This window comes from Streptomyces sp. NPDC001568 (genome assembly GCF_042893755.1).
In the GTDB taxonomy this organism is placed as follows: Bacteria; Actinomycetota; Actinomycetes; order Streptomycetales; family Streptomycetaceae; genus Streptomyces.
The window spans coordinates 1-224,001 of sequence record NZ_JBIAVF010000005.1 but is presented as its reverse complement, the minus strand read 5'-3'; the positions used below and the strand labels follow the sequence as shown (position 1 = coordinate 224,001).

General features: G+C 73.4%; 196 protein-coding genes, 1 tRNA gene, 9 pseudogenes and 1 riboswitch (1 of these 207 only partly in view). Of the genes and pseudogenes, 92 read left to right on the top strand and 114 right to left on the bottom strand.

All coding sequences use genetic code 11. The features are described from left to right. Positions 1-372: the 3' portion of an amidohydrolase family protein gene (locus tag ACFY0I_RS11380; protein ID WP_388893188.1), read on the top strand. The gene continues 1,134 nt to the left of window position 1, outside the view; 372 of the gene's 1,506 nt are visible here — the last part of the coding sequence; its start codon lies beyond the left edge, outside the window; it ends in the stop codon at positions 370-372. 100 nt (positions 373-472) lie between these two features. After that, positions 473-1,015, top strand: coding sequence for a GNAT family N-acetyltransferase (locus ACFY0I_RS11375; protein WP_388893186.1), 543 nt, complete (start codon positions 473-475; stop codon positions 1,013-1,015). Between the two features lie 222 nt (positions 1,016-1,237). On the opposite strand, the gene mraY is transcribed toward ACFY0I_RS11375, so the two are convergent. Further along, positions 1,238-2,305 (bottom strand): phospho-N-acetylmuramoyl-pentapeptide-transferase, encoded by a 1,068-nt coding sequence (gene mraY / locus ACFY0I_RS11370; RefSeq protein ID WP_388893184.1) that lies wholly within the window; start codon positions 2,303-2,305, stop codon positions 1,238-1,240. A gap of 112 nt (positions 2,306-2,417) precedes the next feature. Between mraY and ACFY0I_RS11365 the strand changes: the two genes are divergently transcribed. The 3 genes from ACFY0I_RS11365 (at position 2,418) to ACFY0I_RS11355 (ending at position 5,242) form a co-directional block, all read left to right on the top strand. Further along, entirely contained in the window at positions 2,418-2,918 is a 501-nt protein-coding gene (locus ACFY0I_RS11365) for a MarR family winged helix-turn-helix transcriptional regulator (RefSeq protein WP_388893182.1), read from the top strand. Between the two features lie 60 nt (positions 2,919-2,978). Then, positions 2,979-3,551, top strand: a complete 573-nt coding sequence (locus ACFY0I_RS11360) for a hydrolase (RefSeq protein ID WP_388893180.1) — start codon at positions 2,979-2,981, stop codon at positions 3,549-3,551. Positions 3,552-3,733: 182 nt separating this feature from the next. Then, a complete protein-coding gene (locus ACFY0I_RS11355; RefSeq protein ID WP_388893178.1) occupies positions 3,734-5,242 on the top strand; it encodes a glutamate synthase subunit beta in 1,509 nt (502 codons plus the stop codon). A 119-nt stretch (positions 5,243-5,361) separates the two neighbouring features. Here ACFY0I_RS11355 and ACFY0I_RS11350 read toward each other — a convergent pair whose 3' ends face one another. Continuing rightward, a complete protein-coding gene (locus ACFY0I_RS11350) occupies positions 5,362-6,306 on the bottom strand; it encodes a nucleoside hydrolase (protein WP_388893176.1) in 945 nt (314 codons plus the stop codon). Between the two features lie 345 nt (positions 6,307-6,651). Here ACFY0I_RS11350 and ACFY0I_RS11345 point away from each other — a divergent pair, with 345 nt between their 5' ends. From ACFY0I_RS11345 to ACFY0I_RS11335, 3 genes are all read left to right on the top strand, one after another. Further along, positions 6,652-8,058: an MFS transporter gene (locus tag ACFY0I_RS11345; RefSeq protein WP_388893174.1), complete on the top strand. Its 1,407-nt coding sequence runs from the start codon at positions 6,652-6,654 to the stop codon at positions 8,056-8,058. A 74-nt stretch (positions 8,059-8,132) separates the two neighbouring features. After that, entirely contained in the window at positions 8,133-8,873 is a 741-nt protein-coding gene (locus tag ACFY0I_RS11340; protein WP_388893172.1) for a response regulator transcription factor, read from the top strand. After that, the gene (locus ACFY0I_RS11335; protein ID WP_388893170.1) at positions 8,870-10,243 is read left to right on the top strand and encodes an ATP-binding protein; all 1,374 of its coding nucleotides are present in this window, start codon (positions 8,870-8,872) and stop codon (positions 10,241-10,243) included. Before ACFY0I_RS11340 ends, ACFY0I_RS11335 begins: the two co-directional genes overlap by 4 nt. Before the next feature lie 19 nt (positions 10,244-10,262). Here the strand turns inward: ACFY0I_RS11335 and ACFY0I_RS11330 are convergent, their stop codons facing one another. After that, complete coding sequence (locus ACFY0I_RS11330) at positions 10,263-11,231, bottom strand: TAXI family TRAP transporter solute-binding subunit (protein WP_388893168.1); 969 nt, start codon at positions 11,229-11,231, stop codon at positions 10,263-10,265. Between the two features lie 281 nt (positions 11,232-11,512). Here ACFY0I_RS11330 and ACFY0I_RS11325 point away from each other — a divergent pair, with 281 nt between their 5' ends. Next, the gene (locus tag ACFY0I_RS11325; protein WP_388893166.1) at positions 11,513-12,154 is read left to right on the top strand and encodes a thiol:disulfide interchange protein DsbA/DsbL; all 642 of its coding nucleotides are present in this window, start codon (positions 11,513-11,515) and stop codon (positions 12,152-12,154) included. A 44-nt stretch (positions 12,155-12,198) separates the two neighbouring features. Here ACFY0I_RS11325 and ACFY0I_RS11320 read toward each other — a convergent pair whose 3' ends face one another. Beyond that, positions 12,199-12,756: a hypothetical protein gene (locus ACFY0I_RS11320; protein WP_388893164.1), complete on the bottom strand. Its 558-nt coding sequence runs from the start codon at positions 12,754-12,756 to the stop codon at positions 12,199-12,201. Between the two features lie 343 nt (positions 12,757-13,099). On the opposite strand from ACFY0I_RS11320, the gene ACFY0I_RS11315 reads away from it, so the two are divergent. The 4 genes from ACFY0I_RS11315 to ACFY0I_RS11300 all read left to right on the top strand — a co-directional run bounded on the left by ACFY0I_RS11315 (position 13,100) and on the right by ACFY0I_RS11300 (position 18,398). Then, positions 13,100-14,464 (top strand): cytochrome P450, encoded by a 1,365-nt coding sequence (locus ACFY0I_RS11315; protein ID WP_388893162.1) that lies wholly within the window; start codon positions 13,100-13,102, stop codon positions 14,462-14,464. Positions 14,465-14,493: 29 nt separating this feature from the next. Continuing rightward, positions 14,494-15,558: an amidohydrolase family protein gene (locus tag ACFY0I_RS11310; protein WP_388893160.1), complete on the top strand. Its 1,065-nt coding sequence runs from the start codon at positions 14,494-14,496 to the stop codon at positions 15,556-15,558. A 41-nt stretch (positions 15,559-15,599) separates the two neighbouring features. After that, the gene (locus ACFY0I_RS11305) at positions 15,600-16,157 is read left to right on the top strand and encodes a YceI family protein (RefSeq protein WP_388893158.1); all 558 of its coding nucleotides are present in this window, start codon (positions 15,600-15,602) and stop codon (positions 16,155-16,157) included. A 156-nt stretch (positions 16,158-16,313) separates the two neighbouring features. Then, positions 16,314-18,398: a SpoIIE family protein phosphatase gene (locus ACFY0I_RS11300; protein WP_388893156.1), complete on the top strand. Its 2,085-nt coding sequence runs from the start codon at positions 16,314-16,316 to the stop codon at positions 18,396-18,398. A gap of 24 nt (positions 18,399-18,422) precedes the next feature. Here the strand turns inward: ACFY0I_RS11300 and ACFY0I_RS11295 are convergent, their stop codons facing one another. Further along, on the bottom strand, positions 18,423-19,409 hold the full coding sequence (locus ACFY0I_RS11295; protein WP_388893154.1) for a class I SAM-dependent methyltransferase: 987 nt from the start codon (positions 19,407-19,409) through the stop codon (positions 18,423-18,425). Positions 19,410-19,487: 78 nt separating this feature from the next. On the opposite strand from ACFY0I_RS11295, the gene ACFY0I_RS11290 reads away from it, so the two are divergent. Next, on the top strand, positions 19,488-20,072 hold the full coding sequence (locus ACFY0I_RS11290; RefSeq protein WP_388893152.1) for a helix-turn-helix domain-containing protein: 585 nt from the start codon (positions 19,488-19,490) through the stop codon (positions 20,070-20,072). 46 nt (positions 20,073-20,118) lie between these two features. Here ACFY0I_RS11290 and ACFY0I_RS11285 read toward each other — a convergent pair whose 3' ends face one another. The 3 genes from ACFY0I_RS11285 to ACFY0I_RS11275 all read right to left on the bottom strand — a co-directional run bounded on the left by ACFY0I_RS11285 (position 20,119) and on the right by ACFY0I_RS11275 (position 23,532). Continuing rightward, positions 20,119-21,327 (bottom strand): cytochrome P450, encoded by a 1,209-nt coding sequence (locus ACFY0I_RS11285; protein ID WP_388893150.1) that lies wholly within the window; start codon positions 21,325-21,327, stop codon positions 20,119-20,121. A gap of 142 nt (positions 21,328-21,469) precedes the next feature. Beyond that, positions 21,470-22,702, bottom strand: a complete 1,233-nt coding sequence (locus ACFY0I_RS11280) for a hypothetical protein (RefSeq protein WP_388893148.1) — start codon at positions 22,700-22,702, stop codon at positions 21,470-21,472. A gap of 62 nt (positions 22,703-22,764) precedes the next feature. Next, entirely contained in the window at positions 22,765-23,532 is a 768-nt protein-coding gene (locus ACFY0I_RS11275; RefSeq protein WP_388893146.1) for a TetR/AcrR family transcriptional regulator C-terminal domain-containing protein, read from the bottom strand. A gap of 51 nt (positions 23,533-23,583) precedes the next feature. Here ACFY0I_RS11275 and ACFY0I_RS11270 point away from each other — a divergent pair, with 51 nt between their 5' ends. Together ACFY0I_RS11270 and ACFY0I_RS11265 are read left to right on the top strand one after the other, a co-directional pair. Next, on the top strand, positions 23,584-25,317 hold the full coding sequence (locus ACFY0I_RS11270; protein WP_388893144.1) for a CocE/NonD family hydrolase: 1,734 nt from the start codon (positions 23,584-23,586) through the stop codon (positions 25,315-25,317). Further along, positions 25,295-25,368 (top strand) — tRNA-Met (locus ACFY0I_RS11265). The genes ACFY0I_RS11270 and ACFY0I_RS11265 overlap by 23 nt, the downstream gene beginning before the upstream one ends. A gap of 48 nt (positions 25,369-25,416) precedes the next feature. Here ACFY0I_RS11265 and ACFY0I_RS11260 read toward each other — a convergent pair. The 9 genes and pseudogenes from ACFY0I_RS11260 to ACFY0I_RS11220 form a co-directional block, all read right to left on the bottom strand. Further along, positions 25,417-25,998: a hypothetical protein gene (locus tag ACFY0I_RS11260; RefSeq protein ID WP_388893142.1), complete on the bottom strand. Its 582-nt coding sequence runs from the start codon at positions 25,996-25,998 to the stop codon at positions 25,417-25,419. Positions 25,999-26,236: 238 nt separating this feature from the next. Continuing rightward, positions 26,237-27,766, bottom strand: coding sequence for an alpha/beta hydrolase (locus ACFY0I_RS11255; RefSeq protein ID WP_388893140.1), 1,530 nt, complete (start codon positions 27,764-27,766; stop codon positions 26,237-26,239). 271 nt (positions 27,767-28,037) lie between these two features. Beyond that, positions 28,038-28,835 (bottom strand): annotated as a pseudogene (locus ACFY0I_RS11250) (IclR family transcriptional regulator); the annotation flags it as partial. Positions 28,836-29,686: 851 nt separating this feature from the next. Continuing rightward, positions 29,687-30,265, bottom strand: coding sequence for an RNA polymerase sigma factor (locus tag ACFY0I_RS11245; RefSeq protein ID WP_388893138.1), 579 nt, complete (start codon positions 30,263-30,265; stop codon positions 29,687-29,689). Between the two features lie 345 nt (positions 30,266-30,610). After that, on the bottom strand, positions 30,611-31,000 hold the full coding sequence (locus ACFY0I_RS11240; RefSeq protein WP_388893137.1) for a VOC family protein: 390 nt from the start codon (positions 30,998-31,000) through the stop codon (positions 30,611-30,613). Between the two features lie 80 nt (positions 31,001-31,080). Next, complete coding sequence (locus ACFY0I_RS11235) at positions 31,081-31,530, bottom strand: MerR family transcriptional regulator (protein WP_388893135.1); 450 nt, start codon at positions 31,528-31,530, stop codon at positions 31,081-31,083. Between the two features lie 84 nt (positions 31,531-31,614). Continuing rightward, on the bottom strand, positions 31,615-32,643 hold the full coding sequence (locus ACFY0I_RS11230; protein WP_388893133.1) for an MDR family NADP-dependent oxidoreductase: 1,029 nt from the start codon (positions 32,641-32,643) through the stop codon (positions 31,615-31,617). Between the two features lie 122 nt (positions 32,644-32,765). After that, the gene (locus tag ACFY0I_RS11225; RefSeq protein ID WP_388893131.1) at positions 32,766-33,197 is read right to left on the bottom strand and encodes a VOC family protein; all 432 of its coding nucleotides are present in this window, start codon (positions 33,195-33,197) and stop codon (positions 32,766-32,768) included. A 190-nt stretch (positions 33,198-33,387) separates the two neighbouring features. Then, entirely contained in the window at positions 33,388-34,575 is a 1,188-nt protein-coding gene (locus tag ACFY0I_RS11220; protein ID WP_388893129.1) for an MFS transporter, read from the bottom strand. A gap of 482 nt (positions 34,576-35,057) precedes the next feature. On the opposite strand from ACFY0I_RS11220, the gene fusA reads away from it, so the two are divergent. The 8 genes from fusA to ACFY0I_RS11180 all read left to right on the top strand — a co-directional run bounded on the left by fusA (position 35,058) and on the right by ACFY0I_RS11180 (position 45,341). Further along, positions 35,058-37,136 carry an elongation factor G gene (fusA, locus tag ACFY0I_RS11215; RefSeq protein ID WP_388893127.1) on the top strand — a complete coding sequence of 693 codons (2,079 nt, stop codon included), beginning with the start codon at positions 35,058-35,060 and terminating at the stop codon, positions 37,134-37,136. A 500-nt stretch (positions 37,137-37,636) separates the two neighbouring features. Next, complete coding sequence (locus ACFY0I_RS11210; RefSeq protein WP_388893125.1) at positions 37,637-39,520, top strand: hypothetical protein; 1,884 nt, start codon at positions 37,637-37,639, stop codon at positions 39,518-39,520. A gap of 187 nt (positions 39,521-39,707) precedes the next feature. Continuing rightward, positions 39,708-40,655, top strand: coding sequence for an ABC transporter ATP-binding protein (locus ACFY0I_RS11205; protein ID WP_388893124.1), 948 nt, complete (start codon positions 39,708-39,710; stop codon positions 40,653-40,655). Beyond that, complete coding sequence (locus ACFY0I_RS11200; RefSeq protein WP_388893123.1) at positions 40,652-41,638, top strand: ABC transporter permease; 987 nt, start codon at positions 40,652-40,654, stop codon at positions 41,636-41,638. Before ACFY0I_RS11205 ends, ACFY0I_RS11200 begins: the two co-directional genes overlap by 4 nt. 54 nt (positions 41,639-41,692) lie before the next feature. Next, complete coding sequence (locus tag ACFY0I_RS11195; protein WP_388893122.1) at positions 41,693-42,127, top strand: GntR family transcriptional regulator; 435 nt, start codon at positions 41,693-41,695, stop codon at positions 42,125-42,127. Between the two features lie 142 nt (positions 42,128-42,269). After that, positions 42,270-43,055 carry a 3-hydroxybutyrate dehydrogenase gene (locus ACFY0I_RS11190; RefSeq protein WP_388893121.1) on the top strand — a complete coding sequence of 262 codons (786 nt, stop codon included), beginning with the start codon at positions 42,270-42,272 and terminating at the stop codon, positions 43,053-43,055. Between the two features lie 90 nt (positions 43,056-43,145). Beyond that, positions 43,146-43,835, top strand: coding sequence for a hypothetical protein (locus ACFY0I_RS11185; RefSeq protein WP_388893120.1), 690 nt, complete (start codon positions 43,146-43,148; stop codon positions 43,833-43,835). Positions 43,836-44,171: 336 nt separating this feature from the next. Then, positions 44,172-45,341, top strand: a complete 1,170-nt coding sequence (locus tag ACFY0I_RS11180) for an alpha/beta hydrolase (RefSeq protein ID WP_388893119.1) — start codon at positions 44,172-44,174, stop codon at positions 45,339-45,341. A 7-nt stretch (positions 45,342-45,348) separates the two neighbouring features. On the opposite strand, the gene ACFY0I_RS11175 is transcribed toward ACFY0I_RS11180, so the two are convergent. The 15 genes and pseudogenes from ACFY0I_RS11175 to ACFY0I_RS11105 form a co-directional block, all read right to left on the bottom strand. Continuing rightward, a complete protein-coding gene (locus ACFY0I_RS11175; protein WP_388893118.1) occupies positions 45,349-46,230 on the bottom strand; it encodes an ABC transporter permease in 882 nt (293 codons plus the stop codon). Continuing rightward, complete coding sequence (locus ACFY0I_RS11170) at positions 46,227-47,036, bottom strand: ABC transporter ATP-binding protein (protein WP_388893117.1); 810 nt, start codon at positions 47,034-47,036, stop codon at positions 46,227-46,229. Before ACFY0I_RS11170 ends, ACFY0I_RS11175 begins: the two co-directional genes overlap by 4 nt. Next, positions 47,030-47,782, bottom strand: a complete 753-nt coding sequence (locus tag ACFY0I_RS11165; RefSeq protein ID WP_388893116.1) for a PIG-L deacetylase family protein — start codon at positions 47,780-47,782, stop codon at positions 47,030-47,032. Before ACFY0I_RS11165 ends, ACFY0I_RS11170 begins: the two co-directional genes overlap by 7 nt. A gap of 13 nt (positions 47,783-47,795) precedes the next feature. Further along, positions 47,796-48,491 (bottom strand): papain-like cysteine peptidase, encoded by a 696-nt coding sequence (locus ACFY0I_RS11160; RefSeq protein ID WP_388893114.1) that lies wholly within the window; start codon positions 48,489-48,491, stop codon positions 47,796-47,798. Between the two features lie 107 nt (positions 48,492-48,598). Further along, positions 48,599-50,107 carry a glycoside hydrolase family 3 protein gene (locus ACFY0I_RS11155; RefSeq protein ID WP_388893112.1) on the bottom strand — a complete coding sequence of 503 codons (1,509 nt, stop codon included), beginning with the start codon at positions 50,105-50,107 and terminating at the stop codon, positions 48,599-48,601. A 399-nt stretch (positions 50,108-50,506) separates the two neighbouring features. Next, positions 50,507-51,661 carry a hypothetical protein gene (locus tag ACFY0I_RS11150; RefSeq protein ID WP_388893110.1) on the bottom strand — a complete coding sequence of 385 codons (1,155 nt, stop codon included), beginning with the start codon at positions 51,659-51,661 and terminating at the stop codon, positions 50,507-50,509. Positions 51,662-52,070: 409 nt separating this feature from the next. Next, positions 52,071-52,190 (bottom strand): annotated as a pseudogene (locus ACFY0I_RS11145) (hypothetical protein); the annotation flags it as partial. A gap of 81 nt (positions 52,191-52,271) precedes the next feature. Continuing rightward, positions 52,272-53,984, bottom strand: a complete 1,713-nt coding sequence (locus tag ACFY0I_RS11140; RefSeq protein WP_388893108.1) for a thiopeptide-type bacteriocin biosynthesis protein — start codon at positions 53,982-53,984, stop codon at positions 52,272-52,274. Positions 53,985-54,051: 67 nt separating this feature from the next. After that, the gene (locus ACFY0I_RS11135) at positions 54,052-56,172 is read right to left on the bottom strand and encodes a TOMM precursor leader peptide-binding protein (protein WP_388893106.1); all 2,121 of its coding nucleotides are present in this window, start codon (positions 56,170-56,172) and stop codon (positions 54,052-54,054) included. Further along, positions 56,169-58,154 carry a hypothetical protein gene (locus ACFY0I_RS11130; protein ID WP_388893104.1) on the bottom strand — a complete coding sequence of 662 codons (1,986 nt, stop codon included), beginning with the start codon at positions 58,152-58,154 and terminating at the stop codon, positions 56,169-56,171. Before ACFY0I_RS11130 ends, ACFY0I_RS11135 begins: the two co-directional genes overlap by 4 nt. Continuing rightward, positions 58,151-59,305, bottom strand: a complete 1,155-nt coding sequence (locus ACFY0I_RS11125; RefSeq protein WP_388893102.1) for a lantibiotic dehydratase C-terminal domain-containing protein — start codon at positions 59,303-59,305, stop codon at positions 58,151-58,153. The genes ACFY0I_RS11130 and ACFY0I_RS11125 overlap by 4 nt, the downstream gene beginning before the upstream one ends. Before the next feature lie 29 nt (positions 59,306-59,334). After that, positions 59,335-62,028: a lantibiotic dehydratase gene (locus ACFY0I_RS11120; RefSeq protein WP_388893100.1), complete on the bottom strand. Its 2,694-nt coding sequence runs from the start codon at positions 62,026-62,028 to the stop codon at positions 59,335-59,337. Positions 62,029-62,148: 120 nt separating this feature from the next. Then, positions 62,149-62,331, bottom strand: a complete 183-nt coding sequence (locus ACFY0I_RS11115) for a thiazolylpeptide-type bacteriocin (RefSeq protein ID WP_388893098.1) — start codon at positions 62,329-62,331, stop codon at positions 62,149-62,151. A gap of 60 nt (positions 62,332-62,391) precedes the next feature. Next, on the bottom strand, positions 62,392-62,583 hold the full coding sequence (locus tag ACFY0I_RS11110; RefSeq protein WP_388893096.1) for a thiazolylpeptide-type bacteriocin: 192 nt from the start codon (positions 62,581-62,583) through the stop codon (positions 62,392-62,394). 390 nt (positions 62,584-62,973) lie between these two features. Continuing rightward, positions 62,974-65,163 carry an MMPL family transporter gene (locus tag ACFY0I_RS11105; RefSeq protein WP_388893094.1) on the bottom strand — a complete coding sequence of 730 codons (2,190 nt, stop codon included), beginning with the start codon at positions 65,161-65,163 and terminating at the stop codon, positions 62,974-62,976. 100 nt (positions 65,164-65,263) lie between these two features. On the opposite strand from ACFY0I_RS11105, the gene ACFY0I_RS11100 reads away from it, so the two are divergent. Both ACFY0I_RS11100 and ACFY0I_RS11095 read left to right on the top strand, forming a co-directional pair. Then, a complete protein-coding gene (locus ACFY0I_RS11100; protein ID WP_388893092.1) occupies positions 65,264-65,896 on the top strand; it encodes a TetR/AcrR family transcriptional regulator in 633 nt (210 codons plus the stop codon). Next, positions 65,893-66,636 (top strand): DUF2993 domain-containing protein, encoded by a 744-nt coding sequence (locus ACFY0I_RS11095; RefSeq protein ID WP_388893090.1) that lies wholly within the window; start codon positions 65,893-65,895, stop codon positions 66,634-66,636. Before ACFY0I_RS11100 ends, ACFY0I_RS11095 begins: the two co-directional genes overlap by 4 nt. 29 nt (positions 66,637-66,665) lie before the next feature. Here the strand turns inward: ACFY0I_RS11095 and ACFY0I_RS11090 are convergent, their stop codons facing one another. Continuing rightward, complete coding sequence (locus ACFY0I_RS11090; protein WP_388893089.1) at positions 66,666-66,980, bottom strand: SH3 domain-containing protein; 315 nt, start codon at positions 66,978-66,980, stop codon at positions 66,666-66,668. Positions 66,981-67,195: 215 nt separating this feature from the next. Between ACFY0I_RS11090 and ACFY0I_RS11085 the strand changes: the two genes are divergently transcribed. Beyond that, positions 67,196-68,566 (top strand): DUF2252 domain-containing protein, encoded by a 1,371-nt coding sequence (locus ACFY0I_RS11085; protein ID WP_388893087.1) that lies wholly within the window; start codon positions 67,196-67,198, stop codon positions 68,564-68,566. Positions 68,567-68,675: 109 nt separating this feature from the next. Here the strand turns inward: ACFY0I_RS11085 and ACFY0I_RS11080 are convergent, their stop codons facing one another. From ACFY0I_RS11080 to ACFY0I_RS11040, 9 genes and pseudogenes are all read right to left on the bottom strand, one after another. Further along, positions 68,676-69,497 (bottom strand): PaaX family transcriptional regulator C-terminal domain-containing protein, encoded by an 822-nt coding sequence (locus ACFY0I_RS11080; protein ID WP_388893085.1) that lies wholly within the window; start codon positions 69,495-69,497, stop codon positions 68,676-68,678. A gap of 58 nt (positions 69,498-69,555) precedes the next feature. Continuing rightward, positions 69,556-70,281 carry an Asp/Glu racemase gene (locus ACFY0I_RS11075; RefSeq protein WP_388893578.1) on the bottom strand — a complete coding sequence of 242 codons (726 nt, stop codon included), beginning with the start codon at positions 70,279-70,281 and terminating at the stop codon, positions 69,556-69,558. A gap of 93 nt (positions 70,282-70,374) precedes the next feature. After that, positions 70,375-71,271 (bottom strand): fumarylacetoacetate hydrolase family protein, encoded by an 897-nt coding sequence (locus ACFY0I_RS11070; RefSeq protein WP_388893576.1) that lies wholly within the window; start codon positions 71,269-71,271, stop codon positions 70,375-70,377. Between the two features lie 24 nt (positions 71,272-71,295). Then, positions 71,296-72,447 carry a cupin domain-containing protein gene (locus ACFY0I_RS11065; protein ID WP_388893083.1) on the bottom strand — a complete coding sequence of 384 codons (1,152 nt, stop codon included), beginning with the start codon at positions 72,445-72,447 and terminating at the stop codon, positions 71,296-71,298. Further along, a complete protein-coding gene (locus ACFY0I_RS11060) occupies positions 72,444-73,535 on the bottom strand; it encodes a carbon-nitrogen hydrolase family protein (protein WP_388893081.1) in 1,092 nt (363 codons plus the stop codon). Before ACFY0I_RS11060 ends, ACFY0I_RS11065 begins: the two co-directional genes overlap by 4 nt. Before the next feature lie 13 nt (positions 73,536-73,548). Then, the gene (locus ACFY0I_RS11055) at positions 73,549-75,921 is read right to left on the bottom strand and encodes an FAD-dependent monooxygenase (protein ID WP_388893079.1); all 2,373 of its coding nucleotides are present in this window, start codon (positions 75,919-75,921) and stop codon (positions 73,549-73,551) included. Next, positions 75,906-76,382 (bottom strand): annotated as a pseudogene (locus tag ACFY0I_RS11050) (acyl-CoA thioesterase); the annotation flags it as partial. The pseudogene ACFY0I_RS11050 and the gene ACFY0I_RS11055, both read right to left, overlap by 16 nt. 105 nt (positions 76,383-76,487) lie before the next feature. Next, positions 76,488-78,110 (bottom strand): annotated as a pseudogene (locus ACFY0I_RS11045) (AMP-binding protein); the annotation flags it as partial. Between the two features lie 104 nt (positions 78,111-78,214). Then, a complete protein-coding gene (locus ACFY0I_RS11040; RefSeq protein ID WP_388893077.1) occupies positions 78,215-78,739 on the bottom strand; it encodes an ATP-binding protein in 525 nt (174 codons plus the stop codon). 241 nt (positions 78,740-78,980) lie between these two features. Here ACFY0I_RS11040 and ACFY0I_RS11035 point away from each other — a divergent pair, with 241 nt between their 5' ends. Both ACFY0I_RS11035 and ACFY0I_RS11030 read left to right on the top strand, forming a co-directional pair. Then, positions 78,981-79,934 (top strand): alpha/beta hydrolase fold domain-containing protein, encoded by a 954-nt coding sequence (locus ACFY0I_RS11035; RefSeq protein WP_388893075.1) that lies wholly within the window; start codon positions 78,981-78,983, stop codon positions 79,932-79,934. Between the two features lie 132 nt (positions 79,935-80,066). After that, positions 80,067-80,813, top strand: a complete 747-nt coding sequence (locus ACFY0I_RS11030; RefSeq protein ID WP_388893073.1) for a phosphatase PAP2 family protein — start codon at positions 80,067-80,069, stop codon at positions 80,811-80,813. A 132-nt stretch (positions 80,814-80,945) separates the two neighbouring features. On the opposite strand, the gene ACFY0I_RS11025 is transcribed toward ACFY0I_RS11030, so the two are convergent. The 3 genes from ACFY0I_RS11025 to ACFY0I_RS11015 form a co-directional block, all read right to left on the bottom strand. Further along, positions 80,946-81,977: a LacI family DNA-binding transcriptional regulator gene (locus tag ACFY0I_RS11025; RefSeq protein WP_388893071.1), complete on the bottom strand. Its 1,032-nt coding sequence runs from the start codon at positions 81,975-81,977 to the stop codon at positions 80,946-80,948. 58 nt (positions 81,978-82,035) lie between these two features. Further along, positions 82,036-83,598, bottom strand: a complete 1,563-nt coding sequence (locus ACFY0I_RS11020; RefSeq protein WP_388893069.1) for a carboxylesterase/lipase family protein — start codon at positions 83,596-83,598, stop codon at positions 82,036-82,038. A 110-nt stretch (positions 83,599-83,708) separates the two neighbouring features. Continuing rightward, complete coding sequence (locus tag ACFY0I_RS11015; RefSeq protein WP_388893067.1) at positions 83,709-84,326, bottom strand: phosphatase PAP2 family protein; 618 nt, start codon at positions 84,324-84,326, stop codon at positions 83,709-83,711. A gap of 961 nt (positions 84,327-85,287) precedes the next feature. Here ACFY0I_RS11015 and ACFY0I_RS11010 point away from each other — a divergent pair. The 11 genes from ACFY0I_RS11010 (at position 85,288) to ACFY0I_RS10960 (ending at position 98,490) form a co-directional block, all read left to right on the top strand. Beyond that, positions 85,288-86,643, top strand: coding sequence for an MFS transporter (locus ACFY0I_RS11010; RefSeq protein WP_388893065.1), 1,356 nt, complete (start codon positions 85,288-85,290; stop codon positions 86,641-86,643). 161 nt (positions 86,644-86,804) lie between these two features. Further along, positions 86,805-87,710: a 5'/3'-nucleotidase SurE gene (surE, locus tag ACFY0I_RS11005; protein ID WP_388893063.1), complete on the top strand. Its 906-nt coding sequence runs from the start codon at positions 86,805-86,807 to the stop codon at positions 87,708-87,710. Positions 87,711-87,853: 143 nt separating this feature from the next. Further along, positions 87,854-89,509, top strand: a complete 1,656-nt coding sequence (locus ACFY0I_RS11000) for a carboxylesterase/lipase family protein (protein WP_388893061.1) — start codon at positions 87,854-87,856, stop codon at positions 89,507-89,509. A 47-nt stretch (positions 89,510-89,556) separates the two neighbouring features. Beyond that, positions 89,557-90,714 (top strand): saccharopine dehydrogenase, encoded by a 1,158-nt coding sequence (locus tag ACFY0I_RS10995; RefSeq protein ID WP_388893059.1) that lies wholly within the window; start codon positions 89,557-89,559, stop codon positions 90,712-90,714. Next, positions 90,711-91,388, top strand: a complete 678-nt coding sequence (locus ACFY0I_RS10990) for a TetR family transcriptional regulator (protein ID WP_388893057.1) — start codon at positions 90,711-90,713, stop codon at positions 91,386-91,388. Before ACFY0I_RS10995 ends, ACFY0I_RS10990 begins: the two co-directional genes overlap by 4 nt. 90 nt (positions 91,389-91,478) lie before the next feature. Then, entirely contained in the window at positions 91,479-92,561 is a 1,083-nt protein-coding gene (locus tag ACFY0I_RS10985) for a hypothetical protein (RefSeq protein WP_388893055.1), read from the top strand. A gap of 91 nt (positions 92,562-92,652) precedes the next feature. Next, the gene (locus tag ACFY0I_RS10980) at positions 92,653-93,900 is read left to right on the top strand and encodes an MFS transporter (protein WP_388893053.1); all 1,248 of its coding nucleotides are present in this window, start codon (positions 92,653-92,655) and stop codon (positions 93,898-93,900) included. A 160-nt stretch (positions 93,901-94,060) separates the two neighbouring features. Further along, positions 94,061-95,077: a hydroxyacid dehydrogenase gene (locus ACFY0I_RS10975; protein ID WP_388893051.1), complete on the top strand. Its 1,017-nt coding sequence runs from the start codon at positions 94,061-94,063 to the stop codon at positions 95,075-95,077. Positions 95,078-95,218: 141 nt separating this feature from the next. After that, a complete protein-coding gene (locus tag ACFY0I_RS10970) occupies positions 95,219-96,532 on the top strand; it encodes an ABC transporter substrate-binding protein (protein WP_388893049.1) in 1,314 nt (437 codons plus the stop codon). Between the two features lie 237 nt (positions 96,533-96,769). Beyond that, the gene (locus ACFY0I_RS10965; protein WP_388893574.1) at positions 96,770-97,570 is read left to right on the top strand and encodes a carbohydrate ABC transporter permease; all 801 of its coding nucleotides are present in this window, start codon (positions 96,770-96,772) and stop codon (positions 97,568-97,570) included. Then, positions 97,567-98,490 carry a carbohydrate ABC transporter permease gene (locus tag ACFY0I_RS10960; RefSeq protein WP_388893047.1) on the top strand — a complete coding sequence of 308 codons (924 nt, stop codon included), beginning with the start codon at positions 97,567-97,569 and terminating at the stop codon, positions 98,488-98,490. The genes ACFY0I_RS10965 and ACFY0I_RS10960 overlap by 4 nt, the downstream gene beginning before the upstream one ends. A 73-nt stretch (positions 98,491-98,563) precedes the next feature. Here ACFY0I_RS10960 and ACFY0I_RS10955 read toward each other — a convergent pair whose 3' ends face one another. The 8 genes from ACFY0I_RS10955 to ACFY0I_RS10920 all read right to left on the bottom strand — a co-directional run bounded on the left by ACFY0I_RS10955 (position 98,564) and on the right by ACFY0I_RS10920 (position 110,032). Further along, positions 98,564-99,601: an aldo/keto reductase gene (locus ACFY0I_RS10955; protein ID WP_388893045.1), complete on the bottom strand. Its 1,038-nt coding sequence runs from the start codon at positions 99,599-99,601 to the stop codon at positions 98,564-98,566. After that, on the bottom strand, positions 99,598-103,482 hold the full coding sequence (locus ACFY0I_RS10950; RefSeq protein ID WP_388893043.1) for an ABC transporter ATP-binding protein: 3,885 nt from the start codon (positions 103,480-103,482) through the stop codon (positions 99,598-99,600). The genes ACFY0I_RS10955 and ACFY0I_RS10950 overlap by 4 nt, the downstream gene beginning before the upstream one ends. Continuing rightward, positions 103,479-104,864, bottom strand: coding sequence for an LLM class flavin-dependent oxidoreductase (locus ACFY0I_RS10945; RefSeq protein ID WP_388893041.1), 1,386 nt, complete (start codon positions 104,862-104,864; stop codon positions 103,479-103,481). The genes ACFY0I_RS10950 and ACFY0I_RS10945 overlap by 4 nt, the downstream gene beginning before the upstream one ends. After that, positions 104,848-105,726 (bottom strand): ABC transporter ATP-binding protein, encoded by an 879-nt coding sequence (locus ACFY0I_RS10940; RefSeq protein WP_388893039.1) that lies wholly within the window; start codon positions 105,724-105,726, stop codon positions 104,848-104,850. Before ACFY0I_RS10940 ends, ACFY0I_RS10945 begins: the two co-directional genes overlap by 17 nt. Beyond that, positions 105,702-106,625: an ABC transporter permease gene (locus ACFY0I_RS10935; RefSeq protein ID WP_388893037.1), complete on the bottom strand. Its 924-nt coding sequence runs from the start codon at positions 106,623-106,625 to the stop codon at positions 105,702-105,704. The genes ACFY0I_RS10940 and ACFY0I_RS10935 overlap by 25 nt, the downstream gene beginning before the upstream one ends. Then, positions 106,622-107,689, bottom strand: coding sequence for an ABC transporter substrate-binding protein (locus tag ACFY0I_RS10930; protein WP_388893035.1), 1,068 nt, complete (start codon positions 107,687-107,689; stop codon positions 106,622-106,624). The genes ACFY0I_RS10935 and ACFY0I_RS10930 overlap by 4 nt, the downstream gene beginning before the upstream one ends. Before the next feature lie 14 nt (positions 107,690-107,703). Continuing rightward, entirely contained in the window at positions 107,704-108,240 is a 537-nt protein-coding gene (locus ACFY0I_RS10925; RefSeq protein ID WP_388893033.1) for a flavin reductase family protein, read from the bottom strand. Between the two features lie 538 nt (positions 108,241-108,778). After that, complete coding sequence (locus ACFY0I_RS10920) at positions 108,779-110,032, bottom strand: ROK family protein (RefSeq protein WP_388893031.1); 1,254 nt, start codon at positions 110,030-110,032, stop codon at positions 108,779-108,781. A 286-nt stretch (positions 110,033-110,318) separates the two neighbouring features. On the opposite strand from ACFY0I_RS10920, the gene ACFY0I_RS10915 reads away from it, so the two are divergent. From ACFY0I_RS10915 to ACFY0I_RS10900, 4 genes are all read left to right on the top strand, one after another. Continuing rightward, the gene (locus ACFY0I_RS10915) at positions 110,319-110,696 is read left to right on the top strand and encodes a hypothetical protein (RefSeq protein ID WP_388893029.1); all 378 of its coding nucleotides are present in this window, start codon (positions 110,319-110,321) and stop codon (positions 110,694-110,696) included. Beyond that, the gene (locus tag ACFY0I_RS10910; protein WP_388893027.1) at positions 110,693-112,114 is read left to right on the top strand and encodes an FAD-dependent oxidoreductase; all 1,422 of its coding nucleotides are present in this window, start codon (positions 110,693-110,695) and stop codon (positions 112,112-112,114) included. Before ACFY0I_RS10915 ends, ACFY0I_RS10910 begins: the two co-directional genes overlap by 4 nt. A gap of 159 nt (positions 112,115-112,273) precedes the next feature. After that, positions 112,274-114,628 carry a SpoIIE family protein phosphatase gene (locus tag ACFY0I_RS10905; protein ID WP_388893025.1) on the top strand — a complete coding sequence of 785 codons (2,355 nt, stop codon included), beginning with the start codon at positions 112,274-112,276 and terminating at the stop codon, positions 114,626-114,628. Between the two features lie 297 nt (positions 114,629-114,925). After that, the gene (locus ACFY0I_RS10900; protein ID WP_388893023.1) at positions 114,926-115,579 is read left to right on the top strand and encodes a sensor domain-containing protein; all 654 of its coding nucleotides are present in this window, start codon (positions 114,926-114,928) and stop codon (positions 115,577-115,579) included. A 12-nt stretch (positions 115,580-115,591) separates the two neighbouring features. On the opposite strand, the gene ACFY0I_RS10895 is transcribed toward ACFY0I_RS10900, so the two are convergent. Then, positions 115,592-116,053 (bottom strand): nuclear transport factor 2 family protein, encoded by a 462-nt coding sequence (locus tag ACFY0I_RS10895; protein WP_388893021.1) that lies wholly within the window; start codon positions 116,051-116,053, stop codon positions 115,592-115,594. A gap of 104 nt (positions 116,054-116,157) precedes the next feature. Next, positions 116,158-116,985 (bottom strand): 2OG-Fe(II) oxygenase, encoded by an 828-nt coding sequence (locus ACFY0I_RS10890; RefSeq protein ID WP_388893019.1) that lies wholly within the window; start codon positions 116,983-116,985, stop codon positions 116,158-116,160. A 331-nt stretch (positions 116,986-117,316) separates the two neighbouring features. Between ACFY0I_RS10890 and ACFY0I_RS10885 the strand changes: the two genes are divergently transcribed. Further along, on the top strand, positions 117,317-119,356 hold the full coding sequence (locus ACFY0I_RS10885) for an NHL repeat-containing protein (protein ID WP_388893017.1): 2,040 nt from the start codon (positions 117,317-117,319) through the stop codon (positions 119,354-119,356). A gap of 66 nt (positions 119,357-119,422) precedes the next feature. Here ACFY0I_RS10885 and ACFY0I_RS10880 read toward each other — a convergent pair whose 3' ends face one another. Further along, positions 119,423-119,935 carry a hemerythrin domain-containing protein gene (locus ACFY0I_RS10880; protein ID WP_388893015.1) on the bottom strand — a complete coding sequence of 171 codons (513 nt, stop codon included), beginning with the start codon at positions 119,933-119,935 and terminating at the stop codon, positions 119,423-119,425. Between the two features lie 133 nt (positions 119,936-120,068). Between ACFY0I_RS10880 and ACFY0I_RS10875 the strand changes: the two genes are divergently transcribed. After that, positions 120,069-121,280 (top strand): aromatic acid exporter family protein, encoded by a 1,212-nt coding sequence (locus tag ACFY0I_RS10875; RefSeq protein ID WP_388893013.1) that lies wholly within the window; start codon positions 120,069-120,071, stop codon positions 121,278-121,280. A 120-nt stretch (positions 121,281-121,400) separates the two neighbouring features. Here the strand turns inward: ACFY0I_RS10875 and ACFY0I_RS10870 are convergent, their stop codons facing one another. The 5 genes from ACFY0I_RS10870 to ACFY0I_RS10850 form a co-directional block, all read right to left on the bottom strand. After that, positions 121,401-122,204: a CAP domain-containing protein gene (locus tag ACFY0I_RS10870; protein ID WP_388893011.1), complete on the bottom strand. Its 804-nt coding sequence runs from the start codon at positions 122,202-122,204 to the stop codon at positions 121,401-121,403. Between the two features lie 486 nt (positions 122,205-122,690). Further along, on the bottom strand, positions 122,691-123,050 hold the full coding sequence (locus ACFY0I_RS10865) for a subtilase-type protease inhibitor (RefSeq protein ID WP_388893009.1): 360 nt from the start codon (positions 123,048-123,050) through the stop codon (positions 122,691-122,693). 422 nt (positions 123,051-123,472) lie between these two features. Further along, entirely contained in the window at positions 123,473-124,225 is a 753-nt protein-coding gene (locus tag ACFY0I_RS10860; protein ID WP_388893572.1) for an amino acid ABC transporter ATP-binding protein, read from the bottom strand. Between the two features lie 32 nt (positions 124,226-124,257). Continuing rightward, the gene (locus tag ACFY0I_RS10855) at positions 124,258-125,220 is read right to left on the bottom strand and encodes an ABC transporter substrate-binding protein (RefSeq protein WP_388893007.1); all 963 of its coding nucleotides are present in this window, start codon (positions 125,218-125,220) and stop codon (positions 124,258-124,260) included. An 80-nt stretch (positions 125,221-125,300) separates the two neighbouring features. Continuing rightward, entirely contained in the window at positions 125,301-126,461 is a 1,161-nt protein-coding gene (locus ACFY0I_RS10850) for an LLM class flavin-dependent oxidoreductase (RefSeq protein WP_388893005.1), read from the bottom strand. A 665-nt stretch (positions 126,462-127,126) separates the two neighbouring features. Here ACFY0I_RS10850 and ACFY0I_RS10845 point away from each other — a divergent pair. Both ACFY0I_RS10845 and ACFY0I_RS10840 read left to right on the top strand, forming a co-directional pair. Next, positions 127,127-128,125 carry an amino acid ABC transporter permease gene (locus tag ACFY0I_RS10845; RefSeq protein WP_388893570.1) on the top strand — a complete coding sequence of 333 codons (999 nt, stop codon included), beginning with the start codon at positions 127,127-127,129 and terminating at the stop codon, positions 128,123-128,125. 178 nt (positions 128,126-128,303) lie between these two features. After that, positions 128,304-128,855 (top strand): rhodanese-like domain-containing protein, encoded by a 552-nt coding sequence (locus tag ACFY0I_RS10840; RefSeq protein ID WP_388893003.1) that lies wholly within the window; start codon positions 128,304-128,306, stop codon positions 128,853-128,855. A 54-nt stretch (positions 128,856-128,909) separates the two neighbouring features. Here ACFY0I_RS10840 and ACFY0I_RS10835 read toward each other — a convergent pair whose 3' ends face one another. Further along, complete coding sequence (locus ACFY0I_RS10835; RefSeq protein ID WP_388893001.1) at positions 128,910-129,830, bottom strand: LysR family transcriptional regulator; 921 nt, start codon at positions 129,828-129,830, stop codon at positions 128,910-128,912. A 72-nt stretch (positions 129,831-129,902) separates the two neighbouring features. Here ACFY0I_RS10835 and ACFY0I_RS10830 point away from each other — a divergent pair, with 72 nt between their 5' ends. Both ACFY0I_RS10830 and ACFY0I_RS10825 read left to right on the top strand, forming a co-directional pair. Beyond that, positions 129,903-131,411, top strand: a complete 1,509-nt coding sequence (locus tag ACFY0I_RS10830; RefSeq protein ID WP_388892999.1) for an aminotransferase class I/II-fold pyridoxal phosphate-dependent enzyme — start codon at positions 129,903-129,905, stop codon at positions 131,409-131,411. 103 nt (positions 131,412-131,514) lie between these two features. Then, entirely contained in the window at positions 131,515-131,943 is a 429-nt protein-coding gene (locus ACFY0I_RS10825; protein ID WP_388892997.1) for an ATP-binding protein, read from the top strand. A 22-nt stretch (positions 131,944-131,965) separates the two neighbouring features. Here ACFY0I_RS10825 and ACFY0I_RS10820 read toward each other — a convergent pair whose 3' ends face one another. Both ACFY0I_RS10820 and ACFY0I_RS10815 read right to left on the bottom strand, forming a co-directional pair. After that, positions 131,966-133,228: a cytochrome P450 gene (locus ACFY0I_RS10820; RefSeq protein WP_388892995.1), complete on the bottom strand. Its 1,263-nt coding sequence runs from the start codon at positions 133,226-133,228 to the stop codon at positions 131,966-131,968. A gap of 77 nt (positions 133,229-133,305) precedes the next feature. Further along, the gene (locus tag ACFY0I_RS10815; protein ID WP_388892993.1) at positions 133,306-134,880 is read right to left on the bottom strand and encodes a cytosine permease; all 1,575 of its coding nucleotides are present in this window, start codon (positions 134,878-134,880) and stop codon (positions 133,306-133,308) included. A 71-nt stretch (positions 134,881-134,951) separates the two neighbouring features. Between ACFY0I_RS10815 and ACFY0I_RS10810 the strand changes: the two are divergent. Both ACFY0I_RS10810 and ACFY0I_RS10805 read left to right on the top strand, forming a co-directional pair. Continuing rightward, positions 134,952-135,578, top strand: a pseudogene (locus tag ACFY0I_RS10810) (TetR/AcrR family transcriptional regulator); the annotation flags it as partial. Positions 135,579-135,780: 202 nt separating this feature from the next. Next, positions 135,781-137,412: an amidohydrolase gene (locus ACFY0I_RS10805; RefSeq protein WP_388892991.1), complete on the top strand. Its 1,632-nt coding sequence runs from the start codon at positions 135,781-135,783 to the stop codon at positions 137,410-137,412. A gap of 10 nt (positions 137,413-137,422) precedes the next feature. Here the strand turns inward: ACFY0I_RS10805 and ACFY0I_RS10800 are convergent, their stop codons facing one another. Continuing rightward, positions 137,423-138,019: an FAD-dependent oxidoreductase gene (locus tag ACFY0I_RS10800; protein ID WP_388892989.1), complete on the bottom strand. Its 597-nt coding sequence runs from the start codon at positions 138,017-138,019 to the stop codon at positions 137,423-137,425. A gap of 238 nt (positions 138,020-138,257) precedes the next feature. Here ACFY0I_RS10800 and ACFY0I_RS10795 point away from each other — a divergent pair, with 238 nt between their 5' ends. Next, positions 138,258-138,494: a hypothetical protein gene (locus ACFY0I_RS10795; RefSeq protein ID WP_388892987.1), complete on the top strand. Its 237-nt coding sequence runs from the start codon at positions 138,258-138,260 to the stop codon at positions 138,492-138,494. A 240-nt stretch (positions 138,495-138,734) separates the two neighbouring features. Here ACFY0I_RS10795 and ACFY0I_RS10790 read toward each other — a convergent pair whose 3' ends face one another. The 6 genes from ACFY0I_RS10790 to ACFY0I_RS10765 all read right to left on the bottom strand — a co-directional run bounded on the left by ACFY0I_RS10790 (position 138,735) and on the right by ACFY0I_RS10765 (position 144,256). Then, positions 138,735-139,403 (bottom strand): response regulator, encoded by a 669-nt coding sequence (locus tag ACFY0I_RS10790; protein ID WP_388892985.1) that lies wholly within the window; start codon positions 139,401-139,403, stop codon positions 138,735-138,737. Continuing rightward, positions 139,400-140,575: a sensor histidine kinase gene (locus ACFY0I_RS10785; RefSeq protein ID WP_388892984.1), complete on the bottom strand. Its 1,176-nt coding sequence runs from the start codon at positions 140,573-140,575 to the stop codon at positions 139,400-139,402. Before ACFY0I_RS10785 ends, ACFY0I_RS10790 begins: the two co-directional genes overlap by 4 nt. Positions 140,576-140,595: 20 nt before the next feature. After that, a complete protein-coding gene (locus ACFY0I_RS10780) occupies positions 140,596-141,138 on the bottom strand; it encodes a hypothetical protein (RefSeq protein WP_388892982.1) in 543 nt (180 codons plus the stop codon). A gap of 151 nt (positions 141,139-141,289) precedes the next feature. Beyond that, on the bottom strand, positions 141,290-141,724 hold the full coding sequence (locus ACFY0I_RS10775) for a VOC family protein (RefSeq protein ID WP_388892980.1): 435 nt from the start codon (positions 141,722-141,724) through the stop codon (positions 141,290-141,292). A 407-nt stretch (positions 141,725-142,131) separates the two neighbouring features. Beyond that, complete coding sequence (gene gap / locus ACFY0I_RS10770; RefSeq protein WP_388892978.1) at positions 142,132-143,127, bottom strand: type I glyceraldehyde-3-phosphate dehydrogenase; 996 nt, start codon at positions 143,125-143,127, stop codon at positions 142,132-142,134. Positions 143,128-143,299: 172 nt separating this feature from the next. After that, a complete protein-coding gene (locus ACFY0I_RS10765; RefSeq protein WP_388892976.1) occupies positions 143,300-144,256 on the bottom strand; it encodes a GlxA family transcriptional regulator in 957 nt (318 codons plus the stop codon). Between the two features lie 132 nt (positions 144,257-144,388). On the opposite strand from ACFY0I_RS10765, the gene ACFY0I_RS10760 reads away from it, so the two are divergent. The 3 genes from ACFY0I_RS10760 (at position 144,389) to ACFY0I_RS10750 (ending at position 148,706) form a co-directional block, all read left to right on the top strand. Continuing rightward, complete coding sequence (locus tag ACFY0I_RS10760) at positions 144,389-146,467, top strand: DUF4139 domain-containing protein (RefSeq protein WP_388892974.1); 2,079 nt, start codon at positions 144,389-144,391, stop codon at positions 146,465-146,467. Between the two features lie 8 nt (positions 146,468-146,475). Then, a complete protein-coding gene (locus ACFY0I_RS10755; RefSeq protein ID WP_388892972.1) occupies positions 146,476-148,038 on the top strand; it encodes a mucoidy inhibitor MuiA family protein in 1,563 nt (520 codons plus the stop codon). Positions 148,039-148,187: 149 nt separating this feature from the next. Continuing rightward, on the top strand, positions 148,188-148,706 hold the full coding sequence (locus ACFY0I_RS10750; RefSeq protein ID WP_388893592.1) for a hypothetical protein: 519 nt from the start codon (positions 148,188-148,190) through the stop codon (positions 148,704-148,706). 5 nt (positions 148,707-148,711) lie between these two features. Here the strand turns inward: ACFY0I_RS10750 and ACFY0I_RS10745 are convergent. After that, positions 148,712-148,902, bottom strand: a pseudogene (locus ACFY0I_RS10745) (GNAT family N-acetyltransferase); the annotation flags it as partial. Positions 148,903-148,927: 25 nt separating this feature from the next. After that, on the bottom strand, positions 148,928-149,881 hold the full coding sequence (sigJ, locus tag ACFY0I_RS10740) for an RNA polymerase sigma factor SigJ (protein ID WP_388892970.1): 954 nt from the start codon (positions 149,879-149,881) through the stop codon (positions 148,928-148,930). A gap of 170 nt (positions 149,882-150,051) precedes the next feature. Here sigJ and ACFY0I_RS10735 point away from each other — a divergent pair, with 170 nt between their 5' ends. Then, positions 150,052-150,465, top strand: a complete 414-nt coding sequence (locus ACFY0I_RS10735; protein WP_388892968.1) for a hypothetical protein — start codon at positions 150,052-150,054, stop codon at positions 150,463-150,465. A gap of 443 nt (positions 150,466-150,908) precedes the next feature. Continuing rightward, positions 150,909-151,736, top strand: a complete 828-nt coding sequence (locus ACFY0I_RS10730) for a CAP domain-containing protein (protein ID WP_388892966.1) — start codon at positions 150,909-150,911, stop codon at positions 151,734-151,736. Between the two features lie 77 nt (positions 151,737-151,813). Here the strand turns inward: ACFY0I_RS10730 and ACFY0I_RS10725 are convergent, their stop codons facing one another. The 4 genes from ACFY0I_RS10725 to ACFY0I_RS10710 form a co-directional block, all read right to left on the bottom strand. Beyond that, positions 151,814-152,191 (bottom strand): DUF4180 domain-containing protein, encoded by a 378-nt coding sequence (locus ACFY0I_RS10725; protein WP_388892964.1) that lies wholly within the window; start codon positions 152,189-152,191, stop codon positions 151,814-151,816. 98 nt (positions 152,192-152,289) lie between these two features. Then, on the bottom strand, positions 152,290-152,658 hold the full coding sequence (locus tag ACFY0I_RS10720; protein ID WP_388892962.1) for a VOC family protein: 369 nt from the start codon (positions 152,656-152,658) through the stop codon (positions 152,290-152,292). A gap of 122 nt (positions 152,659-152,780) precedes the next feature. Further along, entirely contained in the window at positions 152,781-153,326 is a 546-nt protein-coding gene (locus tag ACFY0I_RS10715) for an NUDIX domain-containing protein (RefSeq protein WP_388892960.1), read from the bottom strand. A gap of 24 nt (positions 153,327-153,350) precedes the next feature. Beyond that, on the bottom strand, positions 153,351-153,914 hold the full coding sequence (locus ACFY0I_RS10710) for an NUDIX hydrolase (protein WP_388892958.1): 564 nt from the start codon (positions 153,912-153,914) through the stop codon (positions 153,351-153,353). Between the two features lie 393 nt (positions 153,915-154,307). On the opposite strand from ACFY0I_RS10710, the gene ACFY0I_RS10705 reads away from it, so the two are divergent. Next, positions 154,308-155,045 carry a hypothetical protein gene (locus ACFY0I_RS10705; protein WP_388892956.1) on the top strand — a complete coding sequence of 246 codons (738 nt, stop codon included), beginning with the start codon at positions 154,308-154,310 and terminating at the stop codon, positions 155,043-155,045. A gap of 22 nt (positions 155,046-155,067) precedes the next feature. Here the strand turns inward: ACFY0I_RS10705 and ACFY0I_RS10700 are convergent, their stop codons facing one another. From ACFY0I_RS10700 to ACFY0I_RS10690, 3 genes are read right to left on the bottom strand one after another with little or no spacing between them, the layout of a single operon-like run. Beyond that, positions 155,068-155,619: a TetR/AcrR family transcriptional regulator gene (locus ACFY0I_RS10700; protein ID WP_388892954.1), complete on the bottom strand. Its 552-nt coding sequence runs from the start codon at positions 155,617-155,619 to the stop codon at positions 155,068-155,070. Positions 155,620-155,629: 10 nt separating this feature from the next. Beyond that, positions 155,630-157,090: an amidase gene (locus ACFY0I_RS10695; RefSeq protein ID WP_388892952.1), complete on the bottom strand. Its 1,461-nt coding sequence runs from the start codon at positions 157,088-157,090 to the stop codon at positions 155,630-155,632. Next, positions 157,077-157,286 carry a hypothetical protein gene (locus ACFY0I_RS10690; protein WP_388892950.1) on the bottom strand — a complete coding sequence of 70 codons (210 nt, stop codon included), beginning with the start codon at positions 157,284-157,286 and terminating at the stop codon, positions 157,077-157,079. Before ACFY0I_RS10690 ends, ACFY0I_RS10695 begins: the two co-directional genes overlap by 14 nt. Before the next feature lie 169 nt (positions 157,287-157,455). Here ACFY0I_RS10690 and ACFY0I_RS10685 point away from each other — a divergent pair, with 169 nt between their 5' ends. After that, on the top strand, positions 157,456-158,397 hold the full coding sequence (locus tag ACFY0I_RS10685; RefSeq protein WP_388892948.1) for an MBL fold metallo-hydrolase: 942 nt from the start codon (positions 157,456-157,458) through the stop codon (positions 158,395-158,397). A gap of 39 nt (positions 158,398-158,436) precedes the next feature. Here ACFY0I_RS10685 and ACFY0I_RS10680 read toward each other — a convergent pair whose 3' ends face one another. Next, positions 158,437-159,366: a 2-dehydropantoate 2-reductase gene (locus ACFY0I_RS10680; protein WP_388892946.1), complete on the bottom strand. Its 930-nt coding sequence runs from the start codon at positions 159,364-159,366 to the stop codon at positions 158,437-158,439. After that, entirely contained in the window at positions 159,363-159,956 is a 594-nt protein-coding gene (locus tag ACFY0I_RS10675) for a winged helix-turn-helix transcriptional regulator (RefSeq protein ID WP_388892944.1), read from the bottom strand. Before ACFY0I_RS10675 ends, ACFY0I_RS10680 begins: the two co-directional genes overlap by 4 nt. Positions 159,957-160,119: 163 nt before the next feature. Here ACFY0I_RS10675 and ACFY0I_RS10670 point away from each other — a divergent pair, with 163 nt between their 5' ends. Then, positions 160,120-160,836: a DUF4232 domain-containing protein gene (locus tag ACFY0I_RS10670; RefSeq protein WP_388892942.1), complete on the top strand. Its 717-nt coding sequence runs from the start codon at positions 160,120-160,122 to the stop codon at positions 160,834-160,836. 60 nt (positions 160,837-160,896) lie between these two features. On the opposite strand, the gene ACFY0I_RS10665 is transcribed toward ACFY0I_RS10670, so the two are convergent. After that, positions 160,897-161,610, bottom strand: a complete 714-nt coding sequence (locus ACFY0I_RS10665) for a hypothetical protein (protein WP_388892940.1) — start codon at positions 161,608-161,610, stop codon at positions 160,897-160,899. A 342-nt stretch (positions 161,611-161,952) separates the two neighbouring features. Between ACFY0I_RS10665 and bla the strand changes: the two genes are divergently transcribed. Both bla and ACFY0I_RS10655 read left to right on the top strand, forming a co-directional pair. Continuing rightward, on the top strand, positions 161,953-162,870 hold the full coding sequence (gene bla, locus ACFY0I_RS10660) for a class A beta-lactamase (RefSeq protein WP_388892938.1): 918 nt from the start codon (positions 161,953-161,955) through the stop codon (positions 162,868-162,870). Positions 162,871-162,928: 58 nt separating this feature from the next. Further along, the gene (locus tag ACFY0I_RS10655; protein ID WP_388892936.1) at positions 162,929-163,486 is read left to right on the top strand and encodes a DinB family protein; all 558 of its coding nucleotides are present in this window, start codon (positions 162,929-162,931) and stop codon (positions 163,484-163,486) included. 22 nt (positions 163,487-163,508) lie between these two features. On the opposite strand, the gene ACFY0I_RS10650 is transcribed toward ACFY0I_RS10655, so the two are convergent. From ACFY0I_RS10650 to ACFY0I_RS10640, 3 genes are all read right to left on the bottom strand, one after another. Then, complete coding sequence (locus tag ACFY0I_RS10650; protein WP_388893568.1) at positions 163,509-164,120, bottom strand: CatB-related O-acetyltransferase; 612 nt, start codon at positions 164,118-164,120, stop codon at positions 163,509-163,511. A gap of 137 nt (positions 164,121-164,257) precedes the next feature. Beyond that, positions 164,258-165,001 (bottom strand): carbonic anhydrase, encoded by a 744-nt coding sequence (locus tag ACFY0I_RS10645; protein WP_388892934.1) that lies wholly within the window; start codon positions 164,999-165,001, stop codon positions 164,258-164,260. Between the two features lie 205 nt (positions 165,002-165,206). Further along, complete coding sequence (locus tag ACFY0I_RS10640) at positions 165,207-166,175, bottom strand: helix-turn-helix transcriptional regulator (protein WP_388892932.1); 969 nt, start codon at positions 166,173-166,175, stop codon at positions 165,207-165,209. 63 nt (positions 166,176-166,238) lie between these two features. Between ACFY0I_RS10640 and ACFY0I_RS10635 the strand changes: the two genes are divergently transcribed. Next, positions 166,239-167,384 (top strand): epoxide hydrolase family protein, encoded by a 1,146-nt coding sequence (locus tag ACFY0I_RS10635; protein ID WP_388892930.1) that lies wholly within the window; start codon positions 166,239-166,241, stop codon positions 167,382-167,384. 64 nt (positions 167,385-167,448) lie between these two features. Here the strand turns inward: ACFY0I_RS10635 and ACFY0I_RS10630 are convergent, their stop codons facing one another. The 3 genes from ACFY0I_RS10630 to ACFY0I_RS10620 all read right to left on the bottom strand — a co-directional run bounded on the left by ACFY0I_RS10630 (position 167,449) and on the right by ACFY0I_RS10620 (position 169,173). Next, entirely contained in the window at positions 167,449-167,958 is a 510-nt protein-coding gene (locus ACFY0I_RS10630) for a 2'-5' RNA ligase family protein (RefSeq protein ID WP_388892928.1), read from the bottom strand. Positions 167,959-168,044: 86 nt separating this feature from the next. Further along, on the bottom strand, positions 168,045-168,323 hold the full coding sequence (locus ACFY0I_RS10625) for a ferrous iron transport protein A (protein ID WP_388892926.1): 279 nt from the start codon (positions 168,321-168,323) through the stop codon (positions 168,045-168,047). Positions 168,324-168,600: 277 nt separating this feature from the next. After that, positions 168,601-169,173, bottom strand: a complete 573-nt coding sequence (locus ACFY0I_RS10620) for a MarR family winged helix-turn-helix transcriptional regulator (RefSeq protein WP_388892924.1) — start codon at positions 169,171-169,173, stop codon at positions 168,601-168,603. A 368-nt stretch (positions 169,174-169,541) separates the two neighbouring features. Between ACFY0I_RS10620 and ectA the strand changes: the two genes are divergently transcribed. The 10 genes from ectA (at position 169,542) to ACFY0I_RS10570 (ending at position 178,412) form a co-directional block, all read left to right on the top strand. Beyond that, positions 169,542-170,111, top strand: a complete 570-nt coding sequence (gene ectA, locus ACFY0I_RS10615; RefSeq protein WP_388892922.1) for a diaminobutyrate acetyltransferase — start codon at positions 169,542-169,544, stop codon at positions 170,109-170,111. 54 nt (positions 170,112-170,165) lie between these two features. Further along, positions 170,166-171,434: a diaminobutyrate--2-oxoglutarate transaminase gene (gene ectB / locus ACFY0I_RS10610; RefSeq protein WP_388892920.1), complete on the top strand. Its 1,269-nt coding sequence runs from the start codon at positions 170,166-170,168 to the stop codon at positions 171,432-171,434. 37 nt (positions 171,435-171,471) lie between these two features. Then, the gene (locus tag ACFY0I_RS10605; RefSeq protein WP_281204309.1) at positions 171,472-171,876 is read left to right on the top strand and encodes an ectoine synthase; all 405 of its coding nucleotides are present in this window, start codon (positions 171,472-171,474) and stop codon (positions 171,874-171,876) included. A 54-nt stretch (positions 171,877-171,930) separates the two neighbouring features. Continuing rightward, complete coding sequence (gene thpD / locus ACFY0I_RS10600; protein ID WP_388892916.1) at positions 171,931-172,833, top strand: ectoine hydroxylase; 903 nt, start codon at positions 171,931-171,933, stop codon at positions 172,831-172,833. A 97-nt stretch (positions 172,834-172,930) separates the two neighbouring features. After that, positions 172,931-173,830, top strand: a complete 900-nt coding sequence (locus ACFY0I_RS10595; RefSeq protein ID WP_388892914.1) for an NAD-dependent protein deacetylase — start codon at positions 172,931-172,933, stop codon at positions 173,828-173,830. A gap of 230 nt (positions 173,831-174,060) precedes the next feature. Next, positions 174,061-175,569, top strand: a complete 1,509-nt coding sequence (locus ACFY0I_RS10590; RefSeq protein WP_388892912.1) for a SulP family inorganic anion transporter — start codon at positions 174,061-174,063, stop codon at positions 175,567-175,569. 167 nt (positions 175,570-175,736) lie between these two features. Beyond that, complete coding sequence (locus ACFY0I_RS10585; protein WP_388892910.1) at positions 175,737-176,159, top strand: hypothetical protein; 423 nt, start codon at positions 175,737-175,739, stop codon at positions 176,157-176,159. A 152-nt stretch (positions 176,160-176,311) separates the two neighbouring features. Further along, positions 176,312-176,941 (top strand): ECF RNA polymerase sigma factor SigK, encoded by a 630-nt coding sequence (gene sigK, locus ACFY0I_RS10580; RefSeq protein ID WP_388892908.1) that lies wholly within the window; start codon positions 176,312-176,314, stop codon positions 176,939-176,941. Further along, a complete protein-coding gene (locus tag ACFY0I_RS10575) occupies positions 176,938-177,747 on the top strand; it encodes an anti-sigma factor domain-containing protein (RefSeq protein WP_388892906.1) in 810 nt (269 codons plus the stop codon). The genes sigK and ACFY0I_RS10575 overlap by 4 nt, the downstream gene beginning before the upstream one ends. Before the next feature lie 215 nt (positions 177,748-177,962). Further along, positions 177,963-178,412, top strand: a complete 450-nt coding sequence (locus ACFY0I_RS10570; RefSeq protein WP_388892904.1) for an SRPBCC family protein — start codon at positions 177,963-177,965, stop codon at positions 178,410-178,412. Between the two features lie 146 nt (positions 178,413-178,558). On the opposite strand, the gene ACFY0I_RS10565 is transcribed toward ACFY0I_RS10570, so the two are convergent. Then, positions 178,559-178,957, bottom strand: a complete 399-nt coding sequence (locus ACFY0I_RS10565; RefSeq protein ID WP_388893566.1) for a hypothetical protein — start codon at positions 178,955-178,957, stop codon at positions 178,559-178,561. A gap of 522 nt (positions 178,958-179,479) precedes the next feature. Here ACFY0I_RS10565 and ACFY0I_RS10560 point away from each other — a divergent pair. From ACFY0I_RS10560 to ACFY0I_RS10500, 13 genes are all read left to right on the top strand, one after another. Then, positions 179,480-181,591: a BTAD domain-containing putative transcriptional regulator gene (locus tag ACFY0I_RS10560; RefSeq protein ID WP_388892902.1), complete on the top strand. Its 2,112-nt coding sequence runs from the start codon at positions 179,480-179,482 to the stop codon at positions 181,589-181,591. A gap of 260 nt (positions 181,592-181,851) precedes the next feature. Further along, positions 181,852-184,974 carry a BTAD domain-containing putative transcriptional regulator gene (locus tag ACFY0I_RS10555; RefSeq protein WP_388892900.1) on the top strand — a complete coding sequence of 1,041 codons (3,123 nt, stop codon included), beginning with the start codon at positions 181,852-181,854 and terminating at the stop codon, positions 184,972-184,974. A gap of 291 nt (positions 184,975-185,265) precedes the next feature. Continuing rightward, positions 185,266-186,540, top strand: coding sequence for a cytochrome P450 (locus ACFY0I_RS10550; protein ID WP_388892898.1), 1,275 nt, complete (start codon positions 185,266-185,268; stop codon positions 186,538-186,540). Between the two features lie 4 nt (positions 186,541-186,544). Continuing rightward, complete coding sequence (locus ACFY0I_RS10545) at positions 186,545-187,678, top strand: acyl-CoA dehydrogenase family protein (protein ID WP_388892896.1); 1,134 nt, start codon at positions 186,545-186,547, stop codon at positions 187,676-187,678. 145 nt (positions 187,679-187,823) lie between these two features. Continuing rightward, the gene (locus ACFY0I_RS10540) at positions 187,824-188,951 is read left to right on the top strand and encodes a GNAT family N-acetyltransferase (protein WP_388892895.1); all 1,128 of its coding nucleotides are present in this window, start codon (positions 187,824-187,826) and stop codon (positions 188,949-188,951) included. Between the two features lie 128 nt (positions 188,952-189,079). Next, complete coding sequence (locus tag ACFY0I_RS10535; protein ID WP_388892893.1) at positions 189,080-189,532, top strand: type II toxin-antitoxin system RatA family toxin; 453 nt, start codon at positions 189,080-189,082, stop codon at positions 189,530-189,532. Between the two features lie 53 nt (positions 189,533-189,585). Beyond that, positions 189,586-190,854: an aspartate aminotransferase family protein gene (locus tag ACFY0I_RS10530; RefSeq protein WP_388892891.1), complete on the top strand. Its 1,269-nt coding sequence runs from the start codon at positions 189,586-189,588 to the stop codon at positions 190,852-190,854. A 98-nt stretch (positions 190,855-190,952) separates the two neighbouring features. Next, on the top strand, positions 190,953-191,237 hold the full coding sequence (locus tag ACFY0I_RS10525) for an acyl carrier protein (RefSeq protein ID WP_388892889.1): 285 nt from the start codon (positions 190,953-190,955) through the stop codon (positions 191,235-191,237). Beyond that, complete coding sequence (locus ACFY0I_RS10520) at positions 191,234-192,499, top strand: beta-ketoacyl-[acyl-carrier-protein] synthase family protein (protein ID WP_388892887.1); 1,266 nt, start codon at positions 191,234-191,236, stop codon at positions 192,497-192,499. Before ACFY0I_RS10525 ends, ACFY0I_RS10520 begins: the two co-directional genes overlap by 4 nt. 17 nt (positions 192,500-192,516) lie before the next feature. After that, positions 192,517-193,575 (top strand): SDR family oxidoreductase, encoded by a 1,059-nt coding sequence (locus ACFY0I_RS10515; RefSeq protein WP_388892885.1) that lies wholly within the window; start codon positions 192,517-192,519, stop codon positions 193,573-193,575. 61 nt (positions 193,576-193,636) lie between these two features. Continuing rightward, positions 193,637-194,155, top strand: coding sequence for an NADPH-dependent FMN reductase (locus ACFY0I_RS10510; protein WP_388892883.1), 519 nt, complete (start codon positions 193,637-193,639; stop codon positions 194,153-194,155). Positions 194,156-194,351: 196 nt separating this feature from the next. Next, positions 194,352-195,134 (top strand): 2-phosphosulfolactate phosphatase, encoded by a 783-nt coding sequence (locus tag ACFY0I_RS10505; protein WP_388892881.1) that lies wholly within the window; start codon positions 194,352-194,354, stop codon positions 195,132-195,134. A 221-nt stretch (positions 195,135-195,355) separates the two neighbouring features. Next, on the top strand, positions 195,356-196,096 hold the full coding sequence (locus ACFY0I_RS10500) for an adenosylcobinamide amidohydrolase (RefSeq protein WP_388892879.1): 741 nt from the start codon (positions 195,356-195,358) through the stop codon (positions 196,094-196,096). Here ACFY0I_RS10500 and ACFY0I_RS10495 read toward each other — a convergent pair. From ACFY0I_RS10495 to ACFY0I_RS10475, 5 genes are read right to left on the bottom strand one after another with little or no spacing between them, the layout of a single operon-like run. Continuing rightward, positions 196,083-196,868, bottom strand: coding sequence for an enoyl-CoA hydratase (locus tag ACFY0I_RS10495; RefSeq protein ID WP_388892877.1), 786 nt, complete (start codon positions 196,866-196,868; stop codon positions 196,083-196,085). The two genes, ACFY0I_RS10500 and ACFY0I_RS10495, sit on opposite strands and share 14 nt — an antisense overlap. After that, positions 196,865-197,782 carry a 3-hydroxyisobutyrate dehydrogenase gene (mmsB, locus tag ACFY0I_RS10490; protein WP_388892875.1) on the bottom strand — a complete coding sequence of 306 codons (918 nt, stop codon included), beginning with the start codon at positions 197,780-197,782 and terminating at the stop codon, positions 196,865-196,867. Before mmsB ends, ACFY0I_RS10495 begins: the two co-directional genes overlap by 4 nt. Continuing rightward, the gene (locus ACFY0I_RS10485; RefSeq protein WP_388892873.1) at positions 197,779-198,852 is read right to left on the bottom strand and encodes an enoyl-CoA hydratase/isomerase family protein; all 1,074 of its coding nucleotides are present in this window, start codon (positions 198,850-198,852) and stop codon (positions 197,779-197,781) included. The genes mmsB and ACFY0I_RS10485 overlap by 4 nt, the downstream gene beginning before the upstream one ends. Next, positions 198,849-200,000, bottom strand: a complete 1,152-nt coding sequence (locus ACFY0I_RS10480; RefSeq protein WP_388892871.1) for an acyl-CoA dehydrogenase family protein — start codon at positions 199,998-200,000, stop codon at positions 198,849-198,851. The genes ACFY0I_RS10485 and ACFY0I_RS10480 overlap by 4 nt, the downstream gene beginning before the upstream one ends. Next, positions 199,997-201,496, bottom strand: coding sequence for a CoA-acylating methylmalonate-semialdehyde dehydrogenase (locus ACFY0I_RS10475; RefSeq protein WP_388892869.1), 1,500 nt, complete (start codon positions 201,494-201,496; stop codon positions 199,997-199,999). Before ACFY0I_RS10475 ends, ACFY0I_RS10480 begins: the two co-directional genes overlap by 4 nt. A 227-nt stretch (positions 201,497-201,723) precedes the next feature. Then, positions 201,724-201,903: riboswitch (cobalamin riboswitch) on the bottom strand. 84 nt (positions 201,904-201,987) lie between these two features. Between ACFY0I_RS10475 and ACFY0I_RS10470 the strand changes: the two genes are divergently transcribed. Both ACFY0I_RS10470 and ACFY0I_RS10465 read left to right on the top strand, forming a co-directional pair. Further along, a complete protein-coding gene (locus tag ACFY0I_RS10470; RefSeq protein ID WP_388892867.1) occupies positions 201,988-202,902 on the top strand; it encodes a cobalamin-binding protein in 915 nt (304 codons plus the stop codon). Beyond that, on the top strand, positions 202,899-203,525 hold the full coding sequence (locus ACFY0I_RS10465) for an N-acetylmuramoyl-L-alanine amidase (RefSeq protein ID WP_388892865.1): 627 nt from the start codon (positions 202,899-202,901) through the stop codon (positions 203,523-203,525). Before ACFY0I_RS10470 ends, ACFY0I_RS10465 begins: the two co-directional genes overlap by 4 nt. A gap of 774 nt (positions 203,526-204,299) precedes the next feature. On the opposite strand, the gene ACFY0I_RS10460 is transcribed toward ACFY0I_RS10465, so the two are convergent. From ACFY0I_RS10460 to ACFY0I_RS10440, 5 genes and pseudogenes are all read right to left on the bottom strand, one after another. Then, on the bottom strand, positions 204,300-205,556 hold the full coding sequence (locus ACFY0I_RS10460; protein WP_388892863.1) for a beta-propeller fold lactonase family protein: 1,257 nt from the start codon (positions 205,554-205,556) through the stop codon (positions 204,300-204,302). A gap of 287 nt (positions 205,557-205,843) precedes the next feature. Continuing rightward, positions 205,844-206,071 (bottom strand): annotated as a pseudogene (locus tag ACFY0I_RS10455) (IS481 family transposase); the annotation flags it as partial. 25 nt (positions 206,072-206,096) lie between these two features. After that, positions 206,097-207,122 carry a hypothetical protein gene (locus ACFY0I_RS10450; RefSeq protein WP_388892861.1) on the bottom strand — a complete coding sequence of 342 codons (1,026 nt, stop codon included), beginning with the start codon at positions 207,120-207,122 and terminating at the stop codon, positions 206,097-206,099. A gap of 323 nt (positions 207,123-207,445) precedes the next feature. Beyond that, on the bottom strand, positions 207,446-207,883 hold the full coding sequence (locus ACFY0I_RS10445; RefSeq protein WP_388892859.1) for an NUDIX domain-containing protein: 438 nt from the start codon (positions 207,881-207,883) through the stop codon (positions 207,446-207,448). A gap of 30 nt (positions 207,884-207,913) precedes the next feature. Further along, on the bottom strand, positions 207,914-208,201 hold the full coding sequence (locus tag ACFY0I_RS10440) for an SDR family oxidoreductase (protein ID WP_388893564.1): 288 nt from the start codon (positions 208,199-208,201) through the stop codon (positions 207,914-207,916). On the opposite strand from ACFY0I_RS10440, the pseudogene ACFY0I_RS10435 reads away from it, so the two are divergent. Beyond that, positions 208,172-208,288 (top strand): annotated as a pseudogene (locus ACFY0I_RS10435) (site-specific integrase); the annotation flags it as partial. The gene ACFY0I_RS10440 and the pseudogene ACFY0I_RS10435 overlap by 30 nt on opposite strands. Before the next feature lie 100 nt (positions 208,289-208,388). Here the strand turns inward: ACFY0I_RS10435 and ACFY0I_RS10430 are convergent. The 13 genes from ACFY0I_RS10430 to ACFY0I_RS10370 form a co-directional block, all read right to left on the bottom strand. Next, positions 208,389-209,759 carry a hypothetical protein gene (locus ACFY0I_RS10430; protein ID WP_388892857.1) on the bottom strand — a complete coding sequence of 457 codons (1,371 nt, stop codon included), beginning with the start codon at positions 209,757-209,759 and terminating at the stop codon, positions 208,389-208,391. 363 nt (positions 209,760-210,122) lie between these two features. Then, entirely contained in the window at positions 210,123-210,674 is a 552-nt protein-coding gene (locus ACFY0I_RS10425) for an MOSC domain-containing protein (protein WP_388892855.1), read from the bottom strand. Between the two features lie 7 nt (positions 210,675-210,681). After that, entirely contained in the window at positions 210,682-210,915 is a 234-nt protein-coding gene (locus ACFY0I_RS10420; protein ID WP_327733592.1) for an acyl carrier protein, read from the bottom strand. 2 nt (positions 210,916-210,917) lie between these two features. Further along, positions 210,918-211,928: an NAD(P)H-dependent flavin oxidoreductase gene (locus ACFY0I_RS10415; protein WP_388892853.1), complete on the bottom strand. Its 1,011-nt coding sequence runs from the start codon at positions 211,926-211,928 to the stop codon at positions 210,918-210,920. Further along, complete coding sequence (locus tag ACFY0I_RS10410; RefSeq protein ID WP_388892851.1) at positions 211,925-212,794, bottom strand: hypothetical protein; 870 nt, start codon at positions 212,792-212,794, stop codon at positions 211,925-211,927. Before ACFY0I_RS10410 ends, ACFY0I_RS10415 begins: the two co-directional genes overlap by 4 nt. Continuing rightward, entirely contained in the window at positions 212,781-213,695 is a 915-nt protein-coding gene (locus ACFY0I_RS10405) for a diiron oxygenase (protein ID WP_388892849.1), read from the bottom strand. The genes ACFY0I_RS10410 and ACFY0I_RS10405 overlap by 14 nt, the downstream gene beginning before the upstream one ends. A 5-nt stretch (positions 213,696-213,700) precedes the next feature. After that, entirely contained in the window at positions 213,701-214,657 is a 957-nt protein-coding gene (locus tag ACFY0I_RS10400) for an inositol monophosphatase family protein (RefSeq protein ID WP_388892847.1), read from the bottom strand. Next, entirely contained in the window at positions 214,654-216,012 is a 1,359-nt protein-coding gene (locus tag ACFY0I_RS10395) for an aspartate aminotransferase family protein (protein WP_388892845.1), read from the bottom strand. The genes ACFY0I_RS10400 and ACFY0I_RS10395 overlap by 4 nt, the downstream gene beginning before the upstream one ends. A 103-nt stretch (positions 216,013-216,115) precedes the next feature. After that, complete coding sequence (locus ACFY0I_RS10390) at positions 216,116-216,643, bottom strand: hypothetical protein (protein ID WP_388892843.1); 528 nt, start codon at positions 216,641-216,643, stop codon at positions 216,116-216,118. 228 nt (positions 216,644-216,871) lie between these two features. After that, complete coding sequence (locus ACFY0I_RS10385; protein WP_388892841.1) at positions 216,872-217,873, bottom strand: phosphotransferase; 1,002 nt, start codon at positions 217,871-217,873, stop codon at positions 216,872-216,874. Positions 217,874-217,904: 31 nt separating this feature from the next. Next, entirely contained in the window at positions 217,905-218,855 is a 951-nt protein-coding gene (locus ACFY0I_RS10380) for an ROK family protein (RefSeq protein ID WP_388892839.1), read from the bottom strand. Continuing rightward, complete coding sequence (locus tag ACFY0I_RS10375) at positions 218,852-219,979, bottom strand: zinc-binding dehydrogenase (RefSeq protein WP_388892837.1); 1,128 nt, start codon at positions 219,977-219,979, stop codon at positions 218,852-218,854. Before ACFY0I_RS10375 ends, ACFY0I_RS10380 begins: the two co-directional genes overlap by 4 nt. Before the next feature lie 474 nt (positions 219,980-220,453). Beyond that, positions 220,454-221,434 (bottom strand): alpha/beta hydrolase-fold protein, encoded by a 981-nt coding sequence (locus tag ACFY0I_RS10370; RefSeq protein WP_388892835.1) that lies wholly within the window; start codon positions 221,432-221,434, stop codon positions 220,454-220,456. Positions 221,435-221,610: 176 nt separating this feature from the next. On the opposite strand from ACFY0I_RS10370, the pseudogene ACFY0I_RS10365 reads away from it, so the two are divergent. Beyond that, positions 221,611-221,851 (top strand): annotated as a pseudogene (locus ACFY0I_RS10365) (transposase); the annotation flags it as partial. Positions 221,852-222,332: 481 nt separating this feature from the next. On the opposite strand, the gene ACFY0I_RS10360 reads toward ACFY0I_RS10365, so the two are convergent. Continuing rightward, a complete protein-coding gene (locus ACFY0I_RS10360; RefSeq protein ID WP_388892833.1) occupies positions 222,333-222,926 on the bottom strand; it encodes a TetR/AcrR family transcriptional regulator in 594 nt (197 codons plus the stop codon). A gap of 278 nt (positions 222,927-223,204) precedes the next feature. On the opposite strand from ACFY0I_RS10360, the gene ACFY0I_RS10355 reads away from it, so the two are divergent. Beyond that, the coding region (locus ACFY0I_RS10355) for a M23 family metallopeptidase (RefSeq protein WP_388892831.1) at positions 223,205-224,001 on the top strand (797 nt) is incomplete at its 3' end.

The following is a 224,001-nucleotide window of genomic DNA, read 5'->3' as shown; positions in this document are numbered from 1 at the left end:
ATCGGCCTGCAAAGGGCACGCTCGCTGGACGCGTCGGTGTTCCCGCAGGTCCAGGACGTCCTGCGGGCCGCGACGATCGGCGGCGCCGAGGCGATCGGGATGGCCGACCGGGTGGGGTCATTGACCCCGGGCAAGCGCGCCGACGTCCTCGTGCTCGATCCCGGCACGTTGAACTTCGCCCCGCGCTTCGACCGGATCGGCCAGATCGTCTTCAACGGCCGTCCGGAGAACGTCGAGGCGGTCTTCGTGGACGGCCGCCCGCTCAAACTCGACGGCCGTCTCGTCGATGTCGACACCGCACACGTCGTGCGCGAGGCGGAGGCCGCCGCGACCCGCCTCCGCGCCGGCGCCCCCGCCGACCGGCGGGCGTAGGGCGCGACGAGCTCCCCCGTCGGCAGGATAATCCGGTGATCCGATGGCCGGTCGCCGGATATCCTGCCTCCTCCCGCACCGGCCACGGAGGTCCCCCAGCATGAGCAGCAGCACGCCGTCCTTTCCCGACCGGATCGAGCTGACCGGGGAGGGCCTGGTCCTGCGCGACTGGACGGAATCGGACCTGGCGGCGATGCCCGAGCTGTTCGACCACCCCGACATCGCCTACTGGACCCCGATCGTCTCCCCCTTCGACGAGGAGGCCGCCCGCACCCGCCTGGACCGGGCCCGGCAGCTGCGTACGGACGGTACGGCCCTGCTGCTCGCCATCACCGTGGACGGCGGCGCCGCGCTCGGCGAGGTGATGCTCAAGCGGGCGCCCGAGGGAACCGAGCTCGGCTACGCCGTCGGCCCGGCCCACCGGGGGCAGGGGCTGGCGGCCCGCGCGGTGCGGGTGATGGCCGCGTACGCCTTCGATCAGCTGGGCGCGGATCAGGTGATCCTGGAGCTGGAGGCCGAGAACGCCTCCAGCGTCGGCGTGGCCACGCGGGCCGGATTCCGGCTCCTCGACGTGCCGTTGATCAAGGGCGAGGAGAAGGGCCGGCCGTACGTGCTCCAGACCTGGGGCCTCGACCGCCCCTGACCCGGACCGCGCCGGTGCGCCGTCGACGGGCGGCACGCACGGCGGCGGGAGCGGGCGGGTCCCGGCGGCGCTTCGGCGGCAACGGGCTGCTCATCGCCCTCTCCCAGCTGCTGCCGCTGCCGCGCGACCACGACCGACGCGTGGAGAACCCGACCGGCGCACGACCCACCGGACGGGCCCCGGCCTTACGGGTCCCTCCTGGGTGATCCGGGACGACCCGTGTCAGAGCCGGGCGCCGACCACGTAGAAGACGCCCAGGCCGACGATCACGCACATGCCCTGGACGATCCAGAACCGGACCACGACGAGGACTTCCGACCAGCCCTTGAGCTCGAAGTGGTGCTGGAGCGGGGCCATGCGGAAGACGCGTCTGCCGGTCAGCTTGAACGAGCCGACCTGGATGACGACCGACATCGTGATGAGCACGAAGAGACCGCCGAGCAGGACGAGCAGCAGCTGGGTCCGCGAGCAGATGGCGAGGCCCGCCAGGGCGCCGCCCAGGGCGAGGGAACCGGTGTCGCCCATGAAGATCTTGGCGGGCGAGGTGTTCCACCAGAGGAACCCGAAGCAGGCGCCCATCAGAGCCGAGGCGACGACGGCCAGGTCGAGGGGGTCGCGGACCTCGAAGCAACCCGTGGGGTCGACCAGCCCCAGGGCATCGGCGCAGGACTTCTGGAACTGCCAGATGCCGATGAAGGTGTATCCACCGAAGACCATCACCGCGGCGCCGGTGGCCAATCCGTCGAGTCCGTCGGTGAGGTTCACGCCGTTGGACATGGCCAGGATCATGAACAGGGCCCAGACCACGAAGAGTACGGGGCCGATCCTCCAGCCGAAGTCCGTGACGAACGAGATCCGCGTCGAGGCCGGCGTCTGACCGCGCGCGTCGGCGAACTGGAGGGACAGGACGGCGAAGGCGGTGCCGACGACCAACTGTCCGGACATCTTCGCCTTGGCGCGCAGGCCCAGGGAACGCCGCTTGACGATCTTGATGTAGTCGTCGAGGAATCCGACCAACCCCATCCCCGCCATCAGGAACAGCACCAGCAGGCCGGGGTAGGTGGCGGGCTCCCCCGTGATCACCTTGGTCAGGGCGTACGCGGCGAGCGTCGCCGCGATGAAGGCGATGCCGCCCATCGTCGGGGTGCCGCGCTTGCCGTGGTGCCCGCGCGGCCCGTCGTCCCGAATGAACTGGCCGTACCCCTTCCGGGCCAGGACCTTGATCAGTAACGGCGTGCCGACCAGGGTGAGGACGAGCCCCAAGACCCCTGCGAAAAGTATCTGGTTCACCTCCCCATCATCCCCACCGGGGACGGCGGCCCCACCGCCGCCCACCGGCCCGGCCGTTCGGAATACCAAGGCTTACTTTGCAGTCGTCCCGTACGCCCGTTATGGTCGGTTTATGAACGTGGTGGACCCGACCGGCCCGGCTGACCCCGCGGCAGAATCCCCGGATCCCTCGGACCCGGATGACGTCGCCCAACGGCTCCGGGACACCGCCGAAGAGCTCCAGCTGGTGGTGAGCCTGATGGTGCGGCACCTGCGCATGGCCTCCGCCGGGAGCGGCGTGACCCTGGGGCAGGTGTCGGTCCTCAAGCGCCTCGATCGCGAGGGGCCCCGTACGATCACCGACCTGGCCCGGGCCGAGAAGATCCGCCCGCAGTCCCTCAACGCGACGGTCGGCGCCCTCCGGGCCGGCGGATACGTCGAGCGCGCCGCGCACCCCACCGACGGCCGCCGCAAGGTGATCACGCTGACGGACCGGGGCCGCCGGCTCGTGGCGGAACGTCAGGAGGCCGGCCGCGGCAGGCTGGCCGATCTGATGGCCCGCCGCCTCGCCCCGGCCGAACAGCGGACCGTGGCCGCGGCCGTCCCGCTGCTGCGCCGGCTGGCCGAAGCCTGAACCACGAGCGGAACGCCTCTTCACACCCCCGGACCACCGACGGAAGGACACCCCGCACCCATGAGCGACGCCCTGAACCTCGAGGACGACACCGCCCTGGTCCTCATCGACCTGCAGAACGGCATCCTGGCCCTGCCCACCACCAGGCCCGCGGACGAGGTCCTGCGCCGGGGCGTCCGGCTCGCCGAGGCCTTCCGGGCCCGCAAGCTCCCGGTGGTCCTGGTCAAGGTCGCCTGGTCGCCCGACGGCGGCGACCTGCCCACCCTCGAAGTGGACCGTCCCGGCCCCGCTGCCGCGCCGCCCGCGGCGTTCTCCGAGATCCCCGCGGAGCTCGCCGCGCTGGCCGACGTCGTCGTGACCAAACGGCACTGGGGTGCCTTCACCGGGACCGAGCTGGACCTCCAGCTGCGCCGCCGCGGCATCCACCGCATCGTCCTGGGCGGCATCTCGACCAGTATCGGCGTCGAATCCACCGCCCGCACGGCCTGGGAACACAGCTACCGGCTCGTCTTCGCCGAGGACGCCACCGCCGACACCGACCCCGAGGCGCACGCCCACAGCTTCGGCCGGATCTTCCCCCGCATCGGCAAGGTCAGCACCACCGACGAGATCGTCGCGGCCCTGCGGATCTGAGGCCCGGACGGGCCCCGGCCGGTGCCCCGGACGGGCGCCGGCGCACCGAGCGGAAGCCTCGCCCGGTGCGGCGTACGCTGAGTGGAACGCCGCACACCTCACGCCTGTGGGACCCGCCCGCCACGAGCACCTGGTACCCCGTGCGGTGCGCGCACGCCGCGCACGATCCAGGGAGGCGGCGCGTGACCGATCCGTTCGGCTTCCTCAGGATCCCCCGCGAGGCCGTACCCGCCCGCCCCGTCGAGGAGCGGCTGCGCGACTGGCGCGAGGTCCACGCGGGACAGGCGCTGCTCCCGCTCGTCTCCCGCCAGGCCGACCGCTGCATGGACTGCGGGATCCCGTTCTGCCACGTCGGCTGCCCGCTCGGGAACCTCGTACCGGAGTGGAACGCCTTCGCCGCGCACGGTGACTGGGCCGCCGCGTACGAGCGGCTGCACGCCACCAACAACTTCCCGGAGTTCACCGGCCGGCTCTGCCCGGCCCCCTGCGAGGACGCCTGCGTCCTGACCATCAACTCGGATCCGGTGACCATCAAGAACGTCGAGCAGGCGATAGCCGACGAAGGTCTGCTCCGCGGCTGGATGACGCCCCGCCCGCCGGAACGCCGCAGTGGCAAGGCGGTGGCCGTCATCGGCTCCGGCCCGGCCGGGCTGGCCGCCGCGCAGCAGCTGACGCGGGCCGGTCACGCCGTCGTCGTCCACGAGCGGGCGGACCGGATCGGCGGGCTGCTGCGCTACGGCATCCCCGAGTTCAAGATGGAGAAACGGCACCTGGACCGGCGGATCGACCAGATGCGGGGCGAGGGCACGGCCTTCGTCACCGGGTCGGACGTCGGCGGGTCGGTCAGCGCGACGGGCCTGCGGAGCCGGTACGAGGCGCTGGTCGTCGCGGTCGGGGCGGGTGAGCGCAAGGAGCTGCCGGTGCCGGGACGCGAGCTGGACGGGATCCACCAGGCGATGGACTACCTGACCCTGGCCAACCGGGTCCGGGAGGGCGATCTCTCGGCGCCGCGGGTCACCGCGCAGGGCCGGCACGTGGTGATCGTCGGCGGCGGGGACACCGCCTCGGACTGCCTGGGCACGGCGCTGCGGCAGGGCGCCCTCTCCGTGGTCCAGTTGGACATCAATCCGGAACCCGCGCCGGCCCGCGCGGACGGCGAGCCCTGGCCGATGTACCCGAAGGTGTACCGGATCTCCCACGCGCACGCCGAGGCCCGCGGGCTGGCCGGGTACGACCCCCGGCTCTTCGCCAGCGCCACGTTGTGCTTCGAGGGGGACGCCTCGGGACGGGTACGGGCCCTGCACCTGAGCTCCGTCGAGCCGGCCGGCCGCACGCCCCTGACCGGCACGGAGCGCGTACTGCCCGCCGGGCTGGTCCTGCTGGCGCTCGGCTTCGCCGGTCCGGAGCGGGCGGGCGGCCTGCGCGAGCAGTTGGGCCTGGAGTGGGACGCGAGCGGGAACTTCGCCCGCGACGCCGGTTTCGCGGCCGCCGGCGGGCGGGCGCCCGGGGTGTTCGTGGCGGGCGACGCGGGCCGGGGGCAGTCCCTGGTGGTGTGGGCCATCGCGGAGGGTCGGGCCGCTGCCGCGGCGGTCGACCGGTACCTGATGGGCTCCACCTGCCTCCCGGCGCCCGTCGCGGCCCACGACCGGCCGATGACCGCTCTGGGCCGCATGCGCTACGGGACCGAATAGCGGGGCGGCGGGATTCAGGACGGACGGGAGCTTGGAGGGGGCACTTCGGGTGCGACAGGAGCTTCGGGGGCGCCTCGGGTGCGACAGGAGCTTCGGGGCGCCTCGGTGCGACGGGCGCCTCAGGTCCGCCGGGAGCCGAGGGCCTCGACCGCACCGACCATGCGGTCCCAGAACCGTTCGGTGTCCAGGCCCACCGCGACCCGGGCGTTGACGGGGCGGCCCAGGTAGTGGTGGAGGTCCACGACCGTGGCTCCGCGGGTGTGGCTGCCGTGCAGTTCGATCGCGACGGTCGCGTCCACGCACTCCACGATCGAGGGGTCGATGACGCGGGCCACCGCGACGGGGTCGTGCAGCGGCGGGTGCGGCATGCCCCACAGCCGGTGGTAGGCCGAGGCGAAGTAGGCGAGCAGTTCGGCGCAGGTGCGCCCCAACTCGGTGCCGAGCCCTTCGAACCGGGCCAGTACCTCGGGAGTGGCCAGCGCCTGGTGGGTGACGTTGAGCCCGCACATCGTGACGGGCACCCCGCTGTCGAGGACGACGGCCGCCGCCTCCGGATCGGTGTGGATGTTGAACTCGGCCGCCGGGGTGCGGTTGCCGCGCTCGGTGGAGCCGCCCATCAGCACGATCTCCCGGATCCGGGAGGCGCTGTCGGGGTAGCGGGTCAACAGCAGGGCGATGTTCGTCAGCGGAGCGGTCGGCACGAGCGTGACGGGCTCGGGGTGTTCCAGCAGGATCCGGTGGATGAGGTCCACGGCGTGCTCGGGGACCACGTCGACCGTGGGCGGCGGGAACCGCGGTCCGTCCAGTCCCGATGCGCCGTGCACGTCGGCGGCGACGACCAGCGGCTGGATCAGGGGCCGGTCGCAGCCGGCGGCCACGGGTACGTCGGTGATCCCGGCGAGGGTGCACACCCGCCGGGCGTTGAGGGTCGTCTTGTCCAGGGTCTGGTTGCCCGCCACGGTGGTGATGGCGAGCAGGTCGACCGCGGGGTCGGCGGCCGCCAGCATGATGGCGAGGGCGTCGTCGTGGCCGGGGTCGCAGTCGATGATCATCGGTACGGGCACGGGCGGTCCTCCGCGTCGGGAAGAGCTGACGGGCCCAGTCTGCCCCGCACCGGACGCCCCGGGCCGTCCGACGCCGGGGGCGTGGCCGAATGTGACCGCCGCCCGACGCGGCGGTGCCCGACCGGCGGAACCGGGCCGGCGGCGCGCGATCCCCGGGGCCCGACCGGCGGCGCCCGGGAGCCCGACCCATCCCCCGGGGACCCGTTCGCGTGCGCCTTCCTTAGCGGAACGTTAGATCTGCGCGGCGGACCTTGCCCGCCGCAGGCGCCGACCGCATGCTCTGGGCACTCCCCCACCACCGGGGCGTTCCCCCCTCCCCCTCAGGGACTTCCCTCTGGAGCCGCCATGTCCGCGCCCGCCGTCGTGCCCGTACCGCCCTCGCCCGCGGACGAGCGCAAGAAGCGCCGTCTCGCCCTGATCGGCGGGTCCCTGGGCAATCTCGTGGAGTGGTACGACTGGTTCGTCTACGCCAGTTTCGCGATCTACTTCGCCGACTCCTTCTTCCCCAACGACAATCCGACCACGCAGTTGATGAACACGGCCGGCATCTTCGCCGTCGGTTTCCTGATGCGTCCCGTCGGCGGGTGGATCCTGGGCCGCGCGGCCGACCGGCACGGCCGCAAGAGCGCGCTCACGCTCACGGTCACGATGATGTCGGTGGCCGCCCTGCTGATCGCCGTGGCCCCCACCTACGGCCAGGCCGGCTACTTCGGCGCCCTGGTGCTGCTGCTCGCGCGGCTCCTGCAGGGGATGAGCATCGGCGGCGAGTACGCGGCCAGTGCCACCTACCTGACCGAGGCGTCGGCCCGCAACCGGCGCGGGCTGGGTTCGTCGTTCCAGTACGTGTCGATGACGTGCGGTCAGCTCCTCGGCCTGGGCATCCTGATCACGATGCAACACACTCTCACCACAGCGCAGTTGGAGAGCTGGGGTTGGCGGATCCCGTTCCTCCTCGGGGCCCTGTTCGCCGTGGTCGTCTTCTGGCTGCGGCGGCGGCTCCAGGAGACCGACGCGTTCAAGGAGCAGTCGTCGGGCGAAGGGGAGCACGACGACAGCACGCGCGGCACGCTGAAGGTCCTGTGGGAGCACCGGCGGCAGGCGGGCCTCGTCATGGCGCTCACCCTCGGCGGGACCGTGGCGTACTACACGTACACCACGTACCTCACCAAGTACCTCGTCGGCAGTGCGGGCATGCCGAAGACGACCGCGACCCTGGTCAGCTTCACCGCGCTCGCCCTGTTCGCGGTGCTGCAACCCTTCGCCGGCATGCTGTCCGACCGGATCGGCCGCCGGCCGCTGCTGATCACCTTCGCGGTGGGTTGCACCGTCGGCACGTACCCGATCATGACCGCCCTCGGGTCGGCGTCCTCGTACTGGTCCGCGCTGGGGTTGTCGCTGCTGGCGCTGGTGATCGTCACCGGCTACACCTCCATCAACGCGGCGGTCAAGGCGGAGCTGTTCCCCACCCGGGTGCGCGCCCTGGGCGTGGCCCTGCCGTACGCGATCGCCAACGCCCTGTTCGGCGGCACCGCGGAGTACGTGGCCCTGTGGTTCAAGAGCAGCGGCCACGAGAGCATGTTCTTCTGGTACGTCTCCGGGTGTGCGCTGATCTCCCTCGTCACGTACGTACTGATGCCGGACACCCGCAACGCCGCGCTCAGCCGCGCCGAGGCGGAGGCCGACGCGGCCGCGGACGGCAAGGCGCGACCGACGGCCACCCCCGCGACGGCCCCGGAGCGGGCCGCGCGCTGAACCGGCGGCGGTGATCCGGTGCGGCGGCTCCCGTAGTCTGCTGCCCCGGATCACGCGTCACGAGGGAACTGTCCATGCACGCTCTGCTCGTCGAGGACGACGACCGCATGGCCCACGCCCTCGGGACCGCCCTCGCCCAGCGCGGACACACCGTCCGCCGGGTGGGGCGCGCCCTGGACGCCCTGCGGCACGTGCACGAGGCCGAGTTCGTCCTGCTGGACCTGGGGCTGCCCGACCTCGACGGGCTGGAGCTGCTGCGCCGGTTGCGGACGGTCTGCGACGCTCCGCTGATCGTGGTCACGGCGCGCTGCGAGGAGCGGGACATCGTGCAGGGGCTGCGGGCGGGCGCCGACGACTACGTCGTCAAGCCGTTCCGGATGGCCGAGCTGATGGCCCGCGTCGACAGCGTCCGGCGCCGTTCGGCCGCCCGCTCGGGCCCGGCGGGCCCCTCCGGTCCGGTCCCCGGAGCGGGCGGTGACCGGATCGTCCGCAGCGGGGACGTCGCCGTGGATCTGGCGCGCCGCACGGTCACCGTGGCGGGTGGCGAGGTCCGGCTGACCCGCAGGGAGTTCGACGTCGTCGCCTTCCTCGCCGAGCGCCCCGACGAGGTCCACGCCCGTGAGGAGATCCTGGACCGTATCTGGGGCGACGCCTTCCTCGGGGTCTCCCGCTCCCTCGACGTCCACGTGGCGGGCATCCGGGCCAAGACCGCGCGGTCCTGGCTGGTGCGGACCGTACGCGGCTTCGGCTACCAGCTCGGCGCCCCGGCCGCCGGGACCGGACCGCAGGGCGCGGCGGGCGGCGGCCCGCGATGAGGCGACGGCTCCTGGCCGTGCTGATGGTCCTCATGGGGGTCGCCGCGCTGCTGCTGAGCGTCCCGCCGGCCGACGCCTATGCCCGGGGCCGCACCGAGCACCTGTTGCTGCAACGGCGTTCCGAGGCCGTGCGGTTCGCCGATCTCGCCGAGCGGATGCGGACGGACGCCGACCGTGCGGAGCTGTCCGCCGAGATCGGCCGGTACGCCCAGTTGTACGGCGCCGGGGTCGTCGTGGTCGACACCGCCGGAACAGCGGTCGCCCGGGCCGGAGGGCGGGCCGACGCCGCCGCCGGGGCGACCGAGGCCCGCGAGCGTGCGCTCACCGGCCGGTCCACCGACCGGCTCCCCACGCTGCGTCCCTGGGGGCCGCGCGCCGTCGTGCTGGCCGAGCCGGTGGGCCGGGACGAGCGGGTCAGCGGCGCCGTCCTGATGACGCTGCCGACCGCCACGGCCCGGCGGGACGTGGCGGTCCGCTGGTCGCTGATCGGCGCCGGGGCGGTGGCCGCCTTCACCGCCGCCGCCCTGGTCGCGGTCGGGATCACGCGGTGGCTGCTGCGGCCGGTCCTGGATCTGGACCGGGCCGTGGAGAAGCTCGCCGCCGGTAGCCTGCGCGCCAGGGCGGTGTCCGAGACCGGTCCGCCCGAACTGCGCCGGCTGCGGCTGCACTTCAACGCGATGGCGGAGGCCATGGCCGACTCGATCGGACGGCAGCGCGACTTCGTGGCCGACGCCTCGCACCAGCTGCGCAATCCGCTGGCCACCCTGGTGCTCCAGCTGGAGAACGTGGAGCCGTACGTCTCCCCGGGCCCCGGCCTGGCCGAACACACCCGGGCCCTCGACGAGGCGGAGCGCCTGGAGGAACTCCTCGACGGCCTGCTGGCCCTGGCCCGGGTGGAGTCCGGCACGGCGGAGCTGCGCGAGCAGGACGTGGCGGCCTCGGTACGGGACCGGGTGCGGGCCTGGACCCCGGTGTTCGCCGGGGCCGGGTTGGAGCTGGCGCACGCGTGCCCCGAGGAGGGGCTGCGGGCCCGCGCGCTGCCCGATGCCGCGGGCCGGGTCCTGGACGCGCTCCTCGACAACGCCGTCAAGTTCGTACCGGCGGGCGGACGCGTCGAGGTGACCGTCACGCGGGAGGACGACGGCGCGGTCCTCGTCCGGGTCCGCGACGACGGCCCGGGCGTACCTCCCGATCAAGAGGGCCTGCTGCTGCGACGTTTCGCCCGGTCCCCCGAGCACCAGAACGTCCGGGGCAGCGGGTTGGGGCTGGCCATCGCCGAGGAGATCGCACGGGTCAGCGGCGGCCGGCTCGACGTGGGCGGCAACGAACCGCGCGGGCTGTTGACCGAACTCCGGCTGCCACCCGCCTGAACCGCCCGGCCGGGCGCGGTCAGCCGTACACCGAGCGGTAGTACGCCACCGCTCCCGGGTGGAGGGGGACGGCCCCGGTCGAGATGGCGAACCGGGGTTCCAGCCGCGCTCCGGCGGTCACCTCCCGCAACAGGTCCCGCCACCGGTCGAACACCACCCGCAGCACGTCGCGCACGGCGCCGTCCGGCAGGTCGGCGCGGGCGAGGAGGTAGTTGCCGACGCCGATGGTCCCGACCGGCTCCGTCAGCCCGTACGCCCCCGCCGGAAGGGTGACCGCCGTGTAGACGGGCCCGTGGCGCCCCCGCAGCGCGCCGACGTGTCCGTCCAGCGGCAGGAACCGGACGGGGCGCTCCCGGGCCAGCTCCGACAGGGCCGGGGTGGGCACGCCGCCGGACCAGAACAGTGCGTCGACCGTGCCCTCGCGCAGCGCCGACACCGATTCGGCGAGGCCCAGCTCCCGCTCCCGCGCGGCGGCGACGTCCGTGCCCACGCCGGCCGCCCGGAGCACCCGACCCGCCACGACCCGCACCCCCGACCCGGCCGCGCCGGCCGCGACCGGCCGTCCGGCGAGCTGTTCCACCGAGTGGACCGGCCCGTCCCTCGGGACGAGGAGGTGGGTGTAGTTCACGTAGACCCGGGCCAGCGCGGTCACCGGGACGGGCCGCGCGAAGGGTTCCCGTCCCAGGACCGCGTCCTCGGCGGCATCGGCCATGGCCAGTGCCAGGTCGACGCTGCCGTCCTCCAGTTTCCGCAGGTTGTTCACGCTGGCCGCGGTGCCCACGGGCGCGATCCGCGTGCCGGGGCCGCTCGCGGCGACGGCTCGGGCCAGGGCCTCGCCGAACGCGTTGTACGGGCCGCCCCGGGGGCCCGTCGCGAGCCGGAGCCGCCGCTGCGGGCCGGAGCCGGCCGTACACCCGGCCAGCGCCGCGGCGACCGCCAGGGCGCCCGCGCCCACGGCCTGCCGGCGGCTGGGCTGTGCTCTGTTCACGGCGCCAGCGTAGGTGGTGTGCCCGGCCGGTCGTCGGGGCCGGGGCTGCGGGCTCCGTGAGGAAGGATCCCCGAAGGGGCTGTTTTTGGCCTCGGGGTGGCCGGGATCGGTGTTTCGCGACCGGTGGGCGGACACATACGTTCCGTCCTGGGCACTCCTCCCGAGGGACGGCACGACACCGTCCCGCGCGGGCCGGGCGTACGCCCCGAGGACACCGGCCGCGTGACGGCGACGTCACGTCGGCCCCGGGTCCGGCACGTTCGAGACGGAGGAGCCCGCCCATGGCTGACGCAAGCCAGGACCACACTCGCGTGAACGGCCCGGCCCCGGCCGGCGCGGGTACGGGCCCGATCACGGTCGAGGCCTTCTTCTGGTACTCCGACTCGCACGCGTTCGAGCTCCAGCCGGTGCTGGACGCCTGGCGCGGCGCCAACGCCCACCGCGTCGCGTTCCGGTGGATCCCCGCGGACTTCGACCGCACGCCGGGCAGCCGGCAGAACTTCAAGCCGCAGCAGCGCCTGCACTTCGCGCTGGAGGCGCTGGGCGCCGGCGAGTTCCACGAGCGGGCCTTCACGGCCATCCACCGGGACCGCGTGCGCCTCAACACCGACGCGGCGGTCCTCGCCTGGGCCGCGGAGCAGGGTTTGGACGCGGCCGGTTTCACCGCGGCCGTCGCCTCCGCCCCGGTGGAGTCCGGGATCCGGCACGCCGACGCGCTGCTCCAGGCGTACGGCATCCAGGGGGTGCCGGCTCTGGTGGTCGACGGCCGTTTCCTGACCGGGCCGGGGTTGGTCAGGGAGACCGCGGCGGGCTTCCCCGGAACGCTGGCCGCCCTCGACCGGCTGGTGGCGCGTGTCGAGGGCGAGCGCGGCGGTCGGGCCGCGGGTCGGGCCCACCCGGTCGGCCCTCGTTCGGGGTCCTGAAGCGGCCTCTCGGCGGCGTCATCCGGCCCGCCGCCGGTCGGGGTTCAGGCGGCCGGCTTGGGGCGGGTGGTGCCGGGCAGGCAGGTGACCGCGCGGTTGAAGGTTTCGAAGGTGCCGGCGGGGTTCTTCTTCCACAGCCACATGTGCAGGGCGTAGTGCACCGGCTGGCCGGGGAAGTTCCCGCGCTGGGGACCCTTGAACGGGATGCCGAACAGCTTCGGACGGTCGTCGTCGGTCGTCACGTCCTGGTCGCGGTCGAAGACCGTCCACTGGACCCCGATGAGGCGCTTGCCGCCGCGCCCGTCGTCCTCGTAGAACAGGGCGGCGGGCTTCGCCGGGTCGACGGAGTTGTCGTGGCCGTGGTTGAAGTGCGGGTAGCCCAGGGCCCCCGCTCCGGCGCGCTCCACGCAGTACTTGTCCGGTACGTAGCCCGCCTTCACGGCGCTCGCGTGCCGCTGGAACGGCGCGGTGGCCCGGTACGTGGCGGCCCGGTCGGCGGCGGCCCTGGCGGTGTCCGCGCCGGTGGCGGCGGGTGCGGCGACGGCCGCCAGGGTGGCGAGCGAGGCGGCCGTGGCGAGGGCGAAGGTGAGGGTTCGGGGCATGGGGGAACTCCTGGGGTGCATCGTCCGGGGAGCGCCGTCCGGTCGGGACCGTGACGGCGCGCCCCCGGCTGCGGGCGGCTGCACGAGCAGCCTTTCCCCGCTCCGGGCGGACGCCACCGGTCGCGATCGGACGGCTGACGGCCGGTCGGCCGACGGCGCGCGGGGCGGGCCGCGTCCGCCGGCCGGCCGCCTACCCACGGCGGGGCGGGGCGGGGGCCGCCCTCGGCGGCATCGGGCGAAGGGGCGGCCGGCTCACTCGAACGAGCCACGGACCGTTTCGCGGCCGGGGACCGCAGGGAACCCGTGAGTGGCCGAACGCCGGCTTCACGGAGGGTACTCAGACATGGCGCAGGAGAATGCGGCACCGAACGGCGGCGAAGCGTTGCGGGACATCGTGGCGTCCGTGTCCAGGGGCGCGCCGGAGTACCGGACGTGCCCTCACGCCGCCTACGCGGCCCTGCGCGAGCAGGCCCCGGTGGTGCGTCTGACGCCCTCCCACGGCGTCGACACGTATCTGATCACGCGCTACGACGACGCCCGCGACGCGTTGTCCGATCCCCGCTTCAGCAAGAACATGCGCGGGGCCCTCGACACCTACCACGCCGTGTACGGCAGCTTCTTCGACGACCTCGACGACAACGTCCTCAACTCGGACCCGCCCCGGCACACCCGGCTGCGCCGCGCCCTGAGGGCCGCCTTCAGCCCGCGGCGGGTGGAGGGGATGCGGCCGAGGATCACCGAGATCGCGGAGCGGCTGCTCGCCGCGTGTCCGAAGACGGATCCGGTCGACCTGATCCCCGCGTTCGCCTTCCCGTTCCCCATCACGGTGCTGTGCGAGCTGATGGGGATTCCGGAGGCGGACCGTCCGGAGATCCTCGGACAGTTCTCGGTGGTGACGCGGGCCCGGTTCGATCCCCGGATGGAGGCGGAGCTGAGGGCTGCCGAGGAGTGGCTCCAGGCCCGGCTGAACCGTCTGATCGCGCACACCCGCGCCCACCCGTCGGACTCCTTCCTCAGCGACCTCATCCGGGCGGAGGACGGCCTGGACGACGCGGAGCTGGTCTCCTCCCTGTGGGTGCTGTTCTTCGCGGGGCACAAGACCACCGCGTTCCAGATCGGAAACTCCGTCCTGGACCTGCTGCTCCGTCCCGACCAGTTGGAGAAGCTGCGGCTGAACCCCGCGCTGATCCCCGGGGCGGTGGAGGAACTCGTCCGCTTCGAGGGTTCCGTGGAGACCTCCACCTTCCGCTACGCCGCCGAGGACGCGGAGGTGCGGGGCACGCTCATCCCCAAGGGCTCGCTCGTGCAGATCGCCATCTCCTCCGCGAACCGGGACCCGGACCAGTTCGGCGCCCCCGACGTCCTGGACGTGACCCGCGAGGGGATCCAGGGCATGCACCTGGGCTTCGGGCACGGCACGCACTACTGTCTGGGCGCGCCGCTGGCCCGGCTCGAACTCGACATCGCCCTGTCCTGCCTCCTGCGGGAGTTCCCGGAGATGGAGCTGGCCGAGTCCGAGGAGGAGGCGCGGGCGGCCCGGTTGAAGGGGCCGGTGGCGGCGTTCCGCGGGCTGGAGCGGCTACGGCTCGTGCTGGAGCCCGTACGGTCCTCCCCGGGCCGAGGCGCGAAGGCGACGCCCCGCACGGCGGGCACGCCGATCGCGCCGATCGCCGGGGCCGCGCCGGCCGCCGTCGTACCCGGCAACTGACCAGACCCTTCTACGGACGGTGAATCGGCATGCCTGAATCCGCGAGCCCCACCGGGCTGGGCCTTCTGGGAACGGCGTCGGACGAGCGCCCCGGCCCCGCCGGCGACGTCGCCTCGCCCGGTACGGGAGCGCCCCACGCGAACCGGTCGAAGATCGACATGCACCACCACTTCTGTGCGCCCGAGTGGCTCGACTGGGCGGTGCGCCACGAACTGGTCGACCCGAAGCGGCTGCCGCCGTGGACGCGGCTGGGCACCGACGCCGCGATCGCCTTCATGGACCGCGCGGGCATCGCCACGGCGGTCCTCAAGCCCATGCTGCCCGCCCGCTACCACTCCACGGCGCAGCAGCGCGAGGCGATCAACATCACGCTGCAGTCGATGATCGAGGTGGCGACCTCCCACCCGGGGCGGTTCTCCTTCTACGTCCCGCTCTTCCTGGACGACCCGGACGCCTCCTCGTGGGCGATCCGGCGCGGACTGGGGCAGCTCGGCGCCGTCGGCGTGAACGTGACGGCCAACTACGGGGGCGTCTACCTCGGGGACCCCTCCTACGACCGGGTGTTCTCCGAGCTGAACGAGTTCGGCGCGGTGGTCGACACCCACCCGCACAACCTGCCGGACGGCCCGCCCGGACCGGCGACCGTTCCGGGGATCCCCAACTTCATGTGCGACTTCCTGTTGGACACCACCCGGGCCGCCGTGAACATGATCAGCAAGCGGACCTTGGACCGGTTCCCGGACATCTCGGTGATCCTGCCGCACGCGGGCGGGTTCCTGCCGTACATCGCGACGCGGCTCCAAGCCCTCGGCCGGTTCTGCGAGCCGCCCGTCGACCCGGGCACCGTCCGCGACCACCTGGGGCGCTTCCACTACGACACCGCCGGGCCGATGGCGAGCGCGGCGACCCTCCTCGCCCACGTGCCCGCCGAGCGGATCCTCTTCGGCACCGACTGGCCCGCCGCACCCGCCGACACGGTCACCGACCTGGCGTTGCCGGCCCTCGACTCCGATCCGGCCTTCACCCCGGAGCAGCTCCGGGGCATCTACCACGACAACGCGCTGCGCCTGATCCCGCAGCTCGCCACCGTTTGACGTCCGCGCGTTCTCGACCCCCGATCCTCCGGAGCAGGTTCATGAGCACCGCCACCTCCCTCACGTCCCTGACGGGCGACTACGCGCTGGATCCGGTCCACAGCCGGATCGGTTTCGTCGCACGGCACGCCATGGTCACCAAGGTCCGCGGCTCCTTCGACGAGTTCGAGGGCAAGGCCCACCTGGACGGCGCCGACCCCGCGAAGTCCTCGGTGTCCGTCACCATCAACACCGCCAGCGTCGACACCCGCAACGAGCAGCGGGACGGTCACCTGCGCACCAACGATTTCCTCGACGCGCCCACCTTCCCGCACATCACCTTCGTGTCGACGGCGGTGGAGCGGCTCGACGACACCACTTTCCGCGTCACCGGCGACCTCACCATCAAGGACGTCACCCGGTCGATCGACATCGACTTCGAGTTCCAGGGCAGCGCCACCGACCCGCAGGGCAACCAGCGCGTCGGTCTGGAGGGCTTCGTGCCGATCAGCCGCAAGGACTACGGGATCACCTGGAACGCGGCGCTCGAAGGCGGCGGCGTCCTGGTCGGCGACAAGGTGGTGCTGGAGTTCGACGTGTCCGCCGTGCGGCAGTCCTGATCGGGGCGCCGGCGGCCGAGGGGCGTGCCCCGGCCGTCGGCGCGACCATGGGGAGTGTGGAGGATGCGCGGCCACGGCGGACCGCGCGGTGGGGCACGCCGCTGACGGGGGTCGGTGCGAGACGGGGCTGAGGCTGCCCGAGAGGGCGGGTGAGGGATGCACGAGGAGCCACTGGCGGATCTGATCAGCCACGCGGCCCAGGACGCGGGCGGGTGGCTCGGCGCCCTGCCGGTGGCGCTGCTGGCCACCAGCGCCGACGGGACGATCGTGCGGTGGAACCAGGGCGCGCAGCACCTGCTGGGCTACCTCCCGCCCCAGGTGCTGGGGCGGCACATCGCCGATCTGCTGCACCCGGGGGCCGACCGCAGTCTGGGCCGCTCCCTGTGGGAGACGGCGGCCGGCGGCCACGGGGTGATGGGGACGGTCACCGCGTGGCACCGGGACGGCCACCCCCTCGAGCTGGAGATCTGGGCCTGCCCCGTGCCCGATCGGCGCGACGGCGCCTCGGCGGTGCTCGTGTTCGCGGCCGACGCGCACGCGGCGCGCCGCATCCGGGGTTCGTCGGCCGTCTGGGACGGGCTGTTCGCCCGCTCGCCGGTGGGCATCGCCGTACTCGACACCCAGCTGCGGTTCCTACAGGTCAACCCGGCTCTGGAGGCGATGAACGGGCTGGCCGAGTCCGCTCACGTGGGGCGGCGCCTGGCCGAGGTGCTGCCCGAGGTGAACGCGGGCGACATGGAGGACGCGATGCGCCGGGTCCTGGCGACGGGTGAGCCCGTACTGGACCGTCGCCGCACGGGCCGTACGCCCGCCGATCCGGAGCACGACCACGTGTGGTCGTGCTCGTACGTGCGCGTGGAGGATCCCGGTGGCCGGCCGATCGGCGTCATCGCGTCCCTCCTGGACATCACCGAACAGCAGCGCGACCACACCGAGGCGGAGGCCGGGCGGCGCAGGCTCGCCCTGCTCAGCGAGGCCAGCGCCCGCATCGGCGCCAGCCTGGACCTGGAACGCACGACCCAGGAGCTGGCCGACCTGGCCGTCCCGCACCTGGCCGACGCGGTCACCGTCGACGTGCTGGACGTACTGGCCAGGGGCGACGAGCCGGGCATGGGGCTGGCCGGGGGCGTCGCCCTGCGGCGCCTGGGCAAGGCGCCCCTGACCGGGTCCGCGGTCACCCACATCCTGGCCCCGCTCGGCAGGACCCTGACGTTCCCCGCGGCGGCCCCGTACACGCAGGCGCTCGGGGCGCGCCAGCCGTTCCTGGTCGCCCGGTTCGACGAGGGGTCCATCGCCCCGGCCGCGCGCCACTCCCCCAAGCCCGAGCAGCTCCTCGCGGCGGGCGTGCACTCCTTCATGATGGTCCCGCTCACCGCCCGGGACGTCGTCCTCGGGGTGGCCACGTTCTACCGGACGCGACCGGTGGGGCCCTTCGGGTCGGACGACGTCACCCTGGCGGGCGAGCTCGCCGCGCGGACCGCCATCAGCATCGACAACGCGCGGCTGTACCGGCACGAGCACGAGACGGCGGTGGTCCTGCAGCGCAGCATGTTGCCGCAGCACGTCTCGCCGCCCCTGGGGATCGAGACGGCGCACCGCTACCTCGCGGCCAGTGACGTCAACGAGGTCGGCGGGGACTGGTACGACGTCCTCCCACTGAGCGGCGGGCGGGCCGCCCTCCTCATCGGTGACGTCATGGGCCACGGCATCGCCGCCGCGGCGGTCATGGGCCGGCTGTCGGCCACGGTCCGGGCCCTGGCGCGCCTCGACATGCCGCCGACGGCCCTGTTGCACCAGCTGGAGGCGACGCTCGCGGACCTCGCCGAGCCGATGCTGGCGACCTTCCTGTACCTGGTGTGCGATCCGGCGACCGGCCGGTGCAGCGTCACCCGGGCCGGGCACCCGCCACCGGCGGTGGCGGAACCCGACGGAACCGTCTACCTGGTCGACACGCCGCCCGGGGTGCCGCTGGGCGTCGGCGGCGTCGGCTTCACGACGACCGACTTCACGGTGCCCCTGGGCAGCCTCCTCGTCCTGTACACGGACGGCCTGGTCGAGGCCCGCAACCACGACATCGACGAACGGCTGGGCGAGCTGACGCGGCTGCTGACCGAACCGGAGCAGCCGCTGGACCACCTGTGCGACACGCTGATCACCCATCTGGTGCCGGCCTCCGCCGACGACGACATCGCCCTGCTCACCGCCCGCATCGGCACGGTCCGGCGGTCCACGCCGGGCTGACGGGGCCGGGGCCCGGGGTCGCGGTCAGTGGGTCGGGCGCACCCCGGTGAAGACCGTACTGGCGGACAGCAGGAAGGCGTCGGGGCGGCGCAGGATGCCGGCCTCCGACCCGGGGTCGATCAGGACGTCGAGGGTCTTGCCGTCCTCGGGGTCCAGGGAGTCGCCCAGCTCCCGCAGTCGGCTCAGGTGGTCCTGCAGGAAGGCCCGGGCCGGTGCGGCCAGCGGGGCGGGCAGGTCGAGGAGGGCGGTGAAGGCGCCCACGGGGCCGAGCCCGGCGCGGCCGAGCATCGCGGGCCAGTCCTCGGTCAGGGAGGTACTGCCGGGCAGCTCGGCCCGCATGACGGAGAACCAGTACTCCAGTGCGGCGTCGAGTCGGGCCTGGAGGCCCGGAATGCCGATGCCGATGTCGCGGGGCAGGAAGCGCATCGGCAGGCCGGCCTCGGCGACGGCGAGCACGCCGCCGGGCCGCAACGAGGCCGCGAGTCCGTCGAGCGCCGCCTGCTGGTCGCCGAGGTGGTGGACGGCCTTGCTGCTCCAGATGAGGTCGGCGGTGCCCATGGCGTCGAGGCCCTCGGGCAGCCCGGCGTGCAGCACGGTGACCCGGTCGCCGAGCCCGAGCCGCTCGGCGCGGGTCAGGGTGTGTTCCAGCAGGGCGGGGGTGCCGTCCACGGCGACGACCTCGGCCTGCGGGAAGGCTTCGGCGAGGACGCAGGTCATCACGCCGGGGCCGCTGCCGACGTCCAGGACGCGGCGGACCGGCGTCCCCGCGGCGGCGAGCAGTTCCCCGAGGCGGGCCGCCGTGCCCCGCAGGACCGGGAGCTGGATCTCCCCGTTGGTCTCCAGCTGGGTGGCCATGGCGGCCCAGTCGATGTCGCTGCCGTGGTCGTGATGGTGACCGTGGCCCTGGCCATCGCCCTGGCCGTGGCCCTGGCCAGGGCCGTGGCCCTGCGTGGGGGTGTGGCCGTCGCCGTGGGCGTGCTGGTGGGGTCCGGAGGCGCTGTGGGTGCTCATGTGCCGGAGCCTGCACCCATCCCCGCCTCGGCGGCAAATATTGTTGCCGTTTCCGGGATGGCGGAGTGAAATGCCCTCATGAACACCCCGGACACCCACCGAGCCGTCCTCGACGAGGTCGCCCCGCGCCTGCGCCGACTGCGCACCCAGCGCGGTCTCACCCTGGCCGCCCTCTCCGAGGAGACCGGCATCTCCAAGAGCACGCTGTCCCGACTGGAGTCCGGACAGCGCCGCCCGAGTCTGGAGCTGCTGCTCCCGCTCGCGTCCGCCTACCACGTTCCGCTGGACGACCTGGTGGGCGCCCCGGAGGTCGGCGATCCCCGGGTGCGCCTGACGCCCCGCCCGCTGGCGCACGGCGGAACGGTCGTTCCGCTGACCCGCACCCCGGGCCCGCTCCAGGCGTACAAGATGCTCATCCCCGACCGGGGGACCGAGCCGGACCTGCGGACGCACGAGGGCTACGAATGGCTGTACGTGCTGGACGGCCGGCTGCGGCTCGTCCTCGCCGAGCACGACCTGATCCTCGGGCCCGGCGAGGCGGCCGAGTTCGACACCCGGCTCCCCCACTGGTTCAGCAGCGCGGACGGGCGGCCCGTGGAAGTCCTCAGCCTGTTCGGCCGGCAGGGGGAGCGCATGCACGTCCGCGCGAAGCCGAGCGGCTGACGCCGTGGTCCGACGTCGGCCCGCCGACCCCCGCTCGGAGCGCGGTTCACCAACGGACGGGCAGCTCCCGGACGCCCCTGATCAGCATGCCGGGCAACCAATCCAGCGTCGTCGCCCCGGCGTCACCGGTGAGCCCCGGGAAACGCTCCAGCAGGGAGCGCAGCGCGATGCGGCCCTCCATCCGGGCCAGCGGGGCGCCCAGGCAGTGGTGCAGTCCGTGCCCGAAGGCGATGTGGCCGCGGGCGTCGCGGTGGATGTCGAACCGGTCCGGTTCCCGGAAGCGCGTGGGGTCGCGGTCGGCGTCGGCCATGGCGATGAGGACGGCGGATCCGGCGGGGATCACGACCCCGCCCATCTCCACGTCCTCCAGGGCGAGCCGTTCGGTACAGGTCTCGACCGGGCCGTCGTAGCGGAGCATCTCCTCGATCGCGCCCTCCAACAGGCCGAGGTCGGCGCGGAGGTCGGCCAGCTGGTCGGGGTGGGCGAACAGGGCCCGCATGCCGTTGCCGATCATGTGGACCGTGGTTTCGTGTCCGGCGATCAGGAGGAGCAGGCTCATGCCGATGAGCTCGTCCGGCGAGAGCCGGTCGCCGCCTTCGTCGACGGCGTGGATGAGCCCGCTGAGCAGGTCGTCCCCGGGTGCGGCGCGCTTGGCGTCGATGAGGGCGACCAGGTAGCGGGGCATCTCCTCGTAGGCGGCGGCCTCGGCCTCGGGGCTGGTGCGGGCGACCATCTCGTTGGACCACGCGCCGAACGCGTCGCGGTCCAGTTCGGGCACGCCGAGCAGCTCGCAGATGACGGTCATCGGCAGCGGGAGGGCGAAGGCGTCCACCAGGTCGGCCCTGCGGTCCTCGCTCGTCTCCATCGCGTCGAGGAGTTCGTCGGCCACCTGCTGGATGCGCGGAGCGAGGGCTTCGATGCGGCGGGTCGTGAACTCCCGTGCCACCAGGCGGCGCAGCCGGGTGTGGTCCGGTGGGTCGGACATCAGCATGTGGGCGAGCCCCGGCTGGTCCTGTCCGGTGTTGATGATCCGGCTGAGGTCGCCGGACCCGCGCCAATCACGACTCAGGCGCGGGTCGGTGAAGGCGGTGCGACAGGCGTCGTGGCCGACGACCAGCCACATGTCCCTTCCGTCGGGTGTCCGGACGTGGTGGACCGGCCCGCGTCGACGCAGGCGCGCGTAGACCGGGTAGGGGTCGCGGACGAAGTCCGGACTGAGGTCCAGCAGGTCGACGACCGCGGGCTGGGATGACATTCCATTCCCCCTGAACGAATGCGTGCCTTCACCTGCGCGACTGCGCGGCATTCCCACAGTAGCCACGGCGTTGTAGCGCCTGTCGATCACCCCGTTGTCATCATCGCCGTCGCCCTGACCAGCGCGGGCCCGGGCCTCGGGGTCAACTACCCGTACGGGAACGACTCGGTGATCGGTTCAGCAGTTCCATGCGCCGCCGCACGAGGCGCAGGTGGCCGGGGTCCGGGTCCGGCAAGGACTCCAGGAGGTCGAGGAGTTCGAGTCCCGCTCCGGCGGCCGTGTCCGGATCCTCAAGGCGTGTCCAGCAGTAGAGGGCTCCGGTCGCGGCGGCCCGTACCTCGGGCGCGTCGGCGGGCTGCCGGGCCAAGCGGGTGCGGACCGCGGTGGTCCACAGTCGGGTGGCGGCGGGGAAGTCGTCGGCCATCCGGGCGAGGTCGGCGCGGATCTCCAGCCATTCGAGGGCCTCGCCGGAGGTGAACCCGCAGGTCCGCAGCACGTGTTGCTCCCATGCTCGGGCGAGGTCGGCCGCCTCCGCGTGCCGCCCGGAGGTGGCCAGGGCGTGGATCCGGGCGCGCGGGTCCCGGGCGGGTACGGGGGGCCCGGCCGCCGGTGACGGATCGTCGACCGGGACGGGGAACCCGGCCGCCGGGGCGCCGGCGGGCGTCCCGGCCGCGGGGGCCCGTCCGGGGGGCGCGCGGTGCCCGCCGAGTTCGCGGGCGCTCGGCAGGACGAGGGAGCCCGCCGGGAGTGCGGCGGCGGCCGCGGCGAGGGTGTGCAGGCGCAGCCGGTCCGGCCGGTTGGGGTTGCTGTGGAGCTGGTCGATCCAGTGCCGCGTGTAGCTGCTCACCGTGTTGCCGCCGCCCGCGGATCCGGGCGGGCGGATCACCCCGTACACCTCGGCTCCGGGGGTCACGGGCGGGCCGCCGTGCTCCTGGAGCGGCGGCCAGGCTGCTTTGTCCGCCACGAGGTCGAGGAGCACGGTGGTCGATCCGGCGGGCCGGCCGCGCAGTTCGACGGCGAGCCATTCCCAGGGCAGTGCCGTCCAGCGGACGGAGGCGTTGGTCGTGCCCGCCAGGGCGAGGTGCAGCCGATGGGCACGCCGGTCGACGGTCAGTCGGCCGGAGAGGTGGACGAGCAGCGGGCCCGGGGTGGCCGCGGCCATGCGCAGCCGCATCAGGACCGTGTTCGGGTCCCGGACCCCGTCGAGGTAGGTGGTGTCGCTGGGAACCTCGCTGTTCAGCAATCCGGCGGCGGGGACCACCCCCAGCGCCGCCAGGTTGGCGCTCGGTGCCACCTGGACGACCCCTCGGCGCACGGCGGCGTCGCCCGCCACGAGAAGCACGTGTCCGCGCCCGCGCGAACCCTCGATCTGCATGCACGAAAGGTACTCACCCCGCGGACCGCGCGAAGCCGACGGTACGTCCTCGCGGGGGCGGATCAGTCGGTGTCGAGGCCGTCGACCAGTCGGTTCAGGAACCGTTCGAACGTGGCTCCGGGGGTGACGGGCCGGGCCGGCGCGTTCAGGACCTCGGCCAGTTCCGGGTGCTCGCCGTCCGCGGCGACGGCGGCCAGGTAGCGGGCCTCCGCCGCCATCCGGTCGGGCGAGGCCGCCGCGGCCTTCAGGGCGACTTCGTGGGCGACGTGTCCGGCGACGAATCCGGTGAGCTGGGCGAAGACTTCCAGGCGCGCCGCTGCGTCGAGTCCGGTGGGGCGCAGCGCCGCGAGGGCGTGTTCCAGGAAGGCGAGGGCGTGGGGACCGAGGGAGCGGCGACCGTGCAGGGCGGCGGGCAACCAGGGGTGACGGAGCATCAACGCGCGCTGGAGGTGCGCGACGGCCTTCAGGTCGGCGCGCCAGTCGCCGGTCGGCGCCTGCGGGACGGGCAGTTCGGCGTTGACCCGGTCGGCCATCAGGTCCAGCAGGGTCTCCTTGTCCGGGGCGTAGCTGTACAACGACATGACGCCGGCGCCGACTTCGGCCGCGAGCCGGCGCATGGTGACGGCGTCGATGCCTTCGGCGTCGGCCAGGGCGACGGCAGCCGCCGTGATCGCCTCGCGGGTGAAGGCGGGCCGGCGTCCCCTGCGGGGCTGGTCGGGGGTCAGCCAGAGCTGCCCGGGGTCGACTCCGCCGATGCCGCCGGGTGCGCCCTCTCCGGTCACGGTGCTGGTGTTCCTTCGCTCTCGGTAGCGGTTCCTGTCGGTTCCCATCCAAGCATCCTCTATTCTCGTACTGTGTACGAGAATGATGGAGGGGAATCGATGACGCCTGCCCAAGACGCTCCGCCGAGGACGGCCTGGACACCGCCCACCGGCAAGCCGCCGCTGTCCGCCCGCCTGATGAGGGCCGGTTGGCGCCGGCTCCCGGCCCGCCTGCACGAGGTGGGTCTGGAGCGGGGACTCACCGTCCCGGCCGCCGACGGCAGCCCCCTCGTCACGGACCACTGGTTCCCCCGCACGCGGGGCGACTTCCCGACGCTCCTCATCCGCTCGCCCTACGGCAGGGGCCTGCCGTGGGGGCCCCAGTACGGCATCCTCTTCGCCGAACAGGGCTTCCACGTGATCCTGCAGAGCTGCCGGGGAACGGGCGGCTCGGGCGGCCGGTTCGACCTCTGGCGCAACGAGGCCGCCGACGGCCGGGCCACCGTCGCCTGGTTGCGCGAGCAGCCCTGGTTCGACGGCTCCCTGGGCACGATCGGCCCCAGCTACCTCGGGTACACGCAGTGGGCCCTGGCCCTGGAGCCGCCGCCGGAACTGAAGGCGATGGTCGTACAGCTCGGCCTGCACGACCCCTGGGCCCTGTTCCACGCGGACGGCGCCCTCCACCTGGAGCACGCGCTCCTGGTCGGCGCCGCCATCAGCCACCAGCACCGGGGCGCGGTGCCGTTCCTGAAGGCGACGCTGCGCCTGCGGCGCCTGCTGCGCGGCCTGACCCCCTCCGCCCCGCCACCGCACTCCTACGCGGCCGCGCTCGGCGGCGTACCCGCCTGGCTCGACGAGGTGATCGCCCACCCCGACCCGGACGACCCGTACTGGAACGGCGCGTCCACGGCGGCCGCCGCCGAGCGGCCGGGCGTGCCCACCGCGCTGATCACCGGCTGGTACGACGCCCTCGCCGGCCAGACCTTCGAGCAGTACGCCCGCCTGCGACGGGCCGGCGGACACGACAACGCCCTGCTCGTCGGACCGTGGACCCACGCCTCCGCCCTGGGCCGGGGCTGGCCCGAGGTGTTCGCGGAGAGCCTCGGCTGGCTGCGCGCCCACCTGCGCTCCGACCCCTCCGGACTGCGCCCCACCGGCGTACGCGTCCACATCGGGGGCGAGGACGCCTGGCGCGACCTCGACGCGTGGCCGCCGCCCCTGCCCGCCCGGTCCTGGTTCCCCGCGCCGGACGGGCACCTGATCCGGCAGGCGCCCGACGGCTCCGCGCCCCTCGCGTCGTTCACGTACGACCCCGACGACCCCGTACCGTCCGTGGGCGGCGCGCTGCTGTCGCTCGGCGCCGGACCGCGCGACAACACCGCCCTGGAGGCCCGCGCCGACGTCCTGACCTTCACCGGGCCGCCGCTCGCGGAACCCGTCGACGTCCTGGGTCCCGTCCACGCCCGGCTGAGCCTGTCCACCGACGGTGGGCGCGCGGAGGTCTTCACGCGCCTGTGCGACGTGGACCCCGGGGGGCGTTCCACCAACGTCTGTGACGCACCGGCCGTACTGCGCGCCGACGGCGCGGCGCCCGTGCCGATCACCGCCCCGATGGGCCACACCGCCCACCGCTTCGCCGCCGGCCACCGCATCCGCTGGCAGATCAGCGCGGCCCCCCACCCGCGCTTCGCCCCGGACCCGACCGACGGCGCCCCGACGGGGCCGGTGCGCGTCACCGTCCACTGCGACTCGGCGCTCCTGCTCCCCGAGGCCGCTCCCGGCGACGTGGTCACCGGCACCCCCGGCGGTGCCGTAGGGTTGGGTTCACCGACGCGGGGTGGAGCAGCTCGGTAGCTCGCTGGGCTCATAACCCAGAGGTCGCAGGTTCAAATCCTGTCCCCGCTACTGCCCGGGAGGGGCTCGGATCCGTTCGGATCCGGGCCCCTCCCGTTTTTACGCGCCCGGTGCCGGACTCCTGACGGAGATCAGGGTGGCTCCGGCGATCAGGAGGGCGGCCCACACCGCGGGCACCCACGCCGACGTGCGGCCCGCCGGCTCCGGGGACACCCGTCGCCGGGCGTCGTAGGCGACCTCGATCTCCTCGCCCCGCTCCGCCAGGAGCCGGTCGTCCCTCAGTTCGTCGGGGTAGCCCCCGGGGCAGTCGAGTGCGAAGCGGTGGACGGTCTTGGCGGGCGGACCGCCCTCGCCGTAGGACCCCTGCACCTGGCTGTGGACCTCGCGCACGACGCAGACGGCGACCTCGGCCCGCCCGGCCGCCCGGTCGGCCGTCGTCACGGTCAGCAGCAGACCCACCGCCAGGAACAGCGCCCCGAACAGGGCTCCGCTGCCGTGGGTCCGTACGAAGTACAGGGCGCAGGCCGCGGCGCACAGCACCGCTCCCACGGCGACGGCCACCGCGGCCGACGGTGGATTCGGGCCCGCGAAGTACCAGTGGGCCCAGCCGTACAGCGCCGCCGCGACGACGGCGGGCAGCGCCGCCGTCGGCCGCCACGCGCGCCTCTCCCCTGTCCTCACCCGCACCACCCCCGACAGTGGGGACGCCGTCCCGCGCCCGGCGGTTGCCGGAAGGCGTCCCGTCGGGGGGCGGTTTCAGCCGACCTTGATCTGCTCGTGGACCGGGGCGCCGAACCTGTTCGGCGTCACGTCCGACGGCGGTCGCGAAGTGGCCGGCGTTCTTCCGGCCCACCCGGCCCGCTGAACTCCTCGCACGGAGCGCCGCCTCGGCCTCCGGGGGCGTGGCCCGACGGGCGGCCTACTGGCCCTTCGCGTTCACTTCCTCGGCGGGGCAGACGGTGTTCCCGCCGGCCGCGGCCCTCCCGTCGGCGTCGCCGGCCGCGCCGTTGCCGTCCGGCAGCCGGCCCGTCAGCAGGAACCGGTCGACGTACCGCTTCACGCAGGTCGAGTGGGGGTAACCGGTGTGGCCGTGGCCCTCGTAGTCGACGACGACCGCCGAGCCGAGCCGGCGGGCCATGTCCTCGGTCCACGCGTACGGGGTCGCGGGGTCGTTGCGGACTCCGACCAGGAGCATCGGCGGGGCTCCGGGGTGGTCGATGTCGGCGACGAACCGGTCCGCCCGGCCTTGGCCGTGGCAGAGTTCGGTCTCCGACAGCTCGCCGCGTCCGAAGATCGGGGAGGCCTTCTCGAACTGCGGCAGCAGGGCGTCGAGCCTGCGCTGGACCGCTGCCGCGTCCCCGGCTCCGCGGTCCGTGTAGTCGGCGCAGTTCACGACGGTCAGGGCGGCGCCCTCGTTGTCCGACTCCGGCTCGGCGAGCTCCGCGAGGACCGTGAGGTCCCCGGTCCGCTCCAGCAGGCCCAGGCCGCGGGCCAGCTCCGGCCAACTCCTGGTTCCGTAGAGCGAGTTCTCGATGGCGAAGGCCAACGACTGGCCGGTGAACTCCTTGCCGGCCGCGGTGCGCAGCGGGGCCTCGTCCAACCGGGCGACCAGCCGTTCGGTCTGCTGCACGGCCTTCTTCGGCTGCATTCCGGCGAAGACGCAGCCGGGTTGCGCGGTGCACCAGGCGACGAACCCCTCGAAGGCGAGCTGCTGGCCCTTCACGACGTCCAGGGCCTGTTCGGTCAGGGGTTTGGAAAGCGTGTCGACCCCGTCGAGCACCATCCGGCCGACGCGACGCGGGAACTCGGCCGCGTAGACGGCGCCGATCCGGGTGCCGTAGGAGGCACCCACGTAGTTGAGCTTCGGCTCACCGAGCGCCGCGCGCAGCACGTCCATGTCGCGGGCGACGTCGACCGTGCCCACGTGGTGCAGGATCGGCCCGGTACGGCTCTCACAAGCGCGGTTCGCGGCCTCGGTGGCGTTCAACAACTCGGTGGCGTCCATGTACTCGGTGCCCACGAGCGGCAGGGCTCCGCCGCAGCTGATCGGGGAACTCTCGGCGATGCCCCGGGGGTCGAAGCCGACCATGTCGTAGGAGCGGGCGAGGTCCTGCCAGCGGGTGAAGCGCTCGGCCGTGCCCGCGGCGCCGCTCTGGCCGGGCCCCCCGTAGTTGAGCACCAGCGAACCCAACCGGTGCGGCCCGGTGGCCGGGATCCGGGACAGGGCGAGCTGGATGGTACCCAGGTCGGGGTGCGCGTAGTCGAGGGGAACCGCGAGTTTCCCGCACCGCATGACGGCGGGGTGGGAGGCGGGGCACGGGCCCCAGGTGATCTTCTGCTGGTAGAACGCGGTGAGCCGCGGATCGTCCGGGACCGGTGGCGACGTGGTGCCGCCCAGGGTGGTCGCGGCGGTCAGGGCTGCGGCGCACAGGAGGGTCGCGCAACGCATGGCACGCTCCGAGGGATGTGCCCCCTTCCACCATAGGCGGCGCCGGCCGAGGTGGCGCGTCCGGAGGAGACCGGATCGGGTCCCCACCCGCGCACGCCACCACCGGCGACCGGACGACCGACCGAACGGCCGGCCGGCATTCCGGCGGTGCAGGTCCAGGCCGTTCGCCCTAGGCGGTCGGTGACAGGAGCGTGTTGTCCCGTCCGGCGGTACCCGAGCGGGGGACCGTGTCGTCGGCGTCCTCCGCGGGGGTCGGGCTGGTACTGCCCGCGACGATGAGGGCGAGCAGCACCGCGGCGGCCTCGCTCTGCAAAATGCGTGCCGCCTGCCCCAGGCGGAGCGGATCCGGGACGGGAATGGACAGGGCCACGCACTCCGCGTTGGGCCCGGCGGTGATGGGGACGGCCGCGCACACGGTGCCGAGCGCGTACTCCTGGAGGTCGAGGAGCGGGGCGTTCGGCGGGCGGCTGTCGAGTTGCTGGAAGAGGTCCTCCTGTTCGATGAGGGTGTGCGAGGTGAAGCGGGTCATCCGGTGACGGGCCAGGTGGTCCCTGCGGTCGGCCTCGTCGAGCTGGGCGAGCAGCGCCTTGCCGACCGCCGAGGCGTGGGCGGCGGCGCGGAAGTCGACCCACTCCTCCACCAGGGGTGCGGTCGGCCCGTCGGCGTACTGGACGATGGAGACCTCGCCGTCGGTGTAGCGGGCGACGTAGACGGCGGCGCCGACCGCGTCCCGGACCCAGGCGAGCGCTTCCCGCAGCCGCCTGCGGCCCTCCCCGGGCGTGGCGCCGCTCACCGTGCCGGTCAGCAGCAGGGCGTTGCCGGCCGCGTAGGCGTCGGGTCCGACCGGGGTGGCCAGGTCGGCCCTGATCAGTTGCTCCATGGCGCGGGCCAGGACCAGTTGCGGCAGTTGCGTCGCCCGCGCGATCTGGGTGAGGCCGACTCCGCCCGAGTGACGGTTGATCACCTCCAGGACGCGCAGCGCCCGGTGGACGGATTCCAGCGGGCCGGACGGGACGCACCGGGCCGCCCCGGCGACCGTAGGGGCGGCGGGTGCGGTCCGGCGCGGCACGTCGGGGTCCCGGGGCCACGTGCGGGCCTGGTCGGTGAGGTGCAGGGGGTCGAGCCGGGCGTGCTGGGCCACGGCCACGGCAATCTGCCGGCCCGGGGTGAGGACGTCCCCGAGGTCGGGGTGTTCCTCGGCGGTCCGCGCGGTGACGGCCTGGCGCAGTCGGCCGGAAAGCCGGTGGGGAGGGCGGCCGGGACCGCGGGTGAGGCCGGTCAGGTCCTGCGTGGTGATGGGTGGTGAGGTCCAGATGACGGAGGCGCCGAGGGCTTCTTCGAGGTCCTCCGGCATCCGGGGCAGTGGGGGCAGGTGCTCATCGGGGGGCAGCGCCTGGGCCTGTTCCTTCCAGTGGCGGGCGGTCCGGATCTCGGCGCGGGCCAGGTGGTGCAGATGGAGGCAGTGCGCGGCGGTCCGCGAGCCCGCTCCGGCCGCGTACTGGAACCAGAATTGGGCGGCCTCCGTCCGGTCGGCGAGGTGCAGGAGGCTACCGAACAGCAGCGCCGAGTCCGCTCCGTGGGGCCAGGATCCTGCGGCCAGGGCGAGTTCGGCGAAGTCCCGGCTCTCCACGAGGGTCCAGGTGAGGTCGTCCAGGGCGCGTGCGGCCCGGACGTGGCAGGCGGCGTCCAGGACGAGGTCGTCGAGCGCGGTCCGCACGGCCCGGCGGTGGTGAGGCGGTGCGGCGGTCCCGTGGACCGCGCCGGCGGCCGGTCGGGAGCGGTCGGCGGCCACGCGGCGGGCGATCCGGCGCCGGGCGGCGCCCTCGTCGTAGCCCGCGTACTCCTCCACCAGCACCAACGCGTCCTTCAGGGCCGCGTCCAGCTCGCACAGCGCCATGTCACGGTCACGGGGCATGTCGCTCACTGCTCCTTCTCCTCTGCGGGGATCCAGTCCACCCCGAGCTTGCGGGACAGGGTTCGTCGGGCGCCGCGAAGGTGCGAACGGACGGTGGCGGGCGAGATCCCCATCATCCGGGCGACCGTGTCGGATTCGTTGCCCAGCAGGAAGGTCAGCAGGACCACGTCGTACTGCCGCTCGGACAGTTCGGCGATCGCCGCGTAGAGCCCGAGCTTGGATTCCAGCAGTTCCAGGCGTTCCCGGGAGGTCCTGCGGAGGGCCGCGAACCAGGCCGTCTCCACCATCGCCACCGGCCGGCCGAGGACGGCCAGCCGGCGCTCGACGTGCTCGCGCAGGACCGCCCAGGCGAAACCGTGGAGACTGGCCTCCCGCAGCGCCTGGCCCCACGCCTTCAGCAGGAAGGTGAACACGTCGTCGACGACCTCTTCGGCCATCGTGGCGTTGCCCAGTTGCAGGTGGGCGTAGCGCAGGTAGGCGCGGTGCTGCTGGGAGTGGAACGCGGTGAACTCCACGGGCAGGACGCCCGCCAGCTCGCTGGAGACCGCCTGGTCCCCCGACGGGTCGAACTCGCCCTCGCTCATGCGCTCCCCCACGGTCGTGGTCCCGCTCCCGGCGTGGGCCTGGGCACCGGGAGCGGATCGGCTGTGCGAACACGGACCGCGGTGGCGAGTATCGGGGCGAGGGCAACCATCTCGACGACATTCACGTGACGTGAAACCTCCCAAGTGGTGCGTGCGCGACGGCGTGCCCCGCCCCCTGCTCGGCAGCCGCGGGGGCGCGGCGCGCCCCCCAACACCCACCCCATCGGAGTGAGCCCCCGATCGTGCAGGCCGCTTCCGCGAAATCTGCCGGAAGTGGAGCGACGGCTCAATCCCGCGCCCCTCGCACACACCCGCGCGCCCCCTCGTACGAGCCGGGGGCGCGCCTCAGGGAGTGGCGGGTCGGCCGGCGAGGGTGAACGAGTGGCCGGCCGGGTCGCTGAACAGGCGTGCGTCGTGCGGGCCTTCCTCGACATCGGTGGAGATCGGGCGGGCCCCGAGGGAGACCGCTTCGCGCTCGGCCTCGTCGAGGTCGGCGGGGTCGACCAGGATCCGCAGGTGCGCCTGCTGCGAGTCCTCCGGGCGCGGCCAGCTGGGTGGGGCGTAGCCGTGGTCCCGGCGCACGGCGAGCTGGACCCCGGCGGCGCCGACCACTTCGACGATGTCGGGGGTGTCCCCCGTCCGCACGTCGGCATCGAGGAGTTGGGCGTAGAAGAGGGCCAGGGCCTGGGGCTCGGCGCAGTCCAGTACGAGAACGCTCGTCTTCTTGACCGTCATGGCCCGCGCCTACCCGCCGTGCCTGGCGACATGCGGTGCGCGACGGGGCGGTGGATGCCCTCGCTCTGGCCGACGATCCGTCAGCGAGGCGCGGTGGCGCGGCCGTCGGTGGATCGCGGGCCTTCGGCGGGCGGGTGGCCGCCGGGGGCGGCGCCGCGCGCCAGGCTCTCGCGCAGCCGGGTGAGCCGCGCGATCTCGGCGTCGAGGATCGCGAGCCGCCGGGCGACGACCGCGGAGGTTCCGGTGTCAGGCGCGGTGTCGGGCGCGGAGGCTGGAGCGGAGGCGCCGCAGGACGGCTGAGGGTCGCCGTCGAGCAGGTGGAGGCGGTGGGCGCGGTCGCGGAGGTCCTCGACGGTGAGCCCGAGGGCCAGCAGGCGCCGTACGACGCGGACCCTGGCGACCTCCTTCGGTCCGTACTCCCGCTGCCCGGCGGCCGTGCGAGCCGGTGGCGGCAGCAGCCCCCGCTGTTCGTAGAACCGCAGCGCCCTGGGCGTCGTCCCGGCCGCCGCGGCCGCGTCCCCGATCCGCATTCCGTACCACCTTCCCGCATCGTGTCCTCGAAGTCCCGGCCCGCCGGCGGCCCTTCGGGCTCCGCGCCACCGCGACCGCACGTCCTAGGGTTCCACCACGACGGCCCCGAAGTGCCGGCCTTCGATCAACTCCTGCAACGCTCCGGGAGCCCGTTCGATGCCCTGGATCCGGGTGTGCGGGAAGGTGATCGCGCCGGTGCGCAGCCAGTCGCCGAAGCGGCGGTTCCATTCCGCCGGGACGTCGGGGTGGTCGGCTCCGCTGTAGCCCTGGAGCGAGAGGCCTCGGACGACGACGCGGAAGGTGTCGATCTCGGCCGGTGCGCTGCCTCCCGCCCGCAGCGGCGACAGTTGCCCGGAGAGGGTGCCGACGAGGGCGACGCGGGCGCCCTGCCGGGCGGCGCCCAGCGCCGCGGTGAGCTGCTCGCCGCCGACGGTGTCCAGAACGGCGTCGATGCCTTCGGGCGCCGCCTCGGCGAGCTGCTCGTCGAAGGGGCGGGCTCCCCGGAGCAGGACGGTGTCGTAGCCCAGTTCGTCGACGAGGCGGGCGGCCTTGGCGGGCGACCCGGTGGTGCCGATCACCTTGGCGGCGCCCAGCAGCCGGGCGATGCGGCCCGCCAGGGAGCCGACCGCTCCGGCGGCCCCCGTCACGAGGACGACGTCGCCGGGGCGGATCCGGGCGAGGCGGGTGAGGGCGCCGTAGGCGACGGAGCCCTGCGCGAGGTGGGAGACCGGGTCGGGCAGCGCGGCGCCCAGCGGGGTGCACGCGGTGTCGGCGACCAGGGCGTACTCCCGCCAGCCGAACATGTGGCTGACGGCGGTGCCCGTACGGAGCGTGCTGCCGGGCGGGGCGGCGACCACCTCACCGACGGCGGGACCGAACAGGGCGTCGCCCGGGCGCAGCAGCGGGAGCGGCAGGCCGTCGCTCTCCCCGCCGATGAGGGTGCGCAGGCCGGGGAAGACCAGGAAGTGGCTGTTCCTGACGAGCACTTGCCCGTCGGCGGGCTCGGGCAGCGGGGTTTCGGCGAGGGCGAAGTGCTCCCGCGCGGGCAGCCCTTCGGGGATCGTGGCGAGGCGGACCTCGCGGCCGGTGCGGGGCAGGGTGGTGGTGGGCATGCGGGCTCCCGGGCGGTGTCGGTCCGCCGGCCGGGCGGGTGCGCGGCCGGGGTGCGGTGACGCTAACCCCTGACCCGCGGGTCAGGGTCAAGGCGTCGCCGCCCGGGAGTGCCCGCGGCGGGTCAGCGTGCGGACAGCTCCGAGGGGGCCTCCTGGACCACCCAACCGTTGCCGTCGGGGTCCTCGAAGGTCAGGAAGGAGTTCCAGGTCTCGCCCTTGCCGTCCTCCCAGCCGCTCGCCCCGACGTGCCGGACCGGGGAGACGACGACGCCGCGCGCGACGAGTTCCTCACGGGCCGCCTCGATGTCCGTGACGCAGAGCTGCAGGCCCTGCAGGGCGCCGGGGGTCATCTCGCGCGTGCCGGGCGCCGTGGGCATTCCGTGCAGCATCGCGATCGAACAGCGCGAGCCGGGCGGGGTCAGCTGGATGATGCGCATGCCGGGGGCGACCTCGTCGTCGAGGTCGACCTTGAAACCGATCTTGTCGGCGTAGAACTCCTTCGCGCGGTCCATGTCGGTGACGGGGACCGGTACGACTTCGAGCGTCCAGTTCATGCGGGGGCTCCTCGTGTCACGCCAGCGGATCGGTCCGGGCCGGTGGCCCGGGTGAGGGGGGGGCGGATCCACGGTGTCCCACGAACGCCCCGCGCGCACGCCGCAACGCCGCCGGCGCCGCCCTCGTTCCGCCGGCGGGGAGGTCGGGCCGGGGTGAACGCCTGGCGGGGAACGGGGGGTTGTACCGGTCTCAGCTCGTGGGGACCGGTCGGCGCAGCAGGTAGACGCCGGCTCCGGTAACCAGGACGGCCATGCAGGCGATGAACACCAGCCCCGCGCCTTCCAGGCCCATCGGGCCCGTCAGGAGCCCCACGCCGATCACCGGCAGGGAGATGCCCGTGTACGCCACCACGAACAGGGTCGAGATCACCGCCGCACGCCGGTCGGCGGGGGACGCCGCGGCCACCGCGGACAGCGCGCCGCGGAAGGCCAGGCCCTGCCCGGCCCCGCCGACGAGCGCACTGGCCACCACCAGGGACAGTTGGTCCCACACGAGCGCTCCGGCGAGCAGGGCCAGGCCGGCGAGCAGCCCGGCGCAGCCCAGCGGCAGGGATCGCCCCACGCCGACCCGGCCGACCGCGAGCTGTCCGGCGGTCGAGGCGAAGAAGGCCAGGGCGACGACGAGCCCGCTGACGGCGCGGTTGTGCACGTCCAGGGACTGCGCGAGGAACGCCGGGCTGACCGAGGTGAACACCCCGAACAGGGCGAACCCCACGAACGCGGCGATGGCCGAGGGCCCGAACACCGCCCGCACGCCCGGCGGCAGCGCGGGCCGCTGGGGGCGTACGGTGCTCAGCGGGCGCCGCTCCACCACGGTCTCCGGGAGCCGCAGCAGGACGGCCGCCGACGCCGCCACCAGGACGAGGTGCACGACGAACGTCAGTTGGAGGGGCCGAGCCGCGTATTGCGCGAGGATGCCGGCGAGCAGCGGACCGCATCCCAGGCCGCCCATGTTGGCGGCGGTGGCCACGAGGGTGGCCCGGGAGGAGCCGTCCCGGGGGGCCAGTTCCATGACGTACGCGGTGGCCGCCCCGGTGAACAGGCCGGCGGACAGGCCGGACAGCAGCCGGCCGGCGTACAGCCAGCCCATCGCGTCGGCGCACAGGAAGCAGCCGGCGCTCGCGGCGGCGAAGGCGAGGCCCACCAGGAGGACCGGGCGCCTGCCGACCGCGTCCGACGCGTTGCCCGCGAGCAGCAGGACGCCGATGACGCCGAAGGCGTACACGGCGTAGATGACGGTCACCATCAGTTCGGAGAAGCCGAACTTCTCCTGGTAGAGGCCGTAGAGGGGGGTCGGCAGGGTGGTGCCGGCCATGCACACGGCGAACACCGCCCCGCCGAGCACGCACTGACGCCACCTTCGACGGTCACCTTCCATGCCGCCGACGGTAACCCCCGCCCGTCCTCCCGGCCGGGCAACGGCGTGCCCGGCGCGCCGGGAGGGGTGCCCCCCGGTGGGCGCCGGACGGGACGCGGCGGAAAATGCCGTGCCGGGTGGAGGTCCCGCTGCCTACACTCGCCGTGCGCGCCGCCGATCGGGCACGGCGCGCCCGACGCCGAACGAAGAGAAGGGGAACCGGGCCATGTGCACGTACCGCACCGCCGCCTTCGTTCCCCCGTCCCGTTACGACGTGATCCCGGTGTCTCGCACCGTGCGGTGCCGGCCGCGCGGCCGTCACCGTAGGCCCGTGACACACCTCTAGGCCCCGACCTCCGTCCCTCCCGTTCCCCCGCTCCGCCCCGCCGGGTTCCGTCCCGGCACGGGCCGGTACGCCGGGGGCGGGGGCGCGCGGGTGGGTGCGTACGTGGTCCGGGAATCGCGCCGATCCTCGTCCCACTTCGTTCGAAAGGCCTCGGGCCATGCGCACCGACCGGCGTTCCACCGTCCCCTCCTCCCCCGCCCTCACGACCCTGCGCAACCTCGGGATCCTCGCCCACGTCGACGCGGGCAAGACCACCGTCACCGAGCGGATCCTGTTCAGGACCGGAGCGGTCCACAAGCAGGGCGAGGTCCACCGCGGCACCACCGTCACCGACTACGACCCCCAGGAGCGCGATCGCGGCATCACCATCTTCGCCGCGGCCGTGAGCTGCACCTGGCAGGGGCACCGCGTCAACCTGATCGACACGCCCGGTCACGTCGACTTCGCCGACGAGGTCGAGCGGTCCCTGCGGGTCCTGGACGGGGCGGTCGCCGTGTTCGACGCCGTCGCGGGTGTCGAACCGCAGAGCGAGTCGGTGTGGCGGCAGGCCGACCGGCACGGTGTGCCGCGGATCGCATTCGTCAACAAGCTGGACCGGGCGGGCGCCGATCTGGACGCGGCGGTCGCTTCCATCCGTGACCGGCTGGGCGCGGTCCCGCTGGTGGTCCAGTTGCCCGTCGGGCGCGAGGACGGCTTCCGCGGCGTCGTGGACCTCGTCCGGATGCGGACGTTGATCTGGCACGACGGCGACGACACCTACCGCACGGAGCCGGTGCCCGAGCCGCTGCGGGAGGAGGCGCTGCGGCGTCGCCGGCTGCTGGAGGAGACGGTCGCGGAACTGGATCCGCAGGCGTTCGAGGAGTTCTGCGCGGATTCCGCGCTGAGCGGGGCGACCCTGGTCCGCGCCCTGCGGGGGCTGACGCTGCGGGGCGAGGCCGTGGTGGTGCTGTGCGGTTCGGCGTACCGCAACCGCGGGATCGAGCCGCTGCTGGACGCGGTCGTGGCGTACCTGCCGTCGCCCGCGGACATGCCGCCGGTGCGCGGGACGGCCGACGGGGCCGAGCAGGAACGGGCTCCCGACCCGGCGGCGCCGTTCGCGGCGCTCGCGTTCAAGGTGACGGCCACGGCGACGGGGCGGCTCACCTACCTGCGGGTCTACGCGGGCACCCTGCGCAAGGGCGCGACGGTACTGGATCCCGGTACGGGGCGTACGGAACGCGTCGGGCGGATCCTGCGGGTGCAGGCCGACCGGCACGAGGAGAGGGAGGAGGCGGTGGCCGGTGACATCGTCGCCGTGATCGGTCCGAAGACGGCCCGCGCGGGCACGACGCTGTGTGCTCCGGACGCGCCCGTACTGCTGGAACCGCCGACGGTGGCCGATCCGGTGGTGTCGGTCGCGGTGGAGGCGCGGCGCGGCACGGACACGGGGCGGCTCGCCGTGGCGCTGGCGCGGCTGGCGGAGGAGGACCCCTCCCTGGTGGTGCGCTCGGACGCGGAGACCGGTCAGACCGTGCTGTCGGGTTTGGGCGAGCTGCACCTGGAGGTCGCGGTGGAGAAGATCCGCAGCGGGCACGGGGTGGAGGTGGCCGTCGGACAGCCGCAGGTCTCCTACCGGGAGACCGTCGTGCGCGGGGTGACCGGCCTGGTGTACCGGCACGTCAAACAGGACGGTGGCGCGGGCCAGTTCGCGCACGTCGTCATCGATGTGGAACCGCTGGCGGAGCCCGGGTTCGAGTTCCGGTCGGCGGTCGTCGGCGGCCGGGTGCCGCAGGAGTACGCGCGCGCCGTGGAGGCGGGTTGCCGCGACGCCCTCGACGAGGGTCCGTTGGGCGGCTTCCCGGTGACGGGGCTGCGGGTGACCCTCACCGACGGGGCGACCCACTCCAATGACTCATCGGAGATGGCGTTCCGGGCCGCGGGCCGCTTCGCCCTGCGCGAGGCGCTGCGGGCGAGCACCGTCGAACTGCTGGAGCCGGTCGTGGAGGTGACGGTGACCGTTCCGCAGGACGGTGTCGGGGGCGTCCTCGGTGACCTCGCGGCCCGCCGGGGTCGGGTCGGCGGCTCCACGGCCGGCGCCGGGAGCGCGGTGATCACGGCGACGGTGCCGCTGGCCGAGCTCTTCGGGTACGCGTCCCGGCTACGGGGTCGGACCCGGGGGCGGGGCACCTTCACCACCCGGCCGGCGGGTCTCGCGCCGGTCCCGTCGTCGGTCGCGGGCACGCTGCTGACCCGTTAGGGGCAGGCGCCGGAGCCCCGGCCCCCTTCTGGGGGGGGCGGGGCACCGGGGCGCGGGGCACGGACCGAAGCCCGCCGGGTGCCGATGAGCCGGCCGGTGTCGACGGGCGGGGCACCCCGAACCCGCTTGGACCGTACCGGTGATGAGTCCGGTGGCCGGCGCAACCACCGGTAGCCCGGGCCGTCTTGGCGCCTTCACCGTGTTCTCACCACGAGGTCGCGCCGAGCGGGTGCCCACGACCCGCGATCCGATTTTCCGATGCCGGGAGCGGGCCGCGCCGGGCCATCGGCCCACCGTGGTACGCCCGTACGCCCCCGCGTCCGTGGGATGACGTCCATCGACGCACCGGGTGGACGCGGTTCGTCCAGACGGGGCCGGTTCCGGCGCGGCCGGGCGGTGGTCCGATGGTCCGATGGTCGTGCGAGGCACTCTCTGAAAGGAGCGCGCCACCACCCATGCCCGTCTCTCGTTTGACGTCCGGATCACCCGAAGGGAGAAGCATGGTGCGTACGAGGTCCACCGCGTTGGCCACTGCCCTGCTGTCGACACTGTTGTGCGCCGCCGGGTGGCCGGCGGGCGCACGGGACGGAGTTCCACCGGACGGGCAGGCCCTGCACGAGGCCGCCCTGCTCGGCATCGCGACGGCCGGTGGCGCGGCCGCGCAGGAGTTCAGGACGTCCGACGCCCGCCTGTCGCGGGTGAGCCTGTACCTGAGCAGCGCCGCCGCCACGGGTCGGGTACGGATCGAGGTCCGCGGCGCCCGCGAGGACGCCGGTTCCACGATCGCCGCGCGCACCGTCGACGTGGCGCAGCTGGGCGGCGCGGGCGCCGGCTGGGTGGAGGTGCCCCTGGACGCCACCCTGACGCCGGGCGCCCCCTACTACCTGTTCGCGCAGGCGACCACCCCGGACGGCAAGTCGGTCGTCTGGCACGGAACGCGCCGGGCCGAGGCAGGCGCCCCCGTCAGCTGGCGGCACGACGGGGCGGCGGACCAGTGGGAGGCCGTCGAGGACCGGTTGGCGTTCCACGTGAACCCGACCGGCGAGGAGCGGTGCGGCGAGACCGACCCCTGTTACGTGCCCGCCTCCGACCGGATCGCGCGGACCTCCGGCCTGCTCTCCAACGGGACCACGGTGGAGGCGGTCACTCCGGAGTTCGCCGTCGGCGCCGCCTACGTGCGGGGCAGCAACGTGTTGCGGTTGCCGTCCGGCCGGTGGCGGTACCTGCCGACGGGCGCCACGGCGTCCGTCGTCGTCGAGGCGGACGACGCCGGCGCGCTGGAGCAGATCGCCGAGTCCCGGGCCTGGCTGGCGTCGGGCCGGATCCCGGGCGCGGCGGGGCCGCAGCGGGAGGGCGCGGAGCGTGCCCTGCTGTCGATGCGGGCGTTGCTGCGGCCGAACGGTTCGTTCGCGGCGGCCTGGTCGTCGTTCTGGGACTTCTCGTGGCCGCGCGACTCCAGTTTCGCCGCCGCGGCGTTCGCGCACACCGGGTACGACGAGGAGGCGTACCGGATCCTGCGCTACAACGCTCAGACGCAGCGGGCGGACGGCACCTGGGAGGCCCGTACCCGGTTGGACGGTTCGGGTCCGCCGGACGACCGGCCGTGGCAGCTGGACGGGAACGGCTGGGTGCCGTGGGCCACCTGGCAGTGGTACCGGACGGCGCCGCAGGACGGTCGGGCCGCGCGGTTGGAGGCGCTGTACCCGATGGTCCGTGCGGCGGCCGATCACACGGCGGGCACCCTCGACGCCGACGGCCTGCCCCCGGCCTCCCCCGATTACTGGGAGCTGGCGACCGAGAGCGCGAACATCGGCACCGCCGCGCCGCTGCTGGCGGGGCTGAACGCCGCCGCCGACCTGGCCCGCGGCCTGGGTCGGACGGAGGACGCCGCCCGGTGGGCGGACGCGGCGCAACGGCTGTCCGCCGGCATCGCCGCCGCGTTCGCGCCGCTGGGGTACCCGCGGACCGCCGACGGGTCGAACGGCCGGGACAGCGCCGTCGGCTTCATGGCGCCGCCGTTCAACAACGCCCCCGCGGACCTGCCCCGGGCCCTCGACGACACGTACGCCGCGCTGTTGCGGCCCAACGGCGGCGTGGTCCCGGGCGATGACCCGGACGCGCCCTGGGGGAACATCACCTGGACGGCCAGTACGTCCTTCTTCGCGCTCGCCTGGGCGGGTACGGGACAGCGGGCGAAGGCCGACGCGGTCGTGGACTGGGTGCTGTCCAAGCGCAACGCGCTCGGAGAACTTCCCGAGACCGTCAGCGTCGACGGCCGGCCGAAGGCGGTGGTACCGCTCGGCTGGACCGACGCGATCGTCCTCCTCGCGCTGCTCGGCACCGACGGCGCCCCGCTGCCGACGCCGCCCGCGGCCCGCCCCTGATCGGAGCTCGGACACCCCCTTTTCACCCCTTTCCATAGGGATCCACGCCCGGATCCGACGCCAACGGGCCGCACGGGACCCTTCCCGCGCGGCACCGCGACCGTCGGATCCGGGCGTTTGACACGACCGGCACCTGAGTCCATTATTCCACTACTCATCTAGTGGATTTATGGAAAGGGGGGACGCCGTGCGCAGTACGACCGATTTCGACGCGGCCGACAACCGGTGGGCCATCGAGGCACACGGGCTGGGCAAGAGGTACCGCCGGGGATGGGCCCTGCGGGACTGCACCTTCCGGATCCCCGCCGGCCGCATCGCCGCCCTCGTCGGACCGAACGGCGCCGGCAAGAGCACCCTGCTCGCCCTCGCGACCCGGCTCGTCGAGCCGACCGCCGGCGAGCTGAAGATCTTCGGTCGCCCCGTCGGATCCGATGGGACCCGGACCCGCTGGGCCTACCTCGGGCAGGACAAGCCGCTCTTCAAGCGGTTCACCGTGGCCCGGACCCTGCGCATGGGACAGGAGCTCAACCCCGGCTGGGACCAGGAGGTCGCCGAACGGATCGTGCGCTCCGGCCACGTGCCGATGGAGGCGCGGATCGCGGACCTGTCGGGCGGCCAGCACACCCGCGTGGCCCTCGCGCTCGCCTTCGGCAAGCGGCCCGAACTGCTGCTGCTGGACGAGCCGATGGCCGACCTGGACCCGGTGGCCCGTGACGAGATCGGCTCGCTGCTCCTCGCCGAGGCCGCCGAGAACGGGACCACGGTCCTGCTCTCCTCGCACCTGCTGAGCGAGATCGAGGACATGTGCGACCACCTGTTGGTCCTCGCGGGCGGGCAGGTGCGCATGGCGGGCGACATCGACGAGTTGGTCCCCATGCACACGGTGGTGACGGGCGTGACCGACGAGTCCGGCGCCCTGCCCGCCGCCCTCGGCGCCCACACCCTGATCGAGGCCCGGACCTCGGGACGCCACTTCACCGCCCTCGTGCGCCGCCAAGGGTGGATCGGCGGCGAATGGCAGCCGTCCGAGCCGAGCCTGGAGGAAGTGCTGCTGGCCTACCTCCGCTCGCCGCAGGCTCCCGCCCTGCTGTCCCCCACCTCCGTCCCCGGCCACCGAGAGGACCACGCCGCATGAGCACGCTCACCCAGGACCCCACGATCCGCGGCCGCAAGCCGTCGGGGCCCCGCGCGCTGCGCGGCCTGGCCTGGCTCATGGTCCACCAGCACCGGGCCGCCCTCCTGTGCTGCCTCGCGCTCACCGCGATCGGCGCGGCCTTGATCATCTACCAGCGCGGCGCGATGCTGGACGACCTGCACGCCGCCGGCTGGCCCGGCAAGGCGGGCGACTCCCTCCCGCAGGACCTGACCAACCGGATATCCAACGACCTCAACTCCGCGGGAGCGACCCTGGGCTTCGTCCCGGTCCTGCTGGGCGCGTTCCTCGGCGCACCGCTGATCGCCGCGGACTACGAGAACGGAACGGGACGGCTCGTCGCCACCCAGTCCGTGTCGCGGCTCCAGTGGCTGCTGGCCAAGGTGTCCTTCGCCCTGATCGTGGTGACCGTACCGGCCGCGGTCCTGAGCCTGCTGTACGGCTGGTGGTGGAGGTCCCTCGGCCCCCTCGCCCCCAACGACTGGTTGTCCGGCGCGCTGTTCGACACCACGGGTCCGGTCCTGGTGGCCACCGCCCTGTGCACCACCTCCCTCGGCATGGCGATCGGCACGGTGGTGCGGCGGGTCACGCCCGCCATGGTCGCGACCTTCCTGATCGCGGGCATCGGCCTGACCGTGGGCGCCGCCCAGCGCGACGAACTCGCCACGCCGCACCGACTCGCCTGGCCCCTCGACGGTGACACGCCGGCCGCCCTCAACGGCGGGGTCGAGGTGGACCAGTGGGTCGGTACCGCGTCGGGCAAGCTCTACGGGTGGTCCACCTGCGCCCATGACACCGCGGTCGAGAAGTGCCGCAGCGACCTCGGCATCGTCAACACGGTCCGGGACTACTTCGGCCGCGACCAGATGGTGGGCATGCAATGGACCGCCGCGGCAGTGCTCCTGACGCTGACCGTACTGTTCCTGGCGGTGTGCGTGGTCCGGAACCGCAGGGGCCGGCTGTAGTCCGGCGAGCACCTAGGCTGAGCGAAAACGACGAGGATCAAGGAGGCGGGCACCGTGGTCGTGTTCCGCATCGAACGACGCAGCGGCCTGCCCGCCTACCTCCAGATCGTCCACCAGGTGGAGCAGGCGCTCCACATGGGGGCGCTGGCCGAGGGGGACAAGCTGCCCACCGCGGCGCAGGTCGCCGCCACCACGAAGGTGAACCCCAACACCACCCTCAAGGCGTACCGCGAACTGGAGCGGTCCGGACTGGTCGAAGTGCGGCAGGGCTCGGGCACCTTCATCACGCGGACGCTGGCGACGCCCCGGACGGCGCCGGAGTCCCCCGTACGGGCCCGGCTGGGCGAGTGGATGCGCGAGGCGCGCGCACAGGGCCTGACCGCACAGGAGGTCACCAGCCTGTTCGACACCGTGTTGGGCGAGGAGTACCCGGCGGGCGCGGGGCGGCCCGCGCACACGCCGTCCGTCCCGACGGTACCCACCGGCTGAGACCCGTCGCCGGTTCGCGCACACGCCCCTTCGAACCGGGCTCCTCCATGCTGCTGGTGGTGGCCGCGACCATGTCCGGTGCCCGGACTGTGGCGGCGGCGCACATCGGCAGCCCCCGGTGGTCGTCCCTAACGTTCGGTTCATGACGAGCGGATTCGGTGGAACGGCGCCCGGGCCCCCGGCGGGCGCACTGGTCGGACGTACGGCCCTGGTGACCGGCGGCGGCAGCGGCATCGGGCGGGCCTGCGTCGAGGCCCTGGCCGGCGCCGGGGCCTTCGTCCACGTCGTGGACGTCGACGCGCCGGCCGCCGCGGAAGTGGCGCGGCGGGTGAGCGGGCGGGCCCATGCGGCGGACCTGGCCGATCCCGGCGCCGTCGCGTCCCTGCCCACGGATCTCGACATCCTGGTCAACAACGCCGGGCTGCAACACGTCGCACCCATCGAGGACTTCCCTCCGGAGATGTTCGACCGCCTCCAGCGGGTGATGGTCACCGCCCCGTTCCTGTTGCTGCGCCGCACCCTGCCGCACATGTACCGGCGCGGCTGGGGCCGGGTCGTCAACATCTCCAGCGTGCACGGCCTGCGGGCCAGCCCCTTCAAATCCGGTTACGTCACGGCCAAGCACGCCCTGGAGGGCCTCAGCAAGGTCACCGCGCTGGAGGGCGCGCCGCACGGCGTGACGAGCAACTGCGTGAACCCCGGCTACGTGCGCACCCCGCTCGTGGAACGGCAGATCGCCGCCCAGGCCGAGGCCCACGGAGTTCCTCCGGAGCAAGTCGTCGATGAGGTGCTGCTCCGCGGCTCGGCCATCAAGCGGCTCATCGAGCCGGAGGAGGTCGCGGCCGTAGCCCTGTGGCTCTGCGGCCCGCACACCGGCCACGTGACGGGCGCTTCCCTTCCGATGGACGGCGGTTGGACCGCCGCTTGACGTACGGCGCACCGGCCGCGGGCGGTCTCCCGAACTCCCCCACCCGTCACGCCCATTAGGTTAGGCTTGCCTAATCATTGGGGGTGCGGAATGGTGGACAACACGGCACACCAGGCCCAACAGGACGAGTGGGCCGACCGAATACTGGCGTGGATCACCTCGCAGGAGGAGATCGACCGGGCCCTGCGCGAAGTCCTGCGCCGCACGCCCAGCCAGCGCGAGGAGACCGTCGCGCACATGGCGGAAGCCGTACGGGGCGCCGCCCAGGGACTGACCATCCCCGGGTGCGCCGCGGCGGCGGGCATACCCGAACACATGCTGCGCGACTGGCTGGACCTGGACACGAGCTTCGCGGAGGCGATCCGCTCCGCGCAGGGCCTGGCCGCCGCGCACGGCCTCGGACCAGGGGCGGCGCCGACCCCGGCAGCCCTCCGGTTGATCCTGGACGCGATCCGCAAGGGGGCGACCTGGCCCGTGGCGGCGGGCCTGGTGGGGATCTCGGTCCGCCGGTTCAACCGCCTGCGCGCCGAGGCGCCGCCCGTGGCGGCCCTGGTCGCCGCGGCCCAACGGGCCCGGTCGCCGCGCAAGAACGGCTCCGGCCCGCGCCGCCGCCCCGCGCGGAGCACGGGCCGCCGCACGGGGTACCGGCTGGTGCTCCTCGACGACCCCCTCCTGTCGTCCGGCCGCCCACCCCGCGCGTACGGCGCGGCGGCGCCGAACGGCGGCCCGCGCGACCGCGGTCCGGCCGGTCCCGCCGACGGCGCGCCCGCGCCGGACTGATCCGGGCCGGCCGGGCGAGCGGGTCGTACCCGTTCGATCTCGCGGGCACGACCGAAGGGGGCCGTACGCCGGGCCGCCGGAGGGCACCGAGGCCGCGCACCGCGTCGAGCCGCGCGACGCGGGGATCCACCGAAGCGGTCACGGTCAGGCTGGTCCGGCGGAGATCGCGCGCGCTGTGCTCGGGCTCGCTTCCCGTTGAAGTACGGCATCGGCGGCGGGAGATCGCGGCCGGGGCGCCCGGTTCCGAGGTCCTGTCGGGACCTCAAGACCCCTGGGCAAATTGGTCCAGACCAACTACGTTGGGGCGTCGCCAGTTCGCCGTTTCCCCGAGGGTGGATGATGATCACGCGTCGCTCCGTTCTGCTGCTCGCCGGCTCGGCCACCGGCAGCCTGCTGCTACCCCCCACCGCCGCCGAGGCGGCCTCCGCGCTCCCGCTGCCCACCCCCTCCGCGCCCCGTCCCGTCGGCACCCGCACCCTCCACCTGGTCGACGCCGCGCGCGAGGACCCGTTCGCCCCGGACCGCCGCCCGCGCGAGCTGATGGTGCAGCTCTGGTACCCGGCCCTCGGCAGGGCGGGACGCCCCCGCGCCCCGTACACCACCGCCGCGGTCGCCGCCGATCTGGAATCCGGCCTGCCCCTGACCGCCGGGACACTGGCCGCCGTCCGCCCGCACGCCCGGGACGCGGCCCCCGCGGCGCAGGGCCCGCTGCCGCTGCTGCTGCTCGGCCACGGGCGCAAGGGGGGCCGGGCCAACTGCACCGCCCTGGCGGAGGATCTGGCCGCGCACGGGTACCTCGTCGCCGCCGTCGACCACACCTTCGACGCCGCGGTGGTCGAGTTCCCCGGCGGCCGGATCGTACGGAGCGTGCTGCCGGAGGAGCCGGTCGACTGGGGCGTCCAGGAACGTCTGGAGATCGGTGCCCGGGTCGATGACCTGCGCTTCCTGGCCGGTGAACTCCTCCGACCGCGGGGCGGCGCGGCCGGTTGGGGGTGGCCGCGGGCCGACCCGGCACGGATCGGGGTCCTCGGCCATTCCATGGGCGGGTCCGCCGCGGCCGAGGCGCTGCGCGTGGACGGCCGTTTCCGGGCCGGACTCAACCTGGACGGCGCCCTCTTCGGCTCGCCCGTGGCCGAACTGGGCCTGGACCGGCCCTACCTGCTCCTCACCGCGGCGGAGGACCACGACACCTGGCGGCAGTGGCGGGAACACCAGCGCGGCTGGGCCCGTCAGGTACGCATCAACGGCACCGGGCACCTGACCTTCACGGACCTGCCGCACTTCGCCGCGGCGGGCGGGCTCCGGCAGTCGTGGCCGGCCGACCTGTACGCGGAACTCCTGGGCACCCTGACCCCGGCCAGGTCGGCGCGACTGGTCCGGGCCTACGCGCGGGCCTTCTTCGACCGCTTCCTGCGCGACCTTCCCTCCCCGCTGCTGGACGGCCCCTCGACGCGGTTCCCGGAGGCGGAGTTCCGCTGGAGCCACCCGGGAACGGGCCCGCGCTGACCGCCTGTCAGGAGTACCGCGTCACCAGCCCCCGCCTGCGGAAGGAGCGCATCATCCGGCTCAGCGCGAACAGGCTGAGCAGCATCAGGACGAGCGTCCCGGCGGTGGCGGTGCCCAGCTCCCGCCAGGGCATCGCCCCTCCCCCGGTCAGGGCCCGTCCGGCGGCGAACACGTGGGTGGTGGGCAGGATCTCGGCCAGCGGGCGCAACGCGGCCGGCAGCGTGGAGACGGGGTAGAAGACGCCCGACAGCGGCATCACCACGGACAGCGCGCCCCAGACCAGGGCCTCGGCCCCGCTCCCGTACCGCAGCACCAGGCCGACCACCAGCAGCGCCACCGACCAGCCGCAGGCCAGCAGCAGGGCAGCCACCGGGATCAGCCCGAAGCCCAGCGCAGTGACGTCGAAGGCGTAGGCGGCGAAGGCCAGTCCGGCGACGGCGATCGTGCTCACGGCCGTGCGCAGCAGGGCGAAGAGTCCGACGCCCGCGAGGTACTCCCACTCCCTCATGGGGGTGGCCAGGAGGCCGAGGAGGTTGCGCGACCAGGTCTCCTCCAGGAACCCGGTGGCGAGCGAGATCTGCGTCTGGTGGACCAGATGCCACAGGACCGTGCCGCTGAGCAGGTACACGGCGACGGCGGTGGCCGCTCCCGGATCGGTGCCCGCCGCCTGCGCGGCGAACAGGCCGATGGACCCGTAGAGCAGGGTGTCGACGAGCGGCCAGACCAGTACGTCGAAGAACCGGTGCGGGCTGCGCTTGAGCACCAGCCAGTGGCGGCGGGCGACGGCCCGCACCCGGTACGCGGACGCGACGGCCGGCGAACGCAGGCCGGGAGGGCCCGCCGCGGGGGTGGCGTCCGGTGCGGCGGGGGGCAGGGGGGATGTCTTCATCGGGCGGCGGCCCTTTCGCGGTCGCGTTCTTCGGCCAGGTGCAGGAAGACGCCCTCCAGGTCGGCCCGGCCGAAGCGGTGCGCCACCTCGGCGGGCGTGCCGTCGGCGGCGATCCGGCCGCCGTGCAGGAACATCACCCGCTCGCAGAGCCGTTCCACCTCCACCATGTCGTGGCTGGTGACCAGCAGGGCGGTGCCCTGTTCCGCCGAGAGGGCGAGCAGCGCCGTGCGGACGCGCAGCGCGATGTCGGGGTCGAGGGAGGCGGTGGGTTCGTCCAGGATCATCAGCCGGGGTTCGTGGAGGGCGGCCTTGGCGATGCCGACCAAGGTGCGCTGGCCGCTGGACAGTTCGGTGCCGATCGCGACGCCCAGGTGCTCGATGCCGAACCGGGTCAGGACGCGGTCCACGGCGGCGCCGGGGGCGCGCAGCCCGTAGAGGTCGGCGTAGAGCCGCAGGTACTCGCGCACCCGGACCCGGTCGGGCAGCGGCAGGTAGCCGGCGACGAAGCCCACGCCCTGCATGGCACGGGCGCGGTTGCCGTGCAGGTTCGTGCCGAGGATCTCGACCCGGCCCGCGTCCGGTTCGACGGCTCCGAGGCACATCAGGAGCGTGGTGGTCTTGCCCGCGCCGTTCGGACCGAGCAGGCCCAGGCGCTCCCCCGCGCGGATGGTGAAGCCGACGCCGTCCACGGCCCGACCGCGCCGGTACTCCTTGACCAGGCCGGTCGCCGCCATCACGACGGGGCGCGGGTCCGCGGTGTGCCCGCCCCGCGGATCGGTCGCGGCGGGGCGCTCCGGGGTCAGCACGGCGGGTCCAGGGGCGACAGTTCCCAGATCACTTCGGCGCGCAGCGGGCCGGTGCGGGCGAGGAAGGTGCCGTGGTCGGGGACGAGCGCGGCGAGCTGGGAGGCGTAGCACAGCACCGCCTCGTGCTTGGCCTGCCACCGATCGTCGGTCAGGAGCAACTCGTGTCGGACGGTGGTGCGGTGGCTCCGCAGGAGCTGCTGGTAGGCGAGCCCGCACATCGGGCTGCGGGCCAGCGCCCCGCTCGCCCCGTCGGTGCCCCATTCGGGCAGGTGCCCGGTGTAGGGGAGGTCGGCGTAGACCCACGGTGCGGGTGCGCCGAGGGCGGCCAGGACCTTCGTGGCGCGCAGCCGCACGCTCTCGTGGTCGGGCTGGTTGCTGCCGAGCGGGGCGAGGACGCGGGTCCCGGGGGCGAGGTCCTCCAGGAAGGCGTCGAGGAGGTACGGTTCGCCGCCGTCGCCGTACGGGCCGTCGGGGTGGGCGAGGACGGCCTGTTCGACACCGAGCCGGGCGCAGGCCCGGGCGTCCTCGGCGCGGCGGGTCCGGTACGCCTGCGCGGCGGAGACGAACCCGCAGGTGCTGTCCCACCAGGAGGTCGGGGCTCCGGGCGCCGGGGCGCCGCCGAACACGGTGACGAAGGCGACCGGTCCGGGCAGTGCGGGCAGCAGGCCGGTGAGCGAGAGGACGGCGTCGTCGAAGTGCGGGGAGAGGACGACGGTGCGCCAGGGGGGCGGTGCGGGAGCGGGCATGGGTTCCTCCGGATCAGGTGCGGGTGGCGGGGCGGGGGCCGGTCTGCGGGCCCGGCTCGGGGCGGGTCCGGCCGGGGCGCGGGGCGGGGGGCGCGGCGGCGTCGGCCTTGTCGGCCAGGGCGGCGAAGGCGGCGTCCCACTGGGCGTCGTCGCCCTCCCAGCGGCCGGGCCGCTCGGCGACCGTGCCCCACCGGACGCCGGGCGGCAGGTCGGCCGTATCGCCGGGAGGCGTGCGGCGCAGCCAGAGCAGGGAGAAGCGGTGGCCCGGGTGGCGGTCGCGGAGCAGGGCGTGCAGGCGGGCCAGGTCGGCGGCTTCGAGCTCGTCGAAGGCGTCGTGGTGGACGTACAGAACGTGGGCCCGGGAGGCCGTGAGGTCCCGCCAGCGGGTGGCGAGGTGCTCGAACTTTGCCCGTACGGCGGTGAACTGGCCGGCGATGTCCTCGGCCGTCAGGGGTCCGTCGCCCCGGGCGTGGAAGTCGTGGAAGAAGCGGATCCGGGAACCCGTGTCGAGCGCGCAGGTGCCGTTGCTGAAGGGCTCGGTCAGACCGGGGCGCAGGACCTCGCGGAAGTCGGTCGCGAGGGTGTCGAGCACGGAGGCGAAGTCGAGGTCGAGCCAGTCGAAGAAGTGGGCCCGGTCGTCGCCGGTGATCCGCCGGATCTGGTAGGTCGATTCGCAGTGGTAGCCGAGGCCGACGCAGACGTCGTACACCTGGTCCTCCGGGGTGACAGGGAAAGGGTCGTTCGGATCGTTCGGATGGTTCGGATGGTTCGGACGGGTTGGAGTGATCGGAGCGGGCACGGTGGCGTTCCGGGCGGTCAGGTGCGCAGGGGGACGGTGCAGGTGCGTCCGGTGAGGAGTTCGGCGGCGGCGACCGCGTTGACCAGGCCGGCGCCGCGGGTGAGGACCACCCGTCCGCCCGGCTCCGGGGTGCGCGGGCCGAGGCCCATGTCGACGGTGACCAGGTCCGGCCTGCGGGCGCGCAGGGCGCGCAGGGTGGTGTCCTGCCAGGGGTCGAGGGCCGCGTCGCGCACGACGACGGCGACGGGACCGCTGTCGGGCAGCTCGATGTCCCGTGGGTCGGCGCCCTGGTCCACGTCGGTGGCGGAGGCCAGCGCGTCGAGCAGCTTCAACGCCGAAGCCAGGCCCCAGGGCGCCGTCCCGACCGCCATGTTGCCGCCGGTGAGGAGCCGTACGGTGTGGATCGGTCGCACCGGCTCCCCGGGCACGACGGCCGGCAGGCCGGCGGAGGCGAGGGCGCGCCGGGCCGCGACGAGCCCGATGCCGTATCCGCTCGCGGAGCCATCTGCGGACGCGGGGTGCGGGTGCCCGCTGGTGGGCGCCGCCCAGGCACGGAGCGCGGCGACCCGGGCGGCCGCCTCCTCCAGCCGTTCGACGGTGAGGGCTCCCGTGCGCAGTGCGTCCTCCACCGCCCGGTGGACCTCGGGGAGGAGCAGCTCGCCGTCGGTGGCGCCGAGCAGGACGAGGTCGACGCCCGCGGCCCAAGCGAGGACGGCCGCGCCGCCGAAGCCCCAGCGGTCGCGTACCGGGGCCATCTCCAGGGCGTCGCTGATCACGACGCCGTCGTAGCCGAGTTCCTCGCGGAGCATCCCGGTCACGATGCGGTGGCTCAGGGTGGCGGGCAGGTCGCAGAGGTGCGGGAGCCGGATGTGACCGGTCATGACGGCCTTGGCGCCGGCGGCGATGCCGCCGGTGAACGGGGGCAGGTCCAGGGCGCGCAGGGCGTCGAGCCCGCGGTGGATGTCGGGGAGCGCGGTGTGCGAGTCGGTCCCGGTGTCCCCGTGTCCGGGGAAGTGCTTCAAGGTGGCGGCCACGCCGCGTTCCTGGAGGCCCTGGACGAAGGCACGGGTGTGGCGGTCGACCGGGTTCGGCCGGGAGCCGAAGGAACGTACGCCGATGATCGGGTTGGTGGCGCGGGAGTTGACGTCGGCGCAGGGGCCCAGGCAGAGGTTGATCCCGGCCTCGCGCAGGTCGGCTCCGATGGCCAGGGCCACCTGCCGGGTGAGTTCGGGGTCGTCGACGCTGCCGAGGGCGTGGTTGCCGGGGTAGACGCTGCCGCGGTGGTAGTCGAGCCGGGTGACGTCGCCCCCTTCCTCGTCCAGGGCGATCAGGGCGTCGGGCCGTACCGCGCGGATCGGGTCGACGATGTCCTCGCGCAACGAGCGCCCGGTGGAGTGGAGGTTGGTGCCGAACAGGCCGACGCCGGCGACCCCTTCGTCCAGGGCGCGCAGGATCCAGTCGGGCGGTACCCGCCCGTCGTAGGCGGGCAGTAGGCAGGCGTTGACCAGGTTCGTGGCTGTGCTCACGGGTGTTCAACCTTCGGGAACGGGACGGAGGGACGGACGGACGGACGGAGGGAGGGAGGGAGGGACGGAGGTGCGGGACGGAGGTCACTCCCGGTGAGGGGCGGGCGGCCGGGCCGGGCGGGTCGACGCGTGGGCCGGGTCCGGCGGGGTCGGCGGGCGTCGGCGGAAGGCCGCGGGCACGGGGGTGGGCACGGGCGCGGCGACCATGGCGCGGCGGGGCCGGCGGGGTGCCGGGCGCGTGGTGACGGTCGGACAGGGGCGTCGGACGGGAGCGGTCGAACGGTGACGCCGGGCCGGTCGGAACTGCCGTCGGGGGCGCGGGGCAGGAGTCGGCGGGAAGGGCCGCGGGCCCACCGGGCACCGGCCCCCGGACGCGGGGCCCGCGCGGGGCGGGACGGGTCAGCGGGTGGTGCGGCGGTGCAGCAGGACTCCGGTGCTCCCCCGCTTGCTGAGGTAGGCGCGGCCACCGCAGACGGCTTCCAGTGCGGGGCGTACGAGGACTCTTTCCTCGGCGGCCTCCCAGTGCGCGGCGGTCTCGAGCCAGGGCGTGAGCCGGGTGGCGAGCGCCTCGGGCTCCAGGGCGACGAAGACCCGGTCGGTCGGCAGGGTGTCGAGCAGGTCGAGGTCCTGGCCGTAGTAGAGCATCTCGATCAGGAGGTACGCGGGTCCGGGCAACCGGGGCCGGGCGGCCAGCTCTTCGAGCCCGTCGGGGTGGACCCGGGCCGTGTCGCCGACGCGGGCGGTCAGCCGGTCGCGGAACAGGGTGTTGGGCTCGGTGGCCTCCACCGTGAACCCCTTGGCGGCGAGCCGCGCGGTGAGCGCGCCCTCGCAGGCGCCGACCTCGATCAGCGGACCGTCCGCCGGGGCGAGCCGGCCGGCGATCCAGGCGGTCGTCGCGTCCAGCCGTTCGTCCTCGTAGGGGGAACTCTCGAACTCCCACGGGTCCTCCACGGAGGCGGCCCCGTCGTCGAGGCTGGACAACAGGGCGAACAGCCGGTCGCGCTCGTCGGGTTGGGCCTCGAAGAACCGCTCGGTGGCGGGGACGCGGGCGGTGTACAGCATCTGGTCCGGCGAGGCGGACCCCAGGAGATGACCGCAGTGCCGGTTGACGAAGTCGAGTTTGGCGGCGGCCTGGGAGCCGTCGAGGGGCCGGTCCAGGTCGCTGATGAACTGGAGGAACGGCGAGTAGCCGACGGCGTGCCGGACGGGCATGCCCTCCCCCGCGAGGGCGGCGTCGCGGCCGAGCACGCCGCGGCTGCGGCGGTTGTCGGCGGGCGAGTGGGTCCACAGTCGGGCCGACCGGCCGGTGGCGGCCCGGTGGATGAGGGCGGCCATCGGTTCCGGGCCGGGCGAGGCGGCCGTGTCGTCGACCGGGCGCACGTGACGGGCCAGTACGGCGATTCGGTCGCGCAGTTCCGTGCCCGGCGGCAGGACCAGGTGGGCACGGGTGTCGCCGCACAGCACGTGGACCTCGGTGCGGCGGGGGTCGGCGAGCACGGAGAGGAAGTCGAGAACCGCGTCCTCGGCTCTGAGTACGGCCACGATGTCGATCACGGACGGGTCCTCCATCAGAGGTTTCGGCGGCGTGCGGTACGGGCCCACAGCCGGCCGGAGCGAGTTCTGTTAAGAACCCTAACCATCACGACGTCAGGTGGTCCAGACCAATTTCACGCCGATCGGGGCCCTACCGCCACCCCCTCGACGCAGCCTCGGGGCGGGGTCGAACCCGGGCTCCGGGACGCCTCCGGCCGCTCGCTCCCGACACCCTCACGCGCCCGCCCCGCGCGGTCGGCGCGCCCGGCACGGGCGTGGGACCACGGGGTTTTCCGCCCCTCCGGCGTCGACGACGGCGCCCCGCGCGGCACGAGGACGTCCGGATGGCGGGCGGAGGGCGAACGGCTCGGGAGTCACGGGACGGACGGGCGGCCCGGACCGCCCGGCCCACGACTCGAACCGTACGAAATCAGCCAAACGTCCCGGCCGGCTCGGCGCGGTGACGGCGGCCCGTCGCGGCGGGCGACCACTCGTGCGCGCACTCGGGGCACACCAGCGGCGCGCCCGTCCCGTAGGTGTGGGCGCCGGAGCACTCGGGACGGGGGGCAACGTCGTGTCGGTCACCCCGGCATCCGTTTCAGCCTGCCGTTCCACCCGGAGCTCGCGCGGGTCAGCCGAGACCCCGGTCCGGCCCCGGGCGACCGAGGGGAAGGAGGTACTGGAGCGGTTGTGTCAGGTCGTCCAGGCCGAGGAGTTCGTGCGCGAGGTCGTCGTGGAAACCGCCCAGTGTCGTGCCGCCGAGCCCGAGGGCGGAGGCGACGAGGAGGAGGTTCTGCGCCAGGTGCCCGGTCTCCAGGAGGGCCAGCCGCAGGGCGCGCAGGCCGTAGCGGCTGCGGAGCAGGCCGAGGTCCGCGTACAGGCCGAGGAAGACCGGGGCGTCGTCGATGCCGATCGCGGCCGGGTCCGTCGCGGGGCGGGACAGGTACGTCGACAGCGCCTTGATCTCCACGACCTCCGGAGCCGGACCGACGTACCGCAGGGTCCGGCGTTCCGGTACGCAGTCGTAGGTGCCCGGCGCCACCCCGGCGACGTCCAGCACGATCAGCCGCACCCGGGCCGTGTACAGGGCGCCCGCGCTGGGGTGGGGGCGGTGGGTCGCGGTCAGGACCGATCCGTCGGAACGGCGATGCTCGGTGCGGCCGCTGTCGGCGAGGGAGTGCCACAGCAGCGCGCCCAGGGTGCCGGCATCGACCGGCCCCTCGAGGGGGCCGCGGATCGAGGCCCGGGCGGCGAGGGCGTCGCGCAGGGGCGTCGCGGGCAACGGGTCGGCGGGCAGGGCGGTTTCCGGTCGGCCCGCGCCCGACACCCGCTGCGGGTCGGCCGCCGGTGACCTCAGCGCCGTGTCCTCGCCCCGACCGATCTGGAACTTGCTCCGCTCCAGGTACTGCACGTCGGGCGCCGTGTGCCCCGACGGGAACCAACCTCCCTCCTCCGGCGCGCAACCGCCCGCCTCCCGAAGCTCCAGCAGGGTGCGGGCGGCCAGCCGGCACACGGCCCGCTCCTCGTCGGGGGTCACCCCGAGCCGGTTGAAGAGCATGTGGAGCTGCGAGGCCCACACCCGGTGCGCCGCCTCCCGCGACAGGCCCTCCGGACCCTCCCCGCCGCGCACCAACGCGTCGGCCTCACGGACCCGGTCGGCCCACCGTGCCGGCCAGGGTTGCGCGGTGCCCGCCGCGAGCCGCTCCCGCAGGTCCTGCGCGCGGCGTACGAGTCCCTCGCGCTGGGCCGCGTAGACGGAGTTGACCCGGCTGTGCACGGCCGCGCCCGGCAGCAGCGGCACCTCCTCGACCCACCGCCAGCCCGCGGCGTGCCGGCGCAGCCAGCGGGCCGCGGTGAGCGGGTCCATGCCGAGCCCGTACGCGGTGGCGTGCGCCAGGTCCGCGGCGCGGGTCAGCCGGTCCGCGGCGCCGCGCAGCCCCCGCAGGGCGTCGAGGGCGGCCCGCGTCGAGTCGGTGAAGACCTCCTCGGCGACCGGCAGGGCCCGGGGGCCTCCGTAGCGGCCGGTCTCGGGTACGTAGGGCACGGTGCGGACCTCGCCGTGACGCGACGGCCACGGTCCGGGCACGGACGGCACCTCCTTCGCCGCCAGGGCCAGCTCGCCCGGCAGTTGGCCGAGCGCGGCCGAGTGCGGGCCGCGCACCCGGATCCGCACGTGGGGACCGTCCTGCCCGTAGCGGATGAAGAACCACCGGTCGGCGTGTCCGGACTCCACCAGGCCGTCGAGGAGCGGGGCAGCGGTCCGCAGGAGGAAGGCGTCGGTCTCCTCGGCGCCGCAGTGCAGGAAGAGGTGGTGGCTGTGCCAGGTGCCGTTCGTGGTCGTCACGTGGTTCCTCGGGGTGGGCCGCGGGCGGGCGCGGGCGGGGTGTGCGGGCGGGCCGGGCGGCGCGGGGTCAGGGGAAGGGGTGCGGGTGGAGCGTCAGGTCCTCGTGGCGCAGGGGACGGGCCGCGCGGCCGAGCCGGTGGGGCACCTCCAGCAAGCGGGGCAGGCCGCGAGTGCGCCGGTTGACGTGTCCGAAGGTCATCGGCAGCGATCCGGGAACCACCGTCTTCACGCAGTGCAGACCGAGGCGTTCGCGCGTACCCGGCTCGCTCTGGTCGACGGTGATGACCTCCAGACCCGCCCGCGCGAGCCGCTCCACGGTGGCGTCGAGCAGGGCCCCGAGGTCGCGCACCGGTGTGGGCGCGCCCGGCCAGGCCTCCTCGACCGTCAGGGACGGTTCGTCGGACAGGAGGCACTCCCAGCGCGGCAGCGCCTCGGCGAGGGTGCCCAGCCCGACGTGGTCGTCCAGGCTCACCACCAGCTCGGGCCGGTCCAGCATCGGCCGCAGCCGCGCCGGATCGCGCGGTCCGCCCCCATCGGTGGAGCGGTGCGCCGACTCCAGGACGTTGGTGACCACCTCGGCCACCGCGGAACGGATCGCCGCGCGGGGGTCGTGATGGGCACCCGCCGCGAGGAACATGCGGGGCGCCGCCGGGTGGGTGCCCTCGTAGCGGCAGAGCGCGAGGACGGCGGGGACGGCGAAGTCGTTCGTCGCGTCGAGCAGGACGAGCCGGTAGCCGACCCCGGCGGCCCGGTCCGCGAGGAGGGCCGTATCGAGGTCCCCGGCGGGCGCCTCGATGCGGCGCAGGGGCGTCGAGGCGTACCAGGCCATCAGGAAGGCGTCGCGTTCGGCGACCTCGAACAGGCCGTAGAGCGCCGCCTCTTCGAGGCTGTTGCCCAGTCCGCAGCCGTTGGAGGACTCGTACACCACGCGGGGACGGTCGGGGCCCGGCACGTCCCAGTAGGCCACGTGCTCGGGCAGCGCCGTCACCCGCTGCCGGGTGATCGACCAACCGTGCACCCAGTCCAGTTCGAGGTCAGGGCTGTACGGGACGGTCCGCGACGCCGGATGACCCTGGTGGGCGGGGTCCGGCAGGCCGAGGCGCTCCGGGTCGACGGCCCGGTCGGGGCCCAGTTCGGCGAAGGAGGCGCGCAGCACGGTGCGGCGGCCGGTGGGGCGCATGCCCGCGTACCGCTCGACGGCCTCGAACAGGGCGATCCGCTCGCTGTCGGCGAAGTCGCCGGCGCGGCCGTACCCGGCGCCGTCGGCGAGCCGGCCGTCCGTGACGAACGCGCTGGTCAGGGAGAAGGCCGAGTCTTCCGCCCGGAGCAGCCGGCGGACCGGGCCGAACCGGGTGTCGTGCAGCGCGGCGCGCAACCCGTCGGGGGTGGTGCGGGGGTTGGGGGCCCGCAGGACGTACGGGTCGGGCAGCGGGCGTGGCGCCGAGGGCAGCGGCACGACCGCTGCCGGGGAATCCGCCGGCAGGGGCCGGCACACGGCGCAGCCGCCGACGGGGCGGATCCGATGGGTCGACCAGGTGCCGCGTCCCTGGTGCAGGACGTGGACGACGGCGGTGCGGCCGTCGGTGGCACCGCCCGCGCCCCCGCGCCCGCCCTCGTCCTCGTCCTCGTCGAGGAGGTCCAGCGCGAGGGCGGCCAGGGAGCCGCCGAGCGCCGGTGACGGTACGCCGGCCAGCGCCATGCCGGGGCTGCGCCACGGCACCCGGCCGCCGTCCGTCGCCAACCGCTGGTACTCGGCGCAGCACAGGCAGGCCGCCGCACCGGGCCGCAGCACCGGGCCGATGACGGCCAGCGGCCCGTCGAGTCGTACGGGCACCAGGGCCACCGGATGCCCGAGCCCGTACCGACCGAGCTCCTCGGCCTCACCGAGCGTCCAGCGCGCGAGCAGCACCACGGCGGGTCCGGCTTCGTGCCGTAGCGCCGCCGCGCCGTCGAGCAGGGGGACGGGCAGGGGGCCGAGGGGGGTCCGGGCCGCTGCCGGGTCCGGGCCGGTCGGACCGGCCCGGTCGGGGGCGGGGCGCGGGGCGGGGGCGGGGGCGGGCAGCGGGGCCCGATCCCGCGCGGGGGCGTCGGGTGACGCGGCCACGCCCCGGACCTGGTTCCGGCCGGGAAGCGGAGCCCGGTCCCGGTCCGGAGCGGCGGGGGGCGGGGTGGCGGGGCGCGTGGTCATCGGGGAGTCCTCGGGGTGGTCAGGACGGTGAACCCGTGCGCGTGCAGGAGGTCGGCGAGCGCGGGGGCGCGCTCAGGGACGGCCGGCAGGCCGGGGAGGAACGTGCCCGTCAGCCGGGCGAGGGCGTCCTGGAAGGCGTCCTCGCGACCGGCCGTCTCCGCGAGCCAGCCCCCGGTCCAACCGGCGTCCTCCCAGTCGGCGGTGCGCGCTCCGGCGACGGCCAGCGGGGCGACGGCGGCGCCCGAGGGTCGGGCCCTCCCGGCGGCCGGGCCGGCGGCGCGGGCGGCCACGGCGGCCAGCGCGGCGTACGCCGCCGCGTCGCCCGGGGTCGCCTCGACGGCGTCGCCGAGCGGCTGCGGCACGCCGTCGGCGCGCCCGCCGGACGCGGTCACCCGGTGCACGACGGCCCGGTACGCCTCCTCACCCGGGTCGATCCGGAACACCTCCAGCCGGGCGGGCACGGCGAGGCGGACGGTCAGGGTCGTCCACCAGTGACGGACCTGGGGGTGACCGGACCAGTCGGACTCCACCAGGGGTGACCGCCCGTCGGCGTCGGCGAAGCGGCGGCGGATCGCCTCGCGCAGGGCCCGGCCCCGGGCGTGCCCGGGGTTCGCCCCGACGGTGAATGCCGCCTCCGGTTCCGCCGCGCCCAGGACGTGTTCGGCGGCGCGGCAGAACACCTCCAGACGGGCCAGGTCCAGGCGGGGCGCTCCTCCGGCCCAACGGCCGCCGTGGGGCGGGGATCCGGGCAGGAAGCAGGCGGCGAGCGGGACGGGGAGTTGGCGCAGCTCTCCCGGTAGGGGTTCGGGCAGTACCCCGCAGCGCTCGTCGGTGAGGACGGCCACCCGGCGCAGCGCCTCGCCCAGGGTGGCGGCGGGGGCGGTGCCGGTGCGGCGGTCGGCGTCGATCCGGTCGGGGCCGAGCCAGGTCCGGTACTCGGCTCGCGACGGGCGGGAGTCCGCGAGGAGTACGGCTGGCAGTCCGGGCTGCAGCCCGCCGTCGTCGCCTTCGGTCGAAGGGTCGGGCAGGCCGGCCGCCGCGCTCAGGAGTCGGTGCGCGGCGGCGCCGGCGAGCAGCGGGAGGAGTACGTCGGACCGTGCGGGCGCGCCGCGGCCGAGCCGGGCCGCCAGGGCCGCCGCGTCGGAACGGGCCTGGGCGGTGCTGCCGGGTGCCGTGACCCAGCCGGTGCCGCCGGAGCGCCCGACGGCGAGTACGCGCTCCGGGCCGGCGCCGAGGATCCGCAGCAGGACCAGGTCCTCGGGCACCTGCGGGTCGGCGCCGTGGGCGACGGGCAGCCCGCCGCGGGTCAAGGCCTCGCCCGCGGCCCGGGCCAGGGGCCCGTCGGGGGCCCCGGCGAGCACCTCGGCGCGGGCCGCGGTCAGCGCCGCTGCGGCGTCGACGGGCCGATCGGCGCTCTCACCGAGCCACTGCGCGACCGGGCCGGGGACGATGGGGTCGGGGACGGCGGGGCCGGGGACGATGGGCTCGGGGACGGCGGACGCCCGAACGGCGGGGGCGGGGGCGCCCGGTACGGCGGGCCGGGCCGGTCCCGTCACCAGCATGTCGTGGGCTTCGAGTTGCGCGAGGAGTGTCTCCACGGCCGTACGCAGGGCCGAGCCGGGTTCCGTTCCGTCGAGGAGGTTCTCGACACCCCCGTCCAGCAGCACGGGTTCCAACCGTCGCCACAGGCGGGGAAGGGCGTCGCTGCCCTCCAGGGTGAGGTTCCCGCGCCGGCCCCGCAGGTGCAGCCCGTCGCGCAAGGGGGTCACGGCAACCCCGGGACGCAACCTGCGTACCACCCGCCCGGAAGCGGCCGCGGCGCCGGCCGACACCGCACCCACCACATCCACCGCACCCGCATCCACCGCATCGGCACCGGCCGCCCCGACGACCGTGCTCGCGGACGCGGCAGGCTCCCGGGAGGCCGGCGCGGCAGCGCCCGGTACCGGAGCCCCCTGCGCGGGTCGCGTCGTGGGGGTCATGCGCCGGGCTCCGCGGCCTTCGCGGCGGCGGCCGCGGAGAGTTCGGTGTGCCAGTCGCAGCCCGTCAGCGCGGGGACCGCGCGGATGACCAGGTGGGCCGCCAGGTAGCGCTCCACCGGGCGGACATCGCAGAGGGCGAGGAGCCGGTACAGGGCGTTGGTGCACGCCCGGTACACCAGGTAGTCGGGCCGGCTCCACATCCTGCCGTCGGGGTCGCAACGGGCGAGCAGGCGGTGGAACTCGCTGTAGCCGGTGCGGCTTTCGTGGTCCCAGCGCCGCGCGGCCGAGGCGTCCCCGGTGGCGGCGGCGCGGGCCCGGTACTCCTGCGGGACGCCGTGCAGGTCGGCGCCGGCGTCGTACCGGCCGCGGGTCAGCCGCCAGGCGTCGCGCGCGTACTGCGCCCAGGCGCGTTCCCAGCCCTGGGCGTCGCCGTCGGCGATCCGTCCGACGAGGGCGGTCACGGCGCCGCCCGCGCGCTCCCAGTGGCCGTCGAAGCGTTCGCGCAGGCGGCCGTCCGGATCCTCGTGGAGAAGGTGGTCCTCCAGGTGGGAGACGTAGGACCAGTGTCCGCCGGCCAGTCCCCCGGGGTGGGCGCGGGCGTGCGCGGCGAGCGCGGTCACCGCGAGCCGCAGCCGGGCGCCCGCGGTGTCGCCCTGTTCCCCGAGGTGACCGGCGCCCGCCTCCAGGGCGCCGAGCCCGGTCCGCAGCAGGTCCTCGCGCAGGGCGGCGCCGTCGTCCCCGAGGAGGGCTCGTACGGAGGACCGGTCGGCGGGCTCGGTGCGGACGGTGTTGTCGGGGGCGATGGGGCCGTAGGGCGGGGCGATGAGTTCGGCGCGTCCGGCCTCGGCGGCCAGTTCCAGCAGCCGTGCCTCGGAGAGGTCCCCCCGCGAGGGGTGCAGGGCCATCCAGGCGCGGATCCGGTCGGCGGCCGCGTCGGCGACGGCCGTCACTCGGGCGGGCGGCCCCTGGAGGCGCAACCGCAGGTGGGGACCGTGCAGCCAGTGGCGTTCGACGTGGGCGTCCAGGGCCCGGGCCGTTGCGGACCGGGCCAGCGGCAGCAGTACCTCGCGCAGCAGCGGTGCCTTGACCGGGTGGTGGTAGGAGGCGACCACGTCGCGGGCGTCCGTGGTGTGGTGGCGTGCTTCTCGCACGGGGCCTTCCTCCGTGGTCGGGGGGTGGGTCATCGGGGCCGTCCGGGCCGGTTGACCTCCAGGACGAGTTCGACCGCGCGGGCCGGGGAGGCCAGGCCGCCGGAGGCGGGAAGTGCCTCTTCGAGGACCGCGCCGCCCTCGTGCCGGACCAACCATTTCGCCAGGCAGCGCAGGTGCAGGGCGTTGCCGAGGTCCACGAACTGCGGCTTGGGGCGGCTCAGTCGGCTGAGGAAGTCCTCGGCGCCGCGCCCGGTGGGGGTGGGGGCGGCCGGGTGCAGGAAGAGTTGCTCGGGCAGGTCCAGCAGGGCGCGCCAGCGGGCGGCCGGCTCGGCCGGGTTCGAGGCGGCGGCCAGCTCCGCCCGCAGGGCCCGGACCGAGTCGGGGGGCAACACCCAGCGGGCCCGCCGGAGCACGACGTGCCGGTGGCGCAGTCGGGGGCTCCGGGTCACCGTCCCGCCCGGTGCGGGGAGTTGCGTACGGGGGATGAGCGGCCTGAAGTCGACGGTTCCCTGGGGGTGGTCGTTCAGGTGGGCGCCGAGGCGGCGCGGCAGGAGGACGGGGGCGAGGAAGCCGGAGTAGAGGACGTCGAGGAGTTCGCCGGTGTCCCGCAGCCGGAAGCGCACCTGGTCGGTGGTCAGGTCGTGGACGAGTTCCAGGTCGGATTCGGTGAGGGAGGTGGTGCGTCGGTCGGTGCCGATCTCGTCGGGGACCAGCAGGGGGTGGAGGTTGGCGTTGAACCCTCCGACGGGGCGGATCTGCGCGACCCTGGCGCCGGGGTCGATGCCCCGGCCGATCTGCCGGGCCACGGCGGCGCGCGCGCCGGGGTCGAGGGCGTCCAGGAAGCGGCTGCTGAACCGCCCCCATCCGCCGTAGACGTGGTTGACGCAGAGCAGGCCGTGGCGAGGGTCGCGTTGGAGGAAGTACGCGTATCCCAGGGGCCGTTCGAGTGTCCAGCCGGGCAGCTGCGCGCCGAGGGTCTTGAGGACGTCCGGGGGCAGGACGAGTTCGGGGGCGCCGGCGGGCGCCGCGGCCGCGGTCTCCCGGACGGCGTCGATGACGGCCGAGCGCAGGGCCAGGAGTTCGGCCGCTCCGCCGGGCAGGGGGGTTCCGTCCCGCGGGTCGAGTACGGGGAGTCGTGCGGCGGCGTCCCAGGCCTCGGTGACCTCGGGGCCGAACTCCCAGGGGTGGCGGCAGGTGCCGCCGCGCCCGTAGCGGGCGACGAAGCGGTCCCGGACGACACGGCGTACGAGGTGACCGAGGTCGAACAGTTCGGCCAGCGCGGTGATTTCTCCGAGGGCTTCGTGGTCGGCGGCGTCGAGGAACCCGTCGAGGACGAGCGGGTCCGGGGCGACGACGTCCTCGGTGAGAACGGTGAGCGGGGCGGACACGGGCGGGACGGGGCGCCCCGCGTCGGCCAGTTCGGCCCGCCAGCGTCGGGACAGGTCGGCGAGCAGGGCGGGGCGCGCGGTGGCGGGGGCTTCGGCGAACGCGGCGGTCAGGCGGCGGAGGTCGTCGAGCCGGTCGGCGCGCGCGGCGTCCTCGGGGTGGGTGGCGCCGAAGGTGCGCAGCCAGTCGGCGAGGCTCCGCAGCGGATCGTCGTCCTGGGGCGGGACCGGGTCGGCGGGCACGAGCAGGCCGGCCTCCACGAGGCGTGCGAGGTATCCGGCGGCGGCAGTCGCCATGCCCTGCGGATCGCCGTCGCCGGTCCCGCTCCCCCGGCCCGACAGGGCGCCGGCCAGCACCTCCGCGAGCGCGTCGAGGGCGACGGGTTCCGCTGCCCGGCCGGTGAGCAGGCCGAGCGGGCCGGCGTGGGCGAGCTCCGCCTCGTCCTCGCCGGCCACCAGGTAGCGTCCGCCGGCGAAGGCGGTCCGGTCCCGGGAGTACGCGGCCCGGCCTTCGGCGACCCGGGCCGTGCTGGTGATGCGGTGGGGCAGGGCGGTGCGGCGGTGGGGGGAGTCGAGGAGGGCCACGGTGAGGGCGGCGGTCAGGGTGCGGTTGACCTTCACCACGGAGTGCAGGGGGCCCGGGAGTTGGGGTGCGGCGCCCCAGTCGGGGACGGCGGGCCCGGCGGGCCGTTCGGTCAGGGGCCCCCAGGCGACGGCGGTGAACCAGGACAGCGGACTGGTCTTGGTGCTGGCCCGCAGGGCGTAGCGCAGTACGGCGGGTTCCTCCTTGCGCGACCGCCGATCGGTCGCTCCGGTGGCGGCCCGTTCCACGGCCCGGAGCAGGTCGACGCTGGTGGAGGCGACGGCCTTGGCGAGGGCCGGCTCGCGGCACAGGGCGGCGAGTTGGGCGCGTTCGGCGGTCAGGGCCCGCTCGGTGGCGGCGTCGAGCCGGCCGAGGAGGAGGGCGCGTCGCGAGCGCAGGGCGGTCCAGGCGGCGAGCGCCGGCAGCCGGGCGGGCAGGTCACCGAGGCGGTCGAGCAGGGCGGGTCGGGGTTCGCGCCCGTTGTGCAGGGCGCGGCGCAGCGGCAGGACGACGTCACGGTGGAAGTCCTCGGGGTGGCCGCTGCGGCTGTCGTGCAGGGCGTCACAGAGCGGCTCGACGAGATGCGTCAACTCGGCATCGATCCGGTGCAGTTGGGCAGCGAGCCGGCGGAACTCGGCGGCGTCGGGCGACTGGGCGGGATGCGCGAGGACGGTGGCCCGGACCAGCGCGTACGGCGCGGACCGGACCGGGTGCCCGGCCGCTGCTCCTGCGGCGGTGTGCTGTGGCTGCGGCATGCCGCTCCCCGTCCTGTGTGTGGTGGCGCGGGCCTCCCGCCGCACGCGGGGTGCGGCGGGAGGCTTCCGGCATGCCGGTGGTCTGTGGTGCTCGTCGGGTGCCGAGTACGGAGTGCCGGGTCAGCCCACGGGGGCTTCGCCGGCGTCCGGGTGGGCACAGGAGGAGGAGCCCTGGCAGGAACACGAGCCCCACGAGGCTCCGCCTTCGGGGAGGGCGGCCGTGTCGCGCATGGACGTCACGGTGAGTTCGCCGAGGTCGAGGTCCTCGATCTCGAATTCGAGGGCGGGCCCGGATTCGGACATGGTGGTCTCCTTCGTCGAAGAATCGGTGGGGGTGGTGCGGGGTGCGGTGACGGGCGGTGATCAGCCCGTGGACACGCCGGTTTCCAGCTGCGGGTCGACGCAGCTGGACGAGGCGACGCAGGAGCAGGCGCCGCCGGCCGCGGCGCCCTCGGGCAGGGAGCCCTTGTCGCGCATGGACGTCACGACGAGGTCGCTGAGGTCGAGGTCGAGTGCCTGGAGGTCGAGATCGATGGTGCTCGCGATGTCGGGCACGAATGTCTCCCAGAAGTGGAGGCGATAGCCGAATGTGCACGGAACAGGACGCCGCACTCCGCGGCTCGGGTCGTCCGATATTCGGAGAGCGCTGTTCCAAAAAAGTATGACAAGGCCGATCGAGCTGCGGCAAGCAATTGTGGAATGCATCGGACGCCTCGAGGAGCCACGTCCGAATAGCGTTTTCGGCGGCTGGAACACAGTGGTCCACCGGCGATAATCGGCCTCTTCGGTGCACGGCCCAGAATCGCCCGAACCCCTATAAGCGCGCTGGAAAGCCCATCGAAGTCGCGTCGACGGACGCGGGCCGGCCCGGGGCGGAATGCGCGGGGAATTCCGCCCCGGGCCGGAACGGGAATCGGGTGACCGCTCTTTCGTCCGGCCGGGAGTTCACGCCCTGATGTGCGGCAGGATCCGGTCGAGGCCGCGCGGCAGCCACCAATTGGCCCGGCCCGTCAGGAACATGACCGACGGCACCATGACGAGCCGGACGACGGTGGCGTCGATGACCACGCTGACGGCCAGGCCCAGCGCGAGCATCTTGATGACGACGGAGGGCGAGGCGGCGAACGACAGGAACACGACCGTCATGATCAGCGCGGCGCTGGAGATGACCCGCCCCGTGACGGCGAGCCCGGTGCCGACGGCGTGTTGGTTGTCCCGCTGCGAACGCCAGTCCTCGGCGATCCGGGACAGCAGGAAGATCTCGTAGTCCATGGACAGCCCGAAGGTGATGGCGAACATCATCATCGGTACGTACGACTCGATCGGCACCGGGCCGGTCAGGCCCAACAGGCCCGCTCCCCAGCCCCATTGGAAGACGGCGACGAGGACTCCGTACGAGGCGGCGGTGGTCACGAGGTTGAGGAGGACGGCCTTGAGCGGGATGACCAGGCTCCGGAAGACCGTCATCAGCAGCAGGAACGAGGCGACGAGGACCAGGCCGATGATGAGCGGCAGCCGCTCGGTGACGGTGTCGCGGAAGTCGAGTTGGCCGGCTGTGGTTCCGGTGAGGTGGGCGGTGGCTCCGGTGTCCGCCAGGGCCTGCGGGAGGGTGCGGTCGGTGAGCCGCTCGAAGAGTGCGCCGGTGGCGGCCTCCTGGGGGCCCGTGGTGGGCGTGACCGTCGAGACCAGGATCCTGCCGTCGGCGCTCGCCCTGGGCGGGGTGGCGCGCGCGACCCCGGGCGTCCCTTGGAGCGCCTCCCCCAGCCCCCGGCCGATGTCGGCGGCGCCGCGCGACGCGCCGCTCAGGTCCACGACGACGAGGAAGGGGCCGTTGGCGCCCGGCCCGAACCCTGGGCCCTCTGCGTCGGAGATCCAGGTGTGGGCGTCGCGGGTGCTGCTGCCGACCGGGTCGGAGCCGCTGTCGACGTGGCCGAGGCGCATGGAGAACATCGGTACGGCGCAGAGGGCGAGGAGCGTCGTGCCGGCGAGGAGGAACGCCCACGGGCGGCGGGCCACGAGGGCGGCGTAGCGGTGCCAGCCGTCCCGGTCCCCCGAGGTCTCGGCGACGGGACGGCGTACGTGGGCGCGGTCGATGCGCCGGCCGACCAGTCCGAGGGCCGCGGGCACCAGGGTGACGGCGGACGCGGCGGTCATCAGCACGGCGATGGTCGCGGCGAGGCCGAGTCTGCCGATGAAGCCGATCCCGCAGGCGTAGAGGCCGAGGAGGGCGACGCCGACGGTCAGGGCTGCGACGAGGACGGCGCGGCCACTGGCGGCGGCGGTCCGGCCGGCGGCCTCGACGGGATCGCGGCCCTCCATGAGGTCCTGGCGGTAGCGGGTGGTGAGGAACAGGGCGTAGTCGATGCCGACGCCGAGGCCGAGCATGGCCGCGAGGGTGGGCGCCGCGGTGGCGAAGGCGACGGCGCCCGCGACGATGCCGACCACGCCCATGCCGACGCCCACCCCGACCAGGGCGGTGGCGATGGGAAGGAGCGCGGCGGCGACGCTGCCGAAGGCGAGGAGCAGGATCACCAGGGCGGCGGCGAGCCCGGTGAGTTCGGCGGCGACGTCGTCGGCGGGCGGACGGACGATCTGATCGAGATCGCCCCCGTAGCCGACCCCGACGCCGGCCGCGCGGGCCGGTTCGGTGGCTTCGTCCAGCTCGTCGGTGTAGGCGTGGCCGAGGGACTTCAGCGGCCTGTCGAAGGACAGGACGCTGTAGGCCGTGCGGCCGTCCTGGCTGGTCACAGGGGCCGAGGCGGCCGTGACGTGGGGCAGGGCGGCGAGCCGGCCGACGGTGTCGGCGACCGCCTTCCCGTGGTCGGCGACGGTGCCCGACTCCACGTGGAGGACGACTTTGCCGCTCGGTGCTTCTGCGGCCGGTTCGGAAGCCTTGAGCAGGCTCGCCCCGGTGTGGGTGGGGGTGCCTGGCAGGCTCACCTGATCGCTGAACCCGGCGCCGACCAGCTGCCGGCCGGCGAGCGCGGCACACATGACGAGCAGCCAGGCCGCCACCACCCACAGCGGGTGGCGGGCGCAGAACGCCCCGGTCCGGGCGAGCCGGCCGGTCGGCGACCCGTCCGGGGCGGCAGGCGCGGGGGCGGTGCGGGGCACCTCGGGCAGGGCAGAGGACACGGCGACTCCAAAAAAAAGTGGCAGCACTGCCAAGGGAGACTAGGTCATATATGGCAGGACTGACAATTGACATGTCTGCCGCCGTGGGTAGGGTGGCTCCATGGCACCCGAGACCACCCCGCCCGGCCTGCGCGAACGCAAGAAGGAGCAGACCCGCCGCACCCTGCGTGCGTGCGCGGCCCAACTCTTCGCCGAGCGGGGGTACACCGCGACGACGGTCACCGACATCGCGGCGGCCGCGAACGTGTCGGAGCGCACGTTCTTCAGGTACTTCGAGAACAAGGAGTCCCTGCTGCTGCCGGACAGCGCCGAGTTGTTCGCCTTCATCGAGGCCGCTCTGGCCGCGCGCCCCCGCGCCGAGGACCCCCTCGACGCGGTGTGCCACGCGTTGCTGGAGGCCGCGGTGCCGTTCGCGCGGAGCACCCTGGCGGGTCTGACCCACTCGCTGGCGGGCACGGAGGGGCAGGCGCTGATCCGGTCCCGGTTGATGCAGGCCTTCATCGAGTTCGAGGACCGGCTGGCCCTCCTCGTACGAGAACGTCTTCCGGCCGACCTGCCGGACGCCGACCTCCACGCGAACGTGATCGCCTGCTCGGCCCTCTCCGCGGCCCGCGCCGTGCTGCGCACCCAGCGGGCCCGCCGCGAGGCCGGTACCGCCGGGGACGCCGCGCCCCTCCTGCCCAAGGCCTTCGACCTGCTCGCCCTCGCCCGGAACGGAACACCCGCACCGTGAAAAGCCCCCGCCGCAAGACCCTGCTCGTCACCGCCGCCGCCTGCCTCGTGGCGACCGCCGCGACCGGGACCGTGAACCTCGTGGCCCAGCAGCGGGCCGAGGAGGAGGTCGTCGACGCGGCGACCTGCCGACTCGGTGCGGCCGGAGCGGTCAGCGCCGACCTCGACGGTCCCCTCGCCGGACTGCGCGCCCTTACCGGCGGCATCGGGACCGTCCGGGTGCGCGCGGAGGGCGTCCGGCGCGAGGGCACCGACATGGACGTCGAAGCGGTCCTCAAGGACGTGTCCCGCGCCGGTGTGGGCGGGGGCACCGCCACGGCCACCGTGCCCTACGCGTCGCTCAACCGGCGCGCGGAGCGCGAGGCGGGCGACGCCGCCTCCGGCCTGGTCCTGGGCACGGACGGCAAGGACCTCACGCTCACGGGCGACGCCGGGGGCACGGGCCTGCCCGTCACGGTCAGGACGACCCTGTCCACCACCGCCGACAGCGTCACCGTCACCCCCGCCGCCGTCCGGCTGTTCGGCCGGGACATACCGGTGGACCGGCTCGCGTCCCTCCCCTTCGGATCCGGCATCGCCGACAAGCTGAAGCCCCGCACGTTCGGCCTCGGGGACCTCCCGGACGGGGTCGGGCTCACCGGGGCGCGCGCCACCGGTGCCGGGCTCGTCCTGTCGTTCTCCCTGACCGGCGGGGAGCTGGGGACGGCCGGCACCGGCGACTGCGTCGCCCGGGAGGCCTGAGCGGGCTCAGCGCCAGGTCGGCCGCGGGTTCAGCACCAGGGCACGTTGGTGTAGTTGTGCACGTAGCGGGCCGACACCCAGCCGTCGCCGTGCAGCCGGTACCAGGTGTCGTTGCCCTCCACCCATTTGGCCTCGGTCCGGCAGGACAGTTTCACCTTCTGCCAGGGGGCGAGGGTGCCGACGACCCGGGCCGTGGTGGTCGGGCTCGAGCGGACCTTCACCCCCGACGAGCTGACGACCAGCCCCTCCGCGTACGACCCCGACGCCAGGGCCGTCCCCGCGAGGAGAACGGCCGAGACGGCGGCCACCGGCGCCGCCACGGCGATCTTCCTGAACATGCGCATCCGCGCCTCCCCATGTCACTGCCGGACACCGCCGGACGCTGCCGGTCGTCGCCGGACACCGCCGGACGCTGCCGGGCTCGCTGAATACCGTCGGGCGACCGTGCGGAACACGGCCGCCGGAAAGGACCTTGCGTCGCGGACGGTCGCCCGACGGTCCGGCGCACCGGGCGTTCCCCCGGACGGCGCACGCCCGGAGCCGGTGATATGACTGGGGGATGGCAATGGCCGCGTCCCCGTCACCCGACGAACGGGCCCGCTCCGGTCGGGCACGGCGCAAGCGGCTGCCCCGGTCGGAGCATGCGGCGACGCCCCCGCCCGACAGCCGCCCGGACCCGGTGGCCGTGCTGGCGGCTCAGGGCTCCGACCGGCTGCCCGAGCTGCTGCCGCTGCGGTACTCCCGGATGGCGGCCGGCCCGTTCCCCTTCCTGCGCGGCGCGGCGGCCGTGATGACCGCCGACCTGGCGTCGGCCCCGCACACCGGGCTGATGGTGCAGTCGTGCGGGGACGCGCACCTGCTGAACTTCGGCCTGTACGCCTCGCCCGAGCGGGCCCTGCTGTTCGACCTGAACGACTTCGACGAGACGCTGCCGGGCCCCTTCGAGTGGGACGTGAAACGGTTGGCGGCGAGCGTGGCCGTGGCCGCCCGGGACAACGGGCACGGCGACAAGGCCGCCCGGCGCGCCGCCGGGGCGGCCGCGGCCGCGTACCGACGGAACATGCGACGGCTGGCCGGGCTGGGCGAACTCGCCGTCTGGTACGAGCGGGTGGACAGCGCGGAGGTGCTGCCGCTGGTACGGCGACGGCACCGGGAGCGGGTCGCGTCGGGGCTGGAGCGGGCCCGGCGGCGGACCAGTCTCCAGGCTCTGGACAAGCTGGCCGAGGTCGTGGACGGCAGGCTGCGGATCCGGTTCGAACCGCCGCTGCTGGAGCCGGTCGACTCCCTCGACGCGGCCATGGTGGAGCAGGTGTTCCAGGAGTACCGGGCCTCACTGCCGCAGGAGCGGCGGGTCCTGCTGGACCGGTTCCACGTGGTGGACGTGGCCCGCAAGGTGGTGGGCGTCGGCAGTGTCGGGACCCGCTGCTTCGTCGTGTTGCTGACGGGCCGCGACGACGCGGACCCGCTCTTCCTCCAGATCAAGGAGGCCGTGCCGTCGGTACTGGAGGCCCACCTCGGACGGTCGACGCACCGGCACTCCGGGCAGCGGGTGGTGGCCGGGCAGCGGCTCCTCCAGGCGGCCACCGACATCTTCCTCGGCTGGGCCACGGGCCCCGAGGGCCGGCACTTCTACTGGCGGCAGCTGCGCGACATGAAGGGCTCGGCCGACGTCGCCGGCATGGACCCGCTGCTGCTGGAAGGGTACGCCCGCCTGTGCGGCCGTACGTTGGCCCGGGCGCACGCGCGCACCGGCGACCGCTTCGCGATCGCCGGCTACCTGGGCGCCGGGGACTCCTTCGACGAGGCCGTCACCCGTTTCGCGCTGGACTACGCGGACCTGACCCTCGCCGACCACGCCGCGCTCACCGCGGCCCTGACCGACACCGACAACCCCTCGCGCACCGCGTACCCGTCGGGACGCGGACGCTGAACTGGGTCATGGGCGCCCGGACGGGCCGGGTGATGCCCACCGGGTGGTCCGTGCTCCGCTGCCCGTTCGGACATCGGCCGGGCGCGGCTCCGCGAGGGCCGGTCCGGGCTCATCCGGTGGTGCGGACGGCCTCGACGTGGCGCAGGCTCGGGCCTTGGAGGACCGTGTGGAGCTGTTGGAAGACCTGCCGGGCCGCCACCGCGTTCCAGTCCGGCGGGAGGAGCTGCGTGGGCAGGCCCGGGTCGAGGTAGGGCAGCCGGCGCCATTGGGTGAGGAGGGGGACGTAGTGGCGGAAGGCCTGCGCCGGGTCGGGCCCGGGACCGGCCGTCATCCGTGCGGCGAGGGGGGCGTGGGCCTCGGTGAAGGAGGCGTACTGGGTTTGGATCGCCGGGAAGTCCCACCACGAACTGACCGTCTCGGACAGGTCGCTGAAGGCCGCGTAGTCGGCGGCGAACAGGTGGACGTACTCGCTGAGTCCGAGCCGGACGAGCATGGCCCGGGCGTCGTCGAGGAGCCGGCGCGGGGCGAGCCATACGCCGGGCGCGATGTTGCCGAAGCCCAACCAGGTGAGGCGGGTGCGCAGTTGGTAGCGGTGGGAACGCTCGGACTCCGGTACGGAGAAGACGGCCATGGCCCAGCCGTCGGCGAGGTCCGCCGGTTCGAGGCTCGCGAAGATGCGCCGGTCGCCCTCGTCGAAGACGGGGTGGACGGCCGGGCTGAGGCGGTAGCCGGTGGCGCCCCTGCGCTCCGGTTCGAGGACGCCGCGCTTCTTCAGGCGGGAGATGGCGGAGCGGACGGCCGGGCCGTCCACGTCCAGCTCCTCCATCAGGGTGATCAGGTCCGCGATGGAGATCCAGCCGCCGAGGCGGCGCAGGAACGCGCCGTAGACCGTGTTGATCAACGAGCTGGGCCTGAGCGGGCTGTCCGACATGATCGCCTTCCGTTGTGAACGGTCGCGATCATATCGAGCCCTCCCCCGACCCCCTCGGCTACCGCGGCAGCGGGCTTTCGGCGTACGCGCCGGACAGCAGCCGGCCCGCGCCGGGTGCCACGGCCGGCAGACCGAGCGTACGGAGCAGTTGGTGGGCGGTGCAGATCGCGGCGGACACCACGGGTTTGCCCAGCGACTGTTCGGCTTCCTCGACGGCGCCGAGGGAGGGCATCTGCACGCAGGCGGAGAGCACGACCGCGTCGGCGTCCGCGTGGTCCAGTGCCCGGGCGAGGCCGGGGAGGCGGGCGGGGTCGTGTGCGGCGACGTCGAGGTTGTCGGGGATCTCCAGGGACCGGTGGTCCAGGACCTCGATGCCCTCGTGGCCCAGGTAGTCGACGACGGTCCGGGTGAGCGGGCGCATGTACGGGGCGAGCAGGGCGATCCTCCGGGCGCCGATGGTGTGCAGGCCGTGGACGAGCGCCCCCGCGCTGGTGACGACGGGCGCCGGGCCGCCGTTCTCGACGGTGCGGCGGTGCAACCGTTCCTGGGCCTCGCGGTGGTAGCCGGGGCCCATGCTCATGATGGCGACGAGGCAGGCGTAACCGAGGACGTCGACGCGGGCGTCGGACAGTTCCACCGCGCAGCGGTCGGAGTCGGTGTCCATGGCCCTGAGCTGTTCGGGGGTGACGTGGGTCATGCGCATCCGGCTGGAGTGGAAGGTGAAGCGTTCGTCGGGGGCGACGGCTTCGCGGGCCCGCAGGATGGCCGGGACCTCGGTCTCCATGGTGACGTTGGAACTCGGCACGATCTGGCCGATGCGGTAGGTACGGGGCGGCACGGGTACTCCTCGTTCGCGGCGGGGGGGGCGGGATGTGGTTCAGCGGGCGTCGACGACCGGGTTGGTCAGGGTGCCGATCCGCTCGACGCTCGCCTCGACGGTGTCGCCGGGCACCAGGTACTGCGGCGGGACCATGCCGGCGCCGACGCCCGACGGCGAGCCGGTGGCGATGACGTCGCCGGGCTCCAGGGTCATGCCGGAGCTGATGTCGGCGATGAGCCGGGCGATCGGGAACAGCATGTGGCGGGTGTTCGACTTCTGCTTGGTGACGCCGTTGACGCGCAGTGCGAGGTCGAGCGCCATCGGGTCGGGTATCGCGTCACGCGTGACGACGACGGGCCCGAAGGGGGCGTAGGAGTCCTGCCCCTTGGAGAAGAACCACTGGCCGGAGCGGCGCTGGTCGCGGGCGCTGATGTCGTTGAGGATGCTGTAGCCGAAGACGTACGCGTACGCCTCCTCCTCGCTCACCCGGAACGCGGTGCGGCCGATGACGACGGCGAGCTCGCACTCCCAGTCCAGTTGGGTGGTGAGGTCGGCGTTGTGCAGGACGGGCTGTCCGGGCCCGGTGACGGCGGTGGCGGGCTTGCCGAAGAGGACGGGCCGGGGCGGCAGGTCCTTGTCGGTGTCGAGACTCCGGCTGGACTCCTCCACGTGCTCGACGTAGTTCAGGCCCACGCCGATGATCTTGCCCGGGCGGAACGGGACGCACGGGGTCACCGCGTCGAGCCGGTGGACGACGGCGCCGGCGGGTCGGGGCCCGTCGAGCAGCCGCCGGGCGGTCTCCAGGGCCGCCGGTCCCGCCTGGACGAAGGAGAGCAGGTCGGACGGGAGGGCCGCGCCGGCCCGGTCGGCCAGCACGGGGAGGTCGTGCACGAGGCCGTCGGACTCGACGCCCAGGCGCGGTGCGGCGCCTGCCGCGGGGGTGGTGAAGGTCATCAGTCGCACGGGGGCTCCTCGGGATCAGGCGGTGGCGGTGGCGGCGGCGGGTGCGGGTGCGCCGGTGACGGGCTGGTGGCCGCCGTGGTCGGGGTAGGCCTCTTCCCGGTGGAAGCCGAGGGAGCGCATGACGGGGAAGTCGTTGAAGGAGAACAGGCAGGCGTCCTCGGAGGTGTCGAGGTTGTGGTGTTCGTGCCAGGCCCAGGAGGGGACGCAGAACATGTCGCCCTTCGTCCACTCGAAGCGCTGCCCCGCGATCACCGACGCGCCGCGCCCCTTGGCCACCGTGTAGATCACCGAGCCGGTGTGGCGGTGGGCCGAGGTGGCCCGGCCCGGGAGCAGCAGCTGCATGTGGGCGCCCATGGTGGGCATGACCGACCCGCCCGTCACCGGGTTGGTGTACTCCGCGATCACCCCGTCGTACGGGGACCCCTCCGTGGCCCGCGCGAGGCCGAGCAGGGCCTCGTAGGTGGGCTCCCAGGGGAAGGCGAGCAGCGGCGAGTGGGGGCCGGTCCACTTCTCGGCGCCGTAGGGGAGGAGGTTCGCCGCGTAGGTCAGGACCGAGGAGTTGATGACCTTTCCGGGGGTCTGGTGGAGATCCGGGTGGACCTCGTAGAAACCGGCGTCCAGGGCGTTGACGAGGGGGATGTCGAGGCCGTCCTGCCAGATGACGGGCTCGTCGTCGGCCTCGTTGCCGTGTTCGTGCCAGGTGCCGTTCGGGGTGATGGCGAAGTCGCCGGGGCCGACCCGAAGTTTCTGCCCGTCGACGACGGTCCAGGCGCCCGTGCCCTCGTGGACGAAGCGCAGGGCCGCCGCCTGGTGGCGGTGGGCGGTCATGGCCTCGCCGGGCCCCATGATCTGCAGGCCCGTGTAGAGGAGTCCGACGGCGGCGCTGACGTCCTTGCGGCCCGGGTTGACGAGCATCACCACCCGGCGGCCGGCGTCATCGGCCCGGACGAGGTCGAGGGCCCTTCGGACCAGGGGCCGCAGTTCGCGGTAGCGCCACAGCACGGGGACGGACGCCGGCTGCGGGTACCAGGGCTCGATGTCGTTGGCCACCGTCCACAGGGCGCCGGCGTCGTGGGCGCCGAGTTCCGCGTAGTAGGCGGTGAGTTCGGGGGTGTCGGTGACCCGGGCGCGGCCGAGCATGCCGTCGTCCTGCTGCGCGCTGTTCATGCGTCCTCCTCGGGATGGGCGGGGGCGGCGGGGGCGGGTGCGGCGGGTGGGGTGGGGGCGGGATGCGCGGGGGCGCAGGGTGCCGGGGGCACGGTGAACGTCACCGGTGGTCGGGGGCGGTTGTCGACCTCAAGGCGGAAGACGTCGAAGCGGTTGTAGTGGCCGACGATGTCGTGCATCTGCTTGGGTTGGACGCACCGGCCCAGGTCGATCTCGCCGAGGACGATGCCCTCGGCGTCGACGAGGGGTTCGACGACCGGCCGGCCGTCGGGCCCGAAGATGCCGGACAGGGCGCTGCGCGGCCGGGCGAACAGGGCCCGCGCCTGCTCGTCGTCCCCGGCGAGGAGCTCGACCATCTCCGGGGAGACGGTGGAGCAGGCCACGACGGAGAAGACCTTGCCCTCGAAGCTGTGGGCGGCCGTGCGGACGGCGATGGCGTCGGCCATGTCGTAGTCGGCGGGCGCGACGGGAAGCGCGATGTAGCAGGAGGCGTGGACGAGTTCGCCCTGCGCGAGGAGGGCGTACCGGGCGAGGGTGTTGGTGTTCTCCCCGCAGGCCAGCGCTCCGAGCGGGCCGACGGGCGTGCGGTGGACGCGCAGGGAGCTGCCGTCCCCGCCGGTCCAGGTGAGCTTCTCGGCCCAGGTCGGCACGAGTTTGCGGTGGACGCCGAGCAGCGCGCCGTCCGCCCCGATGGTGAGCAGGGTGTTGTGGAGGACTCCGAGGCTGTACGGGACCCGCTCGTTGACGCCGATGACGAGCACGACCCGGTGGCGACGGGCCGCCGCGCGCAACGCGTCGACGTGCGGTCCGGGGATGTCGACGGAGGCCCGTTGGAGCCGCTCGAACCAGGGCGAGCCCTGGACCGGGTTCATGGTCCAGTTCCAGTAGGGGTAGCCGGGGACGAACGCCTCGGGGAAGACGACGAGTTCGGCGCCGGCGGCGGCCGCCTCGGCGATCAGGGCCACGGCCTTGTCGACGGTGGCGGCGGGGTCGAGGAAGACGGGCGCGGCCTGGACGGCCGCCGCCGTGAAGCGCGGCAGCCGTTCGGCGGCCGGTACGTCCGGGGGGACGCGCGGGGGGCGGTTCATGGCTCTCCTGCGCTCAGTGGGCGGGGGTGGGGGTGGGACCGGCCGCCGGCGGGGCGGCCGGGGCGGCGGCGCGGGGCAGCCAGCGCCTGCGTACGGGCGGGGCGGTCGGCCGCAGGGCGCCCAGGCGTGGCGGCACCCGGTCGGTGCGGGCTACCGGGGGCCCGCCCCGGCCGGCCCGCCAGGCGGGTGCCCAGGGCGCGGCCGGCCCCCGGTAGCCCTGGGCCTGCGCCGCGTGCAGCGTCCACAGGGGGTCGTACAGCTGGGCCCGGCCGACGGCGCACAGGTCGGCGCGGCCCGCCAGCAGGATCGAGTTCACGTCGTCGTACGTGGAGATCGCGCCGACGGCGATGGTGGGCACCCCCGTGGCGTTGCGGATGAGGTCGGCGTACGGGGTCTGGTAGCTGCGGCCGTGGCGCGGCCGTTCGTGGGCGACGACCTCGCCGGTGGAGACGTCGAGCGCGTCGGCTCCGGCCTCACCGAGGGCGCGGGCGATCTCGACGGTGTCGGCCTCGGTGAGGCCGCCCTCGGCCCAGTCCGTCGCGGATATCCGCACGAGGAGCGCCTTGCCGGTCGGCCAGACCTCCCGTACGGCGCGCAGCACTTCGAGGGGGAACCGCAGCCGCGCGCTCACGTCGCCGCCGTGGGCGTCGGTGCGCCGGTTGGTCAGTGGCGAGAGGAAGCCGGAGAGCAAGTGGCCGTGCCCGTACTGGAGTTCCAGCGCGTCGAAGCCGGCCCGGTCGGCTCGACGCGCGGCGCGGACGAAGTCGCGGACGACGACGTCCATCTCCGTACGGGTCATCTCCCGTGGGGCGGGGCCGTGTTCGTCCGGCGCCAGTGCGGAGGCGGCGGGCGGAGGTCCGTCGCCGGTGCTCGCGCGCCGGCCGGCATGGGTGAGCTGGAGGCCCACCGGGGTGTCGCACTGGGCGTGGACGACATCGGTGATCCGGCGCCAGGCCGCCTCCTGTTCGTCGCTGTGGATCCCCGGGCAACCGGAGGTGGCGCGGGCATCGGCGCTGACCGCGGTCATCCCGGCGAGGACGAGTCCGGATCCGCCGAGGGCGCGGGTGGCCAGGTGGACGAGGTCGAAGTCGCCCGGGACGCCGTCGCGCGCCGTGTACAGGGCGACGGGCGGCACGACGACCCGGTTGCGCAGCAACAGTCCGCCGAGCCGGAAGGGGCGGAACATCGGCGGCACGGGCGGGCCGGCCGGAGCGCTCCCGCCCGGCTGCCCGCCGCAGACCGCGGTGTCGACGGCCGCGGTGAAGTCCCCGTCCCGCAGGCGCAGGTTGTCGTAGGTGACGCGCCGGCTTCGGGTGAGGAGGTTGAAGGCGAACTGGTGGGGGTCCTGGCCGGTGTACCGGTCGATGTTCTCGAACCATTCGAGGCTGGCCTGGGCCGCGCGCTGGGTGGACTCCACGACCGCCTTGCGTTCGCGCTGGTACGCGAGCAACGCGTCCGGCACGTCGGGGTGTTCGTGCAGGCAGGCGGCAAGGGAGAGGGCGTCCTCCATGGCGAGCTTGGTGCCGGAACCGATGGAGAAGTGGGCGGTGTGGGCGGCGTCCCCGAGAAGGACGACGTTGTCGTGGATCCAGGTCCGGTTGCGCACGGTGGTGAAGCGCAGCCAGCGGGAGCCGTTGGGGACGAGTCGGTGACCGTCCAGGTGGGCGGCGAGGAGTTCCTCGCAGCGCCGGATGCTCTCCTCGTCGCTCGCGCCCGGGGGCAGGTCGCGGGCGGCCGGGGCGGCGAAACCGGCTCGCCGCCAGGAGGCCTCGTCCATCTCCACGATGAAGGTGGAGCGCGTGTCGTCGTACGGGTAGGCGTGCACCTGGAGGGTGCCGAAGTCGCGTTCCTCGACGATGAAGGTGAAGGCCTCGAAGACCTTGTCCGTGCCGAGCCACATGTATCGGCCGGCGCGCTCGTCGAGGTGGGGGCCGAAGGTGGCGGCGTAGGCGGCACGGGTGGCCGACCGTACGCCGTCGCTCGCCACCACCAGGTCGTACGCGGCGGCGAGTTCGGCGGGTGGTGGGGCCTCGGTGCGGTAGCGGACGTCGACCCCCAGGGCGGCGCAGCGCTCCTGGAGGATCCGCAGCAGGTCCCGCCGGCCGAGGGCGGCGAATCCGTGGCCGCCCGAGGTCAGGGTCCGGCCCCGGTGGTGGACGTCCACGTCGGTCCAGCGGGCGAACCGCGTCGACATGGCGGCGTGGATGCGGGGATCGGCCTGGGCGATGCCGTCGAGCGTCTCGTCGGAGAAGACGACGCCGAAGCCGAAGGTGTCGTCGGGTGCGTTGCGCTCCCAGACGGTGATCTCCCAGTGCGGGGAGAGTTGCTTGGCGAGGGCGGCGAAGTACAGTCCGCCGGGCCCTCCTCCTCTCACTGCGACGCGCACGCTGTGCCTCCAACGGGTTCGGAATCGGGTACGGAATCAGGTTCGGCGACTCGCCCGGAACCGGCCCACGGCTCGGGTACGGGGGGTGGCGCGAGGAGTTCGGGTGCCTGCGGGCCCGCCGTGGTCAGGGCGTGCCGGACGTCCGCGGGCCAGGGGGTGGCCCCGCTCGCGCGGGCGGCGGAGTGGGCGATGACCATCCGTCCGGTGGCGGCCTCCACGCCCTGCTCGCCGCGCACGGTGAAGGCGTAGTGGAGGGAGCGGGTGCCGACCTCGGTGACCGTCAGCTCGGTGCGCACCGCGTCCCCGAACCAGAGCCGGGCCCGGTAGTCGGCCTCGAAGTGCACGCGTGGGGTACTGCCGAACAGGTGGGACAGGCCGAGGCGGCGGAGCAGTACGGCCTCGGCCGCCTCCACCCAGCGCACGACGGTGGAGTGGTGGTAGTGCCCGGCGGCGTCGGTGTCGGGCCACTCGACGCGGCTCTCGACGATCACACCGGTCGGCCCGCTCCCCGGCTCCGGGCGGGCGACGGCGGACTCGGCTCGCGCGGTCACCGCGGCGGGCCCCCCGCCCGGGCCGGAACCGGCGCGCCCGCGCAGTTCGCTCCGTCGGAGCTTTCCGGTGCCGGTGCGCGGGAGTTCGGTGACGAACTCGACGGCCCGTGGGTACTTGTAGGGGGCGATGGTCCGCTTGACGTGGGCCTGGAGCTCGCGGACGGTCCCCTCGCCCGCCGGGACGCCCGCCCGGAGCACGACGTACGCCTTCACCAGCATGCCGCGCCGCTCGTCCGGCGCCCCGACGACCCCGCACTCGGCGACGTACGGGTGGCCGGCGAGTGCCTTCTCCACCTCGGGGCCCGCGATGTTGTAGCCGGAGGAGACGATCATGTCGTCGCTGCGGGCCACGTACCAGAAGTAGCCTTCCGCGTCGCGGACGTAGGTGTCGCCGGTGATGTTCCAGCCGTTCCTCACGTACGAGGATTGGCGCGGGTCGTCGAGGTAGCGGCAGCCGGTGGGGCCCGTGACGGCCAGCAGGCCGGGCTGTCCGTCGGGGACGGGCTCACCCCGTTCGTCGACGACGGCGGCCCGGTAGCCGGACACGGGACGGCCGGTGGCGCCGGGCCGGATGTCCTCGTCGGCCGCCGAGATGAAGACGTGCAGCATCTCGGTGGCGCCGATGCCGTCGATGATCCGCAGGCCGGTGGCGGCGTGGAACTCGTGCCACACCGCCGCGGGCAGCGGTTCGCCCGCCGATACGCAGCGGCGCAGTCCTGCCAGCCGGTCCACGGCCCCGGCGGCCATGATCGCCCGGTAGGCGGTGGGGGCGGTGAAGAGCACCGTCACCGCGTGCTCCGCGACGAGGTCCGCCAGCCGCTCCGGTGTCGCCTGCTCGATCAGCAGGGTCGCGGCGCCCACGTGCAGCGGGAAGACCACCAACCCGCCGAGCCCGAAGGTGAAGGCGAGGGGCGGCGTGCCGGTGAAGACGTCGTCCTCGCGGGGTTTGAGGACGTGCCGGGAGAACGTGTCGGCGTTGGCGAGGACGTCACGATGGAAGTGCAGGGTGGCCTTGGGCCGGCCGGTCGTGCCGGAGGTGAAGGCGATCAGGGCCACGTCGTCCGCGGCCGTGTCGACGGTGTCGAACCCGCCGTCCTTGGCGGCGCACCGCGCGATGAGGTCCGCGGGGTCCGCACCTCCGTAGGCGAGGACCGGGAATCCGGGAAGGCCGACGGCGTCGAGTTCGTCGGTGTGGCGGTGGTCGCACACGGCGATCGCCGGTCGGCTGATGTCGCCGAGTTCGGCGATCTCGGCGGCGCGCAGCAGCGGCATGGTGGTGACGGCGACGCCGCCCGCCTTCAGCACCCCGAACCACGTGGCGACGAGCCAGGGGTTGTTGGGGCCGCGCAGGAGCACGCGGTTGCCGGGCCGGAGGCCGAAGTCCTCGGTGAGGACCTGGGCGACCTGGTTGGCGCGGTGCAGCAGTTCGCCGTAGGTCCAGCGTTCGGTCGGGGTGAGCAGACAGAGCCGGTCGGGGCCGTGCCGCTCCACGGCGTCGTCGAGCAGGCGCCGAGCGCAGTTGAGCCGGTCAGGGTAGTTCAACTCGGGTAGGTCGAAGTGGAGTTGGGGCCAGAGGGAATGGGGCGGCAGCCGGTCTCGACAGAAGGAATCGGCATGCGCGGAAGGGGAGAGCTCCATGGGGCGGCACCTCGATCGGGCAGCAGCGGGGGAGACGGGAGCAAGATATGCCGAGAATTTGGCGACCGTCAATATTGCGCGATATCGCGGAGCCCCGGACCGGCTCACCCCACCGGGATCCGCACCCGCACGGATTTGCCCGACTCCCCTACCACCAGCGAGAGTTCACCACCGCGCTCGGCCGCCATCAGCTGCACCATCAGCAGCCCGCGGCCACTTTCCGAGTCGAGGTCGACCTCACCCCGCGGGGAGGGCAGCCGCGGCAGCCCGGCCCCCTGGTCGGCGACCTCCAGGCGCAGCCATCCCCCGGTTCGGGACATCCCGACCCGCATCCGTCCGGCGGCCACGTGCTGCACGACGTTGCCGACGAGTTCGCTCACGGCCAGCAGCAGCACCTCGGCCACCTCCCGCGACACCCGCCACTCACCGAGCGCGGCTCGCACCCGGGCCCTGACCCGGGGGACCGTCGCCGCGCCGGGGTCGGTGACCCAGTGGACGAAACCGCCGACGGAGACGGGGAGCAGGGGCGACCCGAAGGGCTCGGACGGCCCGCGCGCGGCGGTGCGCGGGAGCGGGGTGCGACGCCGACACGGCGCGAGGTCCACGGATCTGCCGACAGGGGTGGTCATGGCGTGCTCCCGGAGGGGGAAGGCGGCGCATCCGCCGGAGCGGCTCGTGCGACCGGCCGGGAAGTCGTCCGGCCCATGGGCTTGTGGTCAGCGGAAACGCGTCGCTAGTGTTCTGATTACACGTGTAACACGTTATGCCTCTCCGAGCGATCCACGCAAGCATTTCGGACAAACGTCACGAAGCCTGCGTCCGCGCCGGGACCCGCCGGCCGCCACGGCCGCACCGAATCGAAGGGCCGCAATGACGCAATCCCCCACGGCCGGGTTCGACCTCGCCGACACGACCTGGCCGCCCCCGCCCTACCAACCCCCCGTACAGCCCCGCACGGGCCCCGACGGCGTACGGCTCTTCGACGGGGTCACGTACGCGACCACGCCGGGGTACCGTCCCCGACTGCTCGACGTGCGGACCCCGGCGGGCGAGGGCCCGTTCCCCGCGGTCGTGTGGATCCACGGCGGCGGCTGGCTGGACGGCGACCGCCGCTACCCGCCGCCGACGGTTCCCGCCGACCTCCTGCACGGCGCGGTCCTGGCCGCCGGGCTCGCCCTGGTCTCCATCGACTACCGGCACAGCCTCGAAGCACCCTTCCCCGCCCAGTTGCACGACGTGAAGGCCGCGATCCGCTACGTCCGCGCCTTCGCGGAGGTACTGGGCATCGATCCGGACCGGATCGGCGTCTGGGGGGAATCCGCGGGCGGCCACCTGGCGGCCCTCGCCGGGCTCGTCGGTCCCGGCAGCCCGGACGCCGCCGCCCTGGAAGGGGCGCACGGCGTCGGCACCGGGGACACCGGGGTGCTGGCCGTCGTCGACTGGTACGGCGTCTCCGACCTGCCCGCCCTCGCCGAGCACCCCATGCCGCCGATGCCCGGCGCCGGCGAGTTCCCCGACCCGTACGAGGCCCTGCTGGGCGGGACCGAGGCCGAGCGCCCGGCACTGGCCCGCGCCGCGAGCCCGGTGACGTACGCCGCCGGCTCGAACCCCCCGCCGTTCCTCCTGGTCCACGGCACCCGGGACGGGCTGGTCCCGTACAGCCAGAGCGAGTGCCTCGCGCGGGCGCTGGAGCGCGCCGGGGGCGAGGTCACGCTGCGGCCCGTCGACGGCGCCGACCACATCTTCCTCGGCTCACCGGACGTCGAGGGGATCGTCGCCGAGAGCGTCGCCTTCCTCGCCGGCCACCTCGGCGCCGGGGCCTGACCCCGGGCCCTGCCCCGCGCGGACCGGCCGGACGGCGCCCTCGCGGCACCGTGCGCGAGGACACCTCCGGCCGGTCCCGCCCGCTCCGCACACCAACGGCCGCGGCCGCTCCCGCGGTCAGGAAAGGCAGTGATGTCCACCTCTCCCGCCATCACCACCGCCGCCGGCCCCACCGGCAGACCCGGCGCCTCCGGGACGAACCGGGACCGCGGCGCGCTCGCGTCGGGTCTGCTGTTCCTCGGAGGCGCGGCGCTCCTGGCGCTCGCGGTCCGCCCCGACGTCTCGAATCCGCCCTTCCAGGGCCTGGACGAACGTTGGCTGCGTTGGATGGGCGGCCCGCACGAAGGGCCGTACGCCGTCGCCGCCGCCGCGCTCGACTGGTTCGGCGGCCCGCCCGGGATCGTCGTGCCGCTCGGCCTGCTCGCGCTGCTGCTGGTGCGGCGGCTGTGGGTTTCCGCCGGCTTCCTGCTCGTCACCCACCTGGGCGCCAACATGCTCGTCGTCCAGGGGCTCAAGCACCTGGTGGACCGGCCGCGCCCGGAGAACCCGCTGGTCCGCGTCGACCACGGTTCGTTCCCGTCCGGTCATGCCGCCTCGGCGGCGTTGCTCGTGGTGCTCGTCGGCGTGCTGCTCGTGCCGGCCGCCCGGCGGCGCGCGTGGTGGCCGGCCGGTGCGGTGTTCACGCTGGCCATGATGTGGAGCCGCACCTGGCTGCACGCGCACTGGCTGAGCGACACCGCGGCCGGCGCGGCGGCCGGCGCCGGGATCGGCCTGCTGGCCTGGTGGCTCTGCGCACCCGCGCTCCTGCGCGAGCGGGCACGGGTTCACGACCGCCGGGGGGCGGCCGTGAACGCGACGGACCCCGTACCGCAGGGCTGAGACGACGGGCGGGACCGGAGGGGGGTCCCGCCCGTCGTGCGGCCGGTCCGAGGGGGCCGGAGGGGGTCCGCCGTGCGGCACGGTCCGGGGAGCCGCTCACGGCAGGGCCCGGGCGGCCGGGAGCCCCCTCGATCAGGAGGTCTCGCGGGGGACGAGGACGGCTTCGACGGGCGGCAGCTCCGGAGCCGTTCCCGTGGAGATCAGCTCGTGCAGGGAGTCCGCGATCCGCGCGGGTGACGGCAGTTCCAGGCGCACCGACGTGAGCGCGGGCTGCTGGAACGCGGAGAGGACCAGGTCGTCGGAGCCCACGACGGCGACCTCGTCCGGTACGACGATGCCCTCGGCCCGGAAGGCGTGCAGCAGCAGGGTGGCGTACTCGTCGTTGTAGGCGAACACGGCGTCGAGCCCGAGGTCGCGCCACCGCCGGGCCAACCCGGTCGCCGATTCGCGCGTGTAGGCCAGTTCGAGCGGGGTGACGGTGGCCATGTGCCGGGCCGCGACCGATTCGGCGCCCGCCAGGCGCGGCCGGGCGAGCGTCCCGAGACCGCGCTCCTGCGGTACGACCACGCCGATCCGGGTGCGCCCACGGGCGATGAGGTGCTCGGCCGCGGTGGCACCGATGTGCGCGTGGTCGAAACCCACGGTGTGCACGCCCTCGACGGGGTGCGCCGCGAACGCCAGCAGCCCGCGCACGCCCGCGCGGCGCAGCAGTTCCGCCGCCCGGGGCGGGAACCGGTCGCCGTCCAGGGCGACGACGCCGGCCGGGCGCAGCTCCGCCCAGGCCCGGGCGGCGTCGACGGGGTCGGCGAAGCGGCCCGCGTGCAGCACGGCCGTGTAGCCGTGCCGGTCGAGCTCACCGTGCAGGTCGTCGACCCAGTCGCTGACCAGGCGACCTATGGCGGAGACCGAGGAGGGCATCAGCACGAGGTTGCTGCGGCCGGCCCGCAGGGACCGGGCGGCGGCGTGCGGTACGTAGCCGAGCCGGCGGGCCGCATCGAGCACGCGGGCGCGGGTGGCGTCGCTGACGCGGTGTCCCTGGGTGTCGTTGAGGACGAAGGAGACGGTGGCGCGCGAGACGCCCGCGAGGCGGGCCACGTCCGCACTCGTGGTGGTGGCGGGCGGGGTGTTCGTCGTGGTCGTGGGGACCCGGGTTTCTTCGGCCATGGTGTCCCTCGACGTTCCTCGTGCTCGGCGCGCGCTTCCTCTTTCGAGGTTACACGAGTCAGATCATGAGGTCCGGGGAGTGCGCGGAGCCCTCGTGCAGGATCCTCGCATCGCCGGCGAGGTCGGCGAGGGCCGTCACGACAGCGTCGAACCGCATCGTGGTGCGCTCCCCCGCGGCGTACGGGTCCCAGCGCGGCAGGCCCGCGTGGTTCGGGTCGCCCGTGCGCACGAAGGCGATCCAGGCCCGGTGCATGCTGTCCGCGAGGCCGTCGCGGACGGCGGGGGCCAGTCCGGCCAGGAAGGGGGCGTGCGCCCACTGGTCGAAGTTGGCGAAGACGAAGGGGAGTTCGAGGCAGTGTGCGGCGCCGAGGCGGCCCTCGTGGGCGGGAGTCGGCAGGTCGAACTGGTAGGCCCACACCGGGCGGCCCGCCTCCGCCCTCGCTTCGGCCAGCCGCAGGGCGGGGACCCGGAAGAGCTCGTCCGTGATGAGGTCCATGAGGACGTCGGCGGGGCGGGAGCCCGGGCGGGCCCGCGCGTACGCCGCGTACCCCTCGGGGGCCCGACCGGCTCCGAACGTGTCCGCGATCCGGTCGACGACCCGGTCCCGGGTCGCGGTGGCGTAGCCCTCGTCGAGGGCGAAACCGAAGGTGGCCTCCTCGCGGGTCCAGCCGATCATGACGTCGATGCCGGTCGCCGCGCCCCGGGTCAGGATGTCGGCCGGATGGTGGCGCAGGGTGACCCCGTCGACGACGGGCAGGAAGGGGGTCGGCCAGTACCCCCAGCGGACCGTGCGGGCCAGGAGTCCGAGCCCGGCGTCGATCAGCTCCGGCCAGTCCAGCGCCCGCAGTTCGGCGACGGTCTTCGCCCCGGCGAGGTCGCGGTAGGCGTCCACGCGCTCCTGGTGGGCCTCGGGGGTCGGGAAGTCCAGGCCGAGGGGCGGGCTCTGCAGGATGACCCGCTTGATCAGCCCCTCGGCCTCCGGGTGGCCGGCGAGCGCGGCGGTGGACACCGCGCCGCCCGACTGGCCCGCCACCGTGATGAGTTCGGGGTCCCCTCCGAAGGCAGCGATGTTCTCGCGGACCCAGCACAGGGCGCGCAACTGGTCGGTGAGCCAAGGATTCGCGCCGTCGTCGGCGGGGCTCCCCTCCTCGGCGGGGAAGGCCAGGTAACCAAGGGGTCCGACGCGGTAGTTGACGCTCACGAAGACGAGGTCACCGTCCCGCGCGAAGGTGGCCCCGGAGTAGCCGGGCAGCGATCCCGAGCCGGAGACGAAGCCACCGCCGTGGATCCACAGGAGCACCGGCCGGCGGGCCCCGTCGGCTGCGGGCGTCCAGATGTTCAGGGTGAGGCAGTCCTCGTCGAAGGGGGGCGAGCCGTGGCCGCCGAGCACCGGATCGCCGCCCTCGCGGTACGGCTGCGGGGCGCTGGGTCCGTCGGCGCGGGCGTCCCGCGTCCCGGTCCAACCGGGGTGCGGCCGCGCGGGCCTCCAGCGCAGGTCACCGACGGGGGGTGCGGCGTAGGGAACCGCCCGGAAGACGGTCAACCCGTCCTCGACGGCACCGCGGAGGCGCCCTGCGGGGAGGTCCACCACCACGTGGTCCCGACCCGGGGAGTGAGACATGAGCGGATCCTTCCTGCCCGGCGGCGCACCGGATGCGCACCACCGGCCACCAGCTTATGTTGCCATTTTTGCGACCGTCAATGATTCGCCATGCCTGGTGGGGCGTCCCGTCACAACCAGAGACTGTTCGAGGCCATGCGTTCGGCCTCCGCCTCCAGCAGCGGAGCGAAGAGGCGCCACAGCACCAGGCAGGCACCGACCCCGAGGAACGCGCCCGCGATCGTGTCGCTCAGCCACTGGGCGTGCAACCAGGTGCGGCTGCCCATCATGGACAGCACGTACGCGCCCGCGACCGGCCACCACCAGCGTCGCGCGCGGTCCGGGAACATCACCACCGCGACGACGAACACCAAGGTCACGGCGGTGAACACTTGGCCGGACGGGTACGAGCCGTCGTTGACCAGGACCCACGGGTGCGCCGGGCGGGGCCGGTCGGCCAGCTGCTTGAGGGGCAGTACGACGAGCACGTTGGAGACGACGCAGGCGCTCGCGACGAACAACCCCGACCGCCAACGCCCGTAGACGCAGAGGCAACCGGTCAGGGCCAGCGGCAGGACCAGACCGAGAGGGCCGCCGAGCCGGTCGAGGAGCAGGACGAACCCGCCGGCGGAGCCGCCGCCCGCACTCCCTGCGGCCGGAACGTTGACCGAGGCCTCCCAGCGGTCGTCGATCCCCTGGAAGAAGGGGCGGGCGTCGACGCGCAGCCACAGCGCGAACACCAGCGACACGAACAGGAGGGACGCCCCCCAGGCGAGCGCGTGACGAGGAGGAGGAGCGGGCAACCGGTGCCGTGGCGGCCGCACGGGCGGGGACGAGGGCGTGACGGAGTACGGGTGCTGCACGAGGGACCTTTCACGTCTGCTGCCGGACGCGACGAGGCGCGGGCAGTCGGGGAACGGCGGGGCGGGCGGGTCGGGCGGGGGCCACGGGACGCGGGCGGTCGGGAGCGACGGGGAGCGGGGGGCGGGCGCGGGTCGAGCGGGATGCCGGGGCCGAGGGGGCGTCGGGGTCGAGGGGGCGTCGGGGTCGAGCGGGCCGGGCGCGGCCCGGAGGCGGGGCGGGGCGGGGCGGCAGAACGGAGCCCGACGCGACGCCACCGAAGGGCGCGCACGCGGGGCCGGTGGGGCGCGAACGCCGGGGCGAGCGAAGGCCGGCGGGACGTCGTGGGGATGACGGGGTCCCGGCGCGCGGTCCCGAGCCGGGCAGGGCGAGCGCCGCCCCGCCCCGACCGCGGGGCGCCGCAGCGCCGCGTACGGACGGGAGTTCGTCGCCGCGCGGCACGGAGTATGGCCGATGCGCCGGCGCCGCCACAAGGGCAAGGGGATTTCCGGTCCGATCGGGCTCCACGGGCCCGCCGGGCGGCTCGGATCCGATGGTTACACGTCATGGCACGGTGCCCTGCGCCGCCGGGGCGGCCGGGCCACCATGACGGGGCCTGCGGTCGGTCACGATCTGCACCGACTCCCTCCGCAGGGCCTGGCGGCGTCTCCGAATGGGTGCTACACAGTCTCCAGCGCCGTTGGTGACACGTGTAACAACATCACGTCTGCGGGCTCGTCGGCCCACGGCTCCCGGCAACACCCCTGCCCTGCCGCCCGTCGCTCCGCTCCGCCGCTTCCCGCACGGCGCCCCTCCCCCACGCTCGACCGCTGCTCGCCACCTCCCCGCACCGTCCCCCGAGGAGTCGTCATGGCCACGAACGAAGTCGCCGGCCCGCCCGTCCCCGCAGTCGCCGAACCACCCCGCCAGCGAGGGTTGTTGCCGCTGCTGCTGGTCGCCAACTCCGCGATGATGGCGGTCTACATGGGAGTCGGTTCCGTACTCCTGCCCACCCAGATCGCGGCGATCGCCCCGGACGACAAGGTCGCCGTGCTGGGCCTGATCGGTGGGATCAGCGCCATCTTCGCGACCGCCTTCAACCCGATCGCCGGAGCGCTCTCCGACCGCAGCGGCCGGCGCGGACCGTGGGTGCTCGGCGGCGCCCTCGCCTCGCTCGCGGGGCTCGCGTTCCTCGGGAGCGTGAGCACCGCTCTGCTGGTGGGCATCGGCTGGTGCCTCGTACAGGCGACCATGAACGTCTACCAGGCCGCCGTCACCGCCATCGTGCCCGATCGGGTGCCCGCGGTCCGCCGCGGTACCGCGTCCGCGCTGGTGGGTCTGGGGCTGCCGATCGGCGGCACCGTCGGTGTCCTCGTCGCCTCCCGGACCGCCGAGCACCTGCGCGTCGGGTACCTCGTCTTCGGCGCGATCATCGCCGTGGCCGCCCTGCTGCTCACGACGTTCTGCCGGGACCTCCCGCGCACCGGGGCGACGGATCGCGCCGGGGCGCGGGCCGGCGCCGGGGCGGACGACGGAACCGGCGCGGCGGACGGCACCGGCGCGGCGGATCGCACCGGGTCGACGAGTCCGGCCCCGGAGGCGGCCAAGGCCAAGGCCAAGGGCGCCCAATGGGCCGCCTTCCTCTCCGCGCTGGCCAACCACGACTTCCGGTGGGCCTTCATCGGCCGGGCCCTGATGGTCCTCGGATACTTCTCGGTCGTCGGCTACCAGCTCTACATCCTCGGCGACCACATCGCGCTGCCCGACGGGCTGACGCCGCCCGCCGCCATGGCCGTCCTCACCCCCGTGTCGATGGTCGCGATGGCCGTGTCCACGGTGGTCGGCGGGCTGCTGTCCGACCGGTGGAACCGCCGCAAGGTGTTCGTCGGGGTGTCCGCCGCGCTGGCCGGCCTCGTCATGGTGGTCCCGGTCATCAGCCCGACCTGGACGGGCATGCTCGTCTTCAGCCCGCTCAACGGGCTCGCGTTCGGCTGCTTCATGGCCGTCGACACCGCCCTCGTCACCCTGGTCCTGCCGCGGGCCGAGGACGCCGCCCGCGACATGGGCGTCCTCAACATCGCGAACGCGGGACCGCAGATCATCGCCCCCTTCGTCGCCTCCGCCGTGGTGACGGCCCTGGGCGGCTACACCCCGCTCTTCCTCGTCGGCGGGGCCCTCTCACTGATCGGCGCCCTCGCGATCCTCCCGATCCGCAGCGTGCGCTGACCTCCCCCGGGCCCGTCCGCGCGACCGGCCCGGCCCGTACTCCGGCGGGCGGGCGCCGAGGGTCGCCCGCCCGCCGGTCCCCACCCTGCCCGGGGCGCACCCTCGACGTCCTTCCGTCCCGCACGTCCCTCCCCGCACGTCCCTCCCCGAAGGAGCACTCCGTGAGACGCAAGCGAGTACTGCCGCTGGCCGCCCTGGTGCTGTGCGCGCCCGCCCTGGCGGGCACGGCGCCCGCCACCGCTTCACCGCAGGGCCCGCCCACCGGGCCGCTGCGCATCCTGCTCACGAACGACGACGGTTACAACGCGCCGGGCATCCGCAAGGCCTACGAGCGCCTGACCGCGGCCGGACACGACGTCACGATCGTCGCCCCGCTCACGAACCAGAGCGGCACCGGTACGAAGATGATGAACGCCCCGTCCGTCACCGTGAGACATCCGGAGCCGAAGGTGTGGGCCGTGGACGGGACGCCCGGTGACTCGGTGGCCTTCGGGCTGGCGGAGGTCTTCGCGGGCCGCGCTCCGGACCTGGTGGTCTCCGGTACGAACTTCGGTCCGAACGTCGCCGGGCTCGCCACCCACTCCGGCACCGTCGGCGGCGCCGTCACCGCCTTGGAGTCGGGGGTGCCCGCCATCGCGCTGAGCACCGGCGGGCTGACCGCGCCCGACCCCGTGACGACCGTCAACGCGATGGTTCCCACGATGGACTTCGCCGTGAAGTTGATCGATCGGCTGCGGGCCCGCGCCCGGTCCGGTCCGCTGCTGCCCAAGGGCGTGGGCCTGAACGTCAACCACCCCGTCATCGGTGCGGACGGCAAGGGCACGGCCGCCGGCGTCGCCGCCACCTTCCAGGACCCGCAGACGGTCCTGGAACCGGACTTCACCGACGCCGGCGACGGCACCTGGAAGGTGACGGTCAAGGTGTCCCTGCGGCCCGCCGCCAAGGGCGGTGACCTGGAGGCCGTGGCCGCGGGCCGGATCGCCGTCAGCCCGATGAACGCCGACTGGAACACCGGCACGGCCGACCGCGCCGTGACCTCCGTCCTGCTCGCCGGGCTCCGCCCGTAACCCACCCGCCGGCCGGGGGCGGTGGCGGGGCGCTCCGTACCACCGCCACCGCCCCGGGCCGGATCAGCACGCGAGGAGGACGGACCGTGAAGCGATCCTTGATGAGAACCGTGGGAACACGCGCGCAACGACCCGGGCGACGAATGGTGGAACGTCCCGGGAAACTGCCCGGACATCGGCCCGGAGATCGGCCGCGCCGCCGACTGATCCGCTCGGTCGCCGCTCGCCGCCTGCTCGGTGCGACGCTCGCACTGTTGGCGTTGCTCGCCCCGACCGTGCCGGCCGCCGCGCTGCCCGTCGGCTCGTCCCGGCCGGTGGTCGCCGTCGCACAGGGTGGTGTGCGCGGGCAGGACCGGGACGGGGCGCAGGAGTTCCTCGGTGTCCCCTACGCCGCTCCCCCGGTCGGGGCCGCGCGGCTGCGGGCGCCGGGGGCCGCGCCCCGTTGGTCCGGGGTGCGGGAGGCGGTCCGGCAGGCTCCCGCCTGTTTGCAGTTCTCGCCGTTCGGGCTGCGCGACCCCGCTGCCGCCGACGAGGACTGCCTGTACCTGGACGTGTACCGGCCGCGCGACGCCCGTCCGGGGGCGCGGCTGCCGGTGATCCTCTGGATGCACGGGGGTGCGTACAGCCAGGGCACGGGAACGCAGTTCGGCGGCCGGACGACGGCCGGGCTCACGCAGAGCGTGGTGGTGAGCATCAACTATCGTCTGGGACAGCTCGGTTACCTGGGCCTACCGGAACTGGGCGCGGAAAACGTCCACCGTTCGGGGTCGTTCGGGCTGATGGACCAGATCGCCGCGCTGCGTTGGACGCGGGAGAACATCGGCGCCTTCGGCGGGAACCCCGAGAACGTGACGATTTCGGGGCAGTCGGCGGGCAGTGGTTCCGTCTGTGCGCTGCTGGCGGCGCCGTCGGCGGCCGGGCTGTTCCACCGGGCCGTGCTCCAGAGCGGGCCGTGTTCGCTACCGGGCACGCCCGATGCCGCCCGAGCCGAGGCGCAGGCACGTGAGTTCGCGGTGGCAGTGGGCTGTACCGAGGCGGCGCGGATCGCGCGGTGCCTGCGCGCCGCGTCGGGGGCCGCCATGGTGGAGGCGGCCCGTACGTTGCCCACCTCGGGCCCGGCGTCCGGCGACGGGCTGCTCCCGATCGCGCCGGCGCGGGCCATCGGGAGCGGGGCCTGGAACAAGGTGCCGGTGTTGATCGGCAGCACTCGTTCCGAGGCCCGATTCTTCGTGGCGCTGACGCAGCCGCACCTGACGGCGGAGCAGTACGCCGCTCAGGTCCTCGCCCGGTACGGGGCCGCGGGGCCGGAGGTCCTCGCGCGGTATCCGGTGGCGGACCACGGCTCGCCGTACCTGGCGCTCTCGGCCGTCATGACCGACTCCACGTTCGCCTGCCACACGGCGTGGACGGCCGGCCGCTTCGCCGCACACGTACCCACGTACGCCTATGAGTTCGACGATCCGAACTCACCGACTCTCGCGGGGGCCCAGGTCCCGGGGCTGGACCAGTCGAACTCCCACAGCGCCGAACTGGCCTATCTGCACGACTTCACCATGGGGGACCGACCCCTGTCGCCCGACCAGGTCGCCCTCGCGACCGGGATGAAGCGCTACTGGGGTGCCTTCGCGCGCTTCGGCGCCCCGTTCGTGCCGGGCTCGGCCGTGTGGCCGCGGGCCGGGGCGACCCCCGGTGGCGCGAGCGTCCTGACCCTCACCCCGGGGGCGACGGGCACGAGCACGTCGTTCGAGGCGGACCACCAGTGCGCTTTCTGGGCGACCCAGCCGCCCCGGTCGCTCTGACGGCCCCCCGGTCGCTTTTCTAGGTCGCCTGACCTAAAGTAGGGCTCATGATCACCGAATCGATCGACGAGCTGCGCCATGACCCGTCCGGACCCGTACTGATCACCGGCGGGTACGGCACGGTGGGTGCCGAGATCGCACGCATCCTGGCCGGGGACACCCCGACCCTGCTCACCGGCCGCACGCCGGGCCGGGGCGCGGCACTGGCCGCCGAGACCGGGAGCGAGGTGCGCGCCTGGGACCTGGCGGACCCGGCCCCGTTCCGGGCGGGCGTCCGGGCCGTGATCAGCTCGGTCAACGACCCCGAGGACCGGGTGCTGCTGGCCGCCGCGGCAGCGGGTGTCCCGTACGTCGACATCACCCGGTGGACCGGCCGGCTGCAACGGGCCGTCACCGTCGCGGCCCTGCTCCGTCCGACCGCGCCGGTGCTGCTGTCCTCCGCCTGGATGGGCGGGGTCAGCAGCCTGGTGGCGGCCGCCCTGGCCGAGGAGTTGGGCGGCGCGGAGCGGGTCGAGATCGCCATTCGCTGGGACATGGCCGACCGGGCGGGCGCGGACTCCGTGGAGTTCATGGACCGGCTGGGCGTGGCGTTCGAGGTGGTCGACGGCGGCAGGCGCCGGCTCGCGGCCCCGATGACGGAGTCCCGTACGGTCCGCATCGACGGAACCTCCGTGCGCGTCGCCCGCATCGACACCCCGGAGCAGTACACCCTGCCCCTGACCCTCGGCACCGCCACCGCGGCCACCCGCATCGGGTTCAGCTCCCCGGCCGCGACCCGGGCGCTCCTCGCGCTGCGCGGCACCGGCTTCTTCCGCTGGGCCGACGGGGAACGCTGGGCCCCGGCCCGCCGGGCGCTCCTCCACTCGCCGGGCGAGGGCGGCACGGCCCGGCTGCGCGTCGACGTCGGCCACGGCGGGCGCTCGCGCACCGCGACCGTCGCCGACCCGCTCGGGCAGCACCACCTGACGGCGGTCGGGGCCGTGCTGGGCCTGCGCCGCGTCCTCGGCACGGACGGCTCCCCAGCTCCCCGGGGCCTGGCCTTCCCGGAACAGCATCCGGATCCGGCTCGCGCGCTCGGCCTGCTCGCGGCGCACGGCGTCGAGGTCACCTTCGACGGGGACTCGGGCACGGGTCCCGAGGGACGGGACGCACCCCACGAGCGGAGCGCCGGGAACGGTCGGGCCGGGACGCGGGCCGCCGCGTGAGCCCGGGACCCACCCCCAAGGGGCAGCAGCGCCGAGCGGCCCTCCTCGACGCCGCCGAACGTGTCCTCACCTCCGCCGGCGGCTCCGAACTCACCTTGCGGGCGGTCGCCGAGGAGGCCGGCGTCCGCCTGGGTCACCTCCAGTACTACTTCCCGGCCCGCGCCGACCTGTTGGCGGCGCTCCTCGACCGGGTCCTCACCACGTCCCTGGAACGCGTCACCGACCTCACCGACACCGCCCGCACGGCGAACGCCGAACCCGACGAGGAATCCGGCCTCGAACCCGGGCCCGACCCCGGACCGGACACCGGGCTGGACACCGGGCTGGACGCGGCGCTCGACGCCCTCCTCGACGGCGTCCTCTCCGACCACGACGATCCGCGTCTGGTACGGCTGTTCACCGAGGTCTGGGCCCTGGCCGCGCACGACGAGGAGGCGGCCTCGGCGGTCCGCGCCTTCTACGACCGGTACGCCTCGCACGTGGCCTCGTACGTCCGGGACCACGCACCGGGTGTGTCGGCGGCCGACGCGCGCCACCGGGCGGAGGTCTTCGTCATGCTGATGGAGGGGTCGGCCCTGTTCCGCTCCGGCATCACCGGCCGCCGCAGCACCGACGCCGACGCCCGACTGCGCGCGGTCGCCCGCGCCCTGCTCGGAGGCGAGGCGCGGCCCTGATCGCCGCCCTCACGCGGATGCGACCCGAACCGGGCCCGGCCTAGGGTGGTGGTACGGCCACGAGGAGGTCGACGTCCGGAGGTGTGGGTGGTGCGCAGCGGTCCCGGGGTGATGGGAAGCGGATACGGCCGGCACTCGGCGGCGCAGCACGTCGGCATCGGCACCGCGCTCGGCATGCTCGACCGGGCGGTGGCGGCGCTCCCGCTGCCGGACGACGGGCGGGCCCTGCGGGTGGCCGACCTCGGGTGTGCGTCGGGTGGCAACGCGCTGGAGCCGATGGCCCGCGTCGTGGCCGGTGCCCGCGGCCGGGCGCCGGGCATCGCGGTGGCGGTCACCCACACCGACATCCGGGGCAACGATTTCAACGCGCTGGTGGAGACCCTCGCCGCCCCGGACGCCTACCCGGCGGCGCCCGGTGTGTTCGCGTACGCCGAGGCGCGTTCGTTCTTCTCGCCCCTGTTCCCTCCCGGGGAACTGCACCTGGCCTGGAGCTCGATCGCCGTGCACTGGCTGTCGCACGTCCCCCAGCCGATTCCGGACCACGTCTACTGTTCCGGGGCGACGGGCGCCGTACGGGAGGCGTTGCGCGAGCGGTCGGCTGCGGACTGGCGGGACTTCCTGCGCCACCGGGCCGTCGAACTCGCCCCGGGCGGGCGGCTGGTGGTGGTCGGCGGAGCGGCCACGGACGAGGGGGCGAGTGGCGCGGAAGGGCTCTTCGGCATGGTCGTCGAGGAGTTGCGGGCACGGATCGAGGACGGGCAGCTGAGCTCCGACCGGTTCGCGGCGATGACGGTGCCGACGTGGAACCGCACGTCCGCCGAGTTCCTGGACCCGCTGCGGCGCGGTCCCGCGAGCGACTGGTACCGGCTGGAGGAGGAGGCCTTCGCCGTACTGCCGGACCCCCTGCACGACCGGTACGGACGCGACGGCGATCTCGACGCGTACGCGCGGGAGGTCACGGCCTCCTTCATGGCAGCCTTCGGCCCGTCGCTGTTCCCGACGACCGAAGCTCCGGGAGGCGCCGACGGTCCGAGCGGTGCGGCCGACGAGCTGGTACGGGACTTCCGGTCGGGACTCACGGCCCGGATCCGGGCCCACCCGGCGGACGCCCGCACGAACTGGCGGGTCCAGTTGCTCCGCGCGGCCCGAACGGACACGCCCTCGCGCCGATAGCGGCCAACGGGGCAACGTCGCAACGGCGCGACGGGGCGTGTGACCCTACTCGGCCGCGGCGGGTTCCGGGACCGTTGTTAGCCTGCCGTCCATGATCAAGGACAGCTCGGTGGGCCGGATGAGCCGTGTGGTGGGGGACAGCGGGCCGGAGCGCGTGCTGATCGCCGCCAGTTTCGTCAACCGGGTCGGCAACGGCCTGTTCAACGCGGCGTCGGCGCTCTATTTCACCCTGGTCGTGGGCCTGCCCGCGGTACAGGTCGGCGCCGCCCTCACCATAGCGGGGCTGGTCGGCCTGTGCGCGGGGATACCCGGAGGGCACCTCGCCGACCGGCGCGGGGCCCGCACGATCATGATGGTGGCCCTCGCGGTCCAGGCACTGTCGATGGCGGCCCTCGTCCTCGTCGAGAGCTGGGCCGCGTTCACGATCATCGCGACGGTCGACCGGATCGCCGCGGCGGCCGGTGGGGCGGCCTGGGGCGCCCTGGTGGTCCGGGTCGGGGGTGACCGCCCCGCCCTGTTCCGGGCGCGGTTGCGCACCTTCGTCAACCTGGGCGTCGTCCTCGGAACGGTGGGTGCCGGTGCGGCGCTGGCCGCGGACACCCGGGGCGCCTACGTCACGCTGATCCTCGGCAACGCCGCGAGCTTCGCCCTGTGCGCGGCGCTCCTGCTCCTCCTGCCCCGCTACCCGGTGCTGCCGGCGCCGCCGCGGCAGCGTCGTTGGATCGCCTTCTCGGACCGCCCGTTCCTGACGTTCACCGCCCTCTACGGAGCCATGGGGCTGCAATACCCGGTGGTCTCCCTGCTCCTGCCGATCTGGATCTCCGAACACACCGAAGCGCCGCGCTGGACGATCGCCGCGCTGTTCGCCGTCAATGCCGCCTTCTGCGTGCTGATGCAGACCAGGATCGGCTCCCGGATCGAGACCCCGCACGACGGCGGCAGGGCGTTTCGCATCGCGGGGCTGCTCTTCCTCGTCAGCTGCCCGTTGATGGCGCTGGCGGCGTACACCCCGGTGTGGGCGGCGGCGGGACTGGTCCTGGCGGCGATCTTCGTCCACAGCCTGGCCGAGGTCTGGGAGTCCTCGGCGGGCTTCGCCCTCGGCTTCGGTCTCGCCCCCGACCACGCCCAGGGCCAGTACCAGGGACTCCTCGGCCTCGGCTTCGACGCGGGCCAAGCCCTTGCCCCGGCCGTCCTGACCACGGTGGTGCTCGGCCTCGGCACCACGGGGTGGCTGTTGTTGGCGTCGTTCTTCGCGGCGCTGGGCGCCGCCGGCCCCCCTCTCGCGCGCTGGGGCACGCGGACCCGGCCGCGGTCGGGCGTTGCCGCGGAGATGAACTGATCGGGCCTCACGACCGACGAGTCGTGCCCCGAGGGGAGCCGTCGATGAACACCATACGATCGTTTTGAGCGAATAGCGCTTTGTGATTGATAGATCTTGACGATCGGAATCCGGCTCCATAGAGTCGGCGCGGCCTCACTCAGCCGCAAGGAGCACCCAGATGCCCGGTCGCCGTCCGCGGACCCTGCTCGCGATGGACCCCGATCTCCTTCCCCGCCTGCTCGACGAGGCCGGCTCCCGGCGCCTGCTCCGGGTCGCCGCGTCGGATCTCGACGTCGTCGCGGCCGACTTCACCGCACCCGGGATCGCCGCGGCCCTGGCCGAGGCGGAGGTGCTGCTCACCTTCTGGGGCGCTCCGACGATCGATGCCCGGGCGCTCGCCGGGGCGCCACGCCTCAAGGCCGTCGTGCACGCCGCCGGTTCCGTCAAACACTTCGTCACCGAGGCCTGCTGGGACCGCGGCATCACCGTCTCCTCCGCCGCGCACGCCAACTCGCTGCCCGTGGCCGAGTACACCGTCGCCATGGTCCTGCTCTCCAACAAACGGGTGATGCAGGTCCGCGAGGAGTACCGCCACGTGCGCGGCAGGCGGCACGACTGGCACCTGTGGTACGGGCAGGCGGGCAACTACCGCAGGACCGTCGGCATCGTGGGGGCCTCACGGATCGGCCGCCGGGTGGTCGAACTCCTGCGCCCGTACGACCTCGAACTCGTGCTCCACGACCCGTACGTGACCGAGGAGGGGGCGGCGCTCCTCGGGGCCCGCGCGGTGGAACTCGACGAGCTGTGCCGGGTGTCGGACGTCGTCAGCCTGCACGCGCCGGAGTTGCCCGAGACCCGCTCGATGATCGACCGCAGGCGGTTGGGGCTGATGCGTGACGGCGCCACCCTGATCAACACGGCGCGCGGCTCGCTGGTCGACGGGCCGGCGCTCACCGCCGAGTTGACCTCCGGCCGGCTCCAGGCGGTCATCGACGTCACCGAACCGGAGGTCCTGCCGGCCGGCTCCCCGCTGTACGACCTGCCCAACGTGGTGCTCACGCCGCACGTCGCGGGGTCGATGGGCAACGAGCTGCACCGGATGGCCGACTCCGCGATCGGGGAGATCGCCCGCTACGCCGCGGGCCTGCCCTTCGCGCACCCGGTGCTCCGCGAGGACCTGACCCGTACTGCCTGAACTCCCGCGCACGGACACCCGAACGCGTCCACCGCCCCCTCCAACTGATCATATTGACCACTTGGTCATACGGTCTTGACGTTCATCTTGTGGGGGCGAATGATTCAAGCCGTTCAGTCCACTCGCCAAGGAGCAGATCACATGACGTCCCAGTCCTTGCGTGCCTGCGGTGCGATTGTGGCAGCGCTCTCCCTCGCCCTGCCGGCCTCCGCGTGTGCCGGTTCCGACTCCCCCGCGGCGTCCGCCGCGGGCGGCGGCAACGGCGGCAAACCGGTGACCCTCACGTACTGGACCTGGACCAGCGGGGCCGAGGCCGCCACCGCCGAGTTCAACAGGACCCACACGGACGTCCAGGTGCGGTTCTCGCAGATACCCGGCGGCCCCGACGGCTACAGCAAGATCAGCAACGCCATCAAGGCGGGTGACGCACCGGACGTGACGACCGTCGAGTACAGCATGGTGCCGGAGTTCGCGAGCCAGGGCTATCTCAAGGACCTCACGGCATCCTCCGGCCGGCTGGTCGCGAAGAGCTTCCCGGCGGGCGTGCAGAACCTGGTGACCTTCGGCGGCAAGACCTGGTCGGTCCCCTTCGACGCCACCCCGCAGATGTACTTCTACCGCAAGGACCTCTTCGAGAAGTACGGCGTGAACGTGCCGACGACGTGGGACGAGTACCGCACGGCCGCCGAGAAGATCAAGGCCGCCGACCCCGCCGCGCGCATCGGCTCGTTCCCGACCGACGCCCCGCTCCAGGCGACCCTGTCCTGGCAGGCCGGCGCCCAGTGGTTCCGGGTCGAGGGCGACGCCTGGAAGCCGGTGATCGACGACGCCCCCTCGCAGAAGGTCGCCGCCTTCTGGCAGGGGATGCTCGACGACGACCTCGTGTTCCGCCACGGCGCCGGCACGCCCGAGGAGAGCAGGTCCAGGGCCGACGGGACGAGTGTCGGCGTCATCGGCGCCTCGTGGAGCGCGGGCCCGATGATCGCCGCCATGCCCGACCTCAAGGGCAAGTGGGGCGTCGCCCCGATCCCCCACTGGGGCACCCCGGCCAGCGGGATGTACGGCGGCACCAGTTTCGCCGTGACGAGGGGCAGTCAACACGCTGCGGCTGCCGCCGAGTTCGTCCAGTGGATGACCACCGATCCGGCCTCGATGCGGGCCCGCATCGGCGCCCTGAAGAGCCCGAGCAGCGCCCTGCCCGCGAACCCCGCGATGGCCGAGGTGGCGGCGCGGGCCTTCGACACCTCCTACTTCGGCGGCCAGGACCTGTACGCCCTGACCGGTGCGCAGGTCGCCACCATCGTCCCCGGTTGGACCTGGGGCCCCGTCTGGGGCACGGTCGGCGCCGACTTCAAGGACGAGGCCGCGCGGGGCGGGCTGCCCGGCGCTCTGGTGAAGGCACAGCGATCGGCGGCGACGGCGATCACCGGCCGCGGCCTCAAGCTCGCCGGCTGAGCCCCCGGGGGCGGCCGGCGGCACGACCCCCTGCCCCGGCGACGCCGCCCCCGGGCCCCTCCCGCACCGGACCCGCACGCACGGCCAAGGAGCGTTCCCGTGGCACCGACCTCACCCACCCCGGCCCCCGCCCCGGCTACGGCCGGCAACCCGCTGCGCCGCCAACAGCGCGGCGCCGTGGTCCTGTTCCTCGCCCCCTTCTTCGTGCTGTTCGCCCTCGTGACGGTCGCACCCGTGATGTACGCGGGATGGACGAGCCTGTTCCGGGAGCGGTCCTCGGGCCTCGGGTTCGGCGGCGTGGAGCGCACGTTCGCGGGAGCGGCCAACTACACGGCCGTCCTCGGCGACCCGGTGTTCCGGAGCTCGTTCCTGCACGTCGGCGCCTACTGCCTGGTCTACGTACCCGTGATGATCGGCGGGGCTCTCGGTCTGGCCCTGCTCGTCGACTCGGCGTACGCGCGGGCGACGCGGTTCTTCCCACTCGCGTTCTTCCTCCCGCACGCCGTACCGGGACTGATCGCCGCGATCATCTGGATCTACCTCTACACGCCCGGTCTCAGCCCGGTGATCGACTGGATCGAGGCCGCCGGCGGCAGCTGGAACTTCTTCTCACCCGGCAACTCCCTCGCGTCGATGGTGAACATCGCCGTGTGGCAGTGGATCGGCTACAACACGGTGATCTTCTTCGCCGCGCTCCAGGCCGTGCCCCGCGAGGTCATCGAGGCCGCCACGGTGGACGGGGCGGGCGCCTGGCGCATCGCCCTGCGCGTCAAGGTCCCCGTCATCCGCTCCTCGGTGGTGATGACGGTCCTGTTCACCTGCGTCGGCGCCGTCCAACTGTTCACCGAGCCTCAGCTGCTCTCCACCCGGGCACAGGCCCTCGGCAACGATTGGTCGCCCACCATGTACATCGTCAGCAAGGCCTTCGTCGACCAGGACCACGCGGGCGCGGCCGCCGCGTCGCTGCTCCTGGCCCTCGTGGCGGGGGCGCTCTCCTTCGTGGTCACCCGGACGGGGAAGCGGTGGCAGGAATCATGAGCGCGGACACCGTCACCCGCCGCCCGGACCGCCGGGCCCGCGCCACGACCGGCCGTCCCCCCGCCTCCCGCCCGCCGCGGGTCCCGCGCGCCCTGGCCTCCAAGGTGGCCGTCAACACGGTGCTGGCCGTGCTGGCGCTGTACACCCTGATGCCCGTCAGCTGGCTGCTGATCGCCGCCACCAAGAACCGCCGCGACCTCTTCGGCACCGGCGGCTTCGCCCTCGGGGAGTTCAACCTCCTCTCGAACCTGCACGCGGTCTTCACCCACGACGACGGCATCTACGGGCGCTGGCTGCTCAACACGTTGCTGTACGCCGTGGTCGGCTCGGTCCTCTCGTCCCTGATCTCGATCGCGGCGGGGTACGCCTTCGACAAGTACCGGTTCGCGGGCAAGGAGAAGCTCTTCGGGTTGGTCCTGACCGGTGTCCTGGTACCGGGAGCGGTCCTGACCCTGCCCATGTACCTGCTCGCCTCGAAGGCCGGCATCTCCAACACCTACTGGGCGCTGCTGCTCCCCTCCCTGGTCAACCCGTTCGGTGTCTACCTCGCCCGGGTGTTCTCCGAGGGCTACGTCCCGTACGAGGTGATCGAGGCGGCGCGGGTGGACGGAGCCGGGGAGGTCCGTACGTTTCGCACCATCGCGCTGCCGATGCTGGCACCCGGGTTCGTGACCCTGTTCCTCTTCTCCTTCACCGCGAGCTGGAACAACTTCTACGGCGCGCTGGTCATGCTGAACGACAAGGACCTCTACCCCGTGAGCCTCGGACTCCACATGTGGAACCTGTCGGTGGCCGAGAGTCCCGAGATGTACGCGTTGGCCATCACCGGCTCGCTCGTCGCGGTGGTCCCCCTGGTCGCCGCGTTCCTCCTGCTCCAACGCTTCTGGCGCTCGGGCCTGACCGCCGGCGCGGTCAAGTAGCCGTCGTGCGCCCGCGCCCGGGCGGGAACCGGAGGATCGCGGCGGTGTCGGTGGGGTGAGCCGGCCGGTACGGTCAGCCGCGCGGGCGGCGGCGCGGCTCCGTGTCCGACAGCGACGCGGGGACGTAACCGGCGTCCCGCGTCGACAGGTTGGTGCCCGGCGGGACGATCTTGTCGATGCGGTCGAGGACGTCGGTGCTCAGCCTCACCCGGTCGGCGCCCAGTTGGCTCTCCAACTGCTCGAAGGTGCGCGGGCCGATGATGGCCGAGGTGACGGCGGGGTGCTCCAGTACGAAGGCCAAGGCCAGCTGCACCAGGGTCAGTCCCGCTTCCTCGGCGAGCTGGGCCAGTGCCTCGGCGGCGTCCAGCTTGGCCGCGTTCTCGGGATCCGCGATGTCGAAGCGGGCGGCCTGTCGGTCGATCCGGCTGGACGCGGGCTGTTCGGCGCCCTTGCGGTAGCGGCCGGAGAGCCAGCCACCGGCCAAGGGGCTCCAACTGAGCACGCCCAGCCCGTACCGCTGGGCGACGGGCAGGACCTCGCGTTCGATGCCGCGCGCGAGCAACGAGTACGGGGGCTGCTCGGTCACCACGCGTTCGCGGCCGCGGCGTTCGGCGATCCACTGGCCCTCGACGATCGCGGACGGTTCGAAGGTGGAGGTGCCGATGTAGCGGATCTTTCCCTGGTGCACGAGGTCGCTGAGGGCGCCCAGCGTCTCGTCGAAGTCGGTCTCCGGCTCGGGCCGGTGCACCTGGTAGAGGTCGATCCAGTCCGTGCCGAGCCGGCGCAGGCTGTTCTCCACCTCACGGATGATCCAACGGCGGCTGTTGCCCTGTTCGTTCGGGTCGGCGCCGAGGCTGCCGTGGAACTTGGTGGCCAGCACCACCCGGTCGCGGCGACCGCCGGCGAGGGCCTTGCCGACGATGGTCTCGGACTCCCCCGCCGAGTAGACGTCGGCCGTGTCGACGAAGTTGATGCCGGAGTCCAGGGCCCGGTGGATGATGCGGACGCTGTCGATGTGATCGGTGTTGCCGCGGCTGCCGAACATCATGGTGCCCAGACACAGCGGGCTCACCTTGACGCCGGTGCGTCCGAGCAGGCGGTGGTCGGTCATCGTGCGCTCCCGTTGACTAGTTGATCGGTGAGGGTGTCGGCCGTGACGGTGCGCGCGTCGGCGCCGCCCGACCGGTAGGCGTCCCACAGGCGCCGGTACGGCCCCTGTGCGGCGAGCAGTTGGTCGTGGGTCCCCGCCTCGACGACGGTCCCGGCGTCGAGGACCACCACCCGGTCCGCGCGGGCGGCGGTGGTGAGGCGGTGGGCGACCACGATGGTGGTGCGGCGCCGGGTGAGTGCCTCCACGGCGGCGGTGACCCGCCGTTCGGTGGCGAGGTCGAGGGCGGCGGTCGCCTCGTCGAGCAGCAGGATGTCGGGGTCGACCAGCTCGGCCCTGGCCAGGGCCAACAGCTGGCGCTGCCCCGAGGAGAGTCCCCGGCCGCGTTCCCCGATCCGGGTGAGGTAGCCGTGGGCGAGCGAGGCCACCATCTCGTGGGCCCCGACGGCCCGGGCGGCGGCCTCGACCAGCGCGTCGGAGGCGTCCGGGCGTCCGTAGGCAATGGCGTCACGGACGCTTCCGCCGAACAGGTGCGGCTCCTGCGGGACGATGCCCAGGCGGCGCCGGTAGCCGGTCAGGTCGAGTTCGCGCAGGTCGTGGCCGTCGACCCGGACGGTTCCGGAGGTCGGGTCGTAGAACCGGGCGAGGAGTTTGACGACGGTGGACTTGCCCGCACCGGTGGTGCCGACGAGGGCGACGGTCTCACCCGGGGCGATGCGCAGCCGGATGCCGTGCAGCACGTCGCGGCCGGGGCCGCCCGTGTAGTGGAACGACACGTCGTCGAACTCGATCTCCCCGCGCAGGGCCGGCACGGGCCGCGGCTCGGGCGCCGCCGGGGTGCCGGCGGTGGTGCGCATCAGGGTGCGCAGGCGGTCCATGCCGACGACCGCCTGCTGGTAGCCGTCGAAGACCGGGGAGAGCTGCTGGATCGGCGCGAAGAACAGCTCGACGCAGATCAGGAACGCGATCAGGGTGCCCGCGGTCAGTCCGCCGGAGGCCACCCGGCCCGCTCCGACGGCCAGGACGGCGGCGGTGGAGAGGGTGCCGAGGAACTCGACGAACGGGAAGAAGGTGCCCATGTACCGCTGGGCCCGCAACCGGGAGGCGGCGAACCCGCGGGCGAGGGCGGCGAAGTCCTCGGCGTTGCGCTCCTCGCGGCGGAACGCCTGGGTGACCCGCAGGGCCCCGACGTTCTCCTGGAGGCAGGCGTTGACCGCGCTGATCAGCTCACGGGCCTCCAGGTAGGCGGGGACCGAGTAGTGCCGGAAGAGGGCGGTCGCCACGATCAGCGGGGGCAGCGCGGCCAACAGGACGAGGGCGAGGTGTGCGTCGATGAGCAGCAGGGACACCAGGACGCCGAGGACCGTCAGCAGGCTGACGACGGCCGTGATGAGGCCGGTCTGGAGGAAGTTCGACACGGCGTCCACGTCGGTGGTCATCCGCGTCATGATCCGGCCGGCGAGTTCCCGTTCGTAGTAGTCGAGGCCGAGTCGTTGCAGCTGGGCGTACGTCTTGACCCGCAGGGTGTACAGGAGCCGCTCGCCGGTGCGGCCGGTGGTGCGGACCTGGGCGACTCCGATGAGCCAGTTCACGGCGACGACCACCGCCGCCGCGGCGGCGGCTCCGAGGAGGACGCCGTTGGCCCGGCCGGTGACCCCGCTGTCGACGCCGTACCGGACGAGTACGGGTACGGCGATCTGGGCGAGCGCGTCCGCGGCCACCAGCAGCAGCCCGCCGAGCAGGGGGATCCGGAAGGGGCGCAGCAGGGAGCCGAGGCGGAAGGCGGGGTCGCCCTCCACCGCTCGGGCGAGCGGCACGTCGGGGTCGGCGGCGGGCAGCGGGACGCGGGCGAGGGCGGCCAGCAGTTCGGGGGCGGGCGGGGCGGAGCCGAGGACGCCGCTACCCGGCCCGCCGCGGCCGGGACCGGACGCGGCGGCTACGGCGAGGGCGTTCGCGGCCCGGACCGCGGTGCCCTCGTGGTGTGCGGGGCCCGGGCCGTCGGGGCGTCGCCACAGTTCCTCGGTGACCGCGCCGGCCGGGGCGGCGGGAGGGGGCGCGGGGGCGGGGCCCCGGGTGCCGTCGGGGGCGACCGGGGCGGCCAGCAGCGACCGGAAGAGGGCCGAGCGGCCGCGCAGTTCGTCGGGGGTGCCGATGTCGACGATCCGGCCGGCTTCCATCAGCGCGACGCGGTCCGCGAGCTCCAGGGTCGAGCCGCGGTGGGCGACGACGAGCGTGGTGCGGCGGTGGTCGCACCGGCTCAGTCCGGCGTGGATCTCCGCTTCGACACGGGCGTCGAGGGCGGAGGTGGCGTCGTCCAGGACGAGCACGGTGGGGTCGGTGAGGAGGGCGCGGGCGAGCGCCACCCGCTGGCGTTGACCGCCGGAGAGGGTGAGTCCCTGTTCGCCGACGACCGTGTCGTAGCCGTCGGGGAGTCGGTCGATGAACTCGTCGGCGCGGGCGATCCGGGCCGCCTCGCGGACCTGGGTGTCGGTCGCGTCGGGCATCCCGTAGGCGATGTTGGCGCGGATGGTGTCGGCCAGGAGCAGGCTCTCCTCGAAGACGAAGCCGATCCGGGACCGGAGGGAGTCCAGGGTGAGGGTGCGGACGTCGTGGCCGCCGACGGACACCGTGCCGGTCCGGGGGTCGTAGAACCGTGGCAGGAGTGCGGCGACGGTCGATTTGCCGCACCCGGCAGGACCGACGAGGGCGAGCGTCTCGCCCGCGCGGACGTCCAGGGTGAATCCGGAGAGGAGCGGGGCGGCCCCGTCGTAGTCGAAGGTCACGTCGTGCCAGGCCAGGGCGGGGGCGGCGGTACCGAGGGGGTGCGCCCCGGGGGCGTCGGCGATCACGGGTGCCTCGTCGATGACCTCCAGGACGCGTTCGGCGCCGGCCCGGGCCTGCTGCCAGACGGTGAGGAGGGTGGCGACCTGGCGTACCGGGGTGACGAGGGCGCCCAGGTAGGCGGTGAAGGCGAGGAAGGTGCCCAGCGAGAGGCGGCCGTCCATCGCGAGCCGGCCGCCGAACGCGAGGACGGCCACCTGTCCGAGGGCGGGTACGGCTTGCAGCGCGGGGTTGTAGCGGCTGGTGAAGGCGACCACGCGCAGTCGGGAGGCGAAGAGCGCGCGGACGCGTTCTTCGAGCCCGCGCAGTTCGCGGCGTTCCTGTCCGAAGCCCTTCACGACGCGGACTCCCGTGACGGTCGCCTCCACGGTGGACGCCACTTCGGCGGCCTCCTGCTGGGCGTGCCAGTTGGCGGGGAAGAGGGTGCGGCGGCTGTGCAGGGCGATCATCCACAGGGCGGGCCCCACGATCAGCGCGATGACCGTGAGGAGCGGGGAGAGCCAGGCCATGAAGACGAGGGACACGCAGAACATCAGCGCGTTGCCGGTCAGGTTGGGGAGGAACTGGAGCAGGGTCTGGATGAGGGTGATGTCGGATATGGAGCGGCTCACGACCTCCCCGGTGCGCAGGCTGTCCTGCTGGGGTCCGCCGAACCGCAGGAGCGCCGCGAAGGCGTCGTTGCGCAGGTCGTACTGGACGCCGAGGGACAGCCGTCCCGAGCGGTGGCGGCGGACGAAGGACGCTCCGAAGCGGACCGCTCCGATGCACGCCAGGAGCAGGATCCAGGGCCCGAGAACCGCACCGTCCGGGCCGACTTCGGATGCGACGTCGTCGACGACGTGGCGCAGGACGAGCGGCAGCACGGCCGTGGCGACGGCCGCCACGGCGGCGCCCGCGAAGGCCAGTACCAGGTCGGTGCGGTGGCGCAGGGCGTAGCCGACGAGCCGTCGCGCCCAGCCCGCGGTCGGTGGGCCGGCGGCGGGACCGGCCGCCGCGTCGTGCGCAGCGGCCGGCTCCGTCGTGGTGGTGGGACAGCCCGTCACCGGGCCTCCACCAGGTCGGTGCCGGGGTGGGCGGCGTGGGGGGCGGGACCGTCGAAGAGACGGTTGGCGGGGCGCGGGAGGCCGTAGTGCTCCCGCAGGGTCGTGCCGGTGTACTCCGTGCGGAACAGGCCGCGTTCCTGGAGGATCGGGACGACGCGGTCCACGAAGCGCTCCAGCCCGGACGGGAGGACGGCGGGCATGATGTTGAAACCGTCGGCGGCTCCGTTGTCGTACCAGTGCTCGATGGTGTCGGCGACCTGCTGCGCGGTGCCCGCGAAGGTGCGGTGCCCGCGGCCGCCGCCGAGGCGGCCGATGAGCTGCCGTACGGTGAGCCGTTCGCGGCGGGCCAGCTCGACGACGAGGGTGTAGCGGCTCTTCGCGCCTTCGATCTCGTCCTCGGTGGGGATGTCGCCCGGGAGTTCGGAGTCGAGGTCGAGTGCGTCGGGGGCGATTCCGAGGCGCAGGGCCAGCTGCCGCTTGGCGTACTCGGGGACGATGAGCCGGTCCAGTTCGGCGTCGAGTTCGCGGGCCTCGGCCTCGGTGTCGCCGATGACGGGGACGATGCCGGGGAGGATCTTGATGCCGTCGGGGTCGCGTCCGAGGGCGAGCGCCCGGCGTTTGACGTCCTTGTAGAAGGCGATCCCGTCCTCGAGGGTCTGCTGTGCGGTGAACACGGCTTCCGCGTGGCGGGCGGCGAACTCCTTGCCGTCCTCGCTGGAGCCCGCCTGCACGAGGAGCGGGTGACCCTGCGGGGAGCGTTCCACGTTGAGCGGGCCGTCGACGCGGAAGAACTCGCCGCGGTGTTCCACGGGGCGGACCCGGTCGGCCCGGGTGTGGACGCCCGTCTCCTTGTCCCCGAGGACGGCGTCGTCGGCCCAGCTGTCCCAGAGCTTCGTCGCGACCTCGACGAATTCGGCGGCCCGCCGGTAACGGTCGTGGTGCAGCGGAGTGTCGTCGAGGCCGAAGTTGCGGGCGGCCTCGGCGCCGGCCGTGGTGACGATGTTCCATCCGGCGCGGCCGTTCGAGACGTGGTCGAGGGACGCGAACCGGCGGGCCAGGTTGAAGGGTTCGTTGTAGCTGGTGGAGGCGGTGGCGATGAGTCCGATCCGGCTCGTGACCGCCGCCAGGGCGGTCAGCAGGACGGTCGGCTCCAGTTTGCTGGACGGCCGCCGCCCCGGGTCGCCCTGGAGGACGGGGCTGTCGGCGAGGAACACCGAGTCGAACCGGCCGCGCTCCGCGATCCGGGCGAGGTGCTGGTAGTGCGCGATGCCGGTGCCGCCGTCGGCCGGGCTCTCGGGGAGCCGCCAGGACGCCTCGTGGTGGCCGACCGACATCAGGAAGGCGTTGAGGTGGAGGGGCTTGCGCTCAGGGGTGTCCGGCATCGGGGGCGTCCTTCTGATGGTGGTCGGCGGGGTGGGTGTGTCCGGCCGGGACGGCGGGGACGGTCGGGGCGGTCGTCCCGGCCGGGGCGGTCGGGACGGTCGGGGCTGGTTGCTCGGACACGCCGAGGGCGGCGAGCAGGGTGTCGCGGTACTCCTGGAAGCGCGGGTGGCGCCGGCTCCTCGGGGTGGGCAGGTCGACGGCGAGGTCGACCGAGATGCGGCCGCGGTCCAGGACCAGGACGCGGTCGGCGAGTTCGACCGCCTCGTCCACGTCGTGGGTGACGAGGAGGACCGCGGGGCGGTGACGTTCGTAGAGTTCGCGCAGCAGTCCGTGCATGCGGATGCGGGTCAGGGCATCCAGCGCGCCGAACGGCTCGTCCGCCAGCAGCAGTTCGGGGTCGCTCACCAGCGCGCGGGCCAGCGCGGCCCGTTGCTGTTCGCCGCCGGACAGCTCGTGCGACCAGGCCCGTTCACGGCCTTCGAGGCCGACCTCCGCGAGGGCCCGTACTCCGCGTTCGCGGACGCCGGGTCCGCGCAGTCCGAGGGTGACGTTGTCCAGCACGCGTAGCCAGGGCAGCAGTCGGGAGTCCTGGAAGGAGAGGGAGACCCGCTCGGGAACGGTGAGCTCGCCGGATCCGGCGACGTCGTGGTCGAGGCCGGCGACCGCCCGCAGCAGGGTCGACTTGCCGGAGCCGCTGCGGCCCAGCAGGGCGGTGAACTCGCCCGCGCCGAGGGTGAGGTCGAGTTCCTGGAGGATGGTCCGCTCGCCGAAGCGGCGGACGAGTCGGCTGGTGCGCACCGCGGCCGGGGCATGGGCCCGTACGGCCGGGTCCTCGGTCAGCCGGCCAGCGTACGGCGCCATGACAGGGCCCTCCGTTCGATCGCGCGGACCAGTGCGTCGGAGGAGAAGCCGAAGATCCCGTAGGCCACCAGGCCGACGATGATCACGTCGGACTGGGCGTACTGCTGGGCCTGGAACATCATGTAACCGATACCGCTGGTGGCGTTGATCTGTTCGACGACGATCAGGCCCAGCCAGGCCGAGGTCACGCCGAGCCGGAGCCCGACGAAGAAGCCGGGCAGGGAGCCGGGGAGGACCACCTTGCGCAGGAAGCGCCGGCGGCTGAGACCGAGCACCTCGGCGAGTTCGACGTGACGGTTGTCGATGCTGGTGAGCGAGGCGTACGTGTTGATGTACATGTTGACCGCGACGCCGAGGGCGATGACGGTGACCTTCATCTGCTCGCCGATGCCGAGCCAGAGGATGAGCAGGGGCAGCATCGCCAGGGACGGGATGGCGCGCTTGATCTGGAACGGTCCGTCCACGAGGTACTCACCGGTGCGGCTCAACCCGGCGAGGACGGCGGCCGCGACCCCCGCGACGACTCCGAACAACAGGCCGAGACCAGCCCGTTGCAGAGAGACGAGAACGTTGCCCTGGAGGCGGCCGTCCGCGACCAGTTCGGCCGCCGTACTGATCACGACATCGGGGCCGGACAGGATGCGCGGGTCGAGGAACCCACCCGCGGACGCCGCCCACCAGACGGCGACGAGCAGCGCGGGACCCAGGAGGCGGCCGAAGGGGACGGCGCGGCCGGGCCCCAGCCGCCGGGCCCTACGGGTCACCGGGCGCCGTCCGGGCAGTGGTGGGTCGGGGAGCCTCGCGGGTCCGCCGGGCGGCCCGTCGGTCGCGGTGGCGCGGTCCTTCACCGCTTCGTTCTCCGGTGCCCGCACGCGCGGGCCCGTCAGGGCTCCGCTCATGCCCCGGCCTCCCGGTATCCGGCGGGTACGGCGGCCGCGGCGATACCTTCGAAGCGCCGGTCGAACAGCGCCTTCACGTCGGTCTTCGGTACGAAGCCGCCCTCGGCCATCAGGTCCGCGGTCTCCTGCTCCCACGCGATGGCCTTGTCCCAGCTCACCGGGAAGACGGGCTTCGCGAGGGAGTCGACGATGCGCCGGCCGTCGGCCGCGCTGACGCCCTGGTCCTTGACGTAGTACGCGTCGATCCACTGGTCGGCGTTCTCCGCCGCCCACACCACGCCCCGCGCCCACAGGGCGACGTAGCTGCGTACGGCGGCCGCCTTCGCGGGGTCGTTCACGACCTCGAGGGGCGCCCAGAGGACGGTGAGGAGGTCCACCACGTCGGTCCGTACGCCGCGGGCTCCGTCCTTGCCGTACTGGGTCAGGTACTTGGTCAGGGTCGGTTCGCCGAGGGGCGCGACGTCGACCTGCTTCGACTGGAGTGCGGTGAGGAACTGCGTGCTGGGCAGCGCCACCAGTTCGACGTCGGAGTTGGCGAGTCCGGCCTTCTTCAGGGCCCGCAGGACGACCACGCCCTGGGCCTGGCCCTGGGAGAAGGCGATCCTCTTGCCCTTGAAGTCCTCGGCGGTGGTGATGGCCGACCCGGGTGCGGTGGCGAACACGTAGGTCGGATTGGGGCGTTCCTGCACCGCGACGATCCGGGCCTTCACCCCGATGGCGTCGGCTTGGATCGGCGGAATTCCCGCATTGCTCGCGATGTCGATGGACCGGGCCCGGAATCCCTGGATGATGTCGGGGCCCGCGTTGAGGTTGATCCAGGAGGAGACCTCGAAGGGGAGTTCCTTGTCGAGTCCGGAGGTGGCCAACTGGATCTGCGAGGTCCTCACCGCCACGGCGAGTTTCGTGCCGGGGGGCGGCGGCCCGGTGGGAAGTTCTCCCACGGGTCCGGAATGGGCGGCGTTGGTGCTCTGGGGGGCGCATCCGGCGGCGGCCAGCAAGGCGCCGCCGGCGAGGGTGAGGAATCCCCTGCGGTCCCAGCGCGGCGAGGAAGGGCGGGAAGGCATCGGCTTTCCTGTTCTCATGACGGGGATCCGCCGGTCGTCGGGGTGCTCAAGGAGGTGTAGGCCCCGTCGTGGAAGAGCAGGGGCCGGCCGTCCTCGCTCTGCCGTGCTTCGACGGCACGGCCGATGACGATGTGCGCGTCCCCCGCCGGAACGAGCTGTTCGACGGCCAGCCGCAGCCAGCCGGTGACCCCGTCGAGGACCGGCTCGCCCTGCGGCAGCCGGTGCCACCGGGTCGGCGCGGCGAACCGGTCGATGCCGCTCGTGGCGAAGCGCCCGGCGAGGTCCTCCTGCCCTGAGGCGAGGAAGTTGACGACCACCGTCGCGGCCCGTTCCAGGTGCGGCCACGAGGAGGAGCCGTTCGCGATGCCGAAGGAGACGAGGGGCGGCGCGAGGGACACCGAGGCCAGTGAGGTGGCGGTGAAGCCGACCGGACCCGCCCCGGAGTCGGCCGTGACGACCACGACGCCGCCCGGGTAGGCCCGGAAGATCTGCTTGAAGCGGTCCGGCTCGACGAGGTTCGCCGCCGGATGCGAGGACAAGGAAATGGTCAAGGTTCCCCCCAGGGTGAGTGATGCCGTGAGCCGCCGCGGGAAAGCGTCCGCTCGGCCGCGGGCAGCCGAAATCGACGCCGCGGGAAAGGCGGTACGCAAAGGGCGGTACGGAAAGGAACGACGCGGAAAGGAGCGACGCGGAGAGGATCAGTACACAAAGAGGTGGTACGCAAAGAGGTGGTACGCAAAGGGGTGGCGCGACATGGGTGATGCGCGGGAAAATCCGCGGAAGGCAGCGGAAAGTCACGACGGGACGTACGCGAGGAAGGGCGGTCGGCGTTCGAGGACCGCACCGAAAAGGGGCCTACGGCCCGCTCGTCAACAACAACAGGAACGGGCGGCGCCCGAGACGGCCGGCCGGACCGAGCGGCAGTGTCGCGCGATCCGGTGCGCGTACCGTCGGTTCCTCTGCGGGCTGCTCATGGATCCATCCTCGCTTTCCGGATCCGGCCCGGTCAACAATGCAACTTTCTGAATTAAGTCGATTTCCCTCGGCCGCCCGGGGTTTTCCCCGGGCGGCCGAGCGGCGGCGCCCGGGTCAGGACACCGCGGGCAGCGCGGGCCACGGGCCCAGCGGGTCGTCGTACAGGGCGCCCAGCGCGACGGCCGCGCCCGCGGTGGCGAGTACGGCCCCGGTGAAGCTGCTCGGTACGACGGCCCGGCCGGCGTCGTCGCACACCAGGGACCGCGCCCGCACCTCCGTCCGCAACTCATCGATGCAGCCCGGCAGTCGGCCCGTACCCGGTTCGACGACCACCAGGACTTCGGGGTCGAACATGTCCAGCAGTACGGCCGCCGCCCGGCCCGTGAGCCTGGCGCGTTGCCGGAACAGCTCCACCGCCGAGGCGTCGCCCTCGACGGCCAGTTCGAGCAGGGCGGCGAACGACGTGACGGGCAGGCCCCGTTCGACGGCGCGGCGGACCATGGCCGGCTCCGACACCCCGGACTGGAGGCACCCGGCCGTACCGCAGGCGCAGGAGCCCCCGGCGGAGGGTGTGCCCACCGGAAGGTGCGCCACGTTGCCCGCGCCGAAGCGCGGCCCCTGGTGCACGGCGCCCGCGGTGACGAACGCCGCGTCGACGACGTTGCCGACGAACAGGACGACCGCGCTGGCGCGGGTGGCCGCCTCCCCGAAGAGCTGCTCGGCCCGGGCGAGGGCCCGCGCGTGGCTGTCGAGGTGGACGGGGACACCGGTCGCGCGAGCCAGCTCGTCCCGTACCGGGACGCCCCGCCAGCCCAGTTGGGGGTGGTGCACCACGGCCCCGGCCTCGGGATCGACCCAGTGCCCGGTGGCGACGCCCAGCGCGAGGGCGGTGCGGCCCGCCCCGTGCGCGGCCAGCAGCCGCGGCACTCCGGCGGCCACCCGCGCGAGGACCCGCCCGGGTTCGGTGCCCTCGTGGGGGTGGCGCTCCTCCGCGACGATCCGACCGGTCAGGTCCATCAGGGACAGGGTCGTGTGGGGGACGGCGATGTGGGCCCCGGCGACGAGGAAGCGGCTGGTGTCGACCTCCAACGGGATGTACGGGCGGCCCAGTCCGCGAGGGCCCGCCGTCTCCGGTCCTTCCCTGAGCAGCCCCCGGTCCAGCAGGGCCGCGCAGTGACCGCTGACCGCCGCCGGGGACAGTCCGGTGAGCCGGGCGACGGTGCTGCGCGCGACGGGGCCGTGGTCGAGGACGGCGCCCAGCACGGCGCCGGTACCGGACGCCCTGCGCAGCGGGTTCGCGGCGGCCGGCGGGATGTCGGAACGGCGCAGGGGCGCGCGGCGGCCGGCGGGTGTCTTCTGTCTGTCCACGGGGGGCCTTCCAGGTCCTGTGCGGTGGCGCGGAACGCCCGGCTCCCGGGGGCGGCGCGTGGGGCGGCCGGTCCCCGGGCGGGGCGTGCGCGGGTGGCTCCGGAGGGAGCGATGTTCACCGGAACACGGGTGCACGGCGCGGAGTTCGGACTCCGGGCCTGCCCAGGGGCAGGTCGAGGCCGAGGGTCGCGCGCGGTCGCCGTGCGGTCAGGACCACGGACACGCTGCGGAGCAGACACGCTTCAGGTCGACGTGACCTCGTGTCGTCAGCAGCGCGGATCGGTACATGGCGCGCAACATAACCGGGGCGGCGCAAGCCGGTCAAACGTCCGCCCCCACCGTGGACGGCCGTGCGCCGCGGCTGGAGCGGCCGGCCGCGGTGGGAACTGCCCAGGTGCGGCCGGTTGATGCGCGCCTCCTGGCGTACCGCACGGCGCTCCGCACCGGTGGCGACGAGTATTCCGCCGCGGTCACCGCGGATGCAACCATGATCCTCGTCGCTCGCGAGCGGCAGCGGACGGACCCCGGGGTACTCCAAGAGCGCACGCTCCAGCCCGAGTTGTGCGCCCATGACCTGGTCCGCCTGTCCGCGGCGCTCGCTTCGCCCGTGGTCCACACCGTCCGTGAGCACTTCCGTGCCGCCGTAGGAGGCAGCCCATCATGAGAGAACCCACGCGCCGCCGCCCCGAACGCGTCGTGATCGTCGGGGGGAGCATCGCGGGCATGCTCGCGGCAGCGGCCGTCAAGGAACACGTCGATTCCGTCGAGATCCTTGAAGCCCACGATCTGCCCGCAGGGCCCGAACCGCGTACCGGAGTTCCTCAAGCCGCCCATATCCACTGGCTGCAAGCCGGCGGAGCAGAGGCGATCGACACTCTGCTGCCGGGCAGCATCGATCGATTGCTGGCCGCGGGCGCCCACCGCATACCGGTGACCACCGACATGGTGATCTTCTCTCCCGAGGGGTGGTACCGCCGCTGGCAGCGAGCCACGCACTACGTGATCACCGCGAGCCGGGACCTGACCGACCTCGTCGTCCGGGAAGAGGTCCTCAAGGACTCCCGGGTCACCGTACGCGGGAACACCAGGGCCGTCGGGCTGCTCGGCGACCGACATGCCGTCAGGGGCGTACGGATCCGGGATGCCGACGGCGTGGAAGCGGAACTGCGCGCCGACCTGGTCATCGACGCCTCCGGCCGGGCCTCCCGCCTGCCCCGGTGGCTTGCCCGGCTTGGTATCGCCAACCTCGCCGAGGAGCATCTCGACTCCGGCATGGTCTATGCGAGCCGCCTCTACCGGGCCCCCGTCCCCACGCGCGGCTGGCCGGTGGTCGGAGTGCAGGCCGACCCGCGCCTGCGGCAACCCGCCAAGGCCGGCGGCATCCTGCCGATCGACGGCGACCGCTGGCACGTCAGCCTGATGGGAGCCCCCGGCGGAGAGCCCACTCGTGCCCCGGAGGAATTCGAGCCCTTCGCCCGTACGCTGCGCCATCCCCTCGTGGCCGACCTGCTGGAGCACGCCGAACCGCTCGGCGACGTCAGTCTCACCCGCAGCACCGCGAATCGGCGCTACTACTACGAACGGCTCGGCGCGCGGCCCGAAGGACTGGTGGCCCTGGGGGATTCCGTTGCCACCTTCAACCCCGTCTATGCGCAGGGCATGTCGGTGGCGGCGCTGGGCGCCCTCGCCCTACGTGACGTGCTCGCGACCGGCTCGACACGCGACCCGGCCCGCCGCGCGCAGCGCGCCATCGCCCGGCCCGTCGACATCGCCTGGGCCCTTGCCACTGGTCAGGACATCCACTTCTCCACCACCGAGGGAAAGCGCCCGAGATGCGCCGATCGACTCCTACGTCGCTACGTCAGCCGCCTGTCCCGCACGGCCACCGGATCGTTCCGTGCGGCCACGGCCCTGACTGACGTCCTGGCTCTCCAGGCCCCGCCCACGTCCCTCGTCAGGCCCGGTGTCCTGCTGGCCGCTCTCATCGGCCCCTTGCGCCCTCAGCTCGATCGTCCTCAGTTCAACCCGGCTGAACGTACCCTCCTGAACGGCCTGTCCCACCGAAAGTCCTCACGGGGGTGAATCCGGGGCGGGCGCGGCGCCGGCGACGACGCGGCTCGACCGGGCGGCGGCTCCCGCACGGGGGGCCGCCCGGCCATCGGCGCTGTCCCTCAGTCGGTGGTGGCGCAGTGGCGCGCCGTGTCAGGGTGAGGCTTGGGCGATGTCAACACCACTGTTCACATGGCGCTTTCGGGTCTCCCCGCGCCGGTCGTCGAGGGGGTGGCCGACGCAAGGGCGGCCGACGAGGGGGTGGCGACCGGTGTGCACCTCGGCCAGGTCTCCCCGAGGACGTCCTCCGCTTCCGCGAGCGCGGGCGCGACCCTTCGGGCGCGTCCGGTGCGACGGCTGATCGAGCTACATCACGGCTGCGCGAAGGGCCGGTGGCGCGCCGGTCGTGCAGGCTGGGCGACGGAGGTGACCGCGATGACGCACGACGATCCGTCCCGACGGGCGAGGCGGGGTGTCCCCGGGGACATGGACCTGGCGGTGTTGGACGCCCTGTTCACCCAGTCGCCGGTGGGCCTGCACGTCCTGGATACGGACCTGAGGCTGGTACGGATCAATACCGCCACACGCCCCATGCATCACGTTCCGGTCGAGGGCCTGCTGGGGCGCCCCTTCGCCGAGGCCTTCACGGGGCTGAACGCGCCGGGCGAAGTGACGCGGCTGATCCGCGGGGTGCTCGAGACCGGGATCCCGGTACGGGAACGGCTGGTACGCACCCGGCTGGACTCCGACCAGGGGCGGGAGCGGGCACGCTCGATGTCGGTGTTCCGGCTGAGCGACGAGGCGGGGGTGGTACTGGGGGTGGCGGTCGCGGCCGTCGACGTCACGGAGGCGGAGGAGGCGCGCGCCCGGCTGCGGGTGCGGGACGCGGTGCGCGAACGCGTGGGACGGTCCCTCGACGTGATCACCACCTGTGAGGAACTGGCGGAAACCCTGGTCGAGGCCTTCGCCGATGTCGCCGTGGTCGAGGTGGTGGAGGCCGTGGTCCGGGGCGAGGAGCCCCCGGCGGGCCCGCTGGCTCAGGACGTGCCCTTGCGGCGTGCGGCGTTCCGGTCCCGCGAGGGCGGGCGGCAGGAGCAGGCCCATCCGGTGGGTGACGTGCGCAGTCTTCGCAATCCCACCCCCTACAGCCGGACGTTGACGGACCTGCACCCTCGGATCGTTGCCCTCGACGAGGACAGTCCGTGGCTGGGGACCGACCCGAGGAGGGCCGGCGCGATCCGCGCCTCCGCATCGCACAGCCTGCTGGTGGCCCCGCTGGCGCTGCGCGGGAACGTCCTGGGTCTGATCAGCCTGTACCGGACGGAGGGCTCCGCCCCCTTCCTCCAGGGCGATCTCGGTCTCGTCCGCGAGGTGTGCTCCCACACCGCACTGTGCGTCGACAACGCCCGCCGCTTCACCCGCGAGCACACCATCGCCGCGACGGTCCAACGACACATGCTGCCACGCCTTCCCATGGGGCAGAGCACCGTCGAAACGGCCCACCTGCACGTCCCGGCCGAGGGCGGAGGCGGCGGCTGGTTCGACGTGATCGCCCTCTCGGGCGCCCGCACCGCCCTCGTCGTCGGCAACGTCTCCGGACACGGCATCCACACCGCGACGACGATGGGGCAGCTGCGCACCGTCGTCCACGCGCTGGCCGGGCTGGACCTGGAACCGGACGAGCTCCTGGCCCGCCTCGACGACACCGCGGGCTTCCTGGCCGTGGAACGCGCGGCCCCGCCCACCGGCCTCCCCGCGCGCCTACCGCCGCTGTCCGCGAGCTGCCTCTACGGCGTCTACGACCCGTTCGAGCGCACCTGGACCTTCGCCTGCGCCGGCCAGCCGACTCCGCCGGTGATCGTCCGTCCCGACGGGCCGGCCGAGACCGCGGACCTCGCCGTCGGACCGGTGCTGGGCGGCGGCGGGGGCTGGCCCTTCGCCACCACCACCGTCGAACTCACCGAAGGCAGCACCCTCGCCCTCTACACACCCGGGCTGCTCCCGGCGGCCCCGGCCGCCACCGAAGACGTCCCGGACCTGCTCCGCGAGGTCCTTGCCCACCCCGGCCGGCCTCTTCAGGACCTGTGCGACAACGCCCTGTACGCGCTCGGGAACCTCGGCGGTGGCGACGACGCGGTCCTCCTGCTGGCCCGCACCCGGGCATTCCCCGCCCACTGCGCTGATACCCGGCTCCTGGCCGACGACCTCACCGAGGCGGCCGCCGCTCGAAGGTACACGCGCCGGACGCTAGAGAGCTGGGGAGTGGACGCGGACACCGTCGCCGGCACCGAACTGATCGTCAGCGAACTGGTCACCAACGCCCTGCGCTACGGAAGTCCGCCCCTGCGGCTGCGCCTCATCAAGGACCGCGCTCTCACCTGCGAGGTCCACGACGCGAGCAGCACGAGCCCGCACCTGCGCCACGCCCGCGCCGTGGACGAGGGCGGCCGCGGGCTGTTCATCGTCGCGCAACTCGCCCAGCGGTGGGGCATCCGCTACACGGCCGCGGGCAAGACCGTGTGGACCGAGCAGGACCTCGCGTACTGACCCCCGGGCACGACCCGGGAGAGCCTGGTGTCCGGTGGGGGACCCTGCCGTTGAACCCGGCCGGCCGACGCACTCCGCGCCCCGCCGGACGGCACCGTCGCAGGCATGTGTTTCCGGGCCCTCCCCCGGATCCGCGACCCGCGACCCGCGACCCGCGCAGCATCGCGCTGCCCGCGAGGATCGACGACGGGCCGCCCGAGGAACAGCCCGGTTCGACGACGGGGTGGGGTAAGCCCTACCCTCCGCCGGCGGGGTAGCAGGCTCGCCCCGGCAACGCGAACCAGCGAGCGTGGTCACATGATGGAGACCGCCTCACGCCCCACCGTCCCGCAGGAACCCACCACGCGCGAGCCGCGTGCCGGCCGGTTCCGCCGCGAGCTGGGATACCTGCTGTCCGGACTACCGATCGGGGTGGCGGCGTTCACCGTCGCGGTGACGGGAGCCGCCCTCGGAGCGTCCACCCTCGTGGTCTGGGTCGGGTTGCCGATCCTGGCCGGGACACTGCGAGCGGCCCGGGCTCTGGCCAACCGGGAACGCCGGCGCGTAACGGCCGTCACCGGCCACCCGTTGCCGGCGCACCAGCCGCGGCCGTCCGGCGCCGGATGGGCGGGGACGCTGCGCGCGGTGGGCGACCCGCGGTCCTGGCGGGACCTCGTCCATCCGGTGGTCGCCTTCCCGCTCCAGGTCACCACGTTCAGCGTGGCACTGGCATGGACCCTCGGCGGCATCGGTGAGCTGCTCTACGTCACTTGGTCGTGGTCCCTGCCCCGGGGGCGGGACAACCAAGGCCTGGCCGAGCTGATGCTCGACACCTCCTCGCGGGCCGCCGACATCGGACTCAACACCGGCATCGGGGTGTTCCTGCTGGCCACCGCTGTCCCGGTGGTCCGCGCACTGGCCGCACTGCAGACCCGGCTCGCCATCGCCCTGCTGACCGACCGGCCCGCGTAACCACGGGCCGGCTCACGGACGGCTTGGGCCGGCCGGTGTCGGCCCCGCGCAGGCGGCGGCGATCGCCGCGGTGTCCCAGTAGAAGGGGCGGACCTCGCAGATCCGGCCGCCCTCGACCCTGATCGTCTGCACGATAGGAAACGTGAGCTCACGGCCGGTGGCACGGGCGCGAGCACGGACCTGGGTGAGCACCACCGCGGTCTCGCCGGTGGCCAGGAACTCCTGTTCCCCCATGTCGAACGATTCCCACACCTGGCTCATCATCAGGAAGAACCGCTCCATGCCCTCGTGCCCCTGCCAGGTTCCGCCATAGGGCAGGGCATCGGCTTGATGCAGCACGACATCGGGTGCGAAGAAGGGGGCGAGCAAGGCGAACGGAGCCTTGCCCGGCCCCCCGGCCGCCAGGTACTGCGCCTCGGCCGCGTACATGCCGGTGAGGACGGTTACCGAATCCGTCGGGGAGGAAATCGTCATGCCGCAAGTGTGATCAACCGGGACGCACCACGCCGGCGGCAATCCGACCTCGACCTGTGGATGCGGCCGGCGGCTTCCTTCCACATCGGCGATCCACCGATTGCCTACGTCGAGCGGGTCGGGGGAAGGACGAGTCGCGCGGCAGGGTCGACCGCGGGCAGGGCGACGGGGTCGGCGCCGTCGTGGTTTCGCAGAGCGGCTTCCACCGGGCGGGTGTGCTCGGCTGCGCGCGCCATCCACTTCCATATGCCGGTCGAGGAGTCGGGTTCCGTCCTCGCGGACTCGGCGGCGCTGATCCAGGTCGTGAGGGAGAACCTGTGGTCTGCGAACCGTCCGCTGGGGCACGTGGACGGGACCACCTCGTGAAACGCGCTGGCCGGGAAGAACACGATGCTGTCGTGCTCGGGTTCGATGGTGCGGTAGGTCTGCGCCGGCCGGGCCTCGCCGTCCTGGAACGTGGTGTCGTACAGCCGGAGCCGGCCCCCTTCGAAACCGCGAGGCCTGCCATGGAGGTAGTACACCGCCGACAGGGCCGTGCTGACGTCCCGAACCCGCGAGGCATCGGTGTGGAGGCCGTAGTGGCCCCCCTCGCCGTGAGCCGTCAGGACGGTCAAGGTCTGCGTGAGCACGGCCTGATGGCCCAGGATCTCCCGCACGAGCGGCAGGGCGTCAGCGAGGTGGGCCCCGAAGACGGCACTCGTGACGGGAAGGACGAGGGAGCTGCGCCCCTTGCGGGAGACCTGGCCGGACAAGGGGTCCAGAACGGTTCCCGCGCGGAAGTCGGCCTCCCGGGAGATCGCGTACGCCAGCAGGGAGGCAGCGCGTTCCGCGCCGAGGAAGTTCTCGAAGCGGCAGACCGGAGCCGGTATCACGGGGGCGGCCGACCACGGCGAGGAGGGCGGCAGGATCTGGGTACTGATTTCCGTCGGCATGGCCGGTTTCCTCGTGTGTCCGCTCATGGCCCGGAACCGTAGCGGGGAGCTCCGGGTCGCCGAAGGAGCACGCGGGGGCGCACGGGAGTACGCCCCCGTGCGTCATGTGCCGGCGCGCCGAAGGCGGAGCCGCACTCCCGCGCGATCGCGAGGGCTCACCCCCGCACCCGGCGTCCCGCCCTCGCGAGGTCGCTCGAAGCGGCCCGTCGTGCGGCGCCGGCGGTTGGTCCGTACGGGCGGATCGGGTGGGTGCGGCGGGGCGGGACCGGACGGGTGCGCGGCCGGTGCTGTGAGGCTGTCGCCGACCCTGCCCCAGCCCGAAGGAAGGACCATGCGGATGCGCATGCGCCGTGGACATCACCGGGCGGCCCTCCTGGCCGCCCTGCTCTCGATCGCCGTGGCGACCGGGCCCGCGCCGGCCTCGGGTGACCCCGGGCCGGGTGGCTCCGGGGAGGTACGCCAGGAGGGGGTGGTGCGGGGCGGCAGCGGCCCGGTGCCGGGGGCCGCGGTCACGGTGTACGAGGCGGGCACCCGCTTCGGTGACCGGCCGCGCCGCCTGGGCGGCGCCCGTACGGACGACCGGGGCCGGTTCCGGGTGGCGTACTCCCCTCCCCGGGACCCGGGCGCGGTGGTGTACGTGACGGCCGACGCGCGTCCCGCGGACGGCGGGGCGGGCGGCAGGGCCCGTACGACGCCTCCCGTACGGTTCGCGGCCGTCCTGACCGGGGCCGCCGGCGGTCCGGGCCGCCGGCTCGGCGTCACCGAGCGGACCACCGTCGCGGCCGGGTTCGCGCTGGCCCAGTTCACCCGGGACGGCGGTTTCGCGGGGCCCTGGCCGGGGCCCCGCAACGCGGCGTCGGTGGCGCACAACCTGGCGGACGTGACCACCGGCGGGGTCTCCCCGATCCTGGCGGCGCCGCCGAACGGCGGGCAGACCTCGACGCTGCGCGCCTTCAACTCCCTGGCGGACGCGCTCGCCGCGTGCACGGCGCGGGCCCGCGACTGCGCGCAACTCTTCGAGGCGGCGCGGGTGCCCGGCGGCGAGCTGCCCCGGGACACCCTCCAGGCGGTGGCGGACATCGCCCGCGCGCCGGGCACCCGCCCCGGAGCGGTGTTCGCGCTGGCGCGGCGCCGGCCGGTGTACACCCCGGCGCTCGACGCGGCGCCGACGGCGTGGACGCTGGCGCTGCGCTACGAGGGCAACGGGCGGGAGTTCGACGGTCCGGGGAACATCGCCTTCGACAGGGCCGGTGACGCCTGGGTGGTGAACAACTACGTCTGGGCCCGGGATCCGCGCGACCCGGCGTGCGGAGGCAGGGAGCTGCTCCGGATCCGCCCCGACGGGCGGGACGCCCCGGGCGCGCCCTACCCGGGCGGCGGCCTGTACGGGGCCGGGTACGGGGTGGCCATCGACCGGTCCGGTGATGTGTGGGCGGCCAACTTCGGTTTCCAGGGGCGCGGTTGCGCGCTGGATCCGGACCCGCTCTTCCGCAGCGTCTCGCAGTTCGACCCGCGGGGGCGGGCGCTGTCCCCGCCGCAGGGCTGGCGGCAGGGGGACTTCGTACAGCCGCAGGGGCTCGCGACCGGTCGGGACGGCACGGTGTGGGTGGCGAACTGCGGCAACCGCAGCGTCACCCGGATCCCGCGGGGCCGGCCCGGGAGGGCCGAGAACATTCCGGTCGGGGACGGCAAGCTGGTGAAGCCGTTCGGCGTGGCGTTGGACGGCCGGGGCCGGGCGTGGGTCACGGGCAACGGCAGTGACAGCGTGGCCGTGTTCGGTCCGGAGGGGAACCTGGAGCGTACGGTGACCGGCGGCGGGCTGCGGCGGCCGATGGGCATCGCGGCCGACAGCCGGGGCAACCAGTGGGTGTCCAACAGCGGGGGCGTACGGGTGCCGTGCGAGGACGACACGTCCCAGGACCTGGCCGATTCGGCGGGCCCGGCGGGCGGCCCCACCGCGGACGGGGCCTCGGTCATCCTGCTCGACCCCGACGGTTCGACCCCGGAGGCGTCGTTCACCACGGGCAGCCTGCTGTTGCCGTGGGGCATCGCCGTGGACGGCGCCGACACGGTGTGGGTGGCCGACTTCTCGGGGCAGCGGGTGACGCGGTTGTGCGGGGTGCGTACGGAGGCCTGCCCGCCGGGGCACCGGACCGGGCAGCCCATCTCGCCTGCTTCAGCCGGGTACGGCTTCGACGGGTTGGTCCGCAACACGGGGGTGCAGGTCGACCCGTCGGGCAACGTGTGGTTGACCAACAACTGGGAGCTCGTCCCGCTGCAGACCAACCCGGGCGGCCGTCAGCTGGTGGTGTTCGTCGGCCTGGCCGCCCCGGTGCGCACGCCGCTGATCGGGCTGCCGCGACCGCTGTAGACCGGCTCCGGCCCCGCCCCCTGCGACGGGGGCGGGGCGCAGGGCAGCCGCCCGCTTCGTCCCGGGTCACTTGCCGACGACGGTCCGGACGTTCTCGACGCTGCCGCAGTCCGCGGCCAGGTGGCGGGCGCGTTCCTCCAGGAAGGCGGCGCCGAGCTCGGCCCGCCGCTCGTCGGGGACGTTCTCCCTGGCGCCGTTGAGGATGGTCCGTTCCTCCTCGTCCAGGTGGTGGGAGACCGCCTTGACCAGGTCCTCCAGCTTGGAGTCCCAGGCGTCGGAGCCCACCTCGTCGACTTCGAGGAGGGCCAGGAGGGCCTCGTTGCCCTCCTGGTGTTCTTCCGCCCCGTGCTCGACTTCCTCGTTGTCCACGTCCTTGAAGCGCTTCAGGGCGCCGTACACCTTCGACTCCTCCGCCTCGCCGTGCGCGATGAGCAGGGCGGAGAACTTCGTCAGGGCGTCCGCACGGTCGGATTCCACGCTCCGCATCCGGCGGAACAGGTCCTCCATCCTGCGGTGGTCCTTGAGGATCAACGCCACGACGTCCTGATCCTCATCCTGGTGCTGCCGGTCGGCTGCCATGCCGGCTCCCTCCTGGTTCGGGTCCACGTGCCTCACCCGGCGCGTGCTCGGCGCGGGGCGGTTGAAACCTCCCGGGGCCTCGAAACATGCCGGTCACGGGTTTCCGCCGCCGGGCGCGGGCAGGCGCACGGGCATGACCCACGCACTTGCCTCGCTCCTGCACGTCGTACGCCGAGAACCAGCGGTCGTCCAAGCGCTCCGCTCGACGGCCGCCGCCGTCGTCTCCTATGCCGTCGCGCTACGGCTGAGCAGTGAACCCGCACCGTTGACGGCGCCGCTGACCGCCCTCCTCGTCGTACAGGTCACCCTCTTCACGACCCTCACGACCGGTATCCGACGGGTGAACTCGGTGGTCGCGGGGGTCCTCGTCGCGATCGCGTTCAGCGCGCTGGTGGGTCTGACATGGTGGAGCCTCGGCCTGGTCATCCTGGCCTCGCTCGTGGTGGGCCGGTTGGTGCGGGCCGGGGAGTTCGTTCCCGAGGTGGCGATCAGCGCCATGCTGGTCCTCGGGGTGAGCCGGGTGGCGGACACCGCCTGGGACCGGGTCCTCGAAACGCTGATCGGCGCGGCGGTCGGGCTGGCCTTCAACGTGCTCGTCGCCCCGCCCGTGTGGGTGGAGCCGGCGAGCGCCGCCATCACCGGACTCGCGACGCGGATGCGCACGCTCCTCCTGCACATCGGGAGCGAGGCGGAGCACGCCACCACCGTGGAGTCGGCCGCCGCCCGGCTGCACGAGGCCCGCCGGCTCGACAACGACGTCGCCGAGGTCGACGCGGCACTGCGGCAGGCCGAGGACAGCCTGCGGCTCAATCCCCGCGTCCGCGAGGGGCTCCTCTTCCGTCTCGTGCTGCGTACGGGTCTCGACACGCTGGAGATCTGCGCGGTGGTGCTGCGGGTCTCGTGCCGAACCCTCACCGACCTGGCCCGGACCCGTGGCACCGAGCCGCTCTTCCCGCCCCGGGTGGCGGAGGCGCTCCAGGAGGTGTACGCGCACCTGGCGGGCGCCGTCGAGTCCTTCGCCCAGTTGGTGACGGCCCAGGTCAGCGCGAACGCGGAGGCGGCCGAGGAGCGGCTGAACGAGGAGCTGGCCATCGCCCGCCGCAGCCGCGAGCGGTTCGCCGCCCTGCTGCCCGAGCAGATCGCGCGTCACCCCGACGAGTGGCAGTTGTACGGCTCCCTGCTGGCCGACGCGGACCGGGTACTGGACGAGCTGGGGGTGGAGAAGCGCTCGGCCCGGCTGATGGAGGAGCTGGACCGCCACTCGCGCGAACGGCGCGCGCGCCACCCCCGGCTGCACGCGCTGGCCGGTCGGGCGCCGCGGGGTCGGGCCCGTGCGAAGGTCTGAGCGCGGTCGGGCGGGTACGCGCGGGGGGCGGCCGGAATTCGGCCGCCCCCCGCGCGTACGCCGGCGACGTACTTCGGTGCCTCACGTTCGGCGCCCCACGTCACCGGGCCGCCCAGCGGGTCAGCGCGTGGCGCCGAAGCTCTGCGTCCAGTACTGGCCGGGCTGGGCGAGGCCGATCCCGATCTCCTTGAAGGAGCAGTCGAGGATGTTCCGCTTGTGCCCCGGGCTGTTCATCCAGCCCTCCATGACCTTCGCGGCGGTGTCGTAGCCGTAGGCGACGTTCTCGCCGTACGTCCCCCACTGGTAGCCGGCGCGGGTGATGCGCTGCCCCGGGTCCGAACCGTCGGAGCCGGTGTGGGACATGTTGGAGTGCGCGGCCATGTCGGCGCTGTGGTCCTGGGCGGCCTTGGTCAGCTTCTCGTTGACGGTGAGTACGGGGCACCCGACGGCGGCCCGCTCCTTGTTGACGAGTGCGAGGACCTCGGCGGCGGCGCCGGTGGGGGCCTGGGCGTCGGCGGGGGCGCCGGTCCCGGGCGCCTCGGCCGACGGCTCGACGGGCTGCGGCTGCTCGGCCGGCGGCTGCGCCGGCTGCCGGGGTGCCTGCTGGGGCTGCTCGGCGGGCTGCGGGGCCTCGGTCGCCGGATCGGCGGGCTGCTCGGCGGCGGGCTGCGCCACCGGCTGCGCGACGGGCTCGGTCGGCGCCTCCTCGGGGGCGGCCGCCTGGATCGGGGCCTGCACGGGCTGCTGTGCCCCCGGTCCGCCGTGCCAGGGGCGACTGTCCCGCTGGGAGGAGACGACCCGGGTGGGGTCGGTCTCCTGGGTGTCCAGGCACGCCATGGCCGTGGTGGGCACGCCCACGATGGCCAGCACGCCGACGGCGACGGCTATCTTCCGATGGTGCTTCTTCTTACGGTGCTTCTTCATGCGGGACCTCACTCGGTGATCGCGAAGCTCCCGGCGCCGGACCGCGAAGGCGCCGGAGGAGTCGCCATTCTTAGAAGCCCGGCAGGGGCCTGGCAAGCCGCGCCCCCGGAGCCGTCGAGGGGGGCCGGGACACGGCTTGAATCGGCCCGAAGATCGTGCATGCCCGGGCGGCGGCCTCGAGGACACGCACCTGGTGCACCGCCAGAACCGGCCCCCGTCAGCCGTGTTGGAGCGGGCCGAACAGGAGTCAGAAATTCCGTTTCTGGCGGAGTGCGGCATGTCCCCGTGAAATAGCGACATAGCCCGACATGTCGCCGGGCCGACGATCACCACAAGGGCCGTCGGACCGGCGTGCGGGCCGTGACGCATGTCACGGGTGCGGGAGGGAACCGAAGAGCGCGCGGCCCGCACGACCGACGCCCGCAGCCCCTGCGCCACGCATCGCACCGCAGCGATTCACACCGCCGCGCTGCGGACCGCCGTGGATCAGAAAGCGAAGACGGCGTTGCCGTTCAGGGTCGCGTTCATGGCGCAGGCGTTGGAGAACGTGTGCTTCCAGGCGACCCGGCCGCCCTGCCAGACGCCGTCCGCCGTGACGGTGACGGGGTCGTAGTGCATGGGGCACGCCCGCTGCGGGTCCGGGGCGGCCAGCAGTCGGTCGAAGGCGCCGTCGGTGGCGTTCAGCGCCCCGCAGGCGGCGGCGGGGTCGGGGTGCGTGCCCGAGGCGGTCGGGGCGCAGCTGAGGGTGGAGGCACGCAAGGCGGTGTCCGTGGCCGTGTCGCCCTGGACGACGGTGAAGACCATCGCGGACGGGGCGTACAGGCTCGTCGGGCGGGCCTCGGCCACACCGGAAGCTCCTACGAGACACAGGAGGGCGGCGGCAGAGACCGTGGTGATGCGACGCACAGCACAACTCACTTTCGATTCCAAGGTTGAACGCGATACTTTCTTGCAATATCGCGCCCTGACTTGGCCAACAGTGACCGATGCGAAGGGGCAGCGCATATCGATGACCGGTTTACGGACACTCCGTTCGGATAGCGGGCACCGAATGGTCGTTCGGGCAGCTCACAAGGGGTGCGTCCGCTCCCGGCGCGATCACCGGTCCGCGGCGGCGGCGCCCGTGACCTGCGCTCGGACCCGCCGCCCGCCCCGCGCGGTTCACCGAACGGCCACGCAGCTTGACCGGATCGGGCCGGTCCGGGGCGCTCCGCACACCCGTTTCGGGGCCCGGCGTGCCGGGCCCCGACGCGTGAACGGTCCGCCGGTCAGAGCACCTTGGAGAGGAAGGCCCGGGTGCGTTCCTGCCGCGGTCCGTCCAGCACGGCGGCGGGCGGCCCCTGTTCGACGACGACGCCGCCGTCCATGAACACGACGGTGTCGGCGACCTCCCGGGCGAAGCCGATCTCGTGCGTCACGACGATCATGGTGGTCCCGGCGCGGGCCAGGTCCTTGATCACGTCCAGCACCTCGCCGACCAGCTCCGGGTCGAGGGCCGAGGTCGGCTCGTCGAAGAGCAGCACCTTGGGTTCGAGGGCGAGCGCCCGGGCGATGGCCACCCGTTGTTGCTGCCCGCCGGACAGCTGCCGCGGATAGGCGTCGCCCTTGTCGGCGAGACCGACCCGCTCCAGCAGTCGCAGCGCCGACTCCCGGGCCCGCTCCCTCGGGCGGCGCAGCGCGGAGACCGGGGCCTCGACCAGGTTCTCCAGCACGGTGAGGTGCGGGAAGAGGTTGAAGTTCTGGAAGACGAAGCCGATGTGCGTGCGCTGCCTCAGCACCTCGGCCTCCCCCAGTTCGTACAGCTTGCCGCGGGCGCTGCGGTAGCCGATGAGTTCGCCGTCGACGCGGACCCAACCCCGGTCGACCTTCTCCAGGTGGTTGATGGTGCGCAGGAGGGTGGACTTCCCCGAGCCCGAGGGCCCGATGACCACGGTGACCTCTCCGGCTCGGACCAGCAGGTCGACGCCGCGCAGTACCTCCAGCGTCCCGAAGCTCTTGTGGACACCGCGCACGTCGACCATGACGTTGCCCGCGGCGCTTTCGTCCGGGGTGCTCACGTGTGCTCGGCGGGGTTGATCCGCGAGGCTTCGATGGCGGAGGCGGTGGTGCCCCACTTCTTCAGGATCCGGGCGTACGTGCCGTTCTTCACCAGCTCGTTGACGGCGGCCTGGAAGGCGGGGGTCAGCGGGGATCCCTTCTTGAAGGCGAAGCCGACGTCGAGGCGGTGGTACTCGCCGAGGAAGGTGGTCTGCGCGGCCGGCTGGGCGGCCTGGTGGCGCAGGCCGTTGATCGTCGACATGACGACGTCGATACGGCCCTGCTGGAGCGCGGTGGTGACGGCCCCGGGCTCCGAGAAGACCTTGACCTCGTAGGGCTTCTTGCCGGCCGCGGCGCACACGCCCCGCTGGGCGGTCAGGGTCTTCTCGAAGGTGGTGCCCGCCCCCGTGCCGATGGTCAGTCCGCACAGTTGGGTGAGGTCGTTGACCTGCGTGGTCAGCGTGGTGTTGCCGGTCTTCACGGCGAAGCCCTGGCCGTCGTTGATGTAGGTGACGAAGTCGATGGTCTTCAGGCGTTCCGCGGTCACGCCGAAGTTGCCCGTGCCGAGGTCGTACTTTCCGCTGCCGAGGGCGGGCAGGATCGTCTCGAAGGAGGCGTCCTGTCGTTCCGCCTTCACCCCGAGGACCTTGGCCACCGCGTTGGCGATGTCGATGTCCTGGCCGGCGGGCGGCTTGTCCTGCCCGTTCGGGTAGTACGCCGAGGGCGGCGAGCCGACGGAGCTGCCGATCCGTACGCTGCCCGTCCCTCGGACGTCGGCGGGGAGCAGGGCGGCGATGGCCTCCACGGTCCGGACGTCGGCGACCGGATCGTCGGCGGGGGCCGGTGAGGCCTGTGCGGCGCCCGCCGGCGCCGTGGTACCGCCACCGGCTCCGCAGGCGGTGAGCGGCAGGAGGGGCAGGAGGGCGAGGGCGGCGGCGGCGCGCAGGCGGGTGCGGATCCCGTTCCCGGGGACGTTCACGGTGGGCAGGCCTTTCCATGGCGGGGCGTGGTGGCGGGCGGTGACGGGTGGGCGGGGGGCGGGGCGGTCCGGCGGGATCGTCACCCGCCGACTCCGGTCAGCCGGCCCCGCGGGGCCTCGGCCGGGCGGGCGGCTTCCCGGGCGGCGTCGCGCTTGGCGACTTCCTCGCGGACGAGCGGGATCACGTACCGGCCGAAGTCGACGGCGTCGTCGAGGAGGTCGTATCCGCGGGCGGACAGGATGTCCACGCCGAGGTCGTAGTAGTCGAGCAGGGCCTCGGCCACCGTTTCCGGGGTGCCGACCAGGGCGTTGGAGTTGCCCGCGCCGCCGGTGGCGGCGGCGGTCGGGGTCCACAGCGCCCGGTCGTAGCGCTCACCCGCCTCGGCGATGGCGATCAGGCGCTGCGATCCCGTGTTCTCGGGCGCCGCGGCCTCCGTGACGCCGCCCTGGTGGCGCCGTACCGGGCTGCCCGCCCGGCGCCGTTGCCGGATGGCCGCCACCGTACGGTGGGCCTTCTCCCAGGCCAGTTCCTCGGTCGGGGCGATGATCGGGCGGAACGCCACCTGGATGCGCGGCGCCTGTGTGCGCCCCGCGGCCGCCGCCGCGGCCTTCACCGCCTCGATCTGCAGGGCCGTTTGCGCCAGCGGTTCGCCCCACAGGCAGTAGACGTCGGCCTCGGCGCCCCCGGCCGCGTACGCGGCGGGCGAGGAGCCGCCGAACGAGACGTCGGGGCGGGGCTGTTGGACGGGAAAGACGTCGCTGACGAAGTCGTGGAACCGGTAGTGCTCGCCCTCGTGGTCGAAGGGCTCCTGCGTGGTCCAGATCTTCTTGACGATCCGGATGTACTCGCGGGTGCGGGCGTAGCGCTCGTCCTTCGTGAGGGTGTCGCCCTCGCGGCCCTGCTCGTGGTCGTTGCCGCCGGTGATGAAGTGGACGGCCAGCCGGCCCTCGCTGATCCGGTCGAGGGTCGCGAAGGTCTTGGCGGCGAAGGTGGGGTACGAGACGTTGGGCCGGTGGGCGAGCAGGATCTGGAGGTGGTCGAGCCTGGCGGCGACGTACGCCGCCGCCGGCGCGGGATCCGGGGAGCCGGAGCCGTAGGCGAACAGCACCCGGTCCCAGCCGTGGTCCTCGTGCGCCCGGGCGAGCCGGAGCGTGTACTCCTTGTCGAAGGAGGCGCCGGAGCGGGCGGTGGTTTCGGAACCGTCGTTGGTGGCGGCGATGCCGAGGAATTCCACGGGCATGGAGTGGCCTTTCGAGGATGCGGCGGATCACGAGCGGGCAGCGCGAACTGGCCGTTGCACAAGGCAAGGTGAAGCAACGTCAGGGCAATGGACGAGGCGGTGCGGGCACGACGACGTGGACGACGCGGCACGTCGCGGGGCGGGGGCGGGGCAGCGCACGTCCGGACTCACGACGCCGCGTCCCGGTACGGGCGGACGCCGCGCGGCGGGTGGTGCGAAGGGAGATCTCGGCCCGCGACGGGGTCACCGAAGGAGGGAAGGGCCGGTCAGACAGCCCGCTGCCGCATCAGGCGCGACAAGCCGCGGACCACACCCGACCGAAGTCGATGTAGTCGCGCGAGACAAGGCGCTGATGGGCATTCATGTGACTACTTGAGCAGTACGCGACGCGCTTCGTCAAGCAACGGCCCGCATCCCGGACGCGTCCCACCCGGCGGGCCGCCCGTGGTTGACACGGCCACGCCGTGGGCGCGTACGATCCGGCGACGGACCGGCTGACCCGTACGGGAGGGCCGATCCCGCCGCGTTGAGGGACGCGGTGAGCGCGACGACGCACCGACCCGGACCCGGACGGGCCCCGCTCCTTCGCGGAGCGCCACTGCCGCGCCCCTTTTCGCGCGCGGCGCCGGGCGGCCATCACCGCCCGCGCATCCCTCACCTGGAGAATCCCCGCGATGCCCACGCCCACCGCCACAGCTCCCCCCTCCGCCGACCCCGGCGCCGCCTCGACCCCCTCCTCCGACGCCTCCGGGCTGCCGCCGATCGTGCCGCGCCGGCGCACCGGTCGTCAGGTGTCCGCCGCCGTCGCCCTGCTGCTCTTCGCGATGGTGCTCACGTCCGTCATCCGCAACGACGCCTTCCAATGGGGCGTGGTCGCCCAGCACTTCACCACCTCCGCCGTACTCGACGGGCTGCTGCTGACCCTGTGGCTGACGGGCGTGGTGATGGTCCTCGGTTTCCTGTTCGGCACCGTCCTGGCGGTGATGCGACTCTCGAGCAACCCGGTTCTGCGAACGCTGAGTTGGGGCTACGTGTGGATCTTCCGGTCCACGCCGTTGCTGGTGCAGCTGTTGTTCTGGTTCAACATCGGCGCCCTGTACCCCACGCTCGGTCTCGGCATCCCGTACGGCCCGGAGCTCTTCACGGTCAAAACGGTGAACCTGCTCGGTCCGACCCTCACCGCCGTCATCGGTCTGACCCTGCACGAGAGCGCGTACGCCTGCGAGGTGGTGCGCGGCGGCATCCTGTCCGTGGACTCCGGGCAGACGGAGGCCGCACAGGCGCTCGGGCTGAGCAGGTTCCGTACGCTGCGTCGGATCGTCGTCCCCCAGGCGATGCGCTCGATCGTGCCGACCGCGGGGAACATGTTGATCGGCACGCTCAAGGGCACCAGCATCGTCAGCGTGCTGGCCGTGCACGACCTGCTGTACTCGGTGCAGCTGACCTACAACCAGAACTACCAGGTCATCCCGCTGCTGATGGTGGCCACCCTGTGGTACGTCGCCGTCACCACCGTGCTGAGCGCGGGCCAGTTCTACGTCGAGCGGTACTACGCGCGCGGCACCTCCCGCGGCCTGCCGCCCACGCCACTGCGCCGACTGCGCGTCCGCGTGGCCGCCACACGGGCCCGGCTGCGGAGGCTGACCGCACCCGGCGGCAGGTGAGGCCCGCCGAACCCGGTCGGGGGCCGGCGCCGGGCCGGCGTCCGTTGTTGCGGGAACGTGGCGAGCGTGTGGCAGTCGGCCCGGGCAGCCGCTTCGGGGCCGTCGCGACGCCTAGGATCCCCGGCACGTGCCGCCGCATCCGGGCACGCCCTCCCCCTGCCGAGGATCACGATCCGCCATGAGTGTGACCGCCGCCCTGAGCGTGCCCGAGGCGCTCCCCCGCCTCCACGAGCTGACCGTCGTGGACGTCCGCACCCCGGGCGAGTTCGCGTCCGGGCACCTGCCGGACGCCGTCAACGTGCCGCTCGACCGTCTCGGGCGGGCCCTGCCGGAACTGCGGGAGGCATCCGGTCCCAAGCCGCTGCTGGTGGTGTGTGCCTCCGGAGCCCGCGCGGAGAACGCCGTCACCGTCCTGGCCGCCCACGGCATCGACGCGTCCGTCCTCACGGGCGGCACCACCGCCTGGGCGGCCGGCGGCCACCGACTCGACCGCCCCGACGGCCGAGCGCGGGCCGTCTGGGCCATGGAGCGTCAGGTCCGCTTCGCCGCGGGCGCGCTGGTCCTGCTCGGCCTGGTCCTCGGCCTCTTCGCGCACCCCGCGTTCCAGTTGTTGTCCGCGGGCGTCGCGGCGGGGCTGGTGTTCTCGGCCCTCAGCAACACCTGCGGCATGGCGGTCGTGCTGGGCCGGCTCCCCTTCAACCGGCGGGCGGGCGCGCAACCCGCTGGGTGAACGGGTGTCGGGGCGGACGCCGCCTCCGCCGCGCGCCGAGGGCGCCGTACGCACTCAGTCCGTGACGGCCCAGCGGTCCGTGATCAGCGCGGCTTGTTCCAGCAGTGCGGCGACCACTTCCCGGGCGCTGCGGGCCGCCGTCGAACGGAGCACGACGACGCTGATCTCCCGCGCGAGGTCGCCGCCGGCCGGGGGGCGGACCACCAGGTCGGGGTGGGGGGCGCCGAGGGCGAGGCGCGGGACGAGGGCGACGCCCGTACCGGCGGCCACGAGGCCCTGCACGACGGCGTAGTCGTCGGTGCGCATGGCGTGGACGGGCTCGAAGCCCTGTTGGGCGCAGGCCCAGGACAGCACCCGGTCGCACGGGTCGTGCGGGTCGGCGGCCCCCACCCAGGCGGTGTCGCGCAGCTCGGTGAGCGGAACCCGGTCCAGGGACGCGCAGGGGTGGTCCCGCGGCATGACCAGGAGGAGCGGGTCGACCAGCAGGGGGTGGAGCTCGAACGCGTCGTCCAGGTCCAGGCGATCGCCGGGCTGCGAGAAGACGAGGGCGGCCTGAAGCTCCCGGGATCGCAGCCCCTTCAGCAGCAAGGGGAGTTCGCCTTCGGTGAGGGAGATGTGGACTCCCTGTTGGTGGAGGCGTTTGACGGCGGGCGCCAGCAGGAGCGCGCCTGCGGTGGGGAAGGTGCCGATGTGCAGGGTGCGCGTACCGCGCTCGGCGAGCTCGCGGACCTCCAGTTCGGCGTGGCGCAGTCGCTCCAGTACGGCCTCGGCGTGCGGCAGCAGCGCTTCGCCGAGCTCGGTGAGTTCGGCGCCGCGCGGCCCGCGCCGCACGAGTCGGGCGTCGAAATGGGATTCCAGGGCGGCCAGGTGGTGGGTGATCGTGGGCTGGCTGTAGTGCAGCGCGCGGGCGGCGCCGGCGAGCGAACCCTCCTGGGCGATCGAGCGCAGGACCTGGAGGTGACGGACATCGAGCATATAGACAGGGTATGGAGGGATGCAGAAAACTCCACCGTTCCTCGATGGCCCGCGGAGTGTCACGCTCGCCGGGTGAACACGCGAACCGCCCCGCTCCCCCCGTCCCGTCCCGGCGCCACCCGAGCAGCCCGCGACCAGTCGCGCGCCCCGTACGCCGAGGCCCTCGTCGCCCAGGCGGGACGGGACTGGCTGCGGTTGAACGTGCCCGGGCACGCCGCCGACCCCGGTTCGGCGCTCGCGGACCAGTTCGGCGCCCGGGTCACCGATCTGGACTTCCCCCCGCTGCTGGACGGGCTCGATCTCGGCCCGGACAGCCCGCTGGAGGAGGCGCTGGCCCTGGCCGCCGAGGCCTGGGGGGCGCGGCGTACGTGGTTCCTGACGAACGGCGCCTCCCAGGGCAACCAGATCGCCTCGATGGTCGCCCCGGCCCTCGGGCGGACGCTGGTCGTCCAGCGCAGCGTGCACTCCAGCGTCGTCGACGGGCTGGTGCTGTCCGGCCTCGACGCGGTCTTCGTCCAGCCGTCCGTCGACCCCGTGCAGGGCATCGCCCACGGCGTGACGGCCGGGGACGTGGCCGAGGCGTTGCGGCGGACACCGGACGCGGCCGCCGTGTACGTCGTCTCCCCCAGCTACTTCGGGGCCGTTGCCGACGTACGGGCCATCGCCGACGCGGCCCACGCCGCCGGGGTCCCGTTGATCGTGGACGAGGCGTGGGGATCCCACTTCGGCTTCCACCCCGCGCTGCCCGCGGGCGCCCTCGCGCTCGGTGCGGACCTGGTGACCTCCAGCACGCACAAGCTCGCCGGCAGCCTGACGCAGTCGGCGATGCTGCACCTGGCCGACGGCCCGTTCGCCGACCGCCTCGAACCACTCGTGGACCGGTGCTTCAGGCTGGTGCAGTCGACGAGCGCGAGCGCCCTTCTCACCGCCTCGCTGGACATCGCCCGCCGCGCCCTGGTCGCGGGCACCGACCGGATCACCGGTTCGATCGGGGCGGCGGACTCCGTACGGGGCGCCATCCGGGCCCGGGGGCGCTTCGGGGTGGTCGGCGACCGCTTCCACCGCTTCCCCGACATCACCGCGACCGACCCGCTGCGGATCGCCGTCGACACGCGGGCCGGTGGGATCACCGGGCACGAGGCGCGGCGGTCGCTCGTCCGGGAGCACCGCGTCATGGTCGAGGTCTCCACCGATTCGGCACTCGTCGCGGTGCTCGGCGCCGGGTCCGCGCCGGACACCGGCCGCTTCGTGGAGGCCCTGCACCGTCTGCCGTCCCCGCTGAACGCGTCCGACGGCCCGCGGCCACAGCCGCTGTCCCTGCCCCGTCCGGGCCCCGCACGGCTGACGGCCCGCGAGGCGTTCCTCAGCCCGGCCCGGGTGGTGCCGGCCGCGGCGGCGGTCGGCATGGTCAGCGCCGACACGCTGGCCGCCTACCCGCCCGGCATCCCCAACGTGCTGCCCGGCGAGGTCATCACCGTCGAAACCGTGGATTTCCTCCGCCGGTCGGCCGCCGCGCCGGGGGGTCACGTACGCGGCGCCCTGGACGCGGCCGTCTCGCGGCTGCGCGTCGTCGCGCCCTGACCGGGCGGAGGGCGCGGAAGCACCGACCGGGGATTGACCGCGCGGGCAGTGGGCAAACGGGTTCTTGTGAGAGCCCTGTAGAGCCGCGACCGGGAGACCACCGATGACTCCTGCACTGCTGCAGCACCCTCGGTTGCACCTCGACCTGGCGTGCGACCACGCGGCCGCCAACCGGGCGCGCGCGGCGACCTCCCGGTTCCTGCACGAGGCGGCCGACCGGTCCGACCGGTCCCCGGCGGTGTCCCCGCCGGCCGAGGACGCGGCTCTGCTGATCGTCACCGAGCTCGTCACGAACGCGGTCCGGCACACGGCCGGCCCCTGCACCCTGGATCTGGCCCTGCACGAGGAGGGGCTGGACATCGACGTCACGGACGGCAGTCCGGAGCAGCCCGTCACCCGGCCGCCGCACGTCGAGGGCACCGGTGGGTGGGGCTGGATCCTCATCCGTCACCTGGCCCGCGAGGTGACCGTGCATCCGACCCGGACCGGGGGCAAGACGGTGCACGCCTGCCTGACGGTCGCGGCCGCCTGAGCGTCCCGGTGCGCCCGGCCCGCTAGAGAGGCCTCAGCACCATGCCGCTGCGGGGCCGGGTGGGTATCCGGTTCAGCGGGATGCTCAGGTCCTGGCGCGCGACGGTGTGGTCCAGTCGGCTCAGCGCGGTGGCCAGCGCGGACAGGACGCCGACCACGATGTCCTCGCCGGGACAGCGGTGTCCCGTACGCGCGTCTCCCCCGCCCTGCGGAATCAGCAGGTCGTCGTCCGGTTCCCGGTCCAGGAAGCGGGCGGGGTCGAACTCGTACGGGCGCTCGAACAGGTCGGGGTCGTGGTGGTGGCCGTACACGTCCAGCAGGACCAGGGTGCCCGCGGGAACGACCGCGCCCCGGTGTTCGAGGTCGTGGGCGGCGACGCCGCCCACGAAGGGGACGAACGGGTAGAACCGGCGGACCTCGTGGGCGAACGCCCGCGCGTACGCCCAGTCCCCCGAGCGCAGGCGTGCGCGCAGTGCGGGGTCGCGTTGCAGGGCGTGCGCGGCGAAGGCGGCGAACCAGGCGATCGCGACGGTGGGTCGGATGATGTTGAGCAGTTCCACCGCGGCGGTGTGCGGGTCCAGCGGCGTGCCGTCGGCGTCGTGGTGGTGGGCCACCGTCTCCAGGACCGAGCGGGACGGGCCGGAGCCGCCGCCCGGGAAGGTGAGGACTCCGGGATGCGCGTGGCCGGCCCGTACGTCCGTCACGGCGTGCGCCAGGCCCTGTTCCTGCCGGGCTCGGGCCCGGCGGGCCTTCCAGTGCCGCGCCCCGGGCGTCGCGAAGCCGTCGACCATGGCCACGCAGTCCTCGGCGATCTCGCGGGCCGCGTCCTGGGTCACGGGCAGACCCACCCAGTCGCAGACCGCCTCGGCGAGGACCGTGGCCACCTGGTCGAACAGCACGATCTCCCGGCCGCGGGCGCGCGTGAAGGCCTCGTGCCAGTGGGTTCCGATCCGGTCCACCAGCGCGGAGGCGCCCTCGCGGGACATGAGCAGGGACACGAACATCGCCTTGCGGACCCGGTGCGCCTCACCGTCCAGCATGTGGACGGCTCCGCGCCCGAAGAGGGTGTCGAGCACCGGCCCCGGCAGCGCGTCGTGGCGCAGCACGTGCCGCTCGTCGTAGAAGAACGCGACGTCGGCGCGACCGTGCAGGACGATCGCGGGCCGCCCGAGGACGCGCGTGCGCACCGGGCCGCCGTCGGGACCCCTGCGCCGGCGCAGGTCGGGCAGCCAGGCGTAGCCGTGCGTCCACAGGGAAACGGTGCCGTCGATCATCGGGAGGGGCATGCCCGGCGCCTACCCGGCGATCCGGACGGCACGCGGGTTCGGCACGCGGCCCGGGTAGGCGGGCGGCCGGTCGGGGGTCAGGCTGCCGACCCGGTCGGGCGTCGGGCTCCTGCCCGGGCGGCCCGTACCGTCCGCTCGTCGCGCATCAGGAGGGCGTAGACGGCGGCGGGGACGAGCAGGCCGACGGGCAGGGAGAGGTCCACGCCGCCCAGGGCCGCGGCGACCGGACCGGTGTAGAGGGTGTTGACGCACAGGGCCGCGGCGCCCACGCCGGCGGCGAGCGCGAGGGCGCCGGCCGGGTTGACGCCGGCGGTGTACCAGAAGGGGCCGCGGGGGCTCTCGTCGGCGAGCGCGAGCCCGTCGTAGCGGCCGCGGCGCAGTACGACGTCGGTCGCGTAGACGGCCATCATCGGGCCGAGGAGGACGACGATGATCTGGAGGGCGTTGCTGACGGTGTCCAGGAAACCCGACACGAGCAGCCCGTACAGGGTCATCGCGACGGCGACGGCCCCGTCGAGGAGCACGCTGACCGAGCGGCGGATCCGCAGGCCGACGGCCTGGAGGGCGAGGCCGGCGCTGTAGGCGGTGAGCGCGTTGACGGCGATCGTGCCGAGGACGACGGCGAGCAGGAAGACCGGGGAGAACCAGCCGGGCAGGAGTTCCTGCAACGCGTGTTGCGGGTCGGTCATGTCCACCGCGGTCGCGGCGAACGCGCCGAGGGAGCCGACGACGACGCTGGGCAGGAACGACCCCAGGGCCGTCCATCCGGCCACCGCCGCGGGCGACGACGTACGGGGCAGGTAGCGGGCGAAGTCGGCGCTGGTGCCGTACGACAGCGGGCCGGAGGCGATCAGCGTGGTGCCCGCGAGGAGCAGGGCCCACTGGCCGGCGCCGGCCGCCGGCGGTTCGGCGGGCCGGTGGGAGAAGTCGGCGTGGGCGACGACCGCGAAGGCCACGACGGTGAACACGGCGGCGAGGACCAGGGTGATCGGCAGGTAGAGCTTCATGATCATCGCGTGTCCGTACACGCTGATCACCAACGTGAGGGCGGCGATCAGCATGATGACGGCGACCTGGACACCGGTGTTCGCGCCGATGCCGGCGCGTTCGACGAGGGCGAAGGCGGCCGTCGCGGCGGCGGCCAGGTTCAGGGCGAAGTAGCAGACCGAGATCAGCCAGCCGCCGATCGCGTTCATCACCCGGTTCCCGACGACTCCGTACAGCGCCCGGGTGACCACCTCGCTCGGCGCGCCGGCCGCCGGGCCGGGGATGGCGACGAGCCCGGTGAGCAGCCAGAACAAGTTGCCGACGACGATCACGGCCAAGGCCTGCCACAGGCTCAGGCCCATCAGCACCAGCGCGCCGCCGATCACCAGGCTGAGGTAGTTGACGTTCGCCGCCGCCCAGACGGCGAAGAGGTCGCGCGGACGGCCGTGGCGTTCGGCGTCGGGGATGTGGTCGATGCCGTGGGCCTCGATGCGGCCGGCACGGTCGGGGCCGGCGCGGTCGGGGCCGGGGATCGCGGGGCCGGGGATCGCGGGGCCGGGGATCGCGGCGCCGGATCGGTCGTCGTCCGAGCGTTCGGGCTCCGGTCTGGCCGGGTCGGGAGCGGCGCCGGGAGTGGGTCCCGGATCGGGGGTCTTGGACGCCATGGGGCCCTCCGGTGTGCGGGGCGGTTGCCGACTGCTTGCTTATTGGTCGCACACTCAATAGCATCCCCGGTATGTCGTCAAGCGTCGAGCGCAAACGAATCCGCAAATCCCCGGAGGCTCGTCGGGCGGAGATCGTCGGGGCCGCGACCGAGGTCGCCCTCACCGAGGGGCTGGAGTGCGTCACCCTCCGGCGGATCGCCGAGGAACTCACCGTCCGTCCGGGCCTGATCAGCCACTACTTCCCCTCCGTCGAAGACCTGGTCGCCGAGGCCTTCGGCAGCGCCGCCAGTACCGAACTCACCCGCCTCGTCCCGACGGACCCCCGGGGCGCGAGCCCGACCCGGCGGCTGGCGGAGTTCTTCGCGCACACCTCGGGCGAGGCCTACGACGCCATCAGCCGGCTCTGGATCAACGCCCGGCACCTCAGCCGCTACCGGCCCGTCCTGCGCGACCGGGTCGCCGAGCAGGAGGCGGCCTGGCGGGGACGGCTGGAGGGGCTCGTCCGGGAGGGCGTCGCGAGCGGGGAGTTCCGTACGGAGGATCCGTACGTCACCACCATCCGGATCCTGGTCGTGCTCGACGGCCTGGGCGCCCACGCGAACACCGACACGAGCGACCGCCCCGAGGCGGTGACCCGAATGGCGGTGACGACGGCGGAACGCGAGCTCGGACTGCCTTGCGGGGCCCTCACCCTCCCGACGGCCGGCGACACCGGGGCGGAGGCCGGCGCGGAACCCGGTCCGGGAACCCGCGCGGAACCCGACGCGGGACCGGGCCCCGCCCCCGGGCCGACCCCCGCCCCGGCAGCGGAAACCGGCGCGGCCGCCCCCTCCCCCGCCCTCACCGACTGATCAGCCGACCCACCGGCCGACCCACCACCCCTTCCTCCGAGGAGCCTCCGTGCGCACCCGCCTGGTCCTGTTGTCCGCCCGCCTGCTCGACCCCGCGACGGGAGCGTTCCTGCCGCAGTCCGCGTTGGCGGTCGGCGAGGACGGCCGGATCTCCGCGCTCGGCGCGGACCGGGAGGTGCGCTCGCTCGCCGGTCCCGCGACCACCGTGATCGACCTGAAGGGGGCCGTGGTCACTCCCGGACTGGTCGACGGCCACCTGCACCCCGTCTCCGGCGCCGAACTCACGCACGGGCTCGACCTCTCCGGCTGCGCCGACCTGGACGACGTACGGGAGGCGCTGGCCGGGCGGGTGCGCGCCCTCGGGCCCGGCGAGTGGCTCTTCGGGTGGGGCCTCGACCCCAACGTCTTCGGGGAGCGTCCCGTCGGGACCGCCCCCTTCGACGCCGTGCTGGAGGGCGTGCCTGCCTTCCTGCTGCTCTTCGACGCGCACTCGGCGCTGGCCGGCCGGCGCGCACTCGAACTCGCCGGGATCGACGGCCCGCGCACGTTCGACCAGGCTTCCGCCGAGGTCGTCTGCGACCGCGACGGCCGCCCGACCGGCCTGTTGCAGGAGGACGCCGCCTGCGAGCTCGTCGAACGCGTCGCCCCGCGACCCTCCCGCGCGCAGCGGCGGGAGAGGCTCGCGGCGACGCTGCGGTCGATGGCCGCCGCCGGGCTGACCGGCGGTCACGTCATGGACGCGAACGGCGACAGCCTCGACCTGTACGGGGAACTCGACGCCGCCGGACAACTGCCGCTGCGTCTGCGGGTGGCGCCCTGGTGCCAGCCCGGTACGGATGCCGACGGGGTCCGGGCCCTCGTCCGGCAACAGGGCACCGGTGGGGTCCTGTGGCAGGTCGCGGGCGTGAAGCTGTTCATGGACGGCACCATCGACAACGGGACGGCCTGGCTGGAACGCCCCGACCGCAACGGCGAATCCGTCCGGGCGTTCTGGCCCGATCCCGCCGCGTACACGCACGTCATCGGGGAGTTCCACCGGGCCGGCGTGGCGACCGCGACGCACGCCATCGGCGACGCCGCCGTGCGGCACGCCCTCGACTCGGTCGAGAAGGCGCAGGCGTCGCACGGGACGGGCGGGGTGCGCCACCGGGTGGAACACATCGAGACGGTCCCGGACGACACCCTGCACCGGTTCCGGGAGCTGGGCGTGATCGCCTCCGTGCAGCCCACCCACTGTTGCGACTTCACCCGGGCCGACCACACCGACAACTGGTCGCGCCGGCTGGGCGAGGAGCGCGCCTCGCGCGCCTGGCGCTGCCGCGACCTGTGGGAGTCCGGGGCCACCGTGGTGCTCGGCTCCGACTGGCCGATCGCACCGTACCCGCCGCTGGGCGTGATGGCCGGCGCCCGGCACCGGCGCCCCAGCCGCGATCTCGGCATGCCCCCGCACGGACCGGAGCAGGCGCTGACGGCCCTGCAGTCGCTGCGGGGCATGACCACCGGCCCGGCGTACGCGGCGGGCGAGGAACACCTGGCCGGCCGGCTCGCGCCCGGCCACCGCGCGGACCTCACCGTCCTCGCCGCCGACCCCCTCACCACCGCCGCCGTGGACCTGCCCGCTCTGCCCGTCCTCCTCACCGTCGTCGACGGCCGCCCCACCCACCGCGACCCGGGCCTGTGACCGCCGTCGGTCAGGGGCCCGTCAGGGGCGGCCCGGGTGCGGGCCCGTGACGGCCTCCGCCAGCAGGCGGCGCCCGGCCGGGGTACTGAGGACTCCGCGCAGGGCGGTGTCCCGCCGGGTCGAGGGAGGGGTCCTCCACCCTCAGGTCGGCGAGCTGCCAGGCGCCGGCGTAGGTCCGGCCGCGGAACGCCGTACCGGCCAGGGTGCGCAGGGTGCTCGACGCCCCGTCGGCCGCGACGACCCAGCGGGCGCGCAACGGCCCGACCCCGTCCGCCCGCAGGGTGACGCCCCCGGCGTCCTCGGCGACCGTACGGACCGCCGCAGAGCGGTGGACCCGTACGCCCGCGCGTTCGGCCTCCGCGCCGAGCAGGCCCTCGGTCGCGCACTGGGGGACGGTCAGGATGTACGGGTACGGGGACGGCAGCCCGGCCGGCCCGCTCGGGGTCAGGGCCTCCAGGGTCCGGGCGTGCAGGTCGGTGGCCCGGGACTCGGTGACCGGCCCGGGCCGGCGCTCCAGCACCACCACGCCGAGCCCCGCTCGCGCGAGCAACAGCGCGGCGGTCAGCCCGACCGGCCCCGCCCCGACCACCGCAACATCCACGTCCACGTCGCCCCCCTGCCCGGCACTCCAGGGGGTCGCGCCGCGAGGTCCCCGCGCGATCGTCCCGGCGACGGAACCCGAAGGAACGCGGAGGACGGCACACGGAACACGGCGCCGCCCGGTCCGGTGGGCGCCCCCCGCGGTGACCGCGTTCCCGCCCGCACCCGCGCGCCCCGCCCCCCGAACGCGGTTTCCGTTCGTGTCGCCGCGCCCGCCGGCGCCCGGGACGTGGAACCGTCTCCGCATGACCGAAAGTTCGACGCCTTACATCGCCGCGGCCCGGGTCACCGTCCTTGCGGTGCAGCCCGGCAACCCGCCCTTCCGCCTCGTCGAGGTCGACGGGGAGTTCATCGGCAGGGCCACATCGATGACGGACGTGCTGCTCGTCGCCGCGGAGGCCGGCGTCACGGTCCACGACCTCGACGACCCCGAGGACGTCCACTGGGTGGGCGGCGGCAAGTTCACCTGGAGCGTCCACTGAGCCGTCCCTTCCGGATCACGCGGGTCGGGCAGGATCCGCGAGGGACGGCTCAGGGGCGTGCCGCGCGAGTGCGGCCGGCCCGACCGTGCTCGCCGGGGGTGCGACTGCCGTCGCCATGAGCGGGACCCGCCCGTGCGGCTCACCGCTGGAACTCCCGGCCCGCCGGCGCGTCGCCGGCCGGCCCTGCGTCGACGCCGGCCGGTGCGGCGGGTCCGCGGCCGGGACCACGGTTGTCGGGTGTCAGGTCAGGCCGGCGGTGATGGCGAGGCGTACGGCTTCGGCCCGGTCGCGGAGGGCGGCCTTGGCGAACAGGTTGTTGATGTGGGTCTTGACCGTGGCCTCGCTGATGAAGAGCCGTTCGGCGATGGCCCGGTTGGGGAGGCCCTGGCCGATGAGGGCGAGCACCTCGCGTTCCCGCAGGGTGAGGTCGCCGGGGAGCGGGGTGGGCGCCGCGGACGGGGCGGGGGTGCGGGCGGCGGCCAAGAGGCGGGCCTGGACCTCGCGGTCGAGCACCGACTGCCCCGCGGCGGCTGCCCGGATGGCGCGGGCGATGTCCTGGCGACCCGCGTTCTTCGTCAGGTAGCCGCGCGCGCCGGCGCCCAGCGCCGCCATGATCGAGGCGTCGTCGGCGAAGGTGGTCAGGACGACCACCGCGACCTCGGGGTGGTCCGTGCTCAGCCGCCGGGTGGCCTCGGTCCCGTCCATGACGGGCATCCGCAGGTCCATCAGTACGACGTCCACGGGACCGGCGGCCACCGCCGCGAGCACCTCGTGCCCGTCGGCCGCCGCGGCGACGACCTCGATGTCCGGCAGCAGGGCCAGGACCGCGGCGAGGGGTTCGCGCACCGCGGCCTGGTCGTCGGCGACGACCACCCGCACGGGCCGCTGCTCCGGGGTGGGTTCGTTCATCGGGGGACCACCGCTTCCACCTGCCAGCCTCCTCGGTCCGACCCCGACGTGAGGGGGCCGGTGGTGATGGTTCCGCCCAGCAGGGCGATGCGTTCGCGCATGCCGATCAAGCCCCATCCGCTGCCGCCGGCGGCCGGCGGCCGGGTGCCGGGGCCGGGGCCGTTGCGCACGCTCAGTACCGTCCTGTCCGCGGCGAGGGCAAGTCGGACGGTCACCGCGGCGCCCGGTGCGTGCCGGGCGGAGTTGGTGAGGGCCTCCTGGGCGACCCGTAGCAGGCCCTGGACGACCTGCGCCGGCAGCGGGTCGGCCCGTCCCTCGACGGTCAGCGCGTCGTGGTGGCCGAAGGATTCCAACATGGCGGTCAGGCTCTCCACCAGCGGCAGGGAGTCCTCGCGCAGGGCGTGCACGGTCCACTGGGCCTGCTTCAGGCTCTCCCTGACCAGGCTGTGGGCCGTGTTGTTGGCCTCCCGGACCCGCTCCAGGTCACCGGTGTCGATGAGTGCGTCGACCAGTTCCAGCTGCATGTTGATGCCGGCCAGCGAGTGGGCCAGGACGTCGTGGACGTCCCGGGCGATCCGGGTGCGCTCCGCCAGGACGGCCGTCCGGGCCTCGGCCCGCGCGGTCCTCTCCGCGGCCTCGGCCGCCTCGATCGCCGCCTGCACCGCCTGTGCGCGGCTGCGCCCGGCCATCCCGGCCAGTACGGCCGTGCCGGTGGCGAGTCCGAGCAGCGCCGGGACGGCCCGGTGGCCCGGTTCGGCCTGCAGGTAGAGGACGGCGCCGCAGAGCAGGCCGCCGAGGACGGCGAGGGCCAGGGCCGGACGCGTGTCCAGGCGGTTCCCGGCGAGGGCGACGAGGAAGACGGCGAAGAGGTACGAGGTGCCGGAACTCGCGGTCCCGAGCAGTGCGGCCGACGCCACGACGCCGAAGGCGGACCAGGCGAGGAGGCGGCGGTCGGGGATGCGGTCCGCGGGCATGACCCGGACGGCCAACACCGCGCAGTTGACGGCGAGGAGGACCGTGACGGCCAGGCCCCGGCCGCTGAGGCCCAGGGGGCGGACGGTCGCGATCCCGGCGGCGGCGAGGGCGATGGCCACCGTCCACCGGGCCAGGGCGCTCCGCTCCCCCTGCGGGCGGACGGGGGCACCGGCCCGGTCCGTGCCTCGTGTTGGCATGGCGTGACCCTAACCCACGGTCAACCCGCGCGACCGGCGCCGACGACGGGGCGCGGCCCGGGCCGGGCCGGCAGCGCGGGGGGCAGCAGCCGGCTGCGTACGAAGATCGTGGCCAGCCGGGTGACGACCTCGGTCAGTGCCATCAGCACCAGTGCCGTCACCCACGCCCGGGAGCTGGTGATGTGGTGGTCCAGGCTGAAGCGCGCGACGTCGTCGGCCCCGCCGTGGTCGACCCACAGCTGGAAGCCGAGTCGTGCGCCCATGCCGAGCACCCACAGGGCCGCCGAGACGGCGCCGGCCTTGATCAGGATGTGCCCGTCGGCGCGGCGCATCCAGGTGAAGATCCCGCCGGTGACACCGAGGAGCGCGCCGACCCCCATGAGGGCGCCGATCAGGACCGGGTCGTTGCCGTCCGTGGGGATCCCGTCGAGGTACTGGAAGCCGACGAAGGTCACGATGCCGAGGGGCAGGAGGTAGGACCGCGGGCCGAGGGGGCCTTCGCGCAGCTGCCGGAAGACGATGAGGACGAGGGCGATGTCGATGATCCAGGTCGTGGTGGTCATGTCCGCAAGCGTGCTGCGCGGCGGCGCGGAACACCTGCACCCAGGGGTGGAGACGGGGGTGGAGATGACCCGCGCGCCTCCCTCACGGCCCCTGCTCGACCCCTCTACGCCCAGGGCCCGACCACGCCTGCCGGTGGCCCGGAGCACGCCGTTACGGGGAGCCGAGGTCCGGGATCGTCAGGGCGCCGTCCTCGGCCAGGGGGAAGCCGGGGTTGTGGGCGATCTCCCAGAGGTGGCCGTCGGGGTCGGCGAAACAGCCCGAGTAGCCGCCGTAGAAGGTTTCCTCCGCGGGTTTGGTGAGGGTGCCCCCGGCCCGTTCCGCCGCGGCGAGGAGGGCGTCGACCTCCTGCCGGGACCGCAGGTTGTGGGCGAGGACGATGCCGCCGAACCCCGTGCCGCGGCTGTCGGGGAGACCGCAGTCCAGCGCGAGCTTGTCCCGGTCCCACAGGACCAGCCCGAGGCCGCCGGCCTGGAAGAAGACGGTTTCCTCGACCTCCTGCCCACGCCAACCGAGACGCTCGTAGAACACCCGGGAACGCCCGAGGTCCACCACTGCCAGGGTGATCAGACTGACGCGCTGGTCCATGACCGGAAGCTAACACGGGCTCCGGCGCGATCCGCGGAAGGTATGCGCAGGAGGCGGTCGACGGCCCGGATCAGGGCGTGTTCCCCCGTGCCGGCCGCCGAGGTGATCCGGCCCGCCGCGCCGTACGGTGCGCGGCGGCCCTCACCCGGTCGGGTCGGGCGTCGGGTCGAGCAGTCGCCACGTGGTCAGGGCGATCCGGGCCCGGGTCAGTCCGGCGGGTCAGGTCGTCGCCGGCTGTCTGCTGGGCGCCGATCGGCGCGTGATCGGGGCCGGTCGCCCGACAATTGGCGACCGCGGGCCGGGGCGCGCGCGCACGTACGTCGGCGCGGAGCCGGCCGCACCCGCGCGGGCTCCGGGCGGGCCGTCCGTGGCGGCCCTCCGGAGTCCCGGCGGTGGGTGGTGTCGGCTCAGCCCGCGAGGAGGGTGAGCGTGTCGATCACCCGGTTCGAGAAGCCCCACTCGTTGTCGTACCAGGCGACCACCTTGATGTGGCGGCCGTCGACGCGGGTGAGCTCCGCGTCGAAGATCGAGGAGGCGGGGTTGCCGGTGATGTCGGAGGACACCAGCGGGTCGTCCGAGTACTCCAGTACGCCGGCCAGGGGTCCGCTCGCCGCGGTCCGGTAGGCCTCCAGCACTTCCTCGCGCGTCACGTCGCGGGCGACGGTGGTGTTGAGCTCGACGATCGAGCCGACCGGCACCGGCACGCGGATCGAGTCGCCGGACAGCTTGCCCGCGAGGTTCGGCAGGACCAGGCCGATCGCCTTGGCGGCGCCCGTCGAGGTCGGCACGATGTTGACGGCGGCGGCGCGGGCGCGGCGGGGGTCGCGGTGCGGGCCGTCCTGCAGGTTCTGCTCCTGCGTGTAGGCGTGCACCGTGGTCATGAAGCCGTGCTCGATGCCCGCGAGGTCGTCCAGTACGGCGGCCAGGGGCGCCAGCGCGTTGGTCGTGCACGAGGCGTTGGAGACGATCGTGTGCACGGCCGGGTCGTAGGTGTCGGAGTTGACCCCGTACGCGAGCGTGACGTCGGCGCCGTCGGACGGCGCGCTGACCAGCACCTTGCGCGCACCCGCCTTGATGTGGGCGCGGGCGGCCTCGGCCGAGGTGAAGCGGCCGGTCGCCTCCAGGACGAGGTCGACACCGAGCTCGGCCCACGGCAGCTGCTCCGGTTCGCGCTCCGCGAGCACCGTGATGCGGTGGCCGTCCACGACGAGGACGTTCCCGTCGACGGTCACCGGGCGGCCGAGTCGGCCGGAGGTGGTGTCGTAGGCGAGCAGCCGGGCGAGGGTGGCGGGCTCCGTGAGGTCGTTGACGGCGACGACCTGGAGGTCGCTGTCGCGTTCCAGGAGCGCGCGCAGCACGTTGCGGCCGATGCGGCCGAATCCGTTGATGGCGATGCGAGTCATGAGCGATGTCCCTTCGTTCGCCACCAGGTTCGCTCCCGCACCCCGCCCGTCGACAGAGGCGGGATCGCCATGGTTCAAAAGGATCCCGCCAAGTCCCGCCAAAGGGGTCCCGCCCACAAGGATCCCGCCGACCGGTGGTGCCCGCAGCGCACGCCCGGCCACCGGGCGCGAGCTACTCGCCCTGGGTGAAGGTGCGCCGGTACTCGGTCGGGGTGGTGCCGAGGATGCGCTGGAAGTGCAGGCGCAGGTTCGCGCCGGTGCCGAGGCCCACGTCGGCGGCGATCTGCTCGACGCCGCGCTCCGAACGTTCGAGCAGCTCGCGGGCCAGGTCGATGCGGGCCCGCATGATCCACTGCATCGGCGTGTAGCCGGTGTCCTCGGCGAAGCGCCGCGAGAACGTGCGGGGCGAGACCCCGGCGTGCCGGGCGAGGACGTCCAGGGTGAGCGGGTCGGCGAGCCGGTGCAGCGCCCACTCCCGGGTGGCGGCGAACCTCTCGCCGAGCGGCTCGGGCACGCTGCGCGGAACGTACTGCGCCTGGCCGCCGCTGCGGTAGGGGGCCGCGACCAGCCGCCGCGCGGCGTGGTTGGAGGCTGCCACGCCGAGGTCGCCGCGCAGGATGTGCAGGCACAGGTCGATGCCGGAGGCGGCGCCGGCCGAGGTGAGGACGCTGCCCTCGTCGACGAACAGCACGTTCTCGTCGAGGCGGACCAGCGGATGCCGCGCCGCGAGGGCCCGTGCGTAGTGCCAGTGGGTCGTGGCGCGCTTGCCGTCGAGGAGGCCCGTGGCGGCGAGCGCGAACGCGCCCGTCGAGATCGCGGCGAGCCGCGCGCCGCGCTCGTGGGCGGTGATGAGCGCGTCGATGACGGGCCGCGGCGGATCGTCACGGTCCGGGAACCGGTAGCCGGGGACGAAGACGATGTCGGCCCACGCGAGCGCCTCCAGCCCGTGGGTCACGTGGTAGGAGAGCCCGTCGCCCCCGGCGACCAGGCCGGGCGCCGCCCCGCACACCCGGACCTCGTACGGCATGCTCGCGCGGGTCGTGAAGACCTGTGCGGGGATCCCGACGTCGAGCGGCTTGGCGCCTTCGAGGACGAGCACGGCGACGCGGTGGAGGCGAGGAGCGGACACGACCCCGACCCTACGCGCCGGCCCTCGACCGCCCCGAACCCCTCGGGCGTCCCAGGAGGTCGTTCCGGGCCGCCCCGTCGGTCGTCCGGCGTAGGCTTCCGGCAGGCACGGACGTGGCAGGGGGCGGAGCGGATGGCTGCTGGGGTGGGACAGGGGTGGGAGTCGGACCTCGACTCGGTCGTGGTGTACGCGCGGGGCGCGCTCTGTCGGCGCCTGGCGCGCGGCAGCGTGCCGCCCGACGGCCGGGTACGGGTGGCCGGCCTGCCCCGTTCGCTGGACCCGGGATCGCTGCGGGCCGCTGTGGTGGGCTCCCTCGGGGTGCGCGTGACGGAGGCCCGGGTGGAGGTCGAGGCGCAGCCGCTCGGCGCCGGCGCTCCTGACGCGTTGCGCCGCGAGGTCGAGCGGCTGGGCGAGGAGCACGCGGCGGCGCGGGCCCGCCGGGACCGGCAGTCGGGCCTGATCGAGGAGGTCCGGGCGCTGCACCCGGTGCCGCCGCCGCGCAACCCGGAGGATCCGCACCGTCGTACGCCGGTCGACGCCTGGTTGGACCTCGCCGACTTCGTCGACGGGCGACTCGCCCGGCTGCACGCCCGCCTGGTCGAGCTGGAGGAGGCGCTGACCCTGGCCGGGCACGAGCTGGCCGTCGCCTCGGACCGGCTCGCGCGCGCCTCCACCGACGCGCCGTCGGCGCACGTGGAGACCACCGTCTGCGCGGTCCTGACCCTCGACGGGGCCGCGGACGCCGAGGTGGAACTGGAGTTGGAGTACGGGGTGCCGGGCGCCGTCTGGGTGCCCGCCTACCGCCTCAGTCACCGTCAGGGCGACGGCACGGGCCGTCTGGTGCTGCGGGCCTCGGTCGCCCAGCGCACCGGCGAGGACTGGTCGGGCGTGCGGATCGCCCTGGCCACCGCGGACCTCCGTCGCCGCACCGACCTGCCGAAGCTCCGCTCGGTCCGGATCGGACGGCGGCAGCCCGACCCCGCCCCGTCCGGCTGGCGGGAGCCTCCGGCCGGCCTCGCGGACCTGTTCGCCGGGTACGCGGCCGCGGGCCCCCGCCCGGCCCCGGTCGCCGCGCGCGCGACGGCCCCGGCCGTCCCCGTACAGGCTCCCCCGGCGCCGCTACCGTCGCCACCCCCTCCGCCCCCGCCCCCGCCGCCGGCTCCGCAGGCCTACGGTGGGCCGCCGCCCGCGCTGCCCGTGCCCGGCGGGGCCCCCGAGTTCCGGGCCGGCGGGGCACCGGCCTTCGCGCAGCCGGCCCAGGCCCGTACGTCGGCGCGGGCCGGCGGGCCCCGGTCCGTCGCGGCCGGTGCCATGGCTCCGGCGGCTCCCGGCATGGCGGCGGCGCCGCCACCGGAGCGACCGGCTCCGCCCGTCGGTCCGCCGCAGCCGAGCGGCGCCGAGCTCGACTACGCGGCCCTCGCGCTGCGCGGTCCCGACGAGCCGGTCGGCCGCCGGGGCCGGCTGTTCCCGGACTCGCCCGTCGACCCGATGGCGGCCGAGCACCGCCGCCGCGCCGAAGCGGTGGCCGCGCTGCCGCTGCCCGGGCATGCCGTACGGCCCCGCGAGTCGGCGGGTTCCTTCGACCACCGCTTCGACGCGGCCGCCCGCGCGGACGTACCGTCGGACGGCAGCTGGCACACCGTCACCGTCACCGAGATCCCGGTCGGGCTGCGTACGGAGTACCTGTGCGTGCCGTCCGTCGAGCAGACCGTGTACGGGACGCTCGTCCTGTCCAACGCCACCGGCCAGGCCCTGCTGGCGGGACCCGTGGAGGTCACCGTCGACGACGAGTTCCTGTTGACCGCCGCCCTGCCGACGCTCGCGCCCGGCGGTGTCCGCCGCGTGGGGCTCGGTGCGGCCGAGGGCATCCGGGTCACCCGCCGTACGAACCTGCGCGAGTCGACGGCCGGGCTGCGCAACAACACCACCGTCCTGGACCACCGGGTGCACGTGGAGGTGGCGAACCGGCTCGCGGGAGCCGTCACCGTCGAGGTCCGCGAGCGGGTGCCCGTCACCTCCGAACCGGACGTCCGCATCGAGGAACGGGCCGACTGGACCACTCCCGAGGAGGGCGCTCCGGAGCACCATGCTCCGGGCACCAGGGTCTGGCGGGTGGAGCTGCCCGCCGGCGCCACCACCGCCCTCGAAGGCGGCTACGAGATCCGCATCCCGGCCGGCAAGGCCCTGGTCGACGGCAACCGCAGGAGCTGAAGCACACCATGTCCACGGACCCGAAGCCGATCGCCCTGCCCGTCACCGCCGTCACCTGCCTGGAGGACCGCGCCCACATCGAGCGCACCGCCGACCTCGATCTGGAAGCCGGGGTGCAGCGCCTGCGTCTGGGACCGGTCACCGCGCTGGCCGTCGACCGCACCCTGCACGCCGAGTTGGTCGCCGACCACGACGCCGCCGTGCTCGACGTACGGATCGTGCGCGACTGGACGCCGCGCGGTCCGCAGTCGCCCACCGTGGACGACTCCGCCGTGCGCCACCGCGTGCACGCCGTCGAGGAGGAGCGGACCGCCCTGGGACAACACCGGGACCGGCTGCGGACCCGGCTCGACGTCCTCGGCCGGCTCGCTTCGGACCTGCTGCGGGAGATCGGCGAAGGCGCCGGCTGCGGGGAGAGCGAGGGCGACCGCTGGAACCGCGAACTGGACCGCGTCGACGACGAACGCGACACGTACGGCGAGCGACTGCGCACGGTGGAGGCACGACTGGCCACGCTGTCCGGCGAACTCCACTCCCTCCAGGCGGCCCTGGGCCTCTCCGAGGAGGAGCCCGCCGAGCTGGTCGGCCACATCGAGCTGACCGTGGACGCCGCGGTCGCCGGGCCGGTCCGGCTGCGTCTGAGCCACCTCACCCCGTGCGCGCTGTGGCGGCCCGCCTACCGGGCGGTGCTCGACGGCGACTCGCTGACGTTGGAGACCGACGCGATGGTCTGGCAGCGCACCGGGGAGGACTGGTCCGACGTACGGCTGACGTTGTCGACGGCCCGTTCGGCGCAGGCCACCGATCCGCCGCGGCTGGGCGAGGACCGGCTGACGCTCAAGGACCGCTCCGCCGCCGAGCGCCGCACCGTGGACGTGGAGCTGCGCGAGGAGGAGATCGGCGACCTCGGCCCGGCCCCCGTGCTCGGCCTGCCGGGAGTGGACGACGGGGGCGAGGCCCGTGTACTGAGCTCCCCCGTACCGGTGTCGGTGCCCGCCGACGGCCGCGCCCACCGGGTGCCGCTGTCCGCCTTCACCTCCGCCGCGAGCAGCGAGTACGCCTGCTCGCCCGAGTTGTCCCCGCTGGTGACGCAGGTGGTGCGGTGCGACAACCGGTCGGGGCACGCACTGCTCGCGGGCCCCGTGGACCTGGTGCGCGGCAGCGGGTTCAGCGGCCGCGGCACGCTGGACTTCACCGCCCCCGGCGCCCCGGTCGAGCTGGCCTTCGGCAGCCGTGACGACCACAGGGTGGTCCGGTACGCCGAGGAGTCCCGGGACTCCGTCGGGATCTCCCAGCGGACCCTGGTCACCCGCACGGTGCGGCTGCACCTGTCCCGCTTCTCGGCGCCGGGCGAACAGGACGACCGGGTCGTCGCCGTGCGGGAGCGGATCCCGGTCTCGGAGGTCTCGGCGGTGGAGGTGCGCCTGCGCCGGGAAGCGTGCTCCCCGGCGCCCGACGCGGTGGATGCCGAAGGCATCGCCCGCTGGGACGTGACGCTCCCGCCCGGTGGCCGCCGCACGGTCACCCTGGTCTACGAACTGTCGGCGAGCGCCAAGGTCATCGGGCTCTGACACCCGGCGGCCGGGCGGCGCCGGGCGAGCCGAGCGAAGGGGTGGTTGACCGCGCGTTCTTCGTGATGCTCCGGTCCTCGGGCAGCGCGGCGATCCGGTCGGCACGCATGCGCGACGGCGGCTCGTCCTGCCGTGCGAAGCTTTCGACCATGGCGCCTGCGACAGTCCGGGGACTTCCCCTGCCCGCCCCACTGATCTCCCTCATCGACCGTGGCCTCTGGCAACACCCGGGTGACGCGGTGTTGTCGAAGGTCATCCCGTGGTTCCGGGACCCGCTCACCTTCGTGCGGGACCCGGAGCAGATGGCGTTCGCGTCCCGATCGATGGACATCGTGGCCGACGATCCGCACGCCGGCTACTTCCGCCAGGCCCGCGGAAGCAGGGGCACCGCCCCGCTCGAACTGCCGTGGCTCGACGTCGACCGGGCGGTGCTGATCGCCATCACCCGCAACCCCGGTGATGACGGCGCCCTGGCCCTCGACTACCGCACCGATCCAGCGGATCCCCGCGTCCTCGGCAGTGACTACTGGACGGACCCCGAGTGGTGTCGGTGGCGGGTCGTGGCACCCACGTTCTCGGGCTTCGTCGCGAGCTGCGCCGCCGCGATGAAGTCCGAGGCCGGTACGACCACGCGGCCGACACCGGCCCGGCCATCCTCACGAGGGTGACCGCCATCCGTGACCGCGAGGTCGAGCCGGTCGGCTTGTTCACTTCGTGATCCGTACCAGGCGCGCAGTCGCTCCAACGTGAGCTCGACCGAGGCCCGAAGGTGTAGCGGACGAGTTCGGGATCTTCGATGACCTCGGCCATGGTGATCGCGTCGGCCTCCGTGAAGGGCCGCAGCACGGTCCGCTCACCACGCAATACGCTCGGCTCCGCTCGGCTCCGCTCAGTTCCGGCCGTCGGCGGTCCACGGGCGGAGTTTCTCCGGGTTGCGGATCGCCCAGATGTGGGTGATCCGGCCGTCGGCGAGGTTGAAGGCCGCCACGGTGACCGTGACTCCGGCGTGTTGGGCCACCAGGCCGGGCATGCCGTTGACCGTGCGTTCCAGCAGCGTCAACCCGGGTGCCTTGTCGGCGATGTGGATCAGGTAGGCGGCGATGTTCTCGCTGCCCTGGACCGGGCGGAGGACGGTTCCGACCATGCCGCCGCCGTCGGCGGTCATGGTGGCGTCGGGGTCGAGGAGGCCGACGAGGGCCTCGATGTCCTTGGCCTCCCAGGCTTCCTTGAAGTTCCGCACCAGACCGGCCTGCCCGGCCGTCGCGGCCACCGGTGCCTGCGCGGCGCGAATGCGGCGGCGGGCCGAGGTGGCCAGCTGTCGGCAGGCCGCCGGTGTGCGTCCGACGATGGCGGCGACTTCGGCGAACGGGTACCGGAAGACGTCGTGCAGGACGAACGCCACGCGTTCAGCGGGCGTCATCGCCTCGAGGACGACGAGGAAGGCCATGTTCACCGACTCGTCCAGGGTGACCCGGTCCGCAGGGTCCACCGGTTGGGCCGTGCCGACGCCGGCCGACCCGCTGATCCACTCCCTGCGGTCGGGCAGCGGCTCCGGTATCCACGCGCCGACGTAGCGCTCGCGCCGGACCCGGGCCGAGCGGAGCAGGTCCAGGCAGATGCGGCCGGCGACCGTGGTCAACCAGGCGCCGGGCGCGGCGATGGCCTCCTGCTGCTCGCGCGACATCGCGTACCAGCGGGCGTAGGTCTCCTGTACGGCGTCCTCGGCCTCGGCCAGCGAACCGAGCAGCCGGTAGGCGAGGTTGATCAGCTGGCGCCGCTCGCCGACGACCGTGCTCAGGTCCGGCTCGAACCGCTCGTGCGCTGCCTCGGATGGGGTGCTCATGGTGGCGGCCTCTCCTTGGTTCTCTCGTCCGGTTCCGCTCTCGCCGGTTCGACGAAACACCGCACAAGATCGTGAGGTCGGCGGATCGCCTCACATTTCGCGGACCCATCTCGTCGGGCCAGCAGGACAGTACAGATCCACCGCCGCGAGGCAGAAGAGGGGACCACATCATGGCCATCACCCGGACGGCGACGACACATCACCGCCTCACCACGTTCCTGCGCGTCTCCGTCGTCCTGCAGACCGCGGCGCTGTTCTTCCAAGCGGTCACCGCCGGGATGCTGCTGTCCTCGTCCACCGGCGGGGTACTGCACGATGTCGGCTCACGCGTGATGTACGGCGCGTCGATGCTGTACGTGCTCGCGGCGGTCCTCGCCTGGCGGCCGGGCGGCAGATCGCCGCGTCCCATCCTGTACGCGTCCGGCTTCCTCGTGCTCGCCTCGGTGCAGGTGGTGCTGGGCATCGCCCACATACCTTCGGCCCACGTTCCCCTGGGCGTCCTGATGTTCGGCCTGAGCGTGCTGGCGCTGGGCGGAATGCTGTCCCCCCACCTGTCCCGGCGCTCTGCCGAAGCCCGGGCGTAGCCGCGGCGCGAACCACCGCCGGGGATTCCCGGACGGTGGTTCGCCGGCGGGGGCGGTGAAACAGTGACATGCGCCACAGAGCCTCCACGGGTCACGGAACCATTACGACCGCATGCGGGTCCGTGACATTTCGCCATTTGCCCGCCGGCGGTCGACATTTCCCTCTCCGGCGAAATGGGCGTCTCGAATGCTGGGACGGCAGTGAGCAACTTTCCTTGTCAGCACTGCTTCTGAAGACGCGTCATCCATCTCGGATCGACCTCGGCCCGCGTGGCAGGCACGATCGCCCGACCATTTCAAGCCCGGTGCGCGGCGCCGGCGCTCGGGCCGGTGGCGAGACTTGCCGGCCCGTTGGGGGGCTTCTAAGAATGGCGGCCCGTCCGGCGCTCCCGCAGCAAGGGACGCAGGACGCTTCGCAGAAACCAAGTGAGGTCAGGTCACGTATGCAGAGGCACCGCAAGACGACGCGCTACCGGAAGATATCGATCGCCGCAGTGACGCTGGGCGTCGTGGGCATACCGACCGCCGCCATGGCATGCCTGGACACGGACGGCAGCTCGTCCAACGCCTCCCGGAAGCCCTCCGCGCGCCCTTCCCACAGCGCTTCGGTCCCCGACGTGCCCCTCCCCGGTATCGCTTCACCCACCCGGTCGCCCCAGGACCGGACCCAGGCTCCCGACCCGAGGCCGACGGACCCCGTCGGTGCGGGTGGCGGCGGGACGACCGTGCCCGTCTCCCAGACCTCACCGGCCGCACCGCCGGCGCAGCCCAGCAGCACCCCCGCCCGGACCCCGACGGCGACGAAGCCCCCGGTGTCGGCCGAGCCGACGAAGCCGGCGCCGGCCCGTCCGACGAAGCCCGCCGGCGGACAGACACCGCCCACCGCCCCGGGTTCCGGGCCGACGGCCCAGGTGGTGGCCCTCGTCAACCAGGAGCGGGCCAAGGCCGGATGCTCGGCCCTCACGGTCAATGACAAGCTGACGGCGGCCGCGCAGAACCACAGCCAGGACATGGCCTCCCACAGCAACATGTCGCACACCGGATCGGACGGCTCCGACCCGGGCCAACGCATCACCCGCGCCGGCTACAACTGGAGCACGTACGGCGAGAACGTCGCCTACGGGTACGGCTCGCCCGAGCAGGTCATGAACGGCTGGATGAACAGCCCCGGCCACAAGAAGAACATTCTGAACTGCTCGTTCAAGGAGATCGGCGTCGGCTTGGCCCAGCCGAACTCCTACTGGACACAGGCCTTCGGCGCCACCCGCTGACACGCCCCGCTGCTCCACGCCCTGCGGGTGGGACGCCCATGGGCGCCCCACCCGCAGGGCGTTCGGTTGCCGGGGGTTCAGTTGCCGGCGGTCCCGCCGCCCAAGCGGTCCCGGAGCTCCGTGGTGTCCGCGAGGAACCAGGTCTGACGCCCCCGGTTGCACTCGCGGACGAAGTCTCGCAGCGCCGAACTGGCTTCGGTGTGGCGGGTGATGTCGCCGAGGACCACGAGCCCCATGCCGTAGTTGGCGAACTTCTGGACGATGTCCCCCGCGACGCGGCTGCTCAGCCGGAAGAACTCGTCGTCGAGACGTTCCGCGGGGATGACGACCCACCGCGCGCCCTGGTAACCGGCGTTGCCGATGAGGTCCAGGGCATCGGCTTCGCAGCGGATGGCGTCACCGTCGGGTGCGCAGGTGAACACGGGTACGTCGTGAATGGTCAGCAAGGTGCTCATGAAGTCCGAGGGTAGTTCGGCGACTCCCCCGAAGCCGACCGATTTGTACCCGTACCCGGCCCTCCCCTGGTCCGGCGACATCGGCGCCGTCCCGCCGCCTAGCTTCTGACCAGGCAGAACGGATGCCCGGCCGGATCGGTGAGCACCCTCCACCTGTCCTCGTCGGGCTGGTACGCCGGCTTGCTCGCCCCCAGCTCGATCAGCCGCGCCTCGGCTTCGTCCAGGTCGTCGACCGCGAAGTCGAAGTGGAACTGTTGGGGAACGCTCTGGTCCGGCCAGCGGGGCGCCCGGTAGTCGTCCACCCGCTGGAAACCGATGAAGAGGCCGGCCTCGCCGTGGAGACCCGCGAACTCGGCGTCGGATGCCGGATGCGCTTCGAGGCCGGTGGCCTGCTCGTAGAACGCGGCCAGTGCCCGCGGATCCGGACAGTCGAGGGTGATGGCGCACAACTTCATCGTGTGGGGCATGAGGGCAGCATGCCGGAAAGGGCGACCGCGTGCCGTCGCAAGCGCCTCCGGGGCCGGGCGGCGTGTGCCGGGTCCGCAAGGGTTCGCGTGTCCCGCGTACGAGCCCGACGGCCGGGCTCGGGTCACACCCAGGTGTAGTTCTCGTCGGTGACGGCCGCGAGGGCAGCGTCGGTGACGCCCGCGCGCGGGTCGGACAGCGCCGCGAGGGCGGGCCCGATGGGTGGGAAGATCGGGAGACCCGCGGTCTCGCGGTAGTCGACCCACTCGACGGTCCCGAGTTCGTGGCTGCCGTCGGGAAGCTCGTCCCACTCCTGCTCGGCCAGGCCGGCGCGGACCTCCGGGGTGATGTGGAGGCGGTGGATCAGGTGGAGCTTGCGCGGCGCCGGCGTGGGACCGGGTCGGCTGACGCGCTGGTCGACGACCCACAGGAGGTCGCCGCCCTCGGCCCGGTCCACGTCGAGTTCGAGCTCCTCCGCGAGTTCACGGCGCAGCGCCTCCTCGAAGCCTTCGCCGTCCTCCACGTTGCCGCCGGGCGGGGTGTAGTGGGTCGAGCCGTCCCGGTCGCGGCGGATGAGGGCGACGTCGTCGCCACAGAAGACCAGGGCCCCGACCCGGACCTTGATCCGGGAGAACGGGGTGGTCGTCGGCGTACCTGGACTGTTCGGCATGACGACCAGTATCGCGGCCGGCTCTCAGCCGCCTCCGCCTACCGTCCCGCTGTCGGACTCCGCCCGGTCCCGCGTCCACGGCCCGGGCGTCGCGGCCGGGATGACGACCGGCGGTTCCTGCGGGCCGCCGGGCCAGAGCCACAGGGCGCCGGGCGGGGCCGTGCCCGTCAGGCAGGCGATGATCGGTTCGCTGCGCCGGCGGGACGGGTGGGCGGCCAGTCGGGCCCGGGCCTCGTCCAGGGGCACCCAGGCCGCCTCCAGCACCTCGGCGTCCGGATCGCGGGGGCCCAGCGTCCCCGTAGGCCGCTCCGCGCGGAAGGTGATGACGGTCCAGGTCCCCTCCCACCCCGGATCGTCCGTCACCGCGTGCTGCGAGACGCAGGCCAGGCCCGTCGGCCCGGTGACGGTCAGCCCGGTCTCCTCGTGGACCTCCCGCACCATGGCGTCGTGCGCGAGTTCGCCGGGCTCGACGACCCCGCCGGGGAGGACCCATTGCTCCGGCCCGGCCGGCAGACGTTCGCGAACCATCAGCAGGCACCCGTCCTGCTCGACCACGGCCGACACGATGGTTCTGGATGTTCCGGACATCTCCCCCGCCCTTCCCCGCACGGTCAACGACGTGGACGTCGACACCTCAACCCGTCCCGGGCACAGGACCCTCGCGACGGTTGACCGGCCGAACTCCCGCTGCGCATAGAACAATCGACGAACGGACAGGCGGGTACACGTGCACCCACCGGCCCCGCGAAGCTTAGTCGGACGACTGATCGACACCCACCGTCCGGGCACGTTCGCGCACCTCGCCCCGTCATGGAACGCCCGCCGGGACGGCTGTCCGTACGCGACCGCCCACCGGTCGGGTGACAGCGCGCCCGCGCCGCGCCGCAGGGGCGGGTCGCAGCGCGATCATCGGAGGTCGCATCCTTGGGGCGAACGACTTCGCGTACCCGCGCGACGCACCCGAGCATTGAGGAGCATCCGATGAACACCGCCGGAGCAGGTCCGCAGCTGCCGGACGCGGCCAGCGTCGCCAATGCGAAGACGACGCTCCTCCAGCTCCTCGCCCGTGCGGGCGTCTTCACCGGCGACGCGGAGGAGCTGATCGGCGTCGTCGAGGCCGGCGCCCTGGCCCGCGCGTACGAGGAGCTCACGGGCGGTGGGCCGGGCGCTCCGGGAGCCGGGGGCGAACCGGACGGATCCGGCCGGCCCGGCGGCGCCGTCGCCGGCGACGTCGTCCACGAACTCGGCGGCATCGCCGAACGGGCCCTGCGGCGGGCCGTCGGCTCCGACGCGCCGGTCTCCGCGCCCGAGGACAGGCCGCGGGTGCGGAGGATGGAGGTGGAGCGGGCCCAGGTGGCGGTGAGCCCGCTCTACCTGTCCCTCACCTCCGTGTCCGACTTCGACCCCGAGGTCACCACGGAGGTGCTCTCCGCCGTCCTCGGCACGATGGGTTACAGACAGCGGGCGATGTACGCGGGGCAGCTCACCGGGTTCGGTGCCGATCACCGGGCCCGTCTGGAGCGGCTGTACGCGGAGTACGGGCCCGGCAGCGCCATCTCGATCCACGGCCGCTACTCCTTGATCCACTCACCCACCAGCCTCGCCGTGCTGGAACGGCTCGTGACGGACCCGTCCGCGCTGCGCGAGGAGTGGGACGCGGCCGAGCTCCCGCCGGCGTGGTTGGACGGCCTGCTGACGGCGTGGGACGCCTGCGCCTGACCGGCGAGGGCTCCCGCCCCGCCTACTTCAGGCAGTCGGCCACCAGACGGCGCGCGTACGCGGGGTCCAGGAGGCCCGGTCGGAAGAGGACGCGGTACATGATCGGTGCCACGACGGCGTCGAGGACCGTTTCGACGTCGGGGGCCGGCTCGCCGCGGGCGGCCGCCCGTCCCAGGATGACCTCGATCGATTCGGCGGCGTACGCGGAGCACAGGCCGGCGTTGCTGCCGTCCGGGTCGCCGACGAGGGCGTCCCGGATGTAGGCGCGGCCGACGTCCGAGGCCATTTCCTCGACGAACTGCTCGCCCCAGGCACGCAGGTCGGACGCCAGGTCACCGAGGTCCGCCGGTTCCGCGTCGGGCCGCAGGTGCTCCACGGCGACGTCGGAGAGGAGTTCCTGGAGGTCTCCCCAGCGGCGGTAGATCGTCGACGGGGTGACGCCGGCCCGGCCGGCGATGAGCGGAACGGTCAGGGCGCCGCGGCCCACCTCGGCCTCCAGCTCCTGCACGGCGGTGTGCACCGCCCGCTGGACTCGGGCACTGCGCCCGCCGGGACGGGCCATGGGTCTGGGCATGCGCCCCAGCCTAAGGCACGGCCCGAGCGCCGACGGGGGCGTCGGCGCCCTCCGTCCGCACCCGGGGACGGCCCACCGGCGCGAGGGCGCGGGCGGGCTCGGTGAGCTCGTACGCGTGCCCGGTCCGGAACAGGACGGCCTCGTCGAGCGGCCGTCCCAGGAGCTGCATGCCGATCGGCAGTCCGGCCGTGTCGTGTCCGACCGGCAGGGTCAGCGCCGGCATTCCGGTGATGTTGGCCGCCGCCGAGAGGCGCACGTAACCGTCGGAGACGGTCTCGACCGTGCCGTCGGACCAGGTGAAGGTCTCCTGCCCGACCGGTGCGGCGGTCGCCGGGACGGTGGGGGCGACGATGACGTCGACCGTGTCCAGCAGCGCGAGCCAGGCCTGCCGCATGAGGGTGCGGGCGCGCCGGGCCCGCAGGTGGTCGCCGGCGGGCATGAGCTCGCCCGCCTCCAGCAGGAGCCGGACCTCCGGCGTGTAGAGCTCCGGCACGGTCCGGAGCGTCCGCTCGTGGTAGGCCGTGGCCTCCGGGACCATCAGGCCCCACTGGGTGGCCCGGATGTAGCGCGCCATCGGGATCTCGACGTCGACGAGTTCCGCCCCCAACTCGGCGAGGCGGTCGACGGCCCGCCGGACGGCCGATTCGACCTCGGGGGCGACGTGGTCGAAGTAGTGGTTGCCCGGTACGCCGACCCGCAGTCCGGCCAGGTCTTCGGCGGCGACGCGGCCGCCGGCCCGCCACGGGTCGGCGGGGGCCACGGACAGGGACGCGGGGTCGCGGGGGTCGTACCCGGCCAGGGCCGTGAGGACGAGCGCCGCGTCCTCGACGGTCCGCGTGAGGGGGCCGACGTGGTCGAGCGACCAGGACAGGGGCGTCACCCCGTGGCGCGGGACGAGCCCGTACGTCGGCTTGAGGCCGACGACGCCGTTCAGGGCGGCCGGTACGCGGATCGACCCGCCGGTGTCGGTTCCCAGCGCGAACGTCGCCGCCCCGGCGGCGACGGCGACGGCCGAGCCCCCGCTGGACCCGCCGGCGACCCGCCCCGCGTCCTGGGCGTTCCTCGTCCCGGGCGTGGTGAGGCCGTAGGCGAACTCGTGGGTGTGCGTCTTTCCCACGAGCGCCGCGCCCGCCGCGTCCAGGCGCGCGGCGACCGCGCTGTCGGTGGCCGCCCGGTGGCCCTCCCGTACGCGGGAACTCGCGCTGGTCGCCACGCCCTTCGTGTCGATCAGGTCCTTGAGGCCCATGGGGATCCCCTGCAGGGGGCCCGTGTCGCGGCCCGCCGCGAGGTCACGTTCGGCCCGGCGCGCGGAGTGCCGGGCCCGCTCGGCCGTCACGGTCACGTACGCCCCCAGGAGCGGTTCCGTGGCGTCGATCCGGTCCAGGACGGAGTCGACCAGCTCGGTGGGCGACAGGCGCCCGGCCCGGATCTCCCGGGCGGAGGCCGCCAGGGAGAGCTCATACGGCTGCATCGTTCTCCCCCCGCGCGTGAAGGTGGCCGGGTGCCGGGTGCGTTTCGCCGAAGTCGAGTTCCCGCAGGACCGAGACGACGGAGTGGATGTGGTTCGCGGTGGCCGCCACGGCCGCGTGGCGGTCGTCCGGGAGCGGGAGCCCGGCGCGGGCGGCCCATCGGGCCGCCTCCCGGGGGGTGAGTTCGGCGTCGGACACGGGCGCTCTTTCCTGATCGGGGCTGCGAGCGGGGGGAGTTGCGCCCGCCGGGCAACCAAAAGCAAACGGTTTGCCTTAGCCGACCGTAGGGGCTACGTTCACTTAAAGCAATTCCATTGCTTTAACTCCCGGGGGCTGCCCCCCGGCCCAGCGCCGAGGAAGCCGCACCATGAACACGACGAACACGACGAACACGACGAGCACTCCTTCGGCCGGCATCGGCCGCGCCGGCGTCCCCCACTGGTCCGTGGGGGACGTGACCGTCCACCGGGTGGACGAGGTTCCCCTGGCGCCCGCGACCGGGCGCTGGCTGCTCCCCGACGCGACTGCGGCCGTCGTCGCCGAACAGGAGTGGCTGCGACCCGACTTCGCCGACCCGGACGGCGCGCTCCGCCTGTCCAGCCACAGCTTCGCGTTCTCCGTCGGCGGGCTGCGCGTGCTGGTCGACACCGGGATCGGCAACGGCAAGGAGCGGGCGAACCCCGCATGGCACGACCTCCGTACCGACTACCTCCAGCGCCTCACGGCCGCGGGCTACCCGCCGGACTCCGTCGACCTGGTGATCCTGACCCACCTCCACACCGACCACGTCGGTTGGAACACCCGCCAGGTGGACGGCGCATGGGTCCCCACGTTCGGCAACGCCCGCTACCTCACCTCGCGGACCGAGCGGGAGTTCTGGGCCTCCCACCCCATGGACGGGCCACGCCGGCAGATGTTCCGCGACTCCGTCCACCCGGTCGAGGACGCGGGGCTGCTCGATCTCGTCGACGTCCCGGCGGAGGGCCTCGACATCGCCCCCGGCCTGCGCCTGGTTCCCACCCCGGGGCACACGCCCGGCCACCTCGCGGTCCAACTCGACAGCCGCGGAGCCACGGCCCTGATCACCGGTGACTGCGTCCACCATCCCGTCCAGTTGCCGCACCCGGACATCGGCAGCTGCGTCGACATCGACCCCGCACGGTCCGAGGCGACGCGCCGGGCCCTGCTCGCGTCCCTCGCCGGCACCGACGTCCTGCTCCTGGGCTCCCACTTCCCGCCGCCCACCGCGGGCACCGTCAGCGCCCACGGGGACCCCTACCGACTGAGTCCCGTCCCGGCGCGCCACTGACGGAGCCCGCCGGCGCAGTCCGCCGGCGGTTCGGGCCGGTCAGCCGCGCCGGGCCGCGAGGCGGTGCTCGTGAACGCGCAGTTGCAGTGCGGCCAGGTCGAGCAGCGGTGTGGGCACGCCCGCGGCGCGGGCCCGGACGGTGAGGTCGGTGAGGACGTGGTCGGCCTCGGTGGGGCGGCCCGCGACGAGGTCGCGGTAGAGCGACGGGGTCAACGGCGAGCCGGGCGCGGTGAGCACGCCCTCGGTGAAGGCGCGCTCGGCCCCCGGCAGGGGATGTCCGGTGGCCTCGGCCACCGCCGCCGCCTCGGCGAGCAGGGCAGGGCCCAACTCGGGTCCGCCGGCGACCGCGTTGACCTCGCCGACCGATCCCCGCATCAGGCAGGTCAGCGAGATGAGGGTGGAGATGAAGACCCACTTGTGCCACATGGCGCCGACCACGTCGTCGGTGGCCGGCGAGTCGATGCCCGCTTCCGTCAGGGCGGCGCGCACGGCGTCCACCCGGGCGGAGGGACGGCCGTTGAGTTCGCCGGTCTGGATCACGGCGGGCGGGGCCATGCGCAGGACGTCGCCGTGGTCGTTCAGCGTGGTGACGACCTTCGCGACGCCACCGAGGACCGCATCGGCCCCGAAGCGTTCGACGAGTACGTCGAGGTGGGCCATGCCGTTGAGCAGGGGGAGCACGGCCGTGCCGGGTCCGACGGCGGGGGCGAGGTCGGACAGGGCCGCCTCCAGCGCCGTCGACTTCACGGACAGCAGCACCAGGTCGTAGCCCGTACCCGGCGCCTCGGCCGTCACCAACTCGGGGGTCAGGCGCAGGCTCTCCCCCTGGCCCTCGATCCGCAGGCCGCGGGCCCGCAGGGCGGTGGCGCGAGCGGGCCGGACGAGGAAGGAGACGTCATGGCCCGCTCGATCGAGGCGGGCGCCGAAGAAGCCGCCGACGGCGCCGGCGCCGACCGTGAGGATCCTCATGTGGGGGTGCCTTTCGTGACAGGGGCAGGGGTGGTGACGGGGGTGGGCGTGTGCGTGGAGGTGGTCGGAGGCAGCGGGGTGAGGAGCCGGTGCGGGTGGTGCAGGGCCGCCGTCACCAGGTCGTCGGCCGGGTCGGGTCCGGGGAGCCCGGGACCGGGGGTGAGCAGGATGTCCCGTACGTCGACCAGGACGCCGCAGCGCTCGCAGCGGCCCTCCCCGGTGAGGGCGCCGCCGTCTCCCGCATGGCGCAGGATCCTTCGGGGGCCGCCGCCCTCGGGGGCGTAGTGCAGCTCCCCCCAGACGGTGAGTGCGCGTACGGCCGGCCACAGCTCCACTCCCTTGGAGGTGAGTTCGTACACCTCGCGCTTGCCGGGTCCGGGAACCCGGGCCAGGACGCCGGCCCGGGTGAGGGTGGTGAGGCGGTCGGTCAGTACCGCGCGCGGGAGGCCGAGGTGGGCGGCGAAGTCGCCGAAGCGGCGGACGCCGAAGAAGGCGTCGCGCACGATGAGCAGCGTCCAGCGCTCGCCGATGACTTCCATCGAGCGGGCGAGGGCGCAGCTTTGGCCGCGGTAGTCGCGGGGCAGCGTCATGCCGTCGACCCTAGATCACATGGTTCGGTGAGTGAACTCTTTTCATGACCGTGTCACAAATGCGCCACAGGGAGGTCGTGGCGCGAACCGGGTGTCGGCGCGGGGTCGTGTCCGTCGGCGCGAGAGCCGGTGCGGGACCGGCCCGTGAGCCTCGGGAGCACCCATGCGGTACACAGCAGCCGTCCGACGCGGCACGGTGGTTCTGGCGACGGCCGCGGTGGCCGCGGCCCTGGTCACGGGTTGTACGCCCACCGGCGAGGACGGCGCGGCCACCGGCCCGTCGACGCCGCCCGCGGCGTCCGGCCCGGCGAAGCCGACGGCGTCCGCCACGCCGACGGGCCCGGGATCCGGTGGTGCGACGTCCGGCGGTACGGGTTCCGGCGGCGGGGGCAAGGGGGCGCCGAGCCCGTCGGGGTCGGTTCCGGCGAGCGGGGCCAAGCCCTGCGCGAGTGGCGGTGTCAAGGTGTCGGAGGCCCACCAGGCCGACGTCCGGCCGCCCGGCACGGGCACCGGGGCCGCCGTCGTCTCGGTCACGAACACCTCGTCGCAGCCCTGTGCGCTGACCGGCTTCCCCACCGTCGCGGGCGCGGGCCACGGCTCCCCCGACAAGAACCGACCGCTCACGGTCACCCGCAGCGGGACGGCCGGCCCGGTGACCCTGGCCCCGGGGGCCCGCGCCTGGACCAAGCTCACCTTCGTCCAGGTACAGGGCGAGGCGGACGGCTACTGCGTGTCCGGAGCCACCCCGTCCAGCTTCCCCACGCTGGTCCTCGGCGTGCCGGGCGCGGGCGCGCACCAGATCGCCATGGACGACGGGGTGTTCGCCGAGTGCGACGACAAGGTGACCGTCACGGCGTTCTCCGCGGGTAAGCCCTCCTGATACCGCGCCCGGCCGGGTCCGGACGGAGTGCCGAACCTCCGCCCGGACCCGGCGCGCGGGTCAGCCGGTGAAGATCCAGCCGAGCTGGCCCCCGGAGGCCTGGCCCTCACAGTCGGTCTGGTTGGACTCGAAGAACTCCCGGTGCTTGCCGACCATGCAGCGCATCAGGGGCGCGGTGCCCACGTCGGCGGGCCGGCCCGGATGGAACCAGCCGAGCCGCGAAACGTACGTCTGGCCCTCGCAGTTGACGTCGCCCGAGAGGAAATTGTCCTTGCGGACGACGCAGTGGTACAGCGGCACCGTGCCCTCGCGCGGGCTGGTGTAGAGCCGGCCGAGGCTGCCCTCGACCTGGTAGCCGGGGGGAACGTTCCAGACGGTGCTGATGTGTTCGCCGTTCGGGCCGATGAGGCGGTTGAGGCTACGGGTGGGAGCGGTGACCGCGGGCTCGCCACTACAGGTGGCCTTGATCATGGCCTGGTAGTAGTTCCCGGTCACGTGCGTGAAGAGCGGACCCTCCGTCACCCGGCATTGGGAGCCGGCGAACCCGGCATCGGCGGCCTGCCGACCCAGGTGGTCGTAGGCGGCCGCCGCGGCGATGTTCTGCGGCCCGCCGCCGATGCCGGTCAGGTACACCACGACGGGTCCGACGTTGGCGACCGCCGGTGCGGGAGCGGGAGCGGGCGCGGCGCCGGCCGGTGCGGCGGCGGTCACGGCTGCCGCGAGGGCGACGGAGAGGGCGAGGAGGGTCGTACGCAGGCGAGAGGTGCGGCGCAAGGCTGAACTCCTGGTCGTCGGCCGCGGCGGCCTGTGGGCCGCCGCGGGGTGGAGCGACTGTGCGTACCGCCCGATAGGCGGCATCGGCGTCATTCCACACTTAGACCCCTCACCGGGACCAGACGGTCTTCGGCCGATCCCGGGGGGCGCCCTCCGGCCGCCGTTTCCGCGCGGACGCCGCCGTGGCTCCTCGACCTGCAAGTTCCGTGCTGGAAAGGTGTGCTGACGGATCATCCGGAGCGTGCCGTGACAACACGGGCCCCACGCGGGAACCGAATTGATCACGTTTGGCGTCTCTGGATCACATGACCGCACAGGACTGACGGAAGAGGAGAAGCTGACGTGAAGACCCCGGGAACCATCCCGTCCCGTCGCTCACTGCTGACCGCGGGAGCGGGGGCGGCCCTGGCCGTGGCACTACCGGCGGGCGCGGCCCGTGCGGCCTCGTCGCCGGACGCGACCGGCGTCGTGCGCCAGTTGCGCGAACTGGAACGCGAGTACGGGGCGCGGCTGGGGGTGTACGCGCGGGACACCGGAACGGGCCGGACCGTGCTCCACCGCTCCGACGAGCTGTTCCCCATGTGCTCGGTGTTCAAGACGGTCGCCGCGGCGGCCGTGCTGCGCGACCTGGACCGGGACGGTACCTTCCTGGCCAAGCGCATCCACTACACCCAGCAGGAGGTCACGGACGCGGGCGGCGGTGAGATCACGAAGCGTCCCGAGAACATCGCCGGCAGTCTGACCGTGGCCGAGCTCTGCTCGGCGGCCATCGCCCAGAGCGACAACGCCGCCGCCAACCTGCTGCTCCGCGAGTTGGGCGGTCCCACCGCGGTGACCCGGTTCTGCCGCTCGGTCGGGGACCGTACGACCCGGCTCGACCGTTCGGAGCCCGACCTGAACTCGGCCGAACCGACGCGGGTGACCGACACCACCACGCCCCGGGCGATCGGGCGGACGTACGCGCGGCTCACCCTGGGCCACCTGCTGACGCCGGAGGACCGGGAGCGGCTCACCGGGTGGCTGCTGTCCAACACCACCAGCGGAGATCGGCTCCGGGCGGGTCTGCCCCGCGACTGGGCCGTGGCGGACAAGACCGGCGCCGGGTCGTACGGGACCAACAACAACGTGGGCATCGCCTGGCCGCCGGGACGACCGCCGCTGGTCGTGTCGATCCTCTCCACGATGCCGGACGCGGACGCGCCCCGCGACAACACCCTGATCGCCAAGACCGCGAAACTGTTGGCGGACACGTTCGCCTGAGGGCCGCAACCGCAAATGCGTTCGCGGTACCGGGTGCTCGTGGAGGATCATTCGCCGAATGAACGACCAACCCGCGCGATGGACCCAGGCAACCGTGTACCCCGACATGTGGGTCGACCCGGCCGACGACCCGCGTGACACGCGAACCAGCCCGGACGGCGAGCTCGCCACGCTGGAGGACTTCCTGTCGGACTACCGCCTGACCCTGCGGATGAAGTGCGAGGGCCTGACCCCGGAACAACTGGCCCGCCGTTCGGTTCCGCCCTCGACGATGTCGCTGCTCGGGCTGCTGCGGCACCTCGCCGAGGCGGAACGGGACTGGCACAACTGGATCATCGAAGGTGATCCGCTGCCGAAGCTGTACGGGAAGCGCGACGCGGACTTCGACGAGGCCGTCGCCGACCAGGCCCAGGTCGACGCCGCGTACGCCGATCTGGAGCGCGAGCAGGCCGCCACCGACGCGGCCCTGGCCGGGCATCCGGACCTGGGCGAGCGCCTGGGGAAGGACGACATCGCGGTGCGGGAGCTGCTCGTCCACAGGATCGAGGAGTACGCCCGGCACTGCGGACACGCCGACCTGTTGCGCGAGTGCGTCGACGGCCGCGTGGGCCAGTAGGGGAACGGCAGGCCCCCGGTGATCACCGGGGGTCGGCCGGGGCCGCGGCCTCCAGGTCGTCGACGCCGCCGGACATCACGGTGCGCACGTGCCGGGTGAGGTGCTCGGCCGGCCAGTCCCACCAGGCCACGGCGAGCAGACGGGACACGTCCGCCTCGCTGTAGCGCGTACGGATCAGTCGGGCCGGGTTGCCGCCGACGATCCCGTAGTCGGGCACGTCCTCGACGACGACGGCTCCGGAGGCGACGATCGCGCCGTGTCCGATGCGCACGCCGGGCATGACCGTGACGCCGTGGCCGAACCAGACGTCGTTGCCGACGACCGTGTCCCCGCGTCCGGGGAGTCCGGTGATGAGGTCGAAGTGCTCGGCCCAGCCGCCGCCCATGATGGGGAACGGGAAGGTCGACGGACCGTCCATGCGGTGGTTGGCGCCGTTCATGATGAACCGGACGCCGGTGCCCAGCGCGCAGTACTTCCCGATGACGAGCTTCTCCGGCCCGTAGTGGTGGAGCACGTTGCGGGTCTCGAAGGCGGTGGGATCGTTCGGGTCGTCGTAGTAGGAGTACTCACCGACCTCGATCAACGGGGACGTCACCAGCGGCTTCAGGAGCACGACGCGCGGCTGTCCGGGCATCGGGTGGAGGGTCGAGGGGTCGGGCGGACCGTCGGGCCGGTCGTCGCGCGGTTCGGGACTCACGGTGGCACCACTCCGACCGGTCTGTGCGTGCGTGGACAGTGCGTCCATGATCCCGGACTCCGACGGCGGGCACGTCAGCGGGCGTCGCCGATCAGGTGGACCCGCTGGTCGGTCAGTTCGTACCGGGCCGGAATGACGGCCAACCCGCCGGCCTCGATCCTGGCGGCCAGGACCGGCTCCGCGACCAGGCGCGCGGCCACCAGCCGCACGTTGGCGTCGACGGCGGCGTCCACCCGCGCGGCGCCCGTCAGCGTGCGGTCGATCGCCGGGCGGATCTGATCGACCAGGTACTGCATGTGGCCGGGCAGCCCCGCTCCGCTCTCGTCCGCGTGCACGGCCGCAGCGACCGCCCCGCACGACTGGTGCCCCAGGATCACGACGAGCGGGATGCCCAGCTCCACGACCCCGTACGCGATGCTGGCCAGCACGGCTTCGTCGAGGACCTCACCGGCCGACCGTACGGTCAGCAGGTCACCGAGGCCCTGGTCGAAGACCAGCTCCGGCGGCACCCTGGAGTCCACGCAGCCCAGGATGACGGCGAAGGGGTGCTGGCCGGTGACGAGCGTGTTGCGCACCGCCCTCGTTTCGTCCGGGTGCCGTTCGTGCAGCGTCCTCCAGCGCCGGTTCCCCGCGTCGAGCACCCGCAACGCGGAAAGGGGCGTCGTGGGGCGCGGGCCGTTCAATCCGTCCGTCGCGGAGGTCTTGCCGTCCGGCAGGCCCGCGACCAGTCCGGCGCCGACGGCGACCGTCCCCGTGAGCGCGGCCCGCACGAAGAAGCGCCGGCCCCGGTCCTCATGACGTTCGACTTCAGGAGTCATAGCGGACCAAAATAGGCGCATCCACGCTCCACAATGTCATCCGGCACTCTTCTTTGATCGGTCTTTGGTCGACCTTTGAACGAATCCCGACGAATGCCTCCACGACGGGCCCGTCCCCCTTGGCGCCCGTCGGTGCGAGGCGTTCCGGCGCGGTGGCGTGCCGGGCTGGACCCGTGTCGACTCTCGCCCCGCCCTCCCGCCCGACTCAGCCCGTCGGGGGTGTGGAGCGGGCGTAGCGGTCGGCGAGCCGGCGCAGGTGGGCGACCAGTTCCGGCGGCTCGACGACATCGAAGTCGAAGTCGAGCAGGCCCAGGTGGACGGCGAGGGTGCGCAGTGTGTCGGCGCCCGTGATCAGGGTGCAGCTGTCGGCGTCGACGGCCTCCACCGTGCCGACCGCGGGGTTGATCCGCTCGACCACCTCCGTCGCCGGCGCGTGGACGGTCACGCGTGCGTGATGGCGCCAAGCCGCGCTCGACACCCGTCCGGAGACGTAGGCCGCGAGGTCGGCGGCGGGTGCCTCGCGGGGGACGAAACGGGGTCCGGTCGGGGTGCGGGGGCGCATCCGGTCGATCCTGAAGGTCCGCCAGTCCTCCCGGTCGACGTCCCACGCCACGAGGTACCAGCGCCGCCCCCAGTTCACGGCCCGGTACGGCTCCACGACGCGTCGGGTCGGCGAGCCGGCGTGGTCGAGGTAGTCGAAGCGCAGGCGTTCCCGGTCCCGACAGGCGGAGACCAGGGTGGTCAGCACGTCCGCGGACACGGTCGGCGCCGGGCGGTCCGCCGGCACGGCCACGGTGTACGCCTGGAGCGTCCGTACCCGTCGGCGCAGCCGCGACGGCAGTACCTGTTCGAGTTTGGCCAGCGCCCGGAGGGAGGTCTCCTCGGTGCCCGGTACGGCGCCCTGGGCGGCGGTCCGCAGCGCGATCGTCACCGCGACGGCCTCCTCGTCGTCGAGCAGCAGCGGCGGCATCGCGGCCCCCGCGCCCAGCCGGTATCCGCCGGCGGACCCGCGTGCGGCGTCCACGGGATAGCCGAGTTCCCGCAGGCGGTCGATGTCGTTGCGAACGGTGCGCCCGCTCACCCCCAGGCGTTCGGCCAGCTCGGAGCCCGGCCAGGAGCGTGGGGTCTGCAACAGGGAGAGCAGCTTCAGGAGGCGTGCGGAGGTATCGAGCATGGAACCAAGCCTGTGAGGTGATTAGGAAGGCACCGTGCCTATATCGAGACTAACGTCTTACCCATGGAGAACAGCAGCGACACCGACGTCCGGATCCACCCGTACCGCATCGACATCGCGCAGGAGGAGCTCGACGACCTGCGGGACCGGCTGGCGCGCACCCGCTGGGGCAGCGAGATCCCCGGCGTCGGCTGGACCCGTGGCGTGCCCACCGACTACCTCAAGGACCTGGCCGCGTACTGGGCGGACGGCTTCGACTGGCGCAAGGCGGAGGCGGAACTGAACGAGTTCCCGCAGTTCACCACCGAGATCGACGGCCAGAACATCCACTTCCTGCACGTCCGTTCGCAGAACCCGGCGGCCGTCCCCCTGCTCCTGGTGCACGACTGGCCCTGCTCGTTCGTCCAGTTCGTGGACGTCATCCGGCCGCTGACCCGGGACTTCCACGTCATCGTCACCTCGACGCCCGGTACCGGCTTCTCGGGCCCGCTCGGCGAGGCCGGTTGGAACACCGGCCGGATCGCCGGTGCGTTCGTCGAGCTGATGGAGCGGCTCGGGTACGACGCGTACGGGGTCCAGGGCACCGGCGGCGGGGCCTGGATCGCAGCGGAGACGGGGCGTCGGGCGCCGGACCGGGTGATCGGCGTGCACGTCAACGGGCTGATCACCTTCCCCTCCGGGGACCCGGCCGAGTTCGAGGGGCTGACCGGGCCCGAGCAGGAGCGACTGGCCCGGCTGGAGGCCTTCCAGCAGGACAGGATGGGCTTCAACGCCATCCAGTCCACCCGCCCGCAAACCCTCGCCTACGGCCTGCACGACTCCCCCGTCGGTCAACTGGCTTGGATCGCGGAGAAGTTCAAGGAATGGACCGATCCCGCGGCGGAGCTCCCCGAGGACGCCGTCGGCCGCGACCGGCTGCTGACGAACATCAGCGTCTACTGGTTCAGCGGCACGGCCGGCTCCTCGGCGAACCTCTACTACGAGGCCGGCCACGACGCGGGCGCCTGGGCTCCGAAGCCGCGCGGCACCGTCCCGACCGGCGTGGCCGTCGCGCTCGGCACCGATGTCGCCATCCGCCGCTTCGCGGAGCGGGACCACCGCATCACCCACTGGACCGAACTCGAGCGGGGCGGCAACTTCCTCGCGCTGGAGCAGCCGGAGGCGTTCGTGACCGACGTACGCGCCTTCTTCACCACCCTCGGATCCTGATCCGGGAGACGCGGACCGGCGCCCGACACCGGCGGCGCCGGCGCGCCGGGCCGGGGGCGGGGTGTCAGGCGAATCGCGCCGTGGTCCTCCGTTGCCAACCCCGGTCCGTCAGGGCCACCAGGTGGGCCGCCTCCGCGCGGGCCGGGAGCGGCAGGAGTTCCCGTACCCGGTCACTCACACGTCGGGCTTCCGCCTCGTCGCAGCCCAGTGCCACGGTGAGGTGGGCGGTGGGCGACTCGCCGTAGCGTCCGCCGTAGGGCCGCAGGTCCGGCCACGCGTTCCGGAACGTCGCTACGGTCGGGGCGAGTTCGGCCGCCTCGACCGCGACGAACCCGGGCTCGGCCACCAACTCGCGCAGCAGTAGGTCCACCGCCGGGATCGACCCGGTGAGCCGGTGGAACTCACGCTCGGTGTCGTCGCCGAGGTCCGCGACGGGCACGAACGGGTACATCACCGTCACGTGAGCGGGCAGCCCAGGCCGTACGAGGCTCGCCCGCACGCCGACGGCCACCTGCAACAACGCATCGGCGGGCGGTAGTTCGATCACGATGGCGGTCGTTCCGATGGCCGGCATGAACCCATCCTGCCACGCACCCTCCAAGGGTCCGGACACCGCGAACGGGCCGGGGGCCCCTGTGGCGGGACGGAGTCGCGGCCACCCTACGCTTCCGGCGCCGGCTCGGCCCTCAGGTGGCGGCCCCAGATCTGGGCCTTGCGGTAGGGGCCGTCGCCGGCGCTGTCGCGCTGCGGCGTGTCGAAGGCGACCCAGTACAGCAACTCGCCGTCGAGTGCCCGGGCCTGCTCGTTGGGATCGGGTGCTCCCATGGCGTCGATCGCGCCGGTGAACTCCACCTCCCAAGGCCCGTCCCAGTCCTGAGCGCGAACGACCCTGACGCGGCTGCCCGGCGCCAGGGCGTCCGTCGGCCACGTCTGATTCAAGGGACGCCCCAGGACGTGCTCAACCGCTTGACGGTCATCAAGGTCCACAGGAGCAGGACCGGAACTGTCTCTCATCCCGCCCACTCTGCCCGCACCACTCCCGGGGCGCCACGGGATAAGGAGCGGGCTCAGAGCCGTCTTTCGGTCCTGACCCTGCGATCGGGGATGTGCCCGCGTCCGGCCGACGAACGCCTTGGGGCATCGTGACGTCGGGAGGGAAGCCCCGGGCGCAGCCACGCCGGGTGAACGGGCCATTGCGGCGGCGGGCTCCGCGAGGTCATCGGGGGCTGCGGCGCCCGGGTTGCCCGGCCGCGGCGGCGGCGAAGGCGTCGAGGGTGCCCACCAACGCGGCGCGGTCGGCGGGGTCGAGTCGCGCGAGGACGGCTGACGTCTCCGCCCGTCGGCGGGCCGTGACGGCTTCGACCAGGCGCCGGCCGGAATGTGTGGCGGTGAGCACCGTCTCCCGTCGGTTCTCCCGGTTGGGTCTGCGGTCCGCCAGGCCCGCGGCGATCAGCCGGTCGACCATGCGCATGGCGGTCGACGGGTTGACCTCCATCAGACCCGCGAGGGAGACCAGCTTCACGTGTCGGCGTGCCACCAGGACGTCGAGCATCCGGAACTGTGCGGGCGTGACGCCGTCCCCGGCGGCCGCCAGGGCTCGGGCGGAGATGGAGACCAGCAGGTCGGAGGCGGCCAGGACCGCGTGCGTCACGTCCCGGACCTCGTCCACCTCGTCGGAGGCGTGGACGGTCCGTCCGGCGTGGACGGCCGGTCCGGCGTGGATGTCGTCGGCGTTCTCGGTGGCGTTCGCGGCACACGGGGGATCCGCAGGGCGCGTTTCCTCGGTCATACCCCTTTGTACCGCCTGATCGTTCGGGATACCCAGTGGTCCGACGCGCGGGCGGGCACCCAGGTGGCGGTGCGGGTCGGCCGCGCGGTCGAGGGGGCCCACTCACATGTCCCGTTCCCCCCAGCCGAAACGGGGGGACGGCCGAATGTCGCGGCTTTCACACCGCAAATATGGCACAGGGCAAAGACGTTATGATCTCGTGACCTTTTGAAGTTTTGGGGTGTTTTATGCCGATGAATGGGTCTTTCCTTCAGGGCCTCTGAGGGGGTTGTCCGCATCGTGGACAACGCCGGATAACACGGACGTACGGCGTCCGGAACCCCATATGGGCATGTTTTTTGGGCAGATGGTCGGTAGCTTCGGCCCGCATGACCGCCGCCCATCCAGATCTGGCCACCCGTCCCCGACATCCCGTCCCGACTCCCCCACCCGGAATCCGGGCCGACCGGCCCGACGTTTCCGACGGCCCCGACCTCTGGCGCATCGCCCGCGATACGCAGACGTTGGACGTCAACTCGCCCTACAGCTACCTGCTGTGGTGTCGCGACTTCGCCGCGAGCTCGGCCGTCGCACGCGACGGCGACGGCCGGGCGGTCGGCTTCGTCACCGGGTACCTGCGGCCCGACGCGCCGGCCACGCTGTTCATCTGGCAGGTCGGCGTGGACGCCGCGGTCCGCGGGAAGGGGATCGCCGGGTACCTGCTCGACCACCTCACCGAACGGGTCGCCGCCGAGCACGCGCTCGATGTCCTGGAGACCACCATCAGTCCGGGAAACACCGCGTCGGAGCGGTTGTTCGCGTCCTACGCCGAACGTCACGGTGCGCGCGTCGCCCGGAAGGTCCTCTTCGCCGAGGAGCACTTCCCCGGTGGCGCCGGGCACCACGACGCGGAGGTGCTCCACCGCATCGGCACCCCTGGCGAGCCACTGACCACGTAGGTCGGCCCGCAGTACACCACTCACCCGTCACCACACACCACAGGAGAGGTCCACTTGACCACGACAGCACCGATCCCGACCGTCTTCGAAACCGTCGAGTCCGAGGTGCGCAGCTACTGCCGCGCCTGGCCCGTCGTCTTCGACCGCGCGCAGGGCAGCCGCCTCCACGACGAGAACGGTCGCAGCTACCTGGACTTCTTCGCCGGCGCCGGCTCGCTCAACTACGGGCACAACAACCCGGTGTTGAAGAGGGCGTTGCTCGACTACATCGAGCGCGACGGCATCACGCACGCCCTGGACATGTCGACGACCGCCAAGCGGGCCTTCCTGGAGACCTTCCAGTCCACCGTCCTCGCCCCCCGCGCCCTGCCGTACAAGGTGATGTTCCCCGGCCCCACGGGCACCAACGCGGTCGAGGCAGCGCTGAAGTTGGCGCGCAAGGCCAAGGGCCGTGAGGCGGTCGTCTCCTTCACGAACGCCTTCCACGGCATGTCCCTGGGCTCGCTCGCCGTGACCGGCAACGCCTTCAAACGCGCCGGCGCCGGCGTTCCGCTGGTCCACAGCACGCCGATGCCCTTCGACAACTACCTCGGGGGTCGGACGCCGGACTTCCTGTGGTTCGAGCGGCTGTTGGAGGACCAGGGCTCCGGTCTCAACAACCCGGCCGCCGTGATCGTGGAGACCGTCCAGGGCGAGGGCGGCGTCAACGTGGCGCGCGCGGAGTGGCTGCGCGCCCTCGCCGACCTGTGCCGCCGACGGGACATGCTGCTGATCGTCGACGACGTGCAGATGGGCTGCGGCCGCACCGGCGACTTCTTCTCCTTCGAGGAGGCGGGCATCACGCCCGACATCGTCACCGTCTCCAAGTCCATCAGCGGCTACGGACTGCCCATGGCACTGTGCCTGTTCAAGCCCGAGCTCGACATCTGGGAGCCGGGCGAGCACAACGGTACGTTCCGCGGGAACAACCCGGCCTTCGTCACGGCGACCGCCGCGCTGGAGACGTACTGGCGCGACGGCGTCCTGCGCGAACGCACCCGCGTCCAGGGCGACCGCATCGAGCGGGCCCTCATGGACCTCTGCGCGGAGCACGAGCGGGACGGCGCCTCCTACCGCGGTCGCGGCATGGTGTGGGGCCTCGAGTTCACCCGCAAGGAACGCGCGTCCGAGGTGTGCCGCAGGGCCTTCGAGAACGGCCTGCTCATCGAGACGTCAGGGCCGGAGAGCGAGGTCGTCAAGTTGCTGCCGGCGCTCACCGTGTCGGCGGACGAGCTCGACGAGGGCCTCGACATCCTCGCGCGGTCCGTCCGCGAGACGGCCTGACGCCACCGCACCCGACACCACGAAAGGCAGCACCACCGTGATCGTCCGATCCTTCCGTGACATCGAGGGCACCGACCGCCACGTCAAGGCGGCGTCCGGCACCTGGGAGAGCAAGCGCCTCATCCTGGCGAAGGAACGCGTCGGGTTCTCCCTCCACGAGACCGTCCTGTACACCGGCACCGAGACGTCCATGTGGTACGCGAACCACGTCGAGGCGGTGGTGTGCGTCGAGGGCGAGGCCGAACTCACCGACGAGGAGACCGGCGAGAAGCACACCATCACGCCGGGCACCGTCTACGTCCTCGACGGCCACGAGCGGCACACCCTGCGCGTCATCAGCGAGTTCCGCTGCCTGTGCGTCTTCAACCCGCCGGTGACCGGCCGTGAGGACCACGACGAGAACGGCGTGTACCCGCTGCTCACCGAACCGGATCCGGTCTGACGTTCCCGACCCGGTCCACACCCACCGAACCCGAGAGGAGAGGCAAGCAACGCCATGCTCACTGCCACCGAACGCACCCTCGCCGACCTGTACCCCACCCGGGGCTCCGAAGAAGTCCTCATCGGACGCAAGGACCCCGTCGTGTGGTCCGAGCCCGGTACCCCCGGACCGTTCTGGGCACGCGAGTTGGAGGGTTTCGAACGCGACGGCTTCGTCACCGCCGAGCAGTTGATCGGCCCGGACGAGGTCGAGCAGTACCGGGCCGAGATGGACCGGCTGGTGTCGGACCCCGACGTACGGTCCGACGAACGGGCCATCGTGGAGCCCGGCTCGGGCGAGGTCCGCTCGGTCTTCGAGGTCCACCGCATCAGCGAGGTGTTCGCACGGCTCGCCGCCGACCCGCGGCTCGTGGACCGGGCGCGGCAGATCCTCGGTTCCGACGTGTACGTCCACCAGTCCCGCATCAACGCCAAGCCCGGCTTCGGCGCGAGCGGCTTCTACTGGCACTCCGACTTCGAGACCTGGCACGCGGAGGACGGCCTGCCCCGCATGCGGACGGTCTCGGTGTCCATCGCCCTCACGCCGAACCACCCGACCAACGGCAGCTTGATGATCATGCCGGGGTCCCACCGGACGTTCCTCGGCTGCGCGGGTGCGACGCCGAAGGACAACTACAAGAAGTCGCTGCAGATGCAGGATGCCGGAACCCCCTCCCCCGAGGCCCTGACGCGGTTCGCCTCCGCCTGCGGCATCCAGCAGTTCACCGGGGCGGCCGGGACGGCCACCTGGTTCGATTGCAACGCGATGCACGGTTCCGGGGACAACATCACCCCCTACCCGCGCAGCAACGTCTTCCTGGTGTTCAACAGCGTGGAGAACCTGCCGATGGAGCCGTTCGCGGCGCCGATCCGACGGCCGTCCTTCATCGCCTCGCGGGACTTCACCCCAATGACCTGACCCACCGGCCGGGCACGGCGCACCCGCCGGACCCGCGCACGGGGACCCGACGCCCCGGCCCCGTGCGCGGGTGCGGCCCGTTCCGTACCCTGGCGGCATGCGCATGCGCCCCACACTGAGCTGGACCCCCACCGAAGGCCTGGCGCCCGGCATCACGGATCTGGAGCCGGTCTCCGACGTGCTGCGCACCGGCGGGGTGCTGGTGCTCACCGGGGCGGGCATGTCCACGGAGTCGGGCATCCCCGACTACCGGGGTGAGGGCGGGAGCCTGCGGCGGCACACCCCGATGACGTACCAGGACTTCACCGCGAGCGCTCAGGCCAGGCGCCGGTACTGGGCGCGCGGTCACCTCGGCTGGCGCACGTTCGGCCGGGCCCGGCCCAACGCCGGTCACCGCTCCGTGGCCGCCTTCGGGCGGCACGGTCTGCTCTCGGGTGTGATCACGCAGAACGTGGACGGTCTGCACCAGGCGGGCGGGAGCCGGGACGTCGTGGAACTGCACGGGAACCTCGGCCGGGTCGTCTGTCTGTCCTGCGGTGACCTCGGCTCGCGCGGCGATCTCGCCCGCCGGCTGGAGGAGGTCAACGCGGGCTACGACCCCGTGGCCGCCGGAATGAACCCGGACGGTGACGCCGACCTCACCGACGAACAGGTCGGGGACTTCCGCGTGGTGCCCTGTGCGCGGTGCGGCGGCGTCCTCAAGCCGGACGTCGTGTTCTTCGGCGAGTCCGTCCCCCCGGAGCGGGTGGAGCGCTGCCGGGCCATGGTCGGCGAGGCGTCCTCGCTGTTGGTGCTGGGTTCCTCGCTGACGGTGATGTCGGGGCTCCGGTTCGTCCGGCAGGCCGCCCAGGCCGGCAAGCCGGTGGTGATCGTCAATCGGGACCCGACGCGGGGCGACCGGTACGCCGTCGCCCGGGTCGAGCTTCCCCTCGGGGCGGCCCTGACCACCCTGGCCGAACGCCTGGACGTCCCGCTCGACGGCCCGGCCGCGCTCTGAGTGCGGAAGCCACCCGGCCCGCCACGGCCTGACCACGGGCCGAACGCGGTCGCCGGACAACGTCGGCATCAGCACGGCCGCCCGTGCCCGCTGGGGTACGGTTCATGGTCGGCGCGAGCGGCTTGCTACCCCACGTCTGCCGATCGAGGGGGCCGATCCGACCCTCCGCTTCCATCAGCACGGCCCGGCCCGTCGACGGGGCGTGCCCGAGCACGACAGGTTCGACCTCCTTGCCTTCTGCTGCTGCGGTTGTTTCCCCTGCCGCGCGCCTGCGCGGCCTGCGCCCCGACTGGCTGTCCGATCCGAAGGTGTGGCGCACCGAGGTGCTGGCCGGCCTGGTCGTCGCGCTCGCGCTGATACCCGAGGCGATCTCGTTCTCGATCATTGCCGGGGTCGATCCCGCGATCGGTCTGTTCAGCTCGTTCACGATGGCCGTGGTCATCTCCGTCGTGGGCGGTCGGCGGGCGATGATCTCCGCCGCGACCGGGGCCGTCGCCCTGGTCATCGCGCCGCTGAACCGGGAACACGGCCTCGGACACCTGATCGCCGCCGTCATCCTCGCCGGCGTCCTCCAGGTCGCCCTCGGGGCGCTGGGCGTGGCGAGGTTGATGCGATTCATCCCGCGCTCGGTGATGGTCGGGTTCGTCAACTCCCTGGCCATCCTGATCTTCATGACGCAGATCCCCGAACTGCGCGACGTGCCCTGGGCCGTGTACCCGTTGCTCGTCGGTGGCCTGGCGCTGTTGGTGTTCCTCCCCCGCATCACCACCGCGGTCCCGGCGCCGTTGGTGTCGATCGCGGTCCTCACGGCCATCACGGTCGGCGCGGCCATCGCGGTGCCCACAGTCGGCGACAAGGGCGCCCTGCCCACCTCGCTCCCCGTGCCCGGGCTGCCCGACGTGCCGTTCTCCCTGGACACCCTGACCACCATCGCCCCGTACGCCGTCGCCATGGCGCTCGTCGGGCTGATGGAGTCGCTGATGACGGCGAAGCTCGTCGATGACATCACCGACACGCACTCCGGCAAGACCCGCGAGTCCATCGGCCAGGGCATCGCCAACATCGTGACCGGGTTCTTCGGCGGTATGGGCGGTTGCGCCATGATCGGCCAGACGATGATCAACGTGAAGGTCTCCGGTGCCCGCACCCGGATGTCCACCTTCCTGGCGGGCGCGTTCCTCATGGTGCTGTGCGTCGTGTTCGGTCCGGTCGTCTCCGAGATTCCGATGGCCGCCCTCGTCGCCGTCATGATCATGGTCTCGTTCGCGACCTTCGACTGGCACTCGATCGCCCCGAGGACCCTGGCCCGGATGCCCGCGGCTGAGATCGCGGTCATGGTCATCACCGTGGCGGCCGTGGTGGCCACCCACAACCTCGCCGTCGGCGTCGTGCTCGGGTCGATCACCGCCATGGTGCTCTTCGCCAAGCGCGTCGCTCACCTCGCCGACGTCACGGCCGCCGCCGGGCCCGATGACGACACCGTCGTCTACCGGGTGACCGGTGCGCTGTTCTTCGCCTCCTCCAACGACCTCGTCGGCCGGTTCGACTACGCCACCGACGCGAGCAGGGTCGTCATCGACCTGAGCTCCGCCCACATCTGGGACGCCTCGTCCGTCGCCACCCTCGACGCGATCGGGGCGAAGTACGCACAGCGCGGCAAGACCGTCGAGATCACGGGCCTGAACGACCTCAGCGCCGACCTCCACGGCAAGCTCACCGGCCAACTCACCCGCCCCTGACATCGGGCTCCGGGCCCCCGGCACGCTCTTGACGGCCCCCGTCCACCGGCGGACACATCCACAAAAGACGGGCTAATCCATCCCATCCACGCCCCCCGCCGGCTTCGAACTACATGTGTCACATCAACCACTGCTCTCACCGCGGTGAGGGCGAGGAGGTGGGATCCATGTCCGTTCCCATCCGTGTCAGACACATGGCGGTGGCCGTCGCCTCGACCGGCATCCTGGTCGGCGGCGCGGCACTCGGCGCCGCGGCCCCCGCCATGGCGGCGCCCGCCGCGACGCAGACCGTGTCCGCGTCCGTCACGGGCGACCGCGGCGAGCGGTGCGTCTGGAAGAAGGGCCACTGGGACAAGCGGTGGGTCAAGGGCCACTGGGAGAAGCGGTGGGTCAAGAACCACTGGGACAACCACGGCAACGGGAACTGGAGCGGGTACGGGAACGGGGACCGGGACCGGGACCGCAACGGGGGCCACGGCGACTCCAAGCGGGGCAACCAGGGTCACTGGAAGTGGGTCTACGTCCCCGGCCAGTGGGACAAGCAGTGGGTCAAGGGCCACTGGGACTGCTCGTACAAGCACCGCTGGTAGCGGTTGCTTCCACCCGCAGGACGCATGGTTGGACGAGGGCCCGCACCGCGGGCCCTCGTCGGCGTGTTGCCCGTCCTCTCCGGATGCGCCCGGTCCACAACGGTGATGGGATCGGAAACCGACGCACGCACCCGAGGAGCACGGGACCCCAGATGGCGGACAGCACGGACAGGGCGGTGAGCCCGGACGGTGTGAGCTCGGACGGTGTGAGCTCGGACGGTGTGAGCGCCGACTCCCACGACGGGCCGGACGCCCTGCTGCTGCGGGTCGCCCAGGGCGACGCGGAGGCCTTCGCCCCCTTCTACGACGCGCTGGTCGCCTCCGTGACCGGCGTGGTGTGCCGGGTCCTGCGGGACGAGGACCAGGCCGCGGAGGTCACCCAGGAGGTGATGGTCGAGGTGTGGAGGACCGCAGCCCGGTTCCGTCCGGAGATCGGGACGGCGAAGGCCTGGGTGCTGGTGCTGGCCCACCGTCGGGCCGTGGATCGCGTGCGTTCGGCGGAGGCGCGCGTGGTGCGGGAGGAGAAGGCGGCCCTCCTGAACCTGCTGCCGCCCTTCGACGAGGTCGCGGACGAGGTCGAGGGACGGGACGAGTACGCACGGGTGCGGCGCTGCCTGGACGCGCTGAGCGGGCCCCAGCAGGAGGCCGTACGGATGGCCTTCTACGAGGGGATGACCTACCGGGAGGTGGCCCGCTCCCTGGAGGCGCCCGAGGGGACGGTCAAATCCCGGTTGCGCGACGGGCTGCACCGGTTGCGCGGCTGTCTGGAGGCGTCCCGATGAGCATCGCCCCCGACCCCCACGCCTCCCTCGGGGCCTACCTGCTCCACGCGATGCCGCCCGATGAGGAAGCCGCCTTCGCCCGGCACCTGGCCGGTTGCGTGTCCTGCCGCCGCGAGGCCGCCGCCCTCGCTCCCGTCGTCGCGGACCTGTGCGCATCGCCGCCGGTGGCGCCGCCTCCGCGGTCGCGGGCCGTCGTGCTGGAGCGGATCGCCCGTACCCCGCAGGAGACCGCCGCCGACGCCCCCACCGCCGCGGGTCCGGCGCCGTCCCACGCCCCCGGTGCCCCCGTGGGGCGGGCCGGCGCACCGGTTCGGCCGCCCGGCCGGGTGCGGCGGCTGCGGTGGGCCCTCGCCTGCTGCGCCGTCGCCGCGGCCGCCTTCGGCGGCATCGCCCTCTGGCAGCACCAGGAGGCCGAGGAGGCCCGCGCCGGATTGTCCGCGTCCCGTCCCGCGGGCCCCGCCCGGGAGCTGGCGGAGGTACTCGCGGCTCCGGACGCCCGGGTCAGCGCCGCGCGCTTCGAGGACGGGGCCACCGGCTGCGTCATCGTCTCCCGCAGCGAGAGCCGGGCCGCCTTCATCGCGACCGGCCTGCCGAAACTGCCCGCCGACCAGGTGTACGCGCTCTGGTACGACGACGACGGCACCACCCGTTCGGCGGGCACGCTGGCCGGGGGCGGCAACTGGCACATCAAGCTCCTGGACGGGGCGGTCGACCAGGCGACGGCCGTCGGCGTGACCGTCGAGTCGGCCGCGGGGTCCACCGGGCCCACCACGGCCCCGGTCGGAGTCGTGGACATCCCCGCCTGACCGGGCGGACGCGACGGGCGGACGCGGAGCGGGGCGGGGCGGGGCAGGGCAGGGCAGGGCCGAGCGGGGCGAATGCGGGCGGGATGCGGGCGGGATGCGGGAAGTCCGCGTGTTCGGGGAGTGCCGACTCCCGGTTCGGGGCAGGCGCGCCGAAGGCGGGCAGCAGCGTTGCTGCCGGCGCCCCTACCCCGCAGCCGTGACCAGGAGGGTCCACCATGTCGCAGGTCAAGGAATCCATCGCCGTCGATGTCCCGGTCGGTACCGCGTACGACCAGTGGACGCAGTTCGAATCGTTCCCGCAGTTCATGGACGGTGTGGTGACGATCGAGCAGCGGACCGAGACCCTGACCCACTGGAAGACGAGGATCTCCGGGGTGGAGCGGGAGTTCGACGCGGAGATCACGGAGCAGATCCCCGACACGAAGGTCGCCTGGGTCTCCGTCGGCGGCGACACCGAGCAGGCCGGCCTGGTGACCTTCCGCCCGCTCGACCCGTCCCACACCGAGGTCACGCTGCGGATGGAGTTCGACCCCGAGGGGATGGCGGAGAACATCGGCGACAAGCTCGGCTTCGTCGACCGCCAGGTCAAGGGCGACCTGCGGCGGTTCAAGCACTTCATCGAAAACCGCGGTGAGGCCACCGGCGCCTGGCGCGGCCGGGTCTGAACCGGCACCACGGGCAAAGCCCCCCTCGCCACCGCACGGCGAGCCCCGTACCAGGACCCGGCCCGGGCGACTTCGGTCGCACCGGGCCGGTCCTGTTTCCCACGGAGTACTTCGTGTGCGGTGTCCGACGTCGGGCCGCCCGACGGTCACCCCCCGCGCGCGGCGGATCCGGTCCGCGACACGCCGCCCCCGCCGGGCCGCCGGCCGGCGCGCAGGGCGAGCGCGGCGACGGCGGTCGCGGTGATGACGCCCGCCTCCAGGAACCCGTCGCGCGAACGCCAGGACAGGACGGACCAGCGGGACCGCGCGGACAGCAGCGAGCCCGTACTGAGCCAGGACGCGGTGGAGAGCAGGGAGAGCGAGGACCCGATGGAGGCGGCGGACAGGGCGGAGCCCACCGAGCCGACGGAAAGCACCGAGCCCACCGAGCCGATCGACAGGACGGAGCCCACCGAGCCGATCGACAGCACCGAATCCTTGGACCAGAGGGAGAGGTAGGAGGCGTCACCCCGGCGCCACGACTTCGTCAACGTACGCGGTTCGATCACCTGTCCATCGTGACACGAGGACGGTCCTGAAGACCTGCCCCGAACGCCGGTCGAGGACCGAACGGACGGCCGGCGCGCGGCCCGAGGCTCCTTACTCTCGGTAACCGGTCGGGCGGAGGCAAGAATCCGGCCGACCTCCGCGCCCCGGCGGCGCGCCCCTGGGGCGGGCGCGGCCGGCGGGGCTACGGTCACGGAACGCCACGCCGGCCCGGCTGGGTACGGCAACCCCGCCCGGGCGCCCGCGGGGCGGGGAAGCGGGCTGCCCGAGCGCCCGCGCCCCCGGGCGGCGCGCCGGTGGCCGAACTAGGCCGTCCACTTCCCGGGCATGGGAGAAACTCCTGTTCAGGAGGGTTTCGCGCAGCCGGGGGCAGATGTCCCGGCCGAATGCGGCGCGGCTCACCGGGTGTTCGTGGGGTCAATGGGGTTGACCTCCCACGACACTTCGCACTCCTTCCCCGCGGGGCACAGGAGCAGGCCCGGCGGGGCCGGGCCGGAAAGTACGAGGGCATGGGGCACGACATGAACACCGACGCGATATCCCTGCGGTTCACGCTGCTCGGCCGCCTGCGGGCCTGGCGCGGTCCGCGGGAACTGGAGTTGGGTTCGCGCCAGCAGCGGACCCTGCTGGCACTGCTGTTGTTGCGCCAGGGCCGGCCGGCGCCGGTCGACACCCTGGTCGCCGACATCTGGGGCGACCTGCCGCCGGCCCGCGCCGTGGGCTCGCTGCGCACGTACGTCTCGCGGCTGCGCAAGGAGATCGAGACTCCGGACCCCGCGGGCGACGGGCCGCGGGTGCTGGTCTCCGAACACGGTGCTTACGCCCTGCGGGTGGCGCCGGAGGCGGTGGACCTCGGGCTGTTCCAGCGGGACGCGGCAGCCGCCGAACTCGCCCGGGCGGCGCGCCGGCCCGAGGAGGCGCGGGTGCTGTTGCGCGGCGCTCTCGCCCTGTGGGGGGACGAGCCCCTGACCGAGTTGGGAGGCCCGGGTATCGAGGCAGAGCGGAGCAGGCTGGCCGGACTGCGGCTCGCCGCCCTGGAGTCACGCCTCACCCTGGACGTGGAACTGGGCGACCACATAACGGCGTTGGCTGAGCTACGCGCGTTGACCGAGCACCATCCCTTGCGGGAGCGACTGGGCGCCCTGCTCATGCGGGCGTACGTGCTGAGCGGGCAGGACGCGGAGGCGTTGGCCGTCCACGAGCGGACGCGACGGCTGCTGGCGGCGGAGTTCGGGATCGACCCGGGCCGCGAGATGGCCGCGATGGCCGAGGGCATCGCGTGCGGTACGAGCGGCCGGGGCGGTACGAGCGGTGCGGCCGGTGTCGGCGGCGCGGGCGGTGTCGGCGGCGCGGGCGGTCCGGGCGGGCGCGCCACCGGAAGCGACCTGACCGCGGGAGCGTCGGCCTGCGAGGGGCCGTGCGAGGGGCCCGCCGCCCCGACCCCCGCAGGTGGCACCCCGCGGCCCGGATTGCGATCGGCGCCGGACGGCTTCCGAAGGCCGGCCCAACTACCACGTGATCTGGCCGACTTCACGGGTCGGGGCGAGGCGCTCGTGCGGCTGACCGGCGCGCTGACCGGCGTGCGGACGGGCCCGCCGGCGCCGGGCGCGGCCCGACCGGCTCCGGTCGTCGTCGTGTCCGGCTCGACCGGCACGGGCAAGAGCGCGCTCGCCGTGCACGCCGCGCACCGGGTACGTGGCCACTTCCCCGACGGCCAGCTCCACGCCGACCTGCGCGCCCCGGACGGCAGTGCGGTGCGGCCGGCCACGGTCCTGGAGTCCTTCCTCCGCGCGCTCGGGGACGCCGGCCGGGCGGTGCCCGAGCAGCAGGCCGACCGGATCGCGCTCTACCGGTCGGACCTCGCCGAGCGTCGCGTCCTGGTGGTCCTGGACAACGTGGCGGATCCGGCGGCGGTCGACGCCCTGGTGCCCGGCGGTTCGGGTTGCTCCGTACTCATCACGAGCACCACCCGGCCGTCCGGTCTCGCCGGCGCCCACCACACCCACCTGGACGTGCTCTGCCGCGCCGAGGCGTTGACCTGGTTGGAGACGGCGATCGGTGCGGACCGCGTGGCGGCGGAACCCCAGGCCTGCTCCGAGTTGGTCGACCTCTGCGCAGGGTTGCCGCTGGCCCTGCGGATCGCGGCGATGCGGCTCGCCACCCGGCCGGCGTGGGCCGTCGCCTCGGTGGTGGGCGCGCTGCGCGGTCGCCACCGGTTGACCGTGCTCGGTATCGCGGACCTCTCCGTGCGGGAGGCGTTCCAGCGGGAGTACCGATGCCTGCCCGCTCCGCTGCGGTCGGTGTTCGCCCGGGTGGCACTGCTGCGGGAGCCGGACGGCCGGTTCGGGCCGACGGCGGTGGCGCCGGCCCTGGGAGTCCCCACGGACGAGGCCCGCGCCCTGTGCGAGGAGTTGGTGGACCGCAGCTGGTTGGAATCCACGCACCCCGGCCGCTACCACGTGCACGGCCTGCTCCGTGAGTTCGCCGTGTCCGTCCACCGGGACGAACCGGCTCCGCGCGCCGACGGGGACCGGCCCGTGGCGATGCTCTTCGCCGCCGACGGGGCAGACACCCGCCTCGGCAGCCGGTCGTTCCGGCCGCCGCGCGGCCTGCGGGAGGGCCTGGCCTCCTGACCCGGGCGGGCCCGTCCGCCCGTCCGCCCGTGGGCCCTCGTACCCGCTCGGCGTGCCACCGCGCGCCGGGCGACGCCGCGTGCGCGGCGCCCCGTACCCCCCGCGCCGCCACCGCACCTCGTCACAGCCCGTCGCACCTCGCCTCGCTCCGCGCACTCCGCGTCGCGAGACCGACCGCGACCCCGACCCCGACCGGTCCCCGCGTGCGACGGCAAGCCCGTCGCTGTCCCTTCCGACACCCCCGCTGGAGAAGCTCCCCCATGTCTGCCGCTCACCGTCCCGCCGCCACCCCGCTCCACGCCTCTGATCCGCCACCGCCCGCCCTGTCCTTCCGGGTGCTCGGTCCGCTGCGCGTGCGCAGCGCGGGGGTCGAGACGGACGTACGGCCGCCCCTGGCGGCGGCCCTGCTCACCGCTCTGCTGCTGCGCCACGGCCGAAGGGGCAGTACGCAGGCCCTCATCGACGCCGTCTGGGGCGACGCCGCTCCCGGTGGGGCGCCCGGGGCCCTGCGCGGCCACGTCGCCGCCCTGCGCCGCGTGGTCGAACCCGGGCGGGCGCCGCGCACCACGGCGCGGGTGCTGGTCTCCCGCCCGAACGGATACGCCCTCCACCTGCTGCCCGACGCCCTGGACCTGACCGTCTTCGACCGGCGGGCGGGCAGCGCCGCCCGGGCCGTGCTCGCGGGGCGGCCCGGTGACGCCCTCGCGCTGTACGACTCCGCGCTGGGGCTGTGGGACGGGGACGAACCCCTGTCCGGGGTGCCCGGTCCGTTCGCGGCCGCCCAGCGTTCCGCGCTGCGCGAGCGACGGCTGGCGGTCCTGGAGGACCGGTGGGAGGTGGCGCTGCTGCTCGGGGGCCACGCACGGGCCGTGGAGGAGCTGCGCGGGCCCGCGCAGGCCCACCCGCGACGCGTACGGCTCCAGGAACTCCTGATGACCGCGCTGTACGAGACCGGGCGTCAGACCGAGGCGTTGGACGTGCACGACCGCGCCCACGAAGCCCTGCGGGGTGCGGACGGAGCCGGCGCCGGGGCGGGACTGGACCGGATACGCCGGCGCATCCTGGCCGGTCCGGGAGCCTTGGACGACGACGCCGCCGGGCCGGCGAGCACCGAGCACCCACCGGTCGTCACGGTCGACGCGGCGGCACGGGAGCAGGGTTCGGGAGCCGGTCAACCCCCGCCGGCAGCGACCGCCCCCGTACCGACCGCCACGGCCTTGACCTCATCGGCGCTGGGCCTGCCTCCCGACCCGGCGGACCTCGTCGGGCGTGACGCGGAGGTCGCGCGGTTGCGGCAGGTCCTGGAGGGCGGTTCGGTCGCGGCGTTGGGCGCGATCAGCGGGATGGGCGGCGTCGGCAAGACGGCTCTGGCCGTGCGCGTGGCGCACGAGGCGGCCTCGCGCTTCCCCGACGGGGTGTTCTTCGTCGACCTCTGCGGCATGGACGCCAGGCCGGCCGATCCCCACGAGGTCCTGGGCGACCTGCTGCGGGCCCTCGGGGTGACACCGGCGCAGCTCCCGGCGGATACCGCCGAGCGCGTCGCACTCCATCACGCGCTGCTCGCGGACCGGCGCGTCCTCCTCGTCCTCGACAATGCCCGCGACCTGGACCAGATCCGCGATCTGCTGCCGACCGGACCCGGTTGCGGTCTCCTGGTGACCAGCAGGACGTGGCTCACCGGGTTCGGCAACCTGGGCGGCGCGACCCTGGTGCACCTGGACGAGCTGGCCGACGGTGTGGCCCTGGACCTGTTGGTCCGGCTCGTCGGGGAGCAACGCGTACGACGTGAGGAGGAGGCCGCCCGGGCCCTGGTCGCCGACTGCGGACGGCTGCCGCTGGCCCTCCGCGTCGTCGCGGCCCGGATGGCCGGCTGCCCGGCCCTGTCCGTCGCGGAGACCGCCCGGCGACTCGCGGACGAGCGGCGGCGGTTGGCGGAGCTCAGCGGCGACGGGGGCGCCGTGGAGGCCACCTTCCGGCTCGGTACGGCGCTGCTCACCCCGGAGCAGCTGCGGGCGTTCCGGCTGCTGGCCCTGCCCGACCTTCCGGAACTGGGCGGGATGAGCGCCGCCGCGCTGCTCGACCGGCCCCGGGGGGAGGCGGAAGTCCTGTGCGAGGCACTCGTCGACGCCAGCCTCCTCCAGTCGCCGGCGCCGGGCCGCTACCGCTACCACGACCTGCTGCGCCTGTTCGCCCGGACGTCCGGAGCCGAGGAGGTGCCCGCGGCCCGGCGCGGAGCGGCGATGCTGCGGTTGCTGGACACCTACACCGACATGGCGCGCGAGGCCTACCGGGCCGCGACCGCCGGCGACCCGTTCCCCGCCGGCGACGCACCGGCCGCGGAGACCGGCTCCCGGACGCGGGCGTCCGCGGACCGTTCCGGCGGTGGCGCGCGCCACGAGCGCCGGTTCGCCTCACCGGCGGAGGCCACCACCTGGCTGGACGACGAACGGCTGCACCTGCTCACGCTCGTCGAACAGGCCGCCGGCTTCGCGGAGGTGCCGGCCGCGATCTGCGCGCACCTGCTGCTGGCCACCGATCCGTTGGGGCGCGACAGCACCGGTACCCGGAACCTGGAACGGGCCGCGCGCGCCGTGTTGGCGGCGGCGGAGCGGTCTCAGGACGCGGTCGCCGGCGGGATCGCGCACTTCATGCTGGGCGGTTCCTTCGCCATCCGCTTCGCGATGGGCCGCGCCCTGCCGCACCTGCGCACCGCGGCCGATGTGTTCCGCCGTGAGGAGCGGTGGCCGCTGCTCGCTCACGCGTTGAACGCCCTGGGTGGCTGCGCTCTGGCCCGACGGGACTTCCCGACGGCCGTGCGCCTCCTCACCGAGGCGCTTCCGCTCAGTCTGGAACCGCGCAGCCCGGCCTGCGAGTCCGTCACCCTCGGCTTCCTCGGACTGGCTCAACTGGCCACCGGGCGCGCCGAGGAGGCCGTACGGTCGGGCCGCACCGCCGTCGCGCTGGCGCGGTCCTGCGGCGACGCCCCCGGTGAGGCCAACGCGTTGCGCTCGCTCGGGCAGGTCCTGCTGTACACGGGTCAGCGGCACGAGGCGCTGGCGTGCATGCGCACCAGTCTGCGGCTGTGGCGCACGACGGGATCGACCTTCCGGGAGGCACTGGTACTGGGCGGGCTCGCCGAGGCATTCAACCTGCTGGGCCGGCACGAGGAGGCCGTGGCGCACGCCACGGAGGCCCGGGACGTCGCCACCCTGCACGGTGACGCGTACCTGCTCGGTCGCGCGCTGACCCAACTGGGCAACGCTGTCGACGCGTTGGGCCGTCCGGGACAGGCGGCGTACTACCGAAGGCAGGCGTTGCAGCTCTTCCGGGACCTGGGCATGCCGGACGCGGCGGACGTCGAGGCGCAGCTCGGCGCCGGGTGAGGCGCGGCTCGGTGGCGGGGTGAGGCGCAACTCGGCCTCGGTGAGGCGCAGCCCGGCGCCGGGTGAGGCGCGGCAGCTCGAAGGCGCGGCACACCCCTACGAACCGGGCCCGGCACGGGCGCCGTTGACGTCCGGTTGATGCGCTGTTGACGTCGCGCGAGCAGGGCGGTGACAGGCTCTTGTCACCGCCCCCCGCACGGATTTCCTCCCCCTTCGGAGATCCCTGCCGGGGGGCGGCCCGGGCACACCGCGGCATCCCGGGCCGCACGCCGATCTGCTGAGGACTCCCCCTTGGACCCCCAGGCTCTGCTCTTCTCCCTGTTCACACCGGAAGGTCGGGACAACCCGTTCGTGGCGCTGGAGGCGCTGCGCGAGAACTTTCCGGTCTACTACGACAAGGACCTCGACACCTACTTCCTGACGACGTACGCCGATTGCCAGGGCGTGCTGACGGACACCTCGTTCCGCACTCCCGACCTGAGTTGGTGCGAGGACAACCTGCCGGACTGGCGCGAACACCCGGCCGCCGACTTCTTCTACGCCTCGATGCTCCGCGCCAACCAGCCCGACCACACCCGGCTGCGCCGGCTGATCGGTGCCGGGTTCACCCCGCGCCGGGTAGCCGCTCTGAGCAAGGCGGTCGAGGAGCTCACCGACTCCCTCCTCGACGACTTCGCGGCGGCCACGGCGGACGGCTCCGCCGCCAACTTCCAGGAGTTGGTGGGGTATCCGCTGCCGGTCGCGGTCGTCGGCGAGCTGATCGGCGTTCCGGCCGAGGACCGGCTTCGGTTCCAGCGGTTGGGCGGCGACGCCAGCCGACTGCTGGAGCCGGTGCGCACCGATGAGGACTGGGCCCGCGCCGACGCCGCGGTGACCGAACTCCGGATCTACTTCGAGGACTTGCTCCGGCGGCGGACCGTCGAGCCGCGCGAGGACCTCGCCACGGTGCTGTTGGAGACCGGAGTGGGCCAGGAACGGCTGAGCAGGAAGGAGGTCGTCGACACCCTGATCCTCACCTTCGTCGCCGGTTTCGAGACGACCGCCGCCATGCTGGGGATCGCCGCCCACGCCCTGCTCACCCACCCCGAGCAGTTGGCCGCGCTGAAGGCCGACCCCGCGCTCGCGGCGCAGGCCGTCGACGAAGCGCTCCGCTGGGACACGCCCGTCCAGATGACCGAGCGGATCGCCTCCGAGGAGACGGAGATCCGCGGGGTGACCGTACCGGTCGGCGCCAACGTGACCACCGTGCTGGCCGCCGCCAACCGTGACCCGGCGCAGTTCCCCGACCCGCACCGGTTCGACGTGGGCCGGACCGGGAGCAGGGTGCTGAGCTTCAGCGCCGGTCCGCACTACTGCCTCGGCGCCGCCCTGGCGCGGCTCGAGGGATCCATCGCCGTCCGCCGACTGTTCAACCGCTTCCCCGACCTGGCCCTGGCGGGGACCCCGGTACGGCGCGAGTCCTTCAGCCTGCGCATGTACGAGGACCTGCCCCTGACCACCACGGCCGGATCCGCGGCGACCCGTACGCGGGCCGCGGTCGGCGCGACGACGACGGCGAAGGACTGAACCCATGGCATTCCTGGACACCGAACGCGCGGTACTGGAAGCACTGCTTCCCGGCCTCGACGCCGAGCTCGCCCGCCATCCACTGGCGGAGCTGGAGCGGCCGGGCAGCCCGGCCGTCGCCGCTTTCCGCGAGGCGGGCGGCGCGGGGCTGCTGGTGCCGCGGCAGAACACCGGGCTCGGGGCCGATCCCCTGCGGGCCGTACGGCTGCAACGCGCCGTCGGCGCTCGCTGCCCGTCGCTGGCGGTCGCGACGACGATGCACCACTTCTCCGTGGCGAGCCTGGTGGAGGCCGCGAAGAACGGGGCCGGCTTCGAGTGGATGCTGCTGGAGGCCATCGTCGGCAAGAAGATGCTGCTGGCCTCCGGATTCTCGGAGGGCCGCACCGGCCAGTCCATCCTGCGGCCCGCCATCCGGGCCGAGCGCCGCGGCGGCGAGGTCGTATTGAACGGCAGCAAGAAGCCGTGCAGCCTCGCGCATTCCATGGACTTGCTGACGGCATCGGTGGTGATGACGGACGAGGACGGCGCCGAGCGGCTCGGGGTCGCGATCGTCCCCGCCGACACCCCCGGGGTCTCCGTGCGGCCGTTCTGGCGCAGCACCGTGCTGGCCGGCGCGGAGAGCGACGAGGTCGTCCTGGAGGACGTCGCGCTCGACCCGCAAATGGTCGTGCTCACCGAGGTCACCGCCGATTCGGTGCTGGACTCCCTCAACGTGGCGGGGTTCCTCTGGTTCGAACTGCTGATGTCTGCGGGCTACCTGGGCACGGCGAGCGCCCTGGTGGAACGCGTCCTGCTGCACGGCCGCGCGCCGGCCCCGGTGCGCGCGGCGCTCGTAACCGAGGTCGACGCGGCGATGCTCGCGGTGGAAGCGGTGGCACGGACGATGGGTGAGTCCCCGGAATGGGGCGAACCCCTCCTGGTCTCCGCGCTCACCGCCCGCTACGCCGCGCAGGACGCCATCGCGCGGACCACGGCCACCGCCCTGGAAGCGCTCGGCGGCATGTCGTTCATCGGCTCCGACGAGGGCACCTACCTGGCCTCGGCGGCCGCGGGCCTGAACTTCCACCCGCCGTCCCGGGCCCGGATGGCCGAGCCGCTGTGCGCGGTGCTCGACGGCGAGCCGCTCCGTGTCGGCTGACCGCGGGAACGCCGCATCCGGCGCTCCCGGCCGTGCGCCCACGGCCCCGACTCCGCCGCCGCCCCCCGGACCGACCTCGACCTCGGCTTCGGCTTCGGTCGCCGCCGAGGGGGATCGGCGGCAACCGGACTACACCGTCGAGCGGTTGGACCGCGCCGAGAACCTGCCCCGGCAGGTGTGGGACGAACTGGCGCCGGCCGACGACCCCATGTGGGGTCAGGACGTGTTCACCGCCATGCAGGGCGCGCGGATCGGCCCGGACGCGTACGCCTACGTGCTGGTGCGCCGGGACGGACTGCCGTTCGCGATGCTGCCGCTCAGTGCCGTACGCGGTCTGCGGCTCGACCAGGTCGTGGGGCCGCGCGAACGCCGGCTGATGGCGCCGGTCGCCCGGGCCTTCCCGAGGCTCGTGCGGGTGCCGATGCTGTTCTGCGGCAACTTCCTCGGGCAGGGCCACGTCATGGGTCAGGAGCCGCTCCCCGCACCGGTGGCCCGACTGCTGGTGCGGGAGGTCATGAACCACGCCCGCGAACACCGGCTGGGCACGGTCGTCTTCAAGGACTTCGCCCCGCACCACCTCGAAGCGCTGCGTCCGGGTCTGGACGAGGCGGGCTTCTTCACCGTCGCCTCCCTGCCCGACACCGAACTCGCCCTGGGACAGGTCGACTTCGAGGCCTTCCTGGCGTCGTTGTCGGCGAAACCCCGGCGCAACGCCCGTAACAAGATACGGAAGTTCCAGCAGCAGGAGGACCTGCGGATGGAGGTGCTCGACGACTTCGGGCACCTCGTCCCGGCCATGATGGAGCTGTACCAGCAGGTCATGGATCGGGCCGACCAGACCCTGGACGTCCTCGACGAGGAGTTCGTCAGGGCCCTGTCCGACGGCAACCCGCGCGAGGGCCACGAGACCGGTACCGACCAGCGGCTCGTCGCCTGCTTCGAGGGCGACCGCCTCGTGGGCTACCTGCACTGCCTCTTCCGTGGCCGCGGCGCGGTCGGTGCCCGCATCGGCCTGGACTACGGGCTGGCGCACCGGGCACGGCTCTACCACAACCTGCACTACAAGGCGATCGAGCTGGCCATTTCACGCGGCTGCCGCCACATCCGCTTCGCGCAGACCGCGTACGAACCCAAGCGCGAGTTCGGCTGCGAACTGGTCGAGCAGTCCTACGCGCTCAACCACACCGGACGGCTGCCCCGCACCGTCCTGCGGCTCCTGCTGCCGCCCGCCCTGGAAGCGGCCCGCGAACAGGCCCTGGCGCCCAAGTCCTGACGGGCTCGCGGCCGGCCCGCCGCGGACGGTTCGGAGTCCGATTCCGCCTCCGCCTCCGCCTCCGCGGTACCTCCCGCACGTTTTCGACGAGCCCCCACGGGCTCCCCCACCGGAAAGAGAGATCCACCATGCCCCTCGTCCAGGTCGAGATCCCCATCGCCGCCCGCCCCGAAGACAGTTGGAACGCCGTCATCGACGTCGAGAGCTACTCCTCCTGCATGGACAGCGTCCAGTCCGTCACGATCGTCGACCGCACCGGCCCGGACGAGCGCACGACGGCCTGGTCCGTCCACCTCAAGGGCTCCGTCCTGGAGTGGGTGGAGGCGGAGAAGCTCGACCACGTGGCCCGGCGCTTCGACTTCCACCAGGTCAGCGGCGACCTCGCGCACTTCGTGGGCCACTGGGCCGTCCGCCCTTCCGAGGACGGCGGTAGCCACGTCTCCCTGACCGTCGAGTTCGAGATCGGCATACCGCTGCTCGCCGACATGCTCAACCCCGTCGCCGCCACCGCCCTGCGGGAGAACGCCGAGCAGATGCTCCAGGCCCTCGAGCGGCGGCTCATCGGCGGCGCCGCCCGCTGATCCGGTCCGTTCCCACCGCGTCCCCCGTTCCGCCGCTCACCAGGAGGTCCCCCGTGGCCGACCCGTCCACGACCGCCCCGCCCGCAACCGCCGCCGCCGAGGTCTTCGACCAGCTCCGCCGGCACCAGTCCCCGAAACTGGCGCTGACCGGCAAGTTCGCCGGTCAGGGCGCCGTGGAGGCCAGTGCGCTGGGCTCCCGCGTCACCCTCTCCGACGGCCGGGCGGCGCTCGACTTCGGTTCCTACGCCGTCGCCCTGCTCGGTCACCGCCACCCCGGTGTGGTGGCGGCCGTCGCACGGCAGCTGGAGGTGATGCCGACGTCGACGCGCAGCCTGGCCAACCCGGTGGCCGCCCGGGCGGCGGCGCTGCTCTCCGCGTACTTCGGCGACCGGCTCCCCAAGGTGTACTTCGGCCTGAACGGCGCCGACGCCGTCGAGGTGTCGGTGAAGCTCGCCCGGCTCGCGACGGGCCGCGACCGGGTGCTCGCGGTGACCGGCGGCTACCACGGCAAGACGCTGGGCGCCCTGTCCCTGACGCACAGCCCGCTGTTCCGCGCCGGATTGCGGGGCGCCGTCGTCGACGTGGTCCACATCGACCCGCAGGACCCGTACGCCGTCCGCGCGCAGCTGGCGGCGGCGCCGGTCGCCGCCGTGGTGTTCGAACCCGTACAGGGGGAGAACGGCGCCGCACCGCTGCGCACCGACGTCCTGCGCCAGTGGTGCGAGGACGCGCACGCCCACGGCGCGTTCGCCATCGCCGACGAGATCCAGTGCGGGCTGCGCCGGTGCGGTGAGCGGTCGGTCGCCCTCGCGGACGGCCTGCCCGTCGACGCCGTACTCGTGGGCAAGCCGTTGGGCGGCGGCGTGGTGCCGCTGTCCGCGGTGGTGTGCACCGAGGAGCTGTACGCCCCGCTGGCCCAGGACCCCTTCCTGCACTCGGCGACCTTCGGCGGGCACCCGTTGAGCTGCGCCGCGCTGCCTGCGGCCCTGGAGGCCGTCGAGGAACTCGCCGAGCACGGGGCGAAGTTGTCGGCCCGGCTCGCCGACGGCCTGCGGGACCTCGGCGAACGCCACCCGCGGGTGATGGCCGGCCACCACGGCCGGGGGTTGCTGTGGGGCATCGACTTCACCACCCCGGGGGCGGCGGGCGAGGCCGTGGTCTCCCTCGCCAACAACGGGCTCCTCGTCTCGCCGTGCCTGGGCCGCCCGACCACGGTGCGGCTGCTGCCGCCGCTCGTCACCACGGAGGCGGAACTCGACGAGGCGCTCGACATCCTCGACACGGCACTGGCCGCAGCCGCCCCGGCGGGCCTGCCCGGCTGACGCCCACCGCCGCGGCGCGCCACGTCGACCGCGGCGCGCCGCACGACCACGCCCCACCCATCCACCGCAGTCCCATCACAGCCCACCGGAGGAACCAGGTGAACCCCACCGAACCCACCACCGTCCCCGCCGTCTCCCCCGACGACCTCTTCGGTCTCGTCCGCGAGACCATCGCCGACGTGCTCGGTACCAGCCCCGACGTCATCGTGGAGAGCACCGACCTGCGCACCGAATACGGCATCGACAGCCTGGAGATGATGTCGATCGGCGCCCAGCTCGAACGCGCCCTCAACGTGCGGATCGCGGCCGAGGACCTGATGCGCGCCGAGACCGTCGGCCAGGCCGTCGCCTTCCTCGCGGAGCGCCGGGCGGGCCGCTCATGACCCGCCGGCATCCCGCTCCCGCCCCCGGCCTGCCCGCCGAGCGCCCGCGCGTGGTCGTCACCGGGATCGGCGTGAAGTCCCCGGCCGGCCTCACCCTGGACGAGGTGATGGACACCGTCCTCGCGGCGCGCCCCACCGCCGCGGTGCATCCGGACCTGATCGAGGCCGGCTCGCCCGTGCACATCGCCTGCCGGGTACCGGAGTTCGACGTCGCCTCGTACATCACCCACCGCGAGCGCCGGCAGATCGACCGGCCGACGGAACTGGCCCTGTGCGCCGCGGCCGACGCCGTACGGCAGGCCTCGCTGCCCGACCTGCCGCCCTCCCGGGTGGGTGTCCACCTCGGCACCGGCATCGGCGGGCTCCCCACCATGGAGGGGCTCGTGCGGGACAACGACGCGAAGCCCACGTCCATGCCGGTGCACTCCGTGCCCCGGACCATGGCCAACTCGGCGGCTGCCCGTGTCGCGATGCGCTTCGGTTTCCAGGGCTCCTGCGTCACCTACGCCACCGCCTGCGCGAGCGGCGCCACGGCCATCGGGGAGGCCGCCCGCCGGATCCAGTACGGGGAGCTCGACGTCGCCGTCGCGGGCGGCTTCGACTCGGCCGTGACCACCTTCATGCTCAGCGGCTTCTCCCGGATGCAGGCCCTGTCGACCCGCAACGACGACCCCGGGAACGCGAGCCGCCCCTTCGACGCCGAGCGCGACGGCTTCGTCATGGGCGAGGGCGCGGCCGTGCTCGTACTGGAGCGGCGCGAGTCCGCGTTGCTGCGCGGAGCGACCATCCTCGGCGAGATCGCCGGCTACGCCACCAACGCCGACGCCCACCACATCGTGGCCCCGCACGCGGACGGGGCCGTCGCTGCGGCGTGCATGGCGCAGGCAATCGCGGACGCCGGACTGCTGCCGTCCGACATCGGACAGATCAGCGCGCACGGTACGTCCACGCAGGCCAACGACCGGGCCGAAGCCGCCGCCATCCACCGGTGCTTCAACGGGCAGGCCCCGCCGGTGACCGCCGTGAAGGGCGTCACCGGGCACCTCATCGGCGGTTCGGGAGCACTGGAGGCCGCGATCGCCCTGGTCTGCGCCGAGCGGCGGATCGTGCCCCCGGTCGCCAACCTCACCACCGGGTCGGAGGCCGACCGGATCGACGTGGTCGCCGGAACGCCGCGCCGGGTGGACGGTGCCCCGGTGCTCTCCAACTCCTTCGGCTTCGGCGGACAGAACGTCTGCCTGGTCCTGCAGCCCGCCACCTGAACCCCAGGAGCCATGCCATGCGCATCCTCGTCACCGGCGCCTCGGGCGTCGTCGGCACCGAAGTGGCCGAGCGCCTCACCGCGGAAACCGCGGACCGCGCCGGTCCCGGCATCGTCCGTACCGCACGCCGTGCGGTCGGCGGCGCCGCCGATCCCCTGACCGCGCCCGTCCCCTGGGACATCGGCGCCGCACCCGCACCGGACCTGCTCACCGACCGGCCCTGGGACGTCATCGTGCACACCGCGGCGTCGACCCGGTGGACCATGACCCGCCAGGAGGCGACCGACGCCAACATACGGACCCTGCGGGCGGTGCTCGCGCTCGCCGGCCCGGACACCCACGTCGTGCACGTCTCCACCGCGTACGTGGGCGGCGTACGGGCTCCCGAGGACCTCAGGGGGGAGGAGTTCGAGGGGTACCGCAACGGCTACGAGTGGTCGAAGGCCGCCTGCGAGGAGATCGTGGCCGGCGAGCACCGGGGAGCGGCGACGATCGTCCGTCCGCCGCTGGTCCTGGGCCGTCGCGGCGACGGTGCCATCGGCCGCTTCTCCGGCCCGTACAGCCTCTTCCCGGCGCTCGTCTCCGGCCTCGCGGCGGTCGTCGTCGGCGACCCGGACGGCTACGCCGAGATCGCTCCGGTCGACGAGGTCGCCGAGGTGATCGCGGGCGCCGCCCTCGGCACCCCGCCCGGGTCGCCGCGCACCGAGGTGATCTCGTCGGGGCAGGACAGCATGCGCCTCGCGGACCTGGTCCGCATCACCTGCGACACGCTCAACGCGTTCCGGGCCGAGCACGGCGTGGATCCGATCGCGCAGCCGCCGACCGTGTCCACGGACAGCTGGAACCGTTTCTTCCTGCCGTTGGCCGCGCAGTGGCTCTCCCCCGTCCAGCAGGAGGCCGTGAAGTTGCTGGCGATGTTCCAGAGCTACACCAGCATGAGCGAGCCCTTCGAACCCACCCACAAGGTCCTCGACCCGGGCGGGGTGATGGCGGCGTCGGTGCTGCACTGGGCGCGGAGCAAGCCCCGTCAGGCCCTCGGCCGCACCGTGCCGTGGACGTTGATCGACGCCGCATGAGGGACGGGGGCCGGCTGCCGCCGCCCCTGCCGCCACCCGCCCGAGGAAAGGACGACCGACCGTGCACGCCCTCCTGATCAGCGGAAGCCCCCGGGTGGGCTCCGGTACCACCGCGCTGGCCGCGCTGGTGGGCGACGCCCTGCGCGCCCGGGGCGCCACCGTGACGTCGCTCGAACTGGCGCGGGCGGCGGGACCGCGCCTGCGGGACGCGCCGCGGACCTACGACGCCGTCGTCCTGGCCAGCCCCGTCCACCACGCCAGCTACTCGGGCCTGCTGAAGCTCGCGTTGGACGAGGTGCCGGGCGACTGGCTGGCCGACACGGCCGTCGGCGTCCTCGCGCACGGCGCGGGCCCGCGGACCGGCAGCGTGGTGTGCGAGCACCTGCGTACGGTGGCCAGGGCGCTCGGGGGCTGGGTGGCCCCCACCCAGATCGCCTCGTGTCCCGCCGACTTCGTCCCCGGGCCGCGCGGCGCCGCCCCGCTGCCGGACGAACCCCTGCTGCGGCGCTGCCAGGCCCTCGCCGCGGAACTCCACCGCTGCGCGACGATGCTCCGCACACCGGTCGCGGAACCCGTCTGACACCACGCCGTCCGCGTGCGCCCCGACGCCCCCGCCCGACTCCGACAGGAGCCGCAGGGGGTCTCGGGGCGCACGGCGTCCGGCAGGGCGCCGAACCGGTCCGCCCCGCCCCTGCTGGGCCGCGCCCGCGCACAGCTGGATGTGACGCGCGTCACCGCCCGGATGTTCCGAGCCCGCCATGCGTGATCATGAAGGGATGGACGCTCGTTTCCTCAGCATCGCGGAACTGGACGAAACCCCCTCCGTGGCGGTCGTGGTCGACGTCATGCGCGCCTATACGGTGGCTGCCTGGGCCTTCGCCCGCGGGGCGGAGAAGATCGTCCTCGCCGAGTCCCTGAACGAAGCCCTGGCGATCAAGGCCCGGCACCCGCAATGGGTGGCGCTCAAGGACGGTCCGCCCGCGCCCGGATTCGACGCCGTCAACTCGCCGGGCCTGCTGCGGTCCGTCGACCTCGGCGGACGCACCGTGATTCAGAAGACCACGGCGGGCACGGTCGGCGCGCTCGCGGTCAAGGACGCGTCACTGGTGCTGTGCGCCGGTTTCGTGGTGGCGGAGGCCACGGCCCGGCTCCTGCGGACGCGCGCGTGCGACAGCGTCACGTTCGTGGTCACCGGTGAGGACGGGCGGGCCGAGGAGGACCTGGCGTGCGCCCAGTACATCGCCGGCCGGGCCACCGCGGCCGGTACGGACGAGGCCGGTACGGGCGCGGCCGGCTTCCTCCGTCGCGCCGCCGACTCGCGCGCCGCCGCGGAGCTGGCGCGGGGAGTGCGCCGAGGAGCCCATCCCGACGACGTCGCGCTCTGCCTCGAACTCGACCGTTTCCCCTTCGCCATGGTGGCCGCCCCGGAGGGCCCGCTCATGGTCCTGCGTCCCTGCGAGGTGCCCCCACCGGCGGGCGACCCCCCGCGGGAGACGGCTCGGGCACCGGTCCGTTCCCGGACGACGCCACCGACCGGCGGCAGCGGGGACAGCCGCTGAAGCGGCGCCGCACGCGCTCCCTGGCGTCCGCGTCGGTACGGGCGGTGCCCGCGGGTGGTGGCGTCGAGGCCGGCGACCCCGGGGTGCTGCTCCACCCCGTCATCCCCCGGTGACACCCCCTGCGCGCATCGGGTCCGGTACCCCTCTTCCCCACGGGAGACCGCGACCGCGGCGGGTGAACCGGCGGAGGGCCGCCGGTGATCAGCGGGATAGGGTGCGGCATGTCCTTCGCGTCGCTCGACCTGTCCTCACTGGAGCGCCTGCCGCTCCTGTCCCGTGTGGAGGACGGCTCGGCGCTGCCGATGCTCCTGTGGGTGCCCGGCCGGAGTCGTCGCATGATCTCCAGCGCACCCCTGGGCGGGGGAATCGGCGAGCGCCGGTGGGTGCTCAACGCCCAGGTGGCCCACGGGTACCGGCGGATGGATCCCGACGTCCATCTCGCGGAACTCGCGGCGCGGGTCGGGGCCCGGGGGCCGGGCGTGGGGCTCATGACGGCCGCCTCGGTCGCCGATCACGGACGCGCCTCGGACGGGGGTGTGGAGGCCGTGGCGTCCGCCGGGCTCGGGGTACGGGGCTGGGCCGCCGACGCGGCGCCCGGCGTCCCGGGGCCGAGGCCGGCGGGGACGATCAACATCGTCGTGTCCGTGCCCGTCGCCTTCTCCGACGCGGCCCTGGTGAACGCGGTCGCGACGGCCACCGAGGCCAAGGTCCAGGCGCTGCGCGACGCGGGTGTGGACGCCTCCGGCACTCCGACCGATGCCGTGTGCGTCGCCGCGACGCTTCCCTCGGCGGGGCAGCCGGGCGAACCCTTCGCCGGCCCGCGGTCGGTCTGGGGAGCGCGGCTGGCGCGGGCCGTGCACGAGGCCGCGTACCACGCGTGTCTGCGGAGCGAGGGTCCCGAGCGGCCCCTCGCTCCGGTACGGACGAGGGGCCGCTCGGGGGGCGACATCAGCGGTGGGTGAAGTCCGGGGACCTCTTGTCCACGAAGGCGCTCATGCCCTCCTTCTGGTCGGCGGTGGCGAACACGGCGTGGAACAGGCGGCGTTCGAAGCGCACGCCTTCGGCGAGGGTGGTCTCGAAGGCCCGGTTGACCGCCTCCTTGGCCATCATCGCGACGGGCGCGGACATGGCCGCGACCGTTTCGGCGACGGCCAGGGCTTCGGCCATCAGCTCGTCGGCCGCGACGATGCGGGAGACCAGGCCCGCCCGCTCGGCTTCGACGGCGTCCATGGTCCGGCCCGTCAGGCAGAGCTCCATCGCCTTCGCCTTGCCGACGGCCCGGGTGAGGCGCTGCGAGCCGCCGATGCCGGGGATCACGCCGAGTTTGATCTCGGGCTGGCCGAAGACGGCGGTGTCGGCGGCGAGGAGGATGTCGCAGAGCATGGCCAGTTCGCAGCCGCCGCCCAGGGCGTAGCCGGATACGGCGGCGACGGTGGGGGTGCGGAGGTCGCCGAGGCGGTCCCAGGCGGTGAACCAGTCGGTGAGGTACATGTCCATGTACCCCTGCGGCTGCATCTCCTTGATGTCGGCGCCCGCCGCGAAGGCCTTGGCGGAGCCGGTGAGGACGATGCAGCCGATGTCCGGGTCGCGGTCGAGGTCGGTGGTGGCGGCCACGACCTCGTTCATCACCCGGAGGTTGAGGGCGTTGAGCGCCTTCGGCCGGTTGAGGGTGATCAGGGCGGTACGGCCCTTGCGTTCGACCAGGATGGTCTCGTAGTCGGTGGCTTCGGTCACGGGGTGGTTCCCTTCGGTGCTTCGGCCGCCGCGTCCCGCAGGACGTGGACGATGCCGGAGAAGTCCTGTGCGGCGCCGCTCGCTTCGGCGAACGCCGCGTACATGTCGGCCGCGCGCAGGCCGAGGCCGGCTTCGATGCCGCCGGCCCGCAGGGCGTTGGCGGCGAGGCCGAGGTCCTTGGCCATGAGCGGGGCGGCGAATCCGGGTCGGTAGTCGCGGTTGGCGGGGCTGGCCGGGACGGGGCCGGGGACGGGGCAGTTGGTGGTGAGCGCCCAGCACTGGCCGGAGGCGGTGGAGGCGACGTCGTACAGCGCCTGGTGGGACAGGCCCAGGCTCTCGCCGAGGACGAAGGCCTCGCTGACCGCGATCATCGAGATCCCGAGGATCATGTTGTTGCAGATCTTCGCGGCCTGGCCGGCGCCGGGACCTCCGCAGTGCACCGCCTTGCGGCCCATGGCCGCCAGCAGCGGTTCGGCCTCGGCGAACTCGGGCTCTGCGCCGCCCGCCATGAAGGTGAGGGTCGCCGCTTCGGCGCCCATCACCCCGCCGGACACGGGTGCGTCGAGCGCCCGGTGTCCGGCGGCGGCGGCCGCCTCGTGGGCGGCGCGGGCGTCGGCGACGTCGATGGTGGAGCAGTCGATGAACAGGGTGCCGGGTTCGGCGGCGGCGAGGAGTCCCTCGTCCCGGTAGAGGGCGAGGACGTGGCGGCCCGCGGGCAGCATGGTGATCACCACGTCCGCCCCGCCGGCGGCCTCCCGTGCGGTGTCCGTGATCTCCACGCCGGCGGCGGACGCGGCGGCCAGGGCGTCGGGGACGAGGTCGAAGCCGAGTACGCGGTGGCCTGCCGCGACGAGGTTGGCGGCCATCGGGCCGCCCATGTGGCCGAGGCCGACGAATGCGATGACGGTGGTCACCAGGGCACCTCCTGGAAGGAATCGGTGGTGGCGAGGGCCAGTTCGCGATCGGCGCCCAGCGGGGCGAAGTACCGGGCCGTGTCGGCCTCCGTCACCTCGGACAGGCGGGCGGGCGACCAGCGGGGGTCGCGGTCCTTGTCGATGACCTGGGCCCGGATGCCCTCGACGAGGTCGGGCGAGGACAGGGCCGCGCAGGACACCCGGTACTCCTGCTCCAGCACCCGTTCCAGCGGCCCGAGCCGGCGGGCCCGGCGCAGCGCCGCCAGGGTGACCTTCAGGGCCGTGGGCGACTTGGCGGCCAGGGTGGCTGCGGCCTCCTTCGCCGCCGGGACGCCCGCGGCGAGGAGACGGGCCGTGACCTCCTCCACCGTGTCGGCGGCGTAGCAGTGGTCGATCCACTCGCGGTGGGCGGCCAGTTCGCCGGCGGGTGCCGGGCTCACGTGCGCGGCGAGGGCGTCGTGCACGGGCTGCTCGGCGAGGTCCTCCATCAGCGCGCCCAGCCGTTCGGAGGCCACGAAGTGGTCGGCGAGGCCGCAGAGCAGCGCGTCGGCGGCGCCGACGGGCGCACCGGTCAGGGCCAGGTGGGTGCCGAGCTCGCCGGGCGCCAGGGCGAGCAGGTAGGTGCCGCCGACGTCGGGAACGAAACCGATGCCGGTCTCGGGCATGGCGATGCGGGAGCGTTCGGTCACGATCCGGACCGAGCCGTGCGCCGAGACGCCTACGCCGCCGCCCATGACGATGCCGTCCATGAGGGCCACGTAGGGCTTCGGGTAGCGGGCGATCAGGGCATTGAGCCGGTACTCGTCGCGCCAGAAGTCCGCCGAGGCGGTGCCGCCGGCGCGGGCGTCCTCGAAGATGGCGCGGATGTCGCCACCCGCGCACAGTCCCCGTTCCCCCGCTCCTGAGATCACCACCGTTTCCACGGCCGGGTCGTCGCGCCAGGCGGTCAGGGCGTCCGCGATCCGCAGCACCATGGCGTGGTTGAGCGCGTTGAGGGCCTTGGGGCGGTTGAGGACGAGGTGGCCGGAGCGCCCCTTCCTGCGGACGAGGACTTCTTCTGCTTCGCTCATCGCAGGGTCTCCGTCAGGCCGCGGGCGACGATGACGCGCATGATCTCGTTGGTTCCTTCCAGGATCTGGTGCACACGGAGGTCGCGGACGATCTTCTCGATGCCGTATTCGCTCAAGTAGCCGTAGCCGCCGTGCAGTTGGAGTGCCTCGTTGGCCACGGCGAAGCCGGTGTCGGTGGCGAACCGCTTGGCCATCGCGCACAGCTCCGCGGCCTTCGGGTCGGCCGCGTCGAGGGCCTGGGCGGCCGTACGGAGCAGCGCGCGGGCGGCGGCCAGCTCGGTGGCCATGTCCGCGAGCCGGAACTGGAGCGCCTGCGCGTCCAACAACCGGGATCCGAAGGCTTCCCGGTCGGCGAGGTAGGACAGGCTGCGGTCCAGGGCGCTCTGCGCGCCGCCCAGCGAGCAGGCGGCGATGCCGAGGCGTCCGCCGTTCAGGCCGTTCATGGCGATGCGGAACCCGTCGCCCTCGGCGCCGAGCCGTCGGTCGGACGCCAGGCGGACCCCGTCGAGGATCACCTGCCGGGTGGGTTGGGCGTTCCAGCCCATCTTCTGCTCGTTGGCTCCGAAGGACACCCCGGGGTCGTCCCGTTCGACGACGAACGCCGAGATGCCGCGGGGCCCCGCCTCCCCGGTCCGGGCCATGACCACGTAGATCCCGGCCGCTCCGGCGCCGGAGATGAACTGCTTGACGCCGGTCAGGACGTAGTGATCGCCGTCCCGGTCGGCGCGGGTGCGCAGGGCGCCCGCGTCGGAGCCGGCTCCGGGTTCGGTCAGGCAGTAACTGCCCAGCGCCGTCGCCGTGCAGAGGCCGGGCAGCCAGCGGCGGCGCTGCACGTCGTCCCCGTAGCGGTCGACCATCCAGGCGACCATGTTGTGGATGGACAAGTAGCCGGCGATGGAGGGGCAGCCCGTGGCCAGCGTCTCGAAGACCAGGACGCCGTCGCTGCGGCTGAGGCCCGAACCGCCGTGTTCCTCACGGACGTAGACCCCGCCGAGGCCGAGGTCGGCCGCCCTGCGCAGGACGTCGACGGGGAAGTGCTTGTCCCGGTCCCAGGCGACTGCGTGCGGTGCGAGGTGCTCCCGGGCGAAGTCGAGGGTGACGTCGGCGAGCGCGAGCTGGTCCTCCGTGAGGGTGGTCACGGCGCTCATCCCATCGTCGGGATGGTGAAGCTCGCGCCCTCCTTGGCCCCGGAGGGCCAGCGCGAGGTGACGGTCTTGGTGCGGGTGTAGAAGCGGATCGAGTCGGGTCCGTGCTGGTTCAGGTCACCGAAGCCGGACCGCTTCCAGCCCCCGAAGGTGTGGTAGGCCACGGGGACGGGGATCGGCACGTTGACGCCGACCATGCCCGCTCCCACCCGCCGGGTGAAGTCGCGTGCGGTGTCGCCGTCGCGGGTGAAGATCGCGACGCCGTTGCCGTACGGGTGCTCGGTGGGCAGCCGCAGGGCTTCCTCGTAGTCGGCGGCCCGTACGACGGAGAGCACCGGGCCGAAGATCTCCTCGCGGTAGATCCGCATCTGCGGGGTCACCCGGTCGAAGAGGGTGGCGCCGGCGAAGTAGCCGTCCTCGTGACCGGACAGGGTGAACCCGCGTCCGTCGACGACGAGTTCGGCGCCCTCGGTGGCTCCGATGCCGACGTAGCGGTTGACCCGGTCGAGCGCGTCCCGGCTGACCAGCGGTCCGAAGTCGGCCTCGGGGTCGTCGGAACGGCCCACGCGCAGGGTGGAGATGCGTTCCGTCAGCTTGGCCACGAGGGCGTTCGCGGTCTCCTCGCCCACGGGCACGGCGACGGCGATCGCCATGCAACGCTCGCCGGCCGAACCGTAGCCCGCGCCGATGAGCGCCTCCACGGCCTGGTCGAGGTCGGCGTCCGGCATGATGATCATGTGGTTCTTGGCGCCGCCGAAGCACTGGGCGCGCTTGCCGTGCGCGGCGGCCGTGGCGTAGATGTGCGCGGCGATCGGGGTGGACCCGACGAAGCCCAGGGCCTGGACGCGGGGGTCCTCCAGAAGGGTGTCGACGGCCTCCTTGCCGCCGTTGACCACGTTGAGCACGCCGGGCGGCAGTCCGGCCTCCAGGAACAGTTCGGCCAGCCGCAGCGGCAGGGAGGGGTCCCGCTCGGAAGGCTTCAGGATGAAGGAGTTTCCGCAGGCCAGGGCGGGCGCGGCCTGCCAAAGGGGAATCATCGCGGGGAAGTTGAAGGGGGTGATCCCGGCGACCACGCCCAGCGGGGAACGCAGCGAGTGCACGTCGATCCCGGTACCCGCGTTGTCGGTGAACTCGCCCTTGAGCAGGTGCGGCACACCGGCGGCGAACTCGACGACTTCCAGACCGCGTTGCAGATCGCCGTGTGCGTCGGCGACGGTCTTGCCGTGCTCGGAGGACAACAGCCGGGCGAGGGAGTCCCGTTCGCCCTCCACCAGCTGGAGGAAGCGCAGCAGGACGCGGGCGCGCCGCTGCGGGTTCCACTGCGCCCACTCCAGCTGGGCCTCCTCGGCGTTGGCGATCGCCGCCTCGGTGTCGGCGCGCCCGGCCAGGGGGACCCTGGCCTGCACCGCGCCGGTGTTGGGGTCGTACACGTCGGCGAAGAGCCCGGACGTGCCGGTGGTGTGCTTGCCGCCGATGAAATGGGTGAGTTCGCGGACCATCGAAGCCTGCTCTCGTCAGGTGAGAATCCGAGGGAGGCGCGGCGCGGAGGCGGTGGGCACCGATCGGGGTGCGCGCACCGCGGGTTCGGCCGCGGGACAGGGGAGGACCGGGGGCCCTCGTCGAGTCACGAACGCGAGGACCGGGCCTCGCCGTTCGGGTACTCCGCCGGATCACCAGGGCCGTGGTCACGTACCGGTGCCATGCGTGTCTGCTCCATCCTCGTGGACAACACGGAACACCCCACGGCCGGTATCCTGGCTCCCGGATCATCGCGCGCTCTTCGACCTTCCCGACGGATGGATTCCGTCAGTGGCCTGACCTGCTGAAGAACGCACTTCCCGGTCACAGTGGCGGGACCGCGCCGGATTCACACCGGCTTCCCTGCACCGCGGGCTTGTCACGAACATATAGTTGGACGTCCTAGTAAGTCCACCCCCGCCGCGGCGCGGTGGTGTGAAGGGCCCTGCGGAGCGGGACCTACAGTCGGGTCATGCGCATCGTCTCCCTGCTGCCCGCGGCCACCGACATCGTCGCCGAGCTCGGCCTGACCGCCGATCTGGTGGGCCGTACGCACGAATGCGACTGGCCGCCACGGGCCGTGGCCGGCGTGCCGGTGGTCACCTCCGCCGAGTTCTCGGCGGACGCCCTGAGCAGCCGGGAGATCTCCGCCGCCGTCGGCGGCGCCGCGCACAGCGGCTCCTCGCTCTACACCCTCGACACCGGGGCACTGGGTGCTTTGGCCCCCGACGTGATCCTGACCCAGGACCTGTGCGACGTCTGCGCCGTCTCCTACGCCGGGGTCACCCGGGCGGTGCGCGTGCTCGACGGTGGACCCCGCGTGCTCAGCCTGGAGCCGCGCACGCTGGGCGACGTACTGGACTGCCTGGTCACGGTGGGCGAGCTGCTCGGCGTACGGGAGCACGCGCGGGAGCGGCGGGAGGCGCTCGCCGACCGGCTGGAGACCGTACGGGCGCGGACGGCCGGGCGGCGGCGGCCCCGGGTGGTGGCGATCGAATGGCTCGACCCGCTCTGGCCGGCCGGCCACTGGGTGCCCGAGCAGATCGGGTACGCGGGCGGCGAAGCGCTGCTCGCCGCCCCCGGCGAACACACCCGGCCGATGGACTGGGCGGCGGTCCGGGCCGCCCGCCCGGACGTCGTCCTGGTCATGCCCTGCGGCTTCGATCCGCAGCGAACCCTGCGCGAGCGGGAGCTGCTGACCTCGCTGCCCGGCTGGGAGGACCTGCCGGCGGTGCGGTCCGGCGAGGTGTGGGTGCTGGACGGGCCGGCGTACTTCAACCGGCCCGGTCCCCGCGTCGTGCGCGGCGCGGAGGTGCTGGCGCACGTACTGCACGGGGTCCGGGCGGGCGAGCCGGTGACGGCGGCGGAGGCCTTCCGACTCGGGTGAGGAGGCGGAGAGGGCGGGGCCGACGAAGGCGGAGGCGGAGGCGGTACCTCTTTGTCGCCGTGCTCACCAGGAATACGGAGGCCTGGAAGGACATCCCCCCACTCGGACGGGATGTCCGGTTGATCGCCTCGGAGCCGGCCGGCGTGAGCCACGAGAAGGTGCGCTCCACCGCCCACCGTTTGGGCTGGACCTGGAAGCCGCGCTGGTCAGGGTTCCTTCCGCAGATCTCCAAACCGCGGCCTCTGTCACAGGTAGCGGAGGGAACACCGACACCGCCCGCACATGGTCGGTGGGACCGACAAGAGGCTCAGCCTCCGCCGGCGCAAGTCTCCGTCCTCGCCGACCTGTGCGCCCGGGTGTGCCGCCAGTACGACGCGCCGGCCTCCGAGATCTACGGGCACCGGGACTTCAACAGCACCGCGTGTCCCGGTGACACTCTCTCCGCGCTGCTGCCGAAGCTGCGCGAGGACGTCGCCCGGCGACGCGGAAGCGCCGAGCCCGTGTCGCTGCCGCGCCGGCCCGAACACCCTCCTCTCGACCGGCCCGCCGACCCGGCGGCGGTGGCCGACGCTCACTCGGAGTACCTCCCGGAAGGCCTGCTGGGGTCTCTGCGCCACGGCTGACACGCACGGCGCGGACGGCTCACGTCACGGTTCGGTACGGTCGTCGCCCGCCAGCGGCCCGACCGTCCGCAGCAACCGCTCCGTGTGCCTGTCGGCAAAGCCGCTCCCGCCCGTGGCTTCGTGCCGTCAGGTGCGCCGCACGGCCGGCAGCACGTGGTCGTGCCGGCCGTGCGGTGCGGCAGCCCGCGCGGGGCCCGGTGCCGCTACGGGGCCGCGGGGATCAAGACCGGCTGGCCCGTGATGACGAGGGTGAAAACGCGTCCGGGGGGACCAGGAGGGCCCGCAGGTCCGGCTGCTCCCTGGGGTCCGGCGGGGCCGGCTGATCCCGGGGTGCCGGCCGGGCCGGGGACCCCCGGAGCGCCCTGGGCTCCCGGAGGACCGGGGGCTCCAGCCGGTCCAGCCGGTCCGGGGGGTCCGGGAGGTCCGGGGGGTCCGGGAGGAAACGGAGGCTCTCCGGGGTGGGACTCGCACGACTCGTCCCATGGCCGCTCCTCGGCGCATTCGTCGTGCTGCGGAGGCGGGTACACCGTCAGGTACTGCGCGTCCGACGGGTCCTGCGGGGTGGCGGCGGCTGCGGGCGCCGCGAAACCGGCACCCGTGAGGGCGAGCGAGACAACGGCTCCGGCGACCCATCCGGTCCGGCGTGGCGGACCGCTCCGCCGGGTTGCTGCTGTGCTTTCAGACGGCATGCACGTACTCCTGATCATCGTCCGCTGGAAGTGGCCCCGGGGCCTGTGGGCAGTCGGCGACCGCCTTCGGGTCGTCGCGAGGCCGTCATGGCGTGGCACAGACGGCGTACGGGGTGAGGGTGACGTCGTCCCGGGTCCTGTTCTGCCCGTTCACCTCCCAGTCGTTGGTGCCGGGTACCGGCCTGCTGACGAGCTGGTCCGGTGCGGGACCGGTGGATCCGAAGCCGCCGCCCGTCAGCACGCTGCCGGCCGGGCAGGACACCTTCGAGGTCCCCGGCACCGAGCCCAGGTCGATTCCGATGGGCGCGCCTTCGGGACTGTCGATGGTCCCGGAGACGGAGTTGGTGGCGAGGTCGATGACGGATACCCCGTGCGCGCCGTTGGGGTGGCTGACGTACAGCCGGGCTCCGGTGGGGGAGACCGCCATTTCCGCGGGATCAAAGGTGGTGGGGATCGAAGTGACGACGCTGTTCGTGGCGGCATCGATGACCGTCACCCGGGCGTTGTTCCGGTCGGCGACGTAGACGCGCTTACCGTCCAGCGAGACCTCCACGCCGTCCAGCCCCTGGTTGACCGGAATCGGCACCACGACCGTGTTGGTGGCGGTGTCGATGACCGATACCTCGCCCGAGGTGTTCTCGGTGACGTAGACACGTGCGCCGCTCGGCGAGATGGCCACCTTCCGCGGTGCGCTCGGTCCGACGTCCACCGTCGTGATGACCGTCATGGTGGCGGAGTCGATCACTGCCACCACACCTGCGCCCCGGTAGGCGACGTAGAGGCGTTTCCCGTCCGGGGATACCGCCAGCCCGTTCGGGAGCGTGTCCGCCCCCGTCTCGAGGGTGCCCGCGACGGCATTGGTGGCGGTGTTGATCGCCACCACGCGGTTGGCCAGTCCGTTCCCCTCCACGGTGACATAGGCGCGACTGTCGTCCGGCGAGATGGCCACGCTCTCCGGAGTGCCGTTCCCCGTGGGGATTTCGGCCACCACGGTGTTGGTGAGAGCGTCGATCGCCGACACGGCGCCCGAGTCCCGCTCCGTCACGTACACCTTCTTGCCGTTTCGGGTGGCGGCGACCTGCAGGGGCCCGCTGAACGCTCCGGTGTCGATGCTCGTCACGAGGGCGTTGGTGGCGGTGTCGAACACCTCGACCTTGTCCTGGCCCGTGTTGGCGACGTATGCGTACGTGCCGGGTGCGGCAGGAGCCGCCAGGGCGACGGACGGCGTCAGAACGGCTGCGGCAGCGAGTACCGCGCACGATGCTTTCCGGACGCCGTGCTTCGACACGTACCCCCGGACGCTCCCCCCACGCGGATTCCCGCGGACGGCGAAGTGCTGCATGGATCCTCCTCGAACGACCCGATCAGGGAGTGTCCCAGTTCGAGCTGCGAGGAACGTTGTATGCGTAGTTATATCTGATTATCAATCACGACATGTCGCAAGTACTCCAAATATCGCAATCCGGCCTACCTTCGGGGCAAGGTCAACGGCCAGGCCTCGGGGCTGTCCATCGACCTGTACAGGGCTGACCGGACACAGCGCCGGACAAGGCCACCGGCCCAGGTGTGTCGTCCGGGCAGGTTGGTGACGCGGCTGGCGGGTGTTTGGCCTTGGATGCCGGTCGCTGCCGGTCGCTGCCGTTCGTAGCGGCGGACCGGCACGCCGGTGGCGCGGTCCAGGGTGGCCAGTGGCGGCAGGCCGTGGCGAATCAGGTTGCGGTGGGCGGTGGAGGGCGCGATCCCGCGGCGGGCGGCCAGCCGCAGGGGGCCGATGCGGTGTTCGCGCCGTAGTCGCAGAACGTGTTCCTCGACCGTGGCCGGTGTCCGGGCGGGCTGGTGGTGGGGGCGACTGGTCCGGCCGCCACCGGGGGGTGTGGCCGGGTCAGGGGAGGGTCGGGCCGACGGTGCCGTCGAGGGCGGTGACGTCGCCGGTGAGGGCTCCGTTGTTGGCCAGTCCGGCGGCGCCGCCGGGGCGTCCGGGGCCGCCGTTGCCTCCCAGGAGGGTGCCGGCGGGAAGGGTGGGGCCGGTGACGGCGAGCTGGTCGTTGTTGCCGTGGCCGCCGTTGCCGCCTTCCTCGCCCTGGCGGCCGGCCCTGCCTCCCCCGCCGCCGCGGATGTCCACGGTCCCGGTGACCTGGGTGACTCCGTCGGTGCCGTGACCTCCGTTGCCGCCTTCGCCGGCGGCGCTGCCGTTCCCGCCGGGCCCGCCGCTGATCACCGCCCGGTTGTCCGGGCTGCCGAGCAGGTAGATCTCGCTGTTGCTGCCGTCACCGCCCGCCCCGCCGTCGGCGTCCCAGTTGCCGGGTGACATCGCGCTGCCGCCGGGGCCGCCGCCGGCGATGACGGTGCCCTGGGCGGTGATGTTGCCGTCGTTGCCGATGCCGCCGGCGCCGCCGTCTCCCCTCTTGATCCCTCCCTCGCCTCCGCCGCCGCCGAGGACGGTGATGTGGTCGATGCCGCCTCCGCCGAGGATGGTCCGGTTGTTGCCGTCCCCGCCGTTGCCACCGCGATCGGTCACGTATCCGTTGTCGCCGGAGCCGCCCCTGACGAAGATGGTGTCGTTGCCGGGGCCGCCGTCGATGGTCCCGTCGTTGCCAATCTGGCCGTTGCCGCTCGGGGTGCCCGACGAGGTCTCGCCCAGGACGATGATCGTGTCGTTACCGGCCCCGGCTTCGACGGACGTACCGCGCACGACGCCTTCCCCGCAGCGGATCGTGTCGTCACCGCTGGTGCCGTGGATCGTCGTCCCCGACACCTCGACGAAGTTGACGGTGCAGGTGATCGACGGGGCGGCCGACGCCTGGCCGGGTAAGGCGATGACCAGGCCGCATGCGGAAGCCAGGGCGACGGTGGCGGAGAGCGCGGCCCTCCGCGACGCGGAGTGGACGGACGGACGGTGTGCAGACATCGGATCCTCCCCGAGAGGCAGCTCTGCGGGCAGGATCATCAGGAGAACCGCCCGCGCGACCGAGATCACCCCCATCGCGCGATCATCACTCCCCCTGTATGCGTCCGCCTACTCCGACGACGGGCACACTGGCCGAAGAAGATCGACTCCACTGATCCCGTGGACAGTCACGGGACCAGATCGAGCGCGGCGCTGACCGTCGAGCTGGACCGCGGCGCGATGCGGCTCCGGCCAGGGACGCAGAGCTCGGGCACACCGTGGGCGCCGTCGGGGCCGACGCACCTCGGCGTTGGTCCCGACGGCACATCCACAAAGACGGACAGCTACTTCGCAGCCTCTGCCCGAAGGGTGCCGGCGCCGATGGAGCCCCTGAGGACGTGGGCGATCTCCTCGGGCTTGAGGTTGATGCCGTCGAGCCCCTCCACGGTCAGCGGGATCTCCTCCAGCGCGTACTCGCCGCGACCCTCGGCACTGAACTCGGGCCCGGAGCGGTCCTCGAAGGACCAGGTCGCGATGCGGGCGAGATAGAAGAACTGACGCTCCTCCTCGGACTCCATCGTGTGGAGGAGGCGGATGATGTCGGCCTTCCCCGCGATCTCCTCATGGATCTCCCGGTGAAGGGCGGCCTCTCGAGACTCGTCACTGGCTTCGACACCACCACCGGGCAGGACCCAGTACACCGGGATGCCGGGCTTGGTGCGACGGATGACCAGCATCGTGTCGTCAGCGGTGACGAGGACGGCACGGACTCGTTCGATCATTTCGCTCTGTCTCCTTGCTTGTTGACGGTCTCAGTGCAGCAGCCGGCCACCGTCGACGTGGACGGATCGGCCAGTGATGAACGAGGCGGAGGGGCCCACGAGCAAAGCCACCAGGGCCGCGACATCTTCAGGCCTACCACGGCGAGACACGCACTGGCGCGTGATCTGGTCCTCCGGGCGCGCGAGGTATTGGGCCGGGATGGCGTTCTCGGGCTCGATCTGGATGGCGCCGGGCATGACCGTGTTGACGCAGACCCCGTACGGGCCCAGTTCGCGGGCGAGGGAGCCATCACGGACATCGCCGAATGGATGGGCCACAAGAGCCTCGACATCACCTTCAAGATCTACCGCCACCTCATGCCCGGCTCCATCGGCAAAGCCGCCAAGATCCTCGACGTAGGCCTGGCCGGCCGCGTGAAGTACTCCACGTCCAGTGGCCGAGAGCCCGCTCGCCTGGTCCATCGGCCCTGGCAGCGAGCCTGCGGCAGCCGTGCGGGGCCCGGTCTCAGTCGGCGGAGGAGGCTGGGTCGTCGAGTTCGTGCAGCCCCGCCGGGTCCTCGTCGGTCAGCAGCTCCCCGGTCACGGTGACGAAGCGCTGGGCGTGGCCTCGGTGGACGCAGAAGAGTTGGTCGCGCGTGCCGGTCCGGTCCCGGTACACAGCCAGCGCCGGGCCGTACTTGCTGCTGTGGCCCGGCATCGCGGTGTCCGTGCTCCACCCTGCGCCGTCGAAGGCGGACCACCACAGCTGCTGGCGGGCGGGGTCCCGGTGGACGCACATCAACTTGCCGTCGAAGACGGCGAGGCCGATGTTGCTCCGGGTGCGGTGGCCGGGCAGCGCACCCTCGGAGGCCCAGGTGGTGCCGCGCAGCCTGGTCCAGTGGATCGCTCCGTCCTTGGGGTTGCCGTACAGCAGGTGCAGGCTGCCGTCGTACACGGCGAGCGCCGGGGACCTGGTCGTGGCGCAGCCGGGAACGGGTTCGGGGGGTGTCCAGCTGCGGCCGTCCCGGCTGGTGGTGACCATGATCCGCTGGGCCGCGTCGGCGTAGGCGAGGTGAAGCGCGTCATGGAAGACGGCCAGCGCCGGGCCGTAGACGCTCTCCGCGTCCGGGACCGGCCGGTCCGGCGCCCAGGCGTCACCGTCGTACGAGGTCAGCGCCATGCCCCAGTCGCCCGAGCCGCCGCGGTGCGCGCAGTACAGCCGGTCCTGGAACACGGCCAGGGCCGGGCTGCCCAGGGTGTGGTGACCGGGGAACGGCTGGTCCTCGGACCAGCTGCCGTCCGCGCGGTGCGCGGTCCACCACAGCTCGGGGTCATCGCCCCGGCCTTCGTAGACGCAGTACAGGTCATCGCGGAAGACGGCCACGGCCGGTGTTTCGGAGGCGTAGCGCGCCGTGAACTGAACGTCGGCACCCCAGCCTTCGCCCGGTTCGAACACGCTGAACCACAGGCCGGTCTCGCGCGGCGGCGCGTTGAGGGCCACGGGGGCGAGGAGGGTGGGCGCCGCCCACGGCGAGACCAGCTCGCACCCGGTGCCCCGGGCGGCCGACCCGATCTGTTCGGCGCGGCCGGCCAGCCCCGCGCCGACGGTTTCGGCGAGGGCCTCGGGCAGGGAGCCGGCGAGTACTTCCTCCACCAGGCGGGGGAATTCACCGTCGGACCCGTTGCTGTTGGGGCGTGCGAAATGGTCGGCGGCGCCCTGGTCGAGGCGGAGGGCGAAGCCCCACTCCAGCAGGTGGACGGAGACGGCCGCCCCCGCTGCGGCGAGCTCCGCGCCCGCCCGTTCCGCGCGCTCCACGGCCTTGGACGACGGAGCGTCCGCGCCGAACTCCGGAGCCTTGCCGCTCTGCCGCCCGGGGGCGGCGCCTTCGATCGCCATGCTGTCCTCCTGTCTGCTGGGCCACGGGCCGGAAAGCCGCATTCCGCGCGGCGCGCGGCGAACCGTTCCGATCCGCGGATTGACATGGGCGCTTGCGGCCCGGTTCCGGCCGTGGGCCGTATGAGGGCTCTCCCACGCTTCACCGGGCCGGCCGGTGCGGACAAGTAGCCGTCCGGCCGCCTGCTGTCGGCGACTGGCCCCTGGGTCGCGGTACCGCAGGCGAGGGCCATGAAGGAGTCGGGGCCGGATCCGGCCGGGTCTGCGCCGGCTCAGCGGCGCCCCGGGACGCCGGCGTACGGGGTCCTCGATTCGGTGATGGCGTGCCGGTGTTCGGGCACGTCGTATGGGGCTTCCGTGCCGTCCTCAGGGAAGGTCGGACGGAACGGGGGGCACGAGCTGCCGCGCGCCGTGCGGCAACGGGAGGATCTGGTCACCCACTCGGATCGTCCCGCCGCGGACCACCTCGGCCCGCAGGCCGCCGCGGTGCAGCAGGCCGCGGATCAGGCCCGGGCGGACCAGTTGTTCGAGGCGCGCGCAGGGTTCGCTGAGTTTGAGGCCGCGCAGGAGCACCGTGCCGATCTGGAACTCCTGGTCCACCAGCGGGTTGAGCCGGATCTCGCGGCAGGCGAGGTTGCGTCGGCATTCGGCGGGGGTGAGCGTGACGCCGTGTTCGCGGGCCAGGGCCTCGAGCGCCTCGGCCTCGATGAGGGTGACGTCGCAGACCCCGGACGCCCGGCCGGTGCCCCGGTGCCGGGGCCTGGGGCCCTCGCCCGCCCAGTAGTTGCGGTCACCCTCCAGCCCACGGCCGGTCACCGCGCGGGCCCGTGCTACGCGGAAGGTGGGCTCCCCGGCGCGTGCGGCGAGGTGCAGGGAGATGACCCGGCCGGGGCCGTGTGGCGGCGGAGCCTGTGCCATGGACGGTTCACCCCTTCAGGAAGTGGTCCGTGAGGGACCGAAGGGTGCGGAACTGGTTCACGTCGATCTGGTCGAGCTGCAGTTCCCGGCCGATCAAGTCCTCCAGCAGCAGGATGAATTCCATGAAGCCGAGCGAGTCGATCAGCCGGTTCTCGATCAGGTCGAGGTCCTCCGGGATCTCTTCGACGGTGGGGTTGCGTTCGCGCAGCCAGTCCACGACGGGCTTGATCACGTCGTCCACGGTCACCTCTCCTGGGTCCGGTGCAGTTGTCGGGAGTCCGTCGGGGGCCGGCGCGCGCTCTCGTACTCCAGGCGGACCCGGGCAACGGTGACGGCGGCCGGGTGCAGGACGGTGACGCGGCTGCAGGACCGGCCGCAGTACATGGCCATCTCCTCGATGCGGCCGGTGGTGGCCTCGCTCGGAGCCGCCGCGCTGTAGCGCGGTACCGGGTGCTCCCGGCCGTCCACCCGGGTGGTGGCCATGAAGGTGGCCGGGGCGCGGTCCGATGCGTTGGTGAGGGCATTGCGCAGCACCCGGTGCGGGCGGTTCGGCCAGCCGATGTCGAAGAGGGAGGTGATGAGGGTGTCGTCGGCCACGGCCTCGACCACCCGGCGTTTGAACTCCGGGTGCGCGGTGGATTCTGTGGCCGGGACGAACAGGGTTCCGGCCATGGCCCCGTCCGCGCCGCGCGCCACGGCCTCCGCGAGGTCCTTCCCGGTGGCGATCCCGCCCGCGACGGCCAGTACCGCGTGCGGGTGGCGGGCACGGACGGCGGCCAGGAGAAGGTCCACGGGCAGTCGGCCGAGCAGGTGGCCGCCGGCTTCGGTGCCCTGGAGGACCAGGACCGCCGCCCCCTGCCCGAGGGCCGTGTCGGCGTCCGCGAGGGTGCCGACCTGGACCACCAGCGGGTGTCCGGCCGCCCGCACGGCTTGGGCCGCTTCGGCGTCGGGCAGCCCGAAAGAGGTGACGAAGCAGCCCGCGGGCAGTTCGGGCAGGACGGCCAGGAGCTGGTCCAGACAGCCGGGCCGCCCGGTGACCTCGGGGACCACGTTCACCCCGAACGGGCGGCCGGTGGCGGCCGCCACCTCCCGGACCAACCGGGCGGCCCGCGCGGGCTTTTCCTTGTACAGCGCGAGGGTCCCACCCGCTCCGGCCCGGGACACCTCGGCGCACAGGGCGGGGCCGGCAACGGCGCCCATCCCGGCTTGCAGGAGGGGAAGTTCGAGCCCGAGCCGGGCGGTCAGCCGGGTCACGAGATTTCCCCCGCCTGCCGTACCGCGCGGTGCGCGGCGGTCAGGTCCCCTTCGAAGAGGTCGCTCAGAACGTGCACCCAGCGTTCCAGGCCAAAGGCGACGCAGCCGGTGAAGGCCGGGCGGCCGGCGTGGCCGATGGCGCGACGCTCGCCGAAGAAGTTGCGGTGGTTGTTGGTGGACGCGACGGCGGTGCCGTCGGTGTGCAGGTACTCCTCCTTGACCGGGGCGAGGAGCTGCATGACGGAGCGGGCCCCGTCCTTCTCGAAGAACGGGTCGGTGGCGGGCTGCCGGTCCAGGGTGAGGCCGAGGGCCTGGCCGAAGGCGAGGATCCGCTCCTGGTGCCGGTCGAGGTGGGTCCGTACGGCTTCGGCGGAGCCGACGCACACGATCTCCCGCATGGTGAACCCCCAGAGCCTGCGCAGCCCGTCGTGGTGGTCCTCGTTACGGAAGCACTGCGCGACGGTGCTGATCAGTACGGGGGTGTCGGCGCTGGTGCCGGTCAGGTGCAGGAAGCAGCCGTAGCAGGCCGCGGAGGGCAGCAGGTGGGTGGCGTCGGCCAGCTCGGATGCGGGCAGCGCGGTGGTGGCTCCGGGCGGAGCCGCGGCGAGGGCGGCCAGCCGGTCGGGGCGGATCCGGGTGACCGCGCTGCCCAGGTGCGGAAAGTTGCGGAAGTAGTCGAGGGACCGCAGGTCTTCGGCCCGCAGCAGCGGTGGGTAGCCCTGCTGCCGGGCCCCGGCCTCCGTACCCCAGCGGGTGAACACCGCGTCGAGGGCGTTCCTCAGCAGGACGGCTGGTTCGTCGAGGGTGGCGAGTCCGTCCCGGACCGACCAGGTGGCCCCAGTGGCCGTGGGGTCAGTGACGGGCATCGAACACCCCGATCCGGTGGAGGAAGTCGGTGGTCTTGTGCAGGACCTTGGCGTGAGCGGCCTGCCGGGCGGGGTGGGCGAGCAGCCGTTGGCGCAGCGCGAAGCCGTTCGCGAGGCCCGCGTCCCGGTAGACGGCCGGGTTGTAGAAGGACTCCATGCTGGTGGTGACGTAGCGGCCGAGATAGCTGCGCAGTTCGAGCCGGGCCGCCTCGTCCAGGCCGCTGTCGAGGAGCCGCTCCCACAGCAGTTGCACCAGGCGGCGGCCGAAGGCGATGTGCCGGGACTCGTCCTGGTGGTGCAGCCGGTTGATGTGCCGGATGGTCGCGTGCAGTCGGCGGTCGGCGGCCAGCTGGACGTTGTAGTGGTCGACGATCTGCTCGAAGATCAGGATCCGGGCGAAGACAAGGAAGTTCTCGATGTCCGGGTCGCGCGGGGCCTCGGGAAGTTTGACCGACTTATCAGGGTAGATCTTGTCGGCGTACTTGAGGCAGAAGGTGGCGAAGAACCACATGTGGTCGTTCTCCTCGCCGATGAAGTGATGGAAGAACTCGGAGGGGAGCTCGAAGCCGGGGGTGTGGACGCGCCGGGTGACCTCGATGAGCAGCTCGCGGATACCGTGCACGTTGAGGCTGTAGAAGTTGACGCTCTCCCACCGGCTCAAGGCCTGGAGCTGGGCCGGGCTCAGTTCGTCCATCAGCTCCGTTCCGTGGACGGAGAGCAGTTCGGGGGACATCCAGAGCCCTTCGGTGGGGATCGTGGGCGGCCAGTCGAAGGTGGTGAACGGGTTGTAGTAGTCCGCGGTGGCCTTTTCGGAGAGCCTGTCGAGCAGGACCCTGAACGCGGTGTCGTCGGCTGTCGCGGTGCCGGCCGCTCCGGCGGGCGGGGTGTTCCGGGGGCGCATGGGCTTCACTCCTTCCATCGGACGGCCGACAGCAGGGCTCGGTGCAGTTCGGGGGTGGATGCGGCCACGCAGGACCGTTGGTTGTTGATGCTCAGGTCCGTCAGGACGGTGTCGCCGAGCGGCTGTCCGTAGCCGTCGGTGATGACCACGCCGGCCCGCTCGGCGAGGAAGACGGCCGCCGCGATGTCGTACGGGAACAGGTGCAGGACCCGGCCGTTGCCGACGCGTTCGAACTCGGGCAGCAGCGCCGGATCGTCGCGCAGCAACCGGTTGCCGATGTCCACGTACGCGTCGAGCTGGCCCGTGAGCAGCCGGGAGATGGACCAGGTGGCGCTGTTGAAGACGAAGACCCCACCGGTGTTGGCCGAGCGGTCGATGAGGTGGCCGTAGGCCTCGGTCATCAGGCGGGCGGGGTGGCCGTTGAACTCCAGCGACCAGAACATCCGCGCGGGGTCGGTGGTGCGGGTCAGGGCCGGGACGGGGTGGTCGTAGCCGTGCGCCGTGATGCCGGGCGTCGCCAGGTCCCCGTAGAGGTAGGCGCCCGTACGCAGTTCCATCAGCAGCGCGTGCTCGACGTCGGCGATGCGGGGGCGCTGCGTCATACGGGCGACGGCGACCGAGACGGTGGCCGACTCCAGGCCGGCGACGGCGGGGCGGGTGCCGTCGATGGGGTCGACGACCAGCAGGTGGGCCGGGTCCGTGCCGTGGTACTGCAGGCCGCGGTCCTCGGAGTAGACGGCGACGGGCAGGTCGTGACCGACGACGTACTTCCAGACGGCGGCCTCCGCGACCTCGTCGAGGCCGAACTGGGCGTCCCCGCCGGGCGAATGGCCCCGGACCAGGCGGCTGCCGGCCCGATGCTGGGCGGCCAGCACGGCCTCGCGGACGGCACTGGCGAGGTCGGTCACGTATTGCCGCACGGCCGAGGCCCCGGGCGGGCTGCCGTGCACGGTGCCCGTCATGCGGCGGCCTCGGCGGCGAAGAGGGCTTCGAGCCGGTCGCAGAGCAGATCGGCCTCGGCGCGGGTGAGGATCAGCGGCGGGCGGATCTTGATCACGTTCCCCCGTCCGTAACGGGAGGTGCGCAGGATCAGACCATGGTCCATGCCGCGCCGGGCCAGGGTTTGGGCGCGTTCGCTGTGCGGGCGGCCCTCGTCGTCGCCGATCTCGATCCCGATCATCAGGCCGAGGCCCCGCACGTCCACGACGGCGGGGTGCAGGGCGGCCAGTGCCTGCAGCCGTTCCATGATGTGGGCGCCGACCTCCCGGACGTTCTCCAGGAAGCCGGGGCGGCCTATCACCTCGAGGGTGGTGGCCGCGGCGGCAGCGGCGAGGACGTTGCCGCCGTAGGTGAAGGAGTGGTGGTCGGCGCTGAGCCCGGACATCCGCTCGTCGGCGACGATGGCCGCGATCTGGGCGCCGGAGCCGCCGAGGCCCTTCGCGGTGGTCAGGATGTCGGGCTGGACTCCGTAGTGCTCTGCGGCGAACATCCGGCCGACCCGGCCAATGCCGGTCTGGATTTCGTCGAAGACGAGTGCGATGCCCCGTTCGTCACACAAGGCGCGCAGCGCGGGCAGGTAGCCGCCGGGGGGCACGATGTTGCCGCCGCTGCCGGAGACCGGTTCGACGACCACGCAGGCGACGCTGCCGGAACTGGCGTGGTCGAGGAAGTCGTTGATGCGCTCGACGCAGAGCATGCCGCAGCTGTCGGGGCCTGCCTGGCGGTAGAAGCAACGCAGGCAGTAGGGGTCGGGAACCTGGAGCACTCCGGGCATCAGGTGCGGGAACGGGGCCTTGCGGAAGGACTCGCCCGACATGGTCGTCGTCATCATGGTCTGCCCGTGGTGGCTGCGGAACAGGGTGACGACGTCGCGGCGGCCGGTGGCGAGTTGCGCCATCTTGACCGCGCCCTCGTTGGCGGTGGAGCCTCCCGACACCTTCAGGTGCACCTTGGTCAGGTTCGCAGGGGTGACCTCGACCAGCCGCCGGACCAGTTCGTTGACGGGGGCGGTCTGGAAGGTCGAGGTGGCGTGCACCAGCCGTTCGGCCTGGTCGCGCATGGCCTTGACCACTTCGGGGTGCCCGTAGCCGAGGCTCAGGTTGAAGGTACCGGACGCGCAGTCCAGGTACTCGTTGCCGTCGGTGTCGTACAGGTGGATGCCTTCGCCGTGGTCCATCTCGTACGCGCTGACCGGGTAGTACAGGTGGTTCTGCGCGTAGCTCAGGGCATCGCCGCGGACGTCGCTACGGGCACCGATTTGCGCGTCACTCCGGGTATCGCCCCGGGTATCGCGTCGGGCGCGAATGAGATCGGCCATGTGTCTCCTGTCGACTTCCGTCCCGCGGACACGACGGACGGCGGATATCGATATCTCCGGGCACCGGACTGGAATGTTCCCTACGGGATTCGGTGGCCGGATCTCATATGTCCAGAACGAAGGTGAACGCAGCATCCCAACCGTCGGACGTTTCTCGCACATCCATCAGGCATTCTGGCCGGAAATACTTGTCAAGGTGGTTTCGGCGTTCCCCGGGGAAATACAGCATCGTGGTCAGTACGCCTCCGCCGGGCGGCTGCACCTTCACATGCACGTGCCGCGTCCGCCCCGGGTACACGGCGGGCAGCACCGTCTCCAGCCGCCACCGCCCCTCGGCGTCGGCGAACTGGTGGCCGCGCAGCCGAAAACCGTCGTCATCGTAGACTCCAGCGTCCCCGACCTGCCAGAAGTCAAGCAGGGTGCCGCCGATCGGCTTGCCCTCGAGGGTGCGCACAGCGCCGTGCAGCAGCATCGGAACGCCTCCTGCCACATCACCCCGGAAGCTGGTCCTGCAGGGGGTGTCGGGCTTGTAGTACGGCCCTTCGCGCAGGGCGGGCGTGGGCGGCGTCCCGTTGCAGCGAACGGTCGGCGTGAGCGTCTTCAGGACATTTTCCGGGCTTCCGTTCTCCACGGTGGAATTCTCCCTTGGTCAAGGATCTTCGCTTCCGTCCAGGCAGACTAACCGGCATTCTCGATGTTGAGAAGAAGGCCCTGTGTCACCTCTTCGCCATTTATTGGACGTATATTGCCAGGGCTTCCGTCATTCGCAAGGACAGCAGTCGTCTCCTGGGAAAAGAGCGACGCACGGGCCGGATGTGACAGGGGGATAGTCGGTGGGCCGCGCTCGTCCCGTCCGCACTCAGTGCCGGTCGGCGGCGGACCGGCACAGCGCGGCGCGGGCGCGGGCGAAGTAGGCCGGGTCGGGTGGTGCGGTGAGGATGTCGGCGAGCGCGAAGAGGTCCAGCGTCCGACTGAGCCGCAGCCAGTCCACCGGCAGCCGGCCGTTCCCGTCCCGGAAGCCCTCGACGAAGCCCGCGGTGAAGGCCGGCGGGTACTCGTGGGCGAAGCGCAGCATGTTCCCGACGTCGAAGAGCGGGGAGCCGCTGAAGGCGAGTTCCCAATCGAGTACGGCGGCCACCGTCCACTGACCGCTGCGCCGTTGGACCAGGACGTTCTTCGGGTTGAAGTCACAGTGCACCAGGCGGCGTTCACCCGCCACGGCAGCAAGTACCCGGGGCCCCCGGCGGGCGAGGGCACGCAGTGCGGCCGCATCCGTCCCGCTCAGCGGCCCGTCCGCAGCCGAGGTCGCAAGACAGCGGTCGACGAAGCCGGGCAGGTCACCGAGAGGAGCCGCACCTCCTGGGGCCGGGACCAGCGAAGGGTCTCCGAAGGCGCCCGGCCGGGGCAGCCTGACCCGGCCGATCCGCGCCAGCACGGCGCCGACAGCCCGGCCAAGGGCCCGCGCTTCGCCGCTCACCGGGACGTCCGCGAGTACCTGGCTGAGCGGGGTCCCGTCCACGAACCGGTAGAGCAGGGTGGGGCGACCGGTGGCCCGGCCGTGCGGATCGGCCGCGACCACCGTGGTCACCGGGACGGTACTGGCCGCCGCTCGGCCGAGGACGGCGACCTCCACCGCACAGGTGTTGCGTGGAACCCGACTGCCGCTGGGCCGGTAGCGACGCAGCACGTAGCGCTCCGCTCCCGGTGCGTCGGCGTGCTGGGCCGTGAGCAGGGCCATGTCGTTGGTGAACCCGCCGGGCAGCGAGTCCACCCCGTGCAGCCGGGCACCGGGCAGGGCGTGCCGGGTCAGCCAGGCGCGGGTGGCGGGGTCGAGGAGGCCCACCGGATCGGGGCGCGTCACATCGCCCAGCCTGCCCGGCCCGGGGCTGTCCTCATGCCTCCGTTCCCCCCGATGGCCCAGGCCCGGACCACGGCCGCTGCCGCGCGGCAGCGGCCGCCCCGGCCGCCAGGACCAGTCCGCCCGCCGGTCCGGCGAGGCGGCCGAGCCGGGCCGGGACCACGAATTCCTCGGCCGCGTGCTCGGGCAGTCCGGGGTATCCCGCCAGTGCCGTGGCCAGCTCGGCGCGGAGCAGGGGGAAGAGCCCGGCGAGTTCCGCGACGCCGCCTCCGATCACGATCCGCTGGGGCGCCGTCGTGTAGACGATGTTGCGCAGCCCCGCGGCCAGGTAGGACGCCTCCAGCCGCAGCGCCTTGCGCAGTGCGTCGCCGGTCAGTTCTTCGGCCGGTTTTCCCCAGCGGGCGCCCATCGCCTCGCCACCCGCCAGCCCCTCCCAGCAGTCGCCGTGGAAGGGGCAGGAGCCGGGGAAGGCGTCGCCGGCGATCCGGGGCACCGCGAGGTGGCCCATTTCGGTATGGACCAGGCCGCTGACCACCTTGCCGCCGATCACCGCGCCGCCGCCGATGCCAGTGCCTACGGTGAGGTAGACGTAGGTGTCCAGACCGCGCGCCGCGCCCCAGCGGCCCTCGCCGAGGGCCGCGCCGTTGACGTCGGTGTCGATGCCCACCGGCACACCGAGGGCGGTGGCGACCGGACCGGCGACGTCCACCCCGGTCCAGCCGGGTTTGGGGGTGGCGGCGAGGTGACCGAACTTGGCATGACCCGGGCGCAGTTCGAGAGGCCCGAAGGAGGCGATGCCGATCGCCTCCAGCGGTCCGGTCGCGGCCGTCGCCTCCTGGAAGAAGGCGATGGCCCGGGCCAGAGTGGGGCCCGGCTCGCCGGTCGGGAACCGGGTCTCGGCCTCGATTCGGTCGGGGGCCGAGCCGACCAGGCAGACGAACTTGGTCCCGCCGGACTCGATCGACCCGAGGCGCGGCGCGCTCACACGCCCACCGGCCAGCCGTCGGCAGCGACCGGGCCGGAGTGCGAGCGGATGACGACCTTGAGCGCGTCGTACCGCGGTGGTCGTCCGGTGCCACCGTCGCCGTCGCCCCGGGTGAGATCGCCGAGCGCGGCGAAGGCCTCTGTGTAGCGTTCGAGCGGGAACTCGTGCGTCACCAGCCGCTCCAGGACCGGTACGGGGCCGGCGCCGAGTCGTTGTGAGCCGCCCAGCTCGGCGGCCAGGTCCACAGCGACCGGGAAGACATCGGCCCGGTAGTCCCCGGCGCCGATCAGCTGGATGCCCCGATTGGTGAGCTGGAGCGGACGCAGCGGCACGGTGTAGGTGTCATCGAAGCCCATGAGCACGATCCGGCCTCCGTCGTCGATCAGCCGTAACGCCGAGTCGAGGCCGGTACCGGTGGTGTCGAAGACGATGGAGGGACGCTCACCGCCCGAGGCCTTCACCACGGCTTCGGCCGGGTCCGTTCCGGCCGCGTCCACCACGTGCGTGAACTGTTCGCGGGCCTGCTCCAGCCGGTATCCGTCCGGTTCGGCGACGGTGACCCGGCGCGCATGGCGGGCGGCGATGAGCGCGGTCAGCATCCCGATCGGGCCCGCGCCGAGCACCACCACGGTGTCGTCGAAGGTCAAGGACGCGGCCTTGATGTTGTTCAGGACGCAGGCCAGCGGCTCGATCAGGACCGCGCTGCGGAAGGGCAGCCCGACGGGGATCCGCTCGACGAAACGTTCCGGCAGAGTGACGGCCTCCGCGTACGTGCCGTCCCGGTCGACACCGACCTCGGTCCCGGCCTTGTGACGGCAGAAGTTGGTCGCGCCCCGACGGCACGGAACGCACCACCCGCAGTACAGCGTGGGGTTGACCACCACCCGGTCTCCCACCCCGACCGAACGCACTTGCGGCCCCGTCTCTCGCACCACACCCACCGACTCGTGCCCGAGCACCACGCCCGGCCGGGCGGGGAAGCGACCGAGCAGGATCTTGCGGTCCGTTCCGCAGACCCCCGTACCCACGATCTCCACCACGACGTCGTCGCCGTTCACGAGTTGGGCGGCGGGCCGGTCCTGCAGTTCGGCGGAGCCGGGACCCAGATACACGAGAGCGCGCACGAGACCTCCCCATCGGTGTTCGGGAGGGCGACGCTAGCGCAGCCGAGCACAGCCGGCCACGTCGCTTCTGAGCCACTCCACACCATCGGCCGACCTGGCTCCGGGCGCCGCAGCTTCCGAGACGGCCGAGACGGCCGAGACGGCAATGAAGTCGCCCCGACGCTCAGGGGTCAAGCGGGGGCCGGGCGGGACCAGAGCGTCAAACGGGCGGGGCCACGAGCGCGCTCAGCCGGGCGCAACCACAGATGGGCAAGGCCGTCAGGTCGAAGGTGACCTACAGTCAGCCTCCGTGCCCACAGCCGATGCAGCGCCCAAGTTCGCCGCGGCACGGCAGGAAGGTCACCGTGCCCGAAGGGGGGCACGGCCCCGCGGAACCGCCCCTTCACCCCGCCCCTTCACCCCTTTGACGTGGCGCGATCCGCACTCCGGGCCTTGCGCAGGCCGTCGAGGGGGACATTGCGCGAGGTCTCCCCTTCACGCCTTGCGCAGGCGGTCGATGACGCCGTTGATGTCGCGCTCCAACAGATGCCGGCGGACCCAGTGGCCGCCGTCCACCTCATGTTGCTCGTAGGGGATGCCCGCGCGGTCGAGGTGCCACTTGAACTCCCGCTGGGTGGCGAGCACCAAGGTCTCGTTGGCGTAACCCTGGATGTCCTGGGGGCTGGTGCCGGCGACCAGGAAGACCCGCTTGTGCCGGTAGCTCTCGAGGCGCTCGCACGGGTTGTCCGCGCTGACCCGGGCCTGGTCCCAGAAGGGCGCGCCATAGACGCTGCCGCCGTTCAGTTCCACGGCGGCGGAGGAGACGTTGGCCCAGTGGGTCACCAGGTCACCGTTGCCCCCGCGCAGGTTGGCCGGGCCGGAGTGGGCGCTGACCGAGGCGAAGTGGCCGTAGTACTTGGCCGCGTACTTCAGGGCGCCGAAGCCGCCCATGGAGAAGCCGGAGACGGCGCGGCCGTCGTATTCGGCGTAGGTGCGGAAGTTCGCGTCGATCCACGGGATCAGCTGCCCGATGTGGAAGTACTCCCAGTTCCGGGCGCCGATGTTGGAGCTCACCGCGTTGGAGTACCAGCCGGCGCGCCCGCCGTCGGGCATCACGACGATGAGGTCCTTCCAGGCCGTCAGACCCCGGATGTCGTGGTGCGCGTCGAAGGTGATGAAGTCCTCCAGGCCACCGTGGAGCAGGTAGAGAACGGGGTAGCGGCGCCCGCTGGTGTGGTAGCCGTCGGGGAGCAGCACGTTGACGGCCGGGGTCCAGCCGCCGATGGCGGAGGTTTGGAACCGGTAGTACCACATCCGGTGATCCTGCTCGTTGCGTTCCGTGACGCGCAGGAAGTCGTCGGCCGCCGAGGCCGCCGACGCCGACGCGAGAACGCCGCCGGCTCCCAGGGCCACCGCTGCGGTGAGCCCGCCCGCGGACTTGAGGATGCTCCTGCGGGTGGGGTTCTGCGTGGTCAAGGTGACCTCCTGTGGGCGAGCTGACTGGGGATCCGGTTACCGTCCCGGCGGCACCGGCGGTTGGGAGGCTAGTGATCAGCGCCCGCGAGGAATATCCGGAACCTTACGGACTGACAGAACCGGCTCGCGTCCTCTAGGGCCTGTGTGATGCCGTGAGGGCAACTGCGGAATTTTTAATGCGAGTTCATCGATCCATGCTGCCGATCGGTAGGTACGACCCGCACCCGGAGCGATTACGGGAGCAGTTCGAGGGGGTGATCTGGCGGTCCGCCCAGTGCACAGTGGCGGGAGATGCCTGCCGAGTGCGGCCCCTGGGCCGCCGTCCACGAACGCTTCCGCGTCCGGCGGGACGCCGGTGTCTTCACCGCCCTACTGGAAGGCCTGATCACCGAGGGTGCCCGCACGGGAAGAACAGACGCAATGATCTGGATCGACGACCTGATCAAGACCGCCGAATCATCGCGACATCACACAGACCCTATGCCTGACGGGCCTGACGGGCCTGACGGGCAAAGCGCGCGAGCTTAGCGGGAGGGGCCGCGGGTGACCACCCGTAAATCTCCGGATCCCCGGGCCGTGTCCCTCTGGGTAGCTTTCAGCGCGATCACACTGTGACCCAGCGCGACCGCGACGGGTCCCCCTTTTCCGTGAGTGCCTCGTACCGCTACCGACCAGGAGCCCGTCGTGAGCCCACACCGTCCCTCCCGCAGAGCGCTTCTCAGAGCCAGCGGTGGACTGGCGGCTGCGATATCCCTCGCAGGCGCAAACGTCCTCGCGACGGGATCCGGGGCCAGTGCCGCCGGAAACGGCATCGGTCTCCGCTCCGCCCAGCCAGTCCAGTCGGACGCGGGCGGCCCGACCACCCGCGACGAGATCCTTCTCCGTGCCCGGCCCAGGACTATGGCTGGATCGAACGCCAGATGCGGTCGGACAGGACACGGGCGGCCTCGGTGAGGTCGATGTCCTGCGGGGTGGCCAGCCAGCGGTGGGCGGCCACCGCCACCGGCCCGACGACCAGGACCTCCAGGAGCGCATCGGGGAGCGCCGCGATCTCACCCGCCTCGACCCACGGCCGCAAATGGTCGGCGACGCGCGGAAAGTGGTCCGGCTCGATGCCGCGGGCCGGGTCCGCATGGACGGCCAGGTAGCTGGAGTAGGCCGAGCCGTGCAGGAACCGGGCCATCTCCGGGTTCTCCCTGGTGAACCGCAGGTACGTGGTCACCAGTGCGCGGATTCCGGTACGGGCGCTCCTGGCTCGGCCGAAGGCGGTGAGGACCTCGCCGTACTGCCGCTCCAGACAGCGCGAGTAGAGCGCGGCGGCCAGACCGTCGACGCTGCCGAAGTGGTGGTACAGGCTGCCCAGGCTGACCCCGCTGGCCGAGGTGATCGCGTGGACCGTGAAGCCGGCCTGGCCCTCGGCGGCGTACACCTGGAGTGCCGCGGCCAGCAAGCGTTCGACGGTGATCTCGCCACGGGACTGCTTCATTGCCATGGGCGGAGAGTTTAGTGCGCGACCGGAAGTGTGTGCCGGGTGGCGGATTTCGGGCCTCGCCGCGGTCGCGTGCCGGGGCGGGCCGGCCAGTGAGAACCGCCCGGCCTCGCGGCCGCTTCGGATGGGTCGGGCCGAGTCGCTCCGGCAGCGCCATCCCGCCAAACTAAAATACCTTTCTAGAAACTTGTTCCATAGTCAGGACCCGGGAAGCATACTGACGCCGTTCCGCGGCCCCGAGTCGTACGGCCTTCAGGGCCCATCTCACTCCAAGGAGACGCATGAGAATCACACGGGTCGGCCTCCTGGCAGCGGCGGCGGCAGCGCTGCTGCTCGCACCGATCGCGCCCACGCCCGCCTCGGCCTCCGCCCCGGCTCGACAGGTGAACGCGGCGGCAGACCGGCCGGACTTCTTACTTCCGTTCCCCTGTAGCAGCGTGATCGAAGTGAAGACCTACCGAGGTCACAACCCGGACGACAAGAAGATGGACATGTACCGGCAGGGCATGCGGGAGGGCAGCCCCGTCCTGGCCTCGGCCGACGGCTACGTGCACGAGACCTTCTCGCCGGGCGGGCTGGAGATCCGCCACGGCGGCGGTTGGTTCACCACGTACATGCACATGACCGGCGTGGCGAGGGAAGGCACGTGGGTCAAGCGCGGCGACGTGGTCGGCTACATGGGGGACGTCGGTTCGGAAGGCAGGCCCCACCTGCACTACGAGCAGCTTTACAACCCCAGCAGCGACCAGGACGCCGACAACCAGCACATCGTCAACCCCGTCCTTCAGGGTCAGGGGCCGCTGGTCTTGAACCCCGACAGCCCGATCACCATGACGAGCACGAACTGCGGTGTGTCCGCCGGCAGTAGCCTGTTCGCCCAGTCCCCGGACCGTTCCGCTGTGTTCCAGTGGTCCGGCAACGGGACGACCTGGAACAAGGTCGGCGGAGCAGCCGGAACACTGTACGCGGGCGGAGCGGGCGTGTTCGCCACCAACCCCACCAACGGCGACCTCTACAAAATGAACGGCCCCAACAACTGGGCCAAAATCGGCGGACCCGCCAAAACCTTCGCCGTCAC

What these genes read in the sequence shown, in the direction of transcription:
- ACFY0I_RS10505 (WP_388892881.1), top strand. Translation starts at nt 194,352, where the DNA reads ATGGACGCTCGTTTCCTCAGCATCGCGGAACTGGACGAAACCCCCTCC.
- ACFY0I_RS11335 (WP_388893170.1), top strand. Translation starts at nt 8,870, where the DNA reads ATGAGGCGACGGCTCCTGGCCGTGCTGATGGTCCTCATGGGGGTCGCC.
- ACFY0I_RS10875 (WP_388893013.1), top strand. Translation starts at nt 120,069, where the DNA reads ATGACCCACGCACTTGCCTCGCTCCTGCACGTCGTACGCCGAGAACCA.
- ACFY0I_RS10725 (WP_388892964.1), bottom strand. Translation starts at nt 152,191, where the DNA reads ATGAGCACCTTGCTGACCATTCACGACGTACCCGTGTTCACCTGCGCA.
- ACFY0I_RS10535 (WP_388892893.1), top strand. Translation starts at nt 189,080, where the DNA reads ATGCCCCTCGTCCAGGTCGAGATCCCCATCGCCGCCCGCCCCGAAGAC.
- ACFY0I_RS10400 (WP_388892847.1), bottom strand. Translation starts at nt 214,657, where the DNA reads ATGACGGGCACCGTGCACGGCAGCCCGCCCGGGGCCTCGGCCGTGCGG.
- ACFY0I_RS11200 (WP_388893123.1), top strand. Translation starts at nt 40,652, where the DNA reads ATGAGCACGCTCACCCAGGACCCCACGATCCGCGGCCGCAAGCCGTCG.
- ACFY0I_RS10775 (WP_388892980.1), bottom strand. Translation starts at nt 141,724, where the DNA reads ATGGACCAGCGCGTCAGTCTGATCACCCTGGCAGTGGTGGACCTCGGG.
- ACFY0I_RS10515 (WP_388892885.1), top strand. Translation starts at nt 192,517, where the DNA reads ATGCGCATCCTCGTCACCGGCGCCTCGGGCGTCGTCGGCACCGAAGTG.
- ACFY0I_RS10585 (WP_388892910.1), top strand. Translation starts at nt 175,737, where the DNA reads ATGTCCGTTCCCATCCGTGTCAGACACATGGCGGTGGCCGTCGCCTCG.
- ACFY0I_RS10900 (WP_388893023.1), top strand. Translation starts at nt 114,926, where the DNA reads ATGATGGAGACCGCCTCACGCCCCACCGTCCCGCAGGAACCCACCACG.
- ACFY0I_RS11135 (WP_388893106.1), bottom strand. Translation starts at nt 56,172, where the DNA reads ATGACCACGCGCCCCGCCACCCCGCCCCCCGCCGCTCCGGACCGGGAC.
- ACFY0I_RS11270 (WP_388893144.1), top strand. Translation starts at nt 23,584, where the DNA reads ATGACGCCTGCCCAAGACGCTCCGCCGAGGACGGCCTGGACACCGCCC.
- ACFY0I_RS10655 (WP_388892936.1), top strand. Translation starts at nt 162,929, where the DNA reads ATGAACGACCAACCCGCGCGATGGACCCAGGCAACCGTGTACCCCGAC.
- ACFY0I_RS10955 (WP_388893045.1), bottom strand. Translation starts at nt 99,601, where the DNA reads ATGACCGACCACCGCCTGCTCGGACGCACCGGCGTCAAGGTGAGCCCG.
- ACFY0I_RS10780 (WP_388892982.1), bottom strand. Translation starts at nt 141,138, where the DNA reads ATGACCACCACGACCTGGATCATCGACATCGCCCTCGTCCTCATCGTC.
- ACFY0I_RS10835 (WP_388893001.1), bottom strand. Translation starts at nt 129,830, where the DNA reads ATGCTCGATGTCCGTCACCTCCAGGTCCTGCGCTCGATCGCCCAGGAG.
- ACFY0I_RS11020 (WP_388893069.1), bottom strand. Translation starts at nt 83,598, where the DNA reads ATGTCTCACTCCCCGGGTCGGGACCACGTGGTGGTGGACCTCCCCGCA.
- ACFY0I_RS10695 (WP_388892952.1), bottom strand. Translation starts at nt 157,090, where the DNA reads ATGCAGCCGTATGAGCTCTCCCTGGCGGCCTCCGCCCGGGAGATCCGG.
- ACFY0I_RS11220 (WP_388893129.1), bottom strand. Translation starts at nt 34,575, where the DNA reads ATGGAAGGTGACCGTCGAAGGTGGCGTCAGTGCGTGCTCGGCGGGGCG.
- ACFY0I_RS10735 (WP_388892968.1), top strand. Translation starts at nt 150,052, where the DNA reads ATGGCCATCACCCGGACGGCGACGACACATCACCGCCTCACCACGTTC.
- ACFY0I_RS11130 (WP_388893104.1), bottom strand. Translation starts at nt 58,154, where the DNA reads ATGACCCCCACGACGCGACCCGCGCAGGGGGCTCCGGTACCGGGCGCT.
- ACFY0I_RS10785 (WP_388892984.1), bottom strand. Translation starts at nt 140,575, where the DNA reads ATGCCAACACGAGGCACGGACCGGGCCGGTGCCCCCGTCCGCCCGCAG.
- ACFY0I_RS11360 (WP_388893180.1), top strand. Translation starts at nt 2,979, where the DNA reads ATGAGCGACGCCCTGAACCTCGAGGACGACACCGCCCTGGTCCTCATC.
- ACFY0I_RS10980 (WP_388893053.1), top strand. Translation starts at nt 92,653, where the DNA reads ATGATCAAGGACAGCTCGGTGGGCCGGATGAGCCGTGTGGTGGGGGAC.
- ACFY0I_RS10635 (WP_388892930.1), top strand. Translation starts at nt 166,239, where the DNA reads ATGGAGAACAGCAGCGACACCGACGTCCGGATCCACCCGTACCGCATC.
- ACFY0I_RS11190 (WP_388893121.1), top strand. Translation starts at nt 42,270, where the DNA reads ATGACGAGCGGATTCGGTGGAACGGCGCCCGGGCCCCCGGCGGGCGCA.
- ACFY0I_RS11235 (WP_388893135.1), bottom strand. Translation starts at nt 31,530, where the DNA reads ATGCGGATCGGGGACGCGGCCGCGGCGGCCGGGACGACGCCCAGGGCG.
- ACFY0I_RS11245 (WP_388893138.1), bottom strand. Translation starts at nt 30,265, where the DNA reads ATGAGCGAGGGCGAGTTCGACCCGTCGGGGGACCAGGCGGTCTCCAGC.
- ACFY0I_RS11320 (WP_388893164.1), bottom strand. Translation starts at nt 12,756, where the DNA reads ATGCCCCGAACCCTCACCTTCGCCCTCGCCACGGCCGCCTCGCTCGCC.
- ACFY0I_RS10500 (WP_388892879.1), top strand. Translation starts at nt 195,356, where the DNA reads ATGTCCTTCGCGTCGCTCGACCTGTCCTCACTGGAGCGCCTGCCGCTC.
- ACFY0I_RS10905 (WP_388893025.1), top strand. Translation starts at nt 112,274, where the DNA reads ATGGCGCTTTCGGGTCTCCCCGCGCCGGTCGTCGAGGGGGTGGCCGAC.
- ACFY0I_RS10470 (WP_388892867.1), top strand. Translation starts at nt 201,988, where the DNA reads ATGCGCATCGTCTCCCTGCTGCCCGCGGCCACCGACATCGTCGCCGAG.
- ACFY0I_RS10520 (WP_388892887.1), top strand. Translation starts at nt 191,234, where the DNA reads ATGACCCGCCGGCATCCCGCTCCCGCCCCCGGCCTGCCCGCCGAGCGC.
- ACFY0I_RS11230 (WP_388893133.1), bottom strand. Translation starts at nt 32,643, where the DNA reads ATGCCCACCACCACCCTGCCCCGCACCGGCCGCGAGGTCCGCCTCGCC.
- ACFY0I_RS11060 (WP_388893081.1), bottom strand. Translation starts at nt 73,535, where the DNA reads ATGAACCGCCCCCCGCGCGTCCCCCCGGACGTACCGGCCGCCGAACGG.
- ACFY0I_RS10850 (WP_388893005.1), bottom strand. Translation starts at nt 126,461, where the DNA reads ATGCCCGTGGAATTCCTCGGCATCGCCGCCACCAACGACGGTTCCGAA.
- ACFY0I_RS11295 (WP_388893154.1), bottom strand. Translation starts at nt 19,409, where the DNA reads ATGAGCACCCACAGCGCCTCCGGACCCCACCAGCACGCCCACGGCGAC.
- ACFY0I_RS10910 (WP_388893027.1), top strand. Translation starts at nt 110,693, where the DNA reads ATGAGAGAACCCACGCGCCGCCGCCCCGAACGCGTCGTGATCGTCGGG.
- ACFY0I_RS10555 (WP_388892900.1), top strand. Translation starts at nt 181,852, where the DNA reads ATGTCTGCCGCTCACCGTCCCGCCGCCACCCCGCTCCACGCCTCTGAT.
- ACFY0I_RS11290 (WP_388893152.1), top strand. Translation starts at nt 19,488, where the DNA reads ATGAACACCCCGGACACCCACCGAGCCGTCCTCGACGAGGTCGCCCCG.
- ACFY0I_RS11280 (WP_388893148.1), bottom strand. Translation starts at nt 22,702, where the DNA reads ATGCAGATCGAGGGTTCGCGCGGGCGCGGACACGTGCTTCTCGTGGCG.
- ACFY0I_RS10825 (WP_388892997.1), top strand. Translation starts at nt 131,515, where the DNA reads ATGACTCCTGCACTGCTGCAGCACCCTCGGTTGCACCTCGACCTGGCG.
- ACFY0I_RS10405 (WP_388892849.1), bottom strand. Translation starts at nt 213,695, where the DNA reads ATGCGCCCCCGGAACACCCCGCCCGCCGGAGCGGCCGGCACCGCGACA.
- gap (WP_388892978.1), bottom strand. Translation starts at nt 143,127, where the DNA reads ATGACTCGCATCGCCATCAACGGATTCGGCCGCATCGGCCGCAACGTG.
- ACFY0I_RS11065 (WP_388893083.1), bottom strand. Translation starts at nt 72,447, where the DNA reads ATGAACAGCGCGCAGCAGGACGACGGCATGCTCGGCCGCGCCCGGGTC.
- ACFY0I_RS10630 (WP_388892928.1), bottom strand. Translation starts at nt 167,958, where the DNA reads ATGCCGGCCATCGGAACGACCGCCATCGTGATCGAACTACCGCCCGCC.
- ACFY0I_RS11305 (WP_388893158.1), top strand. Translation starts at nt 15,600, where the DNA reads ATGAGCACCGCCACCTCCCTCACGTCCCTGACGGGCGACTACGCGCTG.
- ACFY0I_RS10685 (WP_388892948.1), top strand. Translation starts at nt 157,456, where the DNA reads ATGAACACGACGAACACGACGAACACGACGAGCACTCCTTCGGCCGGC.
- ACFY0I_RS10720 (WP_388892962.1), bottom strand. Translation starts at nt 152,658, where the DNA reads ATGCCCCACACGATGAAGTTGTGCGCCATCACCCTCGACTGTCCGGAT.
- ACFY0I_RS10890 (WP_388893019.1), bottom strand. Translation starts at nt 116,985, where the DNA reads ATGCCGACGGAAATCAGTACCCAGATCCTGCCGCCCTCCTCGCCGTGG.
- ACFY0I_RS10670 (WP_388892942.1), top strand. Translation starts at nt 160,120, where the DNA reads ATGCGGTACACAGCAGCCGTCCGACGCGGCACGGTGGTTCTGGCGACG.
- ACFY0I_RS10795 (WP_388892987.1), top strand. Translation starts at nt 138,258, where the DNA reads ATGACCGAAAGTTCGACGCCTTACATCGCCGCGGCCCGGGTCACCGTC.
- ACFY0I_RS11340 (WP_388893172.1), top strand. Translation starts at nt 8,133, where the DNA reads ATGCACGCTCTGCTCGTCGAGGACGACGACCGCATGGCCCACGCCCTC.
- ACFY0I_RS11365 (WP_388893182.1), top strand. Translation starts at nt 2,418, where the DNA reads ATGAACGTGGTGGACCCGACCGGCCCGGCTGACCCCGCGGCAGAATCC.
- ACFY0I_RS11175 (WP_388893118.1), bottom strand. Translation starts at nt 46,230, where the DNA reads ATGAAGACATCCCCCCTGCCCCCCGCCGCACCGGACGCCACCCCCGCG.
- ACFY0I_RS10710 (WP_388892958.1), bottom strand. Translation starts at nt 153,914, where the DNA reads ATGTCCGGAACATCCAGAACCATCGTGTCGGCCGTGGTCGAGCAGGAC.
- ACFY0I_RS11255 (WP_388893140.1), bottom strand. Translation starts at nt 27,766, where the DNA reads ATGCGTTGCGCGACCCTCCTGTGCGCCGCAGCCCTGACCGCCGCGACC.
- ACFY0I_RS11285 (WP_388893150.1), bottom strand. Translation starts at nt 21,327, where the DNA reads ATGTCATCCCAGCCCGCGGTCGTCGACCTGCTGGACCTCAGTCCGGAC.
- ACFY0I_RS10915 (WP_388893029.1), top strand. Translation starts at nt 110,319, where the DNA reads ATGGCGCGCAACATAACCGGGGCGGCGCAAGCCGGTCAAACGTCCGCC.
- ACFY0I_RS11300 (WP_388893156.1), top strand. Translation starts at nt 16,314, where the DNA reads ATGCACGAGGAGCCACTGGCGGATCTGATCAGCCACGCGGCCCAGGAC.
- ACFY0I_RS10425 (WP_388892855.1), bottom strand. Translation starts at nt 210,674, where the DNA reads ATGGCACAGGCTCCGCCGCCACACGGCCCCGGCCGGGTCATCTCCCTG.
- ACFY0I_RS11035 (WP_388893075.1), top strand. Translation starts at nt 78,981, where the DNA reads ATGACGCAATCCCCCACGGCCGGGTTCGACCTCGCCGACACGACCTGG.
- ACFY0I_RS10885 (WP_388893017.1), top strand. Translation starts at nt 117,317, where the DNA reads ATGCGGATGCGCATGCGCCGTGGACATCACCGGGCGGCCCTCCTGGCC.
- ACFY0I_RS10360 (WP_388892833.1), bottom strand. Translation starts at nt 222,926, where the DNA reads ATGGCAATGAAGCAGTCCCGTGGCGAGATCACCGTCGAACGCTTGCTG.
- ACFY0I_RS11025 (WP_388893071.1), bottom strand. Translation starts at nt 81,977, where the DNA reads ATGGCCGAAGAAACCCGGGTCCCCACGACCACGACGAACACCCCGCCC.
- ACFY0I_RS10975 (WP_388893051.1), top strand. Translation starts at nt 94,061, where the DNA reads ATGCCCGGTCGCCGTCCGCGGACCCTGCTCGCGATGGACCCCGATCTC.
- ACFY0I_RS11115 (WP_388893098.1), bottom strand. Translation starts at nt 62,331, where the DNA reads ATGTCCGAATCCGGGCCCGCCCTCGAATTCGAGATCGAGGACCTCGAC.
- ACFY0I_RS11185 (WP_388893120.1), top strand. Translation starts at nt 43,146, where the DNA reads ATGGTGGACAACACGGCACACCAGGCCCAACAGGACGAGTGGGCCGAC.
- ACFY0I_RS11085 (WP_388893087.1), top strand. Translation starts at nt 67,196, where the DNA reads ATGGCAATGGCCGCGTCCCCGTCACCCGACGAACGGGCCCGCTCCGGT.
- ACFY0I_RS11345 (WP_388893174.1), top strand. Translation starts at nt 6,652, where the DNA reads ATGTCCGCGCCCGCCGTCGTGCCCGTACCGCCCTCGCCCGCGGACGAG.
- ACFY0I_RS10480 (WP_388892871.1), bottom strand. Translation starts at nt 200,000, where the DNA reads ATGAGCGCCGTGACCACCCTCACGGAGGACCAGCTCGCGCTCGCCGAC.
- ACFY0I_RS11325 (WP_388893166.1), top strand. Translation starts at nt 11,513, where the DNA reads ATGGCTGACGCAAGCCAGGACCACACTCGCGTGAACGGCCCGGCCCCG.
- ACFY0I_RS11080 (WP_388893085.1), bottom strand. Translation starts at nt 69,497, where the DNA reads ATGTCGGACAGCCCGCTCAGGCCCAGCTCGTTGATCAACACGGTCTAC.
- ACFY0I_RS10730 (WP_388892966.1), top strand. Translation starts at nt 150,909, where the DNA reads ATGCAGAGGCACCGCAAGACGACGCGCTACCGGAAGATATCGATCGCC.
- ACFY0I_RS10790 (WP_388892985.1), bottom strand. Translation starts at nt 139,403, where the DNA reads ATGAACGAACCCACCCCGGAGCAGCGGCCCGTGCGGGTGGTCGTCGCC.
- ACFY0I_RS10715 (WP_388892960.1), bottom strand. Translation starts at nt 153,326, where the DNA reads ATGCCGAACAGTCCAGGTACGCCGACGACCACCCCGTTCTCCCGGATC.
- ACFY0I_RS11240 (WP_388893137.1), bottom strand. Translation starts at nt 31,000, where the DNA reads ATGACGGTCAAGAAGACGAGCGTTCTCGTACTGGACTGCGCCGAGCCC.
- ACFY0I_RS10410 (WP_388892851.1), bottom strand. Translation starts at nt 212,794, where the DNA reads ATGCCCGTCACTGACCCCACGGCCACTGGGGCCACCTGGTCGGTCCGG.
- ACFY0I_RS11040 (WP_388893077.1), bottom strand. Translation starts at nt 78,739, where the DNA reads ATGACCACCCCTGTCGGCAGATCCGTGGACCTCGCGCCGTGTCGGCGT.
- ACFY0I_RS11310 (WP_388893160.1), top strand. Translation starts at nt 14,494, where the DNA reads ATGCCTGAATCCGCGAGCCCCACCGGGCTGGGCCTTCTGGGAACGGCG.
- ACFY0I_RS10960 (WP_388893047.1), top strand. Translation starts at nt 97,567, where the DNA reads ATGAGCGCGGACACCGTCACCCGCCGCCCGGACCGCCGGGCCCGCGCC.
- ACFY0I_RS11375 (WP_388893186.1), top strand. Translation starts at nt 473, where the DNA reads ATGAGCAGCAGCACGCCGTCCTTTCCCGACCGGATCGAGCTGACCGGG.
- thpD (WP_388892916.1), top strand. Translation starts at nt 171,931, where the DNA reads ATGCTCACTGCCACCGAACGCACCCTCGCCGACCTGTACCCCACCCGG.
- ACFY0I_RS10450 (WP_388892861.1), bottom strand. Translation starts at nt 207,122, where the DNA reads ATGTCTGCACACCGTCCGTCCGTCCACTCCGCGTCGCGGAGGGCCGCG.
- sigK (WP_388892908.1), top strand. Translation starts at nt 176,312, where the DNA reads ATGGCGGACAGCACGGACAGGGCGGTGAGCCCGGACGGTGTGAGCTCG.
- ACFY0I_RS10870 (WP_388893011.1), bottom strand. Translation starts at nt 122,204, where the DNA reads ATGAAGAAGCACCGTAAGAAGAAGCACCATCGGAAGATAGCCGTCGCC.
- ACFY0I_RS10750 (WP_388893592.1), top strand. Translation starts at nt 148,188, where the DNA reads ATGGCGCCTGCGACAGTCCGGGGACTTCCCCTGCCCGCCCCACTGATC.
- ACFY0I_RS10760 (WP_388892974.1), top strand. Translation starts at nt 144,389, where the DNA reads ATGGCTGCTGGGGTGGGACAGGGGTGGGAGTCGGACCTCGACTCGGTC.
- ACFY0I_RS10620 (WP_388892924.1), bottom strand. Translation starts at nt 169,173, where the DNA reads ATGACCGAGGAAACGCGCCCTGCGGATCCCCCGTGTGCCGCGAACGCC.
- ACFY0I_RS10700 (WP_388892954.1), bottom strand. Translation starts at nt 155,619, where the DNA reads ATGCCCAGACCCATGGCCCGTCCCGGCGGGCGCAGTGCCCGAGTCCAG.
- ACFY0I_RS10995 (WP_388893059.1), top strand. Translation starts at nt 89,557, where the DNA reads ATGATCACCGAATCGATCGACGAGCTGCGCCATGACCCGTCCGGACCC.
- ACFY0I_RS11315 (WP_388893162.1), top strand. Translation starts at nt 13,100, where the DNA reads ATGGCGCAGGAGAATGCGGCACCGAACGGCGGCGAAGCGTTGCGGGAC.
- ACFY0I_RS10945 (WP_388893041.1), bottom strand. Translation starts at nt 104,864, where the DNA reads ATGCCGGACACCCCTGAGCGCAAGCCCCTCCACCTCAACGCCTTCCTG.
- ACFY0I_RS10880 (WP_388893015.1), bottom strand. Translation starts at nt 119,935, where the DNA reads ATGGCAGCCGACCGGCAGCACCAGGATGAGGATCAGGACGTCGTGGCG.
- ACFY0I_RS10940 (WP_388893039.1), bottom strand. Translation starts at nt 105,726, where the DNA reads ATGGCGCCGTACGCTGGCCGGCTGACCGAGGACCCGGCCGTACGGGCC.
- ACFY0I_RS10705 (WP_388892956.1), top strand. Translation starts at nt 154,308, where the DNA reads ATGAACACCGCCGGAGCAGGTCCGCAGCTGCCGGACGCGGCCAGCGTC.
- ACFY0I_RS11075 (WP_388893578.1), bottom strand. Translation starts at nt 70,281, where the DNA reads ATGGAGACCGAGGTCCCGGCCATCCTGCGGGCCCGCGAAGCCGTCGCC.
- ACFY0I_RS10545 (WP_388892896.1), top strand. Translation starts at nt 186,545, where the DNA reads ATGGCATTCCTGGACACCGAACGCGCGGTACTGGAAGCACTGCTTCCC.
- sigJ (WP_388892970.1), bottom strand. Translation starts at nt 149,881, where the DNA reads ATGAGCACCCCATCCGAGGCAGCGCACGAGCGGTTCGAGCCGGACCTG.
- ACFY0I_RS10970 (WP_388893049.1), top strand. Translation starts at nt 95,219, where the DNA reads ATGACGTCCCAGTCCTTGCGTGCCTGCGGTGCGATTGTGGCAGCGCTC.
- ACFY0I_RS10930 (WP_388893035.1), bottom strand. Translation starts at nt 107,689, where the DNA reads ATGCCTTCCCGCCCTTCCTCGCCGCGCTGGGACCGCAGGGGATTCCTC.
- ACFY0I_RS10570 (WP_388892904.1), top strand. Translation starts at nt 177,963, where the DNA reads ATGTCGCAGGTCAAGGAATCCATCGCCGTCGATGTCCCGGTCGGTACC.
- ACFY0I_RS10640 (WP_388892932.1), bottom strand. Translation starts at nt 166,175, where the DNA reads ATGCTCGATACCTCCGCACGCCTCCTGAAGCTGCTCTCCCTGTTGCAG.
- ACFY0I_RS11070 (WP_388893576.1), bottom strand. Translation starts at nt 71,271, where the DNA reads ATGACCTTCACCACCCCCGCGGCAGGCGCCGCACCGCGCCTGGGCGTC.
- ACFY0I_RS10675 (WP_388892944.1), bottom strand. Translation starts at nt 159,956, where the DNA reads ATGACGCTGCCCCGCGACTACCGCGGCCAAAGCTGCGCCCTCGCCCGC.
- ACFY0I_RS11275 (WP_388893146.1), bottom strand. Translation starts at nt 23,532, where the DNA reads ATGGGAACCGACAGGAACCGCTACCGAGAGCGAAGGAACACCAGCACC.
- ACFY0I_RS10815 (WP_388892993.1), bottom strand. Translation starts at nt 134,880, where the DNA reads ATGGCGTCCAAGACCCCCGATCCGGGACCCACTCCCGGCGCCGCTCCC.
- ACFY0I_RS10650 (WP_388893568.1), bottom strand. Translation starts at nt 164,120, where the DNA reads ATGCCCGGACAGCCGCGCGTCGTGCTCCTGAAGCCGCTGGTGACGTCC.
- ACFY0I_RS10965 (WP_388893574.1), top strand. Translation starts at nt 96,770, where the DNA reads ATGTACGCGGGATGGACGAGCCTGTTCCGGGAGCGGTCCTCGGGCCTC.
- ACFY0I_RS10445 (WP_388892859.1), bottom strand. Translation starts at nt 207,883, where the DNA reads ATGATCGAACGAGTCCGTGCCGTCCTCGTCACCGCTGACGACACGATG.
- ACFY0I_RS10430 (WP_388892857.1), bottom strand. Translation starts at nt 209,759, where the DNA reads ATGGCGATCGAAGGCGCCGCCCCCGGGCGGCAGAGCGGCAAGGCTCCG.
- ACFY0I_RS10755 (WP_388892972.1), top strand. Translation starts at nt 146,476, where the DNA reads ATGTCCACGGACCCGAAGCCGATCGCCCTGCCCGTCACCGCCGTCACC.
- ACFY0I_RS11000 (WP_388893061.1), top strand. Translation starts at nt 87,854, where the DNA reads ATGGTGGAACGTCCCGGGAAACTGCCCGGACATCGGCCCGGAGATCGG.
- ACFY0I_RS10595 (WP_388892914.1), top strand. Translation starts at nt 172,931, where the DNA reads ATGCGCATGCGCCCCACACTGAGCTGGACCCCCACCGAAGGCCTGGCG.
- ACFY0I_RS11225 (WP_388893131.1), bottom strand. Translation starts at nt 33,197, where the DNA reads ATGAACTGGACGCTCGAAGTCGTACCGGTCCCCGTCACCGACATGGAC.
- ACFY0I_RS11165 (WP_388893116.1), bottom strand. Translation starts at nt 47,782, where the DNA reads ATGCCCGCTCCCGCACCGCCCCCCTGGCGCACCGTCGTCCTCTCCCCG.
- ACFY0I_RS10575 (WP_388892906.1), top strand. Translation starts at nt 176,938, where the DNA reads ATGAGCATCGCCCCCGACCCCCACGCCTCCCTCGGGGCCTACCTGCTC.
- ACFY0I_RS11120 (WP_388893100.1), bottom strand. Translation starts at nt 62,028, where the DNA reads ATGCCGCAGCCACAGCACACCGCCGCAGGAGCAGCGGCCGGGCACCCG.
- ACFY0I_RS10460 (WP_388892863.1), bottom strand. Translation starts at nt 205,556, where the DNA reads ATGCAGCACTTCGCCGTCCGCGGGAATCCGCGTGGGGGGAGCGTCCGG.
- ACFY0I_RS10645 (WP_388892934.1), bottom strand. Translation starts at nt 165,001, where the DNA reads ATGACTCCTGAAGTCGAACGTCATGAGGACCGGGGCCGGCGCTTCTTC.
- ACFY0I_RS10475 (WP_388892869.1), bottom strand. Translation starts at nt 201,496, where the DNA reads ATGGTCCGCGAACTCACCCATTTCATCGGCGGCAAGCACACCACCGGC.
- ectA (WP_388892922.1), top strand. Translation starts at nt 169,542, where the DNA reads ATGACCGCCGCCCATCCAGATCTGGCCACCCGTCCCCGACATCCCGTC.
- ACFY0I_RS11030 (WP_388893073.1), top strand. Translation starts at nt 80,067, where the DNA reads ATGTCCACCTCTCCCGCCATCACCACCGCCGCCGGCCCCACCGGCAGA.
- ACFY0I_RS10840 (WP_388893003.1), top strand. Translation starts at nt 128,304, where the DNA reads ATGAGTGTGACCGCCGCCCTGAGCGTGCCCGAGGCGCTCCCCCGCCTC.
- ACFY0I_RS11210 (WP_388893125.1), top strand. Translation starts at nt 37,637, where the DNA reads ATGGTGCGTACGAGGTCCACCGCGTTGGCCACTGCCCTGCTGTCGACA.
- ACFY0I_RS10485 (WP_388892873.1), bottom strand. Translation starts at nt 198,852, where the DNA reads ATGAGCGAAGCAGAAGAAGTCCTCGTCCGCAGGAAGGGGCGCTCCGGC.
- ACFY0I_RS11010 (WP_388893065.1), top strand. Translation starts at nt 85,288, where the DNA reads ATGGCCACGAACGAAGTCGCCGGCCCGCCCGTCCCCGCAGTCGCCGAA.
- ACFY0I_RS10895 (WP_388893021.1), bottom strand. Translation starts at nt 116,053, where the DNA reads ATGACGATTTCCTCCCCGACGGATTCGGTAACCGTCCTCACCGGCATG.
- ACFY0I_RS10560 (WP_388892902.1), top strand. Translation starts at nt 179,480, where the DNA reads ATGAACACCGACGCGATATCCCTGCGGTTCACGCTGCTCGGCCGCCTG.
- fusA (WP_388893127.1), top strand. Translation starts at nt 35,058, where the DNA reads ATGCGCACCGACCGGCGTTCCACCGTCCCCTCCTCCCCCGCCCTCACG.
- ACFY0I_RS11180 (WP_388893119.1), top strand. Translation starts at nt 44,172, where the DNA reads ATGATGATCACGCGTCGCTCCGTTCTGCTGCTCGCCGGCTCGGCCACC.
- ACFY0I_RS10935 (WP_388893037.1), bottom strand. Translation starts at nt 106,625, where the DNA reads ATGAGCGGAGCCCTGACGGGCCCGCGCGTGCGGGCACCGGAGAACGAA.
- ACFY0I_RS10860 (WP_388893572.1), bottom strand. Translation starts at nt 124,225, where the DNA reads ATGGTCGACGTGCGCGGTGTCCACAAGAGCTTCGGGACGCTGGAGGTA.
- ACFY0I_RS11090 (WP_388893089.1), bottom strand. Translation starts at nt 66,980, where the DNA reads ATGCGCATGTTCAGGAAGATCGCCGTGGCGGCGCCGGTGGCCGCCGTC.
- ACFY0I_RS11100 (WP_388893092.1), top strand. Translation starts at nt 65,264, where the DNA reads ATGGCACCCGAGACCACCCCGCCCGGCCTGCGCGAACGCAAGAAGGAG.
- ACFY0I_RS10395 (WP_388892845.1), bottom strand. Translation starts at nt 216,012, where the DNA reads ATGGCCGATCTCATTCGCGCCCGACGCGATACCCGGGGCGATACCCGG.
- ACFY0I_RS10820 (WP_388892995.1), bottom strand. Translation starts at nt 133,228, where the DNA reads ATGCCCCTCCCGATGATCGACGGCACCGTTTCCCTGTGGACGCACGGC.
- ACFY0I_RS10680 (WP_388892946.1), bottom strand. Translation starts at nt 159,366, where the DNA reads ATGAGGATCCTCACGGTCGGCGCCGGCGCCGTCGGCGGCTTCTTCGGC.